This is a genomic window from Hymenobacter psychrophilus, from assembly GCF_900107135.1.
GTDB classification, from domain to species: domain Bacteria; phylum Bacteroidota; class Bacteroidia; order Cytophagales; family Hymenobacteraceae; genus Hymenobacter; species Hymenobacter psychrophilus.
Genome location: NZ_FNOV01000003.1, coordinates 57073 through 282059, shown reverse-complemented (window position 1 = coordinate 282059; position 224987 = coordinate 57073). Strand labels below are relative to the sequence as shown.

215 protein-coding genes, 5 tRNA genes, 1 other RNA gene, 2 pseudogenes and 1 riboswitch (2 of these 224 only partly in view) are annotated in these 224987 nt (G+C 59.4%); of the genes and pseudogenes, 133 read left to right on the top strand and 90 right to left on the bottom strand.

Going from position 1 to position 224987, the window contains the following annotated elements; translation table 11 throughout:
• The 3 genes from BLW21_RS06220 to BLW21_RS06210 form a co-directional block, all read left to right on the top strand.
• Positions 1-1035, top strand: partial view of a lamin tail domain-containing protein gene (locus BLW21_RS06220; RefSeq protein ID WP_092738583.1) — the 3' end only. 1572 nt of this gene lie to the left of the window's left edge; the window shows 1035 of its 2607 coding nt (coding positions 1573-2607); its start codon lies off the left edge, out of view; the stop codon is at positions 1033-1035.
• 163 nt (positions 1036-1198) lie between these two features.
• Positions 1199-2674 (top strand): DUF1800 domain-containing protein, encoded by a 1476-nt coding sequence (locus BLW21_RS06215; RefSeq protein ID WP_092738582.1) that lies wholly within the window; start codon positions 1199-1201, stop codon positions 2672-2674.
• Positions 2675-2838: 164 nt separating this feature from the next.
• Complete coding sequence (locus tag BLW21_RS06210) at positions 2839-4047, top strand: DUF1501 domain-containing protein (protein WP_092738581.1); 1209 nt, start codon at positions 2839-2841, stop codon at positions 4045-4047.
• 22 nt (positions 4048-4069) lie between these two features.
• Here the strand turns inward: BLW21_RS06210 and BLW21_RS06205 are convergent, their stop codons facing one another.
• The 3 genes from BLW21_RS06205 to BLW21_RS06195 all read right to left on the bottom strand — a co-directional run bounded on the left by BLW21_RS06205 (position 4070) and on the right by BLW21_RS06195 (position 6358).
• Positions 4070-4786, bottom strand: coding sequence for a hypothetical protein (locus tag BLW21_RS06205; RefSeq protein ID WP_092738580.1), 717 nt, complete (start codon positions 4784-4786; stop codon positions 4070-4072).
• 255 nt (positions 4787-5041) lie between these two features.
• The gene (locus BLW21_RS06200) at positions 5042-5914 is read right to left on the bottom strand and encodes a transporter (RefSeq protein ID WP_092738579.1); all 873 of its coding nucleotides are present in this window, start codon (positions 5912-5914) and stop codon (positions 5042-5044) included.
• Positions 5915-6037: 123 nt separating this feature from the next.
• Positions 6038-6358: a hypothetical protein gene (locus BLW21_RS06195; RefSeq protein WP_092738578.1), complete on the bottom strand. Its 321-nt coding sequence runs from the start codon at positions 6356-6358 to the stop codon at positions 6038-6040.
• 180 nt (positions 6359-6538) lie between these two features.
• Here BLW21_RS06195 and BLW21_RS06190 point away from each other — a divergent pair, with 180 nt between their 5' ends.
• Positions 6539-7354: a DUF6503 family protein gene (locus BLW21_RS06190; RefSeq protein WP_092738577.1), complete on the top strand. Its 816-nt coding sequence runs from the start codon at positions 6539-6541 to the stop codon at positions 7352-7354.
• Positions 7355-7392: 38 nt separating this feature from the next.
• Here the strand turns inward: BLW21_RS06190 and BLW21_RS06185 are convergent, their stop codons facing one another.
• The 3 genes from BLW21_RS06185 to BLW21_RS06175 form a co-directional block, all read right to left on the bottom strand.
• A complete protein-coding gene (locus BLW21_RS06185) occupies positions 7393-8472 on the bottom strand; it encodes a hypothetical protein (RefSeq protein WP_139255104.1) in 1080 nt (359 codons plus the stop codon).
• Between the two features lie 115 nt (positions 8473-8587).
• The gene (locus BLW21_RS06180; protein ID WP_092738575.1) at positions 8588-9124 is read right to left on the bottom strand and encodes a GNAT family N-acetyltransferase; all 537 of its coding nucleotides are present in this window, start codon (positions 9122-9124) and stop codon (positions 8588-8590) included.
• Between the two features lie 108 nt (positions 9125-9232).
• Positions 9233-9475 (bottom strand): hypothetical protein, encoded by a 243-nt coding sequence (locus BLW21_RS06175; protein WP_092738574.1) that lies wholly within the window; start codon positions 9473-9475, stop codon positions 9233-9235.
• 183 nt (positions 9476-9658) lie between these two features.
• Between BLW21_RS06175 and BLW21_RS06170 the strand changes: the two genes are divergently transcribed.
• Positions 9659-9731, top strand: a tRNA-Gly gene (locus BLW21_RS06170).
• A gap of 163 nt (positions 9732-9894) precedes the next feature.
• Here the strand turns inward: BLW21_RS06170 and BLW21_RS06165 are convergent.
• The 3 genes from BLW21_RS06165 to BLW21_RS21055 all read right to left on the bottom strand — a co-directional run bounded on the left by BLW21_RS06165 (position 9895) and on the right by BLW21_RS21055 (position 12841).
• A complete protein-coding gene (locus BLW21_RS06165; RefSeq protein WP_139255103.1) occupies positions 9895-10797 on the bottom strand; it encodes a hypothetical protein in 903 nt (300 codons plus the stop codon).
• Between the two features lie 483 nt (positions 10798-11280).
• Positions 11281-12380, bottom strand: a protein-coding gene (locus BLW21_RS06160; RefSeq protein WP_092738572.1) for an IS3 family transposase whose coding sequence is annotated in 2 segments (ribosomal slippage) — positions 11281-12134 and positions 12134-12380 — 1101 coding nt in all. Because the reading frame shifts where the segments join, the coding sequence is not laid out codon by codon here.
• Between the two features lie 59 nt (positions 12381-12439).
• Positions 12440-12841 carry a HipA family kinase gene (locus tag BLW21_RS21055; protein WP_139255102.1) on the bottom strand — a complete coding sequence of 134 codons (402 nt, stop codon included), beginning with the start codon at positions 12839-12841 and terminating at the stop codon, positions 12440-12442.
• A 578-nt stretch (positions 12842-13419) separates the two neighbouring features.
• Here BLW21_RS21055 and BLW21_RS06155 point away from each other — a divergent pair.
• Positions 13420-15339, top strand: a complete 1920-nt coding sequence (locus tag BLW21_RS06155; RefSeq protein WP_092738571.1) for a hypothetical protein — start codon at positions 13420-13422, stop codon at positions 15337-15339.
• Between the two features lie 54 nt (positions 15340-15393).
• On the opposite strand, the gene BLW21_RS06150 is transcribed toward BLW21_RS06155, so the two are convergent.
• From BLW21_RS06150 to BLW21_RS06115, 8 genes are all read right to left on the bottom strand, one after another.
• The gene (locus BLW21_RS06150) at positions 15394-15747 is read right to left on the bottom strand and encodes a hypothetical protein (RefSeq protein WP_092738570.1); all 354 of its coding nucleotides are present in this window, start codon (positions 15745-15747) and stop codon (positions 15394-15396) included.
• 11 nt (positions 15748-15758) lie between these two features.
• A complete protein-coding gene (locus BLW21_RS06145) occupies positions 15759-16052 on the bottom strand; it encodes a hypothetical protein (protein WP_139255101.1) in 294 nt (97 codons plus the stop codon).
• On the bottom strand, positions 16049-16513 hold the full coding sequence (locus BLW21_RS06140) for a hypothetical protein (protein WP_092738568.1): 465 nt from the start codon (positions 16511-16513) through the stop codon (positions 16049-16051). Before BLW21_RS06140 ends, BLW21_RS06145 begins: the two co-directional genes overlap by 4 nt.
• A 794-nt stretch (positions 16514-17307) precedes the next feature.
• Positions 17308-17529 (bottom strand): Lar family restriction alleviation protein, encoded by a 222-nt coding sequence (locus BLW21_RS21050; RefSeq protein WP_139255100.1) that lies wholly within the window; start codon positions 17527-17529, stop codon positions 17308-17310.
• A gap of 4 nt (positions 17530-17533) precedes the next feature.
• The gene (locus BLW21_RS06130; protein ID WP_092738566.1) at positions 17534-18175 is read right to left on the bottom strand and encodes an NUMOD3 domain-containing DNA-binding protein; all 642 of its coding nucleotides are present in this window, start codon (positions 18173-18175) and stop codon (positions 17534-17536) included.
• 389 nt (positions 18176-18564) lie between these two features.
• Positions 18565-19599, bottom strand: coding sequence for a hypothetical protein (locus tag BLW21_RS06125; RefSeq protein WP_139255099.1), 1035 nt, complete (start codon positions 19597-19599; stop codon positions 18565-18567).
• Between the two features lie 187 nt (positions 19600-19786).
• Positions 19787-20086 carry a helix-turn-helix domain-containing protein gene (locus BLW21_RS06120; protein ID WP_092738564.1) on the bottom strand — a complete coding sequence of 100 codons (300 nt, stop codon included), beginning with the start codon at positions 20084-20086 and terminating at the stop codon, positions 19787-19789.
• 164 nt (positions 20087-20250) lie between these two features.
• Positions 20251-21630 carry a site-specific integrase gene (locus BLW21_RS06115; RefSeq protein WP_092738563.1) on the bottom strand — a complete coding sequence of 460 codons (1380 nt, stop codon included), beginning with the start codon at positions 21628-21630 and terminating at the stop codon, positions 20251-20253.
• Positions 21631-21964: 334 nt separating this feature from the next.
• Here BLW21_RS06115 and BLW21_RS06110 point away from each other — a divergent pair, with 334 nt between their 5' ends.
• The gene (locus tag BLW21_RS06110; protein WP_092738562.1) at positions 21965-22681 is read left to right on the top strand and encodes an LPS-assembly lipoprotein LptE; all 717 of its coding nucleotides are present in this window, start codon (positions 21965-21967) and stop codon (positions 22679-22681) included.
• 13 nt (positions 22682-22694) lie between these two features.
• On the opposite strand, the gene BLW21_RS06105 is transcribed toward BLW21_RS06110, so the two are convergent.
• The gene (locus tag BLW21_RS06105) at positions 22695-23330 is read right to left on the bottom strand and encodes a CatA-like O-acetyltransferase (RefSeq protein ID WP_092738561.1); all 636 of its coding nucleotides are present in this window, start codon (positions 23328-23330) and stop codon (positions 22695-22697) included.
• A 49-nt stretch (positions 23331-23379) separates the two neighbouring features.
• On the opposite strand from BLW21_RS06105, the gene BLW21_RS06100 reads away from it, so the two are divergent.
• A complete protein-coding gene (locus tag BLW21_RS06100; protein ID WP_092738560.1) occupies positions 23380-24084 on the top strand; it encodes an HAD family hydrolase in 705 nt (234 codons plus the stop codon).
• A gap of 5 nt (positions 24085-24089) precedes the next feature.
• On the opposite strand, the gene BLW21_RS06095 is transcribed toward BLW21_RS06100, so the two are convergent.
• The 6 genes from BLW21_RS06095 to BLW21_RS06070 form a co-directional block, all read right to left on the bottom strand.
• The gene (locus tag BLW21_RS06095; protein WP_092738559.1) at positions 24090-24578 is read right to left on the bottom strand and encodes a hypothetical protein; all 489 of its coding nucleotides are present in this window, start codon (positions 24576-24578) and stop codon (positions 24090-24092) included.
• An 85-nt stretch (positions 24579-24663) separates the two neighbouring features.
• Positions 24664-25095, bottom strand: a complete 432-nt coding sequence (locus tag BLW21_RS06090; RefSeq protein ID WP_139255098.1) for a hypothetical protein — start codon at positions 25093-25095, stop codon at positions 24664-24666.
• A gap of 246 nt (positions 25096-25341) precedes the next feature.
• Entirely contained in the window at positions 25342-27378 is a 2037-nt protein-coding gene (gene uvrB, locus BLW21_RS06085; protein ID WP_092738557.1) for an excinuclease ABC subunit UvrB, read from the bottom strand.
• Between the two features lie 274 nt (positions 27379-27652).
• Positions 27653-28021, bottom strand: coding sequence for a DUF6970 domain-containing protein (locus BLW21_RS06080; protein ID WP_092738556.1), 369 nt, complete (start codon positions 28019-28021; stop codon positions 27653-27655).
• A 115-nt stretch (positions 28022-28136) separates the two neighbouring features.
• A complete protein-coding gene (locus BLW21_RS06075) occupies positions 28137-29705 on the bottom strand; it encodes a hypothetical protein (protein WP_092738555.1) in 1569 nt (522 codons plus the stop codon).
• Positions 29692-30375, bottom strand: coding sequence for an RNA polymerase sigma factor (locus BLW21_RS06070; protein ID WP_092738554.1), 684 nt, complete (start codon positions 30373-30375; stop codon positions 29692-29694). Before BLW21_RS06070 ends, BLW21_RS06075 begins: the two co-directional genes overlap by 14 nt.
• Before the next feature lie 305 nt (positions 30376-30680).
• Here BLW21_RS06070 and wrbA point away from each other — a divergent pair, with 305 nt between their 5' ends.
• Positions 30681-31292 (top strand): NAD(P)H:quinone oxidoreductase, encoded by a 612-nt coding sequence (gene wrbA / locus BLW21_RS06065; protein ID WP_092738553.1) that lies wholly within the window; start codon positions 30681-30683, stop codon positions 31290-31292.
• Between the two features lie 164 nt (positions 31293-31456).
• Here the strand turns inward: wrbA and BLW21_RS06060 are convergent, their stop codons facing one another.
• Positions 31457-32206: a LytR/AlgR family response regulator transcription factor gene (locus BLW21_RS06060; protein ID WP_092738552.1), complete on the bottom strand. Its 750-nt coding sequence runs from the start codon at positions 32204-32206 to the stop codon at positions 31457-31459.
• Positions 32207-32303: 97 nt separating this feature from the next.
• Complete coding sequence (locus BLW21_RS06055) at positions 32304-33581, bottom strand: sensor histidine kinase (protein ID WP_092738551.1); 1278 nt, start codon at positions 33579-33581, stop codon at positions 32304-32306.
• 264 nt (positions 33582-33845) lie between these two features.
• Between BLW21_RS06055 and BLW21_RS06050 the strand changes: the two genes are divergently transcribed.
• The 4 genes from BLW21_RS06050 (at position 33846) to BLW21_RS06035 (ending at position 39401) form a co-directional block, all read left to right on the top strand.
• Positions 33846-34784: an ABC transporter ATP-binding protein gene (locus BLW21_RS06050; RefSeq protein WP_245711823.1), complete on the top strand. Its 939-nt coding sequence runs from the start codon at positions 33846-33848 to the stop codon at positions 34782-34784.
• A 101-nt stretch (positions 34785-34885) separates the two neighbouring features.
• Positions 34886-35698, top strand: coding sequence for an ABC transporter permease (locus BLW21_RS06045; RefSeq protein WP_092738550.1), 813 nt, complete (start codon positions 34886-34888; stop codon positions 35696-35698).
• An 85-nt stretch (positions 35699-35783) separates the two neighbouring features.
• Positions 35784-38372 carry a TonB-dependent receptor gene (locus tag BLW21_RS06040; protein WP_092738549.1) on the top strand — a complete coding sequence of 863 codons (2589 nt, stop codon included), beginning with the start codon at positions 35784-35786 and terminating at the stop codon, positions 38370-38372.
• Positions 38373-38435: 63 nt separating this feature from the next.
• The gene (locus BLW21_RS06035; RefSeq protein ID WP_092738548.1) at positions 38436-39401 is read left to right on the top strand and encodes a hypothetical protein; all 966 of its coding nucleotides are present in this window, start codon (positions 38436-38438) and stop codon (positions 39399-39401) included.
• Between the two features lie 129 nt (positions 39402-39530).
• Here BLW21_RS06035 and BLW21_RS06030 read toward each other — a convergent pair whose 3' ends face one another.
• From BLW21_RS06030 to BLW21_RS05965, 14 genes are all read right to left on the bottom strand, one after another.
• On the bottom strand, positions 39531-40301 hold the full coding sequence (locus BLW21_RS06030; protein ID WP_245711822.1) for a LytR/AlgR family response regulator transcription factor: 771 nt from the start codon (positions 40299-40301) through the stop codon (positions 39531-39533).
• A 67-nt stretch (positions 40302-40368) separates the two neighbouring features.
• Positions 40369-41193, bottom strand: a complete 825-nt coding sequence (locus BLW21_RS06025) for an alpha/beta hydrolase (RefSeq protein WP_092738547.1) — start codon at positions 41191-41193, stop codon at positions 40369-40371.
• Between the two features lie 61 nt (positions 41194-41254).
• The gene (locus BLW21_RS06020; protein ID WP_139255097.1) at positions 41255-42325 is read right to left on the bottom strand and encodes a sensor histidine kinase; all 1071 of its coding nucleotides are present in this window, start codon (positions 42323-42325) and stop codon (positions 41255-41257) included.
• A 339-nt stretch (positions 42326-42664) separates the two neighbouring features.
• Complete coding sequence (locus BLW21_RS06015; protein ID WP_092738545.1) at positions 42665-43057, bottom strand: hypothetical protein; 393 nt, start codon at positions 43055-43057, stop codon at positions 42665-42667.
• A 182-nt stretch (positions 43058-43239) separates the two neighbouring features.
• Positions 43240-43983, bottom strand: coding sequence for a shikimate dehydrogenase family protein (locus tag BLW21_RS06010; protein ID WP_092738544.1), 744 nt, complete (start codon positions 43981-43983; stop codon positions 43240-43242).
• A gap of 124 nt (positions 43984-44107) precedes the next feature.
• A complete protein-coding gene (locus BLW21_RS06005; RefSeq protein WP_092738543.1) occupies positions 44108-44764 on the bottom strand; it encodes a DedA family protein in 657 nt (218 codons plus the stop codon).
• A 75-nt stretch (positions 44765-44839) separates the two neighbouring features.
• Complete coding sequence (locus BLW21_RS06000) at positions 44840-45526, bottom strand: spermidine synthase (RefSeq protein WP_175470873.1); 687 nt, start codon at positions 45524-45526, stop codon at positions 44840-44842.
• Entirely contained in the window at positions 45526-46863 is a 1338-nt protein-coding gene (locus tag BLW21_RS05995; RefSeq protein WP_092738541.1) for a PQQ-dependent sugar dehydrogenase, read from the bottom strand. Before BLW21_RS05995 ends, BLW21_RS06000 begins: the two co-directional genes overlap by 1 nt.
• Positions 46864-47123: 260 nt before the next feature.
• A complete protein-coding gene (locus BLW21_RS05990) occupies positions 47124-47957 on the bottom strand; it encodes a phosphosulfolactate synthase (protein WP_092738540.1) in 834 nt (277 codons plus the stop codon).
• A gap of 168 nt (positions 47958-48125) precedes the next feature.
• Positions 48126-49523: a tetratricopeptide repeat protein gene (locus BLW21_RS05985; RefSeq protein ID WP_092738539.1), complete on the bottom strand. Its 1398-nt coding sequence runs from the start codon at positions 49521-49523 to the stop codon at positions 48126-48128.
• Positions 49524-49634: 111 nt separating this feature from the next.
• Entirely contained in the window at positions 49635-50633 is a 999-nt protein-coding gene (locus tag BLW21_RS05980) for an NAD-dependent epimerase/dehydratase family protein (protein ID WP_092738538.1), read from the bottom strand.
• A gap of 70 nt (positions 50634-50703) precedes the next feature.
• On the bottom strand, positions 50704-51465 hold the full coding sequence (locus BLW21_RS05975) for a tyrosine-protein phosphatase (RefSeq protein ID WP_092738537.1): 762 nt from the start codon (positions 51463-51465) through the stop codon (positions 50704-50706).
• Between the two features lie 14 nt (positions 51466-51479).
• Positions 51480-53930 (bottom strand): GumC family protein, encoded by a 2451-nt coding sequence (locus BLW21_RS05970; RefSeq protein WP_092738536.1) that lies wholly within the window; start codon positions 53928-53930, stop codon positions 51480-51482.
• Positions 53931-53960: 30 nt separating this feature from the next.
• Complete coding sequence (locus tag BLW21_RS05965; protein WP_092738535.1) at positions 53961-54929, bottom strand: polysaccharide biosynthesis/export family protein; 969 nt, start codon at positions 54927-54929, stop codon at positions 53961-53963.
• A gap of 252 nt (positions 54930-55181) precedes the next feature.
• Between BLW21_RS05965 and BLW21_RS05960 the strand changes: the two genes are divergently transcribed.
• From BLW21_RS05960 to hpf, 4 genes are all read left to right on the top strand, one after another.
• Positions 55182-56321, top strand: coding sequence for an acyl-CoA dehydrogenase (locus BLW21_RS05960; RefSeq protein WP_092738534.1), 1140 nt, complete (start codon positions 55182-55184; stop codon positions 56319-56321).
• A 224-nt stretch (positions 56322-56545) separates the two neighbouring features.
• The gene (gene rpsU, locus BLW21_RS05955) at positions 56546-56746 is read left to right on the top strand and encodes a 30S ribosomal protein S21 (RefSeq protein WP_019946232.1); all 201 of its coding nucleotides are present in this window, start codon (positions 56546-56548) and stop codon (positions 56744-56746) included.
• A 157-nt stretch (positions 56747-56903) separates the two neighbouring features.
• Positions 56904-57791 (top strand): tyrosine-type recombinase/integrase, encoded by an 888-nt coding sequence (locus BLW21_RS05950; RefSeq protein WP_092738533.1) that lies wholly within the window; start codon positions 56904-56906, stop codon positions 57789-57791.
• Between the two features lie 33 nt (positions 57792-57824).
• On the top strand, positions 57825-58124 hold the full coding sequence (gene hpf / locus BLW21_RS05945) for a ribosome hibernation-promoting factor, HPF/YfiA family (protein WP_092738532.1): 300 nt from the start codon (positions 57825-57827) through the stop codon (positions 58122-58124).
• A gap of 85 nt (positions 58125-58209) precedes the next feature.
• Here hpf and metK read toward each other — a convergent pair whose 3' ends face one another.
• Positions 58210-59472 carry a methionine adenosyltransferase gene (gene metK, locus BLW21_RS05940; RefSeq protein WP_092738531.1) on the bottom strand — a complete coding sequence of 421 codons (1263 nt, stop codon included), beginning with the start codon at positions 59470-59472 and terminating at the stop codon, positions 58210-58212.
• Between the two features lie 217 nt (positions 59473-59689).
• On the opposite strand from metK, the gene BLW21_RS05935 reads away from it, so the two are divergent.
• The gene (locus tag BLW21_RS05935) at positions 59690-60517 is read left to right on the top strand and encodes a phosphatase PAP2 family protein (RefSeq protein WP_092738530.1); all 828 of its coding nucleotides are present in this window, start codon (positions 59690-59692) and stop codon (positions 60515-60517) included.
• Positions 60518-60739: 222 nt separating this feature from the next.
• Here the strand turns inward: BLW21_RS05935 and BLW21_RS05930 are convergent, their stop codons facing one another.
• Together BLW21_RS05930 and BLW21_RS05925 are read right to left on the bottom strand one after the other, a co-directional pair.
• Complete coding sequence (locus BLW21_RS05930; RefSeq protein WP_092738529.1) at positions 60740-61669, bottom strand: hypothetical protein; 930 nt, start codon at positions 61667-61669, stop codon at positions 60740-60742.
• Between the two features lie 107 nt (positions 61670-61776).
• The gene (locus BLW21_RS05925; RefSeq protein WP_092738528.1) at positions 61777-63027 is read right to left on the bottom strand and encodes a hypothetical protein; all 1251 of its coding nucleotides are present in this window, start codon (positions 63025-63027) and stop codon (positions 61777-61779) included.
• 358 nt (positions 63028-63385) lie between these two features.
• Here BLW21_RS05925 and BLW21_RS05920 point away from each other — a divergent pair, with 358 nt between their 5' ends.
• Positions 63386-64021, top strand: coding sequence for a DUF2975 domain-containing protein (locus BLW21_RS05920; protein WP_139255096.1), 636 nt, complete (start codon positions 63386-63388; stop codon positions 64019-64021).
• Positions 64021-64251 carry a helix-turn-helix domain-containing protein gene (locus BLW21_RS05915; RefSeq protein ID WP_092738526.1) on the top strand — a complete coding sequence of 77 codons (231 nt, stop codon included), beginning with the start codon at positions 64021-64023 and terminating at the stop codon, positions 64249-64251. Before BLW21_RS05920 ends, BLW21_RS05915 begins: the two co-directional genes overlap by 1 nt.
• A gap of 112 nt (positions 64252-64363) precedes the next feature.
• On the opposite strand, the gene BLW21_RS05910 is transcribed toward BLW21_RS05915, so the two are convergent.
• The 3 genes from BLW21_RS05910 to BLW21_RS05895 all read right to left on the bottom strand — a co-directional run bounded on the left by BLW21_RS05910 (position 64364) and on the right by BLW21_RS05895 (position 68682).
• Positions 64364-66817 carry a S9 family peptidase gene (locus BLW21_RS05910; RefSeq protein ID WP_092738525.1) on the bottom strand — a complete coding sequence of 818 codons (2454 nt, stop codon included), beginning with the start codon at positions 66815-66817 and terminating at the stop codon, positions 64364-64366.
• A 253-nt stretch (positions 66818-67070) separates the two neighbouring features.
• Positions 67071-67688, bottom strand: coding sequence for an HD domain-containing protein (locus BLW21_RS05905; RefSeq protein ID WP_092738524.1), 618 nt, complete (start codon positions 67686-67688; stop codon positions 67071-67073).
• Between the two features lie 559 nt (positions 67689-68247).
• Positions 68248-68682, bottom strand: coding sequence for a GNAT family N-acetyltransferase (locus BLW21_RS05895; RefSeq protein ID WP_092738522.1), 435 nt, complete (start codon positions 68680-68682; stop codon positions 68248-68250).
• A 125-nt stretch (positions 68683-68807) separates the two neighbouring features.
• On the opposite strand from BLW21_RS05895, the gene BLW21_RS05890 reads away from it, so the two are divergent.
• Positions 68808-70199 (top strand): PQQ-dependent sugar dehydrogenase, encoded by a 1392-nt coding sequence (locus BLW21_RS05890; RefSeq protein ID WP_092738521.1) that lies wholly within the window; start codon positions 68808-68810, stop codon positions 70197-70199.
• 112 nt (positions 70200-70311) lie between these two features.
• On the opposite strand, the gene BLW21_RS05885 is transcribed toward BLW21_RS05890, so the two are convergent.
• The gene (locus BLW21_RS05885; RefSeq protein ID WP_092738520.1) at positions 70312-71340 is read right to left on the bottom strand and encodes a cation diffusion facilitator family transporter; all 1029 of its coding nucleotides are present in this window, start codon (positions 71338-71340) and stop codon (positions 70312-70314) included.
• Between the two features lie 226 nt (positions 71341-71566).
• Here BLW21_RS05885 and BLW21_RS05880 point away from each other — a divergent pair, with 226 nt between their 5' ends.
• The 3 genes from BLW21_RS05880 (at position 71567) to BLW21_RS05870 (ending at position 76005) form a co-directional block, all read left to right on the top strand.
• A complete protein-coding gene (locus tag BLW21_RS05880; protein WP_092738519.1) occupies positions 71567-72946 on the top strand; it encodes an Nramp family divalent metal transporter in 1380 nt (459 codons plus the stop codon).
• A gap of 188 nt (positions 72947-73134) precedes the next feature.
• A complete protein-coding gene (locus BLW21_RS05875) occupies positions 73135-75597 on the top strand; it encodes a TonB-dependent receptor (protein WP_092738518.1) in 2463 nt (820 codons plus the stop codon).
• 150 nt (positions 75598-75747) lie between these two features.
• The gene (locus BLW21_RS05870; RefSeq protein WP_092738517.1) at positions 75748-76005 is read left to right on the top strand and encodes a hypothetical protein; all 258 of its coding nucleotides are present in this window, start codon (positions 75748-75750) and stop codon (positions 76003-76005) included.
• A 94-nt stretch (positions 76006-76099) separates the two neighbouring features.
• On the opposite strand, the gene BLW21_RS05865 is transcribed toward BLW21_RS05870, so the two are convergent.
• From BLW21_RS05865 to BLW21_RS21045, 5 genes are all read right to left on the bottom strand, one after another.
• A complete protein-coding gene (locus tag BLW21_RS05865; RefSeq protein ID WP_092738516.1) occupies positions 76100-76591 on the bottom strand; it encodes a hypothetical protein in 492 nt (163 codons plus the stop codon).
• 121 nt (positions 76592-76712) lie between these two features.
• On the bottom strand, positions 76713-79007 hold the full coding sequence (locus BLW21_RS05860) for a B12-binding domain-containing radical SAM protein (RefSeq protein ID WP_245711821.1): 2295 nt from the start codon (positions 79005-79007) through the stop codon (positions 76713-76715).
• A 73-nt stretch (positions 79008-79080) separates the two neighbouring features.
• Entirely contained in the window at positions 79081-80520 is a 1440-nt protein-coding gene (locus BLW21_RS05855; RefSeq protein WP_092738514.1) for a hypothetical protein, read from the bottom strand.
• Positions 80521-80704: 184 nt separating this feature from the next.
• Entirely contained in the window at positions 80705-81277 is a 573-nt protein-coding gene (locus BLW21_RS05850; protein ID WP_139255095.1) for a helix-turn-helix domain-containing protein, read from the bottom strand.
• Positions 81274-81627 carry a hypothetical protein gene (locus tag BLW21_RS21045; protein WP_139255094.1) on the bottom strand — a complete coding sequence of 118 codons (354 nt, stop codon included), beginning with the start codon at positions 81625-81627 and terminating at the stop codon, positions 81274-81276. Before BLW21_RS21045 ends, BLW21_RS05850 begins: the two co-directional genes overlap by 4 nt.
• 243 nt (positions 81628-81870) lie before the next feature.
• Here BLW21_RS21045 and BLW21_RS05840 point away from each other — a divergent pair, with 243 nt between their 5' ends.
• Positions 81871-82140 (top strand): hypothetical protein, encoded by a 270-nt coding sequence (locus BLW21_RS05840; protein WP_092738511.1) that lies wholly within the window; start codon positions 81871-81873, stop codon positions 82138-82140.
• A 136-nt stretch (positions 82141-82276) separates the two neighbouring features.
• Here BLW21_RS05840 and BLW21_RS05835 read toward each other — a convergent pair whose 3' ends face one another.
• Complete coding sequence (locus BLW21_RS05835) at positions 82277-83356, bottom strand: DUF5074 domain-containing protein (protein WP_092738510.1); 1080 nt, start codon at positions 83354-83356, stop codon at positions 82277-82279.
• A 114-nt stretch (positions 83357-83470) separates the two neighbouring features.
• The gene (locus BLW21_RS05830; RefSeq protein WP_175470872.1) at positions 83471-85390 is read right to left on the bottom strand and encodes a TonB-dependent receptor plug domain-containing protein; all 1920 of its coding nucleotides are present in this window, start codon (positions 85388-85390) and stop codon (positions 83471-83473) included.
• A gap of 202 nt (positions 85391-85592) precedes the next feature.
• Positions 85593-85829, bottom strand: a riboswitch (cobalamin riboswitch).
• 180 nt (positions 85830-86009) lie between these two features.
• Between BLW21_RS05830 and BLW21_RS05825 the strand changes: the two genes are divergently transcribed.
• On the top strand, positions 86010-86594 hold the full coding sequence (locus tag BLW21_RS05825) for a DNA-3-methyladenine glycosylase (protein ID WP_175470871.1): 585 nt from the start codon (positions 86010-86012) through the stop codon (positions 86592-86594).
• Between the two features lies 1 nt (position 86595).
• Here BLW21_RS05825 and BLW21_RS05820 read toward each other — a convergent pair whose 3' ends face one another.
• Positions 86596-87804 (bottom strand): THUMP-like domain-containing protein, encoded by a 1209-nt coding sequence (locus BLW21_RS05820; RefSeq protein WP_092738507.1) that lies wholly within the window; start codon positions 87802-87804, stop codon positions 86596-86598.
• Between the two features lie 51 nt (positions 87805-87855).
• Positions 87856-88494 (bottom strand): hypothetical protein, encoded by a 639-nt coding sequence (locus BLW21_RS05815; RefSeq protein ID WP_139255093.1) that lies wholly within the window; start codon positions 88492-88494, stop codon positions 87856-87858.
• A gap of 153 nt (positions 88495-88647) precedes the next feature.
• On the opposite strand from BLW21_RS05815, the gene BLW21_RS05810 reads away from it, so the two are divergent.
• Entirely contained in the window at positions 88648-89391 is a 744-nt protein-coding gene (locus BLW21_RS05810; protein ID WP_175470870.1) for a DUF4397 domain-containing protein, read from the top strand.
• A gap of 137 nt (positions 89392-89528) precedes the next feature.
• Complete coding sequence (gene ahcY / locus BLW21_RS05805; RefSeq protein WP_092738504.1) at positions 89529-90851, top strand: adenosylhomocysteinase; 1323 nt, start codon at positions 89529-89531, stop codon at positions 90849-90851.
• An 82-nt stretch (positions 90852-90933) separates the two neighbouring features.
• Here the strand turns inward: ahcY and BLW21_RS05800 are convergent, their stop codons facing one another.
• Both BLW21_RS05800 and BLW21_RS05795 read right to left on the bottom strand, forming a co-directional pair.
• Entirely contained in the window at positions 90934-92121 is a 1188-nt protein-coding gene (locus tag BLW21_RS05800; protein ID WP_092738503.1) for a hypothetical protein, read from the bottom strand.
• Between the two features lie 109 nt (positions 92122-92230).
• Complete coding sequence (locus tag BLW21_RS05795) at positions 92231-93109, bottom strand: SDR family oxidoreductase (RefSeq protein ID WP_092738502.1); 879 nt, start codon at positions 93107-93109, stop codon at positions 92231-92233.
• 88 nt (positions 93110-93197) lie between these two features.
• On the opposite strand from BLW21_RS05795, the gene BLW21_RS05790 reads away from it, so the two are divergent.
• The 7 genes from BLW21_RS05790 to nadD all read left to right on the top strand — a co-directional run bounded on the left by BLW21_RS05790 (position 93198) and on the right by nadD (position 98694).
• Positions 93198-93962 carry a glycosyltransferase family 2 protein gene (locus BLW21_RS05790; RefSeq protein ID WP_092738501.1) on the top strand — a complete coding sequence of 255 codons (765 nt, stop codon included), beginning with the start codon at positions 93198-93200 and terminating at the stop codon, positions 93960-93962.
• Positions 93959-95002 (top strand): glycosyltransferase family 9 protein, encoded by a 1044-nt coding sequence (locus BLW21_RS05785; RefSeq protein WP_092738500.1) that lies wholly within the window; start codon positions 93959-93961, stop codon positions 95000-95002. Before BLW21_RS05790 ends, BLW21_RS05785 begins: the two co-directional genes overlap by 4 nt.
• A gap of 227 nt (positions 95003-95229) precedes the next feature.
• Complete coding sequence (locus BLW21_RS05780; RefSeq protein ID WP_139255092.1) at positions 95230-96474, top strand: O-antigen ligase family protein; 1245 nt, start codon at positions 95230-95232, stop codon at positions 96472-96474.
• 57 nt (positions 96475-96531) lie between these two features.
• Positions 96532-97173, top strand: coding sequence for a sigma-70 family RNA polymerase sigma factor (locus BLW21_RS05775; protein WP_092738498.1), 642 nt, complete (start codon positions 96532-96534; stop codon positions 97171-97173).
• A gap of 73 nt (positions 97174-97246) precedes the next feature.
• Positions 97247-97501 (top strand): hypothetical protein, encoded by a 255-nt coding sequence (locus BLW21_RS05770; RefSeq protein WP_092738497.1) that lies wholly within the window; start codon positions 97247-97249, stop codon positions 97499-97501.
• A gap of 9 nt (positions 97502-97510) precedes the next feature.
• Positions 97511-98095, top strand: a complete 585-nt coding sequence (gene gmk, locus BLW21_RS05765) for a guanylate kinase (protein WP_092738496.1) — start codon at positions 97511-97513, stop codon at positions 98093-98095.
• Positions 98092-98694 carry a nicotinate (nicotinamide) nucleotide adenylyltransferase gene (gene nadD, locus BLW21_RS05760; protein ID WP_092738495.1) on the top strand — a complete coding sequence of 201 codons (603 nt, stop codon included), beginning with the start codon at positions 98092-98094 and terminating at the stop codon, positions 98692-98694. Before gmk ends, nadD begins: the two co-directional genes overlap by 4 nt.
• Before the next feature lie 129 nt (positions 98695-98823).
• On the opposite strand, the gene frr is transcribed toward nadD, so the two are convergent.
• From frr to BLW21_RS05745, 3 genes are all read right to left on the bottom strand, one after another.
• Positions 98824-99387 (bottom strand): ribosome recycling factor, encoded by a 564-nt coding sequence (gene frr / locus BLW21_RS05755; RefSeq protein ID WP_092738494.1) that lies wholly within the window; start codon positions 99385-99387, stop codon positions 98824-98826.
• A gap of 106 nt (positions 99388-99493) precedes the next feature.
• A complete protein-coding gene (pyrH, locus tag BLW21_RS05750; protein WP_092738493.1) occupies positions 99494-100222 on the bottom strand; it encodes a UMP kinase in 729 nt (242 codons plus the stop codon).
• Between the two features lie 56 nt (positions 100223-100278).
• Positions 100279-100788 (bottom strand): acyl-CoA carboxylase biotin carboxyl carrier protein subunit, encoded by a 510-nt coding sequence (locus tag BLW21_RS05745; protein WP_092738492.1) that lies wholly within the window; start codon positions 100786-100788, stop codon positions 100279-100281.
• 98 nt (positions 100789-100886) lie between these two features.
• Between BLW21_RS05745 and BLW21_RS05740 the strand changes: the two genes are divergently transcribed.
• From BLW21_RS05740 to BLW21_RS05470, 55 genes and pseudogenes are all read left to right on the top strand, one after another.
• Positions 100887-103481 carry a M1 family metallopeptidase gene (locus BLW21_RS05740; RefSeq protein WP_092738491.1) on the top strand — a complete coding sequence of 865 codons (2595 nt, stop codon included), beginning with the start codon at positions 100887-100889 and terminating at the stop codon, positions 103479-103481.
• 242 nt (positions 103482-103723) lie between these two features.
• A tRNA-Tyr gene (locus tag BLW21_RS05735) sits at positions 103724-103803 on the top strand.
• Between the two features lie 85 nt (positions 103804-103888).
• A tRNA-Gly gene (locus BLW21_RS05730) sits at positions 103889-103961 on the top strand.
• 110 nt (positions 103962-104071) lie between these two features.
• Positions 104072-104143: transfer RNA gene (locus BLW21_RS05725), tRNA-Thr, on the top strand.
• Between the two features lie 175 nt (positions 104144-104318).
• On the top strand, positions 104319-105506 hold the full coding sequence (tuf, locus tag BLW21_RS05720) for an elongation factor Tu (RefSeq protein ID WP_092738490.1): 1188 nt from the start codon (positions 104319-104321) through the stop codon (positions 105504-105506).
• Positions 105507-105634: 128 nt separating this feature from the next.
• Positions 105635-105708 (top strand) — tRNA-Trp (locus BLW21_RS05715).
• A gap of 63 nt (positions 105709-105771) precedes the next feature.
• Positions 105772-105966, top strand: a complete 195-nt coding sequence (gene secE, locus BLW21_RS05710) for a preprotein translocase subunit SecE (RefSeq protein WP_092738489.1) — start codon at positions 105772-105774, stop codon at positions 105964-105966.
• A gap of 21 nt (positions 105967-105987) precedes the next feature.
• On the top strand, positions 105988-106557 hold the full coding sequence (gene nusG, locus BLW21_RS05705) for a transcription termination/antitermination protein NusG (protein ID WP_092738488.1): 570 nt from the start codon (positions 105988-105990) through the stop codon (positions 106555-106557).
• A gap of 182 nt (positions 106558-106739) precedes the next feature.
• Entirely contained in the window at positions 106740-107183 is a 444-nt protein-coding gene (gene rplK, locus BLW21_RS05700; protein ID WP_092738487.1) for a 50S ribosomal protein L11, read from the top strand.
• 18 nt (positions 107184-107201) lie between these two features.
• Positions 107202-107894 carry a 50S ribosomal protein L1 gene (gene rplA / locus BLW21_RS05695; protein WP_092738486.1) on the top strand — a complete coding sequence of 231 codons (693 nt, stop codon included), beginning with the start codon at positions 107202-107204 and terminating at the stop codon, positions 107892-107894.
• Positions 107895-107913: 19 nt separating this feature from the next.
• Positions 107914-108468: a 50S ribosomal protein L10 gene (rplJ, locus tag BLW21_RS05690; RefSeq protein WP_092738485.1), complete on the top strand. Its 555-nt coding sequence runs from the start codon at positions 107914-107916 to the stop codon at positions 108466-108468.
• 68 nt (positions 108469-108536) lie between these two features.
• Positions 108537-108914 (top strand): 50S ribosomal protein L7/L12, encoded by a 378-nt coding sequence (gene rplL, locus BLW21_RS05685; protein WP_092738484.1) that lies wholly within the window; start codon positions 108537-108539, stop codon positions 108912-108914.
• A gap of 318 nt (positions 108915-109232) precedes the next feature.
• Complete coding sequence (rpoB, locus tag BLW21_RS05680; protein ID WP_175470884.1) at positions 109233-113108, top strand: DNA-directed RNA polymerase subunit beta; 3876 nt, start codon at positions 109233-109235, stop codon at positions 113106-113108.
• Between the two features lie 323 nt (positions 113109-113431).
• Positions 113432-117784, top strand: coding sequence for a DNA-directed RNA polymerase subunit beta' (gene rpoC / locus BLW21_RS05675; RefSeq protein WP_092738482.1), 4353 nt, complete (start codon positions 113432-113434; stop codon positions 117782-117784).
• Positions 117785-118209: 425 nt separating this feature from the next.
• Positions 118210-118557, top strand: a complete 348-nt coding sequence (locus BLW21_RS05670) for a DUF3467 domain-containing protein (RefSeq protein ID WP_092738481.1) — start codon at positions 118210-118212, stop codon at positions 118555-118557.
• Between the two features lie 215 nt (positions 118558-118772).
• Complete coding sequence (gene rpsL, locus BLW21_RS05665) at positions 118773-119195, top strand: 30S ribosomal protein S12 (protein ID WP_092738480.1); 423 nt, start codon at positions 118773-118775, stop codon at positions 119193-119195.
• Between the two features lie 86 nt (positions 119196-119281).
• Positions 119282-119749 (top strand): 30S ribosomal protein S7, encoded by a 468-nt coding sequence (gene rpsG / locus BLW21_RS05660; RefSeq protein ID WP_092738479.1) that lies wholly within the window; start codon positions 119282-119284, stop codon positions 119747-119749.
• A gap of 99 nt (positions 119750-119848) precedes the next feature.
• Positions 119849-121993 (top strand): elongation factor G, encoded by a 2145-nt coding sequence (fusA, locus tag BLW21_RS05655; RefSeq protein WP_092738698.1) that lies wholly within the window; start codon positions 119849-119851, stop codon positions 121991-121993.
• A 20-nt stretch (positions 121994-122013) separates the two neighbouring features.
• The gene (gene rpsJ, locus BLW21_RS05650; protein WP_019946175.1) at positions 122014-122319 is read left to right on the top strand and encodes a 30S ribosomal protein S10; all 306 of its coding nucleotides are present in this window, start codon (positions 122014-122016) and stop codon (positions 122317-122319) included.
• Positions 122320-122615: 296 nt separating this feature from the next.
• A complete protein-coding gene (rplC, locus tag BLW21_RS05645) occupies positions 122616-123236 on the top strand; it encodes a 50S ribosomal protein L3 (protein ID WP_092738478.1) in 621 nt (206 codons plus the stop codon).
• Positions 123237-123246: 10 nt separating this feature from the next.
• Positions 123247-123885 (top strand): 50S ribosomal protein L4, encoded by a 639-nt coding sequence (gene rplD / locus BLW21_RS05640; protein ID WP_092738477.1) that lies wholly within the window; start codon positions 123247-123249, stop codon positions 123883-123885.
• Positions 123885-124172 (top strand): 50S ribosomal protein L23, encoded by a 288-nt coding sequence (rplW, locus tag BLW21_RS05635; protein ID WP_019946172.1) that lies wholly within the window; start codon positions 123885-123887, stop codon positions 124170-124172. The genes rplD and rplW overlap by 1 nt, the downstream gene beginning before the upstream one ends.
• A gap of 39 nt (positions 124173-124211) precedes the next feature.
• Positions 124212-125039, top strand: a complete 828-nt coding sequence (gene rplB, locus BLW21_RS05630) for a 50S ribosomal protein L2 (RefSeq protein ID WP_092738476.1) — start codon at positions 124212-124214, stop codon at positions 125037-125039.
• Positions 125040-125042: 3 nt separating this feature from the next.
• A complete protein-coding gene (gene rpsS / locus BLW21_RS05625) occupies positions 125043-125321 on the top strand; it encodes a 30S ribosomal protein S19 (protein ID WP_019946170.1) in 279 nt (92 codons plus the stop codon).
• Between the two features lies 1 nt (position 125322).
• A complete protein-coding gene (rplV, locus tag BLW21_RS05620) occupies positions 125323-125808 on the top strand; it encodes a 50S ribosomal protein L22 (protein WP_092738475.1) in 486 nt (161 codons plus the stop codon).
• 5 nt (positions 125809-125813) lie between these two features.
• Positions 125814-126677 carry a 30S ribosomal protein S3 gene (gene rpsC / locus BLW21_RS05615; RefSeq protein WP_092738474.1) on the top strand — a complete coding sequence of 288 codons (864 nt, stop codon included), beginning with the start codon at positions 125814-125816 and terminating at the stop codon, positions 126675-126677.
• Between the two features lie 39 nt (positions 126678-126716).
• Positions 126717-127142 (top strand): 50S ribosomal protein L16, encoded by a 426-nt coding sequence (rplP, locus tag BLW21_RS05610; RefSeq protein ID WP_088462461.1) that lies wholly within the window; start codon positions 126717-126719, stop codon positions 127140-127142.
• A gap of 1 nt (position 127143) precedes the next feature.
• The gene (rpmC, locus tag BLW21_RS05605) at positions 127144-127356 is read left to right on the top strand and encodes a 50S ribosomal protein L29 (RefSeq protein ID WP_088462460.1); all 213 of its coding nucleotides are present in this window, start codon (positions 127144-127146) and stop codon (positions 127354-127356) included.
• Between the two features lie 2 nt (positions 127357-127358).
• The gene (gene rpsQ / locus BLW21_RS05600) at positions 127359-127652 is read left to right on the top strand and encodes a 30S ribosomal protein S17 (protein ID WP_092738473.1); all 294 of its coding nucleotides are present in this window, start codon (positions 127359-127361) and stop codon (positions 127650-127652) included.
• Between the two features lies 1 nt (position 127653).
• Positions 127654-128022 (top strand): 50S ribosomal protein L14, encoded by a 369-nt coding sequence (rplN, locus tag BLW21_RS05595; protein WP_092738472.1) that lies wholly within the window; start codon positions 127654-127656, stop codon positions 128020-128022.
• 2 nt (positions 128023-128024) lie between these two features.
• Positions 128025-128270, top strand: a pseudogene (rplX, locus tag BLW21_RS05590) (50S ribosomal protein L24); the annotation flags it as partial.
• Between the two features lie 26 nt (positions 128271-128296).
• Positions 128297-128857 (top strand): 50S ribosomal protein L5, encoded by a 561-nt coding sequence (gene rplE, locus BLW21_RS05585; RefSeq protein ID WP_092738470.1) that lies wholly within the window; start codon positions 128297-128299, stop codon positions 128855-128857.
• Positions 128850-129119, top strand: a complete 270-nt coding sequence (gene rpsN, locus BLW21_RS05580) for a 30S ribosomal protein S14 (RefSeq protein WP_092738469.1) — start codon at positions 128850-128852, stop codon at positions 129117-129119. Before rplE ends, rpsN begins: the two co-directional genes overlap by 8 nt.
• 245 nt (positions 129120-129364) lie before the next feature.
• Entirely contained in the window at positions 129365-129763 is a 399-nt protein-coding gene (gene rpsH / locus BLW21_RS05575) for a 30S ribosomal protein S8 (RefSeq protein WP_088462454.1), read from the top strand.
• Between the two features lie 20 nt (positions 129764-129783).
• A complete protein-coding gene (gene rplF, locus BLW21_RS05570) occupies positions 129784-130338 on the top strand; it encodes a 50S ribosomal protein L6 (protein ID WP_092738468.1) in 555 nt (184 codons plus the stop codon).
• A 9-nt stretch (positions 130339-130347) separates the two neighbouring features.
• The gene (gene rplR / locus BLW21_RS05565) at positions 130348-130698 is read left to right on the top strand and encodes a 50S ribosomal protein L18 (RefSeq protein WP_044515439.1); all 351 of its coding nucleotides are present in this window, start codon (positions 130348-130350) and stop codon (positions 130696-130698) included.
• A 9-nt stretch (positions 130699-130707) separates the two neighbouring features.
• Positions 130708-131310: a 30S ribosomal protein S5 gene (gene rpsE / locus BLW21_RS05560; protein WP_245711820.1), complete on the top strand. Its 603-nt coding sequence runs from the start codon at positions 130708-130710 to the stop codon at positions 131308-131310.
• Positions 131311-131316: 6 nt separating this feature from the next.
• Positions 131317-131496 carry a 50S ribosomal protein L30 gene (rpmD, locus tag BLW21_RS05555; RefSeq protein ID WP_092738467.1) on the top strand — a complete coding sequence of 60 codons (180 nt, stop codon included), beginning with the start codon at positions 131317-131319 and terminating at the stop codon, positions 131494-131496.
• A 13-nt stretch (positions 131497-131509) separates the two neighbouring features.
• Positions 131510-131953 (top strand): 50S ribosomal protein L15, encoded by a 444-nt coding sequence (gene rplO, locus BLW21_RS05550; RefSeq protein ID WP_092738466.1) that lies wholly within the window; start codon positions 131510-131512, stop codon positions 131951-131953.
• Between the two features lie 14 nt (positions 131954-131967).
• Positions 131968-133281 (top strand): preprotein translocase subunit SecY, encoded by a 1314-nt coding sequence (gene secY / locus BLW21_RS05545; protein ID WP_092738465.1) that lies wholly within the window; start codon positions 131968-131970, stop codon positions 133279-133281.
• Positions 133282-133284: 3 nt separating this feature from the next.
• Entirely contained in the window at positions 133285-134067 is a 783-nt protein-coding gene (gene map / locus BLW21_RS05540; protein WP_092738464.1) for a type I methionyl aminopeptidase, read from the top strand.
• A gap of 7 nt (positions 134068-134074) precedes the next feature.
• Entirely contained in the window at positions 134075-134293 is a 219-nt protein-coding gene (infA, locus tag BLW21_RS05535) for a translation initiation factor IF-1 (RefSeq protein WP_019946152.1), read from the top strand.
• Between the two features lie 110 nt (positions 134294-134403).
• A complete protein-coding gene (gene rpmJ / locus BLW21_RS05530; protein ID WP_092738463.1) occupies positions 134404-134520 on the top strand; it encodes a 50S ribosomal protein L36 in 117 nt (38 codons plus the stop codon).
• 113 nt (positions 134521-134633) lie between these two features.
• The gene (rpsM, locus tag BLW21_RS05525) at positions 134634-135011 is read left to right on the top strand and encodes a 30S ribosomal protein S13 (RefSeq protein WP_019946150.1); all 378 of its coding nucleotides are present in this window, start codon (positions 134634-134636) and stop codon (positions 135009-135011) included.
• A gap of 79 nt (positions 135012-135090) precedes the next feature.
• Entirely contained in the window at positions 135091-135483 is a 393-nt protein-coding gene (gene rpsK, locus BLW21_RS05520) for a 30S ribosomal protein S11 (RefSeq protein WP_019946149.1), read from the top strand.
• Positions 135484-135539: 56 nt separating this feature from the next.
• Positions 135540-136145: a 30S ribosomal protein S4 gene (gene rpsD, locus BLW21_RS05515; protein WP_092738462.1), complete on the top strand. Its 606-nt coding sequence runs from the start codon at positions 135540-135542 to the stop codon at positions 136143-136145.
• A gap of 145 nt (positions 136146-136290) precedes the next feature.
• On the top strand, positions 136291-137280 hold the full coding sequence (locus BLW21_RS05510) for a DNA-directed RNA polymerase subunit alpha (protein ID WP_092738461.1): 990 nt from the start codon (positions 136291-136293) through the stop codon (positions 137278-137280).
• Between the two features lie 210 nt (positions 137281-137490).
• Positions 137491-138093, top strand: coding sequence for a 50S ribosomal protein L17 (gene rplQ, locus BLW21_RS05505; protein ID WP_092738460.1), 603 nt, complete (start codon positions 137491-137493; stop codon positions 138091-138093).
• Positions 138094-138299: 206 nt separating this feature from the next.
• The gene (locus tag BLW21_RS05500; RefSeq protein WP_139255091.1) at positions 138300-140648 is read left to right on the top strand and encodes an outer membrane beta-barrel family protein; all 2349 of its coding nucleotides are present in this window, start codon (positions 138300-138302) and stop codon (positions 140646-140648) included.
• A gap of 30 nt (positions 140649-140678) precedes the next feature.
• Positions 140679-141701: a sensor histidine kinase gene (locus BLW21_RS05495; protein ID WP_092738458.1), complete on the top strand. Its 1023-nt coding sequence runs from the start codon at positions 140679-140681 to the stop codon at positions 141699-141701.
• Between the two features lie 68 nt (positions 141702-141769).
• A complete protein-coding gene (locus BLW21_RS05490; protein ID WP_092738457.1) occupies positions 141770-142558 on the top strand; it encodes a LytR/AlgR family response regulator transcription factor in 789 nt (262 codons plus the stop codon).
• Between the two features lie 103 nt (positions 142559-142661).
• Complete coding sequence (gene eno / locus BLW21_RS05485; RefSeq protein WP_092738456.1) at positions 142662-143933, top strand: phosphopyruvate hydratase; 1272 nt, start codon at positions 142662-142664, stop codon at positions 143931-143933.
• A gap of 195 nt (positions 143934-144128) precedes the next feature.
• The gene (locus BLW21_RS05480; protein ID WP_175470869.1) at positions 144129-145235 is read left to right on the top strand and encodes a CARDB domain-containing protein; all 1107 of its coding nucleotides are present in this window, start codon (positions 144129-144131) and stop codon (positions 145233-145235) included.
• Positions 145236-145307: 72 nt separating this feature from the next.
• On the top strand, positions 145308-145622 hold the full coding sequence (locus BLW21_RS05475; RefSeq protein ID WP_092738454.1) for an FtsB family cell division protein: 315 nt from the start codon (positions 145308-145310) through the stop codon (positions 145620-145622).
• 9 nt (positions 145623-145631) lie between these two features.
• Positions 145632-146066 carry a hypothetical protein gene (locus BLW21_RS05470; RefSeq protein WP_092738453.1) on the top strand — a complete coding sequence of 145 codons (435 nt, stop codon included), beginning with the start codon at positions 145632-145634 and terminating at the stop codon, positions 146064-146066.
• A gap of 27 nt (positions 146067-146093) precedes the next feature.
• On the opposite strand, the gene BLW21_RS05465 is transcribed toward BLW21_RS05470, so the two are convergent.
• Entirely contained in the window at positions 146094-147308 is a 1215-nt protein-coding gene (locus tag BLW21_RS05465) for an anhydro-N-acetylmuramic acid kinase (protein WP_092738452.1), read from the bottom strand.
• 151 nt (positions 147309-147459) lie between these two features.
• Positions 147460-149322, bottom strand: a complete 1863-nt coding sequence (hscA, locus tag BLW21_RS05460; RefSeq protein WP_092738451.1) for a Fe-S protein assembly chaperone HscA — start codon at positions 149320-149322, stop codon at positions 147460-147462.
• 483 nt (positions 149323-149805) lie between these two features.
• Between hscA and BLW21_RS05455 the strand changes: the two genes are divergently transcribed.
• The 8 genes from BLW21_RS05455 to BLW21_RS05420 all read left to right on the top strand — a co-directional run bounded on the left by BLW21_RS05455 (position 149806) and on the right by BLW21_RS05420 (position 159435).
• Positions 149806-151896 carry a DUF4331 family protein gene (locus tag BLW21_RS05455; RefSeq protein WP_092738450.1) on the top strand — a complete coding sequence of 697 codons (2091 nt, stop codon included), beginning with the start codon at positions 149806-149808 and terminating at the stop codon, positions 151894-151896.
• Positions 151897-152073: 177 nt separating this feature from the next.
• Complete coding sequence (locus tag BLW21_RS05450) at positions 152074-153399, top strand: tetratricopeptide repeat protein (RefSeq protein WP_092738449.1); 1326 nt, start codon at positions 152074-152076, stop codon at positions 153397-153399.
• A gap of 82 nt (positions 153400-153481) precedes the next feature.
• Complete coding sequence (locus tag BLW21_RS05445; protein WP_245711819.1) at positions 153482-154147, top strand: HupE/UreJ family protein; 666 nt, start codon at positions 153482-153484, stop codon at positions 154145-154147.
• A 171-nt stretch (positions 154148-154318) separates the two neighbouring features.
• Positions 154319-154705 (top strand): hypothetical protein, encoded by a 387-nt coding sequence (locus BLW21_RS05440; protein ID WP_092738448.1) that lies wholly within the window; start codon positions 154319-154321, stop codon positions 154703-154705.
• 120 nt (positions 154706-154825) lie between these two features.
• Positions 154826-157111, top strand: a complete 2286-nt coding sequence (locus BLW21_RS05435; protein WP_175470868.1) for a TonB-dependent receptor — start codon at positions 154826-154828, stop codon at positions 157109-157111.
• 150 nt (positions 157112-157261) lie between these two features.
• The gene (locus BLW21_RS05430; RefSeq protein WP_092738446.1) at positions 157262-157471 is read left to right on the top strand and encodes a hypothetical protein; all 210 of its coding nucleotides are present in this window, start codon (positions 157262-157264) and stop codon (positions 157469-157471) included.
• A gap of 131 nt (positions 157472-157602) precedes the next feature.
• The gene (locus tag BLW21_RS05425) at positions 157603-158442 is read left to right on the top strand and encodes a murein L,D-transpeptidase catalytic domain family protein (protein WP_092738445.1); all 840 of its coding nucleotides are present in this window, start codon (positions 157603-157605) and stop codon (positions 158440-158442) included.
• A 174-nt stretch (positions 158443-158616) separates the two neighbouring features.
• Positions 158617-159435 carry a murein L,D-transpeptidase catalytic domain family protein gene (locus BLW21_RS05420; RefSeq protein WP_092738444.1) on the top strand — a complete coding sequence of 273 codons (819 nt, stop codon included), beginning with the start codon at positions 158617-158619 and terminating at the stop codon, positions 159433-159435.
• A gap of 79 nt (positions 159436-159514) precedes the next feature.
• Here the strand turns inward: BLW21_RS05420 and BLW21_RS05415 are convergent, their stop codons facing one another.
• The gene (locus tag BLW21_RS05415; protein WP_092738443.1) at positions 159515-160711 is read right to left on the bottom strand and encodes a pyridoxal phosphate-dependent aminotransferase; all 1197 of its coding nucleotides are present in this window, start codon (positions 160709-160711) and stop codon (positions 159515-159517) included.
• 266 nt (positions 160712-160977) lie between these two features.
• Here BLW21_RS05415 and BLW21_RS21455 point away from each other — a divergent pair, with 266 nt between their 5' ends.
• Both BLW21_RS21455 and BLW21_RS05405 read left to right on the top strand, forming a co-directional pair.
• Complete coding sequence (locus tag BLW21_RS21455; RefSeq protein ID WP_175470867.1) at positions 160978-161118, top strand: hypothetical protein; 141 nt, start codon at positions 160978-160980, stop codon at positions 161116-161118.
• A 209-nt stretch (positions 161119-161327) separates the two neighbouring features.
• On the top strand, positions 161328-161840 hold the full coding sequence (locus tag BLW21_RS05405; RefSeq protein ID WP_092738441.1) for a DinB family protein: 513 nt from the start codon (positions 161328-161330) through the stop codon (positions 161838-161840).
• 240 nt (positions 161841-162080) lie between these two features.
• On the opposite strand, the gene BLW21_RS05400 is transcribed toward BLW21_RS05405, so the two are convergent.
• Positions 162081-162377 (bottom strand): DUF202 domain-containing protein, encoded by a 297-nt coding sequence (locus BLW21_RS05400; RefSeq protein ID WP_092738440.1) that lies wholly within the window; start codon positions 162375-162377, stop codon positions 162081-162083.
• Positions 162378-162520: 143 nt separating this feature from the next.
• Here BLW21_RS05400 and BLW21_RS05395 point away from each other — a divergent pair, with 143 nt between their 5' ends.
• Both BLW21_RS05395 and BLW21_RS05390 read left to right on the top strand, forming a co-directional pair.
• Positions 162521-163567 (top strand): mechanosensitive ion channel family protein, encoded by a 1047-nt coding sequence (locus tag BLW21_RS05395; RefSeq protein ID WP_092738439.1) that lies wholly within the window; start codon positions 162521-162523, stop codon positions 163565-163567.
• Between the two features lie 380 nt (positions 163568-163947).
• Complete coding sequence (locus BLW21_RS05390; RefSeq protein ID WP_092738438.1) at positions 163948-164646, top strand: hypothetical protein; 699 nt, start codon at positions 163948-163950, stop codon at positions 164644-164646.
• A 107-nt stretch (positions 164647-164753) separates the two neighbouring features.
• On the opposite strand, the gene BLW21_RS21710 is transcribed toward BLW21_RS05390, so the two are convergent.
• The 6 genes from BLW21_RS21710 to dnaX form a co-directional block, all read right to left on the bottom strand.
• Complete coding sequence (locus tag BLW21_RS21710) at positions 164754-164948, bottom strand: PIN domain-containing protein (protein ID WP_217633840.1); 195 nt, start codon at positions 164946-164948, stop codon at positions 164754-164756.
• Between the two features lie 206 nt (positions 164949-165154).
• Positions 165155-165403, bottom strand: a complete 249-nt coding sequence (locus BLW21_RS05380) for a hypothetical protein (protein WP_092738437.1) — start codon at positions 165401-165403, stop codon at positions 165155-165157.
• 158 nt (positions 165404-165561) lie between these two features.
• Positions 165562-166044: a hypothetical protein gene (locus BLW21_RS21040; RefSeq protein ID WP_139255090.1), complete on the bottom strand. Its 483-nt coding sequence runs from the start codon at positions 166042-166044 to the stop codon at positions 165562-165564.
• Positions 166045-166132: 88 nt separating this feature from the next.
• Positions 166133-167395, bottom strand: coding sequence for an NADP-dependent isocitrate dehydrogenase (icd, locus tag BLW21_RS05375; protein ID WP_092738436.1), 1263 nt, complete (start codon positions 167393-167395; stop codon positions 166133-166135).
• Positions 167396-167616: 221 nt separating this feature from the next.
• Positions 167617-170583, bottom strand: coding sequence for a M16 family metallopeptidase (locus tag BLW21_RS05370; protein ID WP_245711818.1), 2967 nt, complete (start codon positions 170581-170583; stop codon positions 167617-167619).
• 296 nt (positions 170584-170879) lie between these two features.
• The gene (gene dnaX, locus BLW21_RS05365; protein WP_092738435.1) at positions 170880-173048 is read right to left on the bottom strand and encodes a DNA polymerase III subunit gamma/tau; all 2169 of its coding nucleotides are present in this window, start codon (positions 173046-173048) and stop codon (positions 170880-170882) included.
• A 176-nt stretch (positions 173049-173224) separates the two neighbouring features.
• Here dnaX and ssrA point away from each other — a divergent pair.
• Together ssrA and BLW21_RS05355 are read left to right on the top strand one after the other, a co-directional pair.
• Positions 173225-173596: a transfer-messenger RNA gene (ssrA, locus tag BLW21_RS05360) on the top strand.
• 210 nt (positions 173597-173806) lie between these two features.
• Complete coding sequence (locus tag BLW21_RS05355) at positions 173807-174181, top strand: hypothetical protein (protein WP_092738434.1); 375 nt, start codon at positions 173807-173809, stop codon at positions 174179-174181.
• A gap of 80 nt (positions 174182-174261) precedes the next feature.
• On the opposite strand, the gene BLW21_RS05350 is transcribed toward BLW21_RS05355, so the two are convergent.
• The 5 genes from BLW21_RS05350 to BLW21_RS05330 form a co-directional block, all read right to left on the bottom strand.
• Entirely contained in the window at positions 174262-174609 is a 348-nt protein-coding gene (locus BLW21_RS05350; protein WP_092738433.1) for a hypothetical protein, read from the bottom strand.
• A 74-nt stretch (positions 174610-174683) separates the two neighbouring features.
• Positions 174684-175601, bottom strand: a complete 918-nt coding sequence (gene uvsE, locus BLW21_RS05345; protein ID WP_092738432.1) for a UV DNA damage repair endonuclease UvsE — start codon at positions 175599-175601, stop codon at positions 174684-174686.
• A gap of 160 nt (positions 175602-175761) precedes the next feature.
• Positions 175762-176445: a carboxypeptidase-like regulatory domain-containing protein gene (locus BLW21_RS05340; protein ID WP_092738431.1), complete on the bottom strand. Its 684-nt coding sequence runs from the start codon at positions 176443-176445 to the stop codon at positions 175762-175764.
• 176 nt (positions 176446-176621) lie between these two features.
• Positions 176622-177287 (bottom strand): hypothetical protein, encoded by a 666-nt coding sequence (locus tag BLW21_RS05335; protein ID WP_092738430.1) that lies wholly within the window; start codon positions 177285-177287, stop codon positions 176622-176624.
• A 201-nt stretch (positions 177288-177488) separates the two neighbouring features.
• Positions 177489-178736, bottom strand: a complete 1248-nt coding sequence (locus tag BLW21_RS05330) for a metallophosphoesterase (protein WP_092738429.1) — start codon at positions 178734-178736, stop codon at positions 177489-177491.
• A 113-nt stretch (positions 178737-178849) separates the two neighbouring features.
• Here BLW21_RS05330 and radC point away from each other — a divergent pair, with 113 nt between their 5' ends.
• Entirely contained in the window at positions 178850-179617 is a 768-nt protein-coding gene (radC, locus tag BLW21_RS05325) for a RadC family protein (protein WP_245711817.1), read from the top strand.
• Positions 179618-179781: 164 nt separating this feature from the next.
• Positions 179782-180396, top strand: a complete 615-nt coding sequence (locus tag BLW21_RS05320) for a DUF1684 domain-containing protein (RefSeq protein ID WP_175470866.1) — start codon at positions 179782-179784, stop codon at positions 180394-180396.
• 202 nt (positions 180397-180598) lie between these two features.
• On the opposite strand, the gene BLW21_RS05315 is transcribed toward BLW21_RS05320, so the two are convergent.
• Positions 180599-183064: a T9SS type A sorting domain-containing protein gene (locus BLW21_RS05315; RefSeq protein WP_092738427.1), complete on the bottom strand. Its 2466-nt coding sequence runs from the start codon at positions 183062-183064 to the stop codon at positions 180599-180601.
• A 310-nt stretch (positions 183065-183374) separates the two neighbouring features.
• Here BLW21_RS05315 and pheT point away from each other — a divergent pair, with 310 nt between their 5' ends.
• The 5 genes from pheT to BLW21_RS05290 all read left to right on the top strand — a co-directional run bounded on the left by pheT (position 183375) and on the right by BLW21_RS05290 (position 189509).
• The gene (gene pheT, locus BLW21_RS05310; protein WP_092738426.1) at positions 183375-185810 is read left to right on the top strand and encodes a phenylalanine--tRNA ligase subunit beta; all 2436 of its coding nucleotides are present in this window, start codon (positions 183375-183377) and stop codon (positions 185808-185810) included.
• 155 nt (positions 185811-185965) lie between these two features.
• Positions 185966-186265, top strand: coding sequence for a hypothetical protein (locus BLW21_RS05305; protein ID WP_092738425.1), 300 nt, complete (start codon positions 185966-185968; stop codon positions 186263-186265).
• Positions 186266-186316: 51 nt separating this feature from the next.
• Positions 186317-186607 (top strand): cell division protein ZapA, encoded by a 291-nt coding sequence (locus BLW21_RS05300; protein WP_092738424.1) that lies wholly within the window; start codon positions 186317-186319, stop codon positions 186605-186607.
• Positions 186608-186857: 250 nt separating this feature from the next.
• Positions 186858-188555, top strand: a complete 1698-nt coding sequence (rny, locus tag BLW21_RS05295; protein ID WP_092738423.1) for a ribonuclease Y — start codon at positions 186858-186860, stop codon at positions 188553-188555.
• A 177-nt stretch (positions 188556-188732) separates the two neighbouring features.
• Positions 188733-189509, top strand: a complete 777-nt coding sequence (locus BLW21_RS05290) for a hypothetical protein (protein WP_092738422.1) — start codon at positions 188733-188735, stop codon at positions 189507-189509.
• 293 nt (positions 189510-189802) lie between these two features.
• On the opposite strand, the gene BLW21_RS05285 is transcribed toward BLW21_RS05290, so the two are convergent.
• Both BLW21_RS05285 and BLW21_RS05280 read right to left on the bottom strand, forming a co-directional pair.
• Positions 189803-190483: a hypothetical protein gene (locus BLW21_RS05285; RefSeq protein WP_092738421.1), complete on the bottom strand. Its 681-nt coding sequence runs from the start codon at positions 190481-190483 to the stop codon at positions 189803-189805.
• Positions 190484-190580: 97 nt separating this feature from the next.
• Positions 190581-191981, bottom strand: a complete 1401-nt coding sequence (locus BLW21_RS05280) for a mercuric reductase (protein WP_092738420.1) — start codon at positions 191979-191981, stop codon at positions 190581-190583.
• A gap of 231 nt (positions 191982-192212) precedes the next feature.
• Here BLW21_RS05280 and BLW21_RS05275 point away from each other — a divergent pair, with 231 nt between their 5' ends.
• From BLW21_RS05275 to BLW21_RS05260, 4 genes are all read left to right on the top strand, one after another.
• Positions 192213-192953, top strand: coding sequence for a hypothetical protein (locus BLW21_RS05275; protein WP_139255089.1), 741 nt, complete (start codon positions 192213-192215; stop codon positions 192951-192953).
• 78 nt (positions 192954-193031) lie between these two features.
• Positions 193032-194012, top strand: coding sequence for an ATP-grasp domain-containing protein (locus BLW21_RS05270; protein WP_092738418.1), 981 nt, complete (start codon positions 193032-193034; stop codon positions 194010-194012).
• Positions 194013-194039: 27 nt separating this feature from the next.
• Positions 194040-194684: an HAD family hydrolase gene (locus BLW21_RS05265; protein WP_092738417.1), complete on the top strand. Its 645-nt coding sequence runs from the start codon at positions 194040-194042 to the stop codon at positions 194682-194684.
• Positions 194685-194725: 41 nt separating this feature from the next.
• Positions 194726-195382 (top strand): hypothetical protein, encoded by a 657-nt coding sequence (locus tag BLW21_RS05260; RefSeq protein ID WP_092738416.1) that lies wholly within the window; start codon positions 194726-194728, stop codon positions 195380-195382.
• A gap of 60 nt (positions 195383-195442) precedes the next feature.
• Here the strand turns inward: BLW21_RS05260 and sucD are convergent, their stop codons facing one another.
• On the bottom strand, positions 195443-196324 hold the full coding sequence (gene sucD / locus BLW21_RS05255; RefSeq protein WP_092738415.1) for a succinate--CoA ligase subunit alpha: 882 nt from the start codon (positions 196322-196324) through the stop codon (positions 195443-195445).
• 230 nt (positions 196325-196554) lie between these two features.
• On the opposite strand from sucD, the pseudogene BLW21_RS05250 reads away from it, so the two are divergent.
• Positions 196555-197529, top strand: a pseudogene (locus BLW21_RS05250) (PLP-dependent cysteine synthase family protein); the annotation flags it as partial.
• A 44-nt stretch (positions 197530-197573) separates the two neighbouring features.
• Positions 197574-197984, top strand: a complete 411-nt coding sequence (locus BLW21_RS05245) for a response regulator (RefSeq protein WP_092738413.1) — start codon at positions 197574-197576, stop codon at positions 197982-197984.
• 169 nt (positions 197985-198153) lie between these two features.
• Here BLW21_RS05245 and ade read toward each other — a convergent pair whose 3' ends face one another.
• Positions 198154-199830, bottom strand: coding sequence for an adenine deaminase (gene ade / locus BLW21_RS05240; protein WP_092738412.1), 1677 nt, complete (start codon positions 199828-199830; stop codon positions 198154-198156).
• 84 nt (positions 199831-199914) lie between these two features.
• On the opposite strand from ade, the gene BLW21_RS21450 reads away from it, so the two are divergent.
• From BLW21_RS21450 to BLW21_RS05190, 11 genes are all read left to right on the top strand, one after another.
• Positions 199915-200073: a hypothetical protein gene (locus BLW21_RS21450; RefSeq protein ID WP_175470865.1), complete on the top strand. Its 159-nt coding sequence runs from the start codon at positions 199915-199917 to the stop codon at positions 200071-200073.
• A 66-nt stretch (positions 200074-200139) separates the two neighbouring features.
• Entirely contained in the window at positions 200140-200532 is a 393-nt protein-coding gene (locus tag BLW21_RS05235; protein ID WP_092738411.1) for a hypothetical protein, read from the top strand.
• Between the two features lie 38 nt (positions 200533-200570).
• On the top strand, positions 200571-201272 hold the full coding sequence (gene cmk / locus BLW21_RS05230) for a (d)CMP kinase (protein WP_092738410.1): 702 nt from the start codon (positions 200571-200573) through the stop codon (positions 201270-201272).
• A gap of 117 nt (positions 201273-201389) precedes the next feature.
• Positions 201390-202274, top strand: coding sequence for a 4-hydroxy-3-methylbut-2-enyl diphosphate reductase (locus tag BLW21_RS05225; RefSeq protein WP_092738409.1), 885 nt, complete (start codon positions 201390-201392; stop codon positions 202272-202274).
• 152 nt (positions 202275-202426) lie between these two features.
• Positions 202427-202981, top strand: coding sequence for a DUF502 domain-containing protein (locus tag BLW21_RS05220; RefSeq protein ID WP_092738408.1), 555 nt, complete (start codon positions 202427-202429; stop codon positions 202979-202981).
• A gap of 202 nt (positions 202982-203183) precedes the next feature.
• Positions 203184-203471, top strand: a complete 288-nt coding sequence (locus tag BLW21_RS05215; protein ID WP_092738407.1) for a 2TM domain-containing protein — start codon at positions 203184-203186, stop codon at positions 203469-203471.
• Between the two features lie 389 nt (positions 203472-203860).
• Positions 203861-204985, top strand: a complete 1125-nt coding sequence (locus BLW21_RS05210; RefSeq protein WP_092738406.1) for a PQQ-dependent sugar dehydrogenase — start codon at positions 203861-203863, stop codon at positions 204983-204985.
• A gap of 105 nt (positions 204986-205090) precedes the next feature.
• Positions 205091-205555 carry an ATP-dependent zinc protease family protein gene (locus BLW21_RS05205; protein WP_092738405.1) on the top strand — a complete coding sequence of 155 codons (465 nt, stop codon included), beginning with the start codon at positions 205091-205093 and terminating at the stop codon, positions 205553-205555.
• A gap of 101 nt (positions 205556-205656) precedes the next feature.
• Positions 205657-206562: a 30S ribosomal protein S6--L-glutamate ligase gene (gene rimK, locus BLW21_RS05200; RefSeq protein WP_092738404.1), complete on the top strand. Its 906-nt coding sequence runs from the start codon at positions 205657-205659 to the stop codon at positions 206560-206562.
• 168 nt (positions 206563-206730) lie between these two features.
• On the top strand, positions 206731-207828 hold the full coding sequence (locus BLW21_RS05195; protein WP_092738403.1) for a succinylglutamate desuccinylase/aspartoacylase family protein: 1098 nt from the start codon (positions 206731-206733) through the stop codon (positions 207826-207828).
• 116 nt (positions 207829-207944) lie between these two features.
• Positions 207945-208601: an OmpH/Skp family outer membrane protein gene (locus BLW21_RS05190; RefSeq protein WP_092738402.1), complete on the top strand. Its 657-nt coding sequence runs from the start codon at positions 207945-207947 to the stop codon at positions 208599-208601.
• A gap of 128 nt (positions 208602-208729) precedes the next feature.
• On the opposite strand, the gene BLW21_RS05185 is transcribed toward BLW21_RS05190, so the two are convergent.
• From BLW21_RS05185 to BLW21_RS05155, 7 genes are all read right to left on the bottom strand, one after another.
• Entirely contained in the window at positions 208730-209275 is a 546-nt protein-coding gene (locus tag BLW21_RS05185) for a hypothetical protein (RefSeq protein WP_092738401.1), read from the bottom strand.
• 58 nt (positions 209276-209333) lie between these two features.
• Positions 209334-210011 carry an NAD(P)H-binding protein gene (locus BLW21_RS05180; protein WP_092738400.1) on the bottom strand — a complete coding sequence of 226 codons (678 nt, stop codon included), beginning with the start codon at positions 210009-210011 and terminating at the stop codon, positions 209334-209336.
• Positions 210012-210194: 183 nt separating this feature from the next.
• Complete coding sequence (locus BLW21_RS05175) at positions 210195-211025, bottom strand: CvfB family protein (protein ID WP_092738399.1); 831 nt, start codon at positions 211023-211025, stop codon at positions 210195-210197.
• Between the two features lie 446 nt (positions 211026-211471).
• On the bottom strand, positions 211472-211954 hold the full coding sequence (locus tag BLW21_RS05170; protein WP_092738398.1) for a hypothetical protein: 483 nt from the start codon (positions 211952-211954) through the stop codon (positions 211472-211474).
• Between the two features lie 140 nt (positions 211955-212094).
• Entirely contained in the window at positions 212095-213723 is a 1629-nt protein-coding gene (locus tag BLW21_RS05165; protein WP_092738397.1) for a T9SS type A sorting domain-containing protein, read from the bottom strand.
• Positions 213724-214066: 343 nt separating this feature from the next.
• Positions 214067-214810: a hypothetical protein gene (locus tag BLW21_RS05160; RefSeq protein ID WP_092738396.1), complete on the bottom strand. Its 744-nt coding sequence runs from the start codon at positions 214808-214810 to the stop codon at positions 214067-214069.
• A gap of 285 nt (positions 214811-215095) precedes the next feature.
• Entirely contained in the window at positions 215096-217003 is a 1908-nt protein-coding gene (locus BLW21_RS05155) for a BamA/TamA family outer membrane protein (protein WP_092738395.1), read from the bottom strand.
• Between the two features lie 266 nt (positions 217004-217269).
• Here BLW21_RS05155 and BLW21_RS05150 point away from each other — a divergent pair, with 266 nt between their 5' ends.
• From BLW21_RS05150 to rfbD, 4 genes are all read left to right on the top strand, one after another.
• The gene (locus BLW21_RS05150) at positions 217270-218538 is read left to right on the top strand and encodes a putative DNA modification/repair radical SAM protein (protein WP_092738394.1); all 1269 of its coding nucleotides are present in this window, start codon (positions 217270-217272) and stop codon (positions 218536-218538) included.
• 103 nt (positions 218539-218641) lie between these two features.
• On the top strand, positions 218642-218833 hold the full coding sequence (locus BLW21_RS05145) for a hypothetical protein (RefSeq protein ID WP_092738393.1): 192 nt from the start codon (positions 218642-218644) through the stop codon (positions 218831-218833).
• 147 nt (positions 218834-218980) lie between these two features.
• Positions 218981-219928, top strand: a complete 948-nt coding sequence (locus BLW21_RS05140) for a TIGR03915 family putative DNA repair protein (RefSeq protein ID WP_092738392.1) — start codon at positions 218981-218983, stop codon at positions 219926-219928.
• Between the two features lie 47 nt (positions 219929-219975).
• Positions 219976-220842: a dTDP-4-dehydrorhamnose reductase gene (rfbD, locus tag BLW21_RS05135; protein ID WP_092738391.1), complete on the top strand. Its 867-nt coding sequence runs from the start codon at positions 219976-219978 to the stop codon at positions 220840-220842.
• 491 nt (positions 220843-221333) lie between these two features.
• Here the strand turns inward: rfbD and BLW21_RS05130 are convergent, their stop codons facing one another.
• Together BLW21_RS05130 and BLW21_RS05125 are read right to left on the bottom strand one after the other, a co-directional pair.
• On the bottom strand, positions 221334-222572 hold the full coding sequence (locus BLW21_RS05130; RefSeq protein ID WP_245711816.1) for an MFS transporter: 1239 nt from the start codon (positions 222570-222572) through the stop codon (positions 221334-221336).
• A 109-nt stretch (positions 222573-222681) separates the two neighbouring features.
• Positions 222682-223611 carry an AraC family transcriptional regulator gene (locus BLW21_RS05125; RefSeq protein WP_092738390.1) on the bottom strand — a complete coding sequence of 310 codons (930 nt, stop codon included), beginning with the start codon at positions 223609-223611 and terminating at the stop codon, positions 222682-222684.
• 208 nt (positions 223612-223819) lie between these two features.
• Between BLW21_RS05125 and BLW21_RS05120 the strand changes: the two genes are divergently transcribed.
• Positions 223820-224987 carry the 5' portion of an aldehyde dehydrogenase family protein gene (locus BLW21_RS05120; RefSeq protein WP_092738389.1) on the top strand. 359 nt of this gene lie beyond the right edge of the window, so the window shows 1168 of its 1527 coding nt (coding positions 1-1168); it begins with the start codon at positions 223820-223822; its stop codon lies off the right edge, out of view.

Below are 224987 nucleotides of genomic sequence, written 5' to 3'. Positions count from 1 at the left end.
TTTACGCCCGCCGTGGGCGTGGCCCGGGTGGTGCCCGTGGGGCCCGATTTCCGGCTTGTGGACCTGCAGTTGAGCACGCCGCTGCAGCCCAACCAGTCCCTGACGCTAACCGTGCAGCAGGCCACCGACTGCGTGGGCAACGCCAGCGGCCCGGCCGCCGCGGTTACGCTGGCCCTGCCCGCGCCGGTAGCGGCCGGCGACGTGGTGCTCAACGAAATTCTGTTCAACCCGCGCACCGGCGGCGTCGATTTCGTGGAGCTACTCAACCGCTCGGGCAAGTACCTGAACGTGCAGGGCTGGCAGCTGGGCAGCGAGAAAGCCGACGGCTCGATAGACCAGAAACCCATCAGCACCGGGCCCTACGTGCTGGCGCCCGGCCAACTGGTCGTCCTCACAACCAGCCCGGCCAACATCCAGAGCTACTATCTCAATAGCTCGGAACCGGCCAATTTCCTGGGGATGCCCAGTCTGCCCTCGTACCCCGATGATGCGGGCATCGTGGTGCTGACCTCGGCCACCAACGAGCCGCTGGACCGCTTCGCCTACCACAAAAACATGCACCTGAAGCTGCTCGACGATTTGAACGGCGTGTCGCTGGAGCGCATCCGGCCCGAGGGTCCGAGCACGGGCGAGAACTTCCACTCGGCGGCCAGTGCCGCGGGCTACGCCACGCCCGGCCGCCCCAACTCGCAGTATCAGCAGGACCCCGGCGGCGACCAGACGTTCCGGCTCGAACCCGAAGTTTTCACCCCTGATGAGGACGGCCAGCAGGATTTCACCACCCTCAACTACCTGCTCGACCAGCCTGGCTACGCCGCCAGCATCACGATTTACGACGCCCAGGGCCGCCTGGCCCGCCGCTTGGTGCGCAACGAAACGCTGGCCACCACCGGCTTTTTCCAGTGGGACGGCCTGACGGACCGGGGCCAGAAAGCAGCCGTAGGCTACTACGTGCTGCACATTGAGCTGCTGCGCCCCAACAGCGGCGAAAAGCGCGAGTACCGCAAAACGGTGGTAGTAGGTGCGCGCCTCTGAATCACAGATGGTGCAGATGAAAAGGATTCGTTGAGGTAGCGGGTTCGTTTGATGACAGGTTACGGCAACCAGCACGTCTGTCCGTTGAATGAATCCTGTGCATCTGCACCATCCGCATCATCTGTGATTTAAACCTGCTGGGGCTTCCTGCGTCCAACCGGCCATGACGAACACAACCACGCAACGACAACTCCAGCATTTGTACTGGCGGGCCGGTTTCGGGCCGACGCCGGAGCAACTGGCGGCCGGCCTGAGTCCGCAGCAGGCGCTGCGGAAGCTGCTGCAGGACTCCCGCAGTTTCGAGCCGCTCGATGGCCCGGCCATGCGCTACGCCGAGCCGCTGCCCACGCCTTCGGGCGAGATGATGCAGGCGGCCGGCTCGCCCCAGGCAGCTATGGTGACCACGCCCGACCGGACGGCCCGGCCCGCCGGCGCAGCTCCGGACAAACTAACGCCGGAGCAGCGCAAGCAGCAGAACCAGAATGTTCGGAGCGCCTTTTACGCCATGAATACCGGCTGGCTGACGCGCATGGCCACTTCGGAGGCCCAGCTGCGCGAGAAACTCACGTTCTTCTGGCACGGCCACTTCGCCTGCCGGGTGCGCCGGCCCGATGCGGCCCTGCAGCTCAACAACACCATCCGGCGGCTGGCGCTGGGCAAATTCCCCGATTTGCTGCTGGCCGTAAGCCGCGAGCCGGCCATGCTGCAGTTCCTCAACAACCAGCAGAACCGCAAGCAGCACCCCAACGAAAACTTCGCCCGCGAAGTGATGGAGCTGTTCACGCTGGGCCGCGGCAACTACTCGGAAACCGACGTGAAGGAGGCCGCCCGCGCCTTTACCGGCTGGGGCTACAACGGCCAGGGCAAGTTCGTATTCCGCGAAAAACAGCACGACGACGGCCCGAAAACCCTGTTGGGCCGCACCGGCAACTTCAGCGGCGAACAGGCGCTGGAAATCATCCTGGCGCAGCCCGCCTGCGCCGCGTTCATCACCACCAAGCTCTACCGCTTCTTCGTGAACGATGTGCCCAACCCGGAGCACATCCGGCCGCTGGCCCAGGCGTTTTTCCGGAGCGGCTACGACATAGCGGCGCTGCTGGAGCAGCTGTTTTCGGCCGATTGGTTTTATGCCGCCGCCAACGTGGGCACCCGCATCAAGTCGCCCGTGGAATTGCTGGCCGGTATGAAGCGCACGCTGGGACTGGAGCTAGCCAACGAGCGGCCGCTTATCGTGTTCCAGAAGGCGCTGGGGCAGACGTTGTTTCAGCCGCCGAATGTGGCTGGCTGGCCCGGCGGCCGCGCCTGGATCGACTCTTCGTCGCTGCTCTACCGGTTGCAGCTGCCGGCCGTGCTGCTGCGCAACGCCGCCTTCGACGTGCAGCTCAAGCAGGATGAGAACGACCTCGACCCCAACCTGCCCCGCGCCGCCCGCACCTTCGACCAGGCGGTGAAAACCACCGTGCGGCTGGCCCCGCTGCAGCGCCTGCTGGCCGGCACGCCCGCCGCCCAACAGCCCGCCCGCCTCAGCGAATTCCTGCTCCAGGTGCCCATCCGCCCCGAAAACCTGGCCCTGGTACGCGGCGAGCTGCGCGACATGACGACGGCTTTGCTGAGTTTACCTGAGTATCAGTTGATGTAGGAGCTGCTAGGGCCAAAAAAACGTCATTCAGAGCGCAGCGAAGAATCTCGCGTGAAGTCCCGAACAATTGTAGCAATGATTCATGCGAGATTCTTCGCTGCGCTCTGAATGACGCTCGCCCAAGTCCCCGATTCCACCCCTTCATTCCTATCAATCCCAACGCTATGACTACCCGCCGCGACTTTCTAAAAGCTTCCACGCTGGCCAGCACGCTGCTGTTCGTACCCAGCTTTCTGCATCGGCTCGATGCCCACGCCCTGCCCAGCCTGCGCGATGCCGCCGGCCGCCGCCTCGTGGTGGTGCAGCTCAGCGGGGGCAACGACGGCCTCAACACCGTCATTCCCTTCGAAGACGACCTGTATTTCAAGGCCCGGCCCACGCTGGGCATCCGGCTCCAAAGCGGCATTCATACCCTTGACAAGGGCCTCGGGTTCAACCCGGCCATGCGCCGCCTCAAGGGCCTCTACGACCAGGGCCACGTGGCCGTGCTCAACTCGGTGGGCTACCCCAACCCCGACCGCAGCCACTTCCGCTCGATGGATATCTGGCAGAGCGGCTCGGGCGCCGATGAGAGCCTGACCACCGGCTGGCTCGGCCGCTACCTCGACTCGAACTGCGCCCCCTGCGCCCTGCCCTACAACGGCGTGGAAGTGGACGACACGCTCAGCCTGGCCATGAAAGGACAGCTGCGCAAAGGCTTGGCCCTCAAAAGCCCTGAGAAATTCCATCAGCTAACCCAGGGGCGTTTGCTGGCTAAAATCGGTCGTGAGCAGCCGAGCAGCAGCCTCTCCGAGGTCGATTACTTGTACAAGACGCTGGCCGAAACGGCTTCGTCGGCCGATTATCTGTACCAGAAAAGCAAGGTGTACAAGTCGGCCGTGGCGTACCCGAACAGCGAGTTTGGCAAGAGCCTCAAAACCACGGCCGAGCTGATAAATTCGGGAGTCGAGTCGCGGGTGTTCTACGTGTCGCTCAGCGGCTTCGACACCCACGTACGCCAGCAGGAGCAGCAGGGCAAGCTGCTCGGCGACCTGTCGGAGGGCCTGGGCTCGTTTGCCGAGGACTTGCAGAAAGCCGGCAATTTTGATGATACGCTGGTGCTGGTGTTTTCGGAGTTCGGGCGCCGCGTGGGGCAGAACGCCAGCAACGGCACCGACCACGGCACGGCCAACAACGTGCTGCTGCTCGGCGGCGGCCTGCGCCGCCAGGGCATCCTCAATAACGCCCCCAACCTGCAAAACCTCGACGCCGGCGACCTGAAGTACCAGCTCGACTTCCGCTCCGTGTACGCCACCGTCCTGCACGACTGGCTCCAGGCTGATGACAAGGCCATTCTAGGCCGCAGTTTCGAGCGGCTGAAGGGGCTGGTGTGAGGTTGAGTTCTGGTTTCCGCTTTTAAAGGAGAGGCTGCTTCGAAACGTACAGTGTGCCCTTCTCGCCGCCACAGAACTTAAAGTCATTGCCCATGCCGCACAACGGAGCCGAGGAGGCGATGTACAGCCGCGACTTAGCGTCGAAGTAAATGCTGTTCAGGCGGTGCTGACCAGGGAGCGTAATATGCTGGCCGGCTGATGTTTCAATGCCTATGGATTCGACGTAGTACGCGGTGGAACTGGAACTCACCGGGGTCTGCGAGTATTCGATTCGGTATTCGGTGCCCGTGGCAGTAGTGAAGCGGTTGCGGGACAGCTGAAGCTCGTTGCGGTAACCGCGCTTGTCTACGTATTTACGCCAATGCAGGCCCTGATCGAGGCTGAATTGAACAGCATCTATGGCATATTGTGCGCTTGGTTGATAGCCCATTGTTTGGCTCATAGCTATCAACGTATCCTGTTGCTGCAATAAGCCGAAAACGAAAAAGTTTCCCTCATAATCCCCGGCCAACCAAGTCTTGCCACGATCCTTGGTTAAGTAGATTTTATTACGGGTGGCAATAGTCAGCGTTCCGTCAATATCGCCTGCTACGGCCTCAACAGCATTATTGTCGGGTGCCCGTAAAATGAGCCAGTCCTTGGTTTCAGCCGGCAGAAAATCAGGCTGCGGTTCCTGCTTGTCTTTCTGGCAGGCTGCCAGGGATAAGCTTAGTAAGGCGGCGAATAGTAATTGTTTCATAGAAGCTGTTTAGAAAGTCCCTGGAATAAATCAGAACGCCATGCTGAGCTTGCCGAAGCATCTCTACCGCTTCGCTGAAAGACTGCAACGAAGCGGTAGAGATGCTTCGGCAAGCTCAGCATGGCGTTTCTTTAACTTTCTAAACAGCTTCATAAGGTGCCATCTAATGAGTAAAAGTTCCGCCAAGGTAGACTACGACGCGCACAAACCCCAGATGCTGCCTTCTGGAACCCCAGCGTAGCCCGCAACCAACCCCTACCGCCGTACCACGAAGCCCACGAAATACTCGCGGTCGGCTTGGCGGGTGAGGGCGAAGTGGCGGCCGAAGTCGAACTGCAGGTTTTTGCCCACGAAGAAAATCGGCCCTACGTTCAGGCCTTCGTCCCAGCGGCGGGCCCGGAAATCGTGCTGGGCTACGAACTCGACGAAGCCCGTGAGCCAGGGCCGAAAGGAGTGGTCGAGGTTGACGGACGGGCTTGTTTGCAGGTAATGCTGAGCTTCGTCGCGGTCGAAGCTGAGCTGTAGCGGTAGCTGGGCGCTTAGGTTCCAGGTATCGGCGAGGGCGTAGGTGGCGGGCAGTAGCAGGGCATACTCGACGCCGCCCGCGCCCTGCCGGCCGCCGGTGGGCAGGCGCACCGAGCCGATTACGGCCACGGCCAGCGGGCTTTCGGTGGAGTCGTTGCCCAGCAGGTTGCGCTTGAGGCGCACGGTTATGTCGCCGAAGCCCCGGTTGCGGGTGCCGGGCTCGTCGGCGGTGGCAAACGTCCGGTCCCATTCGTAGGCGTCCAGAAACAGCTGCACGTCGGTGCGGTTGTCGAGGCCCATTTTCAGCACGAAGGCGTTGGCCCGAACGGTGCGCTGGCGCATTTCGGCCCCGGGCCGGCTGCTGATGTGGCGGACCAGATCAGTTTCAAACTGAAAGTGCCCGGCATCGACCGTAAACGGGCTTTCGGTTACGCCGGGCCGGTCGGGCGCCAGGTCGCGCATCAGCTCCCGCGGCACGGGCCGAAACAGCGAATAGCGGCTTTTGATGGCCGTTAGGGAGTCGGTAGAAGTTTGGGCGGCGACAGTTTGCGGCAGCAGCGGCAGCAGCAGAGCCGCCAGGAAAGGAAAGTAGGGGAAGCGCATAGCAGCGGTAGTACGCGCAGTGCGTAGCGCGGTTGTAGGTTTGTTGGTTGGCCGTTCGCCCGGCCCGCTCGCCCAACTGCCCGATTGGGGCTGGCCGGCGGGACCAATCAACCAGAAAACAAGCTACAGCGGCTGCGGACTGCTGCTGGACTGCTGCCAGCGGATGAGTGCCGCCAGCAGCGCCAGGCCGGGTACTACCGTAACTGCCAGCACCACTCCGCCGGCAAAGAATACGCCGGCCCCGGTGGCGCAGCCAAGACCGCGCTGCCCGAAACCAGCCGCCGAAATACCAGTGGCCACGATACCCGCCAGCAGCTGGAGCAAGATGGTCAGCATGAACAACACCCCCAGGTAGGAGCCGCTGCGTCGGCGTCGGAAGCTGAGCACTGCCTGTAGGGCCGCCGGCAGCAGCAGGAGTAGGGTTGGAACAGCGAACAGCATCATTGGTAGGACAAACAAAGTCGGCATTTGATAGGAAAGGGGCCGAATAGTAACCCGGCTCCGGACCAGGGCTAACTTGCCAGCACCAGTGCCCGGCAGCGGCGAAATCAGGCTGCCACGTAAGTCCGGCCGGAAACAAATGGCTGCCGCCGGGCCTTATGGCTACTTACGGTTCTGCTATCCATGAAAAACAGCTTCTACTTCAGCCTCGCGGCTCTGCTTGTTGTCTCCTGTACTTCCAACCCCGAGCAGCAGGCCGGTGTGCCGGCCGCAACAGCAACCGTAGCAGCCGCCTCGCGCGAGCTGCCCGAACTGCTTCAGCAGGCCCTGACGGCCCACGGCGGACTGGCTGCCTGGCAGCAGTTTGGCACGATGGAGTACCGGCTGAAAACCACGCTGGGGGCTCTGCGCGACGAAAAGCACCTCATCGACCTGCGCACCCGCCAGGTGCGGATTGAGGCCCCGGACTACCAGATTGGCATGGACGGACAGCAGGTGTGGGTGAGCCCGTCTAAGGCGGCTTTCGGCGAAATGTCGCCCCGCTTCTATCACAATCTGTTCTTCTACTTCTTCTCCATCCCGTTTGTGCTGGCCGATGAGGGCACCGTGTACGAAGACCTTGGCACGCGCACCATTGCCGGCAAAGACTACCGGGCGCTGAAAGTAAGCTACGAAACCGGCCGCGGCGACTCTTCCGGCGACGAGTACATTGCCCATTTCGACCCCCAAACCCACCGCCTGGAGTTGCTGCTCTACACCGTTACGTACTTCGAGCCGGGCAAAGAGGCGAGCTACAATGCCCTGCTTTATTCGGATTGGCAGGAAGTGAACGGACTGCTGTTGCCGCAAAAGATGGAAGGCCACAAATTCGCCAACAACGAAATCGGTGACCTGCGCTACCAAGCCGACTTCAGCAATGTGCGCCTTGACCGCGCCCCGCCAGCTGCCAGCCGGTTTGCCATGCCCCAAGGTGCCATAATAGATTCGGTAGCCAAGTAAGAGCCCCCAGCCAAGCCGCCCGCGCAGTGTGGTAGTATCTACCGCGCCTTCAGCCACTCCACCAGACCGTTCCAATACTCGGGAGCCGGTTGGGGCCACTGCCACTGACCATCGGAGCCGGTGCGGCCGGGGCGCCGGAAATCGGCCGTTACACCCGCCAGCACCTGCACCTGCGTGCCGCGGCGGTAGCCTAGCATGGGGCGCAGGCGCTTGGCGCTGGCCGCCGCCTGCACCGTCGTATCGAGCCCCGCGTAGTAGGCCAGCACCGCAATCCGCTTCTGGTTGAACACCTGGTACGCGGCTGCCTCGGGGCGGGTGGCTGCCGCTGCCGCCTCTAGCACTGCAAACCCGGGCTGGGGCATTTGCCCGGCCGCCACCGCCACCCGCCGGGCCGCTGCCCCCCGGCCCCAGTAGCCCACCCGCCCCGAATCGACGGCCGCCTGTTGCCGCAGGGCGGCCAGCGCCGCCACCGGCCACGCCGCGCCCGAGTCGGCGGGGGTAGCTGGTGGCAGTAGCAGCGCCACAATACCGCGGCGGGCCAGGTGCGTAGCCCGGCGGGCAGCGGCCGGACCATCGGCGGCCGAAGCCAGCAGCACCAGCGCCGGGTGGCGGGGCAGCGTATCGTCGGGCAGCAGCAGGCGCAGGCGTTGCGCAGGCTGGCCGGGCACGGTAACCGTCAGCACGGTGTCGCGGAAGCCGGGAGCCGGCACTTCGCCGCGCCGCACCCACACAAAATCGGCCCGCACGCTGTCCCAGCTTAGTACACCACGCAGAAAGTCGCCCTCGCGCACGGCCTGCACCACAATGCCGCCGGGCTGGCCGGGCGCTTCTTCCAGCCGCAGTTGGGGCGCCTGGTAGCTGGTCGTGGCCGCCTCAAACTCCAGTCCTGGCAGCTGCGGAAAGCTCAAGGTGGCCGTCAGCTGGCCGGGCTTGGTTTCGCGTAGGTCGAGGGCCGTGCGCAGTTCGCTGCCCTGGTAGCTGATGGCCCCTTCGTAGTGGCCGGTGGGCGGGGCGGCAACTGGCACTTCCCCCGAGCCCGAGTTGCCCGAGCAGGCGCTCAGTAGCAAAGCCAGCAGCGGGGCCAAGCCGGTAAGACGAAGAAAGGGAAGGCGTTGCAACGACACGGAATGATGAGACGGGCGCGCAAAGGTAGCGGAAGGAGGCGGAACGGGTAGGCCAGGGCCCTTCACCATTTCCTGGGGCGAACGGGAGAGCCAACCAGTGGCGCAGTCCTTACAGGCCCTTCCGCAGAATCAAATCGGTCTGGGCTTCGGCGCCGAACTGAAAAAGGTGCTGCCCGACAGGCCGGAAGCCGAACCGCTGGTAAAACGCGCGGGCGCGGGCGTTGTGCTCCCACACGCCCAGCACCACGGCCCGACACTGCTGCTGACGGGCCTCCTCAATGGCGCGGCGCATGAGGGTGGCCCCCAGGCCGGTGCCAATCCAGTCTTCGGCCACGTACAGGCGCTCCACTTCCAGCCGCTCTTCGGCCACCTTATCGGGGTCGAGGCCGAGCTGGGAGTGCAGCCGTAGCTTGGCATAGCCCACCAACTCCTGCAGCATGCGGGCCTCCAGATACACGGTGTCAGGGTCCTCCAACTCGGCCAGCTGCCGCTCGGGGCTGAAGGTGGCATCGGCTTGGGCGGCCATGTTCTCGGCCGTGTTCTGGGCGGCGTAGGCTTCGTAGAACAGTCGCCGGCCCAACTCGGCGAGCTGGGCCGCGGCGGCCGGGGTTCGTTTGGCAACGCTGATGCGCAGGGGTTGACTCATGTTTATTGGCTATTAGCTTATAGCTGAGAGCTGTTAGCTATCAGGTAATTACGGAATGAACGGAGCTTTCAGCTATTAGCTATTAGCTATCTGCTAACAGCTTAAAAACTAATCAACTGTGTCGTTGCCGCGGGTTTCGCGCCAGCCGTAGCGTAGCATCATCACAGCGGCTACCAGCATCATCAGGCGCACTATGAAAGCCGTGGAACTCACGCCGCCGCTGCCCAGGCGCTGGAATTCACTGTACATAATCCAGAGCTGCATACTCACGCCCAGCGTCAGCAGGATGCCGGCCGTCAGGAACAACCAGGCCAGCAGGCGGCGGGTAGCGGGGGTGGGAGGCCAGGCCATAGCGAGCAGAAATAGAGGTGGATAAATAACGGCCGGCAACATCACCAACCTGCCAGCCGCAACCGGCCGGCTACAAAAAGAAGCAATTTTTCGCGTTCAGGCAACGCCGGGCCGTACTTCGGACCTGTAGCCGGTTGGATTTCGATTTCCACGGTGTATTTTTGCCCCTACCAAACCCCATAAGCGAGAGTAGCTCAGTTGGTAGAGCATCAGCTTCCCAAGCTGAGGGTCGCGAGTTCGAACCTCGTTTCTCGCTCATTGTAAATCAGCCACTTAGACGCGAGTCTGAGTGGCTGATTTGCTTTTGGTTTACACAGTGGTTTACACAGTTGAGTCGTTGCCTCAAAAATAATGAGGCTCGCATTGCTTTGATACAATACGAGCCTCATTATCGTAACTCTTTAATCTGTAGGAAGCCGTTATGCAGCCTGTTGTGTTTCGGCTTTTAGGAATTTTCTTGCCCCGGTTTCTTCAATACGCTCTGCAACCATCTCTGCTTTGTCAGATGGGATGACTGTGAGTAGAGGGTTCTCCTTTACAGCACGCCAAAACTTATGCTTATCAGGGTCAGATTCCTCATTAGGCTCGTCACATAAAAGATAGAAGGCGCTTTTTCTAGGGTCTCTTTTGAACTTGCGTAACAAGCTTCGGGCTACAGTATCGTATTCGAAAACGTGCTGTTGAAGAGTATCCATACCATATGACTCTAATGGCAGAGCATGTGCAGCAGTAAATGAGCCATTCAAGCCGATACACTCCATTCTAAACTCAAAGAACAGCTCGGGCAGTTGGCGGTCTGTTATCTTCAGATTGGTATGTACTATTGGCTTTACTCGCTCCATTAACTGTAACACCGTTTCCTGTACTAAAGGACTTGGCGTTACTTTGCTCAATTGCTCTTGCACGTTGCTCCCATCCACTAACTGGACGTACAACTGCTCGAAAACGCCTTCAGGACTTTCACCTTCAAATATTGCCACCGTATTGAGTGGGCCAACCCGCACAATGCCGTTAGAATATCGACTTAGATACTCCCAGTCGGCAGGCTGCAAAAGATTGCCTCCTGAAGGTCTTGTAGAAGCAGCAACAGCAGATTGACGTGTCTGGGTATCAAGTGCCACCCGTCTTTCAACATTGGCAACAGCGTCACGGATCACCCCCTTTAGATTAGGTGCCAATAATCCAGCTAGACGTACCTTACGAGAGGATACCCGTAGCCAGTATCGCGTACCATCAAAAAAGACGATTCCTATGACCACAGCTTCGCCTGACGCCGGGTTCGGCGCTATGCGAATCAGGGTATGGAAGGGGGCTATTTTCATGGTAGGCATTCAAAGAATCGGCGAAGCAATAACTCCTGCCGTGGTTCAGAAAACAAAAAGTTAAACAAAGCAGTTTGCGAATCCTCACTTAATTTATACGCGGTAGGGAGCCACTCGCATATGTCAAGAAAGCGTTTTTTACAGTTTTTTACGCGAAGATAGAAACCTGCTCTTAACTCTTCCTCTACCCATAGTGGCTGTTGCTGACGCCACCTTCTTAGATACGCGTGAGTAGCGGTTGCGCTGACTAAATTCTTGTTAAAATCACAGTACAGGTACCTCGGATCTAAGTAGCGAAAATCCATCCGGCCAAATGCGTAGGCATGGTCTATAGCCCATATTGTATACTTTTTCCCGTTACCATCAGGGGCAAGTAGTGTATTATGATGAGATGCCCTGCGGTCATCGTTTGCAGTCCAAGCATCATATAAAGCAAGCCAGACTGTAGGCTTCCCCGTGAAGTAGGCCAGTGAAAAGTAGAGGTCAGGCGGCTTGACGAAACTCGGTTGGCGTCATAAAGTGCAGCGCCTGATGGGGGCGTAGATGGTTGTAATCGTACTGCCACAGGCGGCAGTGTTCGCGCACTTGCTGCAAGGTAGCGAAGAGGTAGCCGTTGAGCAGTTCCCGGCGAAACGAGCCGTTAAAACGTTCCACGTAGGCGTTCTGCGTGGGGCTGGCGGGCTGAATCCACTGTAGTGCGATGCCCTGGGTGCTACACCAGTCCTGCAGGGCCTGGCTGATAAATTCCGGCCCGTTGTCGACGCGCAACCGCTCGGGCGGGCCGTGGCGCTCGACCAAGACTTGTAGTAGGCGCACGACGCGAGCGGCCGGCAGCGAGAAATCCACCTCGATGCCCAGCACTTCCCGATTCCAGTCCTCCACTACGTTCAACGTGCGGAAGCGCCGCCCATCGGTTAACGCGTCGCTCATAAAGTCCATCGACCAGCACTGGTTCGCCGACTCGGGCACGGCCAGCGGCTGGCGGACGCGTTCGGGCAAGCGGCGTTTTTTGCGCCGCTTGCTCAGTTGCAGGCGCTGGGCCTGGTAGAGCCGCCACAACCGCTTGTGGTTGAGCAGCAGCCCGTCTTTGCGCAGCCGGTGGTGGTACTTCCAAAAGCCCCAGCCCGCGTGACGTTTGACCAACGCCAGTAGCGCGTCGACGAGCACTGCGTCGGCCGCCTGCCGTTGGGCTTGGTCGCCCCGGCCGGGCGGCGTAGCGTAGCTGTCGCGGGCCAGCCCCACCAGGGCACAGGCCCGACGCCGGCTCAGCCCCCGCGCCACGGCGTGCTGGGCCACGGCCCGCCGCTCGGCCGGGGCAACTACTTTTTTCGCAATACCTCCTTGACTACCTGGTTTTCCAGGCTCAGGTCGGCCACCAATTGCTTGAGTCGGCGGTTTTCTTCTTCCAGATGCTTGAGGCGTTGCAACTCGGTCAGCTCCAGGCCACCGTACTTGCTCTTCCACTGATAAAACGTGGGCTCGCTAATGCTGTGCTCGCGGCAGATCTGGACCACGGTTTGGCCCTGGCCTTGCTGGCGCAGGATGCCGATGATTTGGGCTTCACTAAAGCGACTCTTTTTCATGGGTAGGAGGAAAAGGATGGGAAAAGATACCCCCTTCCTCTACTTTTCACTGGCCTACTTCACGGGGAAGCGTACAAGACCAAGTCTTCAGCATTGCTGAGTGTCTCTAACTCAATTTGCCCATTCAATAACTCGCTGGAGTCTTGGGCACCAAAAATTGATTTTGAGCCGAAGCATGGTTTTTGCAGATACAATGATGCCCGCTTCGCATTTCTTGGCAGGTTTGATATTATCGCCTTTTCAACAGTTAGCACTGCAACGTCTGGCGTTGGAATGTTCCATTCTCGTAGCAGTGCCGCACAGAGCCACTCTGCCTGCATCTCATGAGCGTTGTAGGCTGCTTTGTGATATTTTAGATAGTAAGTTTCGTACTCTTCAGTCAGTACTAGTAATGGCTCATGAGCTGTAGGCAAGACCTCCTGAATGACGCGAACACGACTTTGGAAAAGAGGAGCCAACATTGTAGGCTTATAGAAGAGATATCTTATAGATGAGGCAATTTAGCAAGGATGTTGGTAGCAATATCTGGTAGGGCCTCAAAACAATCACATTGGCACCCCTCTGTTAATCAATCTTGGCTGTAACAGGGCTTCCACTGGCTGAGACCTTCTGCCGTTGCTCATGCAAACATACACGGCGGTTTCAGCCACTGTGTAGCTGGTGGGCGCACTTGTGAGCGGGGTAGTAATGGGCGCGGCCGCAGTCAGGGCCAGCAACAGGGCGAAAGAGCCGAATAGCTTCTTCATAGGTTGTTGATTGTGATGGGCTTGTCCTGCAATATGGGGCGGCTACCAGCAACACATAAGGCCGGGGCCTGAACGATATGCTGCCAGATGGGCGGGCGCGACCGATGCAATAGAAACGGGGCGTTATCCGTCTCACTAAGGGGCATGCTGGTTGCTACTTAGCCCAATCTACCCGCTGCTTTTGTCGTAAATTTGGGTATATGGCAACTGTCTCATTCCCAAATTATTCCCCCGTTCCGTTAGGTGTCGCGGGCAGTGGTGAAGCGTTTCTACTCCAAGGCGGCGACAAGCCCTTGGCCACGATAGCTCGACAAGATTTAATAGCCCGCCACGCAGCCGAAAAGGCAGCCGCCAACAAGCAGAAGCAGGAGCAGCAGGAAGCCCAGCAGATGCAGCGGTTACGCTCGGGTATTCAGACAGACGGTTTCCTTCCCTATAAGCCTATGCTTGACCAGGAGCGGGGGGGGCTCTATAAGCAGCTTCAGGGCGTGATTCACAATCCCAGCCTGAACAGCGTTGATAAGCAGAGCCAAGCCGACGAAATTATTGCCAACCACAACAGTAAGGTGGATTGGACCAAGCAGCTGGAAAGCCGGTTTAAGGATGTAGTCCGGCTTTCCAGCGGGGCCGATGCCCCCTACAACCCGGCCGCCGTGGATGCGGCCCTACAAGCCACGCTGAAAGACAAAGACGGGCAAATTTTGGCACCCGGCTCCTACAACCCCGACGTGGTGAACGCCGTGCTCGACAACCCGGATACGTTCGACCAGACCGCCGTTGCTACCCGGTTTCTCGACCAACTTGTCAAGGAAGATTCGTCTACCACCTCTACAGCGGCCACGCCCGGCCGTTACGGACAGCGCAATACGGCGACGTCCAATTTCTTTGAGGTGCAGGACGGGGCTTTCAAGCTAGACCCGACGACTGGCCGACGCATTGCCCGCACCAGCCGCCCGGAAGTCGTAGAGGCTGCCCGGCGCGACCCGTTCGTGAGCAAGCTAATCGACCAGCAGATGAAAGCCCACGCGGCGACGGTGGCCGGGGTGGTGGAGAAAATGAAGGCATCAGAGCCGCTGACGGAACAAGAGCAGCAGCTAGTCGGGCAGGAGCAGACCGGCTCCAAGCGGTATACTCAGTACCTCGATGAGCTGTTACTTCCCCACGCGTACCAGCGGAGCACCGAGATTCAGACATATGCCCGGCCGGTGGCACCCAAAGCCCCCAAGGCAGCCCCCAAGGCAGCCCCCAAGAAGTCCGCGTCGGAGATTACAGTTACGCCGACCGTGGGCTATCAGGCCAGCACCTATACCCCGGAGCCTAACGGCCTTCGCCAGCGCACCATGAAAGCGGCCCTCGGCATCACCCCGGCCCAGGTAACTAACCATTACCCCACCGTGGGAGTTACCTTCGCAAGCGCCCGGAGCCCCTTCGCGGAAGTATTGGTAGACAACCGGGGCGCGGAAGTAGTAGGCCAGAACGGCACGACTACCAAGCTCGCGCAGGGTAACGGCAAGGTGCCCGCCCGAATCACTAGCCGCGACCTAGCCCTTTACATCAACGGCAAGCGCGTAGGCCGCAGTCGGGCGTTTACCTCCGATACCGACGCCTACGGCTACCTGCTTTCCACCATTGAGGGGCTTACCCCGGAGCAGGCCCGCAAGGCTGAATTTCGGGCTGAATACCGGGGCAGTATCACCGACAAGGCCCGCACCTTGAACAGCGGAACTGGGGGCCAGAATGCAGCCGGTAATCAGGAATCGGAAGGGGCCGACCGGAAGAAAACCAACCCCTGGGATATATCGGAAACAAAGGGCCGCAACTCAGGCCCCACGTCCACGGAGCAGTCGGTTATCATTCCGGCCAACCAGACCACCGACGCCCAGCTACAACGCGCCAGCGGCGGCACCTGGAACCCGCGCAAGCTCACGTCAGAGCAGGCCCGCGCCGTGGAAGCCTTGAAGCGCAAGGGCGGGCGGCTGCTGGACCCGTACACCCAGACGCCCACCACCGGACAGCAACCTCAGCCGGTCTTGAAGAAAACGGGCGTCGATTGGGGTGTTCCTGCTCCCGGCAATACGGGCGGCAAAAAGAAAACCAGCTTCTCAGTCCCTACCCCAGCTTCCGGCGACCGATACCGCAAGCAACTAGTTGGCAAGAAGGACGTGCTTGGCTTTGGCACCCCTAGCCCTGCCAACCGGGGCGGGGCTTACTAGCCAACCCCTAAAAGCAAAAACACCCGCCCAAATTGAGCGGGTGTTTCTTTTTACTCAGCCTCGGCCGTGTCGTGCCTGAACGTCTTTGTGAATCTGATAGAATTGTGGGTGGTACGTGGCAATTGCTTGCTGAATCCCGGCGCATACCTCGTATTGCTCGCGGGCTTCAAACTCTCCCATGACCATGTGTGCAAGAATATATCCCCCCACTATGTACATAGAGTCGAAGTCGCGGGCTGCGTAACCGCCAGCAATTGACTGGAGTAACTCAGTTGTGGGCGGCTCTAGGAATACGTCCGGCAGATTTTCAAGTAAGTAGTCGAGGTATTCCCGCAACCACACTACGTCAGGGTACTCGCGGGCAAACGCGGCGTTCTGCTGCTCCATGTATGCTTGTTGTTCGTTCATAGGGGGAGGCATTAAATTTCGGGAAAGGCCAGCAGGGCCGTAAGGTGGTAGGCGTCTCCATCGGTCTGACAGCCGAACCACTCATGTAGCTTGCCGTGGTGGGCGTACAGGTAGTAGGGGTGGGCCGAACCGGGCAGGTGAACGGCTATACTGAGCAGGGTTTCGGGGCAGGCTGCCGAAAGCAGGGAAAGGTAACGTTCGGCTTCTTGCTCAACCTGCACGGGGGCCAGCTTGGGGCGGCCAATGGTCTGCATCCGGTCGGAGCTGAGGTAGCCAACGAGGCGAACAACGCGGGGGCTTCTCATAGCGGGCGGATAGCGCGAACAACCTGATACACTTCCACCAAGTCAGCAGCGGCCGTTTCTACCGGCTCGGGTAGGCTGGCCTCGTCGTCTTGCAGACTCAGCAGGCTGCCGCCGTAACGTAGGCCATTGCCCACAATGCGGGCTACGTGGTGAGCCTGGAAGGGCTCCCAACTCCCATCATCGGCCGCGCCAACCTGCACCAGCAGCAGGGCAAAGGAATCGGCGGCCACGTTTGCCCATTCCTCGCGGGCTAATGGGCGACCCACCAGGTAATCACCATTGAGCAGGCGGGGGGCATGAACGTCATTGCGGGCCAAGTAGAGTCGGCAGCCGCTGCCAGCTTCTTCGGGGGTCAGCAGGACCACCGCAGGCACACCGTTGTAGGTAGTCGGCTGGTTCAGCAGCTCGTCGTTTAGGGCGACGGGCTGGATACTGGTTGGGGGTATCGTGGCGGTCAGCATTACAGTGGGATGAGAGGGCGAACAGTGGGCTAAAGGTCGAGAGTCGAAGCTTGTTTTACAAGTATTTATTGATATAAATAACTGATAATCAATTGTATGTAATTAAATTACGCAGCTTTGTATGTTGCTTCCCCGTCAGCTAGTGCTCAGGCAGGTAAATGAGAGTAACATCTTGTCGGGGCCGGGGGGCGACTTTTCAGGGGTACCCGGTCGCGGAAATGCGTTTTGGGTGGAGAAGTCGAGGGGGCCGTTCCTAGTCAGGAGGTGCCCCCGTGTAGGTAACTCCCCATTTGTGGGGAGTTAGCCCGGCCGCTATCGAGCAAGAAACTTGCGAGCGGCGCGGGCAAGTTGGGCGGCGGCCAGCTCGGCTGTGATGCGGCCGGCAATGGTCAAGGCCACTTCGTGCCGGCCCTTTCGGCCCCTGCGCCGTGCTACCAACCCAGCAGCTACTAACCCGCTAACCGCGTCCCGTAGTCTGGTTTTGGAGAGAATGGCCGCTTCCCGTAGGTCTGCTAGGGTAATGGCAGGCTGATAAGAGCCCAAAAGCATTACCTGAATGCCCAATAATGCCCGGAGTTGACCCACCGAAAGGTCATTCTTGGCAGCTTGTGCCCGCAGGTGGTCGGCGGCGAGTAGTGAGGCTGCCAGTAGTTTAGGCTCTTTGATTTTCACGCGGTTAAGGCAATTAGGTGCGGCACTAGGCGGCGCTGGGTGAGAGGTTGAAAGGGGCGTAAATGCCAATTGTATCTGTGTAGCTTGGTCCTGGATTTTCGCCAGCACAATTTCGCGCCCACCTACGGGGGCAGCTTGGCGCGGGTATTCCAGCGGCGGGTGGCTTCGGGCAGTGTAGGGCAAGGGCCGACGAAAGCAAGGCTTACCGGGCAGGCGTTTCCGTCGTTCGAGCAGTTGATGAAATACTCGGCGGGTACTTTCAGGAAGGACGACGGGTGCTGGTTGGTTTCCACGGCGGCCGGGCCACCACAGAACGGGCAAGGCAACAGGTTAGCGGGCTGCATACTGTTAGGCCGCTATTGCCAGGGCCTGACCTTCTGAGGTGGCCGGAATGAAGTCGTAGCCCTCGGCCCGCTTCTTGCCGCTCTTGCACCAGCGGATAATCTGCTTCGCATGAGTGCCCATTACTTGGGCGGCGGCTGGTGCAGAGGCAAAAGTGCCAGCCGGCGTTACGTACCAGCCTTTGAACTTCGGATGATTCTCGCCCATCTTCTGAGCTGACATCTTGGCTTTGGTTTCCGCGCTGGCTGACTTGCCGTAAAGATGGTGCTCAGGGCCGCGCTTAGCTTTCATTAGGCCGGTGGCGTAGGCGTGGCGGGTGTTCTCGCTCTTGGTTACCCATTCTAGGTTATTCACACCGTTACTTTCCTTATTCCCGTCCCGGTGGTTCACATCGGGCTTGTTTTCGGGGTTGGGAATGAAACGGCCAGCGACTAGACGGTGAATCTTTCGCCACTTTTTGGAGCCATTATTCAGCTTTAGGAACACTTGCAGATACCCAATACCATTGTCGGCAAGGGTAAGGCAGCGGTCTTTGAGCGAAGAATAAACGGCTCCGCAAGGGCTGACATAGTACGGGGTGGCCTCGGCTATCTGGTAGAAGGTGATACCGTCGTGGTAGGTGGTGGGGACGTTAGGTAGTATGAACATTTTGGGCAAGGTTGGGCCAGGGTGCCCGTTTTGGGAGCACCAGCAGGTGAGTAAAAGGGGTTGGGGAGGGCGGCGCTAGTGGCGCGGGCTAAACAGCGTCAGCAAACCTTGACGCTAGGCGCTGAGCCTTTGTCGAATGCTCCCTTCGGTCCGCTTCGACGACCTAAAAAAAGAGTTTTATCTACTCGGTAGCACAGCGACGAAGGAGCGAGCACACCGAGGCCCGCCCGGCGAGGGCACCGTTAGCTGACTGCCGCGTCGTATGGGTGTTGGGAATAGTGGCACTGTGGTAAAAGCATATAGTCTGTCTACCAGTTACCACTATTCAGGCTGCTAGCTGTGTATTGTGGTCGTTGGCAAAGCACCTATAGGGAGTTGCCACAATACCACTATCCAGCAGGGCACTCAACAGGCGCGGGCAGCAGGTGGTATTTGGTTGTGCGTCCTTCCTTGATAGCTGACAGGCACATGGGCTGACCGTCTGTGCCCTCGAAGGTTACGCCTTTCATTTCTTTCAGGCGGTCGCGCACAACCTTTTCTCCGGCTTTCAGCTCGACGCGCAAGGCGGTTACCAACTTGCCTTGCTCTAGCGGGCCGTTGGCTAGTGCCTTTACCAGCGCGGGGGGTATCGTGTCGGCGGTAGCAACCCGCTGACGTTGGGCGCGGGCTTCCTTCACAGATTCAGGGGTGGCTTTTACAAGCTGTTTGCTCACCTCATCAAATCGGGCATGGGCAACGAGGCCCCGGCGGCCGTGGCGGCGCTTGATGTACCGTAGCTCAATTATCCCTGTTGCATCTCCGCCGGCCTGCTTGATGTAGCCCACCTGCATAACAGTACTAGACTTGTTGCTTATCTCAGTGCCTAGGTGGCCACGCGCTTTGGTGGTGCCGGGGTTTTCGTGAATGATACCAATGAAGGTCACGTCGAACGTGTTGATAGATTGGTTAAGCATGTCGGACAGAAGCAAGCTGTCTTTGGGGTCGTTGAAGTCGTTAACGCAGTCAGAGAGCACGTCAATCACTACCACGATATGCCTTTCAATAGTGAGGCGGGCATATTCCAGAAACTCAGTCAGGGCTCCAAACCGTTCTGCGCGGCCTATTCCCTGTAATGAGATGCAGCGGAAGTGCGGCACACTATCTGTTCTGGCAAACCCAGCCCACTCTTTAATCCGCTGCACAGCCGCCGGGAACTCGCTGGCTAGATTACGCTCGGTATCGACGTACACCAATGTATAATCCTGGGGCAGTTCGCTGGAACGGTGGAAGCCTAGCGTGTCGCACTGGGGTGTGCTCTGGGCAATGAGTACGGCGCTTATCAGCTCACCCATGCGGCTCTTGTGGGCTCCGGTCTGGCCTTGAATCAGGTTCAGCGTACGCGAGAAGAAAATAGGCTCCTCGAATTGCCGGATGAAGGGCAGCACACCTACTATGGGTAGCTTTGAGAGTTCAGTAATACGCTTTTCTCCGGTTAGCAGCCCCGCTAGATGGCTAGTTGCTTTCTTCTTGGGTGTACGCTTGCCCACATACTCCGCGTGCGGGTCAATGTCTTCGGGGCGTATCGCCTGCTCCAATATGCCGAGTAGGGCAGGGCTAGCCACCGGCTTCCGCTTATCTGCCATTGGTCAGTCCGTTAGTGGTGGCACCTTTCCGACTTCCGGCTTGCAGATAGCTCAGCAACTCGGCGCGGGAAAACGTCAGCCGCCCCCCGCGCTTCATGTGCGGAATAGCCCGCTCCGATACAAGCGTGTAGATGCGGGGCTTGCTCAGACGTAGCACTTCGCAAGCCAGCTCAATACCGCCTACTTCGGGGCCAGCAGCAGCCGGGGCGTTGAGGCGTTGCAGCAACTCGTTCTGGTTGGCCTCAATCCGGCGCAACCAATCTTCAAGGGTAGCAAAGGGGTTTTGCATCACTCGCCACCGTTTTACAGCAGGCTTCGTTGCCTGTTTTTGTTAGTGACGGGTCAAAGTTCTCAATCAGTTGACTGTTAATATATAACTGTTAAATACTTAGGAGATTTATTTTTGTTATTACTCCTTTTACCATCCAATCTTTACTTAGGATCTGTAATTCTTTACAGCAAGTTTTCAAAGGCAGAATCTACCACGTCGGACGCGAAGGAGTCAAGGTATACGGCTGTAACTGACTCGCTGGAATGGCCCATTGTTTCGCTGATTATGGCCGTAGAAACCCCGGCCCGCTTTAGGATGGTCGCCATAGTATGCCGGGCTACATACGTAGTCAGCGGCGTCTCAATTGTAGCGGCGGTGGCTAGTGCTTTTAAGTCCTGATTAACCTGCCCTAACACCTTGTGGCTCCGGTTCTTCACCTGCAAGGCCGTGCGGTGCTTCTCGGCATTCAGGATGGGGAAGATATACGCATCCGGCCCGGCGTATGTAAAGGGGCGGTACCGCTCTATAATTGCCTCGGCTGGGGCCAGCAGCCGCAAAGAGAACTTGCCGCCGGTCTTTTGGCGCGTGTAGTGTAAGCGTAGGCCCGCGCCTTCCGTCTGGGATAGGTCGCGCCAGCGGAGCTGGGCTAAATCCACGAAGTTGATACCACCTGCGTAGTAGCTGAATAGAAACACCTCCTTCGCCAACTGTTGCCGCTCGGTGGCCGGGGCCAAGGCTTTCAGGCGTTCCAACTCGGCCCGGCTGATAGCCCTCTTGCTGGTGGTGGTGTCGAACTTGCCGACCTGAAACTTGTGGCGTTCCTCGGCATTGCTGGCAAAGGGGTACTTCTCCCGCTTGGCTACTCCTTCGCCAATAGCCTTGTTCAGCACGGCCCGTAGGGTGCGGAACCGTAAGGACAGAGTAATTTCCTCTGCTCCGGTGGCGCGTAGTGTGGCCTCCCACTCATTGCAGAAAGCCACGTTTACCCGGTCAAAGGGAACATCGTGCGCCCGTACCCACTCGGCCCGCTCCTGCTCCCGGCCACGGCCCAGCGGGGGCTCGGGGGCTCCGGCCTCGGCTCCGATAAACTTTGCCAACTGGTTGCCCAAGTCGCGGTAAACACCTGCGTTGCCAATCTGGCCCCGCTTCACCATCCCGGCCGCTATTTCCTCCACGTAGGCCAGCACCTTTACCCGGCGGGCTGCCTTGCGTTCCTCGGCGGCTTTGCGGGCCACATCGGCTGAAGTATGTTGCTCATCGTTGGATACAAACGTACCAGCCGCAGTATCATACTTGGCCTCCCACCCCGCCAACGAGTTTATTAGGTCGTTGCGTTGGGGATCAGGGTAACTGCGGCGAATTGATTTGCGGTAGTCGCCGCCCTTCTCGGCATTCCAGTAGCGGGGATGCAATTTCTCCCCTGTCGCCAGATACTTTCGCTTTCGGTCTTTGGTAATGCAGATAAGAAAAGGGTGTGAACCATCAGCTAATACCTTGCTGGTAAAATACACGGTCCGGACGGTGGCCCTGCCTTCTTTGTGGTCGGTGGTGGTACGTGCCATAGGTTGTGTAAACCGCCGGCTGGTTTACACGGTGGTTTACACAAACGTAGTAGAAAACGGGATATGAACAATAGACAGCAACAGAACAACCTGCCTTATTGCCTCATTAACAGTGCTCTTAAAGAATTCCACCAGTAGATGAAAGTACTGTACCCATAGCTTCCCAAGCTGAGGGTCGCGAGTTCGAGCCTCGTTTCTCGCTCATTCATAATCAGCCACTTAGATGCAAGTCTGGGTGGCTGATTTGGTTTACACGGTGGTTTCTGCAAACCATAGCGTTGGTTGTGTACTATGGCAGCTGCTTTAATTGATGAGTGGACGATATATTTTATCCATGCGCCTCGTCCTGTATCTGTTACTTTTCATCTGTGCAGGCTGTACGCCGGCCGCTACATTTCGGCTATGCCCCAATCTGCACACTGACCCCACCAAACGGCTGTACAATGATATCGTAACGGAGTTGATTGAGCAGCGTTTCTATAATGTCTATCTCCCGGAGAAAGACCAGAAAGTATTTCAGAAGCACTACCTGGAAGTTGACCATCTGGTGGCAAATGTTGCTGATGCAGAGTGGCATGAGTGGCAAAGTGCACATTTTCAAAATAAGCTTTTTGGGGACACTTCGCACTTTCAAACGCTCTATCTGAACACTTCACCGGCAAATAATTCTCTGGATCTGGCTGAATTGCCCGACCAGTTCACCGCGTTGTCTCCGCAGTCAGCCATAGTCGCGCTAATAAACAGGCTGGCAACCAACCGGTCCCAGGCGGCATTGGACAGTCTAAATCGAGTCCAGTCGCGGATGCGACCATCGGAGTTTCAGCTTTGCACTGCCCGCTTGCAGCCAGCTGATACTGAACAGCAGCGGCAGGCTCAGGGAGTGGGGACTCTTACCCTTTCGCGCGTGGTTTTTAGCGACGATCAAGAGCAGGCTATTTTAAGTTTTAGCTGGCATTGCGGGCCCCGCTGCGGCTTTGGCGAGGTGCTACTAGTAGAACAGGTGGCTGGGCGGTGGCGGATCAAGCAGGCCATCCAGACCTGGATTTCCTGATAGAAACCCAGTGCTACCCATCCAGCCGCCGCTGCAGCTCCGCCAGCAGCAGGCCCACGTGGTAGCCGTCGGCTAGGCCGTGGTGGACGTTGACGGACACGGGCAGCAGCTGCCGGCTACCCTCGGGGCGCAGGCGGCCGACTGATATTTTGGGGATGCTGTCGGCGGGACTGGCGAAGCTGCGGGCGTGGGTGAGGCCGGTGAACGAAAGCCAGGGCATAGCCGAGAAGTGAATCACATCGGGCCGGCCAGTTGCGGGGCTCAGGCGCAGGCCGCTGCTCTGGCGCACGGCCTCGGCTTCGGTGGCTAGGCCCTGGCCGAATTCGTGTAAATCGGAGCGGAAAGGGATGAAGCTGAAGGCGAAGGTGTGGTCGGGCCGCGAGAGGATGGCCGACACGTTGATCTGGTCGTAGCAGTCGACCTGGCCGTCGGGGTTGATGCGGTAGCGCAGGTTTTCCACCGTTTGCACGGCTGCTACCGTGGCGTGCAGGTAGAGCTGGAAGAACGACACGCCCAGCTCGCGGGCCCGGGCGTAGGCCCGGGTAGCGTCCACGTCGGCCACGAGGCCGAAGAACGGCTCGTCGAACTGCGAAAAGAAGGCAAAATGCTCCTGCCGGTTCCAACCAGCCTGCTCGATACGGTGTTTCATACGGGCGCAAAGGTAACTTCGCGCCTTTCTTTGCCGCTACACTTCGCCCATGCCCGCTCCCCGCCTCATTGCCTTCGACGCCGACGACACGCTCTGGCCCAACCAGCCCCATTTCGATGCCGCCGAGGCCCGCCTCTACGAGCTGCTGGGCCACTACGGCACCCCGCAGCAGTTCAGCGACCAGTTTTTTGCCGTGCAGCGCCAGAACCTGCCGCTGTTCGGCTACGGGGCTAAGCCCTTCATGCTCTCGATGATTGAAACCGTGCTCCAGCTCACCGACGGGCAGATTACGGGCCAGGAAATCCAGCTTATCCTCGACCACGGCAAGCGCCTGCTCGACTTCCCCATCGAGTTGCTGCCCGACGTGGCCGATACGCTGGCCGCCGTAAAAGCGCTCGGCCAGCCGCTGATGCTGCTCACCAAAGGCGACCTGTTCGACCAGGAAAGCAAGCTGGCCCGCTCCGGCCTCGGCGACCTGTTCGACCACGTCGAAATCGTGAGCGAGAAGAACGAGGGCACCTACCAGCGCATCCTCGACCGCCACAACGTGCGGCCCGAGGAGTTCGTGATGGTGGGCAACTCGCTGAAGTCGGATGTGCTGCCGGTGGCCCGCCTGGGCGGCCACGCGGCCTACGTGCCCTACCACACCACCTGGGTGCTGGAGCGCGTGTCGGAAGCCGAGCAGGCCGGGGCTTCGTTCCGCCAGATGCAGTCGGTGGCCGAGGTACCGGCCTGGCTGCGGGGGCTGGAGTAGCCCGCCTAGCGCGCCAGGGCCCGCCGGAACAGGTAACGCGTCTGCGAATCCGAGCTATACGTGGTTTTGCCGTCGTACTGCGGGCGGTTCGGGTCGCTGGAATACAGCGAGGTTTCCACCTTCTGGGCGGCCCCAAGCAACTGCGCGCTCGTGCGGATTTCCAGCAGCTCCCAGCCATCGGCCGAAAGCGCGTTGATGGCCCCTAACAGCAGCCCGTCAACTTCGCCCGGCTTTGCTCCCTTAAAGAGTTTGGTATCGGGTTCCAGAACCGTTTGGCCCCGCCAGGCCGGCGCGAAGATGATACGCCAGTCGTTTTCCAGCCGTACCAGTTGGTACTCGTAGCGCACGCCGTTGGTTGGTGCAACGGGCGTCACACTGATTACGGGTAATGGGCTCGGGGCCACCAGCGGCGCCAGTAACGCGGGTTGTGCTTTCTGAGCCGCCGCCGCGCCGGAACTCAGCAGGGCCATCAGGAGCAGGGTAGACTTCAGCATAATTCGAAAAGGCTTCGGAACGCGGAATATGCCGCATTTCGGAGCCTTTTCGAATTATGTGCCAGAATGTAGTTGTTAGCTGATTTTACTTGGCTTTGCGCAGTAAATACACCACGCCATCGGTGCCGAAGCTGCTCATCTGCGTTACTTCCCAGCCGTCTTCGGCGGCGAGGTTCAGGCTTTGCGTTATTTTCTCAGTGAGGGCTTGACTGTGGGTGGATATTACCCGCATCTGCTCGGCTAGCGCTGCCTGTTGCTGCCGCTGTTCCTTTTGCCGTCTTTCCTGCAGTTGAGCCGTACTCAGCTTTTTGCCATTGATATACGTACCATCGGACGTAGTTACAGTGGTTTCGCTTTCCTCAGTACTACTCGAAAATGAGCCAAAGAACTGATTGTTAATCTGCTTTGTATAGGCCGTCGGGTTCAGCAGCATTATTTCCGACTGCCCCCGTAGCGCGGGGCTGAAATGCCCTATGGGTCCGGCCATCGTTTTGGATCCATAATAGAAAATCTGCATATACTGATATGCCGGCTTACTCTGGGCTACTGCCACCTGCGCGCTTATCAATAGCAGAAAAAGGAGGAGGCGGGTTGCTTTTTGGTACATGATAATAGGGCGTTAAGTAAGTAATGGGCGCAAACATAATCGATTTACCAGACGGCCGCGAAAACAGCCGGCCCGTAGCCAGAATGCCTCGGGTGGGCACTCCGGCTACGGGCCGTGGTTCGGCAGTAACGCGGTAGTTGCGCCGCGCAGCGGAAGTTAATCCCGCTTCGTTTTAAGCACCTGCTTGAGGGCGGCCAGCTCGTCGCGGAGCTTGGCGGCGGTCAGGAAGTCGAGGTCTTTGGCGGCGGCTTCCATCTTCTTCTCGGTTTGCTTGATGAGCTTCTCCAGGTCCACTTTGTTCATCGTGGAGATGACCGGCTCGGCGGCAATAGCCAGATTCACATCGGCGTCGGCGTCGGCGTACACCGTGTTGTCCTGGATGCGGTAGTCCGAAAGGGAAGTCTGGCCCAGGATTTCGGCGTGGCTCTTGCGCACCGTGCGGGGCGTGATGCCATGCTCCTGGTTGTAGGCCAGCTGGGTGGCGCGGCGGCGGTTGGTTTCGTCGATGGCACGTTGCATCGAGCCCGTCATGCGGTCGGCGTACATAATCACCTTGCCCCGGTCGTTGCGGGCGGCCCGACCCATGGTCTGGATCAGGCTGCGCTGGTCGCGCAGGAAGCCTTCTTTGTCGGCATCGAGGATGGCCACAAGGCTTACTTCGGGCAGGTCGAGGCCCTCGCGGAGCAGGTTTACGCCGATGAGCACGTCGATTTCGCCCAGCCGCAGCTGGCGCAGGATTTCCACCCGGTCGAGGGTTTTCACGTCGGAGTGTACGTAGCTGGACTTGATGCCCAGGCGCTCCATGTACTTCTGCAGCTCCTCGGCCATGCGCTTGGTGAGGGTGGTTACCAGCACCCGGTCGCCCATTTTCACGCGGTTGTCCACTTCATCCAGCAAATCGTCAATCTGGTTGGTGCTGGGGCGCAGGTCGATTTCGGGGTCGAGCAGGCCGGTGGGCCGGATAATCTGCTCCACGATGATGCCGTTGGCCTGGGTCAGCTCGTAGTCGGCGGGGGTGGCACTCACGAACACGGCTTGGCGGTACATGCTCTCGAACTCATTGAACGTGAGCGGGCGGTTATCAAAGGCCGAGGGCAGCCGGAAGCCGTACTCAATCAGCGCCGTTTTGCGGCTCCGGTCGCCACCCCACATGGCCCGGATCTGGGGCATGGTGGCGTGGCTCTCGTCCACGACCAGCAAGTAGTCGTCGGGGAAGTAATCGAGCAGGCAGAACGGGCGGGTGCCGGGCTGGCGGCCGTCGAAGTAGCGCGAGTAGTTCTCGATGCCCGAGCAGTAGCCCAGCTCCCGAATCATCTCCAGATCGAACTCGGTGCGCTCCATGATGCGCTTGGCCTCCGAGTCGCGGCCCTCCTTCTCGAAGTAGGCGTGCTGCTGCACCAGATCATCCTGAATCTCCTTGATGGCCTGGTTGAGCGTGTCCTTGCCGGTCACGAACAGCTGAGCCGGGTACAGGGTCACCGATTTCTCGTCGGCCAGCTTCTTGCCGCTGGTCGGGTCGATGCGGTGAATGGCCTCGATTTCGTCGCCGAAGAAAAACAGCCGGTAAGCGTAGTCGGCGTAGGCCGGGTACACGTCTACGGTGTCGCCCTTCACCCGAAACGTGCCGCGCGTGAACTCCACTTCGGTGCGCGAATACAGAATCTGGACGAACTGGTAGAGCAGGTTGTTGCGCGAATACCGCAGGCCGGGGGCCATGTAAATCACGTTTTTGCTGAACTCCTCGGGGTTGCCGATGCCGTAGATGCACGACACCGAGGCAATCACAATCACGTCGCGCCGGCCCGACAGCAGCGTGGACGTGGTGTGCAGCCGCAGCTTTTCGATTTCCTGGTTGATGGCCAGGTCTTTCTCAATAAACACATCAGACGAAGCAATATAGGCCTCGGGCTGGTAGTAGTCGTAGTAGCTGATGTAGTACTCGACGGCGTTGTTGGGGAAGAACTGCTTGAACTCGCCGTAGAGCTGGGCGGCCAGGGTTTTGTTGTGGCAGAGCACCAGGGCCGGCTTGCCGGTTTCGGCAATCACGTTGGCCATGGTAAAGGTTTTGCCCGTGCCCGTGGCCCCGAGCAGCACCTGGGCCGGCTCGCCGTTATTAATGCCTTCCACGAGTTGTTTGATGGCCTTGGGCTGGTCGCCGGTGGGCTGGAATTCCGAGGTAAGCTGGTAGTTCATGCGGGCAAGTTAGGTAGCCTGTGATAACCGCTTTCCGGGACCGTTGGTTCGGGCGTCTGGGCTAATAGATTCGGGTCGCTTTCCCGCCGAAATACGCGGTGGGTTGGGCAGCGGGTACCGAGCCGTGCAGAGAAGCCGAAAGCCCGCTCCTGATAGTCAGGAGCGGGCTTTCGGTTGGTGCTGCGTGTGGTGCGCAGCGCTTCGGACGCTCATGCAGCAACCTTGTTAAAAGGAACAACGGAAGCCCTACGCATCAGCAACGAAGCGCTAAACGCTACCGTGGGTCGCGCCAGATGAGGGTGGGGTTGGTGGCGGTGGCGGCGAAATCGGGGCAGGCTCCGTCGCCCTTGCCAGTCAGGCCTCCGGAGGCGGCGCACACTACGTTGCCGCAGTTGTCGAACAGGTAGTTGTAGGCGTCGGGTGTGCCGCCGGTTACCAGGTACACCGTGCGGCTCTGGTAAAGGTACTGGGTTACTTCAGCGGCGGGGTTTTGCTTGGGCTTCTGCTTGAGCTGCTCGATAAGGGTAAGCGAGAAGTTGCCGGGGCAGTTATTCTGAGGCGCTACCTCGTCGGCCGTAGACGCGCAGCCCGCCACACTCAGCGCCAGCCCGATCATCGTCAGCAGGAGGGTAAAACGGTTCATGATGAGTTGGGAACTGATGATTTGGTCGTGAGCAGTAAGGTTTCGGAGGGAAAAATAGTGCGTTGTTCAACGTACTGTTTTCCCTCCGTAATCCCTGCCAGGTCAGTACCAGAAATTACTGTACTGCCGGCATCACCTTGGTGCTGCCAAACTCGACGGTGGCCTCTACGCCCAGGCTGTAAGGGCGGGTTTGGCGGGCGGCGCGCTGGCTGGGGTTGGCGTTGAGTGGCGTGATAAACACCTCGGCGCTAGGGCCCAAAGTTACATTCCAGGTCGAAAGCACGGGCTGGTAACGAACGCCCCCACCCATTCGGGCCGAGGCAAACAGCGTCCGGTACGGCGACTCGGCCGAGCGGATATCGTAGCTGCGGGTGGCCTCAGGCGAGCCTTCCAGCTCCGAGCGGCTATTGAGCAGCAGGCTAACCACGGCGCCGGCTTTGGCATAAAGCGAGAGTCCGGCTTTCTGCGAGCCATACGTAACGCTCACGGGTACGGCTGCCGTGCGGTAGCGATACGACGTAGGCCGGGGCGCGGCAGCTCCGCCGCCGTTGCGTATCCCGAAGCCTGCGCTGGAGGAAGGCGCGGCGAAAATATTGGGCGCTTCGTCGCCTACCTGTTTGCCATCCAGAAAACCAAAAGAGGTGGCCGAGGAAGCCCGGCTCTCGGCCCATTCGGCCCCGGTCGATATAGTCCAGTGGGGGCTGAACTGGTAGGAGGCCGTCAGGGCGACGCGCTGGCTGGGCCCCGAGCGCAGGTTGCGGCGGTACTCGCGCTCGGCATCTTCCTGGTAGTAGCTGCGCAGGGCGTTGGTTACGGGGTCGGCCTTGGTGCGAGCGTCGGCCCGCGAGAAGTTGATATTGGGGTTGAACACGCTCAGGGCATAGCTGCCGCCCACGCGCAGGCGCTTCCAGAGCTTACCGGGGACTTTGTGCGTGGGCTCTGTGGTAAAGGTGGTTCTGGCCACTGCGGCGGCCGGAACTTCGTCCGGCATCAGCAGCTGACGCTGGCCCGGACGGCCCAGGCCCAACTCGTTGCGCAGGTTCAGATCATCGAACGTAACGGCCAGACTGGTCGGCTGACCCCAGGCCGCGGCTATGTCTTGGCGGCGGCCCGGCAGCGCCAGCAAACCCGCCGCGGAGTAAGCCCCCTGGAATGCTTCGCTGGTGCTGGCCAGAGCGGCGGCCGCCTCGCTGTAGCCGGCGGCCGCCTGGCCGCCGGTACGCAGGGCGTGGCCCGAGCCGTAGGCGCCCACCGACTGCGCAGACGCCTCTTCGGTGGCCAGCGTTGCCGCCAGTCCGGCAAGGTGGTCGTAGCGGCCGGCGCCGAAGCCCGTTTCGGGCAGAGCCAGGCCCGATGACGAGGCGGCGGATCCGGTAGTAGTAGCCAGCACGGGGCCGGCCGGCTGGCCCGACCGGGCCAGATAGGCCCAGCTGGCAACGCCCAGTGCCAGCACCAAGCAAGCCGCGGCGGCCCAGCGGTACACGGCAGCCCGCTGGCGGTACATGGCGTTCTGGCGCAGCATGTCCGTGTGCTGCTGGGCTACCAGCTCGTGGTCGAGCTGGTCCCAGAAGTTAGCCCGCGGGCGCACCTCGGCCCCGGCCAGCTTCTGCTGAAACAGGTGCTCCAGGTCGCCGGTAGGGCGCGCGGGCTGGTGGTTGTCAAAGGGAGGGTTAGCGGAAGCCATGGGGGCGTTGCGCGTCGAGGCGCTCTATTTTGTTTTTCAGAATGGCGCGGGCCCGCGAGTACTGCGACTTGCTGGTACCTTCGGAAATGCCCAGCAACTCCCCGATTTCCTTGTGGCCGTAGCCTTCAATGGCGAACAGGTTGAACACCATCTGGTAGCGCGGGGCCAGATCCTGCACCAACCCCAGCAGCTCCTCGAAGTTGTAGTTGGAGAGCGTGAATTCTTCGCCGGCCAGGTCCTGGGGATACTCGCCCCCGTCGCTGACTGCAACCAGCGGAGCGTTGCGGCGGTGCTGGCGCAGGGCCGCATTCACCATGATGCGGCGAATCCAGAACTCCAGCGGGCACTCGCGGCGGAAGCTGGCCAGGTTCTTAAATACGGTGAGAAACCCCTCCTGCAGCACATCTTCGGCCTCAAAAGTGGTTTGGGCGTAGCGCAGGCACACGGCCATCATCCGGCCCGCAAACCGCTCATACAGGTATTTCTGCATGAGCCGGCTGCCGGCCAGGCAACCGTCAAGCAGCTCGCCATCGGAAAGCTGAGCGGGCGGCGTGAGCGTACGGCTGGCCGTGGGGGCCGAAGACGCCGCCGACTCGGTCGCGACGTGGGCCCCGGGCAGCAGGCTCCGCAGGCCACCAACCCCACTTAGGGCCGCCGACAGGGCGCTCATTGGGCTTGCCGGCCAGTGCGGAGGCCGGTTCCGGGGTAGAATGCTTGCTGCATACGCAGTTAAATAATACGGGGGAATGGATTCCGGCTAGCGGCCGGCTAAGTGCTGATAAGAGGACGAACAGGCCGCCGGAGGTTGCATGGCTATCGGGCTATTTTCGAACAGGCAAGATAAGTCTTTCGTCTTCACGAAGTTCAATTGGCAGCAAGGGCAATAAAACCCTTTTCTATGATTCAGTGTATATACATTGGTATACCGGCTGTCGGCTGGTTTTTCGCTTTCACACCTTCCATTTCCTTCTGCCCATGAAAACGCTGATTCTGTTCTACTCCACCTATGGCCACGTGTACAAGCTGGCCGAAGCCGTAGCCGAGGGCGCCCGCGAGGTTGAGGGCAACGAAGTGGTCATCAAGCGCGTGCCCGAAACACTGCCGCGGGAGCTGCTCGACAAAATCGGGGCTACCGAAGCCCAAAAGGCCTTCGACCATATTCCGGTGGCCAAGCCCCAGGAGCTGGACCAGTACGATGCCATCATCATCGGCACGCCCACGCGCTACGGCAACGTCTGCGGCCAGATTCAGGCGTTTCTGGATGGTACCGGGGCCCTGTGGGCCGAAGGCAAGCTGGTGGGTAAAGTAGGAGGGTGTTTTGTGAGTACGGCCACCCAGCACGGGGGCCAGGAAACCACATTACGGGCGTTGCACACCGAGTTGCTACACCTCGGCATGGTGATAGTGGGCCTGCCCTACGCCTGGCAGGGCCAGATGGGCCACCACGAAGTAACCGGCGGTACGCCCTACGGCGCCAGCACCGTGGCCGGCGGCCAGGGCGAACGGCAGCCCAGCGCCAACGAGCTGGAAGGTGCCCGTTTCCAGGGCCGCCACTCCTCGGAAATAGCCAAGAAGCTTAGCGCCTAGTGGATAGGGCGTAGTGCTTAGGTAGCCGCCATCGACCTGATAAGGGGCCTTGTCACGCTAAAACGAGTCGTAGTTACGATTGTCGTTCAAGCGTGACAAGGCCTTTCTTTCGTCAGGATGATGACGCCTGTCTAAGCACTACGCCCTATCAATTAAGCACTAAATTACAGCTGATTGTAGGCCTTAATAAGGGCGTTGAAGGATTCGCGGTAGGTGTCGCCGATGGGCAGCAGCCGGCCCGCTACCTGCACCTTCCCCCGCTCAACGTGCTCGATTCGGCTCAGGGCCACCAAAAACGACTTGTGGATGCGGGCGAACCGCTCGGGGGGCAGCACTTCCTCCAGCCGCCGGAACGACTGCAGCGTGAGCACCTTGCCCGTAGTGGTGTAGAGCATCAAATACTCCTTCATGCCCTCGATATAGAGCAAATCGTCGAACGCCACGCGCTGCAGGCGGTGCTCGTTCTTGACGAACATGGCGTCGTCGGGGGCGGCGGCCGGGGCGGCGGGCGGGGCGGCTTCGGGCGCGGCGGCGGTGGGCAGCGCAGTAGCGGGTACGGCGGGTAGCTGCTGGCGCACCTTCTGAATGGCCTGCACAAACCGCTCGAAGGCAATGGGCTTGAGCAGGTAATCGGCCGCGCTGAGCTCGTAGCTGCGCACCGCGTACTGGTCGTAGGCGGTGGTGAACACGATGCGCGGACCGGGCTGGGGCAACAGCTGAGCCAGCTGCACGCCCGTAAGCCGGGGCATATGGATATCGAGAAAAACTACGTCTACGGGGTTATCCTGTAAGAAAGCCAGCGCCGCCAGCGCATCATCGAACTGCCCCACCAGCTCCAGCCCGGGTATCTGGGCGCAGTAGTCGGCCAGCAGGTCGAGGGCCAGCGGCTCATCATCAAGAATTACGCAGGTCATAGCGGTGGTTGGGGGATGTGGCGGTTTGATGACGTGAAATGGATTTCAGGAGGGTAGCGGAGACGAGGTTTGCCGGCACGATATCACCAAACCACCATTACGGCAGCAGCACTAAGGTAACGCGGTGTTGCTCGGGAGTTGTCTGCACGTCGAGGGTGTAGCGGTGGGGGTAGAGCAGCTCCAGGCGGCGGCGCAGATTGGCCAGGCCCACGCCACCGGGCTGCCGGGGCAGGGGGCGTTCGGCATCGGCAGGCGCTACATAGTTAAGCACCGAGAAGCGCAGTAAGCCGTCGGCGGCGAGGTGCAGCGCAATGTGCACTGCCACGGGCCGGGCCGTGAGGTCGCCGTGCTTGAAGGCATTTTCGACCAGTGGCAGCAGCAGCAGCGGCGCAATCGGGTGGGCGCAGTCGGGATTGGTGCCTTCCACTGCCAGCACCACTGCCTCTTGGGCCGCGGCGGGCAGCCGGAGCCGCTGCAAGTCCAGAAAGCTGCGCAGGTGGTCCAGCTCCCGGCTCAGCGGCACGGTATCGGTGCTGCTCTCGTAGAGCAGGTAGCGCATGATTTCGGCCAGCCGCAGTACCGCCTCGGGCGCTTTGTCCGACTTGCGGCTCGTGAGCGAGTAGATGTTGTTGAGCGTGTTGAACAGGAAGTGCGGGTTGATCTGGGTTTTGAGCATGGCCAGCTCCGTCAGCAGCTGCTGGCGCTCCAGCTCTCGGCGGTTGCGCTGCCCGCGCAGGTAATCGTCGGTGATGCGCAGGCCCGAGGCCCCGCCAATAATAAAGGTGCCCAGAATGGCGGCGGCCAGCAACCGCATAACAGCCTCCGGGAAGACCGGTTTTGGTCGCTTCGTGCTGTCAATTTTTACTGTATCTGGCTTGCGCCCATCTTTGGAGGCCGCTGGTATCCGCTGGGTTGATACGTGCACGCCGGACGGCGAAAACTGCGGTATTACCCAGGCAACGAGGCCCAGGTAGGGGAGCAGCAGCAACGCGGCCATTGGCACGTACTGCACTACCCGGCCCCGGCCCAGCGTGGAGGGCACCAGCCAGCGCCAGGTGAGGTAAAAGAGCGTGGCGTCGCCTACATCTTCGAGCAGAAACCGGCCCAGCTGCAGCAGCAAAGGCCACCATTCGGCGAACGTGAGCGGGAAGTGAGGCAGCTTTGAAACAGCGTTGCTCATCTTCAGCCCGTCGATTGATAGCAGCCACAGCCACAGCACTATGTGGGCCCAGCGCGGCACCTGGGTTACCTCGGTGGTGGCCAATAGTTCGGTAGGCCGCAGCCAGCCGCGCAGCCGGGTTTGCCAACGGTGGCCGCGGGGCGGCAGTGGCCGACCCGCCGAAGCGGTAGGAGCAGGCGGCGTGAGAACTTCCATCTTCGAAAATAGTGCAATAACGGACCGCCGGCCTGCCTTCTTCAATCAACCCCGCCAACGGCTCCCTCAACGCCCCGGGCCGGCGCACCAACCCGGCGCACCAACCCGGCCGGCCGGGGCAAGTGGTAGTTTTCGGAGGTTGAGGAGAAGAAAAACGGGTTGCGGGGCCGAAATAGGATGTTGGTTGAATTGTCGGGGAAAGATATAGCGCCGCGACTAGGTTTGCAGCAGTTCTTCTCGTTTCGCCCCGACCAGCCTCTTGCCATGAGCTCTGCCCCCACCGCCGCCCCGCTGCTCGAAACCCACAACCTGAGTTTTCGTTTTGGCGTCCGCCCCATTCTGCACGAGCTGAATCTGCGGGTGGAGCCGGGCAGCATTTACGGGTTTCTGGGGCCAAACGGGGCCGGCAAAAGCACCACCATGCGCCTGTTGCTGGGGTTGCTGCGGCCCGCCAGCGGCACGGTACGGCTGTTTGGGCACGATTTGGCCCGGCACCGGGTGGCGCTGCTGGGCCGGGTGGGCGCACTCATCGAAAACCCCTCGCTCTACGACCACCTCACGGGCCGCGAAAACGTGGAGGCTACCCGCCGCCTGCGGGGCGTGCCGGCCCACCGCACGGCCGAGGTGCTGGCCCTGGTAGGCCTGGCGGCCGATGCCCACCGGCCCGCCCGCGAGTACTCGCTCGGCATGCGCCAGCGCCTCGGCCTGGCCCTGGCCCTGCTGCCCGACCCCGACCTGCTGCTGCTCGACGAGCCCACCAACGGCCTCGACCCTACCGGCATCATCGAGATGCGGGCGCTGCTGCGGAGCCTGGGCCACGAGCACGGCAAAACCATTATCGTCAGCAGCCACCTCATCAGCGAAATCGAGAAAACGGTAACCCACGTGGGCGTGATTCAGCGGGGGCGGCTGGTGTTCCAAGGCAGCCTGCCCGATTTGCAGCGCCTGCAAACCGGCCGCGCCGAGCTGGTGCTCGAAACTGAAAACGCCGACACCTGCCGCAACCTGCTACCGAACCTGCTGGGCGGGGCCACAGTGGCCGGCTCCGGCACGTTGCGCCTGCCCTGGCTCGGCCGCGAGCACGCCGCCGAGCTGGCCGCCGGACTGGTTTCGGCCGGCCAACCCCTCTACGGGTTGCGCCAGGAGCAACCCACCCTGGAAGACACGTTTCTGCACCTCACGGAGGAAGCGGTGGAGGAGTGACTCGGTGAATGAGCGAACGGTCATGCTTCGGTAAGCGGCCGTCAGCTGAAGCATAACCAGCCGCTTTTGTATACCAATTCAACTTGTTACTTCAGCTACAAATGGAATACGCCCTGCCCACTGCCCCCAACCCGCTAACCCAGCTCGGCCGCACCCTGGTGGCCGACACGCTGAAGCTGCGCCGCACGGCCGCGCTCTGGCTGGCGCTGGGCGGCGGGGCCCTGCCGGTGCTGCTCAACCTGCTGATTTTTTACTTCAAGGGGCAGTATTTCGTCAAGCCCGGCACAAATCCGTGGCCCCAGTACGTGGGCATGAGCTGGCAGACGGCTTCGGTGCTGCTGCTGCCCATGTTTGTGGTGCTGCTGAGCGGGCTGGTGGTAAACCTGGAAAACCGCGGCGGCTGGCGGCAGCTACTGGTCCAGCCCGTGAGCCGCGGGGCTGTATTCGGCAGTAAGCTGCTGCTGCTGCTGGGCCTGAACGCGGTGGCCCAGGTGTTGTACGTACTGCTGCTGCTGGCCGCTGGGGCGCTGCTGGGCTGGCTGCGGTCCGATCTGGGTTTCCAAAACCATAGTATTAGTCTGCTTCCCATCCTGCGCATGCTGGGCCATACCTACCTGGCCACGCTCGGTATTCTGGGGGTGCAGTATGCGGTGGCGCTGGCGTTCCGGGGCTTCGTAGGGCCCCTGACGGTGGGTATTGCCGGCATCGTATCGGCCCTGACGCTGCTGCGCTGGGAATACATCGATATGGTGCCCTACGCCGCCCCCACGCGCATCCTGGGTATGATGAAGTCCGAACCCCAATTTAGCGCTGCCGCCGCCCTGAGTCCGGCCGAGTGGTACTCGCTGGCCTGGTTTGCGCTGGGGGTGCTGGCGGGCTACCTGCTGCTGCTGCGCCGCCCGGTTACCGATTAAAATTCTGCTTGAGGTGGGCCCATTCCACGCATCCTTTATCTCCCGCATCCGCGACATCCATCCATCTGCAACATCCTGTGCTTACATGAAATACGCTACGCCTCTGGCCCTGTTTGCGGCCACCCTGCTTACCGCTCCGGCCCTGGCCCAGACCGGCCCGCCCGCCGGGCAGCGCCCCGCTGGTACCGCGCCCGCCGCCGCCCCGGCCCGGCCGCTGCTCCCCGCCGCTAAAGGCACTGCCCGCCTCGAAGGCACCGTGCTCGACGCCACCACCAAAAAGCCCGTGGAATACGCTACCGTGGCTTTGCTGCCGCTGAGTGGTACCACGCCGCTTGATGGCACGGTGTGCGACGAAAAAGGCCGCTTCGAGTTGAAAGGGCTGGCGGAGGGTCAGTTCCGGCTGCAATTCAGCTTTATTGGCTACGCGCCCCAGACGGTGGCCGTAACCGTGGGCGGGGGCCTGATGACGGTGCCCGTGGTGCGGCTGGAGTCGACGGCCCAGAAGCTGGGCGAGGTGACCGTGACCGGCGAGCGGGACATCATCGAAACCAAGCCCGACCGCATCGTATATAACGCCGAAAAGGACATCACCAATAGCGGGGGCACCGCGGCCGATGTGCTGCGCAAGGTGCCGCTGCTGAGCGTAGACCCCGACGGCGGCCTGCAGCTGCGCGGCTCCAGCAACATTCGGGTGCTGATTGACAACAAGCCTTCGTCGATTGTGGCCTCCAGCGTGGCCGACGCGCTCAAGCAGATTCCGGCCGACCAGATCAAGAGCGTGGAGGTAATTACGACGCCCTCGGCCAAGTACGACGCCGAAGGCACGGGCGGCATTATCAACATCATCCTCAAGAAGAACAACCTGCAGGGGCTGAACGGCTCGGTGGGCCTGGCCGGCGGCAACCGCAGCTCCAACGCCAACGGCTCGCTCAATTACCGCAAGGGCAAGCTCGGCATCAACAGCTCGCTGAGCGGCTTTGCTTTCTACAGTCCCAACCGCAACGACCTGACCCGCAGCCTGAAAGACGGCAGCGGCAACGAGCAACTGGCCGTGCGCCAAGCCGGCGACGGCAACACGGTGGGCGGCGGTGGCTTCGGCCGGCTGGGGCTCGATTACGACCCCGCGCCCTTCCATAACCTGCTGCTGAACGTGCAGGGCAACCTGTTCCGCAACAGCGGCAACTACCAACAGTACAACGCACAGTACGATAATCGGCTGTTGCCGCTACCCAACGACCCTGTTATCCCCAACGAGTTCACCCGCGACACCGACCGCAAGTTCCGTACCCAGAGCTACGACCTCAACGGCGGCTACACCCGCACGTTTGACGGGCAGAAGGGCCGCGAGTGGAGCGTGCTGGGCCAGCACACCCGCAACCGCAACGAGCAGGACTACAACCTCGACCAGTTTGCGGGCAACACCACGGCCAACGACGCCAAGAGCTACCGCGAGGCCAGCAACAACCTCTCGCGCAACCTCGAAACCACCCTGCAAACCGATTACGCCCACCCGTTTTCGCCCACCACTACGCTCGAAACCGGCGCCAAGGCCATTCTGCGCCGCGTCAGCAGCATCTACGATGTCGCCAACAGCCCCAGCCTCACGGTTATCGACCCGGCCTTCAACCCGGCCCGCTCCAACCAGTTCGACTACGACCAGGATGTATTGGCCGGCTACACCAGCTACGGCTTCTCGGCTTCCAAAAAGCTGAGCTTTAAGCTGGGTGCCCGGGTAGAAAACACGCGCGTGCGCGGCAGCTTCCAGGAGCGGCAGGGCCAGAGCAGCGACCTGCCGGGCGTGCGCCAGAACTATACCAATCTGCTGCCCAACCTGAGCCTGAACTTCCAGCCTAAAAACGAGAAAAAACCCGGCGAATCGGTGCGGCTGGCCTACTCGCGACGCATCCAGCGCCCCCAGATTTTCTACCTCAACCCCTTCCGCAACACCTCCGATACGCTCAACGTGAGCTTCGGCAACCCCGACCTGCGGCCCGAGCTAACCGACAGCTACGAGCTCAACTACACGACGTTTGTGAAGGGCTCGGTGTTGAATTTGAGCGGCTACGTGCGCCGCACCGGCAACGCCATCGAAAGCTTCCGCGAAGTGAAGGATGGGGTCAACCTCCAGACCTTTCGCAACATCGGCCGCAACGCCACCTACGGCGGCAGCGTGTTCGGCTCCATCAAGCCGCTGAAAGACTGGAGCGTGAGCGGCAACGTGAACGTGTACTACGTGTCGCTGAAAAGCCCCGGCCTGGGCTTCAATAACAGCGGCGTGCAGTACAACCTGAACCTGAATTCGAGCTACAAATTTGAGAAAGGCCTGAGCCTGCAGTTCTTCGGCGGCCTCAACTCGCCGCGGGTGCAGCTGCAGGGCCGGCAGGCCGCCTGGACCTACTACTCGCTGGGCCTGCGCAAAAACCTGCTCAAGGATAAAGCCGACCTCACGCTGAACGCCGACAACTTCCTCTCGGCCACCCGCAACCTCAGCAGCACCCTCGAAACCGACCAGTTCCGCCAGGAAAGCAACAACTACCTCTACCTGCGCGGCGTCCGGCTGGCCTTCAACTACCGCTTCGGCAAAGTAACCAACCAGCCCCCCAAGCGCCGCCGCGGCATCCAGAACGACGATACCAAGAGCGGCGGCGACGGCCAGCAAACCGGCCAGCAGTAGGGTATCAGGCAGAAAAGTGTCGTCTTGAACTTACCGGGTTATCCTTCCTTCTATATTTAGCGCATGAAATTAGCTGTCCGGCCGCTGCTGCTCGCCACCACTATCCTGCTGAGCGCCTGCGCGACTCCGCGCTCCGCTACCACGTCGCCCCCGGCCTATCCGTGGTTTGCGTTTGAGTGGTACACCGCCAAAATCCAGGGCAAGGAGTACAAGGCGGCCATCTTCATCCCAATTAAAATCCGGGACTTGCAGGCCAATTTCATTGCGCAGTTCGACCTGGGCAGCGACGCGACCATGCTGTACGGCGACGCGCTGAAAAACTACTTCCCCACCCGGGCCCAGCTGTACGCCCTGCTCGATACCACCCGGAGCGGGATGAGTGACTCGGGCGTCCGCAACTACGGCACCACTGGTCTGCCCGTGGTTTTCGGCCCCATGCAGGTGGCCCGGCCGCTGTTTATGTCGGGTTACGGAGATGAAACACCGGTTGATTCGCTGCATACCAAGTCGCAAAAATTGGCGGGCACCATCGGGGGCGATTTTGTGGCGGGCAAAGTGCTCGTTATCGATTACCCGCAGCAACGCATGTGCGTGCTCGATTCCGTTGATGCCTATTGGCAGGCCCGAACCAGCTTCGTGGCGAGCCAGGTGCGCGACAACCGCATGCACATTCCCCTTACTATCGCGCAGCGTACGTACTGGGTGCTGTTCGACACGGGTTCCAGCTTGTTCACCCTGACAACCGACGAGCAGACCTGGCGCGGCATCGCCCGGCCCGGTCCGCCCACCGATACGCTGGTTGTGAACTCGTGGGGCAAGCAGGTGGCGTATTATGCCGCGCCGGCGCAGGCGGCCGTGTACCTGGGAACCCAGCAGCTCCCGCCCGCTAAAGCCTGGTTCAACCGCGACCAGCGCCACCTGGAGTTCATGAAAGCAACAGGCGTTGAGGGGATTACCGGTAACGCCCTCTTTCAAAACGATGTCATTGTGCTCGATTTCAAGCGCAACAGATTTGGCGTAGTGAAATAAAAGCGGCCTGCCCCCCATCCGAGTATTTTTGCTGCATTCGGCCCGGCAGTTAGGTGAAAGGAGGTAAAAAGTAAAAGACAACCGTTGAACGCCCCAGCTAGGAGTCGCTCAACGGTTGTCTTTTACTTTTTAATTGAATTTTCCGTGGTAGCGCAGCACTTCGAGCAGCCCTTCGCGGTAGGTTTCGCCGATGGGCAACGAGGCGCCGTGGACCTGCACGCGGTGGCGCTCCACAAATTCGAGGTGGCGCAGGTTGATGAGGTAGGATTTGTGGATGCGCACGAAACGGCCGGCGGGCAGCTGCTCTTCGAGCTTGCGGAACGACTGCAGAATCAGCAGCTTGCCGGTGGCCGTGTAGTACATCAGGTATTCCTTCTGGCCCTCCACGTAGTAAATGTCGTCGACCAATACCCGGCGCAAACGGCTGTCGTGGCGCACGAACAGGACTTCGTCGGCGGCGGCGGGGTCGGCGGCGGCGGCTTCGGGTGTGGCAGTAGTTGCGGCCGGGGGCAGCAGGGCGGCGCGGGCCCGGTGGGCGGCCTGCACAAACCGTTCGAAGGAAATGGGCTTGAGCAGGTAGTCCAGCGCCGGCAGCTCGTAGCTCTGCACGGCATAATCGGGGTGGGCGGTGGTGAAGATGATGCGTGGGCCGGGCGCGGGCAGCAGCTGCGCTAGCTGCAGCCCCGTCAGGCGCGGCATCTGGATGTCGAGAAACACCACGTCCACCGGATTATCCTGCAGAAAGGCCGCGGCTGCCAGCGCGTCGCCAAATTGCCCCTGCAACGCCAGAAACGTCACCTGTCCGCAAAAATCGACCAGTACCTTCCGCGCCAGCGGCTCATCATCCACCACAATGCAGCTAACCGGTCGGCGACTACCAGAATCAGGAACGGGCATCATACAGGTATTGAATTAAGTAGATACGTTTTGAGTCCCGTTGCTTTTGCCTGCAACAAGAACCGTTTACTTACTTTTTAGCCAAAAAGCTTTGTACAGCGGCAGCGTACAGGTCGCCATACTGTCCAGGCGTTGATGAAAGAGCTGTCAGCCCTTCCCCGTGCGCTCCCTCAAACGTTATCAACTTGCGCTGCCGGTGGTGAGCAGCTTGCACGATGCGCCTGGAATCTGCCACAGGAGTATTCGTATCCTTTGTTCCGGCCACGAGTAACATAGGACACCGTATCTGCCGGAGCAGCGTGGAGTACGTGGCTGCTTCGGGAGGCAGAGTTACGGCTTTGTTTTTCACCTGTTTAATGGCAGCCACCAAGGTAACCGGATCGACCACGTAGCCCTCCCCTATCAAGAAATCTGGCTGCGCGGTGGCAGCTACGTGGGTAGCCATTATAGTGCCCATCGAGAAGCCGAAAATGCCAGTGCGGGACTGTGGAAACTGTTGGCGGGCGTACAGAAAGGCAGCCCGCAAATCAACGGCAAATTCGGTGTAGTACAACCGCTGCTGATCAATGGCGAAATCGGAGCTATGCCCAAAGCCCCGATAATCAAAAAGCAACACCCGGTAGCCGACATCGGCCAACATTTTGGCATGGAAAAGGAGTTGCCCCATATTACCGGCATCACCTTCTGCCACTACTATCGTGACGTGCTGGTCACGGCCATTCCGAGGCTCAATAATCCAGCTATTTAGCTGAAAATGGTCGGGCGTTTCGATGCGAGCGGTGCGGTATGAGAGCCCCAGCGAGTCGGGCGTATATGCATAAGTACGGTTAGGGCGCAACGCGTATACAGGCAGCGACAACACTAGCGTCAGGATGATAAGCAAATACTGTTTCATGGGGTAAGCAATACGTTTTTATACAAGAGCCGCGAAGACGGGACCTCAACTCACCGATTCACTATTTCACCGCCACCGGTACCGTTAGCCGCACGGCGTATTCCTGCTGGTTGGCCGTAATTACCAGCGCGTGCTGCTCGGGGTAGAGTAGCTCGAGGCGCCGCCGCAGGTTGGCCAGGCCCACGCCGCCGGGCGCCGCCGCATCGGGCGAGATGCGGTTGCGCACCGTGAAATGCACCTGCCCGTCGGCGGGCGCCAGCTCCAGCACGAGGCGTACCACGTGGGGCCGGGCCGTCAGGTCGCCGTGCTTGAAGGCATTTTCGACCAGTGGGAGCAGTAGCATGGGGGGCAGCAGCAGCTGGTGGCTGGCATTGGGCGGGAGCAGTATGCGAAAGTCGATGGCCTCATCGGCGTCGTCGTCGGCAGTGGGCAGGCGCAACTGCTGAAGCGTAAGGAAGCTTTGCAGGTGGCTGATTTCGCGGGCCAGCGGCACGAGGTCGTCGGAGCTTTCGTAGAGCTGGTAGCGCATCAGCTCGGCCAGGCGTAGCACCGCTTCGGGGGCCTGGGGCGAGGCATGCAGCGTAAGCGAGTAAATGTTGTTGAGCGTGTTGAACAGGAAATGCGGGTGCAGCTGGCTCCGCAACAGGGCCAGCTCGGTGCGCAGGTGCTGCTGCTCCAGGGCGCGGCGGTGGCGCAATTCGCGCCAATAGTCGCCGGCCAACCCAATAAAATAGCTCAGCAGCAGAATTTGCCCGCCCAACAGCAGGTAGTAGGCCTGCAGCACCTGCACGTAGTAGCCCAGCGGCTGCGACTGGCCCCGCACCCGCACCTCATCGAATCCATAGCTAACGCCGATACGCAGGGCGCAGAACGCCACCAGCCCTAGCCCCAGCAGCGCCAAGTAAGTGCCCAACCGCCCGCGCCGGAACAGCCGGGGCATGAGCAGCCAATTAAAGTAGAATAGGGCTGAATCGAGCAGGTCGGCCGTCAGGGCCAGGGCCCAGAAGTGGTCCTGCTGCTGCGGCACCAGTACGCCCTGGCGCAGCAACCAGTTCTGCCAATCAAAATACAGCAGCAGCCCTACCCAGGCCAGGTGCACCCAGGGCAGCTGCCGCAGCCAGGCCGGCAACACAGGCAATGGCCACAGCGGGCGGGAAACGGAAGCGGGCGGGTTCAGGGCGGTGGGCGCTTAATGAACTGGCAAAGTAGCTAATCGGCTACGCTTCCGGCCGCTTTTTCAACCCGCCCGGCACCTGCTTCAACCAAACAGCCGAGGGCTGCTACCAGTGCGCAGGCACCATTGGCCGGTTTGAGTTGCACGAGCTGTCCACAGGCACGTTCCGGCGACAAATCAGCGTTGTTGGGTGCAGCTTGTGGCCGCAACCCCTCACAAAAAAATAGTCTGCTAGAGTGCTGGCGCTAAATATCGACCTGGGGCGAAAGCTGCTTTTTCGACGGCGGTTCTGTGCAGCTAGTTATTAATGTATACCCGGATAAGCTTGGTTAAAATCAAATCCATTTTACTCCCCAGCGCCTGTAGCTGGCCGCCCATCGTTTCGAGGCGGGTTTCTAATTCCTCCAGTTGCCGGGCCGGCTCCGGCGCGTAATCGTCGAAGATGGGTATAACGGTTGGAAGAGTTTCGGTGAGTTGAGGCAGGACAGCGCTGAGACGGGTCAGTTGCTCCTGGCAATTGGTTTGGCCGGTTAGCAACTGTTGCATAAGCTGCGTGTTGCTTTCTGTGGCCTGCACTAGTTGCCGAAGCAGCGCCGCGTGCTGGCGCAACTGGGCTGTGTGGCGGTCGAGAATAGCAGTAGTTTCCGAAAGCAGAGGCTCCAGTTGGTCCAGACGTTCTTCGGGAGTCATAGGGGAGAGTACTATAGTAGAATTGCAAGGCAATCTACCACTATTCCCTTAGATTGTGCATATAATAAGGAAATTTCACTATATAATTGTATTAATACTTCTCGGTTGGCTACAGACTATTCTGAGGTTACTATACTTGCGGAGCAACCATAGCTGGGCCAGTTACCAAAAAAGTGTCAAGCTTACTTATGCCAGATATCCCAAGCTGCTTCGGCCTGGCGGCAGAGCATGTCGAAGCCGTTTTTTACCTGTGCCCCGGCGGCCAGACCGCGGCGCATAAACTCGGTTTCGGCGGGGTTATACACCAAATCGTGCAGGTAGTGCTGGGGCGTGAGGGCGTGGTAGGGCAGGGGAGGGCAGTCGGCTACGTTGGGAAAGGTGCCCAGGGGCGTGGCATTGATAAGCAGCCGATGGTCGTGGAGCAGGCGCGGACTAAGCTCGTCGTACGTGAGGCCCGCGCCTAACGGATTGCGCGAAACAGTCCAGAAGCCGATGCCCAACTCGCGCAACGCTACTTCCACGGCCTTCGAAGCCCCACCGCTACCCAGCACCAAGGCCCGTAGCCCTACCGGCAGTGGGTTGGGCAGCAGCGCCCTGAGCGAGTCGCGGAAACCTATGTAATCGGTGTTGTGGCCCACTAACCGGCCATCTTCCCGAAACTCGACCACGTTTACGGCGCCCACCCGGGCCGCCGAGGGCGCTACCTCGTTCAGGAAAGGCCAGATTTGCTCCTTGTAAGGAATCGTGACGTTGAGGCCGCGCAACTGCGGGTGAGCCGCCAGCAATGCCGGCAACTCGTTGATGCTGGCCAGCTCGAACAACGTGTAGTGGTGGTCGCTCAGGCCCAGGTTATGAAATTTCTGACTGAAATAGGTCTGGGAGAACGAATAATTCAGGGTGCGGCCGAGTAATCCGAATTCGGGCATAACACAAGTGCAGGTTTGGGCGAAGCAACAAAAAAACCGCCGGCTTTCCTTGCGGGGCCGGCGGTTATGCAGGTTTATTTTACGCGTAACAATCAACAGGTTGCTTTAGTACGCGCAACTATAGCTACGCTACCGGCCGCTTTTTGCTGACGCGCGACTTGCCGAACTCCCACACAACCGGCAGCACCGACAGCGCGATAATAGCCAGAACGACCAGCGAAAAGTTTTTCTGCACAACGGGAATCAAGCCGAAAAAGTAACCGGCACTCGTGAGCAACACCACCCACAGAAATGCGCCCACCACGTTGTAAGACAAAAACTTAGTGTATTGCATAGTGCCCACACCCGCTACAAATGGGGCAAATGTGCGCACGATGGGGATAAACCGGGCCAGAATAATTGTTTTGGCCCCGTGCTTCTCGTAGAATGCCTGGGTCCGCTCGAGGTGGGCCCGCTTCAGAAAACGCGAGTTTTCGCGAAATACCCGCGGCCCCAAGTAGTCGCCGATGTGGTAGTTGAGGGTGTCGCCGAGTACGGCGGCCAAAATCAGTAGCCCCATCATCAGCCACACATTCAGTGGCGAACCGGGCAAAGCGGCCGTGGCGCCAGCGGCAAACAGCAGCGAGTCGCCGGGCAGGAAGGGCAGCACTACTACACCCGTTTCCACGAAAATAATGAGGAAGAGAATGGCGTAAGTCCACACGCCGTACTCCCTGACGATTTCACCGAGGTGCTTATCAAGGTGCAGAACGAAGTCGATGATTTGCTGAAGGATTTCCATGAGAAGGGGTTGAGGGTGCAAAGTAAGTGAGTTGGCACCAAACCACGGCCCAACGCGCCGCAACGGCGCCCTTATTCAGGCCCGCCGCTGCAGAATCAGCAGGCGGTTGAGTTGCTCTACTTCCATGTCCTTCACGGCAAAACCTAGTTCTTCCAAAAACTCCGGCAGCGGTTGGGTATCGGGCCGCAATTCAACCGTTACCAGCAGGTTGCACAGCGCCCGGCCGCCCGGCCGTAACACCCGCCGCAGCTGCTGCCAGAACTCGACCTCGCCCAGCTCGGACGGTAGCGTCAGGTCCAGAAACAGGTCGACTACCACCAGTTCAAAGAAGTCGGGTGGGGCGGTGGGCAGCCAAGCGAAGGCATCGGCGCATACCAGCGCCAGCCCCGGCCCGGGCTTTACCCCGAACTCTTCGGCCGCCACCTGCAGCACGGCCGGGTCGAGCTCGACGGCCGTAATTGCGCCGGTGCGGCCCTGCTCGCGGCGAAGCAGGGGCAGCACCGAGCCGCCACCCAAGCCCAGAATCAGTACCGGCGCGGCGGCATCGGCTACCGGCACGAAACGCAAGCCGTAGCGCAATACCCGCTGCAAGCTGCCGTAGCTGTAGTTGGCCAAAGCCGTGTTCAGCACCTTGTAGCCGCGCCAGGTAGTTATTTCCAGCGAGCCACTGTAGGCCGATGGTACCCGGCGCGTCAGGGGTACCAGGTAGCTTAGCAGGCGGCGGAAGCTAAAGCGCCCATTTTGCGCTTCGTCGAGGCTCACTACTGCGCGGCGATGCGCCAGATTTTGCCACCGGCGTCGTCGGCTACCAATAGAATGCCATTAGGCAGCAGCGTAACGCCTACGGGGCGGCCGTATACCTCGTTTTTTTCGGCATTGGCGATAAAGCCAGTCAGGAAATCCTCGGGCTGGCCAGTGGGCTGCCCCTTTTCAAAAGGCACAAAAACCACTTTGTAGCCCGAAAACTCGGTGCGGTTCCAGGAGCCGTGCTGCCCAATGAAAGCGCCGTTGCGGTAGCGCTCCGGAAACTGGCTGGCCGTGTAGAAGGCCAGCCCCAGCGAAGCCGTGTGGGCGCCCAGCGGCACATCGGGCACAATAGCCTTTTTCACCAGCTCGGGCTTTTCATCCTTGCGGCGCGGGTCGGCGTGCTGGCCGAAGTAGGAGTAGGGCCAGCCGTAAAAGCCGCCTTCGCGCACGCTGGTCAGGTAGTCGGGTACCAACTCATCGCCCAGCTCGTCGCGCTCATTCACGGCCGTCCAGAGCACCTTAGTGCCGGGGGCCCAATCCATGCCTACGGGGTTGCGCAAGCCGCTGGCATATATCCGCTCCCCGCTGCCGTCGGGGTTTATTTCGATAATGTTGGCCCGGCGCTGCTCTTCCTTCATGCCGTGCTCGCCCACATTCGAGGCCGAACCCACCGACACGTAGATTTTCTGGCCATCGGGGCTGCCCAGCAAATTGCGGGTCCAGTGGTTGTTGTAGCCGCCGGCCGGCAAATCCATAATCTTTTCGCCCTTGGCCTTAATGGATGTCTGGCCGCCCACGTAGGGGTAGCGCCATACGCCATCCGTGTTGGCCACGTAGAAGTAGCCGCCCAGCAGCAGCATCCCGAAGGGCTGGTTGAGGCTGTCGAGAAACACGGTCCGCACATCGGGGCGGCCATCCTGCCGCTCATCGCGCAGCAGCGTGATGCGGTTGGCGCTACGGGGCCTGAGCGACTTCGAGGGGTCAAGCTTAAGGGCGGCGGCTACTTTCTCCTTGGGGTCGGTGGGCACGGTGTTGGCCTCGGCTACCAGCACATCGCCGTTGGGCAGCACGTACATATTGCGGGGGCTTTCGAGGTCGGCCGCGTACTGGGTTACCAAAAAACCGGTCGGTACGGTCGGCATTGTGGCCTGGGGCCATTCTACAATGCGGCTGCGCTTGGTAACCGATTTGGTGGCGTAGGGCTCGGGTAGCGTCAGCGAGTCAATTTCGGTGGCGACGGTGTCGGCAGGGGTAAGCACGGCGGCTTCGGTTTTTTCCTGCTTGGTCGGGCCTCCGCAAGCGGCCGTCAGCAGTAGCGCTGTTGCCGCTAGGAAAGAAGAAATACGAGTCATATAAGGGTAAAATGGCTTAATAATCCGGGGCCGGGCTTGTAGTTAGCCTAGCTACCCTCTTTAACTGATTTAAAGCGGGCGGGGTTGGGGGTAAATCCGTGCCGCAAGCTTCGGGCCAGCCCGCATAACAATGCGTAATGTTCAACGCTATTTTGGGCCGAGCGAAGCGGGTAGCCACACAGTGAACAGGTGTTCGGATGCAGATACCCGCTTCACTCGGCCCAAAACAGCCGGGAGCATTATAGCGCTAATCCGGGGTGCTACCCGCGGGGCATGGAAGTGCCAGGGCGGCCGGGGGCTTTGGGCTCGGGCCGGAACATTTCGTCTACCTGGCTCATGTCGATGAAGTCGGAGAACGTGTCGCCGCGCAGGCCCAAGCGAATAGTTTCAAGGCTGACGATTTCGTTGGGTGCGATGTTACCCAGGTTTACGTTGGCTCCCAGCAGCTTGATAAACCATACCTGCTGGGCTTTCTGAGGCGCTTCCCAGATGATTTTTTCAAACGGAATCTGGGTCAGGATTTCCTCCACCAGCCCCGAGCGCACCTCGCCGGTGCTGCGGAACAGCCCCACGTTGCCGGCCTCGCGGGCCTCACCAATCACCTTTACGGCGCCGGCTTCCAGCTCCGTTTTCATCTGCGAAATCCACTTATAGGGCGGGATAATCTTCTCCGCATCCTTCGAGCCTACCTCGCTCAGCACCTGCACCTGTCCCGAGAGTGTGCGAATGAACTCCAGCTTCTTGTCGTGGTTGAGGTCGAGCGAACCGTCGGATACCTCGGCGTACTCCATGCCAAAGGTGTCGAGCAGGCGCTGGTAATCGGCAAACTGGTTGCGGATGATGAAGGCTTCGAACAGCGTGCCGCCGAAGTACACCGGAATGCCAGCCTCCTTGTACACGGCCAGCTTGCGCTTCAGGTTAGGCGTTACGTACGAGGTGGCCCAGCCCAGCTTCACGATGTCGGTATAAGCGGCGCCCACTTCCAGGAAATCCTCTACCTCGCGCACGCTCAGGCCCTTATCCATCACCATGGTAAAACCTTGTTCGCGGGGCTTGATTGTGCGCTCGGGCAGCTGGCTGAGAGAGTAATTCATCGGGTGAAGTCAGGAGTAGTTGATGTTGGGGCCTTGAATGGCAGTCGGGCAAAAGTACGGTCGGATTGGAGAAAGTGAAGTCGAAGCGAAAAAGTCAAACGAAAAAGCCGCTGGACGAAGCTAGCTGCTCCACCAACGGCTTTTCTGTTTGACTTTTTTACTTCGACTTTACTTCCGGTACTGGTCAATCAGGCGGGCCAGGGCCTGCTGCGACTCCAACTCGGGAAAGTAATCAAACAGCAAGCGATGCTTGTCGAAATCGAGCGTGAGGGCGCTTTCCAGCGTCTGGTAGGCCTCGCGGTAGCGGCCGGCGGCCAGCAAGTAGGCACACAGTCGATAGTGTAGCTCGGCCTCCACAGGGCTGATTTCGAGGGCCGTCCGCATCAGGTCGATGGCGCCGTCGAAGTTGCCCTGCTCATAGAGCAAAATGCTCCAGTTCAGCCAGCCGTCCTTGTTATCGGGGCCGGTTTCAGTGGCCTTTTCGTAGGCTTCAACAGCAGACACGAGGTTGCCAATCTGGTACTCGGCAGCGGCCAGCGCCAGCCAGTACTCCACGCTCTCATCGTAGAGGCTCACGGCCTTACGGAAAAAGTGGATGGCCTCAAAGTATTTCTCCTGCGCCTGCATGATGATGCCAATGCCAAACCAGGCCTCGTCGATGGTGGGGTCGAGGTCGATGGCCTTCTGGTAGAAGCGGCGGGCCAGATCCCACTCGGCCAGCTTCTCGTGGCACTCGCCAATGTTGCACAGGGCCTCAGGAGTCGGTACGCCCTCGGCGTAGCTCAAATCGAACTCGACAATGGCGGCCCGGTAACGCTCGATGCTGACGTAGCAGCTAGCCAGGTAGCCGTGGGCGTCGTAGTACTGCGCATCAATCAGAATGGCGTATTCGAAGGCGCTGATGGCCGCATCGAAGTGGCCGGCCCGGTACTCGGCCTGCCCCAGATTGAACCAAGCCAGCGCCGAATACGGGTCGTCGTCGGTGAAGCGACGGAAGAAATCCAGGTTGTTTTCCAGCCGCTCGCTCACTTCCAGGCAGTAGAGTAGCTCCTGCACGGCCACGTCGTTGTCGGGGTTAAGGCGCAGGCTCTGCTTATAATACTTGGCCGCGCTCTTGTACTTCTGCCAGCTCTGGTAAGCCAGCCCGAGGTTGAAAAAAATGTCGTCGCGGTCCTCAGTGGTTTCTACCGCCTGCAGAAAGAACGCCACGGCCTCGGCAAACTCACCCTTTTGGGTGGCAATAATGCCGCGGGTTACGGCCACGTCGGGGTTGGTCGGGTCGAGGTGGGCGACATCCTCAATCTGGGTGCTGGCAGCGGCGTACTCGCCCTTCATGGCCAGCACCTGCGAGCGGTCAATCAGCAGTTCGGTGCTGAACGGGTACTGGGTAATAGCGGCCTCGCAGGCCTGCAGGGCGCGGTCGTATTGGGTGTTGGAAGTATAATGGTCGATGATGTTCTCAAAATCGGCCAGGTCGAAAAATACGGGTTCGTTGCGGTCTACCATGTCCTCAAAGCGGCGCACAGTAGCCAGCACTTCGTCCCGGTCTTCAAAGTTCTCGTTCATTCTCATGCGTCAGCTAACAACACAAACCCGCCAAAAAGGCAGGTTTCGTGGGGTGGGCAGGGGTAGTTTCAAGCTAGAAACTGCCCCACCCTGAATATACAACAACCGCACCTAAGCTTGAGCCAGTTCCTGGCAGCACCAGCGGATGGTTTCCGACAAAGGTCGGAACTCGCGGCCCAATTCGTGGCGGATTTTATCGGCCTGGTACGCTAATGGTCGGCGACCAGCGCGGGCCGTGTCCCGGGTGATGAGCGGCCGTGCGCCAGTAAGCAGGGAACGAACATGCTCGAGGCGCCAAATGGTTTCGGCGGCCCAGCCCGGCACGGCCACTGTGGGCGCACGCTTACCGAAACCGGCGGCCATCAGGCCCAACACCTCTGCCAGTGGCCAGCGGCCGGCGCTCAGCACGTATCGTTCGCCGCTACGGTTGGTGTCGAGCGTTAGCGAGGCCAGCATTTCGACCACATCGCGCACGTCTACTAGGTTGAGGCTGGAGGGCGTGTAAAAGCGGTGCTCGTCATAGGCGTAGCGGAAGAGGCGGGTGCTACTTCGGTGCCAATCGGCGGGTCCCAGCACTACGGCCGGGTTCACCATCACTGCCTGCAAACCCTCCGATATGCCCCGCCACACTTCCAGCTCGGCCAAGTATTTGGAGGTTGCGTAGGCATTGTGCTCAGCGCCTAAATCCCACTGGCTCTGCTCGTCGATGCGGAGCGGCTCGGTCGTGACCTGCTCGCGCTGGGCTGCCGCCGCGCCGCCGCCCAGCGCCGCCACCGAAGAGACGTAGCCCAGCCGGATACCAGGCCGCTCCAGGCAGGCGTCCACTATGTTTGCCGTGCCCTCTACGTTTATCCGCAACAGCTCTTCCTCATCCTGCGGCGCGTACGACACCAGCCCGGCGCAATGAAATACGTGAGTTACACCTTCCAGCGCCGAACGCAGGCCCAGGCCGTCACGCAGGTCGCCCGGCACCCACTCCACCGGCTGCATCCCAGCTACTGCGGAGGGCATTTCGCTCCGGTAAATCGCGCGTACCGATAGCCCGCGTCGGCTCAGTTCTGCCAGCAGAAAGCTGCCTACTAACCCTGTCCCACCGGTTACTAGAATCATGTTGTCAGGGGTAAATTGCCAGTGTCTGGTTGTCAGTTGCGTTGCATAGAACGGTCTGACAGGTGTCAACTTACAAAGTGTTGTTCAGCAGGGGTAAGGCCAGGGCTTTGGCCAGATACGGCGTGGTCAGGGTTTTGGTACGCAGCGTATGGAGGTGCTTGCTATGGTGCGTGTCAGTGCCGAGCAGATCAACAAGGCCGCCGTCAATCAGTTTTTCGGCCACCTGTTTAGCGCCGGCTGAGTAATAGCCGGCCAGCGAGTTTAAATTCACTTGCAACATCACGCCCTGCTCACGCAGGCGTTCCAGTTCCTCGAACCGGCCATACAGATAAGTGTAGCGCTCCGGATGCGCCAGCACCGGTTGGTAACCAGCCGCCTGCATATTGAAAATGCTTTCGTGCAGGTTGAAGGGCTCATTGATGTAGGATGTTTCGAACAGTACCATCCGCCGCGCGCCTCCGAATGTGAGTAGCGGTTCCTGTTGCTCCAGACGCCGGCCAAAACGCTCGTCGAGGTAGTACTCGGCGGCGCAGTCCAATTCCAGCCCTGTAATGCCTGCTGCCTCTGCCGCCGTCCTTAACGCTGCCAGCGCTCCACCGATGCCCTCGGGCGTGTTGCGGTAGAAGTCGCCCATGATGTGGGGAGTCAGTATCAGCTTACGGTAGCCGAAGTCCTGAAGCTGCCGCAATAGTTCCAGCGAGTGTTCCATTGTCTCGGCTCCATCGTCGAGCCCCGGCAGCACATGCGAGTGCATGTCAACTCCTAGCGTAGCCAATGACGCGGCTGCCACAGGCGGAGCCGAGGGGCCAAACAGCTTGCTGAAAAACGACATGGGCAGAGGCTGGATTAGGATATACGCTGACGCAACCGGCTCAGTAAGCCGCCCTTAGCGGTATTGTCCTCATCGTAGTAGCCCTGGCCGTACCCATAGCCGTACCCATACCCGTATCCATAGCCGCCGGTGGTCTGGGCGTCGTTGAGTACGGTTGTCAGCTTCGTAAAGCCATTGGTGCGGATAAGCTTGTTGATATTTTTGAGGAACGATTTCTTGGAGTAATTAGCCCGCACGACGTAAATCGGTACATCGGCCTTGCGCATAATCAGGATGCCATCAGTTACCAAACCCACCGGCGGCGTATCGATAATGATGACGTCGTAATGTTGATGCAGTTCGGCAATCAATGGGTCGAACATGTCGCTCAGAATCAGTTCCGAGGGGTTGGGCGGAGTAGGTCCGGCCGAGATAAAGTCGAGCGTGGGGATGCTAGTGTGCTGTACACAGTCCTGCCAAGTATGCTTCTCGATAAGAATAGTGCTGATACCCTTGGTGTTTTCGGTATCGAAAGCTAGGTGCACCTTGGGTTTGCGCATGTCTAAGTCCAGAATTACCACTCGTTGGTCAGAGGCAGCAATAATACCAGCTAGATTCACCGTAACAAATGTTTTGCCCTCGCCGCTAATGGTTGAAGTAACCGAAATAAGTCGCTTTTTCCGCGACGTAGCAATAAACTCCAGGTTGGTTCGGATGGAGCGAACAGCCTCTGATAGCGCTGACTTTGGGTTACGGTCGACTACCAGCTTCGAAACGGCCATTTTCTCCTTGTCGTAGGTTGGAATCACGCCCAACACTGGGGCATTGGTATTGCGCTCCAACTCGCGGATATTGGTGACGGTGTTGTGCAACAAATACCGTACGGCAATCAGCCCCAAGCCTAGCACCAGACCAGTAGCCAGCCCGATGGCATAGATAATGAACTTTATGGGTGAAATTGGAACAGCTGGCGAGGCTGGTGAAAGCACTTGGAAATCGGCGGTGGCGCCGGCCATCGAAATGCCGAATTCCATCTGCTTATCCATCATCAGCAGGTTATATTTCTCGTACAGCTCCAGCGGACGCTGCAGGCGGGCCTGCTCGGTGTACTTGTCGGGTAAGGAGCGAAGCTTAGTCTCCAACTCAGCTCGTTTTCCCAGCAGCTTGGCTTCCTGTGCCTTGAGCAACTGCTGGTTTTTGCGAAGCAATTGGCGGACGATCTTCTTAAGATCAGCAATGCTCTGCTCCTTTATCTGCATAGCTACAGTTGCCCCCGGCTGATAGGAAAGCAAGGCCCGCTTCAGGTCGAGTTGGGCATCGCTCAGCTCTGTAATGCGCTGCACTAGTTGCCCATCCTTTACTTCAGCTAAGGCTGGAATGCTCTGCATTACGTCGCCATCAGCGCGGGTCGTTAACTGCTCTTGCTGTAAGAGTCGTCCTACGTCGCCCATCATCTCGCCCTGCTCCTGTAGTTTGGCCCGCTCCACCTCCAGTTCCTGAAGCAAACCAGTTATCGTACCTACCTCCCCCTTTACATCGTAGGAGCCGGTACGCTTCACGAAGGACTGCATATTTTCCTCCGCCTGACCAAGGCTCTCGTTGTTGTTGCTTAGCTGCTCGTTGATATAGCGCAGTGCCCGAGCCGACTGTTCGCGTTTGCGCACCAGCTTCTCTTCTAAATATACCGCGTCTACGGCATCTACAATGTCGCGGGCTTTAGCCGGATTATGGTCAGTAAACGAGATGCTGATGGTATTGGCATCTACGTTTACGATGTCAACCAATAAGTTAGTGTTGAAGTAATTACTCAGTGCCCCCGGACTGTTAATCATAAAAGAATACTCGCCGTCGAGGGCCTCCGGACTATACTCCCGGGTCGGGCGCACCGTTAGGCGGAAGCCGGCTACGGTGAAGGGCTGGCCGAACGAGTGCTGTTGTTCGCCCCCCCCCAGTTGCTCGGGCAGCGTCAGTTCGAAAGTAGTGGGCGAGAGGAACCGTAAAGCCAGCTTCTGGTCGAAAGTTGCATCAGCAGTAGCTTGGTAGCTCACCTCGAAGGGTGAAATGCCGTAGATTTCGGTTTCCAGTACTGTTCCCTGCACGTAGTAATTCACGTCAAGGGCTAGCGAGTCGTTGAGACGGCGGTAAATGATGTCAGACTTAATCAATTCAATTTCGCCCGACAGCTTGTTGAGGCTCTGCTTCTGCTCTACAGCCGCGCCCAGGCCACCTAGGCCTAGTACACCGGCCTCCGTCTTTTCGTCAATCTTGAGTGTAGAAGTGGATTTGTAGAGTGGCGGAGTGTAGCGCAGAAAAAGCCACGCGGCCGTAAGGCCCAGGCCAATAAGCAATACCATCCAGGGCAAGCTCTTGCGAGCCACTGCCAGAAGAGTAGTTAGATCGAGGCCACCGCCATCTTCCTGCTCCTCCGATTCTCTTCCGGCGTTGCGGATCAGTTCTTCCAGTTCCGCGTCTTCTTTTGCTGCCATCTATTTGAATTTCAGGAAAAAGCGTAGCACTTACTGATTGCTCCTCCGGTTTATTTCTTGGATCAGAAAAACAGTTGTCACAATAGACGTGATACTGCTAACGATGGCAAATAAAGGTGTAATATCCTGCAGGCCTTCATAGAAAGGCCGACGGATGGGTTCAACATAAATAATATCGTTGGGTTCCACCTGCAGGTTGGCCCGGCGCATACCATCAATCGTCGTCAGATTAATAATCTGGACTTGGGGATTTTTAAGACTGCCCCGGATCAGACGGATATTGTCGGCGCGGCCGGCCCGGCCGGTGGCCGTAGTACCCACAAAAGCCCCGTCGATACCGCCGGCCGTGGCCAGTACCTCCAGCAGATTCATATTGTCGTTGGACATCTGAATGACCTGGCCCGAGCCCCCGGAAGTGGCCCCGAGTACAAAAATACGGTTGTTAGTTACCCGCGTGGCCACAAATACACCTTTGTAGAATTCGGTGTATTTGATCTGTAACAGACTGTCGGCCTGCAGCAAACTCAGGCCAGCCAAACGCTGGTAGTTCACCATTGGTAGGCGTACTACACCATCGTGCTGCACCAAAAATACATTGTAGCCCTGCTGGTTCTGCTGCTGGCCTTGGCCTTGGCCCTGCTGCTGGCGGCCGCCAGCAACGCCTGTACCTGCCGAGCGGCCGGCACCTGCATTTCCACCGACTCCACCAGCGGCACCCTGAATACCAAATTGCAACTCCCCATTAGGATCGAGGATTCGTTCGCCTTCGTTGGTATACACCCGCACCTCGATGTAGTCGTTGGGTTGAATAATGTAATTGCGTTCGGCCCGGTTTACTACGTCGCGTAGCCGGGCTGTATCTATGCGGCCGGCTCCGTCGGTACGGAACAGAATATTTTGCTGATGTACGCGGGCAGCGGAGCAGGAACCTAGCCATAGTGCGGCCGGGAGGCACAGCAGCCAAAGCGTTAGGAGGCGACGAAGCAGGGAGTGAGGCATGCAAACCGGCTCAGGCCGGGTTCAAATGAAAAAATCAAACAAAATACTCCGCTCTAGCCGGATAGTATTTGTTTAAGAACCATCAAAGAAACCGAATAAACCGGGCCTATCAAAATCGAAGGGCTTTCTAGTCAGAATCCTGTACTGGCAGAGCCGGGTGTAAAATCGTACTTTTGCAAACCCAAAGTTGGGCTTTACTGGTTGTATCAGTCCCGCCCGACTTCTTTCAAACACCCCACCCACCCCTTACTTATGGAACTGGTAGCTACCGAAAATCAAACCATGATTGCCCAGATGGTGCGCGACTTTGGCGCCCAGCACATCAAGCCCCGCATGATGGAATGGGATGAGTCGCAGGAATTCCCAAAGGAGGTATTCCATAAGCTCGGCGAACTGGGCCTGATGGGCGTACTCGTGCCACAGGAATACGGTGGGGCCGGTTTTGGCTACGTGGAGTATGTAACGGCCATTGCTGAACTGTCCAAGATTGACGGTAGCATTGGTTTGAGCATGGCCGCCCACAACTCGCTTTGCACCGGCCACATTCTGCAGCATGCCTCCGAGGAGCAGAAGCACAAGTATTTGCCCAAGCTGGCTTCGGGCGAGTGGATCGGGGCCTGGGGGCTGACGGAGCCTAACACGGGCTCTGATGCCGGCAACATGCGTACCGTGGCCGTTGAAGATGGCGACTATTACGTGCTCAACGGGGCCAAAAACTTTATCACCCACGGCAAATCCGGTAACGTGGCCGTTGTAATTGCCCGTACGGGCGAGGTAGGCGACTCGCGGGGCATGACGGCCTTTATCGTGGAGCGGGGTACGCCCGGTTTTGCAGCTGGTCGTAAGGAAGACAAGCTGGGCATGCGGGCTTCGGAAACCACCGAGCTAATTTTCACCGACTGCCGGGTGCCTAAGGAAAACGTAATTGGCAAAGTAGGCGACGGTTTCGTGCAGTCGCTTAAGGTGCTCGACGGTGGCCGCATCAGTATTGCGGCCCTGAGCCTTGGTATTGCCCAGGGAGCGTATGAGGCTGCGCTGCAGTATTCCAAAGAGCGTCACCAGTTCAACCAGCCAATCAGCAACTTCCAGGCTATCAGCTTTAAGCTGGCTGATATGGCTACCGAAATTGAAGCGGCTTCGCTACTCACCTACCGCGCCGCCGATATGAAGGACCGCGGCCTGAATGTAAACCTGGAGTCGGCCATGGCCAAGCTGTATGCCTCCGAGGTGAGCGTACGCGTAGCCAACGAGGGCGTGCAGATTTTTGGCGGCTACGGCTATACCAAAGATTACCCGGCCGAGAAGTACTACCGCGACGCCAAACTCTGCACCATTGGCGAAGGCACCTCCGAAATTCAGAAGCTCGTTATTGCCCGGGCCATTCTGAAGTAAAGCACTGTTTGCGTTGATTTTTTCGCTGAATACGCTGGTTTGGGCCACCTAAGGTTCAGGTTGATTTTATAGCTGGCTAGGTTATATACCCCCAATAACTGGAAGCCCGGTAGCGTAACGTCATTCCAGTCAGCGAAAAATCAGTGCAAGCCGTGATTGATTATTACAGAGGGTTCCTTATCTTTGCGGCCCTTCATAGTTGATTTTCCAAGTTCACTGCTGATATGCTCATCGTCCAAATCAAAGAAAACGAGTCGGTTGACCGCGCACTCAAGCGCTTCAAGAAGAAGTTCGAGCGCACCGGCGTTCTGAAGGAACTGCGTCGTCGCACTTTCTTCCAAAAACCTTCCATCACCAACCGCAAGCAGAAGCAGAAGGCCATCTACAAGCTTTCTACTTACGGTCCTGATGCTGACCCCAAGTAGAGCTCGGTTAGCGGCTTAGCTGCTACCCGCGTCATGCAACCCGGCTGATTCGCTCCTCTAAGCGAATCAGCCGGGTTTCTCGCGTTTCGGCCGGTCGGTTTGTTTGCTGAGTTGAATTGCCTACATTGGCTATCTAGCCTCTAGTTGTTGCTTGTTTATGGAGCTGTTTTTCGATTACCTACGCTTCGAGAAGCGGTACAGCCCACACACGGTAGTATCGTACCAAACGGATTTGCGGCAGTTCAGCGGATTTCTCAAGGCTACCTACGAACTCGACGACCCCACCAAGGCCGACCACACGCTCATCCGTTCCTGGGTAGTAGAGTTGATGCAGCAGCAGCTCGACCCGCGCACTGTGAACCGGAAAATTGCCTGCCTGCGCTCCTACTACAGTTACCTGTTGCGCACCGGGGATGTGCAAAAGAACCCGATGCTGCGCATCACCTCGCCCAAAACGGCCAAGAAACTGCCCGATTTTGTGCCCGAGGAGAGCCTGAACCACCTGCTCAACTCCTTCGCCTTTCCGGACACCTTTGGCGGGGCCCGCGACCAGCTGATTCTGGAGTTGCTCTACGGTACTGGCATGCGCCTCTCGGAATTGATGGGCATTCGGCCGGCTGATTTGAGCTTGCCCGGCGGTACAGTGCGCGTAACGGGCAAGGGCAACAAGCAGCGAGTAGTGCCGCTCAACCCCAGCTTAGTACGGGTGCTGGAGCAATATATAGCCCGGCAGCGGCACGAGTTCGGTAATGGCGGCAACACCACCGGCCCACTTCTCGTTACGGATAAAGGCGAGCCGCTGTACGAAAAGTTGGTTTACCGCACCGTGAAGCATTATCTGAGTCAGATAACCACGGCTTCGGGCCAGCAGCATCCGCACGTGTTACGCCACTCCTTCGCCACGCATCTGTTGGGTAAAGGAGCTGATTTGAATGCCATTAAAGAATTGCTCGGACACGCCAACTTAGCTGCCACGCAGGTGTACACTCACCTGAGTATCGACCGATTGAAGTCCGTTTTCGAGAAGGCCCACCCCAAGGCCTGATTGGTTTATTGTTTACCATTAACCCCCTAGTCGATGAAAGTACAGATCAACTCGGTGCATTTTGACGCCGGCCAGCCCCTGCTCGATTTCATTCAGCAACGCCTCAACAAGCTCGAAACCTTCTTCGACCGCATTACGGAGGGCGAGGTCATTCTAAAAGTCAATAACAAAGACGGGATTGCCAACAAGACTGTAGAAATCAAGCTGATGGTGCCCGGCAACACGCTGTTCTGCGAGGAAGATGCCCCTACTTTTGAAGCCGCTACCGATGCCTGCTACGAGGCCATGCGCCGTCAGCTGGTGAAGCATAAGGAGAAGCTGGTGAACTACTAGAGCTGCGTTAATAACTGCCAGCCCACAATACAAAAAGCCCCGCCTGACGAATCAGGCGGGGCTTTTTGCGGGTTAAGCAAACAGTTTACAGACCGAACTCGGCCTTAATTCTGTCCACGTAGTCGAGCTTTTCCCAGGTAAAGGTTTCAACGGTTTTGGTGCTGCCGTCGGGCATTTGTACCTGCTTGGTACCGGCCTCGCGGCCCATGTGGCCATAGGCAGCCGACTCGGCGAAAATAGGATTCTGCAGTCCCAAGCGCTGCACGATGGCGTAGGGGCGCAGGTCGAACAAGCTCTGCACTTTCCGGGCAATCTGGCCATCGGTGAGCTTTTCGCCGCTGCCGTTGGTGGCTTGGGTGGTGCCGTAGGTAGTTACGAACACGCCCACCGGCTCGGCCACACCAATGGCATAGGCCACCTGCACCAGTACCTGGTCGGCTACGCCGGCTGCTACCAGGTTTTTGGCGATGTGACGGGCCGCGTAGGCCGCCGAGCGGTCAACCTTGCTCGAATCTTTGCCCGAGAAGGCGCCGCCACCGTGAGCACCCTTGCCGCCGTAAGTGTCTACGATGATTTTGCGGCCTGTCAGGCCCGAGTCACCGTGAGGGCCGCCGATAACGAACTTACCCGTGGGGTTGATGTGGTGGATGATGCTGTCGGTAAATAGCGCCTGGGTGTTGGCGTCGAGCTGAGCCTTCACGCGGGGGATGAGGATGGTTTTGATATCCTGCTCGATGCGGCGCAGCATCGTGTCCTCGTCGGCGTCGAATTCGTCGTGCTGGGTGCTGACCACGATGGTTTCAATAGCCTCGGGCGTATTGTCGTCGGCGTAGCGAATGGTAACCTGGCTTTTGGCGTCGGGGCGCAGGTAAGTCATCTCGCGGCCTTCCTTGCGGATAGCCGACAACTCGCGCAGCAGGCGGTGCGACAGGTCGAGGGCCAGGGGCATGTAGTTGGCCGTTTCGCGGGTGGCGTAACCGAACATCATGCCCTGGTCGCCGGCGCCCTGCTCCTCGGCAGTAGCGCGTACCACGCCCTGATTGATGTCGGGCGACTGCGCGTGCAGGCGGTTCATCACCTCGCAGGTGTCGGCGTTGAACAGGTATTCGGGCTTGTTGTAGCCGATGCGGCGTATAACCTCGCGGATGATGGGCTCGGCATCTACGTGTGCCGTTGACTTTATTTCACCGGCCACAAGGGCAAAATCAGTGGTTACCAGCGTTTCGCAGGCCACCTTGGCGGCGGGGTCCTGGCGCAGGTACTCGTCGAGGATAGCATCGGAAATCTGGTCGGCTACTTTATCCGGGTGGCCTTCCGAAACGGATTCGGAAGTGAACAGGTAGGGCATCAGCTAAGAAGGGTAGAAGTACGCGAGAGGCCGGTAGCCCCTGCCCCACGCCGGCAATTGGCCGGGCAGGGCCGCAAAGCTACAAGATTTCCGGTGGTTGATACCAGCCATCGGCCGCCAAACTTGGTGGGTAGTTGCGCAAGAGAACCTCAACCGCCAGGCAGCGTTTTCGTTTAGCTGATCAGTACCCTTTTTCCGCTACTGCTCTACCCCGTCCATGAAGAAACGCTTTACCCCACTACTACTGTTGCCGCTGCTGCCCCTGGCCGATGCACAGGCCCAGCGGCCCCGCTCACCTTACCGTACTCAATTCAGCGTCGATGCACCCGTTACGGCGGGCCTGGGGGCACTCAGTGGCCTGGGGCTGCTGCTGATTTCCAAGAAGAACGGCCTGGACCTGGCTGGGCTGGCCGCCCTTAATAAGCAGGATGTGCCCAAATTCGACCGGTTTTCGGCCGGCAACTACAGCAGCCGTGCCCAGACCGCCAGCGACTTTATCGTGTATCCGACGCTGCTGCTGGCGCCGGGCCTGCTGGCGCTGGATAGCGACGTGCGCAACCGTTACGGGCAGGTGCTGGGGCTGTATCTGCAGACTATGGCCGCCTCCAATGCTGCCTTTACGCTTACGGCCGGCAACGTGTACCGCTACCGCCCCTATCTCTACGGCCCCGAGGGCGACTCTGAGAAGCGAACCGGTAACATTGCTACCAACTCATTTTTTGCCGGCCACACCGCCAATACGGCGGCAGCTACTTTCTTCGCCGCCAAGGTGTACCACGATTTCAACCCCGGCTCGGCGGCCCGGCCCTTCGTGTGGGGCGCGGCGGCGCTGGTGCCGGCTGCCACGGGCTATTTCCGCCTCAAAGCCGGGAAGCACTTTCTGTCCGATAACATTGTGGGCTACACGGTAGGTGCGGCAGTGGGTATTTTGGTGCCGCAACTGCACAAAACTACCAGTCGCACCGGCCTAGCGGTATTTCCGGTGCAGGGGCTGAACGTGAACGGCCACGCCTACTCGGGCCTGGGTTTCATAAAGCAACTGTAGGCTAGCTGACTGGTTATCCGAACCATTGGCAGTGTAGCCGTAATGGGGCTGCAGAGTGGCAGAAATCATCCGTGCCCCCACATCAAAAGCCCCAACGAGGCGACACAATCTGTGGAATGATTGGTGTCGCCCCGTTGGGGTTATATTCGTTCAGCGGTAGCTCATCTGCTAATATTCTGTTTTGCCGGGGCTAACCAACCGGTAAACGTCGTCTGTAGTGGCTCAGGCGTCAGCTGGCTTCTGCCGCAGCTCCTCGGCGGCGCTGAAGCGGGCATTTAGCTCCTGGAAAGCCTGGGGCGGCACGCGCAGGTACTCGAGCACGTCGGTGGTTTTTTCGGTCGACTTACCATCTTTATCCAGCTCAAAGGCGACATTTTCGAGCGAGAGGTAGCAGCAGTCCAGGTCGGCTGGGGCCCGATAGAAGTGCAGGCGGCCGTGCGAGGCTGTATCCGAGAGTTCGGCGGGGCGGAGTTGCAGGTGGTTCCAGTCGGCAGTTTCGAGGGCGGTGCGGGTGGCGGTAGGATCGGCAAAATGGGCGGCTTGGCGGGGCAGGGTGACTTTTTCGGCCCATTGGCCGGCCATTTCTGAGTAGGGGTGCCGGGCTTCGCTACGGGGCATAAACCAGTTGATGACGACGATAATCACAAACTCAGCCAGCCAGACCAGGTACAGCAACACACCACTCACGACCAGTTTGGAGATACTCCAGGTACCGTTTTCGGCCAGGGCAGGCAGAATGCTCAGCACTTCGCCGGGATTGGTCAGGTAGTACAGAAAGGCCTCGAACTCGAAGGCCGTGTGAGCTACCGAGAAACTGCTGCCAAACTTCTCGACTTCGCCCGAGCCGGCCAGCAGCGTGATGTACACGCACCACTGCACGTACCAGGCCCATATGCCCACCAGCGCACCCAGTAGCCCGGCCAGAGTGGGGTTGCGGATGCGGCCGGCCCGCACCAGCTTCTGCAGCACCCAGCCCAACAGCCCCGCAAAAATCAGGGTAAAGAAGAAATTGAGGTAGATAAAAGGGATGTACCATACTCCGTAGATGTAGGCCAAGGCCAGCGGCACGGCGGCCAGCAGGCCCCCCAGCAATAACAGGATGATGCCGCCCACAGTGAAGCGGCCGGAAGGTTGGTAGTAGAGTGCGCTCATATAAAGAAGGAAAAGGGGAAAGGATGCCTAAACCTAGCGGTTTGCTTTAACTTCGCCACTCCTCACATCTGCAGGCATATAGGGCGTACCCGACTGCCTGTACAGCATCAGGAAAACGGCCCGTAGCTGAGCACCTGCCAGACGTGCCAGCCCAGGGCTGCGGCCAGCAGCAGCACGGTGCCGCAACGGCCCGGTGGCCGACGGGCCAACGCCAGCGCCACTACCAGCAGCAGTAGCGGCACCAGCGCAAACGTGAGGCGCTCCTGGTAATAGCCCAGCGCGGCCAGGAAGCCCCCTAGCAGCCCCAACAGACCCGGTAGCTCAATCGGTACGGGCGGTTGCCGTGGTTTGGCTGTCCGGAGCCACCACCCGGCCACCAGTGTAGCGGCCAGGAAAGGCGCAATGGCCGGCAGCGTGGCCCCGAACCGCGCCAGGTTGGCCCCCACCTGCGTCAGAAAACTGGGGAGCGGCTGCTGCCACAGGCCCCGCAGCCACACCAGTTGCTGGTAAGTTTCGGCCTCGTGGTTGTAGTAGGCCACGCCGCGCAGCTTCAGCAGCCCTATCCAGAGCAGCGTGGGTAGCGTGAACAGTATTATCAGCCCCAGCGCCTGCTCCAGCAGTTTTGGGGTGGACGTCTCCGGGCGTTTCAGCCATAGGCCGTACAGCAGCACGGGCAGCACCAGCACGAAGCTGCCGTAAAGTAGCGCCAGCCCGCCGCCCAGTAGTGCCAAAATGGGTAAGGCCGTCCGCCAGCGGGCCCGTTCGCGCAACTGCAACGCCAACCAGAGTAGCGCCAGCGGCACCAGCAGCGTAAACATCTGCTGATGCACCGTCCAGAAAAAAGCCTTGGTAACCTGGTTCGACACCGGAAACACCAGCAACGCGGCCAGCACCAGCGGTTGGCCCCGGCCGGCCGTGAGGCGGTAGTACAGATGCCGTAACAGCAGCATGGCCCCCAGCAACAGCCCGAAATTCAGCAGCACATAGCCGATATAAAAACCGAGCAGCGGCTGATACTTGGCCGGCAGTTTGGCCACCACGGCGGACGGCAGCAACCCGCCGGCTTCCAGGCCCCGTAATGCCCAGCTGGCCGGATAGCCCACGGACGTACCCAGCAGCACGTACAGCGGCCGCGACTGGCGCACGGCCCGCGGCGCCAGCAACCGGCTGGGGTAACGGGCGCTTTCCATAAACTCAAACCCGTCGCAGTTGGCCGTAAAGCCAGCAAAGGAGTTCAGGTGCAGGTAGGTGCCGCAGTACTCGTGCTCGGTGAGCGGCGCCGGCGAGAACCAGAACGAGACCGTAGCTACCAGTATCAGCAAGGTATAGCGGATGAGGCGGCTGATTAACGGCGACATTTTGGGCTTGAAGGAATGAGAGGAGCAATAGTACAACTGCTACTGCTGGGGTGCCAGAGCGGGTTCTTACTCGCGGGTACAATTCTCACTGACTATATCGCACTGAAAATCAAACCGAAAATTCATTGCTTATCATTATATAATTTTCCCTTTTCAATAATTATATATTGTTTATCAATAAATATACTACATTTGTCCACCTCTGGGCTAAACTGCTATCTGCTACATGAAACTACTTACGATAATCTCCCCCCTCAATGTCGGTCGGCTATTGGCGGGCACTTTTGCTTTCCTGGCCTCGCTGATGATGATTGTTCTGGTCTTCGGCAGCTTTCAGGTAGCCGGAGATGATTAGGTGGTGAAGCTGCGGCTGGATACGCGCAAGCCGCACGAGTTCTTTCTGCTGGGCGCGCTGGACCGCAAAACTAAAAGACCGGCGACTGACACTTACCCAGCAAAACAGCGGACGGCTTTCGATTCGCTGTCCCGACCGCGGCAGCAGACGGTCCGAATGGTGTCACCGACCAATGCAATAGCACCGTTTCAACTGGTAGCCGAAACGCAGGTGCACTGGCTACAGTACACCGAGCCCAGCCCCTGGAAGCGGTTGGCACTCTATTTCCTGGGCGCAACCGACTATCAGATTTCCCTACTCAAGTTTGTGTACTATGCCCTGGGAAGCTGGCTGTTGTATCGAATGCTGCGCGAGGCCACGGCCGCTACTCCGTTCACCGCTGCCAATGCCCGCCGCCTGCGGTACCTATCGTTGCTGGTGATAGGCTTCTTTTTTAGTCACCATTTAGCTTACTGGCTGGTGCGCGAGTGTATACCGCTGCTCTACGCCCCCGGAATGGCGCAGCCACTCAGCCATTATGTGCTGTTGAATACGGATAGAGATTCGCCGGGCGCTATAACAATCGTCGTGCTATCCATTATCGCCTTCATTTACCGGCGCGGCGTCGAATTGCACCAGGAAGCCGAACTTACCGTCTGATGCCGATAATTGTGAACCTCGACGTAATGCTGGCCCGCCGCAAAATGACGCTCAGCGCCTTGGCCGAAGCCGTGGGCATTACCCTGGCCAACCTCTCCATCCTGAAAAGCGGGAAGGCCAAGGCCGTGCGCTTCAGCACGCTGGCCGCCATTTGCCAGGTGCTGGAATGTCAGCCCGGCGAACTGCTCGAACACGCCCCCGACCCGGCCGACGTCCGCAATACCGACTGACGGACCATCATAGCCTGTAGCACGAAGCTTCCGCTCCGCGTATCGCCCGACCCGTAACAGAGTCAGCAACCATACGCGAAGCGGAAGCTTCGTGCTACAAGCTACGCGCGCCTTACTGCCCGCCGGTGCTGCCGGTGGCCGCACCGGCCGGCTTCAGGTTTTCCTCGAACAGCTTGAGGATGCGGCGGTATTCGTCGGTCCAGGAGGAAGGCTCCACGAAGCCGTGGTTCTCGACGGGGTACACGGCCAGTTCCCAGTTCTCCTTTTTCAGCTCGATGAGGCGCTGGCTCAGGCGCACGATGTCTTGGAAGTGCACGTTGGTATCGACCATGCCGTGGCACATGAGCAGGTGGCCTTTGAGGCCGGCGGCGTAGTTGATGGGCGAAGACCGGGCGTAGGCCAGCGAGTCGTTGTAGGGCTCGTTGAGGATGTTGTCGGTGTAGCCGTGGTTGTAGTGGGCCCAGTCCGTGACGGAGCGCAAGGCGGCGCCGGCCTGGAACACGTCGGGCTGTGTGAACATGGCCATCAGGGTGATGAAGCCGCCGTAGCTGCCCCCGTAAATGCCGATGCGCTGGGGGCTGACGCCGTATTTATCGGTCAGGAGCTTGGCGCCGTCCACTTGGTCGGTGAGGTCCTTGCCGCCCATGTAGCGGTAGATGCCCGTGCGCACGTCGCGGCCGTAGCCGGCCGAGCCGCGGTAGTCGATATCGAGCACCGTATAGCCCTTATCGACCAACAGATTGTGGAACATGTACTCGCGGAAGTAGCTGCTCCACCACTTGTGGGCGTTCTGGAGGTAGCCCGCGCCGTGCACGAATACCACGGCCGGACCCTGGGCCTGCGGGTTGGCGGGGCGGTAGAGGCGGGCGTACACGCCGGCCCCGTCGCGGGCTTTGTACTCGATTACCTCGGGCTGGCGCCAGGCGTAGCTCTCGAACTCGGGGGTAGTGCTGTGAGTGAGGCGGCGCAGCTTGGCGCCGGGCTTGTTGTCCATCGTGTACAGCTCCCAGGGCGTGTTGCTGGTGCTGTAGCGCAGGGCCCAGGTTTTCTCGTCGGGCGAGAGCGTGGCCTCGTCGTAGCCGCCCGCCTGGGTCGTGAGTTGGGTAAGCGCGCCGCCCGCCACCGGCATCCGGTAGAGGTGCTGCTCGCCGGGGTGGGTTTTGTTGGCCAGCAGGTACCACATTTTACCATCCTGGCTGAGCTGGGTCTTCTGAACTTCAAACGGGCCGCTGGTCAGGGCCTTTTTCTGGCCGCTGCTGATGTCGTAGGTGTAGAGGTGGGAGTAGCCGGTGGCCTCGCTCTGGAACCAGAGGTGGCGCGAATCGGGCAGCCAGCCCACGTTGCCCTCGTCGTAGCCGATGCCGGGGCCGTTGATCCAGGCGTCGTCGTGCTGACGGTCGAGGAGCGTGATTTTCTGGGTGGCCGGGTCGAGGCCGACAATCCAGCGGTCCTTGTTGTCGGTGCTGCGGATGACGAGGAAGGCGTGCTGCCCGTCGGGCGACCAGAACGGCCCGAACGGCACCACCCGGCGCTGCTCATTGGCCGGCTTGGTGGTTTTGGCCGTTTTGGCGGCCTTGGCCGAATCGGCGGGGGCAGGCGCCTGGGCTTTGAGCTGGTACTCCTTGCGGTAGGCCGGCTGCTCGTCGAGACCCTGCAATTCCTTGTAGCCGAGCACGAAGGTAGTGTCGCGGCCCACGTCGTAGAGGCCCAGCTGGTAGGCCGTTTGGGCCGCGCCCACCTTGGTGCGGGTATTGATGTCTTCGGTGAAGCCCGAGACCGTGACGAAGTTGGGCACCAGGGCCACTTTCTCGGCTGAAGGCTCCTGGGCCAGCGTGTAGGTCACATAGCGGCCATCGGGGGCGAGGCGCAGGTTGCGCACCGTTTGGGTGCCCAGCCAGATGGCCTTGGGCCGCAGTCGGGCCAGGGCTTTCTGCTGCTGCTGCCGGGCGCGGGCGTCCTGGTCCTTGCCGCGCAACACCTCGAACAACGCCAGCTGCTGGGCTTTCAGGAACTTTTCACCCTTGTCAGTTGGCTCGCCCGTGGCCGGACGGTTGCCCTTGCGGAAGTCGGTGCGCTGGGTGGTTTCGCCGGTGGCGGGGTCCCAGGTGAACAGGTTGCCGCCGCGGGCGTAGCTGATGGCTTGATCCTGGAGGGCAAAGTGGGGGTCGGTTTCCTGCTCGGCCGTGTTGGTAACGCGCCGGATGCGCTGGGTTTTGAGGTCGAGCAGGTAGATGTCGCCGCCCTTTTCGTAGAGCTTGCGGGCGTGGTGCCGGTCGTACTCGCCCTCGGCGGCAGGCAGGCCGGGCTGCTCGCGCAGGCTCACCTTACGGGCCGCGCCACCCCCGGGCGCGATGCGGTAGAGCGAGTCGCGGCGAGCCTTTTCGGGATTCCAGCTGAAGTAGAGGTTCTTGCCATCCTCGGCCCAGGAAATGTTGCTGGGCGAGGTACCAAGCCACTGGGCCGGGTCGCGCATGATCTTCTCAACGGTGAGCGGGCCTAGCTGCTGGGCCCGGGCAGTGCCGGCCAGCAGAAGCGCCGCCAAGGGCAGCAGGTAGCGGTGGGTCATAGGTGGTGATGCAGGTTAAGGTAGGAAGGTAAGGGACGCGGCCGGAAAGCGTTGCGTTGCGCGGGTTCCTCTCTCACGACGCACCCCACCCCCGGCCCACCTCGCTTGATGCGCGACATCCTCCGAGAGAGGGGTGCGTTCAATGCCACCTCGAACTCACGTCTGGCACCCCTCTCCCGGAGAATGTCGCGCATCAAGCGAGGTGGGCCGGGGGGGGGGTGCGCCATTAGGGCAAGACGTTGGGAATATGCTTCTACAACCTGTCCAACTCCGCCCGCAAATTGCGCCGAGCCGCCGCATCCAGCCGCTCCCGAAACTCCGGGGTGCGGTAGAGGATGGGCGTATTCAGCAGCTGCTCCAGCACTTTGCGGCGTCCGCGGCGGTAGAGCAAATCGGGGATGAGGCGGTACTCCTGCCGTATTTGCCGGGCGTACTCGGCGTAATCAGCTTCGGCCCCCCCCAGAATTTGCAGGTCGGCATCAAGGAAGAAATCCAGGTCGGGGGCTGGGGCGTAGGATGCGGTGTGGTGGGCCGTGCATTCTATGAGGTAGGCTACCCGCGCCTGCCGCTCAGGACTGAGCGTGGTGTGAACCAGAAACTGCCGGGCCAGCTCGGCGCTGCGGGTTTCGTTTTCCGACGACAGGTAGTCGTACACCGCATCGTGAAACCAGACGGCCAGCTCCACCACTTCGCGGTCTTTTACCAAACCGGCGTACTCCTCCACGGTATCGAGCAGGGCTTGCACATGGTGCAGGTTGTGGTAGTAGCGGCCGGGGCCGGAATAGGCGGTGCTGAGCTGCTGGTACGTGACGTCGCGAAGGGCGGCATCAGCTACGATTGGGGCAATTAAGGCGTTCCAGCGGGTTTGCATGGGCAGAATGTCTAATTTATTATTTCACAATCATCTTATCTGCTGTGCGCATGTTGCTTATCATTTCACGATTATGATTGGCAACAGAAATGAATGATGTAATTGTGATGATTACATATAAAATACTATGAAAAATATCACGGTTATTGACTTTGTATATCGAGAAATCGTCGAATTGTTCATGCCTGACAAATAGATAGTAATTTGCAATAGCTACTATACTTATTATTACTACAACAATAGCTTTGCTGCTTATAAAATCAGGAATCATGTTCAATTGCATTAATATTCCATAAAACGAATAGATATTTAGATATATAAGCAGACTGCTTACCGCTGTTACATGTGTATAATAAATTCGGCTATGCCTTGATGTAAAATAGTGGAGACGCTGTATTACGTGAAGGTGTTTGGAGTAAAGATTCATAATTATTGGATCGATTTTTCAATCACTATATTGCTTTCGCTACCAATGGGAAAATAATGAGTAAAATTACTTGTGTTCCTTTGAAAATGGCCGCAAAAGGCCGTGCATTGTCGGGCGCTGCTTCGGTAACCACTAATTCCCCGTGGGCACGCCGTAGGGGTTGGCTTTCTTGATTTCCAGGTACCTGTCCGGGGCGGCTAGGTCCTGGAAGCCGAAGCGGCGGTAGAGGCTGTGGGCGTCGAGGGTGGCCAGCAGGAAGCGGCGTAGGTCCTGCAGGTCGGGGTGGGCGAAAACGGTTTGCATGAGCTGCTTTCCCAGGCTCTGGCCCTGGAATTCGGGCAGCACGAATACGTCGCAGAGCCAGGCAAACGTGGCGCGGTCGGTAACCACCCGGGCGAAGGCCGCCTGCCGACCATCGGGGCCGTAGAGGCCAAAGTTGAGCGAGTTGGCAATGGCCCGCTCCAGCGTTTCCAGCGGCATCCCCAGGCCCCAGTACGACTGCTGGCTGAGGTACTCGTGAATCAGGGGCACATCGAGGAGGTTTGGGTCGGAGCTGGCGGTGTACATGGAAGGGTAGGGTGTAGGGAAGCGGCAGAACCGGCAGATGGTGGCAAAACCGGCGGACCGGGGCCGCAAGTTGGCCGTTTTTCTTACCTTTTACCACTTCGTCTTCCTCCTCAAAAACGTTGACCATGAATCGCATCCACTCCCTGCTGACAGCAGCCCTGCTGCTCGCGGCTGTACCCGTAGCGGCCCAGAGCCCTTTGCCGATTGTTACCTCCTTCCCGGTAGGCACCACTACCGTTACCGTTTCGGCCCTGGCAAATAACCTGGTGGTGCCCTGGGAGCTGGTTTGGGGGCCCGATAACTTCATCTGGATGACCGAGCGCGGCGGCCGCATCAGTCGGATAAACCCAGCTACTGGCGCGGTAACCCCACTTATTACCCTGGCCGACGTGGCTACTTCCTCGGAAGGCGGGCTGTTGGGGATGGTGCTGCATCCTGATTTCGCCACTGCGCCTTATGTGTACGTGGTGTACAACTACACCGAAAATGGCGTCTACCTCGAAAAGTTGGTGCGCCTGACGTACGCCAACGGCACGCTGGGCGCCCCGCTGGTGCTGCTGGGCAGCATCCCGGCCACCAGCACCCACAGCGGCTCGCGCCTGCTCATCCTGCCCGACCGCACCCTGCTCATGAGCACCGGCGACGCCCAGCAGCAGTCGCAGGCCCAGAACCCGGCCTCGCTCAACGGCAAAATCCTGCGTCTCAACCTCGATGGCACTGTGCCGGCCAACAACCCCACGCCGGGTAGCCTGGTGTACACGCTGGGCCACCGCAACCCGCAAGGCCTCGCACGCAGCCCGGCCGGCCGCCTCTACAGCTCAGAGCATGGTCCCAACAACGACGATGAGCTAAACCTCATCGAGCCCGGCCGCAACTACGGCTGGCCCAATGTGGAAGGCCTCTGCGACCTGCCCGCCGAGCAGGCCTTCTGCAGCCAGAATAACGTGCGCGAACCCCTCACCACCTGGACGCCCACGCTGGGCGTGGCGGGCCTGGCCTACTACAGCTCGCCCGCTATTCCGGGTTGGCAGAACCACCTGCTGCTGCTGTCGCTGAAAGGCAGCCGCCTCACCGATCTGGCGCTGAACGCCGCTGGCGACGCCATTCCCGCGCGGACCGATTATGTTACCGGCTTCGGCCGGCTGCGCGCCATCTGCGTGTCGCCCCAGGGCCGGGTGTACGTGGCCACCAGCAACCGCGACGGCCGTGGCAACCCCAACGTCCCCGACGACCGGATTCTGGTGCTTGAAAACCGCGACTTTGTGGTAACGGCTACTACGGCCCCCGCGGCGGCGCGCCTGCGCCTGTGGCCCAACCCCGCCCGCTACACCCTCACGCTGGAACGGCCCGCTCTGGCAGCCGACGCCGTCAGCATCAGCGACGCGCTGGGCCGCCGGGTGCAAACTTCACGTTTCGCGGCCGGCCAAATGCAGCTCACGCTTTCCATCGAGCGCCTGAAGCCGGGCGTGTACCTGGTACAGAACGGCAGCCGCTCCCAGCGGCTGGTGGTGGAGTGAGTGAGCCTTGCATGGCACTTCACCCCACAGCCCCCTCTTCGAAAAGGATAGGGGGAACTATCTTTTAGTCTCTGGTTTACTTATGACTGCTTTAGCTCCAGAAAGCTAAGATTTAGTCCCCCCTATCCTTTTCGGAGAGGGGGTTAGGGGGTGAGTTTACCTCCAGCCGGTGCCGCTCGTTTTTCGCCACGTTGGCCAGCGTCCAGGTTATTTCCTGGGTGAAGGGATGCCGGCGCACGGGGCAGTCGGCAACGTGGCAGTGCCAGCAGGCGCTGAAAGTGCACGGGTCGGCGTGCACGAACATTTCTACTGGTATACCGAATTCCTGGGCCACCAGTTCCTCAATGCCATGTACATGCTCGTGGGTCTGCTCCAGGCTGAGGTAGTAGGGCATCGTCACGTGGCAGTCGATGTGCAGGCTGGCGCCGTAGCGCTGCACCCGCAGGTTGTGCACATCAATCCAGGCGGGCTCGCGGTGCTCCTGCAACTCAGCCACCACTTGTTGCACGGTGGTTACGTCGGCCTCGTCCATCAGTCCCGATACCGAGCGGCGCACCATCCGAAAGCCGTTCAGCACGATAAACGCACCCAGCACTAGGGAGGCCAGCGCATCATACAACACGTTGCCGGTGAGCATCACCAGGCCCAGCGCCGCGCACGAAACAAACGTGCTCACGGCGTCGAGGTAGAGGTGCTGGCCGTCGCCGACCAGCGCCGGGGAGTGGTGCTGGCGGCCGGCGCGTACCAGTAAAAAACCCGTGCCCAGATTTACGACGGCCGTAGCGGCCAGTAGCTTAATGCCCCAGTCGGGCTGCGCCACCGTGTGAGGCTCCCACAGGGCCAGCACCGCCGCGTAGAAAATGTAGCCCCCCGCCATCAGGATCAGCCCGCCCTCGAAGCCCACCGACAGATACTCGATTTTGCCGTGGCCATAGGGGTGGTTATCGTCTTTGGGCAACCCGGCCAGGTAAATGCTGTAGAGCGCAAAGCCGCTGGCCACCACGTTAATGATGGATTCGAGCGCGTCGGTGAGTACGACCTGCGAATCGGTCAGGGCCCAGGCGTAGAATTTTACGCCTACCAGTACCACGCTTACCACGAGCGAAAGCAATGCGTAGCGGGTTTTGAGCGGCATCATCATAGTGGGCAAAGAAGGGGAAAAGCGCGGAATCCGGACAAAGCTAGCAACTGGCGCGGCCCCACTCGACGCCAGCCGGCACACTAAAATTCCGGCTTTGCCAGGAAGACACAACTTTTTTGGCTGCCCAGAGTAAACTAGATGCTTAAAAAAATAAATTTAGGTTAGCCTAAAAAATAAGAACTGCTTACCTTAGCAGCGTCAACCGCCTGCTTCCATCCTGGCATATATGTCCCAACCCGTACCCGCTCCTACCGCTGCTTCGCCCACCACGCCGTTCGATCAGGACGCCGGCTGGCGCTTTCCGCGCCGCGCCAATTCGCTGTCGGAAGTGTACGCCTCGATTACGGTGCCGGCCGAGGGAGCCTCGTTCTGGCGTAAACTCTGGGCCTTCACCGGGCCAGGCCTGATGGTGGCCGTAGGCTACATGGACCCCGGCAACTGGGCCACCGACATCGAGGGCGGCGCCAGGTATGGCTACATGCTGCTGTCGGTTATTCTGATTTCCAACTTCTTCGCCATACTGCTCCAGCACCTGGCCGTGAAGCTGGGCATCGTAACGGGCCGCGACCTTGCCCAGGCCTGCCGCGACCATTACTCCAAGCCCGTTTCGTTCGTGCTCTGGCTGCTGTGCGAAATTGCCATTGCCGCCTGCGACCTGGCCGAAGTCATTGGCTCGGCCATTGCCATCAACCTGCTTTTCGGCATTCCGCTTACCTGGGGCGTGGTCCTTACCATTGCCGATGTGCTGGTGGTACTCTACTTCCAGAGCAAGGGCTTCCGCATCATCGAAAGCATCGTAGCCGGCCTGATTTTCGTGATTTTCGGCTGCTTTGTCTATGAAATAATCGCCTCTAACCCCGATTACTTCGCCCTGGCCGAAGGCCTGATTCCGAAGCCGCAAATCGTGACCGACCCGCACGCGCTGTATCTGGCCATTGGTATTCTGGGGGCCACTGTAATGCCCCACAACCTGTATTTGCACTCCAGCATCGTGCAAACCCGGGCCATCGAACCTACCGAACCAGCGAAGCGCTCGGCCATCAAGTTTGCCACCATCGACAGCACGGTCGCGCTGTTTCTGGCTTTCTTCGTGAACGGGGCCATCCTGGTGGTTTCGGCTGCGGCCTTCCACAACAACAACCTGCGCGACGTGGCCGATATCTACGACGCGCATAAACTACTAACGCCGGTGTTGGGCGCGGGGGCAGCTTCGGCGGTGTTTGCCATTGCGTTGCTTGCTTCGGGCCAGAACTCGACCCTGACCGGTACGCTGGCCGGGCAAATCGTGATGGAGGGCTTTCTCGATATCAAGTTGAAGCCCTGGGTCCGTCGCCTTATCACCCGCGGTATTGCCGTGGTGCCGGCCCTCATCGTTACCATTCTCTACGGCGAAAAGGGCACGAGCGAGTTGCTGGTGTTGAGCCAGGTTATTCTGTCGATGCAGTTGAGCTTTGCGGTTATTCCGCTGGTGCTCTTCACCGGCAGCAAGCACAAGATGGGCGTGTTTGTGAACAAGCCCTGGCTGCAGACCGTCTGCTGGGCAGTTTCGGCCATTATTCTGGGTCTGAACGGTTACCTGCTGTACCAATTCTTCACGGGGGCGTAGGCGTCCCAGGCGTCCCAGGGCTGAAGCCCGGGGCTAGTGAGCAGGAATTAGCTCCGCAGCCCAGGGTTTCAACCCTGGGACGCTTGGCCAGCCCCCTATCATCATTCCGAAAAGCCGCAACCCGCTTGTGGCTTTTCTTTCGACTAAAGGTTTAGATACATCTAAATTTAAAATTAACCACCACTAAAATGAAGACAGTTCTTACGCTGCTTTTTTCCCTGCTGCTGGCCCTGCCGGCCCTGGCCCAAACCAGCACGCTGCGCGGGGTGGTGCTTGATGAGCGGAGCCAGCCTGTGCCGTTCGCCAATGTGGCCCTGCCGGCTCTTCAGAAGGGCACTGCCGCCGATGAAAATGGCCGGTTTACGCTCTCCGTCCTGCCTGCCGGGACGCAGCCGATGCAGATTAGCGCGGTGGGATACATCATGGCCAGCCAAACCGTAACGCTGCCGCTGGCCCAGGTCCTGACGGTCCGGCTGCAATCGACCGAGAGTACGCTGGAGGAGGTGGTCGTTACCGGCGTGAGCCGGAGCACCGAAATCCGCCGTTCGCCGGTACCCATTGCCGCCATAACGGGCCGCGAAATCCGCCTCAATGCCAATGGTAACGCCATTGATGCGGCCGTGCGCGGGGTGCCGGGCCTGGCCGCCGTAACCACCGGCCCCAACATCAGTAAGCCCTTTATCCGGGGCCTGGGCTACAACCGGGTGCTCACCATGTTCAACGGGCTGCGCCAGGAGGGTCAGCAGTGGGGCGACGAGCATGGCATTGAGGTGGACGGCTACGGTCTCGACCGCGTGGAAGTGGTAAAGGGCCCGGCCAGCCTGCTCTATGGCTCCGATGCCGTAGCTGGCGTAGTTAATCTGCTGCCCGCCCTGCCCACCGGCCCCAACGGTGAGCTGCACGGCGAAGCATTGGCCGAATATCAGTCGGTAAACGGCTTGGTGGGTAAGTCGCTGGCCTTCGACTACCAGAAAAATGGCTTCCAGACCAGCTTACGGGGTAGCCACCGCTGGGCCCGCGACTACAGCAACCCGGTGGATGGCCGGGTGTATAATACCGGTTTTCGGGAGCTGAACCTGACGGGCATAGTGGGCGTGCAGCAGGAGTGGGGCAATGTGCGCCTGTGGCTGACGGCCTACAATAACCTGCAGGAAATACCCGATGGCAGCCGCGACTCGCTAAGCCGGGCCTTCAGCCGCCAGGTCTTCGATGGTGAGCAGGACGACTTCAACAACCGTCCGGTGGTGAGCAATTCGGAGCTGAAGAGCTACCGCATCAGCAACCTGCACCAGAACATTCAGCACTACCGGGCCTTTGCTACGAGCGAGTTGAAAACCGGCCCCGGCGAGCTGCACCTGCTGCTGGGTGTGCAACAAAACCACCGCCAGGAGTTCAACCACCCCACCGAACCCAACCAGCCCGGCCTCGACCTGCGCCTGACTACGCTCAACTACCAGGCGCGCTACCTGTTCCAGGATTTTAACGGCTACGAGTTGACGGTGGGCGTGAACGGCATGGGCCAGGACAACCAGCACCTGAACGCCACCGACTTCGCCATTCCGCCCTACCGGCTATTTGATATCGGGGGCTTTGGAGTAGTGAAAAAGGGCTTTGGGGCCTTGGAGTTGACCGGCGGCCTGCGCTACGATACCCGCGTGGTGAGTTGGAATGACTTCTATACGGGCACCGACCCGGCTACTGGTTTCGGTACCAGGGCCGCCGCCGGCACACCCGGGGCCGAGCGGCAATTTTCGAATTTCCATAAAGTGTACCGGGGCGTGTCGGCCAGTGTGGGCGGCTCGTACGCGGTGGGCCCGAACCTGGTGTTGCGGGCCAACGTGGCTCGCGGCTACCGCGCCCCCAACATCCCCGAAATCGGCTCCAACGGCCTCGACCCAGGCGCCCACATCATCTACCTGGGCAACCCCCGCTTTGAGCCTGAATTCAACTGGCAGGAAGACGTGGGCGTGCTTTGGAAGTCGCCGGGCTTCGAGGCCAGCGTCGAGGCCTTCTACAACCACGTCGAGAACTTCATTTACCAGGCCAAGCAGTTTGATGCCAATGGACAGGCGCTGAGCGACCAGTTTGGCAACTCTACCTACAAGTTTCAGCAGGCAGCGGCCACCCTCTACGGGGGCGAGTTAGCCTTTAATGTGCATCCTACAGCACTGCCCTGGCTGAGCTGGCGCTCGGGCGCGGCCTTGGTAATCGGCCTCAACAAAAATGCCACGCTACGCGACCGGGAAGGCGTTGCGGCCCGCTACCTCCCCCTGATTCCGGCTCCTACTGCCCAAACCGAGCTGCGCTTTACGCTGCCCGACCAGCCCGGCCGTCGATTAGCCGATAGCTACCTGCGCGTTTCGGTGGCCGGTACTGCCCGCCAGAACCGCTTCTACGCCGTAGACGGTGCCGAAACGGCTACGTCCGGCTACGTGCTGACAGGCTTGGGGGCGGGCACCACCCTGCGCACCGCCACCGGCCGCGACGTCCTGCACCTGGTGCTCCAGGCCGATAACCTGTTCGATGTGGCCTACCAGTCCCACCTCAACCGTCTCAAGTACTTCGAGTACTACCGCGCCTCGCCCACCGGCCGCTTGGGCATCTACAGCCCCGGCCGCAACCTGAGCGTGAAGGTGGTAGTGCCGTTTTGAAAGCTTGATTTTTGGTCGGCCGATACGCCGGACCCGTAAAGTGCATCCTGTCGTCTGTATGTCAGAATCTTATAAATTAGTCTCGGCCGAAACGTGAAAACTCCCGTTTACCTTGATAAATATATTCCTTCCACTTAACCCCCTGTAATTATGGCAACTGCCAACGACCAGGCCGAGAAGCATGTCGGCGAAACTAAAGGACTTCCCAACCATACCCACGACTTGGTGCACGATCTGAACACTAGGCTCGATGCCCTGTGGCGCTACGACCAGTACATTGCCAACGCCGAAAAAGGTGGCCCCAAGGAGAGCAAGCAGTTCTGGATGGATATGAAAACGCAGGAAACCAAGAATATTGACCGCCTGAAAGACCTGATTCGGCAGTGCGTGAAAGACGGCAGCTTCTAGCCGATCCGAAGCGTTATGTCAGTTAAACAGAGAGCCCAGTAGTGTCTTGCTATTGGGCTCTCTGTTTATCTGGCGGGCTTTCCTGGCTACAGGCTTACAGCGCTGCTGTGAATTTGCCATTCGTAAGGCTCTTCGTCAACTGCTTATTCAGGTACCCTGTACCCGTGAGTGTAAAGGTGCCCGAAACGCTGGTGGCCGTGAGGGTGGAAATAGTGATGGAGCCAGCCTCGGCGGTATAGGACTCTTTGTTTACTCCGGTGCTCGTGTCAAGGTCGATGAAATTGGCCCGTGCCTGCGAGTTGGGGCCGATTGTGTACGTCCCGATCTGCTTTGGAATATAGAGCGATACGGTAACCTCCGTACCGTTCGAATTCGGGGTCATGAAATTCTGGTAGATATAGACGTCTACCTTGTCAAAACTTGTTTCAGCCCGTGTATTGGTCGAGGTGCGCTCCTGCCCGTCCATCGTCCAGCTGGCCAACACGGGCTGCTGGGGAATAGCGTCGTTGCGTTTCGAGCAGGCCGTTAGCGCCAGCAGTGCGCATAGCGGGGCGGTGGCGGCATAAAAGCGTAAAGAGGTGTGCATAACTGGGGGCTTTAAACTGGAAAATGAAAGGATATCAGCCCCCGACAATAGTTGGTCCAAACTGAGCACCGGGACGAGATAAAATTTTGCTAACCAGCAGGCAAGATGCCCCTCACGCCTTTTATAGCACCAGCAGGCCCTTCTCGCGCAATGTCAGCCACGCCGCCGACTCCAGGAACTGCCCGAACGGCTGGCCGGCCGGGAAGCTCTGGGCCGCGTCTTTGAGCAGGATTTTGGTGCCATAATCACTGCTGAGGCTGGTAAGCAGCTTATGCAGCCAGGGGCCAATGGTAGCGGATACTTTCAACTCGAAATCCTCGGCCTGCTCGTAGAACGTGAGTACGGCGCGGCCGCCCTTCTTACCGGTTTCCACGTGTAGCTCTGGGGTATTGCCGAGCCAAAACAGGCGTTGGTTTTGCTTCGCGAAATCGGGTTTAGCGGGCTCCTGCAGGGCCTGGGCCACCACGTGGCGCGGCACCGTAGTTTTGGGCACCCGAAAATCGAACCAGAAGCCCAACGGTTCGTGCAGGGCCACGCCGTGCAGGTAGTTGTAAAGGGCCTTGGCCAGGCCCGGCCCGAACTGCGCGTGGTCGGTGCCAGTGGGGTCGTCGTGCCAGAGGTCGTTCCAGGCGAAGGGGCCGGGCTCGGGGCCGATGGCGGCCACCTGGTACTTGGCCGGATTGCGCCCTACCGGCGAGTGCGCCGTCATCGAAAACCGGTGCCAGTAGCCGCTCTGGATAATGCCCGCCTGAAATAGCTGCCGCACGATTTCCAGGCTATCCACGGTTTCCTGCGTGGTTTGGGTGGGGAAGCCATACATCAGGTAGGCATGTACCATCACGCCGGCCTGCGTGAAGCCGTCGGTTACGCGGGCCACCTGGGCGATGGTCACGCCCTTTTCCATGAGGGCCAGTAGCCGGTCCGAGGCCACTTCCAGGCCTCCGCTCACGGCAATGCAGCCGCTGGCGGCCAGCAGCCGGCACAAATCGGGCGAGAAGGTTTTCTCGAAGCGGATGTTGCCCCACCACGTAATGCCGGTGCGGCGCTTGAGCAGCTCGATGGCCAACTCGCGCAACGCCAGCGGCGGGGCGGCCTCATCCACAAAGTGAAAGCCCGTCTGGCCGGTTTGGGCCACGATTTGCTCGATGCGGTCGGCCAGCAGGGCAGCGGGGGCCGTTTCGTAGCGGCCGATGTAATCCAGGGTCACGTCGCAGAAGGAGCAGCGCTTCCAGTAGCAGCCGTGGGCCACCGTCAGCTTGTTCCAGCGCCCGTCGCTCCAGAGCCGATGCATTGGGTTCAGCACCTCAATCACCGACAAATACTCGCCCAGCGGTAAATCCGAATAATCGGGCGTGCCTACCTCGGGATGCGGAATGTCGGGCTGCGGGTGGTTGATGTATTCCACCTCGCCGGTGGCGTTGCGCAGAAACGTCCGCTGCAGCGTTGCCAAGCTGTTGGCTGCTAGCGGATAGCGAATAGTTTTTTCGTTCGGATTCGACTGAGCATGCTTATCCGACGGAGTGCTAATAGCTAAGAGCTCACAGCTAATAGCTTGAAGCAAGCGCAGCCACGGCCCTTCGCCGTCGTCCAGGGTCAGGAAGTCGATGTAGTCGAAGAAGCGGGGCTCCTTGATGCTGCGCAGTTCGGTGTTGGGGTAGCCGCCGCCCATTATGGTGTAGGTGGCGGGGCTGGTTTCTTTTACGCGGCCAGCCAGGCGCAGCGCGCCATAAAGGTTGCCCGGAAACGGTACCGTGAAGCCCACAATGTCGGGCTGCACGCGGGCCACAAGGTCGTCGAGCAGCTCCAGCAGCAACTCGTCGAGGAGGTTGGGCGGAGCCTGTAGGGCCGCGTGGAGCTCGTCGAAGGTAGTGGCCGACATACCCAGCTTCTCGGCGTAGCGCGAAAAGCCGAACTGCGGGCCCACCGTTTCTTTGAGCAGGTCGCCCAGATCTTCGAGGTAAAGCGTGGCCAAGTGGCGGGCCTGGTCGGTAAGGCCCATTGTACCAAAAGCCGTTTCCAGATCGGCTACGTTGTCGAAGCGGCTGGCTTCGGGCAGGTAGCGCGAGTGGCAGATGCGGGGCGCCAGGGTGCTGTCCTTGTTCTGCAGAAACCGCACGACGGGCTCAACAGTGCTCAAATAGCTGTTTTTGAGCCGCATCATCCGGCGCACATTGTCGCTCAGCCGGAAGTCGCCGGCTTCAATTTCGGCGAAAACCCGCGTCAGGCCCGCGCGCGAAAACAGCTTCAGCACCAGCTCCAACCCCAAATCGGCCTGCGTAACGGCGTAGCCGCGCCCGCCCAAAAAGCCCTTGATGTAGGCCGTAGCCGGGTAGGGCGTGTTGAGCTGCGTGAGCGGCGGGGTGATAAGCAGAACGGTGGGCGAAGTCAACGCGAAGGAATCAAGGATAAAGGCCAAACGAGCCGTGCGGAAAGCAACCGCCGGGCGGCGCGAAAGGTGCCCGCAAAGGTACGGCCTTGCCCGTCGTTACCTACATCTTGCCCATACGCATCAGCGAGGGGTTCAGCCGCAGGTACACCTGCCCCGATACCGGCGTGCTGCCGTAAAAGCCGCGAATGGCCTCCTCGGGGCGGTACACGGTGGCTTGGGCGCCCAGCGTGAAATCAATTTTTGCCACCTGGGCTACCCGGTAGTTGGCTCCCATTGTGAGGGCGTGTACGTTGAAGGTGGGGTGCGTGCCAGTCGGAGTATCGGACCTCACGATTTGCAGTTCCTCGTCCGATTTCTGCACGAATTCGTAGCGCCCGTACACGGCCGGCTTGCCCAGCTGCACGTTGGTTTCGGCCAGCACCGAGTGCGAGGCCTTGTCGGTATGGCCGCCCTGTACATGCTGATTCATGCCCCAAACCAGTGCCGAAGTAATGTAGCGGTACTCGCCCCACTGGCTGCTCTGGATGATGGAGGCCGTGGTGCGCTTCACGTCCTCGTCGGGGGCGAGCTGCTCGGGGCTCTTGATGAAGGCGCGGCTCACCTGCAGGGCCAGCGCGGGGGTGGGGTTCCAGTTCAGGCGGCCGGCCCACGAGTCGGCGCGGGGCTTATCGAAATTGTAGCGGTGCTCGTCGGGCTCGCGGCCCGTAAAGTTGGAGCCTTCGAGCTTGAACTGCTTGTAGCGCAGCCCCAGCGTGGCCACCCCAAACGTAATGTGCGTGGCGTCCTGCCAGTGGTGGCCCAGGGCGGCGTCGGGGTTGGGCATGGCCGAAATCCGGTGCATGAACGCCACCGGCCCAATAGCCGGCTCGCCGGGGTAGCCCACGTACAGGCTCAGGTCCACATCCTTCGAGAAGGCGTGGGTATAGCCGACACTCAGCGATGAAAACAGGTCGTGCGGGTGCTGGCGGTCGACTAGTGGTTGGCCTTTGTAGGCTTCGCCGCTCTGGAATAGCAGCGGGTAGCCGTTGCCGCCCTCCGTGAGCGGGTCGAGCGAGAGCATGGCCGTGAAGTTGAGCAGGCCCTTCTGGCCGATGTTGCGCTGGGCCATCGTCATGAACCAGTTGGGCGCGTCGAAGGTGCTGCCGCCGCGCTGCCCGTTTTTGCGGCCGATATTCTGGCTGGTGAAGCGCGGGGTAATGGCCCCGTGGTTCATAATCATCCACGCGCCTTTATGATGCATCCACATATACATGGGCGTATTATCGGGGTTCCAAGCCGTGCCCGACCCGTTGCGGTTCATGAGCAGGTTGCGCGAGTAGGCGTGGCTCATGTTCTCCATGCCGCCGTTTTCCATGCTGCCGTTTTCCATAGTAGCCCCGTGGTTCATGCCGGGCATGTTGTGGCCGGCGTGGTTCATCCCCGGCATGGCCTGGCGGGCAGTGTCGGCGGGGGTGGACGGCGGTGCGGGGTGATGCTGGGCCAGGGCAGGCGTGGCCACCAGCGCCCCTGCCAGTAGCGGTAGTAACGAAAGGAAGCGCATAGTCGGTCAGTTGGTAAAGCAGTTGAATGGATAGGCTAAAGACCGATTGGCAGGGCTTTGGGTTACATACGAACCGGGCCTGATGCGTACGTAATTAGGCAGTCAGTCCAGAAAAGCCGAAGCCGCACAACTACCCGGAAAGGTTAGCAGAGCGGCTTCGGCTTTTATGTACTGACTTAGCAATCTAAGCCAACTGGTCGAGCGAGAGGCGGCGTGGCAGCAGGTCGCGGCGAAATTCGCTAACCGAGCGACCAGTAACCTGGCGAAACTGGTTGCTCAGGTGCTGGCCCGAACTGTAGCGCATTTTCTCGGCTATTTCGCTCAGCGTCATCTCGTTGTAGCTCAACATTTCCTTTACTCGCTCAATCTTCATCCGAATGAGATACTTCTCGATGGTGAGGTTGGCGGTGCGCGAAAACACCTTGCTCAAGTGCGAGTAGGTAGCTGCGAAACGGTCGGTGAGAAAGGCCGAGGTGGTCAGGGGCATTCGCGCGGTACGCAGGTGCTCCAAGTATTCCACGAGGGCCGTTTTAATCTGTTCAGTCAGCTGGTCAGCTCGCCCCATAATCACGTCGAAACCAGCCTCGCGCAATAGTGGCGCCACGGTAGTGAGGTCAGCAGGAGTGTTTTCATCCAGCTGAACCTGGCCGAGCGTGACATCGGTAGGCTTGTAGCCCGCCTGTTCGAAAAGGTTGCGCACGGCTTCGATGCAGCGGGGGCAAACCATATTTTTGATGTGGAGCAGATGCGTTTTCACAGATGGTTTTGGTTGGAAGGTTTCGGCCGTGCTACAGCACGCGCAGGAGTACGAGAAACGGCGGCAGCTGGCTTTTTGCGCTGCCTGGATCTGGCAGGCGTTTCGGCCCAGGTTGGTCCAAACCAGTTGGCTGCTGCCCAACTTACAAACGGAACTGCTGCCAAAAAGGTAACAGCCATCAGCCAGAAAAATACGAAAAATGCTCTAAACAGCCGCCCAAAGAGCTGATCCTGGGTTCCGTATAAGTATAGCGTGAGGGTCAGAGCCAATGCAAAGCTGATTCCGGCCAGCACGGCCCACTGCCGGAGCAATGGCTGCAACGTGGAAAAACGGCTGGCGGGTTGGGGCATGGCAGATCGTGTAGAGGGCAAATATAAGCTGTTGCCTTAGTTACTCGTCAGGCGGTCAGGTAAGAGGCGGGATGAAAACGGGTCATAGGGAATAGCATAAGATGGGTAAAGCAAAAAACGCGACAGGCCACGTAGTGCGGCCAGAGCCTGAAAGCAGTATACGCATAAACCAGTCGGGCGGTCAGCCGTACAGACAGGTAACCCGTTTCTGTTGGGCCAGTCCCGCTCTATTCGCTTTACTCCATGAAAATCACCCTACTCCGCCCCTTAGCCGCCGCCCTACTGCTCACCGGTTTTCTGACGGCCTGCAATACGGGCAACGAAAACGGCGCCACTAATGTCGAACTCGGCGACAACAAGAGTCTCGACCCCGGTGCCCGGCGCCCCGACAACCAAGGCGCCGATTCAGTTACCTCGGGCCTGCAGCCGGATACCAGCGGCGTTACGCTGGAACAACAATATAAAAACGCCGCCGACACTCACGACCGCAACCGCGACGGGCTGGCAGACTAATAGCAAAAGATAGAAGCAGTACCTTTTGTTCGCCCCCACCAAACCCCATTCGTAAAAAGCAAGGCCCCGCACTGCAGTGCGGGGCCTTGCTTTTTACGAATGGGGTTTGGTGGGGGCCAGCAGCTACCCGTAGGGCTTAATAAAACACGAAGCCATTTGGGCCGATGCCGACCGTAAACGAGTCGATGGCCGCGCCGGTAGTGCGGTAGCGAATCACTTTGTCGTCCGCCGTAAACGAGGCCAGACCACCATAAATGGTGCCATCCTGCGGGTCGACGCCCAGGCCATAAAAGTCGCGCCTGATCAGGGGCTTAGTGGGCAGCGTAGCCTCCGTGAGGCCCAGCGTGTACACGCCCCCCTGGTAGGTGTAATACAACTGGTCGAGGCTACCATTGATAGTCAGGTTGCCGGGCGAGCTCTGATCCGAGGGCATTTCGCGGGTTGTAGCCGTCAGCTGGCCAGGTACAATCTGCGAGAGGCTGCCTTTGCTGAGCCGGGTAGCGGTGGTGGGGGTGTACACTATCTTACCGCTGCTCAGCACCCATACCCGGCCGTTGCGGTCGGCCACGATGCTGTTGGGCCCGTCGCCCACCGTAATGGTGCCCTCTACCACATCGGTACCGGTGTTGATGACCGTGACGGTGTTGCTGCCGTTGTTGGTTACGTACAGGCGGGCGCCTACTACGGCCAGCTTCTCGGGCTGCACACCTACGGCAATTTGCTTCAACACCTTGTTGCTTTTCAAATCGATAACCGATACCTGCCCGTTGCTGCCGTAAGCCACCGTTTCGGTCACGTAGCCCTTATCCGACGAGGCGGCGGCGAAGTAGCGCGGGAACTTCAGGTTTTCAATCCGGGCCTTGGAGCTGAATTTAGCCAGCGACACTACCTCAAGCTTGTTGCTGTTGTTGAGCACAATATAGCCCAGGCTGTCGCGCACCACCATACTCTGGGCTACGTCGCCCAGGGCCTTGCCGTTAGCCGAGGCATACAGCGCCTTGCTGGTAACCGTGCCGCTGGCCTTGCTGAACAGGCTGATATCGGCGTTGGCGCTTCCATAATTGCCTTCGTTAATTACGAAAACGGAGTTTGTAACCACGGGCGGCGGCCCGGGAGTGGGGTCGTTGCTGGGGTCGCAGGCCAGCAGGCTAAGTGCCGCGGCGCTACCCAGCAGCAGCCGGCCCGGCAGGCTGGCAAAAGCAGAAAATGACTTCATTTGGAAAGAAGGTTGGTAAGGATTGTTGGTGAATTATTGGTATTGAGTGGTTCGCAATCAGCGAGTAGCAGAGTAGCCTGAAACCCGGCAACCGAATACGCGCAGCACCTGCTGCTACCGCCACAGCAGGCGCAAGCTGAGGCTGGCATTGCGGCCGGGCAGGGCGCGGTTTCGGTAGTTCTGGTAATCGTTGTTGGTGAGGTTGTAGCCCTGGGCCAGCACCAGCAGCTGCCAGGCCGGAGCCAGGGCCAGCGTGCGACCCACCGAGGCGTTCAGCAGCAGGTAACCGGGCAAAAACGCCGTGGCCGAAGCATCGGTGTAGCGGTAACCGGTGTAGGTGAGCGTGCTGCCCAGCTGCCAGCCCCGCCAGGCATGGTCGGTGCTGAGCGCAACGGTGTGCCGGGGCACAAAGGGCAGTTGCCGGCCTACCGGGTCGGCGTCGGCGGCCGTGCCTTGGGTTTTTTCGGTGCTTGTGAAGGCATAAGAACCCCGGGCCATGAGGCGGTACGCGCCCGGCTGCCAGCCCAGCGTGCTGCTGGCCTCCAAGCCCCGGGCCCGCACCTGCCGCAAGTTCCGCGGCGACCAATACGAGGCCCCCGGCGTCCATTGCACCCAGTTGTCTATCAGTTGTTGGTAGCCGGTCAACTCAGTTTGCAGCGTCAGGACGGTAGTTTTGAAGGTGTGGGCCAGGCCACCCTCGTAGCCAAAACTTTCTTCGGGTAGCAGGTCGGGGTTGCCGCCGGGGCGCCAGTACCGCTCGTTGAGGGTGGGGGCGCGGTAGCTGCGCGAGGCATTGCCTTTCAGGCTGAGCGCGTGCCGACCGGCGGCCAGCACCAGCCACTCGGCCCCGGCGGTGGGGGTGAGGGGCGGCTGCCGGCCCGGCAGCACCGCCTGCCGCAGGTTGAGGGAGAGCTGCAGCCGGGGCCGCGGGTCGTAGCGCAGCAGCAGGAAGCCCGAGTAGCGGTTTTCGGTGCGCGGGGCCGCGCCGTAGCCATCTACCTGGGCCGCGAAGTGCTGGGCCTCGGCTCCCACCCGCACCGAGGCGTTGGGCGCCAGCCGCCAGGTGTGCTCGGCCTGAGCCTGGCTGGTACGCACCGTCGATTCACTGAGGCCGCTCAGGTCGTCGCGGTAGTTGATAACGTCCTCAAACCAGGCTGTCCGTACGGCCCACTCGTTGCGGGTGCTTACGCGCCGGTAGCCGGCCGTGAGGCGGCGGCTCTGGTCGCGCTCCAGGGCATTGGTGTTGTTGGTGCCGAGGCCGGGCTGAATCTGACGGTCGGCATCGGTGAGCCATATGGCGGCGCTCAGCTCGCCGCGCTGGCCCAGCCGCAGCGTGGCATCCTGGCTGAAGCTGGTCTGCCGGAACGCCGCATTTTCCTGGCGCTGCACCTGGCCCTGGCCGTCGCGCCCGCCATACGGAAAGTCGTTGTCGGCGCGGCGGTAATTAAAGCTGGTGCGCAACGCTATTTTCTGGTTGCTGAAGCCCGCCGTCGCCAGCCCCGCGCCCAGCCCGAAGCTGCCGTAGTCGCCCTGCACGGTGCCGTGCCAGCCCCGGCCCCAGTCGGCGGGGCCGGTTGGGGCGGCGCTTAGTTGCACCGTGCCGCCTACTGCGCCGTTGCCGTAGGTGGCGCCCGCCGGCCCCGGCTGCACCTCAATTTGCGTGGTGCCATTAACGGGCAGCAACGCAAAATCGGCCTCTCCCAGCGAGGGCAGGTTGATGTTGAAGCCGTTCCAGAGAACAGCCGTATGTCGGGCAGACGTGCCCCGCAGCGAGATGGACGACAGCTGCCCCGGCCCGTAATTCTTCAGATAAATAGCGGTGCGCGCCCCCAGTGCGTCGGCAAGCGTGCCGGTGCGGTAGTTGTTGAGGGCCAGCGAATCGAGCACCAGCTGGCGGCTGCCCACGGCGAAGCGCGTCGGCCGCAGCCCCGCCACCCGCACGGTGGGCAGCTGCCGGAGCCGCAGCGTATCGGTGGGGGCCTGGGCCTTGGCGGGCCGCACCGCACCAGCCAGCAGGCCGAGGCTGCCGAGCAACGCGAGTCGGGCAGCAAGCCGCCCGGCGAAATATGTCTGGAGAACCAAAATTTTCGTGACCGAAAAATTCAGTTCAAAACTTCATCAGGTTTGCGCCGGAAGCACCAACCGGCCGAAGCCGAGTCCGAAAACAGAAGGGTACTCTGCGGCCCCGAAAGGCCGCTACTGCATTCATTCTCCGCCCTTCCTCCGCAGGCGCTGAACATGGGGAAACGCAAAGGCAGGTCTCCTGGCTTGCTCCTGGCGCGTCGCCTTCCCATTTCCGCCGCTTGCTTCTCTTCGTCAGAAGAAAAGAAAACAGCTGCCGAAACAGTGGCCGGTGATGACGCGCCGACTCGTGAAGCGTACAGTTGCGGGGACAGCTCCGGCTTTCAACCGGATTCCCTTTTCAGCCTCGCCCCCCAATTGGGGTCCGGCCACCTTTACGGGGCAAAGATAGGTGGAGGAAGTTAGAAGTAAGGACAGCGAATTGGGAGATGAGAAAAGAAACGTCATTCTGAGCGAAACCGAAGAATCTCTACCGTATCGTTACAGTCGTGAGGATTACCACTACGGTAGAGATTCTTCGGCTTCGCTCAGAATGACGTACTCCACTTTACCTCATCATCTCCCAACCGCCATGCGTAAGCTACCACCCGAATTCTACCGCCGATCCGACCCAACAAGAATTGCCCGCGACTTGCTGGGCAAGCACGTTTTCTCGCTCCTAGATGGCCAGCTTACTGGCGGCCGCATCATCGAAACCGAGGCGTACTCGCACCACGGCGACAATTCGCTGACGATGCACCTCAAGCGCCTTAGTTCGGCCAGTCAGGCCCTGCGCGAACCCGGTGGCCAAGCCTACCTGTACAAAGTGTATCAGCGCCACACGCTGTTCAACATCTGCACCAACGAAGCCGATAAAACCGACACCGTGCTCATTCGGGCCATTGAGCCGCTCGTGGGCCTCGATGTGATGCAGGAACGCCGGGGTAACTCCATCAAACCCAACCGGCTCACGGCCGGCCCGGGCATGCTCACGCAGGCGCTGGGCCTCACGCCCGAATTCACCGGCACCGATCTGCAAAGCGACCTGCTCTGGATAGCCGATCAGGGTGAAACCATTCCCGAAGCCCGCATCATAGCCGGCCCCCGCATCGGCCTCGACTACGCCGGCCCCGCAGCCGCCGGCCTACCGTGGAATTTCCAACTGCATCACCTGTGATTCAACCTTGCACCGGCGCCATCAACGATTCGCAGACCAAGACCAGCAGCTTGCCTTCGTGGCTGGTGGTGGCGAACAGGTAGAGGTCGCCGCCTTCGCGGATGCCGGTGCGGTGGCGGAACTCGGCTACCGAGTCGGGGAAGTTGCGGGTGGTGACGTGGGCGCGCACGGCGGGGCCGAGGTGGGCGCGCACGGCCTGGGCATCGTACTTCTCCACGGCCAGAATGCGGAAGCTGCGGCCAGGAAAATCGGGGTGCAGCGTGTCGGAAGTGTAGAGGTGACTGTGCTGGTGCAGCTTCAGCAGTTCGAATGCGGAGCCGACGCTCTTGAACGCCCCCGCCTTGAGCACGGCCACGTTGGGCTCGTACAGGAACTGCTGAGGCTCGGCGTAGCGGGCAATGGCGCGGGCTTCGCGGGCGCGGTTGAAGCGGAATTCCTGCCGGCTTCCGTCGCGCCGCAGGTTCACGGTGTAGCGTTCGGGGTCGATGGCGGGCTCTTCGCCCAGCTCATAGAGCACTTCCTTGCACTCGTTATCCACGGCTACCACCCACAGCCGCCGCACGTGGCGCAGCTCCCGCAGGGCCTGCTCGATATCGAGCATGGGCGAGGTTTTAAGCAGGATACGCGGGCTCTTGCGCAGCAGTAGCGGCAGCAGGCGCAACACGTCGGGCTCGCAGTCCTGGAGGCGAAAAATCTTTTTGGCCGCCGTGTCGCGCCGGGCCGGGTCGAGGTAGATCCAGTCGAACGCATCGGCCGAGTCGCGCAGGAAATGGGTGGCGTCGGTGGCGTGACACTGCACGTTGGCAATGCCCAGCTGGATGAGGTTATAGCGCACCACCTCGGCCAGCGCGGCGTTGCGCTCTACGTAATGCACCTCGCCCACAGTAGCCGCAAAATGGGCCGAATCGACCCCGAAACCACCGGTAAGGTCGGCCAGGCGCTCAGCCCCACGTACCAACTCTGCTTTGAACGTGGCCGTGCGGTCGGAGGAAGCCTGTTCGACCGAAAGGGCAGGGGGAAAAACCAGGTCGGTGTTGGCCGCCCAAGTGGGGAGCTTAACGCGGGCTTTCTGGCGGGCCTGAATCTGGCGCACCAATTCGGGAACGGGGAGGTCGGGGTAGCGGCGGGCCTGCAGGGCCAGTTGGGCGGGGTCGGCATGCAGGTGCTCAGCCACGTACTGGCGAGCCGCCGCGGGCAACGGGTATTCCATGGGGCAAAACTACAAGCTTTCGGCTGGAGCTGGTAGAGGAAGGCGGTTGGCTTAGAGCTGCCAGCCCAACGCCAGCATGGGGCGGCCAGTAGCGCTGGCGGCCAAACCAACCGAAGTGGGGCGCAGTTGCTGCAGCAAGCTGGTGCCACTGGCAGTGCGGCCGGCGTTGTGCGCCTCTACAGCCCGCTGGAAATGGGTGTTGGTATTGCGCGAAACAAAAATGTTGCTCAGCAGACTGGCCGCCGCCACCCCAATAGCCACCTTCTGGGTGTTGTTGAAATACTGTTGCCGGTCGGGAGCCGACAGCACCTGCTGGCCATAGAGACCCACGGTTCCCACAAATATCACCCGCTCGGCCAGAAACAACGTTTTCTGGCGCCGGTAGCGGTTGAGCGCGGCCAGGGCATCGGGCTCGCCCGCCAGGTAAGGACGCAGGCGCTGCCCGAAAAAGCCGGCATTCTGGTAGTCTGCCTCGGTTGGGCGCTGGGCCAGGGTGAAGTAAAAGTTCTTCTGCACCCCGTTCAGGCCGCGCTGCTGGTCTTCGGGCGACAGGCGGATGGCTCCGGCGGTGGTTGGCACCTGCTGGGCTTGCGCCTGCTGGCCCAAACCAGCCCAGCATAGCACTACCAAAAGGGCGTGCCCGAACACGCGCAGCGCACAAGAACAAACAGAAGAGCGGTGATAAATCATAGGAACAAAGCTACGATGAAGGCGGTGGGCTTGCTAAGGCCTTCGACGGGAAAAAAGTGCAATTCATCGAGGAAAAAATCAGGGGTTAGCCAACAAAAAGCAGTTGGGCTTCGTTGGTCTGCCATTCAAGCCACCCTTTCTTCTTGCTTTCCTATGAACCTGTTTTCTTCTATCCGCCCCGTTGCTCTGTTGGCCGCGCTGCCCGCCATGCTGGCTTTCTCGGCCTGCAGCAACGATGACGAAGACCCCGCACCCCAGCAAGGCCGGGTGCTATTTTCGCACGCTGCGGCTTCGGCCAATGTACCGGTGAAAGTGCTGGTAAATGATGTGGCTGTCGGCCAGCAGCTCAACTATGGCCAAAGCACCGGCTATCTAGCCGTAAATGCGGGTTCTCCCGTTGTAAAAATTAGTGTCGCCAGCTCGAACGCAACAGCCGCCACCGAAACCATAACCGTAACCGACGGCCAGAATTATTCGGCCTTTGCGTATGCGCCTACCGCCACCACGGTGGGCCTGTTGGCATTCCCCGATGACCTGACAGCGCCGGCCGCCGGGCAGGCTAAAGTGCGGGTCGTGCACCTGATTCCCGATGGCCCGTCGCCCGTTAAGCTTTCCCAGGTTACCGTAGCCGGTACCACGGACGTACCCGGTGCGATTGCTGCCTTCAAACAAGCCTCGGCTTTTGCCAGCATTCCGGCCGGCAGCTACAACCTGGTGGTGACTACCGGAACGCCTTCGTTGCCAGTGGTAACCGTGGGCGACGGTACCGGCACCGGTGCTTCTACGGCCACTAAAAACTACGAAGCCGGAAAAATCTACACCATTGTGGTGCGTGGTCTGACCAGCAGCTTCGACACCAACCTGCAGGCTAAAGCCGTTGTAATTGCCAACAACTAGCTAGCGGCCGTTTGGTCATTAAACAGCAGCGCCTGCCCTCCGGTAAGAGGGTAGGCGCTACTTGTTTACGACTATATAGAAAGGCCGCCCTAACTTTTTCGTATTTTTGCGGTTGACTTCTCAAACCCCAATATATCATGGTAGAGACCAAGACGACGACGGCCTACGTGCCCTATAAAGTAAAAGACATGAGCCTCGCTGAGTGGGGCCGCAAGGAAATCCGCCTGGCCGAGGCTGAAATGCCCGGCCTGATGGCCCTGCGTGAGGAGTACGGCGCCAGCCAGCCCCTCAAGGGTGCCCGCGTGGCCGGCTGCCTGCACATGACGATTCAGACGGCCGTGCTCATCGAGACGCTCATCGCCCTTGGCGCCGACGTTACGTGGTCGTCGTGCAACATCTTCTCGACCCAGGACCACGCTGCCGCGGCAATTGCTGCTGCTGGTATCCCGGTGTACGCCTGGAAGGGCATGACGGAGGAAGAATTCAACTGGTGCATCGAGCAGACGCTGTTTTTCGGTGAAAAGCGCGAGCCGCTGAACATGATTCTCGACGACGGTGGCGACCTGACCAACATGGTGCTCAACCAGTTCCCCGAACTGGCCGCTGGCATCAAAGGTCTGTCGGAGGAAACGACGACCGGTGTACTGCGCCTGCTCGACCGCGTGAAAGCCGGCACGCTGCCAATGCCCGCATTCAACATCAACGACTCGGTTACCAAATCGAAGTTCGATAACAAGTACGGCTGCAAAGAGTCGGCCGTAGATGCTATCCGCCGGGCAACCGACGTGATGATGGCTGGTAAAATTGCCGTAGTAGCTGGTTACGGCGACGTAGGAAAAGGTACGGCCGCTTCGCTGCGTGGTGCCGGTGCCCGTGTTATCGTAACCGAAATCGACCCCATCTGCGCCCTGCAGGCTGCCATGGACGGCTACGCGGTGAAGAAAATGGAGAATGCCATCAAGGAAGCCGACATTGTGGTAACCGCCACCGGCAACTGCGACATCATCACCGAAGCTTCGTTCCGCGCCCTCAAGGACAAGGCCATTGTCTGCAACATCGGTCACTTCGATGATGAGATTGACATGGCGTGGCTGAACAACAACTACGGCGACACCAAGGACACGATTAAGCCCCAGGTGGACCTCTATACCATCGACGGCAAAGAAATCATCGTGCTGGCCGAAGGTCGTCTCGTAAACTTGGGTTGTGCCACCGGCCACCCTTCGTTCGTGATGTCGAACTCGTTCACCAACCAAGTGCTGGCCCAACTGGAGTTGTGGCAGAATGCCGACCAGTACGAAAACCAGGTGTACACCCTGCCCAAGCACCTCGATGAGAAAGTAGCCCGCCTGCACCTCGCCAAAATTGGCGTCGAACTGGAGGAGTTGAACCCTCACCAGGCCAAGTACATTGGCGTAGACGTGGAAGGCCCGTTCAAATCGGACCTGTACCGTTACTAGGCCATCCGGATTTTCCTGGAAGCTAAAAACCCCGCCCGGCACTGCGCCGGGCGGGGTTTTTTATGTTCGGTCAGCTAGCAGCCTATTCGCCCGTAGTAAACCAGCTGGCTCCCAACTGGCCGGACAGCCGGTACACGCGGACGGAGTCGCCCACGGCTGTTTGCTCGTAGAAATCCTGGGTTACCGTTACATCGTCGGGTTGCGGACGAGGCCCCCAGGGACCCACGTTGAGGTTGTAGGTGCTCGATTTACCGGATGTGAAATGCTTGTCGAGCACTGGCACGGAATACACCTGCACCCCGGAAGTATCGAAAACACAGTTCGTAGCCACCGCAGCCGCGTAGCCGTACAGCAGCGAAACGGCTCCGATTGTCAGCAGCACGCTTGCCCGATTGGCGCGCACAAACCGCTGGCTGCCCAGGAGCAGGGCCGTTGCCAGCAACAGTGCCGCCCCAAGGGCGTAGGGCCAGAGCGGTTGGTAAGCGAGAAGTTCGAAGTCAAGTAGCGTCCGGAGTAGGAGCGCGATACCCGGTATAAACAGCGCAGAGGTCAGGGCCGGGTAGGCGCTGTCTTTACGCTCATCGGGGCGAATCAGGCCACGATGCCAGAAAAGGATCAGCGCGGCCAGGGGTGGAAGGACTAGTGCCACGGCTACGGCCCAGTCGTAGGGTTTGGGGAAAAAGAAAAGCCAGCCGCCCACCAGCCAACCCGCAATGTTCAGCCCCCGGCTCACTTGCCGGGCCCGGGCCAGGTTGGCCTCCCGCTCCAACTCGTCGCGCCCGAATTCGACTTCTTGCCGAAGCGCTTCGGTTTCCTGCTGTTGCTGCTGGACATCCAGGTCCGGAAACCGGTCGGCCAGCCACCGCTGAATCTCCTCATATCCCTCACTGGTATAGCCGATGCGGATGCCCGGGTATTGCTTCGAGTTAGGAAGTATATGGATGTACTTGTCATCGGTGCGGTAGCCTTTAACGCCCGCTAGCGGAATCTGCTTACGCCGCAAGGCTCCGGCGTACACAATGCTTTGGTCAGAAAAAATATGGCGGCCCTTGTAGGTTTCGTAAGCTGCGAAAACGAAGAATAGCCCGAAAGCCCAGAAAGCCGCTGCCAGCAGAACCAGTCCAGTATTCCAGCCCTCGTCTCCAAGCCAGAAAGGCGCAGAAAGGAAGAGCAACACGAGCAACGGAGCAAACAGGTAGATGAAAATTCGCCAGCCTTTGGCCGTGCCATAGCTGTAGGTGGTTTGAGTAGCTGAAATAGCATTGGACATACAGGGGGCCAAATAAGAAGTAGCAAGAGCATACCAAAGTACCGGCTCCAACGCAAACGACCAACTCCTGAGAGCTGGTCGTTTCGCTGAGGATAAGGCCTTCTTGTTCTTACTCCCCGAAAAACTCCTGGCCCACCAGCCGCTCGGTTTCCTGCCAGAGTTGCCGGGCTTTGGCGGGGTCGGTAAACGTATGCTTTACCGGCTTGGCCTGCTGCTTGTCGAAGTAGCCGCCGCTAACCTGCCCGCCAATGGGGTCGGTAGCCAGAAAGATGCTGGTGCGGGCTCCTTCGTCGGGGGTGAGCAGCAAGGGGGCCGCTAAACTCGTAAGCCAGCTGGTAAGGCCGCCCGAGGCCGAGCCGAAGCCGCTGGCCACCACGCCCGGGTGCAGGCTGTTGGTGGAGATATTGGGTATGTCCCGCGCCCGCAGTTGCCGGGCCAGCTCCTGGGTGAAGAGGATGTTGTAGAGCTTCGTGTTGCCGTACTGCCGCCACGCACTGTAGCCGCTTTCCTGGTTGAGGTCGTCCAGTTGCGGCTTCGCCATGCGGTAGCCTTCGGAAGCCACGTTCACGATGCGGCCCGCTTGGCTCTGTTGCAGCGCCGGTAGCAGCAGGCTGGTAAGCAGGAAGGGGCCGAGGTGATTGGTGGCCAGCGTCATTTCGTAGCCCTCAGCTGAAGTTTCGCGCTCCTTGCCGAAGATGAGGCCGGCGTTGTTCACGAGTACGTCGAGGCGGTGGTAGCGCCGGATGAACTCCTCGGCTGCCCGCCGCACCTGGCTTAAGTCGGAAATGTCGCACAGCAACACGTCTACCCGCTGCCCGGCGGCGGCGAGTTGCTGAAATTCCTGACGCACCTTGGCGGCCTTGGCAGCGTTGCGGGCCAGCAGGATAACGTGGTAGCCCCGGCGTACCAGCTCGCGCGCCGTTACTTTGCCAATGCCGGAAGTAGCGCCCGTTACGAGGGCAATCTGTTCGGAAATAAGAGTAGTCATGAAGTAAAGGATTGGTTGCTTGGCTATACGGGTCCGTTATGGAGCGGTTCATTCCATCACCGCCCAAATCATCCGATATTTGCCGCCTATGTCCGCTGCCCCGCTGTCCGTCGTCATCATCACCTTCAACGAAGAAGCCAACATTGCCCGCTGCCTCGAAGCCGCCCGCCCGGTGGCCGCCGAACTGTTGGTAGTAGATAGTTTCTCCACCGACCGCACCGTGGAAATCTGCCGGTCGCTGGGGGCGCGGGTGGTGCAGCACGCCTTTGCGGGCTACGTCGAGCAGAAAAACTACGCCACCGCCCAGGCCCGCCATGAGCATGTGCTCCAGCTCGATGCCGACGAAGTGCTGACCCCGGAACTGCAAGCCAGCATAACGGCGGCGCTGGACAACTGGCAGGGCGGGGGCTACACGCTGGCCCGCCTTACCAGCTACTGCGGCCACTGGGTGCGCCACGGCGGCTGGTATCCCGACCGTAAGCTGCGTCTCTACGACCGGCGCCTGGGTAGCTGGCAGGGCCTGTTGCTGCACGAACGTTACGAATTGGCCGCCGGTCAGCCTGATCCGCAGCCCTTGGCCGGCGACGCGCTGCATTACTCCTACACCTCCGTCGAGCAGCATGTGCAGCAGCTCAACCGTTTCACCAGCATTGCCGCCGAGGAGTTGTGGTTGAAGAACAAGCGGCAGGTTTCGGCCTTTCATCTGGTATTGAAGCCCCTCTGGAAATTCGTGCACGGCTATGTGTTGCGGGGCGGTTTTCGGGATGGATTCGCGGGGTTGAGCATTGCCGCTATTTCGGCCTGGGGCGTATTTCTGAAGTTCGCTAAGCTTAAAACCCGCCCTTCCACATGAGCCGTACTTTCCTTATCAGTCGCACCGACGCTATCGGCGACGTGGTGCTGACGCTGCCGGTAGCTGGCCGGCTGAAACAGCTGTTTCCGGACTGCCGGGTGCTGTTGCTGGGCCACAACTACACGCGCGCCGTAGCGGAGGCTTGCCCCTGGATAGATGATTTCGTGAGCCTCGACGAGTTGCAGCAGTTGCCGCCCAACCAGCAGGTGGCCGTCTTGCGCGCTGCCGGAGCCGATACCATCCTGCACGTTTTTCCGAACAAAGACCTGGCCCGACTGGCGCTGCTGGCGGGTATTAAGGTGCGCATCGGTACCCGCAACCGCTGGTTTCACTGGCTCACCTGCAACCGCCTGGTCCGGCTCAGCCGCCGCCACTCGCCCCTGCACGAAAGCCAACTCAACCTGGCCTTGCTGGCCCCACTGGGCGACGCTAACCCGCTGCCATTGCCCGAAGTAGCCACTTTGGTAAAGCTGATGCCCGCCGTGCCCTTGCGCCCCGAGTTGCAGGAGTTGCTGGCCCGCCGTCAGCCAGGTCAGCTCAATGTGGTGCTGCACCCCCGCAGCCGGGGTAGCGCCCGCGAGTGGGGCCTGCCACACTTCGGCCAGCTGGCCCGGCTGCTGCAACAGGCCGGCCACCGCGTGTTTATTTCGGGCACGGCTATCGAAGGAGAGGAGCTGCGCGAGTGGCTGACCGAACACCAGGCGTACCTTGCCGCCGACCTTACCGGCCAGTTGGCGCTACCCGAGTTCCTTGCCTTCCTGGCTGCCGCCGACGGCTTGGTAGCCGGCAGTACCGGCCCGCTCCATCTGGCTGCGGCGCTGGGCCGGCATGTATTGGGTATCTACCCGCCCATTCGGCCCATGCACCCCGGCCGTTGGGCTCCGCTCGGTCCTCATGCCGAATACCTTGTCTTCGACCGGCCCGACTGCCAGGACTGCCGCGCCCAGCCCGCTACCTGTACCTGTATTAAAGCCCTAGAACCGGCGCTGGTGTTGGCCCGCGTGCAGCAATGGCAGCCGCTGCCGCCGTTAGGTTCGTAAGCTGCGTATGCCCGACCGTTTGGGCAATCGGCAACGAAACGCAATACCTTGCTTCCCGTCTTTGCGGATCCTGACCTGTTCAGTAGAATTGCTCAGCAATGAGGCTCCAAACTAGTGCGTCTTCGCACCGGCCCACAGTCCGTCAAATAAACCGAATGCCCGTTTCCGCATCCATCTCCGCAATACCTGAGTCTACTGGTTGGAAAAGCTGGTGGCGTTCCGGCCGGTTGTCTCAGTACCTGCTGCTGCTGGCCTGCGTGGCTGGCGTGGTGGGGCTGCTGGCTTCGCGGGCGCTGGTGGCACTGGCCCCGGTGGCTGGTGTAGCAGCGGCGCTGGCCAATCCCGATTTGCGCCGACAGGTGCCCCAGTGGCTGCGGCTGCGCACGGTGTGGGCCCCGGCCGGTCTCTACGCGCTGCTGCTGCTCAGCGGCCTTTATACCCACGAGTGGTCCGTATGGCGGCACGAGTTGTTCCGGCAGTTGCCCTGGCTGGGCGTGCCGCTGGTGTTTGGGCTGGCCGTGCCGCTCACAGGCCGGCAGCGGTTTGGGGTGGGCAGCCTGTTTGTAGTGGGCCTAGCGCTTGTTGGGGCGGCTACTGTGGGGCAGTACCTGCGCAACCCGGCCGCTGCCAACGAGGCCTTCCGGCTGGGTCATAATCTGCCCTCCGTCACGCGCATCTTCCACATCCATTTCGGACTGATGCTGGCACTGGCGGTCTACTTCGGCTTTCGAATGGCCCGGCAGGCGTTGGCGCCCCGGCTGCTACGGGTGGCGCTGGGCCTGAGTGTGGTGGTATGTGTGCTAGTGCTGCACATATTGGCCTACCGCACGGGCCTATTAGCGGCCTATCTATTACTCTTGGTAGAGGCGATGCTGGCGCTGCTGGTGCGCCGCCAGTTCTGGCTCGGGACCGCGCTGCTGCTGGCCTTAGTGCTGGGCCCCTGGCTGGCCTACCGCACCCTGGGCTCGGTGTACGAGCGGGTGCACACCACGCTCTACGACCTGGAACAGTTCGAGCAGCGCCGCGACATCAATGGATTCTCGCTCTCGCGGCGGCTGGCCGCCTGGCAGACGGCCACCGTCGTGGCCCGCCGCCACCCCGTGCTGGGCGTGGGCCCGGCCGATGCCTACGCGGCCATGATGGACCAGTACAACTGGCGCAGCTACGGCCTGCGCACCGAAAACCGCGTCATGATCCATAATCAATACCTGCACCAGCTGGTGGCAGGCGGTTTAGTGGGGCTGGCACTGTGGCTGCTCGTGCTAGTTGGGCCGCTGGGGCAACCCACCCTGCGCCGGAATCCGTACGTGTACCGATTCCTGCTGCTTCAGGGCGCCGCCATGCTAACCGACTCGCTGCTGGAGCTGCAAATCAGCTTCAACTTGTTCGTTTTTCTGTATGGCTTCCTGATAGTAGCTGCTGAGCGTCGGGTACGGCAAAGTCCCAAACCTTCCCCAGCCGAAATGGTATAAACAGTATATTTGTCTGACCGCGGTTTTCGGCCCCGAAAATCGCACTTTTTAGCGTCCATGAGCGATTCTCCCGAGCGGGTTCCCAAGCTGAGCAAAGAGGAAAAAGACCGGCGTTTTCAGGCCGAGCTAATGCCTGTGCTCGACCCGCTATACAATTTTGCCTTCCGCCTCACCCTCGACGAGGATGATGCAAATGACTTGGTGCAGGAAACTTATCTGAAAGCATATCGCTTCTTTGAGTACTTTGAACCGGGGACCAACGCCAAAGCGTGGCTGTTTCGCATCCTCAAAAACTCGTTCATCAACGATTTTCGCAAGAAAAGTAAGCAGCCTGCCAAGGTTGATTACAGTGAAATCGAAGGCTACTACAACTCCGAAGAAGTGGAGGCCGACAGTGATGCCGGTACGACGTCCTCGGATATGCGGCAACAGGCCGTGCGCGACCTCATCGGTGATGAAGTAGCGCGGGCCCTGAATTCGCTGCCCGTGGATTTTCGCACAGTTATCATTCTCTGTGACCTGGAAGGGTTCACCTATGAGGAGATGGCTAAGGTGCTGGATATCCCCATCGGAACGGTGCGTTCACGCCTGCACCGGGCCCGGAATTTCCTCAAAGAAAAACTAGAAAAATACGCCCGCTCGATGGGTTATGGCTCAAATGGAGCCACCGCCGACGATGAAGACGACTCAACCGATTAACCGACCAACTCATTTCTTTCAAAGCCAGGCATTCGCTATGGAACCTACTTCTACCTCATCAAACAATCAGCCGATGGCTACCTCTCCCGACGGCCCCGACTGTGAGCGCGTAAATACTATTCTCGATCAGATTATTGTAGGTCAGGACCCCTCGGCGGAGGATGAGCAGTATTTTGTTAGCCATGCCGAAGACTGCTCGCCATGCTTCGACAGTTTGGAGAAACAGCAGATTTTCATCGACTTCCTGGGCCAGCATGTTGCCCGTAAAGGAGCTCCGGTCACACTTTCTCAGCGTATTCTTGCCAGAGTTCAGGGAGAAATGGCCTAATTTTACCCGATGCAGGGTAAAATCATTGCTTTCTCCGCGCCCTCGGGGGCCGGCAAAACCACCATTGTACACCGGCTGCTGGCTCGAATGCCAGAGCTGAGCTTCTCCATTTCGGCGTGCACGCGCGACAAGCGTGGTCGCACCGAAGCCAATGGCAAGGATTACTACTTCATCTCCGTGCAGGAGTTTCAGGAAAAAATCCGCCACGATGACTTCGTGGAGTGGGAAGAAGTGTACGAAGGTGCCTTTTACGGCACGCTGAAACAGGAAATTGAGCGCATTTGGGAAAACGGCCAGCACTCGGTGCTTGACGTAGACGTGAAAGGGGGCCTTAGCATCAAGGAGTTTTACCAAGACCGCGCATTGGCGGTGTTCGTAAAACCACCGTCGCTGGAAATTCTGGAGCAACGCCTGCGCCACCGCGCCACCGACTCAGAAGCCAGTATCTCGGCTCGCCTCTACAAGGCTAATTTCGAACTTACATTTGAGGACCGCTTTGATGTAGTCATCACTAACGATGACCTCGACAAGGCCGTGGATGAAGCCGAGCGACTAGTGCGCGCCTTCATAACCGCCGAATCAGCCATTTTGTGAGCAGCCCCGCCTCCGTCGCCCCATCGGGCCGGAAAGTAGGGCTGCTTTTTGGCTCTTTCAACCCCATTCATACCGGCCACCTGATTCTGGCCAACTTTCTGGCCACGCACACCGACTTGGCCGAAGTCTGGCTCATTATATCACCTCAGAGCCCTTTCAAGGCTGAAGCAGATTTGCTCGACGAGCAGGCCCGGCTGACGCTGGTGGCCAGTGCCATTGCCAGCAACGAGCGACTACGTGTGCTCGACATTGAGTTCCGGCTGCCCAAGCCCAGCTACACTATCGACACGCTCGACCAACTTCGGCAACTGTATCCGGGGCGGGAGTTCGTGCTACTGATGGGGGGCGACAACCTCGCCGGGCTGCCGCGCTGGAAGGCTGCCGACCGGCTGCTGGCTGAGGTTGAAATCTACGTGTATCCGCGCCCGGGCTACGTGCTACCCGAGCCGCTACCGGCCGCCGTGCGCGTCGTGGAAGCGCCGTTACTCGACATCTCCGCCACTTTCATCCGTCGCTGCCTGCACGAAGGTTTATCAGTGCGCTACCTGCTGCCCGAGGCAGTAGAGCAGCAGATCCGGGAGGCAGGGTATTATTTGTGATAAGTTGAAAGTTAGAGGCAGAAAGTGAGGGGGAAATTTTCGTGCCGCCGGCCCAATTTGGCTAGCAGCACGAAAATCTCCCCCTCACTTTCTGCCTCTAATCTTGCTTCCAAGCTCTAAGCGCTATCCTCAGATAGTCATTATCTCGGTTTCCTTTTTGCCCAGCACTTCATCCACTTTGCTAATGTAGGCGTCGGTGAACTTCTGAACTTTGGCTTCGGCATCCTTGATAGCATCTTCCGAAGCACCGTCCTTCTGCAGTTTGCGCAACGACTCGTTCACGTCTTTGCGGATGCCGCGGATGCGGACTTTACCGCCTTCTGATTCCGACTTGGCCTGCTTCACTAACTCGCGCCGGCGCTCCTCGGTCATGGCCGGGATGTTGAGCCGTACGCCCTCGGCATCCGATTGCGGGTTGAGGCCCAGGTCGCTGTTTTTGATGGCTTTGGCAATCTCACCAATCATGTTCTTCTCCCAGGGCTTGATGAACAGCGTGCGGGCGTCGGGCGCCGATACGTTGGCTACATTGCCGAGTGGGGTAGGCGTGCCGTAGTAATCGACGCGCAACGAGTCGAGCATAGCGGGCGAGGCTTTGCCGGCCCGGATGCGCGAAAATTCTACGGTCGTGTGCTCGAGGGCTTTGCCCATCGATTCTTCGGCCTCATCGAGGTAAAACTTAATTTCTTCGTCCACTTCGGAAAAGTTAAGCGTTGAAAATTGGAGTTGAATAGGTTGTCCGGCTGCAAAACTACGCCGATGGAGTGCTGGATTCGCTTACGGCTGGCCTGAGAGGGTTGTTCTACGCTTCCGTATTGGCGCCGTTCATGCTTACGAGCGTGCCCACACTGTCGCCGCGCAACAGGCGCTGCAGGTTGCCTTCCTTGTTCATATCGAAAACGATGATGGGCAGGTTATTTTCCTTGCACAGGGTGAAGGCCGTCATGTCCATCACGTTGAGCTTCTTATCCATCACCTCGTCAAAGCTGATATCGGCGAAGCGCTTGGCGGTGGGGTCTTTTTCGGGGTCGGCCGTGTAGATGCCATCCACGCGGGTGCCTTTCAATACCACATCAGCCTCAATCTCGATGGCCCGCAACGAAGCCGCCGAGTCGGTGGTAAAGTAAGGCGAACCAATTCCGGCGCCGAAAATAACCACCCGGCCTTTCTCGAGGTGGCGCATGGCCCGGCGGCGGATGTAGGGCTCGCACACCTGCTGAATATGCAGACCTGAGAGTAAACGGGTTTTTACATCCAGCTTTTCGAGGGCGCTCTGCAGGGCCATTGAGTTGATAACCGTAGCCAGCATGCCCATGTAGTCGCCCTGTACCCGGTCGAGGCCGAAGGCCTCAGCCTGCACGCCGCGGTAGATGTTGCCACCCCCGATAACGACGGCCACCTGCGTGCCCGTAGCGGCAGCTATTTTGATTTCCTCGGCGTACTGCATGAGCCGGTTGGCATCAATGCCGTACTGCTGCTGGCCCATCAGGGCCTCGCCGCTCAGTTTCAGCAGAATTCGGTTGTACTTCAAGGCAGTGAGGGGATGATGGGGTAAGAAGAAAAAACGGCCGGTAACCGGCCGTCAGGCTAGGCGAACTGGATGAGCACCTGGCCCTTGGTTACGTTGTCGCGCAGCCCGACCTTGATAGCAGCCACAACACCCTCGCCGGGGGCTTTGAGGATGTTCTCCATTTTCATAGCTTCCAGTACCAGCAACGGGTCGCCCTTCTGCACGGTCTGGCCCGGCTGCACCCGCACGTCCACAATCAGGCCCGGCATGGGCGCTTTCAGCTCGTTCACCTTGGTGCTTACCGCCGCGCTCAAGCCCATTTTATCGAGTAGCAAATCGAGTCGGTCCTTGGCCTGAAATTCCAGCCGCTGTCCGTTCATCTTCAGCACCACTGTTTTGGAGGTGTAGTCGATTTCCAGTACTTCGGCGTTGTAGGAGCGATTATTATACAGCACGTGGTAACGGCCGTCACCGAGGGCCGTCAGGTCCCAAACGAAAGGCTGGCCGTCGAGCGTAACCGCACCATTGGGCTGGTAGTCGACTTCCTGCGGCGGCTGGACAGCGGCGGCCAATTGTATTTGCAGCATACGAATAGGGCGGGAGTGAGGCAGAAAAGGGCTTAAAGATAGGTCAAATCTGAAATAAATTCAGAACTTCACCATCTGTTACCCTAGTGCCTTATTGCATGAAATACCTATTGCTCGGTATTCTTTTCCTGTGGCTACCGGCCCAGTTACCCGCTGCTGCTCAGGCTGCTAAGGCGGGCCGTGGCGGTGTTGGCAACTCACATTCGCCCACCCGAAAAGCTGCGGAACCTGCTGCCTATCCGGCGCCTGTTTCTGTGCCGGTGCCCAACTGGTTGCCCGACCTTTCGCGCCCCCGGCAGCCCTCGGCCACTGTCCTGCACAATTTGGTGGATACCAAGCTCGACGTGCGCCCCGACTGGGCACGGCAGTGGCTGCAGGGCACGGCTACGCTCACGCTTCGGCCGCACTTCTATCCGCAGAATCAGTTGGTACTCGATGCCAAGGGCTTCGACATCAAAAGTGTGGAGCTGCTGAGTGCGGGCCGTAAGGGGCGCGACCTGAAGTACAGCTACGACAAAAAGAAGCTTATTATTGCCCTCGACCGCACCTATCAGCGCACCGAGCAATACCAGGTGCGCATTCAGTATGTCGCCAAGCCCAACGAGCTGCCCAAAGGTGGGAGCGAGGCTATTATTGACGATAAGGGCCTGTACTTCATCAACCCGCTTAATACGGAGAAGGGCAAGCCCCGCCAGCTCTGGACTCAGGGCGAAACGGAGGGCAGTTCCTGCTGGTTTCCGACTATCGACCGGCCCAATCAGCGCATGACCCAGGAAATCAGCCTGACCGTAGAGGCCGACCAGAAAACGCTATCCAACGGTCTGCTCGTGTCGTCGCGCCGCAACCCCGATGGCACCCGCACCGATACTTGGAAACTCAGCCAGCCCCATGCGCCTTACCTGGCCATGCTGGCGGTGGGCAACTTTGCCGTAGTGTCGGATACCTGGCGCGGCAAGCCGGTAGACTATTACGTAGACCCCGCGTACCAGTACACGGCCAAGCAAGTGTTCGGCCGCACGCCCGAAATGCTGGAGTTCTTCTCCAAAAAACTGGGGGTCGAATATCCGTGGGAGAAGTACACCCAGGTAGCGGTGCATGACTTCGTGTCGGGGGCCATGGAGAATACCACTGCCTCGGTTTTTCAGCAGCAACTGGTGCAGTTTACGCCCCGCGAGCTGGCCGACGTACCCTATGACGGCTCCGAATCGGTTATTGCCCACGAGCTTTTCCACCAGTGGTTCGGCGACTACGTAACGAACGAATCGTGGGGCAACCTACCCCTCAACGAAGCCTTCGCCGATTACTCTGAACTGCTCTGGGCCGAGCACAAATACGGCGCCGACGCGGCAGCCTTGGTGCAGCGCACCAAGCTGCGCATCTACCTCGACGAAGCCCAGACGAAGCGCGAGCCCCTCATCCGTACCCGTTACAACAACCACGAGGACCTGTTCGACCGTCATTCCTACGACAAGGGGGGGCGGGTGCTACATATGCTGCGCAACCTCGTCGGCGACGATGCTTTCTTCGCCTCACTCACCCGCTACCTCAACCAAAACAAGCTATCGGCCGTCGAACTGGCTGAGCTACGCATGGCATTCGAGGAAACGACTGGCGAGGACCTCACGTGGTTTTTCGACCAGTGGTTTCTGCAGCGTGGCCATCCCGAATTGCGCGTAACTCACAGCTACGAAAACAGCGCCGTGTTGCTGCGGGTGCAGCAGGTGCAGGATACGCTGTACCAGCCGGTATTCCGCCTGCCGGTGGCAGTAGCTATCTGGAACGGCAACCAAGCCACCGAACACCGCTTTGTCGTCACCAGAGCCGATCAGACGTTCCGCCTGCCCGCATCCCAGCGCCCGACGCTGGTAAAATTCGACAATGAGGGAGTTTTGCTGGCCGACATCGATGAGGCCCAGAGTCCCGAAGAGCTCCAGTTTCAGCTCAGCCACGCTCGTGGCTATCTGCAGAAGGTGCAGGCCATTGAGGGACTGAAAAGCAAATCGGGCGATTTATTGGTTAGCTCGGCCTTTCGCAATACCCTTACCGATCCTTTTTGGGCTACCCGCCTAGCCGCTTTGGAAGGCCTGCGCCGCTATCGTGGTGCTGAAGGAAGCGTCGTCCGCAAAGATCTGCAGCAGGTCGCCCTTAACGAGAAACACGGAGCCGTGCGGTCTACTGCCATCAATGTGCTGTCTTCGTTTGCCAACGAAGACTTCGTCAAGGTCTATGAAGCAGCTCTCACTGATAGCTCGTATCTGGTAGCTGCCGCCGCCATCGAGGCCTTGGCCAAAGCCCCCGCACCCAGTACCCGCGCCCAGGTAGCACGGCTCCAGAGCACCCGAAACCCGGCTCTACTCACCGCCCTGTCGAACTACTACGGCCTCAACGGCACCCTCGACGACTACGACTGGTTTCTGCGACGCAGCCAGGATGCAGCCCCTGAGGTGCTGTATGTGCTACTCGAAAACTTTGGCCGGCTGATGAACCGCATCCCGCCCGTGGAGCGCGAGAAGGGTGTGCAGCGGCTCGAAAACTTGGCCCGTAGCCATCCGCAACTCTACGTGCGCCTTGGTGCCTACAAGGGCCTGAACGAGCTAACCGGGAGTATGCCCAACCTCAAGGGCACCCTCCAGGACATCCGCAATAAGGAGAAAGACAGCAGCCTGAAGGCCATGTACAGCTTGGTACAATAAATTTTTTTCGGGCCGGCTACCTGTGTTGTTATTTCGCTTGAAGCTAGAAAGTCAGTCGCTTAGCCTTCCGGCGCGCCTTCGGGCCGCTCAAAAAGTCAGCCAGTTCAAAACCTTTTTTCGTCCGGGGCTTGACTTACGTCAGAAAGCCACTAATTTTGCAACTCCAATTCGAGAAAAAGCGGCTCCGGCCCACGAATTGGACTGGGCGAGTTTCACGCAATCGGCGTTGGAACCACATAATCGGGGGTGTCGCATAGTGGCAATTGCGGCTGACTGTAACTCAGCTCCTTCGGGTTCAGAGGTTCGAGTCCTCTCACCCCCACATTTGTGAAAAAGTGACTTGGTGAATGAGTGAGTTCTATTTGAACTGCTTTTCACTCATTCACCAAGTCACTTCTTCACTCCCCGCGGGAGTAGCTCAGTTGGTAGAGCGGCAGCCTTCCAAGCTGCAGGTCGCGAGTTCGAACCTCGTCTCCCGCTCGCAGCAGCAAACGCGCCGGATTACAGCTTGCGCCGACTCTGGCTGGCAAATGTTGTGCTTCTGTCGTACATTTGCCCCGGCTACGCGCCAGCGGGCTAGAAAATTACCAGCCGTTTTAGCTCAGTGGTAGAGCACTTCCTTGGTAAGGAAGAGGTCATGGGTTCAAATCCCATAAATGGCTCAGAATTACGAGTACCAACGGGGCAGCGCGACTGCACCGTTTTGGAACTGTCAGCCAAGCAAAGCGACGTGCAGTCCCTGGTCAAGCAGAGCTGTGTTTCGCTTTCTTCTGTATAGTTAGGTTTTAAGTCGCGTTTTCCCCTTCTCACCTCAAAATTCCTCTAAATCTCTTTACAATGGCTAAAGAAAATTTTGACCGGTCCAAGCCGCACGTAAACATCGGCACGATTGGTCACGTTGACCACGGCAAAACCACCCTCACCGCTGCCATTACCCAGGTACTGGCCAGCAAAGGTCTGGCTGCCAAGCGCGACTTCTCTTCGATCGACAATGCTCCCGAAGAAAAAGAGCGTGGCATTACCATCAACACTTCGCACGTAGAATATTCTACCGTTAACCGTCACTATGCTCACGTTGACTGCCCCGGTCACGCTGACTATGTGAAGAACATGGTTACCGGTGCTGCCCAAATGGACGGCGCTATCCTCGTGGTAGCTGCTACCGACGGTCCAATGCCCCAGACCCGTGAGCACATCTTGCTCGCTCGTCAGGTTGGTGTTCCCCAGCTGGTAGTGTTCATGAACAAAGTGGACATGGTCGATGACCCCGAGCTCCTCGAGCTGGTGGAAATGGAAATCCGTGAGCTGCTCTCGTTCTACGATTTCGACGGCGACAACATCCCCGTAATTCAGGGCTCGGCTCTGGGTGGCCTGAATGGCGATGCCAACTGGGTTCCCAAGATCGAGGAGCTGATGGACGCTGTTGACTCCTTCATTCCGATTCCTGCTCGTCTGACTGAGCTGCCTTTCCTGATGCCTGTTGAGGACGTGTTCTCGATTACGGGCCGTGGAACGGTTGCTACCGGCCGTATCGAGCGTGGCATTATCAACTCGGGTGAGCAGGTTGAGATTCTTGGCATGGGTGCTGAGAACCTCAAGTCGACTGTAACCGGTGTGGAGATGTTCCGCAAGATTCTTGATCGTGGCGAAGCTGGCGACAACGTTGGTCTGCTGCTCCGTGGTATTGAGAAGGAAGCCATCCGTCGTGGTATGGTTATCTGCAAGCCAGGTTCCGTTAAGCCTCACACCAAGTTCAAGGCTGAGGTGTACGTGCTCTCGAAAGAGGAAGGTGGCCGTCACACGCCGTTCTTCAACAACTACCGTCCTCAGTTCTATTTCCGCACCACCGACGTAACTGGCATCATCATGCTGGGCGAGGGTGTAGAAATGGTAATGCCCGGTGACAACGTAACTATCTCGGTTGAGTTGATCAACTCGGTAGCTATGGAGAAGGGCCTGCGTTTCGCTATCCGTGAGGGTGGCCGGACGGTAGGTGCCGGTCAGGTAACTGAAATAACCGAGTAGTTTTCTTCGGAAATCTGCTGAAATAAGGCAATCCGCCCCCGAAAATTTCGTGGGCGGATTTGTTTTGTCTAAAGAGTTACCTACATTTGCAGTCCCAATCCGGCTTTAGGGCTGAGCGGGACGCATCCACGGGCGTAGTTCAAGGGTAGAATAGAGGTCTCCAAAACCTTTGATGGGAGTTCGAATCTCTCCGCCCGTGCCACCAGATTGTACGGCTGCTTCGGCAGCCGTTCTTTTACTCACTCTCACCAGCAGGTCCTGTAGCATGAGCAAGCTGACCAAGTACTTCCGGGAAACATCGGACGAGATGCGTTACAAAGTAACGTGGCCTTCGCTGGAAGAACTTCAGAAGAGCGCCGGCCTTGTTCTGTTCGGTTCACTGGTTTTTGCGGTGGTTGTAGGGGTAATGGATGTGATTTTTAAGGAGGGCCTGGAAGCCTTCTATAATTCGTTCGTTTAATCGGCAACAGACACGGCTAAAATGGGCGAATTGAAATGGTACGTAGTCCGCTCGGTGAGTGGGCAGGAGAAGAAAGCCAAAACTTACCTCGAAACGGAAATTGGCCGTCACGGCCTCTCAGAACTAGTGCCACAGGTGCTGATTCCGGTAGAGAAGGTTTTCGAGATGCGCAACGGCAAGAAGCGCGTTCGTGAACGGAACTTGTATCCTGGCTACATTATCATCCACGCCGACCTAACCCACGGCGAGGTAGACCACATCATCACCAGCACGCCGGGCATCATCGGTTTCCTCTCTGATAAGGAAGGAAAAGCTGCCAACCAGAACACGGTGCCTGTGCCATTGCACATTTCGGAAGTTAACCGCATCCTCGGCATTGTCGATGAATCGGAAGAGCAGACCGAAACACTGGAAACGCCTTTCGTTGTAGGCGAACTGGTGAAAATCGTGGATGGTGGTTTCGCCGGCATGTCGGGCAATGTGGCTGAGGTGTACGAGGACCGCAAGCGTCTCAACGTAATTGTGAAAATATTCGGCCGTAGCCAGCCCATGGAGTTGAGCTACACCCAAGTCGAAAAGGAAATAGAGTAGTGATTAGCAGTTAGTGAAAGGTTGGTTCAGTAATCTGGAACGGACTAATCATTAGATGCTACTTACTAACAAAAAACGTCATCGGTTATCCGCTCCGGACCGGTGGTGCTTCCACTTCGGAGCAATTGAAAAACTGAGGATAATGCGTGTTACGACGCTGCATCCGAAGCCTTACAAACCAAATGGCCAAGGAAATTAGAGGTTATCTGAAGCTTCAGATAAAGGGAGGCGCCGCGAACCCCGCACCGCCGGTTGGACCTGCACTTGGTAGCAAAGGCCTTAACATCATGGAATTCTGCAAGCAGTTCAATGCTCGCACCCAAGATAAGGCCGGCCAAGTTTGTCCTGTTCTCATCACCATGTACACCGACAAGTCGTTTGACTTCGTGGTGAAGACCCCGCCCGTGCCGGTGTTGCTGAAAGAAGCAGCCAAGCTCCAGAGCGGTTCGAAAGAGCCTAACCGGAACAAGGTAGGGTCGGTATCATGGGACCAAGTTCGTACCATCGCCGAAACCAAAATGCCCGATCTGAACGCTTTTGCGGTAGAGTCGGCCATGAAGCAGGTAGCTGGTACGGCGCGTAGCATGGGTATCACCGTGTCGGGCGCTTCTCCCTTTGCTGAATAATTTAACAACGGAGAAGACATGGCAATTAGCAAAAAACGCAAGGAAGCCCTTGGTAAGCACGACCTGACCGAAATTCGGACCCTGGTAGAAGCTGCCAAAGTCGTGAAGGACATTACCTACACGAAATTCGACGCCTCGGTTGATATCGACGTTCGTTTGGGTGTTGACCCCCGCAAAGCCGACCAGATGGTACGTGGCGTTGCTACGCTGCCCCACGGCACTGGCAAAACCGTTCGCGTTCTGGCCCTCGTTACGCCCGACAAAGAAGCCGAAGCTACTGCAGCCGGTGCCGATTTCGTTGGTCTGGACGACTACATCGCCAAGATCGAGAAAGGCTGGACCGACATCGACGTAATCATCACCATGCCGGCTGTTATGGCCAAAGTGGGCCGTCTGGGCCGCGTATTGGGCCCCCGTGGTCTGATGCCAAACCCTAAGTCGGGTACGGTTACGACCGATGTTGCCAAAGCGGTGCAGGAAGTGAAGGCTGGTAAAATCGACTTTAAAGTTGATAAAACCGGTATCATTCACTGCTCGGTTGGCAAAGTGTCGTTCGACGACCAGAAACTGGCTGAAAACGCCATCGAGGTAATCCAGACGCTGCTGCGTCTGAAGCCTTCGTCGGCCAAAGGCACCTACATCAAGAGCATCACGCTCTCGAGCACGATGTCGCCCGGTGTACCGGTCGATACGTCGGTAACTTCCGCCTAACCTTAATCAACACGACGATATGATCCGGGAAGAAAAACAAGCCCTCGTCGACGAGTTGAGCGAGAAGTTTCAATCGCACAACGCGTTCTACATTGCCGATGCTTCGGGAATGTCGGTGGCGAAAATCAACGAATTCCGTCGGCTGTGCTACAACCGCGGCCTGGAGTTCAAGGTGTACAAAAACACGTTCATCCGTAAGGCGCTCGATACCCTCGAGGTAGACACGACGGAAATGGACGCCGCACTGGTAGGCCAATCGGGCATCCTGTTCTCGAAAGAGTCGGGTAACGCGCCTGCTAAGCTGATTCAGGACTTTCACAAGGCGCAGAACTACAGCAAAACTGCCGTTGTTCGCCCTGCTCTAAAAGGTGCTTACGTAGATGCTGGCATCTACATCGGTGCTGATCAGCTTGGCACGCTTGCTACGCTGAAAGGCAAGACGGAACTCATCGGTGAAATCATCGGTCTGCTCCAGTCGCCCGCCAAGAACGTTATCTCGGCTCTTTCGAGCAGTGGTACCAAGTTGGCTGGCATCCTCAAAACGCTTTCCGAAAAAGAAGAGGTTGCAGGCTAACCACTGCTCATCTTTTTCAAGTATAAATTTTCTTCAACAACCCCCCCCCTTTTTAACAATCTACAGAAATGGCAGATTTGAAAGCATTCGCCGAGCAGCTCGTTAGCCTGACGGTAAAAGAAGTAAACGAACTGGCTACTATCCTTAAGGATGAGTACGGCATCGAGCCTGCTGCTGCTGCTCCAATGATGATGGCTGGTGGTGGCGCTGCCGCTGCTGACGCTCCTGAGGAGAAGACGTCGTTCGACGTTATCCTGAAAGCTGCCGGTGGCCAGAAACTGGCTGTTGTGAAGCTGGTGAAGGATCTGACCGGCCTCGGCCTGAAGGAAGCCAAAGAACTCGTTGACGGTGCTCCAAAGGCCGTTAAGGAAGGTGTTGCTAAAGACGAGGCTGAAGGCCTGAAGAAGCAACTGGAAGAAGCCGGCGCTGAAGTAGAGATTAAGTAATTTCTGCTGCCTGCTCTAACACCCAGCAAATTAGGAGAGGCCTGGCAACTAAGCCAGGTCTTTTCCTGTTTGTAGGCAACAACCTAGTCGGAAGTTCGTTTACGCGCCGCTTCGCGGCTTTTGGCGGCTACGGACGGTCCAGCGCAAACTGCTACTAGTAGTGCTTTGCGCTTCGGCGTGTCCGCTGATTTCACAAATTATTCGCCAAGCGGCCGACGCTGTTTTCCGCCTGGCTTGGATTCTCCCAGTCTCCATTTCCTAACCCCACATACATTGGCTACATCGAAAGAACCGAAAGCGCCCCAGGCGCCGACAGGGCTGCAAAAATTGCAGGCCGCTGACGAGCGGATCAACTTCGCCAAGATTAAAAAGGTTATTGAGTACCCGGATTTCCTCGACGTGCAGGTTCGCTCGTTTATGGATTTCTTCCAGTTGGAAACGGCTGCTGAGAACCGGACTGATGAAGGACTTTTCAAAGTTTTCGCCGAGAACTTCCCGATTTCGGACTCGCGCGAGAACTTCGTCCTGACCTTCCTCGATTACCACGTTGACCCGCCCAAGTATTCGGTTGACGAGTGCATTGACCGGGGCCTGACGTACTCCGTGCCGCTGAAGGCCAAGCTCCGGCTGGTATGCAACGACTCGGACAATGAGGACTTCGAGACGATTGAGCAGGAAGTGTTTCTGGGTAACATCCCGTACATGACCGAAAAGGGCTCGTTCGTTATCAACGGCGCCGAGCGCGTTATCGTATCGCAGCTGCACCGTTCGCCGGGCGTGTTCTTTGCTCAGAGCAAGCACACCAACGGCACCAAGCTGTATTCGGCCCGCATCATCCCGTTCAAGGGCTCGTGGATTGAGTTTGCCACGGATGTGAACAACGTGATGTACGCCTACATCGACCGGAAGAAGAAATTCCCGGTTACCACGCTGCTGCGCGCCATCGGCTACGGCACCGACAAAGACATTCTCGACCTGTTCGGGCTGTCGGAGGAGGTGAAGGCTGACAAGAAGAACCTCAAGAAAGCAGTTGGCCGCAAGCTGGCTGCCCGGGTGCTGCGCACCTGGACCGAGGACTTCGTGGACGAGGACACCGGCGAAGTAGTTTCCATCGACCGCAACGAGGTGCTGATGGAGCGCGACTCCGAAATTTCGGAGGAGGACATCGACATCATCCTCAATGCCGGGGCGAAGTCGGTAATTCTGCACCGCGAGAACGTGAACATTGCGGACTACGCTATTATCTACAACACGCTCCAGAAGGACAACTCCAACTCGGAGAAGGAGGCTGTGGAGCAGATTTACCGTCAGCTCCGGAACACGGAGGCGCCCGACGAGGAAACTGCCCGCGACATCATTCAGAAGTTGTTCTTCTCGGATAAGCGCTATGACCTCGGCGACGTAGGCCGCTACCGTATCAATAAGAAGCTGGGCATCGAGACCAACTGGGAGGCCCGCGTGCTGACCAACGAGGACATCGTGCTCATCGTGAAGTACCTGATCGGTCTGATCAACTCGAAGGCCATTGTCGATGACATTGACCACTTGAGCAACCGCCGCGTGCGCACGGTGGGCGAGCAGCTCTACGCCCAGTTTGGCGTGGGCCTGGCCCGTATGGCCCGTACCATCAAGGAGCGCATGAACGTGCGCGACAACGAGGACTTCAAGCCCGTTGACCTGATTAACGCCCGTACTTTGTCGAGCGTTATCAACTCATTCTTCGGTACGAACCAGCTCTCCCAGTTCATGGACCAGACCAACCCGCTGGCCGAAGTGACGCACAAGCGTCGCGTGTCGGCACTGGGGCCAGGAGGTCTGTCGCGGGAGCGCGCCGGTTTCGAAGTACGCGACGTTCACTACACCCACTACGGTCGCCTTTGCACCATCGAAACGCCGGAAGGACCAAACATTGGTCTGATTTCGTCGCTGTGCGTGCACGCTCGGGTGAACTCGATGGGCTTCATTGAAACGCCTTACCGCACGGCCGCCAACGGCCAGGTGGATATGACGGAAAACGTGAAGTACTTGACCGCTGAAGAAGAAGATACCCACCACATCGCCCAGGCCAACGCGCCAATCGATGACAAGGGCAACTTCCTCAACGAGTTGGTAAAAGGCCGTTTCGAAGGTGACTTCCCCGTGGTTGGTCCCGACGAGTACAGCTTCATGGACGTAGCCCCGAACCAGATTGTATCGGTGGCTGCTTCGCTGATTCCGTTCCTGGAGCACGACGACGCCAACCGGGCCCTGATGGGCTCGAACATGCAGCGCCAGGCAGTTCCGCTGTTGAAAGCCGAAGCCCCCATTGTGGGCACCGGCCTCGAAGGCCGCGTGGCTACCGACTCGCGTACTCTGGTAGTATCCGAGGGCGTGGGCGTGGTGGATTACGTGGATGCCAACCGCATCGTAGTGAAGTACGACCTGACGCCCGACGAGGTGCTGGTAAGCTTCGATGCTGAGCGGATTTCCTACGACCTCATCAAGTTCCGTCGGACCAACCAGGACACCTGCATCAACCTGACGCCCCTCGTGAAGAAGGGCGAGCGGGTAACGCGGGGCCAGGTGCTGTGCGAAGGCTACGGCACCAACAAGGGCGAACTCGCCCTGGGCCGCAACATGCAGGTGGCGTTCATGCCGTGGCAGGGCTACAACTTCGAGGATGCCATCGTCATCTCGGAGAAGGTAGTGCGCGACGACATCTTCACCTCGATTCACATTGAGGAGTTCGAGCTGGAAGTGCGCGAAACCAAGCGCGGCGAAGAAGAGCTGACCTCGGAAATCCCGAACGTGAGCGAAGAAGCCGTGCGTAACCTCGACGACAACGGCGTAATCCGTTTGGGTGCTGAGGTGAAGGAAGGCGACATTCTGATCGGTAAGATTACGCCCAAGGGCGAAACCGACCCGACCCCGGAAGAGAAGCTGCTCCGCGCCATTTTCGGCGACAAGGCCGGCGACGTGAAAGACGCTTCCTTGAAAGCGCCACCGTCCCTGCAGGGTGTGGTTATCGGCACCAAGCTGTTCTCGCGTCCTAAGAAAGACAAAAACCTCCGGGCCAAGTCTAAGAAGGAAGTCGAAGAGCTGAAGGAGGCCTACGGCCGTGAGTTGCGCGGCATCCGCGCCATCATGGTGGAGAAGATGATCAGCCTGCTCGAAGGCAAGACGTCGCAGGGCATCAAGCACAAGTTCGGTGAGGAAATCATGTCGAAGGGCGTGAAATTCGGTAAGAAGAACGTAGCTGAGAACCTGTTCCCCGACAAGAACCCCTACCGCGACGAGAGCAACTACGCCGTGCCAGAAGAGGCCAACCTGTTCAAGGACCTCGTGCTGGACGGCTGGACAGCTGATGCCCGCATCAACGGCATGGTGGGCGACCTGGTAAAGAACTACGCCAAGCGCCGCAACGTGGTAACGGCCCGCTTTAAGCGCGAGCGGTTCACGCTGGAGGTTGGCGACGAGTTGCCCGCCGGCATCGTGCAGCTGGCCAAAGTGTACATCGCCAAGAAGCGCAAGCTGAAGGTGGGTGACAAGATGGCTGGTCGTCACGGTAACAAGGGTGTGGTAGCCCGCATCGTGCGCGACGAGGACATGCCTTTCCTGCCCGACGGCACCCCGATGGACATCGTGCTCAACCCGCTTGGTGTACCAAGCCGGATGAACATTGGTCAGATCTACGAAACCGTACTCGGCTGGGCCGGCCTGAAAATGGGCCGTACCTACGCTACCCCGATTTTCGACGGTGCAACCGAGGACGAAGTAGCCAAGGAGCTGACCGAAGCCGGTCTGCCCGACTGGGGTCGTGCTTACCTGCACGATGGCCTGACGGGTCAGCGCTTCGACCAGCCGGTAACGGTGGGTGTTATCTACATGCTGAAGCTGGGTCACCTGGTGGATGACAAGATGCACGCCCGTTCGATCGGACCGTACTCGCTCATTACCCAGCAGCCGCTGGGTGGTAAGGCTCAGTTCGGTGGTCAGCGCTTCGGCGAAATGGAAGTGTGGGCGCTGGAGGCCTTCGGTGCTTCCAACGTGCTCCAGGAAATCCTGACTGTGAAGTCGGATGACGTGGTAGGCCGCGCTAAGGCGTACGAAGCCATTGTAAAAGGCGACGTGCTGCCCAAGCCCAACATCCCCGAGTCGTTCAACGTGCTCATCCATGAGCTACGCGGTCTGGCCCTGGAAATTACGCTTGACTAAGTATTCGGAAAGGGAGCTGCCGCCGGTTTGCCGGTAGCAGCTCCCGCTTCGGATATAAAGGAGTGGCCCAATCCGCCACCGGCGTCGTGCCGAGATATGGTCAGCACGACAACTAAGCCCGGCGGGAAGGGCTGCACTAAGCTTCGGTTTGCTAAAGCCGGAGTGGTTACCCATCAGACCTGACGAAAATCTACTGCCCGGCGTACCTATCCGACTGGCAGAGCACTTTTAGCAGAGTCGAGCTGTTATGGTATTTCCGCCTCGCTTAAGCGGCGCGGATTTTCCCTGACAGATAAACAGCCAACAGCTAACAGCTTTCCTACATGGCGTTTGCAAAAAACAAGAAACTGGTCCAGGACTTCTCGAAAGTGACCATTTCGCTAGCCTCGCCCGAATCCATTCTGGAGCGGTCGAACGGCGAGGTGATCAAGCCTGAGACTATCAACTACCGGACGTACAAGCCCGAGATGGGCGGCTTGTTCTGCGAGCGGATTTTCGGTCCTGTAAAGGATTGGGAGTGCCATTGCGGTAAATACAAGCGCATCCGTTATAAGGGTATCATCTGCGACCGTTGCGGCGTGGAGGTGACCGAGAAGAAAGTTCGCCGGGAGCGGATGGGCCACATCGAATTGGTAGTGCCCGTGGCGCATATCTGGTACTTCAAGTCGCTGCCCAACAAAATCGGTTATTTGCTGGGCCTGCCCACCAAGAAGCTCGACCAAATCATCTATTACGAGCGCTACGCCGTTGTTCAGCCAGGTACTCTGGCCGAGGAAGGTGTGCAGCAGCTCGACTTCCTGACCGAAGACGAATACCTCGACATCATCGACAAGCTCCCCCGCGAGAACCAGATGCTGCCGAACGATGACCCCAACAAGTTCATCGCCCGCATGGGTGCCGAGGCGCTGCAAATGCTGCTCGAGCGCATCAACCTTGATGAGTTGAGCTACTCGCTGCGCGATTCTGCTGCTACCGAAACTTCGCAGCAGCGTAAGGCTGAAGCATTGAAGCGTCTGCGTGTGGTAGAAGCCTTCCGTGACGCCGCAACCCGCGTGGAGAACAAGCCCGAGTGGATGGTTATCCGCATGGTACCTGTTATTCCGCCGGAATTGCGCCCGCTCGTTCCACTTGATGGTGGCCGTTTCGCTACTTCCGACCTGAACGACCTGTACCGTCGCGTTATCATTCGCAACAACCGCCTCAAGCGCCTGATTGAAATCAAGGCTCCTGAGGTGATTCTGCGGAACGAGAAGCGCATGCTGCAGGAAGCTGTGGATTCGCTCTTCGACAACTCGCGTAAGGTGAATGCCGTGCGCGCCGAAGGCAACCGCGCCCTGAAGTCGCTGTCCGATATGCTGAAAGGCAAGCAGGGCCGCTTCCGTCAGAACCTGCTCGGTAAGCGTGTCGACTATTCCGGTCGTTCGGTTATCGTGGTAGGCCCCGAGCTGAAGCTGCACGAGTGCGGCTTGCCCAAGAACATGGCGGCCGAGCTGTTCAAACCGTTCATCATCCGCAAGCTCATCGAGCGCGGTATTGTGAAAACGGTAAAGTCGGCCAAGAAAATCGTGGACCGCAAGGACGCCGTTGTCTGGGACATCCTGGAGAACGTGCTGAAAGGCCATCCAGTATTGCTCAACCGGGCTCCAACGCTTCACCGTCTGGGTATCCAGGCGTTCCAGCCGCGCCTCATCGAGGGCAAGGCTATCCAGCTGCACCCGCTCGTTTGTACGGCTTTCAACGCTGACTTCGACGGTGACCAGATGGCTGTGCACGTGCCCCTGGGCCCGGCTGCTATCCTGGAAGCCTCCATGCTCATGCTGGCCTCGCACAACATCCTGAACCCCGCTAACGGCGCGCCCATCGCGGTACCGTCGCAGGACATGGTTCTGGGTCTGTACTACGTAACCAAAGGCAAGCGCAGCACCGAAGGCGAGAGCATCCAGGGCGAAGGCCGGGTGTTCTATTCCGACGAGGAAGTTGTCATTGCCCTCAACGAAGGCCAGCTCTCGAAGCATGCCTACATCAAGGTTCGGGCTGAGATTCGGGATGAGGACGATAACCTCGTAACGAAAATCATCGAAACCGTTGCCGGCCGCGTGCTCTTCAACCAGCTCGTACCCCGCGAAGTAGGTTTCGTTGATGAACTGCTGACCAAGAAGAAGCTCCAGCAGATTATCTCGCTGGTGTTCAAGCGTACGGGCATGGCCCGCACGGCCCAATTCCTCGATGACATCAAGACGCTGGGCTTCCAGTCGGCTTACAAAGGTGGTCTGTCGATGGGCTTGGGTGACATCCAGATTCCCAAGGAGAAGGATGAACTGGTGAAGCAGGCGCAGGCCGACGTAGCCGCGGTAACCCAGAACTACCAGATGGGTCTGATTACCGACAACGAGCGTTACAACGCCGTTATTGATATCTGGACGCGTATCAACAACCAAATCACTGAAACCCTCATGGGCCGCCTCGAAAAGGAGGACCAGGGCTTCAACTCGATTTACATGATGATGCACTCCGGTGCCCGGGGTTCGCGCGAGCAGATTCGTCAGCTCGGCGGTATGCGGGGCCTGATGGCCAAGCCGCAGAAGTCGCTTCAGGGCTCGGTAGGCGAGATTATTGAGAACCCGATTCTGTCCAACTTCAAAGAAGGCCTGGACGTAATCGAGTACTTCATCTCGACCCACGGTGCCCGGAAAGGTCTTGCCGACACCGCTCTGAAAACGGCCGACGCCGGCTACCTGACCCGTCGTCTGGTAGACGTATCGCAGGACGTTATCGTAAACGAGCCCGATTGCGGCACGTTGCGTGGTATCGAAACCTTCGCCCTGAAAGACAACGAGGATATCGTGGAGCCACTGGCCGAGCGCATCCTGGGTCGCGTGGCTGTGCATGATATCATCGACCCGCTCACAGAAGAGGTTATCCTGACGGCCGGCGATGAAATCACCGAGGAGATTACCCGCCGCGTTGATGCTACCAGCATCGAGTCGGTGGAGATTCGCTCTGTGTTGACCTGCGAGAGCAAGCGCGGTATCTGCGCCAAGTGCTACGGTCGTAACCTGTCGTCGGGCCGCATGGTCCAGCGCGGTGAGGCAGTAGGCGTAATTGCCGCTCAGTCGATTGGCGAGCCCGGTACCCAGCTTACGTTGCGTACCTTCCACGTAGGTGGTACGGCCTCCAACATTGCCGTAGAAGCCAGCATCCGCGCCAAGTTTGCGGGTGTGGTGGAGTTCGAGGATATCCGCACCGTAGAAACGGCCGGCGCCGATGGCGAGGCCGTGAACGTGGTAATGGGTCGCTCGGGCGAAATCCGCATTGTGGACAAGGACACCCGCAAGGTGTTCATCTCCAACCACGTGCCTTACGGCTCGTTCCTGCTCGTGAAAGAGGGCCAGGAGGTGGAGAAAGGCCAGGAGCTCAACAACTGGGACCCCTACAACGCCGTTATTCTGGCCGAGTTTGATGGTACCATTCAGTATGATGCCATCACGGAAGGTGTTACCTACCGCGAGGAGTCGGATGAGCAGACGGGTCACCGCGAGAAGGTGATTATCGAATCGAAGTCGGCCAAGGACCAGAACCCCGCCATCATCGTGCGCCCCGGCAAAAAGGGCGACGAGGAGGGGCAGAAGGGTTACAGCATTCCGGTAGGTTCCCACCTGAACGTGGAGAACGGCCAGAAAATCAAGGCCGGCCAGATTCTGGCCAAAATTCCGCGTGCCGTGGGCAAAACCCGCGACATTACCGGTGGTCTGCCCCGCGTTACGGAGCTCTTCGAGGCCCGCAACCCGTCGAACCCAGCCGTAGTGGCCGAAATCGATGGCGTAGTAACCTACGGCACCGTGAAGCGTGGTAACCGGGAAATCTTTGTCGAGTCGAAAGACGGCGTCAAGAAGAAGTACATGGTGCCGCTGTCCAAGCACATTCTGGTGCAGGACAACGACTTCATCCGGGCCGGTGCGCCGCTCTCGGATGGCGCCATTACGCCTTCCGACATCCTGAGCATTCAGGGTCCGGGCGCTGTGCAGGAGTACCTCGTGAACGAGATTCAGGAAGTATACCGCTTGCAGGGTGTGAAAATCAACGATAAGCACATCGAGGTGGTTGTTCGCCAGATGATGCAGAAAGTAGTTATCCTCGACGCCGGTGACACGTCGTTCCTCGAACATCAGGTAATCGACAAGATTATCTTCATGGAAGAGAACGATACCATCATCGACATGAAAGTGGTAACCACTGCCGGTGATTCGAGCAACTTCAAGCCCGGCCAGATTGTCACGGCTCGCCGCCTGCGCGACGAGAACAGCAGCCTGCGCCGCCGCGACCTGCAACTCGTGGAAGTGCGCGACGCCCAGCCTTCGGTTTCCCGTCCTACCCTCCAGGGTATCACCCAGGCCTCGTTGGGCACCCAGTCGTTCATCTCGGCCGCTTCCTTCCAGGAGACGACCAAGGTGCTCTCGGAAGCCGCCATCCGTGGCAAGGCCGACGAGCTGCTGGGCCTCAAGGAGAACGTGATTGTGGGTCACCTCATCCCGGCCGGTACCGGTCTGCGCGAGTACACCCGCCAGATTGTGGGCTCGAAGGAAGAGATGGAAGCTGCCCAGGCCGCCAAAGCCGAAGAGGCTGCCGCTCCTGTGAAGCGCCCATCGCGCGCCAAGCGCGAAGTTTCGGCAGAGTAATTTGCGGAAGTGAGTAAAAGAGAAACCCCAGCCGGAGTGATTCGGCTGGGGTTTTTCATTTACTTTACACTGATGAAAGCACTAACAAGCATTGCATTAGTAGCAACTGTTATAGCAGGAATATCAATAAGCTTTGCCTGCTTCACGCTCCTATTTGTTCTCGTTTTGTCACTTTTCAAAGGCAATGTTCCTAAGCAGGAATTAGTAGCATACGGGTTATTGATACCTCTCCAATTGTGGTTGGTTTCTATGACTGTCAAATGGTTTAGGCATCTCCGAGTAAAACGTAGCAATCACAGATAGCAAGACAGTAGCATACCGATGAGTAAAGTTTGCTTGTGACAGTGCTAGTGTACTACATCATCTAAGTGTAGCCACAAGTGAGTTGCTGGTAATACGGATTAACTTTTTCATTCTTAAAATAAATGAACCAACCCACCGAACCTCAGAACACCGACGCGGCTCAGCCGCAGGACCCGAACGCCATCAACATTGAGCTGTCGGAGGAAATGGCCGAGGGCGAGTACGCTAATCTGGCCATGATTGCGCACAGCAGCAGCGAATTCGTGATTGACTTTATCCGGCTGATGCCGGGGGTGCCTAAGGCGAAAGTAAAGTCGCGCATCATCCTCACGCCCGAGCACGCCAAGCGCCTGCAGGCAGCCCTGGCCGAGAACATCGAACGGTTCGAGCAGGCTAACGGCTCCATCAAAGCCCAGCAGGACACGCCCGCTTACCCAATGGGTTTCGGCGGTACGATGGGGGAGGCGTAGTTCCTTATTGAACGGAAGACAGCCGGCCCGGCTTCTACTGTAGTGGTCGAAGCCGTGGCCGTGTTTAGGAACCTGTTAGCAGGACCTTCCTGCAGCGTGCACGCGGCTTCCTAAAACAAACTATCTCAACTCGTTTGCTATTGGTCCGCAACTTTTCTACCTTTGCAAGCCTAATTTTTGGGAGAGAACCCTCCCTGGACAAACCAATTCCGTAAATGCCTACTATCAACCAGTTAGTACGAAAAGGCCGCGAAAAACTGACGACGAAGTCGAAGTCGCCGGCCCTTGATTCGTGCCCGCAGCGCCGCGGCGTTTGCACCCGGGTGTACACCACCACGCCCAAGAAGCCAAACTCGGCTATGCGTAAGGTCGCCCGCGTGCGCCTCACCAACGGCAAAGAAGTAAACGCTTACATCCCTGGCGAAGGCCACAACCTGCAGGAGCACAGCATCGTGCTGATTCGCGGCGGACGGGTGAAAGACCTTCCCGGCGTGCGTTACCACATCATTCGCGGTGCCCTTGATACTGCCGGTGTAAACGGCCGTACCCAGCGTCGCTCGAAGTACGGTGCCAAGCGCCCCAAGCCCGGTCAGGCAGCCGCGGCCGCTAAAGGTGCTCCCGCTAAGAAGAAAAAGTAATTGAAGCCGGGTGAGGTAGTGCGAAGTGCTGGATAGCACATGGTTCTTATCCCACTTTCCCGCTACATCAACCCATTTCTACTCTCATGAGAAAGTCAAAACCAAAGAAGCGCATCCTCCTGCCCGACCCCAAGTACAAGGAGACGCTGGTAACCCGTTTCGTCAACTACATGATGTATGACGGAAAGAAAAACCTGGCCTACACCATTTTCTACGATGCCTGCGAGCTGGTAGAGGAGCGGACCAAGGAAAGCGGCGTGGAGATGTGGCGCAAAGCCCTCAACAACGTGATGCCGACCGTGGAAGTAAAGAGCCGCCGCGTAGGTGGTGCTACCTTCCAGGTTCCGATTGAAGTTCGCCCCGACCGTCGCATTGCCGTTGGTTCGAAGTGGCTGATTCAGTACGCTCGTCGTCGTGGTGAGAAGACAATGAAGGACAAGCTGGCTGGCGAAATCATTGCTGCCGCTAAGGGTGAAGGTGCTGCCGTCAAGAAAAAGGACGACACCCACCGGATGGCCGAAGCCAACAAGGCCTTCTCGCACTTCCGTTTCTAAGGCTTGAATGAGCGAATGAGTGACTGAGTGGCCGTTCAGCAACTGAACTATTCACTCTTCTCACTCATTCACCTATTCACTCATTCACTTATTGAAAAAATGGCTGTAAATCAAGATCTGCAATACCTCCGGAACATCGGGATTATGGCGCACATCGACGCCGGTAAAACCACCACGTCGGAGCGTATTCTCTATTATACCGGTAAGACCCACAAAATCGGGGAAGTGCACGAAGGTGCCGCCACGATGGACTGGATGGAGCAGGAGCAGGAGCGGGGTATCACCATTACCTCGGCCGCTACTACTACCTTCTGGAACTACCCGACCGACGCCAACGGCGAGCCGGTAGAAAGCACCAAGCAGTACAAAATTAACCTGATTGACACCCCCGGCCACGTAGACTTCACCGTAGAGGTGGAGCGCTCGTTGCGCGTGCTCGACGGTGCCGTGGCCCTGTTCTGCGCCGTATCCGGTGTGGAGCCCCAGTCGGAGACTGTATGGCGTCAGGCTGACAAGTACAAGGTGCCCCGCATTTGCTTCGTCAACAAGATGGACCGTGCTGGTGCCGACTTCTTCAAGGCCGTAAACGAAATCAAGGAGAAGCTGGGCGCTAACCCCGTGCCGCTCCAGATTCCGATCGGTGCTGAAGATACTTTCAAAGGTGTGGTTGACCTGCTGACTGGCAAGGCCATCGTTTGGGACGATGCTACCCAGGGCAAATCCTTCCACGAAATCCCGGTTCCCGAGGACCTCGTGGAAACGGTTGCCGAGTGGCGCCAGAAGCTGATCGAGAGCGTTGCCGAGTATGACGACGCCTTGCTCGAGAAGTTCTTCGACGACCCGGACTCCATTACCCGCGATGAAATGATGGTCGTTATCCGCCAGGCGGTTATCGACATGAAGTTCTCGCCCGTAATGTGTGGCTCGGCCTTTAAGAACAAAGGTGTACAGACGATGCTGGACGGCGTAATGGCCTACCTGCCCTCGCCGCTTGACATGCCCCCCATCATCGGTAAAAACCCCGATACGGAGGAGGAAATCGAGCGTCACCCCGACAACTCGGAGCCCTTTACGGCTTTGGCCTTCAAGATTGCCACCGACCCCTTCGTGGGCCGTCTGTGCTTCTTCCGCTGCTACAGCGGGGTGCTGGATGCCGGCTCGTACGTGCACAACAACCGCACGAACAAGAAGGAGCGGATTTCGCGTCTCATGCAGATGCACTCCAACAAGCAGAACCCCATCGACAAGATTCAGGCCGGCGACATTGCTGCCGGCGTGGGTTTCAAAGACATCAAAACCGGCGATACGCTGAGCGACGAGAAGCACCCAATCGTGCTCGAGTCGATGTCGTTCCCTGAGCCCGTTATCGGTTACGCTATCGAGCCGAAAACGCAGGCTGACGTGGACAAGATGGGCATGGCCATTGCCAAGCTCGTGGAGGAAGACCCCACCTTGGTGGTACAGACCGACCCCGAAACGGGCCAGACTGTTCTCAAGGGCATGGGTGAGCTTCACCTCGAAATCATCATCGACCGGATGCGTCGCGAGTTCAAAGTGGAAATCAACCAGGGTGCCCCAATGGTAGCCTACAAGGAGGTTCTCACCAAGAGCGTTGAGCACCGCGAAACCTACAAGAAGCAGACCGGTGGCCGCGGTAAATTCGGCGACATCGTGTTTGAACTCGGCCCGAAGCTCACCGATCCGGAGAAGCCAGGACTGGAGTTCGTCAATGACATCACGGGTGGTGTAATCCCCCGCGAATTCATTGCGCCGATTCAGAAAGGCTTCGAAGAGGCGATGAAGAACGGCCCATTGGCAGGCTTCCCCATCGAGGGAATGCGCGTGCGGCTGTACTACGGTTCCTTCCACGACGTTGACTCGGACGCCCTGTCGTTCGAACTCGCCGCCCGTGGTGGTTTCCGTGAGGCCGGCAAGCAAGCCGGTCCGCGACTGCTGGAGCCTATTATGGCTGTAGAAGTAGTTTCGCCAGACGAATACACCGGCTCGGTAACGGGTGACCTGAATCGTCGTCGGGGTATTATGAAGGGCATGGACACGAAGGCTGGTGCCAACGTTATAAAGGCTGACGTTCCGCTGTCGGAGCTGTTCGGCTACGTAACGACGCTGCGCACCATCTCGTCGGGTCGGGCTTCGGCTTCCCTCACGTTCTCGCACTACGACCAGGTGCCGAACAACCTCGCCGAAGGTATCATCGCCAAGCAGAAGGGCAACGCTATCCGCTAACCCGCTTTTCACTAATCGACATGAATCAGAAAATTCGCATCAAGCTCAAATCCTACGACCACAACCTGGTGGACAAATCGTCGGAGAAGATTGTGACGGCGGTGAAGGCTACGGGCGCTATCGTTAGCGGTCCGATTCCCCTGCCCACTAAAAAAGAGAAGTTCACCGTGCTCCGTTCGCCCCACGTGAACAAGAAGAGCCGGGAGCAATTTCAGCTCTGCACCTACAAGCGTCTCGTTGACATCTACTCGACTTCGTCGAAGACCGTAGATGCCCTGATGAAGCTGGAGCTGCCCAGCGGTGTTGACGTTGAAATCAAAGTCTGAGGACCGGATTTGCGTTAGCTGACTGTAAAACGCCCCACTGTCTCTTCGGAGCCGGTGGGGCGTTTTTGCTTGGCCAGGAGGGAGGACGCGTGAAAAAGGACAGTCCGTGCTTTGGCTGCATGGCACTGGGCACGACGCGTTACAACCGCCGGCATTTTGCGCCTAACTACCTAACTCTGAAAATATTTCGGGGCCACCTTAGATATTGCGCTAACAATTTCCTAGCTTTGCACTCCATTTCCGAAAATGCCACGCGGGCGTTTTCGAGTGTGTCTTTTTTTTAAAACCCCAATTGAATGCCTGGCATCATCGGTAAAAAAATCGGTATGACAAGCCTCTTCACCCCGGACGGGAAGAACATTCCCTGCACGCTCATCGAAGCGGGTCCGTGCGTAGTGACGCAGGTTAAGACCATCGAAACGGACGGCTATCTGGCCATCCAGCTCGGTTACGGCGAGAAAAAAGCGAAGAACACGACCAAGCCTCTGGCTGGTCACTTCGCTAAAGCCGGAACCACCCCAAAAAAGAAACTCGTTGAGTTCCGCACCAACGACGCCGCCAACTTTGCCGCTGGCAGCGAAATCAACACCTCGCTGTTCGCCGAAGGCGAATTCGTGGACGTTGTTGGAACGTCGAAGGGTAAAGGTTTCCAGGGCGTAGTAAAGCGATACAACTTCGCCGGTGTTGGTGGCCAGACCCACGGTCAGCACAACCGGGCTCGTCACCCTGGTTCTATTGGTGCCTGCTCGTGGCCTTCGCGCGTATTCAAAGGAATGCGCATGGGTGGCCGCATGGGCAACGACCGGGTGAAAGTGCAGAACTTGAAGGTTATGCGCATTGTAGCCGACAAAAACCTCATCGTGGTGAGCGGCTCGATTCCCGGTGCCAAGAATTCTTTCGTGTTCCTGGAAAAATAACCTAGTTAAGATGGAACTGTCAGTAATCAACATCAAAGGCGAAGACACCGGCCGTAAGGTCACCCTGTCCGACGCCATCTTCGGCCTCGAGCCGAACGAGCACGTGATGTACCTCGACGTGAAGCAGTACCTGGCCAACCAGCGCCAGGGCACGCACAAGTCGAAGCAGCGCAACGAAGTGCACGGTACGACCAAGAAGCTAAAGAAGCAGAAAGGCACCGGCGGTGCCCGTGCCGGCTCTATGAAGTCGGGCGTATTCGTAGGTGGTGGCCGTATGTTCGGTCCCCAGCCCCGCGACTACGGCTTCAAGCTCAACAAGAAAACCAAGCGTCTGGCCCGCCTGTCGGCTCTCTCGACGCTGGCTCAGGACGGCAAGGTATCTGTAGTGGAAAACATTACGATGTCGGCCGTGAAGACCAAGGACTTCGTAGCCATTATGGCTGGCCTGAAGCTGAACAACGGTAAAAAGACCCTGCTCGTAACGGGTGCGGTTGAAAAGAACGTGATCCTGTCGGCCCGCAACATTCAGCGCGTGAGCGTGGCTACCCCCGTAGCCCTCAACACCCACGATTTGCTGAACACCGATACGCTGTTGCTGTCGGAGGATGCGCTGACGGCCTTGGAACAACTCTATACCACTGCTGAGTAATGAGCATTCTGAAAAAACCCATCGTAACGGAGAAGGCAACCAGCCTTAACGACAAAGGACAGTACTCCTTCGACGTAGCCATCGATGCCAACAAGGTGCAAATCAAGAAAGAGATTGAGCAGCTTTATGGCGTTACCATCACCAGCATCAGCACGATGCGCACGATTGGTAAGGTGAAGTCGAAGTTCACGAAAGGCGGTTCCATCTCGGGCCGTCGTCCGCACGGCAAAAAGGCCGTGGTTACCGTGAAAGAAGGCGACATCATCGACTTCTACAGCGGCCTGTAAGCCTTTCTTTCAGCCAAGAATTTTTCCTAAGCAAGAGTAATGGCACTCAAAAAACTAAGACCAACATCACCGGGTCAGCGCTTCCGCATCGCCCCGGCCTTCGACGAGCTAACTGCGTCGACGCCGGAGAAGTCGCTGTTGGCACCTCTCAAAAACTCCGGTGGCCGTAACAATTCGGGCAAAATGTCGAACCGCTACATTGGCGGCGGACACAAAGCCCGTTACCGTATCATCGACTTCAAGCGTGACAAGGCCTCGGTGCCCGCCACGGTGAAGACGATTGAGTACGACCCCAACCGCACCGCCCGTATTGCTTTGCTGCAGTACGCCGACGGTGAGAAGCGTTACATCATTGCTCCGGCCGGTCTGGCTGTGGGCACGGTAATCGTTTCGGGTACGGGAGTGGCCCCTGAGGTAGGCAATGCCCTGCCCCTGCGCGAAATTCCCCTCGGTACTATCGTGCACGCCATCGAGCTGCAGCCCGGTGCTGGTGCCGCAATGGCCCGCTCGGCCGGTACCTACGCCCAGCTCGTAGCCCGCGAAGACCGCTACGCTACCCTGAAGCTGCCTTCCGGCGAAATGCGTATGGTTCTCGTAACCTGCATGGCCACGGTTGGTACTGTCTCCAACGGCGACCACATGAACGTTCGTTTGGGCAAAGCCGGCCGCAACCGCTGGTTGGGTCGTCGTCCGCGCGTTCGTGGTGTAGCCATGAACCCTGTCGATCACCCAATGGGTGGTGGTGAAGGCAAGTCGTCGGGTGGTCACCCACGCAGCCGTAACGGTATCTTCTCGAAAGGTCAGAAGACCCGTAACAAGAACAAGTATTCCGAGCAGCTCATCGTCAACCGTAAAGGCAAGAAATAAGCAATGGCACGTTCACTGAAAAAAGGGCCGTACATTGACTTCCGGCTCGAGAAGAAAGTAACGGCGATGGAAGAATCCGGCAAAAAGTCGGTGGTGAAGACCTGGTCTCGCCGCTCGATGATTTCGCCCGACTTCGTTGGCCACACGTTCGCCGTGCACAACGGTAATAAGTTCATCCCGGTGTATGTCACGGAGAACATGGTAGGTCACAAGCTCGGTGAGTTTGCCCCTACTCGTAACTTCCGCGGCCACGTCGCCAAGAAAGATAAAGGCAAGCGCTAATATGGAAGCAGTAGCTAAACTCCGGAACGTGCCCACCTCGCCGCGCAAGATGCGCTTGGTGGCCAACCTGGTTCGTGGTCAGAAAGTGACCCGTGCCCTCGGCCTGCTGAAGTTTGAGGCCAACTCGGGTGCTCCCAAAATCGAAAAGTTGCTCCTGTCGGCCCTGGCCAACTGGCAGCTTAAGAATGAGGACGAGCGCATCGAGGATGCCAATCTCTACATCAAGGAGATTTTCGTGGATGAAGGCCGCATGCTGAAGCGTCTGCGCCCCGCCCCCCAGGGTCGTGGCCACCGCATCCGCAAGCGCAGCAACCACGTGACGCTGATCATCGACTCTAAGGTTGAGCCGCTCGGCAGCAAAGCCGCCGCGCAGCAAGCCGCCGAGACGAAGGGCACTGAGGCTTCGGCCGATGCCGCTCCTAAGAAGACTTCGCGTCGCAGCAGCACCAAGAAATCAACTGAAACCAAGGCAGAAGCCACCGCATAAGCACTATGGGACAGAAAGTAAATCCGGTTGGCTTCCGTCTGGGAATCATCAAAGGATGGGACTCGAACTGGTACGGCGGCAAGGACTTTGCCGACAAGCTGGTTGAAGACGAGAAGATCCGCAAATACATCAACGCTCGTATTCCGAAGGGTGGCATTAGCCGCATCGTGATTGAGCGCACGCTCAAGCGTGTGACCATTACCATCAACACGGCCCGTCCGGGCGTAGTGATTGGTAAAGGCGGCGCCGAGGTGGACAAGATCAAGGACGAACTGAAGCAAATCACTGGCAAAGACGTTCAGATCAACATTTTCGAGATTAAGCGCCCCGAGTTGGACGCCAAGCTGGTTGGCGAGAGCATAGCCCAGCAGCTGGCCGCCCGAATCTCGTTCCGTCGCGCCATGAAGATGTCGATCCAGGCTGCTATGCGTGTTGGTGCCGAAGGCATCAAGATTCAGTGTGGCGGTCGTTTGGGTGGGGCTGAAATCGCCCGCTCCGAGCAGTACAAGGAGGGTCGTACGCCGCTGCACACGCTGCGCGCCGACATCGACTATGCTCTCTCGGAAGCCCAGACGGTATATGGCAAGATCGGCATCAAAGTGTGGATCATGCGCGGTGAGGTGTTCGGCAAGCCCGACCTCTCGCCTAACCAGCAGCCGGCAGGCGGCCAGGGCGACAGCCGTGGTGGCAACGACCGCGGCCCTCGTGGCGAGCGTGGCCCGCGCCGCGACCGTAACGACCGGGGTGGTGATAGCCGTGGTGGTGACCGGGGCGGCGACAGCCGCGGCGGCCAGCGCCGGGGTCCAGGTGGACCAGGTGCAGGTGGTGCCGGTGGCGCCAACCGGGGCGGTGGCGCACCGCGTCGCTAGTCCTCTCCCTTTCTCTCGAATTTTAAGACAGTATATCTCATGTTACAACCGAAAAGGACCAAGTATCGCAAGATGCAAAAGGGTCGCATACATGGCTTAGCCCATCGCGGCAGCTCCATCGACTTCGGTTCGTTCGCTATCAAGTCGCTGGAACAAGCGTGGATTACGGCTCGCCAGATTGAGGCAGCCCGTATCGCCATGACCCGCGCCATGAAACGCGAAGGTCAAGTATGGATCCGCATTTTTCCCGACAAGCCGATTACCAAGAAGCCTGCTGAAGTGCGGATGGGTAAGGGTAAAGGTTCGCCCGAGTATTGGGTAGCCTGTGTGAAGCCTGGCACTATCATGTTCGAATCGGACGGGGTAACGCTGGAAGTAGCCCAAGAGTCGCTGCGTCTGGCCGCTCAGAAACTGCCGGTACGGACGTCGTTTGTTGTTCGTCGTGACTACGTAGATAACAAGTAAGATGAAGAACACCGAAATCCGTAACCTCTCGCTAGAGGACCTCAAAAATCAATTGAAGACCGAGCAGACCTCGGGCCAGACCATGCGCTTCGCGCATGCCATCTCGCCGCTGGAAAACCCGCTCCGTCTGAAGCAAGCCCGCAAAAACGTCGCCCGTCTGCTGACCGAGTTGAAGCGTCGCGAGAATGAGCAGGCTACAAACACTGCTAACTAACGATGGCAAACAACGAAGAACAGCAGGGCACTGCCGCTACCACTGAGCGGAACCTGCGCAAAGAAATCATCGGCCGCGTAACCTCCTCCAAGATGGACAAGTCCATCACGGTAATGGTTGAGAGCAAGATGAAGCACCCGATCTACGGCAAGTTCGTTACCAAGTCGACCAAGTTCATGGCCCACGACGAGAACAACGAGTGCGGCGAAGGCGACACGGTGCGCATAATGGGTACCCGCCCCCTCAGCAAGCTGAAGCGGTGGAGACTGGTCGAAATTCTAGAACGCGCCAAGTAAGATGATACAGCAAGAATCCCGTCTGACCGTCGCTGATAACAGCGGCGCCAAAGAAGTTCTCTGCATTCGTGTCCTCGGTGGCACGGGCAAGAAATACGCGAGTGTGGGCGACAAAATTGTCGTGTCCATCAAGTCGGCCATTGGCTCCGGCAACGCTAAAAAAGGCACGGTTTCCCGCGCTGTTGTAGTTCGCACGAAGAAAGAGGTTCGCCGCAAGGATGGCTCTTATATTCGCTTCGACGACAACGCTGCCGTGCTGCTCAACAATAACGACGAGCCGCGTGGTACGCGCATCTTCGGCCCCGTAGCCCGCGAGCTGCGTGAGCGCCAGTTCATGAAGATTGTTTCGCTGGCTCCTGAAGTTCTCTAAGCATGGCAACGAAAAAAGCAACGCCTACGAAACTGCACGTGAAAACTGGTGACACCGTTCTGGTGATTGCCGGCGACGAGAAAGGCAAGACCGGCACCATCAAGTCGGTCAACCGTTCGACCCAGCGTGTGATCGTGGAAGGCCTGAACCTGGCAACCAAGCACAACAAACCCAGTGCGAAGAACCCCCAGGGCGGCATCACCAAGATCGAGGCCCCGATTCACGTGAGCAACGTGAAGCGCGTGGACTCGGCTAACGCCTAACCGCTTCCGACATGGCTCGTTTCAAAGACAAATACAACAACGAAGTAGTACCCGCGCTCCAGGAGAAATTCCAGTTCAAGAGCATCATGCAGGTACCGCGCATCACTAAAATCTGCATCAACCGCGGCATTGGCGCGGCTGTTGCCGACAAGAAGCTGGTGGATAACGGAGTAGACGAACTGACCATCATCACCGGTCAGAAAGCTGTTCCAACTATCGCCAAGCGTTCGGTATCGAACTTCAAGCTGCGCGAGGGCATGCCAATCGGCGCCCGCGTAACGCTGCGTGGTGAGCAGATGTACGAATTCCTCGACCGTTTGCTGACCGTGGCTCTGCCCCGGGTACGTGACTTCAAAGGAATTAACGACAAGGGCTTTGATGGCCGGGGTAACTACACCCTGGGCGTGAAGGAGCAGATCATTTTCCCGGAAATTTCGATTGACAAGATCAAGTCGATTGCCGGCATGGACATCACCTTCGTGACGTCGGCCGAAAACGACGAGCAGAGCTACGAGCTGCTCAAGGCCTTCGGAATGCCATTCGCCAACGCTAAGAAAGAAAACAATGGCTAAGGAGAGCATGAAAGCACGGGAACGGAAGCGCATCGCTACCGTAGCCCGTTACGCCGAGAAGCGCAAGGCCCTGAAAGCGGCCGGCGACTACGAAGGCTTGGACAAACTGCCGCGCAATGCGTCGCCTGTGCGCCTGCACAACCGCGACAAAATCGACGGCCGTCCTCGTGGTTACATGCGTAAGTTCGGCATCAGCCGCGTACGCTTCCGCGAAATGGCTCTCGCCGGCAAAATCCCCGGCGTAACCAAGTCGAGCTGGTAAAGGATTGGATGAAGAATAAGAGATGAAAGGATAAGGGACAACTTTACAGAAGTCTTTAATCCTTTTATCTCTCATCCTTTATTCAACCAAGAAATTTGGCAGGTTGCCGAAAGAAACCATTGGCCGAGCCTTTATAAGCCGAGCCGAGTAGTCTTAACCGAAAATTTCGTCGCCACTTTCCGTGGCGGCGAAATTTTCCTATCTTTGCGGCTCCCTAAAAAAGGGCGCTTCATTTTTACAATCGAATGAACACAGATCCAATTGCCGACTACCTGACCCGGGTACGCAATGCCATCAAGGCAAACCACCGGGTGGTGGAAATTCCGGCCAGCAACATCAAAAAGGAAATCACGAAGGTGCTCTACAAAAAGGGCTACATTCAGAGCTACCGTTTTGACGATGCCGCCGTGCAGGGAACGATTAAAATCGCTCTCAAATACAACCCCACCACGAAGGTGCCGGCTATTACCAAGCTGCAGCGCGTGAGCTCGCCCGGCCTGCGCCAGTATGCGCACGTTGGCAACATGCCCCGCGTACTCAGCGGCCTCGGCATCGCCATTCTCTCCACGTCGAAGGGCGTGATGACGGAGAAAGAGGCGAAGGCGGAGAACGTGGGCGGCGAAGTGCTGTGCTACGTTTACTAATCTGAAAGGAAACAGAAACTATGTCACGCATTGGTAAACTGCCCATCACTCTGCCCGACAACGTGCAGATTGAAGTGAGCAACGACAACAACGTAACCGTGAAGGGCCCGAAAGGCACCCTGGTGGTTCCCGTAGACCGCGATATCAACGTGGCCACCGAGGACGGCCAGCTGGTGGTAACCCGCCCCACGGAGCAGAAGCGCCACAAGGCCATGCACGGTCTCTACCGCTCCTTGCTCAACAACGCCGTTAGCGGCGTGAGCAATGGTGTAGAGGCTAAGCTGGAGTTGGTAGGTGTGGGTTACAAAGCCGCTGTGGCTGGTACCACCCTTGAGCTGTCGCTAGGCTACTCGCACAACATCTTCTTGGCCCTGCCTGCCGAAGTAACGGCTACGGCTGTTACCGAAAAAGGTAAAAACCCCATCGTTACCCTCACCAGCATCGATAAGCAGTTGCTGGGCCAGGTAGCTGCAAAGATTCGCTCGTTGCGCAAAGTTGAGCCCTACAAAGGCAAAGGCGTGCGTTTCGTGGGTGAGCAGATTCGTCGTAAGGCTGGTAAAACGGCTTCGAAATAATAACGCACCATGGCTTTCGATAAAGCAACTAGAAGAAAACGGATCCAGCGCATCATCCGCACTAAGGTGGCTGGCACGTCCGAGCGTCCGCGTTTGTCGGTGTTCCGCAGCAATACGGGCATTTATGCTCAGATTATTGACGACACTACCGGCAATACCCTGGCGTCTGCTTCCTCGAAGCACGTTTCGGTGGAAGGGGGCAACGGAGTCGCCCTCGCCGCCGCAGTCGGCAAAGAACTTGCCGCCCGTGCTACTGGAAAAGGAATTTCGAAAGTGGTATTTGACCGCTCCGGTTACCTCTACCACGGCCGCGTAAAATCATTGGCAGAAGGAGCCCGCGAAGGCGGCCTCAATTTCTAATCTATCATCATGGCAGAATTCAACAACGGCCCCCGCGCTGGCGGTAACGACCGCGGCGGCAACGACCGTCGTGGTGGTGGCAATGATCGTAAGGGCGGCAACGACCGCAACAACGATTCGCGCACTGGCGACTCCGACCTGAAAGAGAAAGTAGTAGCTATCAACCGGGTTGCTAAAGTGGTAAAAGGTGGTCGTCGCTTCAGCTTCTCGGCCATCGTGGTAGTAGGTGACGGCAACGGCACCGTGGGCTACGGCCTCGGCAAAGCCAACGAAGTAACCGACGCCATTGCCAAAGGCATTGACGACGCTAAGAAGAACTTGGTGAAGGTGCCGCTGTACAAGCACACCGTTCCCCACGTAATGGAAGGTAAGTACTCGGGTGGTTTCGTGCTGGTTCAGCCGGCTGCTGCTGGTACGGGTGTAATTGCGGGCGGTGCTATGCGTGCCGTATTCGAAAGCGCTGGTATCAAAGATGTCCTCGCTAAGTCGAAAGGCTCGTCGAACCCCCACAACGTGGTAAAGGCTACCTTCGATGCCCTGCTGAAAATGCGTGACCCGATGCAAATTGCTCAGGCTCGTGGCATTACCCTCGCTCAAGTTTTTAACGGTTAAGAGACGATGGCGCAGATCCAAATCAAACTCGTAAGAAGCGTTATCGACCGCCCCGAGCGGCAGAAGCGCACTGTGCAGGCCCTGGGCCTCGGCAAAATGAACAGCACTCGTACCGTGGAAAACACGTCCGAAATTGCTGGCATGATCAAAGCCGTTCAGCACTTGTTGGAAGTAACCGAACTCTAGGAATCTCCCGAATATGAATCTCAGCAATCTTCAGCCCGCCACCGGCTCCACCCGCAATGTAAAGCGGGTAGGTCGGGGTACGGGTTCCGGCCGTGGTGGTACGTCCACGCGCGGTCACAAAGGTGCCAAGTCCCGCTCGGGTTACTCCAAGAAGTCGGGTTTTGAAGGCGGCCAGATGCCTCTGCAGCGTCGGGTGCCTAAGTTTGGCTTCAAAAATATCAACCGCATCGAGTACAAGGCCGTCAACCTCGACGTGCTGGCTGCTCTGGCGGAAAGCGGCAACACTACGTTTGATGCTGCCTTCTTCGTAACGGCCGGTCTGGCTTCGAAGAGCGCCAAAATCAAAGTTCTGGGTCGTGGTGAAGTTACTACGGCGTTGGAAGTACACGCCCACGCATTCTCGAAGTCGGCTGTTGAGGCAATCGAGAAAGCTGGCGGTAAAGCCGTGACGCTTTAAGCACTGAAGCAGCAATGAAAAAACTTATCGAGTCGATAAAGAATGTTTTTGCGATTGAAGATCTGCGTACGCGGATCTTCAATACGCTTTTTTTCATTGCCATCTACCGGCTGGGTTCTTACGTGGTATTACCAGGTATCGATCCTACTCGTCTGAAAACCGGCACCAGTGGTGTACTCGGTATTCTTGATACGTTACTGGGCGGGGCTTTCAGCCATGCATCTATCTTCGCGTTGGGCATTATGCCCTACATCTCGGCTTCTATTGTACTGCAACTGCTGACCATCGCAGTGCCGTATTTCCAGAAGCTCCAGAAGGAGGGTGAGTCGGGACGTAATAAGATCAGCCAGTATACCCGCATCCTCACGATTCCGATTGTGGCGGCGCAGTCGGTTGGCTTTATTGCTACCATCAACGCCGAGGCTATCATGAATCCTGGGGTGTTCTTCACCGTTTCGACGGCCCTGATTGTCACCGCCGGCACCTTGTTCTGCATGTGGCTAGGGGAGAAGATTACTGATAAAGGGGTTGGCAACGGTATTTCGATGCTGATAATGATCGGTATTGTATCACGCCTTCCAGGTGCTTTGATTGGAGAGGCAACCGCTCGCTCTATGCGTGGTTCGCTGATTTTTCTGATCGAAATGGCCGTATTGTTCCTAGTCGTAATGGCCGTTATTATCCTCACGCAAGCCGTGCGGCAAATTCCGGTACAGTATGCTAAGCAAGTGGGTGGAGCGGCTTCTCTTAGCTCACAGCGCCAGTATATTCCAATGAAAGTGAATGCGGCCGGTGTAATGCCAATCATCTTCGCACAATCATTGATGTTTGTACCTGCTATTGCGGCGTCAGCTTGGAATAAGGATAGTGAGGCAGCTACGTTGATTGGAACTTGGTTTCAGCCCAATCACCTTGTGTATAACGTAGTGTTTGGATTGCTCATCGTAGTATTCACTTACTTCTACACGGCCATCAGCGTTAACCCCAATCAGATAGCGGATGACTTAAAGCGGAGCGGCGGATTTATTCCCGGCGTCAAACCTGGTCGCGACACTTCGGAGTTCATCGATGAGGTGCTAACCCGCATCACACTGCCTGGTGCAATAGCGCTGGCTATTATTGCCGTACTACCTTCATTAGCTACAGTAGCTGGTGTAACCGGACCGTTTGCCCAATTCTACGGTGGTACTTCACTCATCATTATGGTGGGGGTAGTACTTGATACTATGAATCAGGTGAAAAGCTATCTGCTCATGCGTCGTTACGACAGCATGATGAAGACTGGTAAAACCCGAGGTCGTTCGCAGAACATTGCTCTCGCTTCTTAATCAATGATTCTTTACAAAACCGAGGAAGAAATTGATCTGATGAAAGCCAGTGCGAAAGTGCTGGCTCAGGCCCACGGGGAAGTAGCCAAGTTGATTGGGGAGGGAATAACCACTGGTGCGCTGGATCAGCGTGCAGAGGAGTTCATCCGCGACAATGGCGGTTTGCCTTCTTTCAAAGGTTATAATGGTTTCGAGTACAGCCTTTGCATCTCGCCCAACGCGGTAGTAGTGCACGGTTTTCCGGGCGAGTACGTGCTGAAGAGCGGCGATATCGTTTCGATTGACTGTGGCGTGCAACTTAACGGATACCACTCCGACAGCGCTTATACTTATCCAGTAGGAGAAGTAGCACCGGAAGTGTTGGCGTTGCTGGATGAAACCAAGAAGTCGCTCTACCTCGGCATAGAGCAAGCCATTGCTGGCAACCGTCTCGGCGACGTGAGCTACGCCATCCAGAATTACGTGGAGAAGCGGGGCTACGGCGTAGTACGGGAGTTGGTCGGTCACGGTATCGGGCAGAAATTGCACGAGCGGCCTGAAGTACCTAACTACGGTAAGCGTGGTTCGGGCCTTAAGTTGCAGACTGGGCTCACGCTGGCTATCGAGCCGATGGTAAACCTGGGCACGAAAAGTGTGGTACAAGAAAAAGATGGCTGGACCATTCGCACCAAGGATTTTAAACCCTCGGCGCACTTTGAGCACACCATTGTTGTTCGCAAAGACAAGGCAGAAATTCTGACCTCTTTCGATTACATAGAACAAGCTTTACAAGCAAAAACCTTATAGTAGCCATATGGCCAAACAAACTTCCATTGAGCAGGACGGTACCATCCTGGAAGCCTTATCCAACGCCATGTTCCGCGTGGAGCTGGAAAACGGGCACCAATTGATTGCCCACATTTCGGGTAAGATGCGGATGCACTACATCAAAATCCTGCCGGGAGATAAGGTGAAACTCGAAATGTCGCCTTACGATTTGTCGAAAGGCCGCATTGTCTACCGTTACAAGTAGGGGTCCGGGGGACTTGGGGTCCGGGAAACTGGGTTGAGGTTCAACCAGGTTGTTCGGCTTCCCTAGTAAACTCAGACCCTGTGAACCTCAGACCCTAACAACCCACTACCATGAAAGTAAAAACGTCTGTCAAGAAGCGTAGCGCCGATTGCAAGCTCATCCGCCGCAAAGGCAAGCTCTACGTCATCAACAAAAAGAACCCTCGCTACAAGCAGCGTCAGGGGTAATTATTGGAAATTGGGGTCTAGGAGCATAGCAGCTTGCTGTGTGTTCTGACCGCCGGAGTTAACCGGCAGCTGAACCCCAGGACCCTAACTCGCCAACAACCCAAACTCATCACATGGCTCGTATTGCAGGGGTAGACATCCCAGATAACAAGCGCGGCGAAATCTCGCTGACCTACATTTTCGGCATCGGCAAGGCTTCGGCTCAGCAAATCCTTTCTAAGGCAGGCGTTGACCTGAACAAGAAAGTGAAGGACTGGACGGAAGAAGAAGCCGGTGAAATCCGGAGCATCATCGCCAGCACTTATAAAACGGAAGGCGTATTGCGTTCGGAAGTGCAGCTCAACATCAAGCGGCTCATGGACATCGGTTGCTACCGGGGTCTGCGTCACCGTAAGGGTCTGCCCGTTCGCGGTCAGCGCACCAAAAACAACTCGCGCACCCGCAAGGGCAAGCGCAAGACCGTTGCTGGTAAGAAAAAAGCCACTAAATAATCTGTAGCGGGAATCAGGCTGATGGGTTGCGAAAAGCTTTCAGCCTAACACCTTCCGCAGTAATTTTTGCGATAACCAAATGGCACAGAAAAGAAAAGACAAAGCCAAGAAGCGCGTTGTCGTTGTTGAGCCCGTAGGGCAGGTCCACATTAAGGCCTCTTTCAACAACATCATCATCTCCATCACCAACAACAATGGCCAGGTTATTTCCTGGGCTTCGGCTGGTAAGATGGGATTCCGGGGTTCGAAGAAGAACACTCCCTACGCCGCCCAAATGGCGATGTCGGATGCCGGCAAAGTTGCTCATGACTTGGGCATGCGCAAGGCAGAAGTGTTCGTGAAGGGTCCGGGTGCGGGCCGCGAGTCGGCTATCCGGACGCTGGGCAATGTGGGCATTGAGGTAACGACCATTAAGGACGTAACTCCGCTGCCCCACAACGGCTGCCGCCCTCCTAAGCGTCGTCGCGTTTAGTTTAAAGCCCCGCGCGGGTTTTGCCTGCGCCCCCTTCAACCCCCAACAACTCCGAAATGGCACGTTATACTGGTCCTAAAACCAAGATTGCCCGTCGCTTCAATGAGCCGATTTTCGGCCCGAGCAAGGCACTCACCAAGAAAGCATATCCTCCTGGCCAGCATGGCCGTGGTCGTCGTAAGAAGCAGAGCGAGTACGCTATCCAGCTGATGGAAAAGCAGAAAGTGAAGTACATGTACGGCATGCTCGAGAAGCAGTTTGAAAACCTGTTCCACAAGGCTGCGGCTGCTCCCGGTATCACCGGCGACAACCTGCTGGCTATGCTGGAGTCGCGCCTTGACAACACGGTGTACCGTTTGGGCATTGCCCCTACGCGTCGCGCTGCCCGTCAGTTGGTGTTGCACAAGCACATCACCGTGAACGGTGAGATTGTGAACATCGCTTCGTACAAGCTCCGCGCCGGCGATATCGTGGCTGTCCGCGAGAAGTCGAAGTCGCTGGAGGCCATCACCACGAGCCTGAGCGCCCGCAACGCCCGCGCTTTCTCGTGGCTGGAGTGGGAAGGCAAGGACATGGTAGGTAAGTTCCTCAATGCTCCTTCGCGCGAACTGATTCCGGAGAAGATCACGGAGCAGCTCATCGTTGAACTGTACTCGAAGTAATAAATGAAGCGGCCCGGACGCCCGGGCCGCTCGTTTACTTCGCTGCTTTTTATTGAATTCAGGTATTAGGTATTGGGTACTAGGCACTGCAAACGCATCCTCTTACCCGATACCTTTTACTCAATCCTAACCAACCGCCCCACTTATGTCAATCTTAGCTTTTCAAATGCCGGAGAAAGTGGTGATGGAGAAATCCGACGACTTCTACGGCACGTTTGAATTCAAACCGCTGGAGAAAGGCTACGGCGTCACGATCGGCAATGCTTTGCGCCGCATCCTGTTGTCGTCGCTGGAGGGCTACGCCATTACCTCGGTGCGCACCAACAGTGTGCTGCACGAGTTCATGACCATCGAAGGTGTGCTGGAGGATATGTCCGAAATCATCCTCAACCTGAAGCAGATTCGCTTCAAGAAGGTGAGCGATGCTATTGAGGATAAAATCACCGTCCGCATTAAAGGCCAGGAGTCTTTCAAGGCTGGCGACATCAATAACTTCACCAACGGTTTCGAGGTGCTCAACACCGAAATGGTGATTTGCCACGTTGATCCGGGCACGGAGCTGGAGTTTGAGTTCACCATTCAGAAAGGCCGTGGTTACGTGCCTGCTGAGGAGAACAAGCCACTCGACCAGGTATTCGGTCAGATTGCCATTGATGCCATCTTCACGCCTATCAAGAACGTGAAGTACAGCGTGGAAAACACCCGCGTGGAGCAGAAGACCGACTACGAGAAGCTCGTTATCGAGATTCACACCGACGGCTCTATTCATCCGGAGGAGGCGCTGAAAGGTGCCGCCAACATCCTGATCCAGCATTTCATGCTGTTCTCCGACAGCACCATGACCTTCGAAACGGTGAAAGCCGAAGAGGAGGAAATCGTGGATGAGGAGACGCTGCATATGCGCAAGGTGCTGAAGACGCCGCTGGCCGATATGGACCTGAGCGTACGGGCCTACAACTGCCTCAAGGCCGCCGACATCAAGAGCCTCGGCGACTTGGTGCAGCTCGACATGTCTGACATGATGAAGTTCCGCAACTTCGGTAAGAAGTCGCTCACGGAGCTGGAAAACCTCGTGGAGGAGAAGGGCCTGACCTTTGGCATGGATCTGGGCAAGTACAAGCTCGACGAAGAGTAGTCGCTAAGCGCAGAAATGTGCTGTTCGTGAGAAAGATGCTTCGGCATTATTCACGGCAGCACATTTTTTGTGTCCGACTATTGCGTACATTTGCAGACTTTTTCATTTCTCTCATAGTGCGCCCCCGGGGCAACGGTTCTAATGAGAAGGCCGCCGCAAGGCGCTTTCCGCCGTGGTCGTGGCCCGCAAGCGTACGTTTTTTCTTTTTTTATGCGTCACGGTAAATCTTTCAACCATCTCGGCCGCACTACCTCGCACCGTCATGCGATGCTCGCCAACATGGCCAACTCGCTCATCATGCACAAGCGCATCACCACGACGGTAGCCAAGGCCAAGGCCCTGCGCCAGTACGTGGAGCCCCTGCTGACCAAAGCCAAGAACGACACGACGCACTCACGCCGCCTCGTTTTCTCGAGCCTGGGCCAGAAGGATGTGCTGAAGGAGCTGTTCGACAACGTTTCGGCCAAGATTGCCGGCCGTCCCGGTGGCTACACCCGCATCATCAAGTTGAGCCAGAACCGCCTCGGTGACAACTCGGAGATGTGCATCATCGAGCTGGTTGACTACAACGAAACCATGCTGGAGTCTAAGAACGCCGGCGAAGCCAAGGCTACGACCCGTCGTTCGCGTCGCGGCGGCAAGAAGGCCGATGCGACGACTACCGAAGGCGATTCGTCGGCTGAAGTAGTTGCCGAAGCCAAGGCTACCAAGAAGGCTCCGGCCGCGCCTACCACGGAGGTTTCGGCCCCCGAGGATACCGACACGGAGACGCTGCACAACGGCGAGACCCGCGAAGAAAAGGCTGCCGAGTAGTCAGCACTGCATACCAGATTTTAGAAAGGCCCGCCGTTTGGCGGGCCTTTTTTTATGGGGTAATTCGAAGAACAGCCGTTGCACTCATACCCGGTTTGCCAAACTTCATCGGGAATTTGCGGGGCTTCGAAAAGTAAGAGTTCAGTTGGCGGGCTGATTGGGCGTGGTTTGGGTATCCATTCACCCTGAAGCCTACTGCTGTGAAAGTGCTTTTCTCCCTACTGCTAATGCTGCTGGCGCTACCAATGGCCGCTCAACAGCTGACCCCAACGGCCGTAAGCGGTCGGGTAATCGATAATAAAGGGCAGGTGGTGCCGTTCGCTTCGGTGGTGCTACGGCAACTGGCCGACTCGGCCGTGGTGCAGGCTACCCAGGCGTCGGAGACGGGGCGTTACCAACTGCTAGGAGTGCCGGCGGGACGCTACCGGGTGCAGGTATCGGCGGTAGGCTATGGCAAGGGACGGAGTGGGGAGTTTGCTGTAGCGGCCAAGGCGGTGGTAGTACCGGATGTTCGGCTGGCCGTGGCGGCCCAGGTGCTGGACGAGGTGCGGGTGGTGGGGCAGAAGCCGCTGCTGGAAATGACGACGGGCAAGCTGGTAGTGAACGTGGCGGGTAGCCTTACAGCCGGCGCTACCGCCCTGGAAGCCCTGGAAAAAGTGCCGGGCCTGCTGGTGCTCAACAACCGGATTGTGCTGGCCGGGCAGGAGGGCGTACTTATTCAGATTGACGGCCGGACTACCCAGTACACGGATGTGGTGAGTGTGCTGAAGGATTTTCCAAGTAGTACCATCGAGCGGATTGAGGTAATTACCCAGCCTGGCGCCACCCGCGACGCCGCCGGCACGGCGGGCATCATCAACATCATCCTGAAAAAGAACACCGACCTGGGCACCAACGGCACGCTGACTGCCAACGCGGCCTACGGGCGCTTTGCCAAGGCCGGGGTCCTGCTCGACCTTAACCATCGGGCTGGGGCGCTGAACGTGTTCGGGACGGCCAGCTACAATTACCGCCACACCTACGAGCAGCTGAACACGGAGCGGCTGGATACCCGAACCGGCATCCGTTACGAGCAGCAGAGCTACCAGCCGCGACTGACTCAGGCGCCCACGTTTCGGGTGGGGGCCGACTACCGCCTGCCGCACCGCCAAACCCTGGGTGTGCTGCTAAACGCCTACCTTAACCGCACCCAGCTGAACGCTCAAAGCAGCACGCGGGCCGACAACGGCGTGAACGTCTTCACCAGTAATGATACCCGCCGGCGCACCGATTCGTATGCGGGCAACCTCAACTATAAAATGCTGCTCGATACGCTGGGCCGCGAGCTGACCGCCGACGTGGACTATTCGCGCTACACCGCCGGCAGCCTGGGGTTATTGGCTAACCAGGTGCGCGTGGGTGATGTGAGCCGGCAGCAAACCCTGCGCAACGACCAGCAGACGCGCATCGGGCTGGCGTCGGTCAAAGCAGACTATCGGCAGCCGCTCACTGCCACCACTAATCTGCTGCTGGGAGCCAAGGTCAGTCAGGCCGACATCCGGAGCCAACTGGAGCTGACGGGTACGGACGCGGGCCGGGCCGACCAGTTCCGCTACACCGAAAGCATTGGGGCCGCTTATGTGCAGGCCGAGGGTACACAGGTGGGGCTGACGTGGCAGACCGGTTTGCGGGGCGAATACACGGTAGCTGAAGGCACGGCGGCCACCAGCATCCGGCGTAGCTACGGGCAGCTATTTCCCAGCCTGAGCGTGGATAAGCCGCTGACCAAAGTGTTGGGAGCAAACCTCGCTTACAGCCGCCGTATCGGGCGGCCCAGCTACCAGGATTTGAATCCGAATCTGGTGTACCTCGACCCCTATACCTCGCAACGCGGCAATCCTTTGCTGACGCCCCAGTTCACGGGCAACTACAAGCTGGCTCTCACTTACCAGAAGCAACCGTTCTTCATCCTGGGCTACAGCCGCACCCGCGACGCCATCAGCCTGGTAACGGCCACCGAAGACAGTATTATCTACTCTACCTCGGCCAACCTTGATAACCTGCGGAGCTACAATGCCACGCTGAACCTGCCGCTTACTTACCGCAAGCTGCTGACGGGTTACGCGGGCGTGACGGTGTTCTACAATGAGTATCTGAGTGAGTATCTTGGCAGCACGTACCGGGCGGGTCGCACTGCCGCTACGTTCTACGGCCAGGCCAATGTGCAACTGCCCCAGAACATCAAGCTGGAGGCCTCCGGCTACTACCAGACGGCCGGCATTAATGGGTTGATCAGGTTTCGGGGGTTTGGCGCGCTGAACCTGGGGCTGCAGAAAACGCTGTGGCAGGACCGCGCCACGCTGCGCCTGGCCGTGAACGATGTGCTGTTTTCGAGCAAGCAGCGGGGCACAGTGCGCTACCAGGACCTGGACGTGACCTTCCAGAGCTACGGCGAAAGTCGGCAGGCGCGGGTAAGCCTGAGCTGGAAGCTGGGTAACCAACAACTGAAAGCGGCCCGCAAGCGCACCACCGGCCTCGAAGAAGAGCGGGGCCGCGTGAAAACCGACAAAGAGTAACATCTTTCCGCCCTGTTACTACCTGCCACCATGCCATTCACATTTCAACGTCCCAGCCGCTCCGATTACCTGCTGGTACTAGCCTACTGGCTGTTGGCCGCGTCTATTATCTTCTTCAGCTACCTGCAGCAGTTTGGGCTGGCACGCGCGGTGCCCTCTATTCTCTTCACCATCGGGCTCGATACGCTGGCCGTGTATGTGCTGGTATTTGGGCTGCTGCCGTTGGCTTTATTGCGCCGTAGCCCCTGGATAGTGCTCGGTGCGCTGGTGGTATTTGTGGTGATCGACGCGCATTTGTATTGGTTTGGCTACTGGATACTGCTCAGCGACAAGCCGCTGCAATGGAGCGCCCCCGCCATTCTGTACACCGTTATGAAGCATACCCAGAGCTACGGGATGCTGGGTATTCTGATGGCGGGCAAGCGGTACTTCGACGTGCAGAAGCGGCTGCTGCTAACCCAGCAGGCCCAAACGCAGAGCGAGCTGCGCAACCTCAAGGCCCAGCTCGACCCGCACTTCCTGTTCAACAACCTCAACGTGCTGCGCGGCCTCATTCAGCAGGATCCCGCCGAAGCCAACGAGTACCTTAACCGGTTCGCGGGCCTCTACCGGCTGCTGGTTCGGCACCAGAACGAGGACTTTGTGAGCGTGAGCGAGGAGCTGCGCTTCATAGAGGAATACATTTACCTGCTGCGGCACCGCTTCGGCACGGCGTACGAGTTCCGGCTCGAATTGCAGCCCGGCCCCGCCTGGGACCAGCGGCTGGTGGTGCCGGGTACGCTGCAGCAGCTGCTCGAAAACGCCATCAAGCACAACGCCGGCAATGAGGACGACCCGCTGGAAGTGGTGTTGGCGGCAACTGCTGAAACCCTGACAGTACGCCACCCACGCCGGCCCAAGCTCACCCCAATCGATTCGGCAGGTACCGGACTGGCCAACCTGCGCGAGCGGTACCGGTTGCTGTTTAATCAGGAAATCCAGGTAGTCAGTACTGTAGATGTTTTTGCCGTAACCGTACCCGTAATAACCCAGTTACCCAGCCGGTTATCTTAATAATAACTCGAATAAAGATTTGAAAATCAGATTTTTATCACCAAAACACCCAGCTTGTTGCCGCCACCATGCACATATTGATTCTGGAAGATGAGGAGCTGGCAGCCCGGCAAGTAGTGGCATTTGCTAGCCGGGTGGGGCTGAACGAGGCAGACCTGACCGTGCTGCGGAGCGTGGAAAAAGCGCTGGTTTGGCTGCAGAGCAACCCCATGCCGGACCTGATTCTGTCCGATATCGAGCTGCTCGATGGTAACGTTTTCGCCCTCTATGAGCGGTTTCAGGTCACCTGCCCGATTATCTTCACTACCGCCTACGACCAGTTCCTGCTGCCTGCCTTCCGGGGCAATGGCATTGCTTACCTGCTCAAGCCATTTACCTACGAGCAGTTCGAGGAAGCCTTGGCCAAGTACCAGCTACTACGCCGCAACTTTGCGGCTCCCACTCCGGTACTGCCGGCTGGTCTTAGTCCGGCGTTGGTACAGGAGCTGAGTGCAGCCTTGCGCCAGGGAAGCCAGCCCCAGTACCGGCAGCGGCTGTCGGTGCGGGTGCGCAACAGCCTCTACGTTGTGCAAACTAAGGACGTAGCTTACCTGCAGGCCGACGAGGGCGTGGTATTCGCCGTGGATGGGGCCGGCGCGCGCCACCCGCTTACCGGCACGCTCACGGAGCTGGAGGCCCAGCTCGATCCGGCCCGGTTCGGGCGGCTTAACCGTTCGGAACTGGTCAATGTTGCCTTCGTGGAGCGTGTGGAACCTTACTTTAATAACCGGTTGGTGGTAAAGCTGCGGGCCAGCGCGGTTACGCTGATGACGAGCGCAGCCCAAACGCCCGAGTTCCGACGCTGGCTGGAAGGGTAGGGGAGTTAGGGCCGAAACAGTCGGGGATACTATTTACCTTGCGGGCCAGCGGCCGTAAAGCTGTTGGTTAACTCGTAATCCGTTTCATCAACCCCTTTCGCTCATGAGTATTATCACCGAAATCCACGCTCGCCAGATATTTGATTCGCGCGGCAATCCTACGGTTGAAGTGGATGTAACCACCGATAGCGGCACCGTAGGCCGCGCCGCCGTTCCCAGCGGCGCCAGCACCGGCAAGCACGAGGCCGTGGAACTGCGCGACAACGACAAGGCCATGTACATGGGCAAGGGGGTGTTGCAGGCGGTGAAAAACGTGAACACAACCATTGCCGAGGAGCTGGTAGGCTTCTCCGTATTCGAGCAGGGGTTGCTCGATAAGATTATGCTGGAGCTTGATGGCACGCCCAACAAGGCGAACCTGGGTGCCAACGCTATTCTGGGCGTATCGTTGGCTGTGGCCCGCGCCGCCGCCGCCGAGGTGGGCATGCCGCTCTACCGCTACGTGGGCGGCGTAAACGCCACCACGCTGCCCGTGCCGATGATGAACATCCTTAACGGGGGCTCGCACGCCGACAACAGCATCGACTTCCAGGAATTCATGATTATGCCGGTGGGCGCATCGAGCTTCTCGGAGGCGTTGCGCTGGGGCACCGAAATCTTCCACCACCTCAAGGAGGTGCTCAAGAAGCAGGGTTTCAGCACCAACGTGGGCGACGAGGGCGGTTTTGCTCCCAACATCAAGAGCAACGAAGACGCTATCAAGATTGTGCTCCAGGCCATTGAGAAGGCCGGTTACAAGCCCGGCGACGAGGTGATGATTGCCATGGACGCCGCTGCCTCGGAGTTCTACCAGGACGGCCATTACCACTTCAAGAAGAGCACCGGCGACAAGCTGACCTCGTCGGAAATGGTGAGCTACTGGACCGACTGGACCAAGAAATACCCCATCATCAGCATCGAGGATGGTATGGATGAGGATGACTGGAGTGGCTGGAAAGACCTGACCAACAGCATCGGCAAAACCACCCAACTCGTGGGCGACGACCTGTTTGTAACCAACGTTGACCGCCTGCAGCGCGGTATTGATGAGCAGATTGCCAACGCCATCCTCATCAAGGTAAACCAGATTGGTACGCTCTCCGAAACGATTGACGCCATCAACCTGGGCCGCCGCAACGGCTACAAGAGCATCATGAGCCACCGCTCGGGCGAAACCGAGGACAACACCATTGCCGACCTGGCCGTGGCCCTGAACACCGGCCAAATCAAGACCGGCTCGGCCTCGCGCTCCGACCGCATGTCGAAATATAACCAGCTGCTGCGGATTGAGGAAGAGCTGGGCGAGGTAGCTTACTTCCCCGGCCGCAAAATGTAAATCGTTGATTTTCGTCCTCCGAAAAGTCCGTCTGATGTAATGTCAGGCGGGCTTTTTAGTTTTGGTGCCTCCCGGACAGCTGGTGTCGGCAGGGCTAGTATATTTGCTGCGGGTAGTTTTTGAAGGATGTATTCCTGGCTGCCGGCTCGTTACTTTACTTCAAGTCAAGTTGCAATTCGCTTCTGTATACCTCTTATGAAAAAATGCTTACGCTCGTTTCTCTGGCTGCTGATACTCGCCCTGCCGCGGCAGATGCAGGCCCAGAACCTGCCGGATCTGGTGCTGGTGGCTCCGTTTTCGCTGCCAACGGCCGTAATTGCCGGGGCGGCTTATCCGATGTCGGCCAACATTCGCGTGAATGGCAATCCGGGCGCGGGGGCGCAGTTCAACTGCGTGGGCTACTACCTTTCGGAAGATGCCATCTGGGATGCCACCGACGCCTATCTGGGGGCCAGCTGCCAGGGCTTACTGCTCGCCGGGCAGTCAGGGCCAACTTCCATTACGGGCATTATTCCGCCTCTGACCTCAGCGGGCAAGCATTACCTGGTACTCGTAGCCGACCCGCTCAATGCCGAACGGGAATCCAACGAAACCAACAACGTGGTCAGCTTCCCCGTCCAGGTAACTAAAGGCGGAGTGCCGATGCCGGACCTGACGTTACTGCGGCCTTCCATCTCGTTCAGCACGGTTCCGGCAGGGGGAAACACCGGTGCCTTCGCCTTCATTATCAACCAGGGGCTTGGGTCGGCAAATGGGTACGAAGTGGGTTTCTTCCTTTCGACTGATACTGTTTTTTCGGCGGGTACAGATGTGTTCATGGGCCAAATTACCGGTGGTAGTCTCGGCGGTAATATAGGCGGTGGGTCGCCGAGCACCATATTTTCGGCCCCGGTACTGCCCGTGCCGCAGAGTACGGTTTCGGGTACCTATTATCTGCTGCTGGTAATTGACCCCCGCGACCTGCTAGCCGAGTCGGACGAGACGAATAATTCGCGGGCCCTGCGCCTGACGGTAACCGGCGGCCCCGTAACCGCAACAGCCAGCGCCGCCAACGAGGCCGTGCAGCTGTACCCAAACCCGGTTGCCGCGGGCGTACCCATCCGGGTGCAGCTCGGGGCGGCGGCCAGAACGCTGGTTGGCATGACGCTGCTGGACGGCCTGGGGAGAGTAGTAGCGCAAAAGAACTGGCGCCCCGGCCAGGCCGAAGCCACACTGGAAACGGAGTCGTTGCCAGCGGGCCTGTACACGCTTCGGCTCACCGGGCCAGCCCAGCAGGTGGTGCGCCGGGTACTGGTGAAATAGCCAACTGCCGGGCCGCACAACGCTTCGGCAATACGGATTGCACCGCCTTGTAAATGGTGCTTATCTTTGACTATGTCTCCGTCCGACCTTATTGCCCGAATCCCGGGCTTCCTGCGCAACTTCTACTTCCTGACCGGGCTGGCTTTTCTGGGCTGGATGTTCCTGTTTGATGCCAACGACCTGGTGCGGCAGTACGATATGTACGCCAAGCTGCAGGAGCTGGAAGGCGACCGGGAGTACTACCTGCGCGAAATCGACAAAGTAAAGAAGGACCGTGCCGAGTTGCTGAGTAGCCCCGAGCTGCTGGAAAAATTTGCCCGCGAGAAGTACATCATGAAGCGCCCCGGCGAAGACGTATTTGTGCTCGTACCCCAGGACAAGGAATAACGCCGCCTGATGCGTGTAGGAGCCGGTGTGCTGCGGATTATGATGGTGGCTACTGGCCTGCTGTTGCTGCCCGGCTCCGGCCCAGCCCAGCAGCGGCCGCTTTCCCAGGTGCAGGTAGCGCGGCGGTTCTGGCTGGCCGCCGTGGGCCAGCACTGGCAGCAGGCCTACCGCTGGCTAACGCCCACGGCCCGGGCGCAACTAAGCGAGCGTCAGTTTCGGCAGACGCTGCAGCCGCTTCGGGAGCCCGTGCGTCAGTTCGGCCCCATCATCGACCTCTACAAGCTGGGCTACCGCCTCCGCGATGTAGCGGCGCCCGAGCCCTTCGTAGCCTACACCTTCCGCGCCGATACACTGGCCGCCCGCCCCCACTTCCAGCTCGATATTAGCTTCCAGGATTCCACGGCCCGGCAGGTGAAAAGCTTTCGGCTGATACAGATGAAGTGAGGAGCCAACCCACTCTTTTACCCGCCTTTAATCGGGCAGCGAGATTTTGCCCATGCGAACGGCCGGCACGCGCTGGCGGCCCGCGCCCATGCTGAGCGGCTGACCAGCTACGGCCTCGTTGGCCAGGAGGGCAAATAAAATAGCCTCCTTGGCATCGGGCGCTACGCCCAGGGCGGCCGTGCTGGCAAAGCGGCAGGCGGGCAAGTGGCGCTGTAGCGCGGCCATGAGCACCGGGTTGTGCGCCCCGCCGCCGCTGGCGTACACAGCTACGGCCGGCTGCTCGCCCAGGGCCAGCCGGGCAGCGCGGGCCACGCCCGTTGCGCTTAGCTCCACCAGCGTCGCCAGCAGGTCCTCAACTGGCAGGCCAAGCGTGTGGGTGCCGGCCTGGGCCGCCTGCAGGTAAGCCGGACCGAAAAGCTCCGGCCCCGTGGTTTTGGGTAGTGGGGCCGTAAAAAAAGGGTGGGCCAGCAGTTCTTTCAGCAGTGTGGCATGCACCGTGCCGGCGGCGGCCAGGCGGCCGTCTTCGTCATAGCTATGGCCGGGGAAATGAGCCCGGACTACAGTATCGAGCAGCGTGTTACCAGGGCCGGTATCGGTACTGAAGGCAGCGCTGGCGTGCTGGCTGCTGGCATCGGTGGTGGTGCGGGGCAGGTAGGTGAAATTGGCAATGCCGCCCAGGTTGAGCAGCAGCCGCTCCTCGGCCGGGCTGCTGAGCAGCAGAAAGTCGCCGTAGGCGGCCAGCGGGGCCCCTTCGCCGCCAGCGGCCACATGCTTCTGGCGGAAGTCGCCGATGGTGATGATGCCGGTGCCCACGGCCAGATGGTCGGCGTCGCCGAGCTGCAGCGTGGCGTTGAGACCAGGAAAATCGGGGTGCTGGTGCTGGTGGGCAGGGGCATGGTACACCGTTTGGCCGTGGCTGGCCAGTAGGTCAACTTCGGCCGGGGCCACCTGCCACTCGTGCAGGCAGGCGAGCACCATTCGAGCATGCTCGCGGCCCAGCCAGGCATGTAGCAGCGTCAGGTACTCTAGGCTCACCTGCTCCCGGGCGAACACTTGGCGCACCCGCCGTCGGAAATCCTCCTCGTAAGGCACCGTGGCAAAATGCTCCAGCTCCAGCCGCGTAGCTGTTCCGTGCCCATGCAGGCGGCACAGGGCCACATCGAGCCCATCAAGCGAGGTGCCCGACATCAGGCCGATAATCCGACGGCTGGGCTGCCGGGCAAGATGAGCGAGGCGGTGCATATGTTATGGCGAAAAGTGAACAATGAGGAACGTCGTTCAGAGCGAGGCGAAGAATTCCGCGTACCAAAGTGTTCCTGACAATAGGGAGTTACTGTAGCACGCGAGATTCTTCGCCTCGCTCTGAACGACGTTCTTTTCTAAGCCCTAAGCCCTACTCAATCTTCTTCCCGGCCATGGCCTGGCTGATGCTGATGTTCATCACGCGCTCGGCGAAGGGGCGGGTGAGTTCTTCCAGTTCGTCCACGGCCTTCAGCATTACGTCTTTTTCCGGGGTTTGCAGGGCGGCCTTGAGCTTGTCTACGCCGGCCTGGGTTTGCACGAGTTCGTCGGCGGTGAGGTGCTGGCCGTTTTTGGCCACGAAGCGCTCCACTTGGTAGAGCATCTGCTCGGCCACGGTGCGGGCCTCAATCACCATGCGGGCCGCCACGTCTTCGCGGGCGTAAGTGAGCGAGTCCATCAGCATTTGCTCCACTTGGTCGTCGGTGAGGCCGTACTGGGGCTTGATTTCCACTTCCTGGCGGGTGCCGGAGCGCAGCTCCAGGGCTTCTACTTTCAGGATGCCGTCGGCGTTCAGGATGAAGTTGACATCGACCTTGGGCAGGCCGGCGGGCATGGCCGGAATGCCGCGCAAATCGAACTCGGCCAGCTTGCGGTTTTCCTTCACCACGTCCCGCTCGCCCTGGTACACCGAAATTTTCAAGTTCACCTGCCCGTCCACGCTGGTGGTGTACTGGCGGCCGGCCTTGGTCGGGATTTTGGAGTTGCGCGGGATAATCGGGTCCATCAGGCCGCCCAGGGTTTCGATGCCCAGCGTGAGCGGCGTTACATCGAGCAGCAGCACGTCGCGGCGGTTACCGGCCAGAATATCGGCTTGGATAGCCGCGCCCAGCGCCACCACTTCGTCGGGGTTGAGCGAGTTGTTGGCTTCCTGCCCAAAAAAGGCCGATACCGACTTATGCACCAGCGGCACCCGGGTCGAGCCACCCACCAGCAACACGGCGTCGAGCTGTTCCGCCTTCAGGCCCGCATCAGCCAGGGCGCGGCGGCACGAAGCAATGGTGCGCTCCACCAACGGGCGGGCCAGCTCATCGAACTCGGCGCGGCTCAGGCGCACCACCATATCGTCGCCAAGGTTACCGGCAAAGTCATCGTGCTGGCTCAGGTAGCGCTTAGCCGATTCGGCCAGCAGCCGCAGCTCTTGCTGCAACGAGCCGTTGGCAGTCAGTTGGTTCGTCAGCTCGTGCTGGCTGGTCCAGTGCTCGGCCACGGCGCGGTCTAAGTCGTCGCCGCCCAGGTACGTGTCGCCGTTGGTGCTCAGGACCTCGAAAATGCCCTGATGCAGCTTCAGAATGCTCACATCGAAGGTGCCGCCGCCCAAATCGTACACGGCCACCGTCTTCTCCTCGTCGGGGTTCAGGCCAATACCGTAGGCCAGGGCCGCGGCGGTGGGCTCGTTCACGATGCGCAGCACCTCCAGGCCCGCCAGCCGGCCGGCGTCGCGGGTGGCCTGGCGTTGCGAGTCGTTAAAGTAAGCCGGCACCGTAATCACAGCCTTGTTGACGGGCGTTTTGAGCGCGTGCTCGGCCCGTTCGCGCAGTTCCTTCAGGATTTCGGCCGACAGCTCGATGGGGGAGTAGAACCGGTCGCCGACCCGGATTTTCACCAAGCCTTCCGAGTTGTCGTCAATCACCTTGTAGCCCAGCCCGCCAGCATGCTGGCCCAGGTCGTGGTAGCTCTTACCCAGCAGGCGCTTCACCGAGTAAATAGTGTTTTGCGGGTCGGTGAGCAGGTACTCCTTGGCCTCGGTACCCACCAATGGTGCTTCGCTTCCGGCCGGAAAATGAACTACCGACGGCACGATAGTGCCCCGGCCCTGGTCATTGATGGCTAAGGGCAGGCGGTTTTCGGGGTGGATATAGGCCACCAGCGAGTTGGTAGTCCCCAGGTCAATACCGACAATTATTTCTTCCTGCTGAATACTGCCGGTAGATAGGTTGATTGCAACTTTAGCCATAGGAAAGCGAAGCGGCGGGGCCGCACGAAAATCGGGGGAGGGGAGGATGCCGGCCACTATAACAGTGGGTGGCCGGAAAGGGCCAAAATTACGCAACAAAAGTCCGGTATGATCGGGCAACCATTCCGTAGGTCACAGGTCGAGCAAGCCCAGTCGAATTACTGATTATTTAATATAGATCAGTCTTTGGTGCTCTGTAAATCAGGCATAAATGCTTTGGTTACGATTTTAATAAAAAAAATTGTACAGGATTATGACTATTTAAATCCTTAACTGGTGCACGCTCCGTAAGCTTTTTCGAACGTTACTGCCGCGTTTGTCAACTGCTTTTCAGAGGGCAGTCGACCGATTGTAGCGGCTCATCTATTTCGGGCTATTGAAAGGCTCCGTTGTGCTTGTTTTCCAAATTCCTTCCAAAGGAATCTTATCCGCTGTTCCGGCTGCTGTGGTCGGTTCTTTTTTCATCCTTTACCACTTTTTATCATGCCCAAATTTCTTACTCGCCCAATTCTGCCCATCGCGCTGGCGGCTACCACCGTGGCCGGCCTGCTTGCCTGGAGCGCTCAGCATGCCCCGCTGGAGGCATCGAGCCACCGCGAGGCCCCACTAATTGCCGACGACCCGTTGGCTGATAATACCGATGTGTACGCCTTCCGCGACCCCAACAACGCGGAAATGGTGAACATCATCGCCAACTATATCCCGTTGGAACTGCCCCAGGGTGGTCCTAACTACAACACGTTCGGTGAGAACGTGCGCTACGAAATCCACATCAAAAACGACGGCAGCAAGCCGAACGCCGACGACATCACCTACCGTTTCACCTTTAAGCGGGTGAACGAAGATGATGGTACGTTCTTCAACATCCGGCTGGGTAAGCAGAACCTGAAGGCCACCTACACCATGGAGCGTAGCGTGAACGGCGGGGCCTTCGTGTCGCTCAAAACCGAAGGCGTAGTGCCGCCACCAAACATCGGCCCGCGCTCGATTACTGGTGCCGCCGGTTTGGGCGCCCCCAGCTACGAGAAGCTCTTTACCGATGCTATCATAAAAGTAGACGGCGATATAAGCGTTTTCTGCGGACCCGTGGATGACCCGTTCTTCGTAGATCTGGGCGGCATTTTTGATCTGGGTGGCATTCGTGCGGCAGCAGCCCGCGACGGGGTAGCCCGCAAAAACACGCATACCATTGCCCTGCAGATTCCGATTGCCAAACTCCAAAAGGGCGGCAAAACCGGTGCACAGGCAGCCAATATCCTCGATCCGGACTATGTTATCGGCGTATGGGCCTCGGCCAGCCGACAGTCTATCCGCACCATTAGCACCACCGATGGCACGCAGGCGCACAGCGGCACCTGGGTGCAGGTGTCGCGTTTGGGCATGCCGCTCATGAACGAGGTAATCCAGCCCATAGGCTCGAAAGACCGTTGGAACTACGATACCCCTTATACCGAGCGAGCCACCTCCGAAGACTACCTCTCGAACCCCGAGCTGGGCCTGTACATGGCCGAAGGTGATGGTTACTTTGGTACGGCGGTACCCGGCTTTGCCAACCTGCGTATCCAGCGTAACTCACTGGGGCAATTCGACTTTGGTAATGGCAAGAACGGCGTCTCAGCTCTGCTGAATGCGCCAGCTGCTTCCGTGGCCGGCACGGCCTTCGCCAAGATAGCCGACGGCGGCTTCGCCGAATACCTGCTGCGTCCGGGTAAGCCCCGCTCGGTAGATATTCTGCCTATTTTCCATACAGGCGTGCCCAACCTGCCGCCCTACCAGTTGGCCAACATCAAGCCCGCTGGCCAGCCGCTGGCTCCTGGTAAGCCATTTGTCAACACCTTCATGCCTCTCATCGACAACCCGGCCGTTCCGGCTGGTGTGGGTGGCGACATGCTGCGCCTGAACATGGCCGTACCAACGACGCCGCGCAACTCGACTGAGTTCAGTTCGGAAGGCCTGCTGGCCGCCGCCGTACTGGGCCTGACCGATGCGCGCTTCAACACGACCAATACTCTGCAGTTCATTCCGAACATGGACGGCTTCCCGAATGGTCGTCGTTTGGAGGATGATATTACCCGCATCGAGTTGCAAGCCGTGGGCGGCGTAGTGTTGCACGCCATTGGCCTGCCCTACGAAGCGGGCGCGCCCGGCTTGGCTGGGGTGCTGGGCTTCCGCACTGGCATTGAGGCCAACGATATTGCCTTCCGGTCGACCTTTCCCTACATGGCCCTGCCGTGGTCGGGCACCGAAGCTCAGGGTACGGTTACCTCTCAGATCGGCGCCGTTGGCTTTAGCCTGAAGCCGGAGATTGTAGCCGCCGCCCAGAACTACCCGAACCCGTTCGTAGAGAGCACCAAGGTAACCTACGAAGTAGCCACGAAGACCCCGCTGACGATGTTCGTGAGCGACCTGACGGGCCGCCGCGTAGCGACTATCATGGAAGGTAAAGCCCACAAAGTAGGCAAGTACGCCCTCGACTGGAAGCCCGGACCGGAAGTAGCCGCCGGCACCTATGTGCTGACCATTGCCACGGGCAAAACCGTGCTGCAATCGATGAAATTGGTGCATAACCAGTAAGTCGGCTTGAAATCGGCCGGAGTAGGTTTCACCTGCCCCGGCCGATTGCTGACGGATGGTCGGGCCCTGGGTGAGTCTGCCTGTCTTCCGGCAGCCGATGGGGAGCCGGCCGCGTGGTCGGTTCCCTTTTCGGTTATTATTCTCCTACCTTTTACTGGTTGTACTTAATTCGAGCGCGTGAGAAAATACCTTTACCCAACTCTTATTGCCCTTTTTCTGGCCCTCGGCGTTACCATCTACCTGACGCGCAAGCCCGAGCCGGTACCGCAGCTGCGGGAGCGGCGCGGCGACCTGGCCGCTGGCGGCGAGTGGCTTAATACCAAGGCCGCTATTCAGGGCCTGCTGGCAACTCTGCGCGCCAAGCCCGATGATACGAAGTCGAAAGTGCTGCTGGCTCAGGCCTATATGCAGGAAGCCCGCGTTACGGGCGACCATCCGTATTACGACACGGCTGCTATGCAGCTGCTTAATGAGGTGTTACGCGACGAGCCCGAGAACTTCGAGGCCCTGTGCTGCAAGGCTTCGCTGAGTTTGACCCAGCACCACTTTTCGGAGGGGCTGGCTGTGGCCGAAAAAGCGGTAGCGCTCAATCCCAACAATGCTTTCGTGTACGGCTTGCTCTGCGACGCCAATGTGGAGTTGGGCCGCTATGATGAGGCCATCAAGATGGCCGACAAGATGAATGCCGTGCGCCCCGATCTGCGCTCATACTCGCGTGTGTCCTATCTGCGCGAAATCCACGGCGACCTGCCTGGTGCCATTGAGGCCATGCAGCTGGCTGTGCAGGCCGGTTATGCGGGCCTGGAGCAAACCGAATGGTCCCGCGTAACACTGGGCCACCTCTATGAAACCACCGGCGACCTGACCAACGCCGAAAAATCCTACCGCATGGCCCTGGCCGCGCGGCCTTTTTACGCCTATGCGCTGGCCGGTTTGGGCCGCGTAGAGCAGGCCCGCCAGAACTACCCGGCGGCCATCAAATACCTGGAGCAGGCCCGCAACACAGTGAAGGATTATGCTTTCGCCGATGAGCTGGCCGATCTGTACCGGCTCAACAACCAACCTGCTGAGGCCCACAAAATGGAAGTCGAAGCCATCAGCATGCTTGCTTCGGCCGCCAACGATGCCGACGAAAACGAGGATCTGGGGCACTATGCTGACCGCGAACTGGCCTATGCCTACCTTAAAACCGGGGAGCTGGACAAAGCCCTCGAACACGCCAAAGTTGAATACGACCGGCGGCCGGACAACATCGACGTGAACGAAACCCTGGCTTGGGTGGCGTACAAGCGCGGCGACTATCCGGCTGCTGCTACCTATATAAAAGCGGCCCGCCGCACCAACTCGCAAAGCCCGGTGCTACTGTGCCGCGCCGGCCTTATTGCCGCTAAAAATGGCCAGCCCACCGAAGGGCAGGCCCTCATCAAGCAGGCGCTGGCCATTAATCCCTACCTCAGCCTCGACCTCGCCGACGAAGGCCGCCAGTTGCTGGCAGTGCGGTAGGCGCTTGCTGAAAAAGAATAATGTCATGCTTCAATTCCGCTTTGCATGACAGACAGTTTAGCCCTGCATCTCAAACCACCTCATGCGCGCCACTCGCCCCGTCCGTTACCTGCCCCTGACCTTCGTGCTGCTGTTGCTGCCGGTGTGGGCCAGCGCGCACGTGCTCGACGTGGACCTGAGCAAACTCTCGCGCACCGATATTTTTTTCACTTACCTTAAGCTCGGCTACACGCACATTCTGCCGCTGGGTCTCGACCATGTGCTGTTCGTGCTGAGCCTGTACCTGCTGGAGCCGCGCCTCAAGCCGGTGCTCTGGCAGGCCACGGCCTTCACAGTGGCCCACTCTATCACGCTGGGGCTGGCCATGTACGGGGTAGTGTCGCCGCCGGCCAGCCTGATTGAGCCGCTGATTGCGCTGTCGATTTTGTTCGTGGCCATCGAGAACATCGTGGTTGAGCACCTAAATCCATGGCGCATTGTGGTAGTGTTCGGGTTCGGGCTGTTGCATGGGCTGGGTTTCGCCGGGGCACTCACGGGTCTGGGACTACCGACCAATATGTTTGTGGAGTCGTTGGTGGCCTTTAACATTGGGGTAGAATTGGGGCAGGTTTCGGTGATTGTGCTGGCCTGGGTGCTGATTGGCCGCTGGGCCGCCGGCAAGCCCTGGTACAAACGTCGGGTGCTGGTGCCGGCCTCCGTCCTCATTGCCATCATGGCTGCCTACTGGACATTTGAACGGTTGAGCTGAAAAGGGCGCAAAGAATAAAGAACGTCATGCTGAGCGCAGTCGAAGCATCTCTACCGCTTCGTTGTGGGAGTGAACCAACCGACAGAATTAGCATGGCGGTAGAGATTCTTCGACTCCGCTCCGCTTCGCTCAGAATAACGCCCCTTCAACTGATAACTAACAATTGAACCAATGCTGCGCTACCTGCTCGTGCTACTGCTCTTGCTACCCTATCTGGGAGGCATCGGTGCGGGCCTGGTGGGGCGACCCGAGCCGGCAGGGCCTACTGCCGCTCATCCTTACGTGCACAATGCCACCTGTCAGCACGACAACTACCTGCGACTCGACTGTTTTGATACCTGCAACGGCGACCAGTCGGCGGTGGAGGCGCAGGCCAAGCGCACGACGCCGGCACAGTTGCTGGCTTCGGCCAAGAGTATCGACCTGCATTGCCTGCCCGAAACGCCCCGCCTGCAAGTGGCGCAGTTCCGGCAGTTTGTGGGCTATAAGCTGGCTGCCGAGCCGGCCGTATCAGCCGGCATCCGGCTGATACCGGAGCAGCCCCCCCGTCGGGCATAAGTTGAAGCGGAGCCCATGAACGGGGCTTCGGGTGCCACGCTGCAAGCGTGGTCCACATTCGCTTATCTTCTGACTCAGACGTGCTGGCAAGTTGCTACGCGTCGCCTTGTGGCTGCACATATGCGCCTTTTTTATTGGATAACCGCGGCCGGCACTATGCTGGCGGCGTGGGGGAATGGGCTAGCTGCTCAGGCCCAGAACACCGCTGTGTTGCGCGGTAGCGTGGCCGATTCGGCCTCCGGAAGGCCCCTGAGTGGGGTGAGCGTGCGGTTAGTGGACCGCGTGGGTGGTACCGTGGCCGACGAGTTGGGCCAGTTCCGGCTTACAGGGCTGCCGCCCGGCACCTACGTGGTGCGGGCCTCGGGCCTGGGCTTTGGTGCCCGGCAGCAAACCGTGATGGTGGCCGCTAACCAAACCGCTACCGTGGCGCTGCGCCTGCCTGCTACTACGCTCACGCTGGCCGAGGTAACCGTGGCCCAACCCCGCGACCCTAACCAGTCGTTGGCCGTTATTTCCAACATCGATAAGCTGCTGCGGCCCGTCAATTCGGCCCAGGACCTGCTGCCGCTGGTGCCGGGCCTGGTAATTGCCCAGCACGCGGGCGGCGGTAAAGCCGAGCAGATTTTCGTGCGCGGCTTCGATGCTGACCACGGGACCGATTTCAATGTGAGCATTGATGGGCTGCCGGTGAACATGGTCAGCCACGCCCACGGGCAGGGCTACGCCGATTTTCACTTTGTAATACCCGAAACCGTAGACCAGTTGCGGGTATACAAAGGCCCCTACACGGCCCGGTTCGGCGACTTCGCCACGGCCGGCGCGGGCGAGTTCACCACCAAAACCCGCCTCGACCAAAGCCAGGTGAAGCTGGAAGTGGGGCGGTTTGATACCCGTCGGGCAGTGGCCCTGCTGAATCTGCTGCCGGTGCGAGCGGCCAAACAGCGGCCGGCCGCGGCTTACGTGGCGGCCGAGTACACGTTCACCAACTCCTACTTCGACGCCAAGCAGCACTTCAAGCGGTTTAATGGGCTGGCCAAGTACACCGGCCAGCTCTCCGACCGCACCTCGCTGATGGTGCTCGGCTCGCAATTCGGCTCGCAGTGGGATGCTTCGGGCCAGATTCCGGAGCGCGGGATTCGCGACGGCCTGATTTCGCGCTTCGGCAGCATCGACCCCACCGAGGGCGGCTCCACGAGCCGCACCAACGCCACGGCCGTACTCACCACCGACCTGCCCCACAATGCCGTGCTGCGCCAGCAGGTGTACTACACGCGCTACGATTTCAACCTGTTTTCCAACTTCACGTTCTTCCTCAACGACCCGGTAAACGGCGACCAGATCCGGCAGACCGACGCGCGTAACCTCTACGGCTATACCGGCACCTACAGCCGCGACTGGCAGGTGGGCAGCCGCATGCTACGCACCGTGGCCGGCCTCGGCACCCGCCTCGACGACACCCACATTGCCCTGCGTAACTCCGTGCGCCGCGTGGTGCGCGACACAATTCGCGCGGGTCGGGTGTACGAGCAGAACGTCAACGGCTACCTTGAGGGCACCATCGGCCTCACCGACCGGCTTACACTCAACGCCGCCCTGCGGGCCGACTACTTCCGCTTTGCGTTCCGCGAAGACCGGACGGCGGCCGATTCAGCCTCGGGTAAGGCCGGGAAAGGGCGCGTTAGTCCTAAGCTCAACCTGTACTACGATGTTAGCCCGGCCGTGCAGCTGTTCGTGCGCTCGGGCTTCGGTTTCCACTCCAACGATGCCCGGGCAGTGGTTTCCAACGCCACGGCCAACGTGCTGCCCCGGGCCATCGGCTATGAGGTAGGCGGCACGTTCAAGCCCGTGCCGGCGATGGTAGTAAATGCTGCGCTGTGGGTCCTGCACCTGCAGGATGAGCTGGTGTATGTGGGCGACGAGGGCGTGGTGGAAAGCGCGGGCCGCACCCGCCGCCTGGGCTTCGACCTCTCGGCCCGCTACCAGCTCACGCGCCTGCTCTTCGCCGATGTTGACCTGAACCTGAGCCGCGGCCGGCTGGTAGATGAGCCCGACGGAGCCAACCGGATTCCGCTGGCCCCCAGCCTCACCAGCATCGGCGGCCTTACGCTGCGGGCCCCCGGTGGGCTTGGGGCCAGCTTGCGCTACCGCCACATCGATTCGCGGGCAGCCAACGAGGACAACTCGGTGCGGGCCCGGGGCTACTTCCTGCTCGATGCCGTGGTGAGCTACACAAAAAGCCGCTTTCAGGTGGGCGCCTCCATCGAAAACCTGCTGAATGTGGCGTGGAACCAGGCGCAGTTTGATACGACTACCCGGTTGCGCAACGAGGCCGCGCCGGTATCGGAGCTACACTTCACGCCCGGCACGCCCTTCTACGCTAAGCTCAACGCCAGCGTGTTTTTCTAGGCTCGCTGTCTGGGAGAGCGGTTGTCTGCGTCTCGGCGATGCCGTTCAACCAAGGCAAATAACTTAAAACAGCTGCCCGGCAACTTGCGCTGCGAACTGCGCAGGGCAGCTTTCAGAATCCACATTTCTCAACTTTACTTCCACTGCATCATGTCTTTTTTCTCTTTCACGAATTCCGCCGATGCTCAATTCGCCATCCGGCAAGCCTTAACCAGTACTGTCTCCCTGCCCGTCTTCGACGCGGGCGCACCGCCGCCGCTGCCCCCGGGCACCCGGCAGCGGCACCAGGAAATTAAAGCCCAGGCCCGCTGCCGCACCCATGCCCGCTCTGCGCCTCACAGTTCGGCGAAACGCTGGTAACAAGTAAATTAGAAAGCCGCTTCCCACTTCGGAAAGCGGCTTTTTTATGAACAGGGGTTTGACTTATCGAATCCTTTATTTGCATCCGGCAGCGTAAATGCAGATTTTGGGCCCTGAACCAGCCGTTACCTATGAAACTCACCGCTTCGCCTTTCCGCCTTTCTGCCCTGCTGCTGGGCCTGTTGGGAATAGGTGGGGCGGTGGCCGGCTGCCAGTCGGCGGGCGGTGAGGTAGCGGTGGGCCGCCAAAGCATAGCGGTAGCTGTGCCAGCGCCGGTGCCCGTTGCCGTCGATTCGCTGGTCCCTACGCCCCTCGCAACGCTACCCGGTATTCCGCCAGTGCTACGCGCCGCCGTGTCCGAGCTGCGCCGCCGCCTCGGGCCGGAGGCCGCTGCTTTACGTCCCGAAGTGCTGGAGCGCGCCTGCGTAGGCTACCTGGCTCTGCGGCAGGCGGGCCGCCTCAGCCGCTCCGGCATCCTGGCCGTGGCCGATATGGACCTGCCTTCCTCGGAGCCGCGCTTGTGGGTGCTCGATTTGCGGGCCGGCCAGGTGTTGCACCGGAGCCCCGTAGCCCACGGCCAGGGTTCGGGTGGCCTGCGGGCCCGGCATTTTTCCAACACCATAAAATCGGCCTGCACCTCCCTGGGCTTCTATCGTACCCAAGACACCTACCGGGGCAAGCACGGCCTCTCACGCCGGCTGCGGGGCCTTGATGCGGGCCAGAACGACAACGCGCTACGCCGCTACGTAGTACTGCATAGCGCCGACTATGTGAGCCAAGCGTACCTGGCGCAACACGGCCAGGCCGGCAACAGCCGTGGTTGCCCTGCCCTGCCGCCCGATCAGTACCGCGCCATCATCGGGGCCCTGGGGGAAGGTGGCTGCCTCTACCTCAGCGGGCCCGGCCTGGAATCTAAATGGCTCGATGTGGCCGGGGCAGCCCAGCGGCTGGTAGCGCGCGGGTGGGAGTAGACCTTGGGCGAGAAAGCGCCTGCGGAATTAATCGGCTAAACGCTATGTTATAGAGCTGCCGCCCCCAAATTCATTGCCTCCCGGCGTCCGGCTTCGGGGCTGCTACGTATAAGCTTATTAACTGGCCTGCTGTGCGCAGCGGTGCCTTTTCTGCAACTGAAACGACCTGTGAAGATGGAAAATAAGAGTGTGGTTCGCCGGCAACGGCTCAAACTGAAGTCGCGTCGCATGGTCCGTCGGGTGCTGCCCTTCGTGGCCGCTTTGTTTTTGGCTACGCCCCTGGCCGCGCCGGTTACGCGCTCCAAGGCCGCAGTTACCCATGTGTCTGTAGCGGCAATCTCCAAGGCCACCATCTTCGACCAGAAAGTACATGGCCTGTACCGCGACCTGCAGGTTGAGGAGCAAGGCCTGACCTTCGAAGTGTTTGAGAAGGCTATGACTGGCTACCTCAACCTCGAAAAAACAAATCAACTCAGCGACAAGCAGCTGCTCACAGTGGTCGATTTCAGCCTGCCGTCTACCGAAAAGCGCTTGTGGGTGCTCGATCTGGAAAGCAAGCAGGTGAAGTTTCATACGCTGGTAGCGCACGGCCGCAACTCGGGCGAGAACATGGCCACTACCTTCTCCAACGAGAACGAGTCGAACAAAAGCAGTCTTGGCTTCTACGTAACTGAAGGCGAGTATGTAGGCAAGCACGGCCGCTCGCTCAAGCTGGCCGGCGTCGATGAGGGCTACAACACCAACGCGCTGATGCGCTCCGTGGTAATGCACGGCGCCGACTATGTGAGCGAGGAATTCATCCGCCAAAACGGCCGCCTGGGCCGTAGCCTGGGTTGCCCGGCACTGCCCATGGACCAGAAGGATGCCATCATTGAAAGCATCGGCGGCCAGACGGCCATGTTTATTAATGGCCCCGATACCCGCTATTCATCCAAGTACCTGAACCAGGATGTGGCCATGAGCACAATGCTTAATAATAGCCAGCTGATTTAGGCTCCCTTTGGCCCAGCGCCAGAAAGCACACGAGCGCCCATCCGCAAGGATGGGCGCTCGTGTGCTTTGAAATTGGTTGCTACCCCTGCCGACCCGGATACTGTTGCAGCGCCGCTGCCAGACAGTCCATTGCCCGGTTAATAACGTTCTGGTGCACGACGTAGGCCAGGCGTAGCTGCTGGCGGCCCAGGCCGGCGGTGGCGTAGAATCCGGCGGCGGGCGAAACGAGCAGCGTTTCGCCGTTTAAATCGAACTCTTCCAGCAGCCAGCGGGCGAAGCGGGCAGCATCATCAATGGGCAAATGGCAGAGCACGTAGAACGCACCGCGGGGGCGCGGACAGCGCACGCCGGGCATCGCCTGCAGACGCTCTACCATCAGATTGCGGCGGGCCTGATATTCGGCCTGGGTGTGGGCAAAGTAATCGGCAGGCAACTCGGCGGCGGCCTGAGCCAGCAGCTGGCCCAGGCCCGGCGGGCAGACCCGCAGCTGCGCCAGCTTGAACACCGCCTCGCGCAACGCCTTGTTTTTCGTAACCAAGGCTCCGATGCGGGCCCCGCAGGCACTATAGCGCTTGGAAATGGTGTCGAGCAGCACAACGTGCTCTTCCGCGCCCGACAGCTCCAGCGCACTGACGAAGGGCGCATCGTAGCAGAATTCGCGGTAGGCTTCGTCGGCCAGCAGGTAGAGGTTGTGGCGCAGGCATAGGTCGCGCAGCTGCTCCAGTTCGGCGCGCGAGTACACGTAGCCGGTTGGGTTGTTGGGGTTGCAGACCAGGATAGCGCGGGTACGCGGCGTAATTCTCGCCTCAAAATCGGCAATCGGCGGCAGGGCAAACTCGTTTTCCAGATACGAAGATACCGGCATCAACGTAGTGTCGGTGGCTATGGCAAAGCCCTGGTAGGGGCCGTAGAAGGGTTCGGACACGATGAACTCGTCGCCCGGGTTCAGGCAGGCCAGCAGCGCAAACATAATAGCCTCGCTGCCCCCGGTGGTTACGATAATGTCGTCGGCCACAACTGCCAGGCCCTGCTGCTGGTAGTAGGTGGCCAGCACCTGGCGGTAGGAGTCGAGGCCGGCGCTGGGGCCGTAGTCGAGCACCCGAATGTCGGCCTGCTGCACGGCGGCAACCATCTGCGGGGGCGTTTCGATGTCGGGCTGGCCGATGTTGAGCGGATGTACCGTGAGGCCCCGGCGGCGGGCTGCCTCGGCATAGGGCGTAAGGTGGCGGTAGGGCGAGGGCGGCAGCAATTGGCCGCGCTCCGATACATGAAGCATAATTTGGGGGCGGAAAAGCAACGGACGAACGAACCGGCCGCAAGGTAGCAGGTGCTCGTGGCGTCGGCAAATCCGGGACGGCTGCAACGCCCGTTATTGAGCGGCTACCGTAACAGGCGCACGGCCCCACATCATCCCCAAAGCCCATGAAGTGGCCTTGTTTGCCCCCGCCCGCTACCATCGAACAGTGCCAGCAACTACTTTTAGCCCGGTTTAAGAGTGGCCATTATATTCTTGCTTCGGCCGATAAACAGGGATACCGAACGTTGTGCTACTATCGCCAGACGTTTCTGTTCGTGGCCATGGGCGACGAGGGAACCAGTCTGCTCCGCCCATCTACCGACGACCATCTGCTGGGGCATTTATGGCAGAAGGCCAGCGGCAAAATCATCATGGTCGACAACTAGCCGCAGTGGACGTACGAACTCACGGGTGCCGAGAGGCTGGAGCGGTGGCAGGCGTACCTGAGCCGGCTGACTGCTTTCAGCGACTCGCAACGGCGGTTCGTAACGGGGGTGCTGGCCGAATTCGCTGCCCTGGCCCGACCTTAGCGGCGCGCTGGCAGCGTACTCCCGTTAGCTTTGAAGCTGTTTAAAAAGTCAAACCACCCTTGCCCATGCCTACTCAACCCGAAATCTGGCTTCGCGGCCCGCTACCTGGTATCCCGGCCCTGCTCCAACCCGTGGGCCATGCCCTGCTCCAGGCCCGTGCGGAACTGTACGATGCGCTGGCCGATTTTCCCGACGAGTTGTTAGCCGCCCGCCCTGCCGGGGTTGCTTCGGTGGGCTTTCACCTGCGCCATCTGGCCGGTGTGCTCGACCGGATGCAGACGTACGCCCAAGCCCAGCCGCTCTCTGCTGCCCAGCTCGCCTATCTTGCCGCCGAAGCCGCTGGTCCGCAAGCTACTACCGAGCTAATGGCCACGTTCGGGCAGGCCGTAGAAGCTATGCTAACTACCTTGCGCACGACCTCCGAAAGCAGCTTGCCTGAATTTCGGGCGGTGGGCCGGGCCGGGCTGCCAAGCACCGTTATCGGGCTGCTGGTGCACGCCGCCGAGCACACAACCCGCCACGTGGGGCAAGTGCTGGTAACGGCACGGGTAGCGCGGGCTGCCGCCCACTCTGCCTGAGTTGCCACCAATCAACCTGGAACTGGTGCATGCCGCGGGAGTGGAGGGGCTGGCTGCCGAGCAGATTGCCCGCCGCAGCGAGAGTTTGGGGAGCGGGAGCTTGGTCGTATTGCGGTCAGCTACTCCACGTTAGCCAAGCTCCGAGCGTTAGCAGAAACAACTGAAGCCGCCGGACCGAGCGCGACATGGCGGCACCTCAACATGCTATTGGGCAAGTGAGCGGCGGCGGATCGGGCCGGGCTACGCCAGCGCATCGGCGGTGGCCACAAACTGCTCGATGTGGCGGGCGCGCACCCGGTAGCGAAACCAGCCAACCACTATAATCACCATGCCTAGCGGTACAAACAGGATTCCAGCCCACACATACACATTGTCGCGGAAAAAGTTGATGAGTGAGAAGCCGGCAATAACCAGCGTCATACCGGTGCGCAGGTAGGCCAGCAGGGTGCGCTCGTTGGCCAGGCGGGTGCGTTCCATAGCCAGCCGGTCGCGCAATTCGAGGGGGGAGTCGGGGATGGCGGTGTGCAGCTTTGTCATAATGGGGCTTACGCGGAAAAGGGCCGGAGCGCTGCCGCGTCGCGGGGCATTTAGCAAGCGTCATAACTATTGTTCGGGCAATTACGTGTTCTACACCGTCGGCCACTACGCCGCCCCTTTCCTATTCCCTCTTTCCCCGACGTATGGATTTCTCTATTGCCTGGCAAAAGCTTAACGGTATGGGCCGCAGCTTTATGGCCGTGCTGCCCAACCTGCTCATTGGGCTGGTCGTTCTGGGTGTTTTTATTTTCATTGCCCGCGGTATCCGCTCGTTGGTGCAGCGCTTCACGGCCAGCCGCCACCAAAGCCAGAGCCTGACGCTGCTGCTGAGCCGTCTGGCCTACGTGTTCGTGCTCATTCTGGGCGTGCTGGTGATGTTTACTATCATGATTCCCAGCTTTACACCTACCAGCCTGTTAAGCGCCCTCGGGGTAGGGGGCGTGGCCATCGGCTTTGCCTTCAAAGACATCTTCCAGAACTTCCTGGCCGGCGTGCTGCTGCTGCTCACCGAGCCCTTCCGCATCAACGACCAGATCAAGTACAAGGACTTCGAGGGCACTGTGGAAACCATCCAGACCCGGGCTACCACCATCAAAACCTACGACGGCCGCCGGGTGGTCATCCCCAACGCCGAGCTGTTCATCAACGCCGTAACCGTAAACACGGCCTACGATATGCGCCGGCTGGAGTACGACTTCGGCATCGGCTACGGCGACGATATTGCCCAGGCGCGGCAGGTGATGCTGGCCGCCGCCCAGTCGATAGCCGGCGTGCTCGCCGACCCGGCCCCCGAGGCCCTGGTGGTGGAAATAGGGGAGAGCACCATTGATATCCGGCTGCGCTGGTGGATCAACCCGCCGCGCCGCGCCGATTACATGCACTCGAGGAACCTGGTGCTCGAAGCCGTGAAAAACAAGCTCACCGAGGCTGGCATCGATCAGCCCTTCCCGACCCAGGTGGTGCTGTGGCACGACCAGACCGAGGAAACCGATGGCAACCGCCAAACGCAACGCGAAGGCTGGCCCGCCGGCCCCGGCGACGTGCCCCGCTCGATGATAGAAGTGCGCCAGGAGCGCCGCGAGCAGCAACAGAAGCAACTGGCCAAGCAACCGGCCGCTGCCTCGGCCCCGGCAGCCGCTGCCGCGCCGCGCCCCCAGCCCCGGCCGCCGCAACCCGATACGGCCGGCTAAACGGCCAACAATGCCGCTGCCTCACACAGCCGGACTTGCGCCCACGCGCAGGTCCGGCTGTTTTTTGCCTTGGATGCTGCGCTCCGCCGGAGCTTGTCGCAAGCATCCAGGGGATGTCGAAACGCATCCGGAGCTTATCGAAACGCATCCGGAGGGCATCGGAAGGTGCCCAGAGAATATAGGAAGGCATCCGGAGCCTATCGAAACGTGTCCGGAGGGTGTTGGAAGGCGTCTGGGGTATGTCGAAAGGTATCCGGAGGGTGTTGGGAGGGATCCGGAGGCAGTGGAAACGCATCCGGAAAAAGAGGGGAGGCAATGGTTGAGATAAAGCGGGAAACGGCTACTTTCCGTTATTGTTCAACTCTCTCTTTCTCTGTTGTATGGAACGCGTAAAACCCGATTTCTCCTGCCGGATTGATGAACTGGTGCCCCTGGCCCGCCTGTTGCGCGTGAGCTACGTGCGCGACCAGGCCGATTTCCAGGCCCTGCTGCCCGCCGACTACACCGCCGCCTTCCTCACTGACTACGACCAGCGCCTGGCCGCCGCCGATGAGTTGGAGGCCACGTCGGTGCAGGTGGCCAAGCGCATGGTGTTCACCGAGCGCATCCATCAGGTGTACCAGCAGCTGCCCCAGGCCCTGGATTTCCTGGCGGCCCGCGTGCGCCGCGCCACCCCGCTCACGGTGCCCGCCGACCGCTTCGGCATCGAGCAGGCCCGCCGCGCCCGCAACCACGACGACCACCCGGGCCTGGAAGCGGCCCTCAAAACCCTGCTCCAGAACATTGCCGCCAACAGCGCCGCCCTCGCCCAACGCGGCCAGCAGCCCACCGACACCCAGCAGCTCCAGGACCTCTACGATTCGCTGGTGCAGGAAACCACGGCCCAGGGCAGCCAGATGAGCCAGCAAAAAGGCCACACCGACGACAACATGACGGTGCTCAACGCCCTCTACGCCCCCATGAAGCACCTCTTCGACGACGGCAAAGCCCTCTACGCCCGCTCCGACAAGGCCAAATACGAAGACTACACCTTCGCCCAACTCCTCAAGCGCGTCCGCCGCGAACGAAACGAGCAATAGCCGGCCGTGTAGTTGGTGAGCTTCGTGGAAAGCAGAACAGGGCACCCGGTGGGTGCCCTGTTCGTATTTGAGCGGCTTGGTGTAGGTATAGTAATCCTAAATCAGTCTTACTTGGTCCAGTTGACCAGTTCCAGCCCTTCAATCCGCTCAAAATGCGCGGTGTTATTCGTGGCAAGTTGCATTCTATTTACCATAGCCACGCCGGCAATAAGCGTATCTGTGTGGCCGATTGGCTGGCCGAGTCGTTTGAGGCTCGCAAATATTTTAGCCGAAATCTCAACTGACTCCAGCGTTAGCGGCATTATTTGATAAAACGGAACCAACTGCTCAAAAGTCGCCAACTACTTTTTTGCATCCCGATAATAAAGCCCATTTAGTATTTCGTAATAAGTAATAATGCTGATTGTAAGTTGCCCCTGCCGCCGAATGTATTGTTCGGCTTGCCTTTCTACGGAAGGATGATGCCGTAAGTAGAACGATAAAGTGTCGCTATCAAGAATAGTAGGTTTCATAACTCGGGGGCTGGACGATTAAATAGCTCCTGCCGGGTTTGTTGCAGATTTACATCAAAATCTGCCCAATCCTCAGCCGACCAATCATCAAAGGCAGCAGTCAGCTCTCGGCTTTTCTGAATAAGATGCTCCCGGTACGCCGCAGTATCAACCGTTAGCTCATGAATTCGCTGATATGCTTCCTGCAAACGGTCCACCGGAACCCGTTGTAATTCCTGGACAATGGTTTCGATGCTGACAGTCATGGCAGTAGTTCTAAGTTATGAGAAGCCTTATGCAGAGGTTGAAACAACCGCTGGGTATGGAGTCGTTCCGCTAGCATCAGTATCAGATTGCGGAGAGTAAATTCGAGCTGCTACTGGATTTTTATATTGGAGGATATGCGAATTCAGGTAGTGACGGATTAGTCCAGACCAAGTTCATTATAGATTATACTCAAGCATAAGTCAGCCTGTTTAAGAGTATACTCATATATAGAATTGTGGTCGACAGGGATGTCATCGAAACTTTGACTAGCAATGTATAATTCTGCATTGCATATCATAGATATGTTATTTATTAAATTTTCAAGTGCCTTTTTGCTCTTAGATGTAAGAAAAATTTGATTGTATTCCGTTATATTAGCTATAGCACCTCTATGTGTAAGCCCACTGCCCTCTAGTTCATAAAAAGGTGAAAACTCGTTGCCCTGATAGACGGCTAGTTGCCCAATACAGTATTTCTTCAATTCTGAAACTCTTATAGCAATTTGTTTAAAGCTCTCGATCCTATTTTGATATAGTAGTTCTTTTCTTTTAGCTCGAGTGCCAAATATATAAGTCAGGGAGCTAGCTAAAGCAGCGGATATAAATGGAGATATTATTACAAAAGAGCTGAAAAAGTCCATTGACGTAAAATATTAAAAAGGACCCCCGCGCCGGCCTTGCAGCCAACGCGGGGGTTCTAGTGTGAGGTAGTTGGCTTGTACCAAGCTACTACATATCCTGGATAATTTCGTCGCCGAACTCGCTGCATTTGAGCAGGGTGGCGCCTTCCATCTGGCGTTCGAAATCGTAGGTGACGCGCTTGGCGGCAATGGCGGCTTCGAGGCCTTTGTAGATGAGGTCGGCGGCTTCGTTCCAGCCCAGGTGCTCCAGCATCAGGGCGCCCGACAGAATCACGGAGCCGGGGTTCACCTTGTCGAGGCCGGCGTACTTGGGGGCCGTGCCGTGGGTGGCTTCGAAGATGGCGTGGCCGGTGTCGTAGTTGATGTTGGCACCCGGCGCAATGCCGATACCGCCCACAATGGCGGCCAGCGCGTCGGAGATGTAGTCGCCGTTCAGGTTCAGGGTAGCTACTACCGAGTAGTCGGCGGGGCGGAGCAGGATCTGCTGCAGGAAGGCGTCGGCAATGCTGTCCTTGATGAGGATTTTGCCGCTGTCGAGGGCTAGCTTCTGCTGGGCGTCGGCCATTTCCTGGCCCTGCTTGGCCAGCACCTTGTCGTACTGGGCCCAGGTGTACACCTTGTCGCCAAACTCCTTTTCGGCCAACTCGTAGCCCCAGGTTTTGAACGCGCCCTCGGTGAACTTCATGATGTTGCCCTTGTGCACGATGGTCACCGAAGGCTTCTTGTGCTTGATGGCGTACTCGATGGCCGCGCGCACGAGGCGCTCGGTGCCTTCCTTGCTCACCGGCTTGATACCGAAGGAGGACGTTTCGGGGAAGCGGATTTTCTTCACGCCCATCTCGTCCTGCAGGAATTCGAGCATCTTCTGAGCCTGGGGCGTGCCGTTCATGTACTCGATGCCGGCATAGATATCCTCGGTGTTCTCGCGGAAGATGACCATGTCGGTCAGCTCGGGGTGCTTCACGGGCGAGGGCACCCCGTCGAACCAGCGCACGGGCCGCACGCAGGCGTACAGGTCGAGCTCCTGGCGCAAAGCCACGTTCAGGCTCCGGATGCCGCCGCCTACGGGCGTGGTCAGGGGGCCTTTAATGCCCACCAGGTATTCGCGGAAGGCGTCGAGCGTTTCGTTGGGCAGCCAGTTGTTTACCTGCTTGAAGGCCTTCTCACCGGCCAGCACCTCTTTCCACTCCAGCTTGCGCTTGCCGCTATAAGCCTTCTCTACCGCCGCATCGATTACGCGGACGGCCGCTGCCCAAATGTCTGGTCCGGTACCGTCGCCCTCAATGAACGGAATAATCGGTTGGTCCGGCACATTCAGCTTGCCGTTCTTGATGGTTATTTTCTCTGCCATTGTTGAAAAAAAGGTGTCAGGTGTTACGTGACAGGTATTTTGAGGTTAGTGCGTAGTTGGTGGTGGGCGGTGGCGGTCAGAGAAATAAGAACGTCATGCTGAGCGGAGCGAAGCATCTCTACCGCAGTAGTAATCCTGTCGACCGGTTAGCATAGCAACCAAGCGGTAGAGATGCTTCGACTGCGCTCAGCATGACGTGCTTTCTTTCCTTCTAGCCATCCCTAATACCCGAAAATCTCTTTTAGGGTAAGCTGCTGAACCTGGCCGTACTTGGCCAGCTCCTTGAAATTGAGGCGGTCTTTGGAGCCGATAACCAGGATGGTCTGGGGTTGGCCTTTCACGCGGGCCTGCTGAAACTTGAGCAGGTCGGCGAAGCTCATGTTGGCCGTTTGCTCGTACACGTCGCGGCGCAGGTCGTAGTCGAGACCGAGGCGCTTGGCCTGCTCGTAGCTGAAGAGGATGTCGGACTTGGTGATGCGCTCGGTGGCGATGCTGTTGCGGATGGCAGCCTTGGCAATCTGCAGGTTGGCTTCGGCCGTGGGCATGTCGTTGAGCAGGGTGTTCATGCCGGCCATGGCCTCGGGCAGCTTGTCGGCCTGGGTGCCGATGTAGCTCATGTTGTAGGAGCTACGGCCCACCTTATCGGCATTAGAAAAGCGTGAGGATGCAGAGTAAGCCAGCGCCTGGCTCTCGCGTAGCTCCTGAAATACGATGCTGCCCATGCTGCCGCCGAAATACTCGTTGTAGAGGCTGGTGGTGGGTACGAGGCCCTTGTCAAACACGGGCCCTTTGGTCAGGAACAGGATTTCGGCCTGCACCATGTTGTAATCCACCCAATACACTTTCTTGTCCTGAAGCGGCTGCTCGGTGAAATCCTTGCTGGCGGGCGTGGGGGTGAGCTTGGCCGGCGTCTGGTGTAGCTTGTTGAGCGTGGTGGTCAGGCTGGCTTCCTGCTTCGGCCCATAGTACAGCACCCGGTGCTGGAAAGTCGGCAGCTTCTGGATGACGGCGGTGAGCTGCTCGGGCTTGAGGGCTTTGAGCTCCTTTTCGCTGAGTTGGGTGGTGAAGGGGTTTTGCGCGCCGTACTTGGCGTAGTTCACCATGGCCTGCTGCAAAATCACGCCCTTGTTGAGCTTGGCATCGGCGCGGCCTTTCAGCACGCCGGCCACCATGTTTTTGAGGGCGTCGGCGTCGGGCTTGGGTGCATGCAGCAGCTGCTCGAACAGCTGCAACGCGGGCTCCATGTTGCTGTCGAGGCCGCTCAGGCTTACGAACGTACGGTCCTGGCCGCTGTTTACTGAGAACGAGCAGCCCAGCTTGTAAAACTCCTGCTGCAGCTCGGCGGCCGAATACTTGCCGGTGCCCAGGTACTGCAGGTAGTCGGTGGCCAACCCGAGGCGCGGGTCGGTGTTGGTGCCCATATCGAGCACGTAGTACAGGTTGAAGAGGTTGTTCTCCTCGTTGTGGGTGTAGTAGACCGGGATGCCCGAGGCGAGCTTGGTTTCCTTGATATCCTGCTTGTAATCGATGAACACCGGCTGCAGCTCCGGGTTGGGCAAGGCCGTTACCTGCTTGTAGAAGTCGGAGGCTACCTCGCGGTTCACGGGCACGGGCGTAATGGCGGGCTTCACCACTTTCACCTTGTTGGAGTCTTCGCCGGTGCGCTTGTAAATCAGGGCGTAGCCGGGGCCATAGTACTGCTGGGCCACCCGCATCACGTCGGCCTTGGTCAGTTTCCCGAAGTCCTCGAACTGCTGCAAATAGTCCTTCCAGTCGGTGCGGGCCACGAAGGCGGCTACGAAGGCGCCGGCGCGGGCCTCGTTGCTCTCGTAGCTCTTGGTACGCTGGAGCTGCTCGTTGTTGATGATGGCCGGAATCAGCCACTCCGGAAAGTCGCCCTTCTTTACTTTCTCCAGTTGGCCCAGCAGCAAGTCGCGCACTTCCTCCAGCTTCTGGCCCTGCCGGGGCGTGGCGTAGAGCACGTGCGAGGAGTAGTCGTTGTTGAGGTCGGTAAACGAGGCGGCCTGCAACACCTTCTGCTGCTGGTTGAGGTTGAGGTCGATCAGGCCGGCCTGGCCGTTGGTCAGAATCTTATCGATCATGCGTAGTGCCAGCGCGTCGGGCGTGTTGGTGCCCGGAAACCGGAAGCCCAGCATTACGTTCTCGGCACTCGGTCCCACAATCTTCGTCACCACCGGGGCCGTTATCGGGGCTTCCTGGGCCACGGTAAACGCGGGTACCGGCTTCGATTTCAACTGGCCAAAGTACTTGTCAATGATGCGGATGGTCTGGTCGTAGTCCAGGTCGCCGCTCAGCGTCAGTGCCACGTTGTTGGGCACGTAGTACTTATCGAAATACGCCTTGATTTCCGTGATAGACGGGTTTTGCAGGTGCTCGATGGTGCCGATGGTGGTCTGGGTGCCGTACTGATGCTGCTTGTACAGCGTGCGGTTCAAAGCCTCGTACTCCTTGCTGAAGTCGTTGTCGAGGCCGCGGTTCTTCTCCTCGTACACCGCTTCCAGCTCGGTATGGAACAGGCGCGGTACCATCTCGCCCAGCCGCTCGCTCTGAATAGCGGCCCACTTCTCGATCTGGTTGCTCGGAATGTCCTCCTGGTACACCGTCTGCTCGACCGACGTGTAGGCGTTAGAGCCCTTCGAGCCGATGGCACCCATCACCTTGTCGTACTCGTTGGCTACGGCGTATTTGGCCGCCACGCCCGAAATCGAATCAATCTGGTGGTAGGTCTTCTGGCGGGCGGCGGGGTTGTCGCGCTGGGCACGGTACTGCTCGTAGAGGGCTTCAATCTTGGCCAGCTCGGGCTTTTCCTGGGCCCAGTTCTGGGTGCCCAAGTGCGAGGTGCCCTTGAACACCATGTGCTCCAGGTAGTGAGCCAGGCCGGTGGCGGTGGCCGGGTCGTTCTTCGAGCCCGCCCGCACGGCCAGGTAGGTCTGGATGCGCGGGGCGTCCTTGTAATCCGACAAATAAACCGTCAGGCCGTTATCGAGGGTGTAGATGCGGGCCTGGAGCGGGTCGCCTTCCACGGTCTGGTACTTGTACTCCTTCTGCTGAGGCGTAACGGTGGCTTCGGTGGTAGCCGTGGCCGAAACCGCGGTTTTGCCGGATTGGCACTGGGTGAGGCCCAGGACCGCCAGAGCCGGAACAAAAAACAGAAGGGGTTTTCTCACGAGGAAAGGGAGGCGGGAAGCGAGCAGGATATAATAAGAAACTCAAAGATAGGCGTCCCCCCTGGGAATAAAAAGCCCGTCGATACCCGTTCAGCCTTTCAAGTGCGGAAAATTGCTTATAGGATCATGGATTAGCGCGGATTTTAACGGATTGCACGGATTACGTGAACGGCCCGCCGTGTAGTAGCTAGCGGCCGCCCATTTGCTTGAACCGAAAAAGCCACCTCTATGCAGGTGGCCTTTGTAATCGGCTACGAAATCCGCGCCATCCGTTAAAATCTGCGCCAATTCGTGGCCTAGTCGGCGTCGAGTCCCAGGCGCTGCTTCATCTCGGCCAGCATGGGATACTTCTCGGTCAGGTATTCCAGCTTGTCGGTGGCAGTATAGAGCTTGCGGCCGGTTTCCTGGCGCTCTACAATGCTTACCTGCACGTTCAGGCGCGGGTAGCCGGTGCGGCGGCGCAACTCGGTCACAAATTCCCCCCGGAAGTCGTTGAACTGGTCTTCCTGCACGGGGTTATCCACGGTCAGCAGAATAACGTGCTGCTCGTTGGCCTGCACCGGGCGGTTGAGGATGCTGTAGTGCATCATGCTGCCGGCCTTGCGCTCCTCGGTCAGCTCCTTCCAGGCGCGTTGCAGCTTGGCATCGTCGACGGCAGGTAAGCCGGTTACGGGGCCGCTGGGTTCGGCGTCGGTGGTGGCTTTACCGGCGGCGGCCTGCTCGGCCAGTTGGGCCTTCATGGCGTTCAGGCTGCCCAGGCCAGGTAATTTGGTGCCGAGACCCAGGGGCTTGCCCATCGGGGGCATGCCGGGTTTCGGGATGGGCGGGGGCAGCGGGGCGGCCGTTACGGGCGTCTGGCCCGGCTCGTGGCCCGCAATGCTGGGCCGGCCGGTTTCAATGTGCGGTACCGTATCGCGTAGCTGGCTGGTGGTGGGCACCTGGGTGGCCGTTTCGTCCTCGATGCTGGGCGTGTCGTGCAGCTCCTCCACGCCACTTTCCACCGGCACGATGGGCTGCGGGTCGGCGGGGCCGTGGGCCAGGTTTTCGGTGCTTAGTGCTTCGTTGCTGGTGCTCAGGGTGGGCTGATTCGCCGGGGCCGTGGCGTAGGCGGCGGGCGCTTCGGCGGTACCGTCGGCGACCAACTGGCCGCTAGGGGCTGCGGGCGCAGCTGTGGAGGGAGCTTGGGGGCTTACGCTACTTTTTTTTTTCGCCTCGCCGTTACCAGGCGAGGCGGCCGGGCCGGCGCTCAGGTCGCGGGCAAACTGCACGGCCCCGTTCAGATAGGCCAGCTTCATAAGCATCAGCTCGACGTGCAGGCGCTGGTTTTTGGCCTGCTTGAACTCCCGGTCGCAGAGGCTGACCAGGTTAAGGCCCGAAAGCAGAAAGGCCAGCGGGGCCGCCTGGGCCTGCTGCACGTAGCGCGCCCGGATGTTGTCGGACACTTCCAGCAGCTGCACCGTTACGGCATCCTTGCACACGAGCAGGCCGCGCAGGTGCTCAGCCGCGCCCACCACGAAGTTGTGCAGGTCGAAGCCGTTCTGCATCACCTCTTCCAGCAGCAGCAGCGTGGCGCTCAGGTTCTCGGTCAGCAACGCATCAGTCAGCCGGAAATAGTATTCATAATCCAGAATGTGCAGGTTCTGAATTACATCCTGGTAGCGCAGATTCTGGCCCGAAAACGTGACCATCTGGTCGAACATGCTCAGCGCGTCGCGCAGGCCGCCGTCGGCCTTCTGGGCCAGCAGGTGCAGGGCGTCGTCCTCGGCCGTAATCTGCTCCTGGGTAGCCACATAGCGCAAATGCCCCCGAATGTCGTCCACCTTAATCCGGTTGAAGTCGAATACCTGGCAGCGCGACAGGATGGTGGGAATGATTTTGTGGCGCTCGGTGGTGGCCAGAATGAAGATGGCGTAGCTTGGCGGCTCCTCCAGCGTTTTGAGAAACGCGTTGAAGGCCGCGTTCGAGAGCATGTGCACCTCATCAATGATGTACACTTTATAGCGGCCCTGCTGGGGGGCATAGCGCACCTGCTCCACGAGGCTGCGAATGTCCTCCACCGAGTTGTTGGAAGCCGCATCCAGCTCGTGCACATTGAAGGACGCGTTTTCCTGAAAGGCGCGGCAGGAGCCGCATTTACCGCAGGCTTCCAAATCGAAGGGCGTATTGTCGGGGTCGGCGGCCGTTAGCAGCGCCTCGGGCACGATGTCGGGCTGGGACTGGATGAGCTCCGATATGGGCCGGCCCAGGCGCACGTGTTCCTCCACGAACTCGCAGTTGATGGTTTTGGCCAAGATGCGGGCGCAGGTGGTTTTGCCCACGCCCCGCGGGCCGCAGAACAGGAACGCCTGAGCCAGATGCTGCGAGGCAATGGCGTTTTGCAGCGTGGTGGTAACGTGCTGCTGCCCCACCACGCTCCTGAACGTGGCCGGGCGGTACTTGCGGGCCGAAACAACGAAATTCTCCATAGGTCTTCCCACAAAGTTACCCCGAAAAGCCCGGCTTTGGAAGGCTGCTGTCGTGTCATTATGGCTGGCCGGCTCTCAAAACCAATGGAACATTTTTGCCCTCTTACAACGTTTCTACTGCAACGTGCGTATATTTGCACCCCGCCACTCGTGGCGGACATCGTTCTTTCACAACTGGGGCTGACCGGAATTGACAGCTCGTGCACTGCGCGAGTAAGCGTGTCGGGAGTTGGATGAATCTCCCGTAAAAAAAGCCGTCCAAAACACAACTGGCGAGTATAGCTACGCCATGGCTGCTTAGTCTAGGTACTAAGTAATGTCATCGTCCCGCATCCGTCTTCCTGCTCACGGGTGAGTTCGGGGCGTCGAAAGCAGTTAGGATAGTTCGTGGGGAGCTGTGACCCGCGGGCGAAACTCAAACAGATAAGGGGAAATCAAAGGCCTGATGTGCGCCTGGTTTCCTTCGACAATCCAAGCATAGATACACACGTAGAAAGCTCGACGTTTTCCTTGTCTGGACCAGAGTTCGAATCTCTGCAGCTCCACTTCTGAACGATGTGAAAAACCCCGCAGGCCTCGGCCGGCGGGGTTTTTTGTTTGCCCTGAATCAACCGTTTAGAGCTGATAAAAGATTGTTATATAGTGATTTATAGAGGTTAAAAATTCAGGCTTTTCTGGCTCTCGCGTAACCCCAGACGTATACTCCGGCAGCAGCTCCATTCGGAGTCAGGCTATCCTTAACGCTACATTTCTTTCCTATGAAACTGAATTTCCTGCTGGCCGCTGCCCTGTTTGTGGGTACGGCCACGGCCGCCTCGGCCCAGACCATGAACACCGGAGCCACCCGGAGCGGTACGCTGAACCAATCGACAACCCCGGTACCCAACCCGGCCAACCCGACAACCAACCCCGGCACGCTCGACCAGCGCACACCCACTACCACCAACCCCACGCAAACCAGCGTTGGAACCATGGACCAGACCCCGGCCGTGGAGAGCCGCACGACCATGGATGCCGAGCGCCGCACCTCCACCATGACGACCACGGAGCCCCGCAATACCCGCACAACGACGACGACCAAGCGCTCGACCCGCCGGACCAACGCGCCGCGCAACACCAACCCAATCAGATAGCTGGTGCCCGCACTAGCCAGACGTAAAAAAGCCGGCCCGCATCATGCGGGCCGGCTTTTTTATGCTCGAAGAGGATGGTCCTAGGCTTTCTGCTCCAGTTGGCCGCCGGCGCGCAGCAGCAAGTCAGAGAGGTTTGTCAGGCTGGCGCGGATTTCGGTGGGGGCTGTGTTGGCAGCCTCGGCAGTCTGCGAGGCCAGCATGCTTAGCGAACGGCCAATGGCCGGGGCATTCAGGCCCATGTCGCCCTCGCTTAGCAACGACTGCAGGTTGCCAATTTCGCGGCCGATATCCTGGAGGCGGGGCTCGCCGCTTTGCAGCAGGTGCTGCTGCCAGGTTTCGGTGTTGTCCATGGCCGCGCTGAGCGGGATGCCGGTGAGACCGTTGCTGAGGGAGTGGGTAGTGGCGTTGAGCAGGTCGGTGAAAATCATAGGAAAGAAAAATCAGGAAAAAAAACAGATAGCCCAAGGGGCAGGTAGGCTTACGTAAAAAGTGGCGCCAAAGGTCAGGTTGCCGCCGGAGCCGGTACACCGGGCAGCAGGCCGGCCCCGCGCAGGGTGGCGCAGGCGCGGTGGGCGCTGGCCTCTTTATCCTTGATTTCGAGCATAATATCCACATCCAGGTCGCCAAGGTCACGCAGAAAACCCTCGAACAGGTTGTCTTCAAGGGTGGGCGTGTGCTTGCCTTTGCGCTCACCGGGAGCCTGCGAGCTGTAGTCCATCATCATCACGCCGTCGCGGGTGGGGTGCCAGGTGGCGGCGGCCAGGCGCAGGGCCTCGGCCATGGTTTCGCCGTGGTTAAGGCATTCGTGGTGGAAGTTGTCGAACAGCACCGGAATGCCCACCGCCGCGTGCACCCGCAGGCAGTCGTGCAGGCTGAACAGGCGGTCGTCGTTTTCGATAACCAGGCGGACGCGCACGGCTTCGGGCAGGCGCTGATACGTGGCAATAAAGCGGCTGATGGCTAGTTCCCGGTCGTTGTAGAGGCCGCCGACGTGGATCTGGAGCTTGTGGGTAGAGTCGAGGCCCATCAGATCCAGCATCGAGCCCTGGTACACCAACTCCTGCACGCTACGCTCCACAATACTGGCATCGGGCGAGTTGAGCACCACAAACTGGTCGGGATGAAACGAGATGCGCAGGCTGTGGGCTTGCACATAGTCGCCAATGGCCCGGAACTCGGCCGCAAAGCGCGTCTGCCAGGGGAAAGTGTTGATGGGGTGGGAGCCGAAGGGCACTACGCCCGAGCCAATGCGGAAGAACAGCAGCCCGTGGGCTACATTCCACTCCAAAATCTGAAGCAGGCAGCGCAGGTTGTTGGCCACCGTCAGCTCCAGGCGCTCATCGGTGTAAGAAGCTAGTCGAAAGGTGCTGGTAGAAGTGCAGTCGAGCGTTTCGTTGACGCAGGGGTAACCGATTCGCATAACGGAGGCGTGGGTGCTAGTTGGACCTGAGAGGACGTTTCAGAAGGCATACGGCAGAAAAGGCGCTGGCGGCCAAAAACCAACCTATCCAGTAAGCATCCGAATATCAACTCCCGAAAACCCGGTTTCCCCAGTTCATTCACTAATGCAGCCCCAGGCCTTATTCGTAGCCGCGGTTATCCTTGAAGTTGCGGTTGTAGCGGCGGCGTTCCTGCAGGGCTTTTTTGGCGGCTTGCTGAGCGGCTTCTTCCGCCTCAATTTCCCGCATCTTCTCCCGTTCCTTGCCGGCTCTGGAAAACTTCTCGTACAGCAGGCTGACAGGGCTGGCCAGGGTGGGAGTAGGGGCCTTGGGAGCTGCCGAATCGACGGGGAACATGGGCTTCGGGGCGGGCGGGCGCTTCACGGCGCTGGTAGGAGCAGTGCTGGGCCGCTTGATATTGCGCAATGCCCGGTCGATGAGTTCCTGATCGGGCCGGCCTTCGGTGATGCGCACCTCGCCCAGCTGCACTGTATCGGGCCGCAGCCGAATCTGGACCACCAGCTGCGAGAGGCCGGTGCCACCCAGCGGCAGCTGCCGGGCCTTGAAGCCCACGGCCCGGAAAATAAGGGTATCGGTGCGCTGGGCCGTTACGCCGAAGTCGCCGCTGGCGTCGGCTACCACGGCCAGCTGGGTGCGCCGCACCGTTATCGAGGCCCCGGGAATGGGCCGGCGAGAGCCTTCCTCCGAAATACGGCCCGTTACGCGCACCTGCCCCGCCGCCAGCCCCGCCAGCAGCAGCAGTGGCGCCAGCAGCAACAGAAAACGAACACGACCAGCGGGTGACAGGGGAGGAGGAAACAGCATCAACAGGCAAACTAACACAGCGCGGCGGGGAAACCATTCTCCCCGGGAGGCTCAACGGGCTGGCCGGTAAACGCTCATTGTACCGGAAGGAGACAAAAGAAGCCCGCACCGTTGCAGGTGCGGGCTTCCCCGAGCTAACAAATTGACGGCCGAAAGTGCGCTGGCCGCCAAAAAAGTTATTTGATGACGGTTTTGTCGCCGTCCTGAGGCTTCATTTTCACGGTGCCGTCGTCGGCATCCATTTTGGCCTTGTTGCCCTCAGCGTCTTTCATTTTTACGTCGCCGTCGGCTTTCACCTTCAGCTTGCTGCCGTCTTCGCCCTTCATTTTCATCTTGTCCATCTCGGAGCTGCTCATGTCAGCCGATGAGCTGCCCATCGACATATTGTCCGACGAACCCATGCTGCCGCTGTCCATGTACCGGTCGTCCATGTAGCTGCTGCGGCTGCTTTCGTAGGCCGTGTACTGCGTGGGGTCGGTGAACACGGTTTTCATTTCCGCATCGGTGTTGCTGTACACGTCGCGGCGGGCGGCGGCCATGCCCATCGTGTCGGTCATGTATTTCTGGTTGAGCTCGGCCATGCGCTGGCCCCGGGCAACATAAATGTCGCGTACCCGGGTGCGGGTCGGCTCGTCAAGCTTCATGCTGGTGGCCATATCACCGGCCATACGGTCGGCGCGGCTGTTAACGGCTTCCGGCGAGTAATCCATGCTGCCGGTCGTGGTGGCCGTGGTCATGGTGGTATCGGTGGTCGTGGTAGTGGTTTCAGCGGGCTGGTTTTCCGAGCACGAGCCGAGCGTGAAGGCAGCGGCAGCCGAAAGCAGAAGCAGGGTCTTTTTCATGAGGAAGGCTTGAAAGTCAGTGGGAAAAAAAGGAGGGAGAGAAAATGGGAATGGCGCGTATACGGTGGATGGCGGGCGGAGGTTGGCCCGTTGGGAAAGCAGGAAGCCGGAAATTGAAAAAAGGAAAAAGTGCGCGTTCTGTTAAGGCCTATACCTCGCAGAACGCGCACTTTTTAACCGCTTCTAAACTATCAACTTCTGCTACCCCCGCTGCAACTCGAACACCGTAATTTCGGGCAGGAAACCCACCCGGCCGGGGTAGCCGATGAAGCCCAGGCCGGTGTTTACGTACAGGTGCTGGCGGCCGCGCTGATACAGGCCGGCCCACTGCTTATACGCATATTGCACCGGGCTCCACTTCAAAAACGACAGGTTTAAACCAAACTGCATGCCGTGGGTGTGGCCGGCCAGCATCAGGTCGATGTCGGGGTAGTTCTGCACCTGCGCGTCCCAGTGGGAGGGGTCGTGGGAGAGCAGGATTTTGAACGGGGCCGCGGGGTCGGAGGCGGCGTGGGCCTTGGCCAGGTCGCCGTACTGCGCGAAGCCCTTAGCTCCCCAGTTCTGCACCCCAATCAAACTGATTTTTTCGCCGTTGCGCTCAATGGTGCGGGCCTCGTCGAGCAGCAGGTTCCAGCCGATTTTGGCGTGGTTGGCTTTCATGCGGGCCAAGTTGGCCTGCTTGGCCGCCAAGCCGCCTTCCTGGGTCCAGTCCACGTAGTCGGAGTAATCGTGGTTGCCGAGGATGGAGTAAATGGGGAGCTTGGAGCGGATGCCGGCCAGCGTGTCGATGTGCTCCTCCACTTCGGTGGCGTAGTTGTTCACCAGGTCGCCGGTCATCACCACCAGGTCGGCGGCCTGCTCGTTGATGAGGGCCACTGCCCGGCGCAGCGGCGCGAGGCTCTGGAACGAGCCGGTGTGCAGGTCGGAAATCTGGAGCATTTTAAACCCATCGAACGAGGCCGGCAGGTTAGGAAAGCGCAGCACCACGCGCTTAACGGTGTAGTCGGTGCGTCCCTTAAACATGCCCCACAGCAGCGCCACGAAAGGCACGGCCCCGGCCACCAGGGCCACTTTGCTCAGAAACTCACTGCGCGAAATGGCTGGCCCGGCTTCCGCCCCGGCGGGCCGGCTTACCAGCTGGGCCACCCAGCGGCCCAGGCGTACCACGTCTTCGAGCAGCAGCGGAATGACGACCACTATTTTGGCGGCAATAACAGCCAGCAGCAATCCGCCGAGGTAGGCTTTGTAGGAGGCGTGCTCGCGTCGGTTGCTCATGGCCCAGAAGCCCAGCCCCCATACCAGAGCCGTCAGGACCCAATAAAGCACCACCGTAGTGCGGCGCAGACCGGGCGAAGCAGATTGCACCAGCGTGCGTACAGCCTGAAAAGCATACCATTCGGCAGCGGCTACCAGGATTAAAAAGAAAGGCAGAAACAGTTTGCGGGACATAGAAAAAACAGGCCCCCCATTGATGGGACCACAAAGTAAGACAGAGGGACTGGCAACACGATGGCCGAGCCCGGTTTTTAGATTAAATTCCGGGCCTACAACAACGGTGCCCCATGCAAGAGTTTGACAAGCTGTCGGAAAACCCGCCGCAACCCGCCCCCGAGGCCCCAAATGGCACACCTGCCGCTTACGCCCCGGTCGCTAGCGGCATCAAAAGCTGGGCAGAAGAAGACCGGCCCCGCGAAAAGCTGCTGCAGAAGGGTCGCGCTGTACTCTCGGATGCCGAGCTGCTGGCCATTCTGCTGGGTTCGGGCACCGCCAAATTGTCGGCCGTTGATGTGGCCAAGCTCGTGCTCAAAGCGGCCCAGAACGACCTGAACGTGCTGGCCCGCTTCTCGGTAAAGGAGCTGATGAAGCAGAAGGGCATCGGCGAGGCCCGCGCCATTACCATTGTGGCGGCGCTGGAGCTGGGCCGTCGCCGCAAGGAAGCCGACGCCCCGGCCCGCACCACTGTTACCTGCTCGCGCGACATTTACCGCGTGATGCAGCCCCATTTGCAGGATTTACCCCACGAGGAGTTCTGGGTGATTCTGCTCAACCGCGCCAACGTGGTCATGCGCACCGTCAGCATCAGCCGGGGCGGGGTGGCTGGTACCGTGGCCGACCCCAAGCTTATTTTCAAGGAGGCGCTGGAGCAGTTGGCCAGCAGCATTGTGCTGGTGCACAACCACCCCAGCGGCAACCGTAACCCCTCGGCCGCCGATATTGCCCTGACCCGTAAGCTCAAGGAGGCCGGCCAGCTGCTCGACCTGCCCGTGCTCGACCACCTCATTTTCACCGACCAGGGCTACCACAGTTTCGCCGACGAAGGAATGCTGTAGGGGTGAAGTAAAAATTAAAAGTGAAAAATTAAAAATTGGGGCAGCTGACTTCCATCTTTGTTGAGAGATACAGCACAAACTTGTGATGAGCTGCGGTCGATACGAATTGACTGAACGATGGCTTGTTTTTAATTTCTCACGCTTAATTTTTAATTCCCTCCCCTTTGCGCATCAACCCCAAAATCCTCATTGGCCTGGGCCTGCTGCTCGTGTTCGGCTACTTTCTGCAAGACCTTGTGCTGGGCCAGGACCAGTACGTGGCCCGGCTGCAACAGCAGCGCGAAGCCAAGAACAACGCCTTCCGCCGCCCCAACTCCTCGCCCCTCAGCGACGAGTTGCGCCAAAGCTTCGACAGCCTCAAGTTCTACCCGCCCAACCGTGCTTTCCGCCTCGATGCCCAACTGGAGCACTTCCCGCAGCGCGACACTGTAGAAATGCCACTCACCGACGGCAAGTCGGACAAGTACCTGCGTTGGGGCCGGGCCAAATTCATCTTCGAGAAGCAGGAGTATCAGCTCACGCTATTCCTGAAGGCCGACGGCAAAGACACGACCCTGTTTGTGCCCTTCACCGACCGCACCAACGGCTTCGGCTCCTACGGCGGCGGCCGCTACCTCGATGCGCCCCTGCCCGCCGCCTCCGACACCGAAGTGCTGCTCGATTTCAACCAGGCCTACAGCCCCTATTGCGCTTACTCCGACGCCTACGCGTGCCCCGTGCCACCGCCCGACAACCGCTTGAAACTGCAGATTGAGGCCGGCGAGAAGGCGTATAAATAGAGCTGATAGCTATTAGCTAACAGCTATTAGCTTTCGTTCTCGGTTTTTCAGACCGCATTTCTGACTTAGGTTAGAGAATCTGACTACAGAAAAGGGCGGCCCCTCCAACTGTGGAGGGGCCGCCCTTTTCTGTGATATACTGCTGGGTTGGTAAAAACGGAAAGCTAACAGCTAATAGCTCTCAGCTAACAGCTGATTAAAACTACCGCTGAATCAGGATTTTGCGCGAAGTAGCGTCGGCACCGTTGCCCAAGCTGAGTTGGTAGAGGCCGCTGGCCAACTGACCCAGATCGATGGGTAGGTTGAGGCTGGCAGTAGCAGGCACAGCTTGGCGGAATACTTCCTGGCCCAGCATGTTGCGCACCACCACTTCGAGGCCGCTGGTAGGCCGGCTGAAGCGGGCCTGCACGCGGAACTGGCCGGCGCTTGGGTTCGGGAACACACTCAAGCCGCCATTGGCTTTCAGCTCCGAGGCCACGCTGGTTATCACGTTGCTGACCACCAAGTTGTCGATGGCCCAGCCCCAGCCAAACGCGCCGGGGTCGGCGGTGAGGCGGAAGCGCAGGCGCACTTCGTCGCCCACGTTGTATTTGGCGCCCAGGCTGAAAGTATGCGGTTTGAACAGCGACGGACTGCCAACGGAGTTGGAGTTGCCGGCCGCCGTTACTTTGAGGTTCCAGGCCGCCAGCCAATCGGCTTGCAGGCGCGAGTCGTAGCCATCGGCTACGGGCTTCCAGGTGGCACCCTGGTCGGTGCTGCCCTCTACCACCACGTAGTCGTAAAATTCCTCGGTGCCAAAAGTAGCAGTAGGCTCGCCGGGCTCCACCAGCACCACTTCGTCAAACGTCATAATCGTGTTCTTCGACGTTACCTTGATGGGAACCAGCATCTGGTAGATGAGGGACGTATCGTTGGCGTACTGGTGGTCGGAGTGGATGGCCGGATTGGCGAAGTTGCCGGGCTGCGCAATCGTGAAGCCCTCGCCCACGAAATCGAGCGGCGCGGCGCTGTTGAAGTTGTTGGTGTAAGCGGCCTGCGCCGGCTTGAAGCCCACCACATTCACGGTGTAAAAACCGCTGGTGGGGTTTAGCGTCTGGTTGGCCGCCGCCGCCACGTCGCGGGTCAGAATGCGGTAGGTGAGCACGTCGCCGGCCACGATGCCAGCGGCCGTCAGGCCTCCGGTGTAAGTGCTGGAAGTTCCCTGGCGGGTAAGCGTGAGCGTCGGCTTGGCCACGCCGTTTACAAATACCTCGGCCTGCACGCTGCCTATGCCCAGGTTGTCGGTGGCCTGCACCTGCAGGTTCAGCGGCAGCTTATCAACGAATACGTAGGTCGCGGCCCGGTGCTGCACGAGCGGCGCCACCACATCGGGGCCCACGACAAACGAGTAGCGGTCGACGGTTGCCACGTTGGGCTGGTAGGCGGCCGGGGCGGAGTAGGTACGCTTGGTTTCGTTGTCGGAAGCCGTGATGAAGTAGCTGATTTTGTGGTTGAGACCCGGGCTTGGAATTACGCCCCGGTACTCGTTGCCGCCCGTGTTGGTCATGGTAATGGCCACGGGCGCCGCATTATCGATGGCGTAGTTGAGCTTCACCGAGCCGGGCGTAACCGTGCCGTCGCTGATGATGGTAGCCGTAACGGGGAAGTCGCGGGCCACTTCCGAATCCCGGAGCGGCGTAGTGCGGATGGCCGTGTTGAACCAGCCCATCTCGTCGAACATCTTCAGCGTGAGCGGACCGGGGTTGTGCATGGCCTCGGCCGCGCCAACCTGCGGCGACATCAGCGAATTGATGTCGCCGGCGCGGTACGTGGCCTCATCAAGGTGCGAAATGCTGGAGCCCGACGAGTACGTGGCCGGGGCATACAGCCGGGGGCGCTTGTCGTCGTTGACGGCCCGGGCCAGCGGGCTGTTGAAGTAAAGCTGATTGCTGGTAAACTGCGTGCCCAGTGCCGCCGAGTTGTTGGGGTAGGCCGGGTTATTAATGAGTAACTCGCCAGCCTGATTTTCAATGTAGGAGCTGAAAATGGATGGCGGGACGCCGTAGGAGCCGTTGGGAGCCGTGTAGCTGGTGCCGGCAGCGAAGCCCAAGCCGTGGCCTAGTTCGTGCAGCACCACCGTTACCAGATCGTACTGGCCGGCCGGTACGTTGCCATCCAGCCCGTAATACCAGTTAAACGTGCTGCTGAAGCGGGCATTGATATCGGGTGCATTTGTCGCGTTCAGGTCCTGGCCACTGATTTTCTCGGCCAGGGCCACCGGATACCTCACCCCGTTGCGGGTAGCCCCACTTAGGTCGTTGTAATAAGCCGTGGCGCCGGCCGAGCCGAGTACGCCCGCCGCCAGCGGCGTCCAGGTGGCCTGCACCCGAATGGTTACCGGCGAGATCAGCAACGACTGCCAGATGTCGACAGCGTGCTGGAAGGCGGCCTGGGCCTCGGGCGAAAAGCCGTCGTAGGTTACTTCAATTTTGGCGCTCGCGGCAGCGCGGCGGCCGGTGCGCTGCTGCTCGAGGTAGGCCTCGGGCAGGGGCAGCTTGGTGTGCATGCTCTCGGGGCGCGAGTAGCAGATAGTAGCCGGAGCCGGGCTGGGGTCGAGCGTAAACCTGGGTGCCTGACCGAAACTGACCAAGCTGGTCAGTAACGCCGGTGCTAGAAGTAGTTTTTTCATCAAATAAGCAGAAATGCTGAGTGGATATTAAAAGAAAGGTCGGAAAGTTACGGGAATGATGACAGTTATTCAACACGCTTTCCACATTTGAAGCGGCCGCTGCCTATCGGACCCGGCGGGCTGTGGCCGGCCGGGGCACTGCCGGCCGCAGGTTGCCCGGCTGGCAGCTTTCTACCGCCCGCCCGAATCTGTACCTTTGCCCGAATTCAGTTGCCCGTTGCCCGTTGGCCGCTGCCAGGTTGTTCTTGAAATCAACCTGACAACGGACTGCCGCACCCAGGCAACTGGCAACTGAACACTGGCAACTGAAATGAAGATATCCTACGACTGGCTCCGCACGCTCATCCCTACCGATAAACCCGCGGCCGAAATTGGGGCGCTGCTTACCGGCTCGGGGCTGGAGGTGGAGGGAATTGAGGAGCAGGAAAGCGTGCCCGGTGGCCTGCGCGGCCTGGTATTGGGCACCGTGCTCACCCGCGAAAAACACCCCGACGCCGACAAGCTCAGTCTGACCACCGTGGACGTGGGCGACGCCACCCCCCGCCAGATTGTGTGCGGCGCGCCCAATGTGGCCGCCGGCCAGCGCGTGGTAGTGGCCCTCGAAGGGGCTATGCTGTACCCCAGCGGCGGCGAGCCATTCAAAATCAAGAAGTCGAAAATCCGGGGCGCGGCCTCCGAGGGCATGATTTGCGCCGAGGACGAAATTGGTCTGGGCCAGTCGCACGACGGTATTATGGTGCTCGATACCGACTTGCCCAACGGCACGCCCGCCGCCGACTACTTCGGCCTGGGCTCCGACTCGGTATTTGAAATCGGCCTGACCCCGAACCGGGCCGACGCGGCCTCGCACTACGGCGTGGCCCGCGAGCTGCGCGCCCTGTTGCGCCAGCCCTGCCACCTGCCCGACATCAGCGGCTTCCACGCCCCAGCCACGGCCGAGCGGAATATCAAGGTGACATTGGAATATCCCAATGCCGCGCCGCGTTACGCGGGTCTGCTGCTGGAAAACGTTAAAGTTGGCCCCTCACCGGAGTGGCTGCAACGCCGCCTGCGTAGCATCGGCCTCTCGCCCATCAACAACGTGGTGGACGTGACCAACTTCGTACTCCATGAGCTGGGCCAGCCCCTGCACGCCTTCGACGCCGACCAGATTGCTGGTGACCACATTCGCGTAATGTGGGGTGAAGTTTGGGATAAATTAGTGACGCTGGATGGCGTAGAACGGGAGCTTGCCTATGGCGACTTAGTCATTGCCGATGGGAATGGGGAGCCAATTGCACTTGCCGGGGTATTCGGCGGAGCAAAGTCAGGTGTAGTAGATGCTACTACTCATGTTTTCTTGGAAAGCGCCTACTTCGACCCTGCTACTGTTCGAACCACTTCTCAGTACCACAAACTCAAAACCGACGCCTCGTTTCGCTTCGAGCGCGGCACCGACCCCAACATGGTGCTGCTGGCTCTCAAGCGCGCCGCGCTGTTGCTCCAGGAAGTGGCAGGAGCCACCGTGGCCGCGCCCGTCGTGGACGAGTACCCTGAGCCTATCGGCTCCACGCTGGTGCGCCTGCGCCTGCCGCGGGTCGAGAAGCTCGTCGGCCAGTTCATCGCGCCCGCCCGCATCCGCCAGATTCTCACCGACCTCGACATCCTCATCACGGAGGAGCTTACGGACGAAGCCGGCCACGAGGAATGGATTTTGTCGGTGCCGCCGCACAAAGTGGACGTAACGCGCGAAGCGGATGTGATTGAGGAGATTCTGCGCATTTACGGCTACAACCACGTGGCCCTGCGGCCTCATAATTCGGCCTCGTTTCTGGCCCGGTTCCCGAACCCCGACCCCGAAATCATCCGCCAGAATGTGGCCCGGCTGCTGAGCGGGCAGGGCTTTTCGGAAATCATCACCAACTCCATCACCAACTCGCGCTACTTCGAAACCGAGGCCGCGCCCGATGCCGGGCTGGTGCATTTGCTCAACTTCAACAGCGCCGAGCTAAACGTAATGCGGCCCAGCCTGCTGCCCAGCGGCCTGGAAGTAGTGCGCCACAACGTGAACCGCCGCCAGCGCGACCTGAAGCTCTACGAGTTCGGCAAAACCTACCGCCAGCTGCCCGGCGGCGGCCACGAGGAGCAGAACCAGCTCGTCATCTACCTCACCGGCAACACGGCCGCCGAAACCTGGCAGCAGAAATCGGCCAAAAGCTCCTTCCACCAGCTGGCCGGGGCCGTGCAGCAGGTGCTGGCCGCCTTGGGCTTCGCCGAGCCTGCCTCGCGGCCCGTCGAGCACCCCTATCTGGCCGGTGGCCTCACGCTGCTGGCCCAGAACCAGTCGGTGGCCCAACTCGGCGCCGTGTCCGCGGCCGTGCTCAAGCGCCTCGACGTGAGCCAGCCCGTCTGGTTTGCCGAGCTGGACTGGGACGGCCTGATGCGCAAGCACAAGAGCCGCCTCGTGGCCCAGGAGCTGCCCAAGTTCCCGGAAGTGCGCCGCGACCTGAGCCTGGTCGTCGACCGCACCGTGAGCTTCGACCAGCTTCGGCAGATTGCCCGCCGCGCCGAAAAGAAGCTGCTGCGCCACGTCAATGTGTTCGACGTGTACGAGGGCGACAACCTGGGGGCCGGCAAGAAGTCGTACTCCGTCAGCTTCCTGCTCCAAGATGCCACCCAGACGCTCACCGACCAGGCCATCGACCAGGTGATGAACCGCCTGATTCAGCAGTTCGAGCAGCAGGCCGGGGCCGTTATCCGGCGGTAGATTGGTTTCCTAGACGAACGTCATTCAGAGCGAAGCGAAGAATCGCGCGTGTTGACGTTGCCAGAGTTGTTTAGCATAAGCATGCGAGATTCTTCGCTTCGCTCTGAATGACGTTCTTTACAAAAAACCAAAAACCATCCATTAAAAACTAAAAGATGGCCTCCACCCAGCAGCTTGCCCAACTCGACCGCCTGGAGCGGCAGGTAACCACTTTAGTGGCTGCCTATCAGCAGTTGCGCGAGGATGTGGCCGATGCCCAGACTACTGTTCAGCAGTTGCAGGCCGACGTGCGCGACCGGGAGCGGGTCATTAAGGATTTCCAGAATCAGGAGAATATCACTAAACTTGTCAATACCATAGCGACCGGGGAACCGGCCAATGTCAACGAGCTGAAACTTCGCCTGAACGAATACATCCGCGAAATAGATAAGTGCCTTGCCTATTTGAGGGAGTAAACCATACCGAACCAACATCCCCCTAACCTACCACTGCCAGCAGCTAAGCTGATGTCCGATCTTTCCATTAAAATCCGAATTGCTGATCGGGATTACCCCATGAAGGTAAGCCCCCAGGATGAGGAGCGCCTGCGCCTTGCGGGCCGGCTGCTCGGTGAGCGGCTGAAGGAATTCCGGGAACAGTACGGCATTCAGGACAAACAGGACCTGCTGGCCATGATTGCCTTATCAACCATGGCTGACCGCTTGAAGGTCACGACGGAAAAGGATGGGACCGATGCGGCCCTGACCGAGCGCCTCGCGCGTTTGGACGAGCTGCTATCGGGGACGGTGTTGGTCTGACCCGGTTGCCCTTCAGTGGGCGCGGGGCCGATTCGGCGCGAAGTAACAGCCCGGTGCGGGGCGGGGCAAGCGGCCCGGCCATCGCACGGGCCTTTGGCGTTTCTACCGGGGGCTGTGGAGTAATGGTTCTTAGCGCTTAGTTGTTGGTGTAGGATGCGTGGTAGTCAGCTTTGACTGCTACCAGACTACCAGCCAAGAACAAAAAGCTGAGAACCAGCATTCAACTTCCAATTTCAATCCCCCTACAGTCATGTCTCAAACGCTTTATATTGTTCTGGCAGCCGTGCTGGCCCTTGTGGTTGGCGTGGTGCTGGGACGCCTGCTGGCCGGCAAGGCCCGGCAGGACCACGAGGGTGATGCCCGAACCAAAGGCCAGCAGCTGCTGGCCGATGCCGAAGCCGAGGCCACCCGCATCCGCGACGAGCGAATTCAGCAGTCCAAAGATAAATTCCGCAACCTTAAGCAGGAATTCGAGCAGGAAAGCCGCCGCCAGAAGCAGAGCTTGGATCAGGAGCTGACCGAGCGCCGCGCCAGCGTAGTGGAGCAGGAGCAGAGCATCAAGCAGCTCAGCCAGACTACCCAAAAGCAGCTCGACCAGGTACAGCGCAAGGAAAAGGAGCTCGACACGGCGAAAGAACGCCTCGAAACCCAGGCTCAGCAACAGCGCGAAAAGCTCGAAGCCCAGGACGAAAAGCGTAAAGCTACCCTCGATGCCCAGCTGGCCAAGCTCGAAAGCCGCGAGCAGGAAGTGGAAACCGAGCTGCGTGACATCCGCCAGCAGCTCACCGAGAAAATCAGCGCCATTACCAGCCAGCTTGAAGCCATTTCGGGCCTTACGGCCGCCGAGGCCCGCGAGCAGCTGGTGGAAGGCCTCAAAAACGAAGCCCAGATTCAGGCCAGCTCCTACATCAAGGACGTGGTCGCCCAGAGCAAGCTCACGGCAACTAAAGACGCCAAGAAAATCGTGCTCGAAACTATTCAGCGCACCGCCGCCGAGCACGCCATTGAGAACTGCGTCAGCATCTTCAACATTGAAAGCGACGACGTAAAGGGTAAGATTATCGGCCGCGAAGGCCGCAACATCCGGGCCCTGGAGGCTGCCACGGGCGTTGAAATTATTGTGGACGACACGCCCGAGGCCATCATCATCTCGGGCTTCGACCCGGTGCGTCGCGAGGTGGCCCGCCTGAGCTTGCACCTGCTGGTGAAGGACGGACGGATTCACCCCGCCCGCATCGAGGAAATTGTGGCCAAGACCCGCAAGAACATCGACGAGGAAATCGTGGAAATCGGGGAGAAGACCATCATCGACCTCGGCATCCACGGCCTGCACCCCGAGCTGATCAAGATGGTGGGCCGCATGCGTTTCCGCTCCAGCTATGGCCAGAACCTGCTCCAGCACAGCCGCGAAGTAGCCAACCTCTGCGCCACCATGGCCGCCGAAATGGGCCTCAATGTGAAGCACGCCAAGCGTGCCGGCCTCCTCCACGACATCGGTAAGGTGAGCACCGAGGAGCCCGAACTGCCCCACGCCATTTTGGGCATGGAGATGGCCAAGAAGTACAAGGAGCACCCCGACGTGGTGAATGCCATTGGCGCCCACCACGACGAGATGGAGATGACGGCCATGATTTCGCCCCTGGTGCAGGCCTGCGACGCCATTTCGGGCTCGCGCCCGGGTGCCCGTCGCGAGATGATGGAAAGCTACATCAAGCGCCTCAAGCAGCTCGAAGAAACCGCCAACGGCTTCAAGGGCGTCAACCAGTGTTTCGCCATTCAGGCCGGCCGCGAGCTGCGCGTGATGGTGGACGCCGAGAATGTGACCGATGAGCGCGCCGCCGAGCTGAGCTACGAAATTTCCCAGAAAATCGAGAAGGAAATGCAGTACCCCGGCCAGATCAAAATCACGGTTATTCGTGAAATGCGCGCCGTAGCCTACGCCAAGTAAACCACCAAAATCTTCCTTCCGCGCGCAGCAAGGACGAAGATTTATAAGTCAAAAGGCCTGCCGAAAGCACTTCCGGCGGGCCTTTTTTGTGCGCTGTGCAACCTGCTGTGCCGCTACAGTCTCTCACTACTAATTCTTTGACTCAATTAACTGTTAATTAGTAGTATAAATTCTTGTATGCGGTTACTGCTATTCCTGAAAACTGTGCTGCTTGGGTTACTCATCAGCCTTATGATGGGGTGCTCGGTTTACGAGCCTTTGCGTCCTGCTGCGCCTTTGCTACGGGCGAAAGGGGAGGCTGAGGTGGCAGTCGGTGGCTATTTATCGGGGCGGCTGGAGGGTTCGGCGGCGTATTCGCCCCTCAACCACCTGGTGCTACGGGCTGCCGGGGGCATGACTGTCAACCAGGGTGAATCTGCAGGGTTCCGCAACCGGCAGTTCGAGCTGGGCATGGGAACCTACCGGCAACTCCCGGCCGACTGGCTGATAGGGGGAGGCGGGGGCTACGGCCGGGGCGAGGGGAACCGGGCCTTTACCCGAGAGGGATTCGGCTCAAACAGAGACACTACTAGCTACTTCGATTATGCTGCTCGCTACCATACGGTGTTTGCCGACGCGTTTCTGGCGCACGAAGGATCGTGGACTACCTGGGGCGTCGCCTACCGCCTCTCGCAGGTGCGTTTCGCGTCGCTGACCAACAATGGCCTGCCCTTGCCGCTCCGGCGCATGACGCGCAATGAGCCCATGGTTTTTGTGCGCTTCGGGGGCTGGCACAAGGGGAAGCGCTGGTGGCAGGTGCAGGTGGCCACTAGTCTGTCGTGGTCGTCGGATTACATGGCGGGCCGGGGGGCGTACCTGCCCCAGCCACTGGCCGATACCAAAGAGGCACGGGTACTTACCTCCGTGGGCCTTGTGGTATATCCACATTTGCTTGCCCGACGAGCCGGAGAATAGCGGATACTAAGGCCACCAGTTGCTGTGCCTACTCCGAATCTGCTTAGAAAGCCAAGTTAGCGCGCCATGCTCCAACAGGCGGACACCAGAGTAAGCATGACGCACTAACTCGATTCCGGACACTTCGGGAACAACCTCTCTAACCGCTAAAGCGCATAATCGAGTCGGCCCAGTTGCCGGGGCTGGCCAGGTAGTGCAAGGGGTTGCCCGCCCGATTGTGCGCGTTATTCTCCTGCCCCATCTATTGAAAATAGCGGACTGGTAAAAACCGATCAGGCGGCTTACGCCTCGGTTTATTCGGGCAGCGTGATTTCGCCTTCGAACTCGCCCGAATCGGCCAAATCGTGGAGCCAGTACTCCGATGAAACCAGGCGCACGGCAAAGGTACCGGGGGCGTCTTCGGGCGTGGCCGTCATTTCCCAGAGGATGTTGTCGGCGGCTTCGAAGGGCGTGTCGGCTTCCAGGTCGGCGGCGTAGAGGCGCTTGATGAGCGAGCGGTCGGAGAGGGCCGGGGCCAGGGCCCGCAGCACGAGGCCAGCCGTAAGCTGCCCGGGAGCCTCGGGGCCGGTGAACTGCATAGTGGCGTGCACCAGTACGGCCTCGCCGTTGGGGAACTTGCCGTTGTAGGCCAGGCGCAGGAGTTGGTTGGCGTCGAAAAGGTGGCGGTGCAGGCCGATTTCGGGGTACTCCTCGAAAATTTTGTCGTTCTGCATGTCGTGCGAAATCTGGTCGATCTGGCCGTCGTTCAGGTCGTCGCCGAGGCGGTAGCTGAGCAGCACGTTGGCGGCTTCGGCCGGTTCGAGGTCGGCCAGGGCCATCAGGGTCATTTCGCGGGTTTCAGATTCCGAAATGGTGTCGCCGTCGGCAAAACCGGCCGCGCTCATGATGGACCGATAGTCAGTAAGCTGCCAGGTGCCGGGAATTTCGCTCAGCGTTTCTTTGCTCGTGATGGTGGTTTTGCAGGAAGTGGTCATGAGAAATGTAGTCAGGAGGGAGAAATAATAGTGCCGTGGCCGCCGGGCACAGGCCGACGGGCGGAGCAAAAAAAATGCGCAACGAACAACTGGGTATTTAGCCTCTTTCCAGCTTCTGAAAGGCATTGTTGAGTACTTCGGCCCAGGTAGGGTGGGCAATAATGAGATTCTCAAGCTGCTGGTAGCGCAGGTTGCCGGCCATGGCCAACTGGAACATGGTCATGATTTCGCCACCCTGCTCGCAGAGCACGGCCGCCCCCAGCAGCTGGTCGTCGTCGCCCACGAGCACTTCCACGAAGCCCTCAGTCTGGCCCGTTTCCACGGCCCGGCCAATGGTGCTGGCATCCAGCCGGCTCACCCGGAAAGGCACTTTCTGCTTGCGAGCCTGGTCCTTGGAAAGCCCGATGCGGCCCAGTTGGGGCTCGGTAAATACCACGTAGGGCACTGGCCGCTGGTGATAGTCGCGGGCGCGGCCGTGCAACACCTGGTCGCGCACAATGCGGTAGTCGTCGTAGGTGATGTGGGTGAACTGGGGGCCGCCCTTCACGTCGCCGAGGGCATACACGCCCTTGGCGGGGGTGCGCAAGTCGTCATCCACCAGAATGTAGCCATCCTCGTCGGTTTCAATGCCGGCCAGCTCCAGGCCCATGTCCAGTGTATTGGGCACCCGCCCGGTGGCCACCAGCAGGTGCGAACCCCGGATACGCCGCTCACCGCCCGGTGTATCGGCCGTGAGCGTGAGGACACCTTCGTCGTTGCGGGATACGTGCCGGGCCTCGGCTTCGAGTACGAATTCAATGCCCTCGGCTTCGAGTAACTCCTGCATTGGCCGGCTAACATCCGAGTCTTCGCGGTCCATGATAGTGGCCGAGGTTTCGATAACGGTAACGCGCGAGCCCAGGCGCCGGAACATCTGCCCGAACTCGACCCCGATGTAGCTACCGCCCAGAATGATGAGGTGTTCGGGTAGTTGTTGCAGGCCCAGCAGCAGCGTGTCGTTGGTAAGGTAGCCGCTGGCTTCGAGACCGGCAATGAGGGGCACGGCCGCGTGGGTTCCGGTGTTAATGAAGATGAGCGGCGCTGTTAGCTGCTCCTGGCCTGCCGCGTCGTTAAGGTCGACATGCAACGTGTTGGGCGCCGCAAAACGGGCCCGGCCCCGTACGAGCCGGATGTTGGGGTGGGCAGTAGTGAGGTTTCGCTCGATACCGTCGCGCGAATTCTGCGTCAGCCGGTCCTTGCGCGCGACTACGGCGGCAAAGTCCACGACCGGTTCGGGGGCCTGAATGCCCAGCTCGCCGGCGGTGCGTACCAAATGCGCCCGCTGGGCCGAAGCCAGCATGATTTTGGTAGGTGCGCAGCCGTAATTAACGCACGAACCGCCTAAGTGGGCACTTTCTATGAGCGCAACGCGGTGGCCAGCCTCAGCCAAGGCGTAAGCCAGCGGATTGCCTGCCTGGCCAGAGCCAATAATCAGCGCATCGTAAGAAGTAGCGGACATGTATAGTAAACTGTTAGCTGGTTGGAAGAACGAGTAGTAGAAAAACGGCGACACCTGACAAGCGGTGTGTGGTGCCGCCCGCCCTGCTGTACGCAGCCGTCGCGCTTCCGGCCGGACAACGAAGCAGGGCTGCATGCGTTAGGGCGGCAGCCAGGGCCATGCCAAAGCTGGGCTACCCGAACTTTGGCACTACTTTTCTATCTTCCCGCATCGGCTTTATTTCCCCGGTTCATGCTCTCTCGATTTCGCGCAGTTTGCGGTCTGCTGCCACTACTGCTGCTACTACTCACGGGTTGTGCGTCGCTTTACTTTCCGCCTCCGCCCCAGGTGCCGCTGCTCACCCAAAAGGGCGAATGGAGTGCTGGTGTGCACACCAACGTAAGCCAGAACACGGCCGTGCAGGGTGCCTACGCCATTTCTGACCATCTGGGCGTGATGGGCTCGGCCTCATTTCTGCACACCAATAAAAAGAAGGAGGCCGTCGACCACGACTTTGCCGAGCTGGGCCTGGGCTACTTTACGCGCCTGCCTGATAAGCGGGTGCTGGAAATCTATGGCGGCTACGGCGGCGGCCGCACAAAGCGCGTCGAGCGCAACTCCAGCGAAGGCATTACGCGCACGCTCGAAGCGGGCCTGAACAAGTATTTTGTGCAGGTGAATTATAGCTCCAAGGAAAAGAAAAGCTACCACCTGCTGGGCCGCGACTGGCCCCTAACCTACGGCACGGCCATGCGCGCCAGCTACGTCACGCTCACCGATTTCCGCCTCAACGGCCAGCCCGCTTTCAACGAGGATAATATCCTGTTCGAGCCCATAACCTACGCCCGCGTCAAGCTCATCGGCCCGCTCGATGGCCAGTTCATCAGCGGCTACAACTTCGGCCTCAAGCACCGCAAGTACCTGAAAGCCGCCAATTCGGTGTTTCAGATTGGCATTGTGGTGAACCTGGGCGGGCAGACGGGCGGCAAGTAGGAGAAGCAGTTACCTTTGACACCCTACGGCCGAGACCTTGCCCGATTTTGCCAGGGCCGGCCTCAGGGAGCTGCTTACATGGAAACAAAAACCGTCCTCGTAACTGGTATTGGCGGCAACGTTGGCCAGGGTATCGTGCGTACTATTCGCGCTACGGGCTTTCCGGTGCGGGTAGTAGGCTGCAACGTAGCCGCTTTTTCGGCCGGCAACCACTTGGTCGACGCCTTCCACGAAGTGCCTTACGCTGAGGCTCCCGCTTATGTGGCCCGGATTGCGGCCATCGTTGAGCAGGAGCGTATTGACCTTGTTATCCCCTCCACCGACTACGAACTGTGTGAGCTGGCCCGGCACCGGTCAGAAGTGGGCTGCGCTGTAGCCGCTTCGCCCGCCAGCACGGCGGGCATTTATCTTGACAAACTGGCGACGTTCCACCACCATGCCAGGCACGGAATTCCTTTTGCCCGCACCATTCCGCCTTCCGAATACCGGGGCCAATATGCCGAGTGCATCGTTAAGCCCAGAACCGGGCGCGGCTCGCGGGGCCTGCATATCAATCCGGCGAACTTTTCAGGTTTCTCCGATGAGGAATACATCGTGCAGGAGCTGCAGCGGGGCGAGGAAATAACCACCGCATTTTACGTAAACCGCCAGCAGCAGCTTCACGGCTTCATCACGCTGGTCCGGAGCCTCGAAAACGGAACCACCAGCTCGTGCCGCGTCGTAACTCACGCCGATGCGGCCGTGCGCGAAATCCTGGATAAGATGCTGATTGCGGGCGAATTTAATGGATCTGCCAACCTCCAGTCCATTGTGCAGACTGACGGGGAGGTGGTGCCGTTCGAGGTGAACTGCCGGATTTCGGGCACCAATTCCATTCGGGCCAATTTCGGGTTTACCGATGTGCGCTACACCTTGCAGGAATACCTGTATGGGCAAATGCCCGACGCGCCGCACATCCGGCCGGGCGTGGCCGTGCGGGTGTTGCTGGACGTAATTTATCCCGACCAGACCTCCTTTGACAACCTGGCCGATAACTCGGCTCCGCACTTTGTTTTTTAGGCTGATTTTCTGGTCCAAGCCCGCCTCATGCCCATTCAATACCTGCTGTTCGACGCCGCTAATACGCTCTTGCACAAACCGCTGCTGTGGGAGCGGCTGCAAGAGGTACTAACCACCGGGGGCCATGAAATTCCGCTGCCGCAGCTGCGCCGCAACCATAAGCTGCTGAGCGAGTGCCTGCCGTTTCCCGACCGCACCTCGCGCCAGTTTTACCGCACCTTCAACGCTGAGCTGCTGTATTCGCTGGGCATCATTCCCACCGCCGACCTGCTGGAGCGCATCTTTCAGGCCTGTGCCCAGCTGCCCTGGGAAGCTTTCCGTGACACGGTGGCTTTGGCCGCGCTGCCGCTGCCGCTGGGTGTTGCGTCCAACTTCAACCACTCCCTGCCCGAACTACTAACCACGCTGTTTGGGGCCGACCGGTTCCGCCACATCTGCGTGTCGGAAGCCGTGGGTGTCGCCAAACCTCACCGAGCATTCTACGAGGCGGTACTGGCCCAAACGGGCGTGCCGGCCGAAAGCGTCCTCTACATCGGTGATTCCATCAAGCTCGACATGGAGCCGGCGAAAGCCCTGGGCATGCACACGGCCCTCATCGACCGGGAGCAACTCTTCCCGCACTTCCCGCGCCGCCTAGATTCTCTTAGTCAGCTTGCTGAATTGTTGGGCTGAGATAAACGTAAGCTAACGGACAGGCAACAAAAAACCAGGCGATGAGCATCACCCTATTACCCGTTCTCGAAGTAGCAGCGCCTGCCATTGATTGGGACCAAGTTGGTCCCAGTCCTTTCGCCACGTTCTGGCAAAATCCGTCGGCTTGGGAAGAGTTTCAGGCGAAAATCCTCCGGCTGAGTGGCTTTGCCGACCACCGTCAGGCAGTTAAGGGTAGTAAGTATCTGCGGATTGATGATTGGCAGCCGGAGGGTTTACGGCGACTTATTAATGCGCACCTGGGGGCGACGGGAGATGACCGTATGCCTGTGGAGGAATCGTGTGCGCTATTTGGTGGTGGCGTTCTCTTTATTGATAATGTTCCCGTGCTTTTTCCGCAATGCTGCAGTACGATTGCTACGGTATATGACTGGAAGCCACTACTGGTACCGCAGTTTCAAGAGGGGTACTTCTGCCTCGAAGGCCATCCGGCTCCAAAAGCCATCCGAGAGGAAGAGTACCTCACAATCATTTGCGAAGATGAAGGAGAGGACTTTTATCCGCCTACGCCGCCGGTCATACGGGTTAAAGTAGCCGATTTGGCAGTGGCTGTTGAGCAGGCCGAGTGGCAAATGCAAAGGTTGTGCGAGCAAGTAAATGCGCTTTCTGCTGAGTTTGGGGCGGAAAGTATCTCACGTTATTTAATTCAAGGCGTGTAAAACAGAAAGGCCCTAGCAGAAGCTAAGGCCTTTCTATAAGGTTGCTAGAGGAGCGACCGATTACTTGCCGCCCAGCACGCGCAACATGGTGTCGCCGATTTCGGCGGGCGAGTCCACGACGTGGATGCCGCACTCGCGCATGATGGCCATTTTGGCGGCAGCCGTATCGTCGGCGCCGCCTACGATGGCGCCGGCGTGGCCCATGCGGCGACCGGGAGGGGCAGTCTGGCCGGCAATGAAGCCAACTACGGGCTTCTTGTTGCCGGTTTCCTTGATCCAGCGGGCAGCTTCGGCTTCCATGCCGCCGCCGATTTCACCAATCATTACGATGCCCTCGGTTTCGGGGTCGTTCATGAGCAGCTCCACCGCTTCCTTGGTGGTGGTGCCGATAATCGGGTCGCCGCCGATACCGATGGCCGTGGTCTGGCCCAGGCCGGCTTTGGTGAGTTGGTCAACCGCTTCGTAGGTCAGCGTGCCCGACTTGGAAACGATGCCGATTTTGCCTTTGGTGAAGATGAAGCCGGGCATGATGCCCACTTTGCACTCGCCGGCGGTCATCACGCCCGGGCAGTTCGGCCCAATCATGCGCAGGCCTTCGCGGCCCTTCAGGTACTCCTTCACCGCAATCATGTCCTTGGTTGGAATGCCTTCGGTGATGGTGATAATTACTTTGATACCGCCATCGGCAGCCTCCATGATGGCATCGGCGGCGAAGGCCGGCGGCACGAAAATGATGCTGGTGTTGGCGCCGGTTTCGGCAACGGCCTCAGCTACGGTGTTGAACACGGGGCGCTCCAGGTGCTGGGTGCCGCCTTTGCCGGGCGTTACGCCGCCCACCACGTTGGTGCCGTACTCAATCATCTGCTGGGCATGAAACGAGCCTTCGGAGCCCGTGAAGCCCTGCACTAGCACTTTAGAATCCTTGTTTACCAGAACACTCATAAAAGGGGGATTAGCGGAAATTGCTTCGTGGAAGTGGGAACAGCGGCCGCCAGGCGGGCGGCAGGGCAAAAGTAGGGTTTTCTGGTTAGCTGCCTACCATTGGCTGTTAGCTGAGAGCTATTAGCTGTTAGCTCACCGGGCAAAAACACCGTCAGCTATTAGCTAACGGCTATCAGCTAATAGCTCACACCAAAGAGTTACCTTTGGGCCAGCAAATCACTCACTCACTTATGTATCTCAACAATATCGTTGAAGCCATCGGTAACACGCCGATGGTGAAGCTCAACCGCGTAAACGACGGCATCAAAGGCACTGTGCTCGTTAAAGTAGAATACTTCAATCCGGGCAACTCGGTGAAGGACCGCATGGCGGTAAAAATGATTGATGATGCCGAAAAGGCCGGTTTGCTGAAGCCCGGCGGCACCATTATCGAGGGCACGAGCGGCAACACTGGCATGGGCCTGGCCCTCACGGCAATTGCCCGCGGCTACAAGTGCATCTTCACGATGAGCGACAAGCAGAGCAAGGAAAAGCAGGATATCCTGAAAGCCGTGGGTGCTGAGGTTATCGTGTGCCCGACCAACGTATCGGCCGACGACCCGCGCAGCTATTACTCCATTGCCCGCAAGCTCAACGCCGAAATCGAGAACTCGTTCTACCCGAACCAGTACGACAACCCCTCCAACGCCCAGGCGCACTACGAAACCACAGGCCCCGAAATCTGGGCGCAGACCGAGGGTAAAATCACGCACCTGGCGGCCGGCGTGGGCACGGGCGGCACCATCTGCGGCACCGGCAAGTACCTGAAGGAGCAAAACCCGGCCATCGTATCGGTGGGGCTCGACACCTACGGTTCGGTGTTCAAGAAGTACAAGGAAACCGGCATTTTTGATGAGGACGAGATTTACTCGTACAAAACTGAAGGCATCGGCGAGGATATCCTGCCCAAAAACGTAGACTTCGACCTTATCGACCTCTTCATCAAGGTAACCGACAAGGATGCGGCCCTGATGACGCGCCAGTTGGCCAAGGAAGAAGGCCTGTTTGTGGGCTGGTCCTGCGGCTCGGCCGTACACGGTGCTCTGGAGTATGCCCGCGAGCATCTGAAGGAAGACGACACGATGGTTATTATTTTGCCCGACCACGGCACGCGCTACCTCGGTAAAATATACAACGACGAGTGGATGCGTGAACAAGGCTGGCTGTAATCGGTTACGCTTTCCTCTGACTCTTTTTTCCCGCTTCCGGTATGGCGTCTAAGCTCCGTAGCATCGTTCTGGTGGACGACAACGAAACCACCAGCTTCCTCAACAACCGCCTGCTCAGCCGCCTCGAAGTGGCCGAGCAGGTGTACACGTACCACAAGGCCGAGCAGGCCTACCAGCAAATCTGGGGCAACGAAAAGGACGCGGCCGTTGAGGCTAATGCTCCCGACCTGGTGTTCGTGGACCTGAAGATGCCCGGTATGGACGGCTTCGAGTTTCTGAAGCTCTACAGCGCCCTGCCTCCGGAAGTGCGCGAGAAAACCGTCATGGCGGTGCTCACCACTTCTATGCACGCCGCCGATACCGCCCGCGTGGCGCAGTACGAGGGCGTGGAATACCTGGCCAAGCCCCTGACGGAGGAAAAGCTGAGCAAGCTGCTGGAAAAGCGGTTTTAAGGGGAAGAAGCTAGAAGCAAGGAGTCAGGAGCTAGAATAGCGTCTGTCATCCTGACGAAGGAAGGACCTTATCACGTGAAAACGAGTCGTTGTTACGGTCGTTCCAGCGTGATAGGGTCCTTCCTTCGTCAGGATGACAGACGCTATTCTAGCTCCTGACTCCTTGCTTTTAGCTCACCACCACATTCTCCACAAACCGGAACGCCTCACCATCAAACAGGCCTTTGTCGGACAGTTTTAGGCTGGGGATGACGAGCAGAGCCATGAACGAAAGCGTCATGAACGGGGCCTGGAGCGGGGATCCCAAGGCCTTGGCGGCCGCATCGATGGCTGAGTAGGCGGCCGCCACCTTTGGGCCGGGCTGGTCGGACATGAGGCCGGCCACCGGCAGCGGTAGCACCAGCTCCGTGCCGTCGGGCGAGACGACAGCCAGCCCGCCGCGGGCTTCCATTACCAGCTGCACGGCCCGAGCCAGGCTGGTATCGTCGCAGCCTACGGCCGTAATGTTGTGCGAGTCGTGGCCCACGCTGCTGGCCAGCGCGCCGCCTTTCAGTCCGAAGCCCCGGATGAAAGCCACCGCCGGCGGGGCCGCGTGGTAGCGGTTCACGACTGTCAGCTTCAGCATGTCGTGGCTCAGGTCGGCTACTACCTGGCCGTTTTCCACGAGTGCCGGCTCGTCGTGCCGGGCCGTAATCAGCTGCCCGTCGAAGCACTCGATAAGGCGAACAGTTGCATTGGCGTTTGGCTGGATTCCTTGAGCGATACTTACCTCAAAATCCTGGGCCTGCACGTGGTGGGGCGTGAAGTTGTTGACGACTTCCACCGGCGCGGCGGCAATTAAGGTTTCGCCGTTTTCGGCCACTAGCACGCCGTCGAGGTAGGTCTGGCGGACCTTGAAATCTACCAGATCATCTACTACAATGAAGTCGGCCGGGTCGCCTTCGCGTAGCAGGCCCACGGGCAAGCGGTAATGCTCGACGGGGTTGCGGCAGGCCACGCGCAGCACCTGCAGCACATCTTGGCCGCGAGCCACGGCCCGTTGCACGAGTTGGTTGATGTGGCCCAGCAGCAGCGTGTCGGGATGCTTATCGTCGGAGCAGAACATCATCTGCTCATAGTGCGCGGGCAGCAGGTCAATCAGGGCCTCGAAGTTGCGGGCCGCCGAGCCCTCGCGAATCAGGATTTTCATGCCCGCCGCCAGCTTATCCACCGCCTCGCCGGCCATAAAACATTCGTGGTCAGTGCTGATGCCGGCCTCGGCGTAACGACGCGCATCGTCGCCCACAAGGCCGGGAGCATGGCCGTCTACGGGGCGGTTGTAGCGCTGGGCCAGGGCAATCTTCTCCATCACGCCAGCGTCGCGGCTGAGCACGCCGGGCCAGTTCATCATCTCGGCCAGGTAGCCGATTTCGGGGTGGTCGTGGAACAGCGCCTCGATGTCGGCGGCCGTTATTTCGGCTCCTGCTGTTTCGAAAGGCGTGGCCGGCACGCAGGAGGGCGCGCCGAAGCAGAACTTGAATGGCACTTGGGCCGCGTTGGCCAGCATGTACTTCACGCCGGCCACGCCCAGCACGTTCCCAATTTCGTGGGGGTCGGAAACGGTGGCCACGGTGCCGTGCGTAACGGCTAGGCGGGCAAACTCGGAGGGCACCAGCAGCGAGCTTTCCACGTGCACGTGCGCATCCACGAAACCGGGCAGCGCGTAGGGCAGGGCCGGGTCGGGTGCGGTGGGCCCCAACGGCTCGATTTGCCGGATGCGGCCCCCGGCTACGTGCACCGTGGCGGGGGTTATGGTGTTGCTGAACAGGTCGATAACGTTGGCCTGGAGCGAAAAATCAAGCGGCATAAGCAGAGAAGAAGGCGCGGGGAAAAAGCGGGCCGCAGGGCGGCGGGCGGGTAAAGAACCGTATATTTGCCCAAAATCCGCACCGTGAGAAAGATTGTGACTTTGCTGCTGGCCGTCTGTATCGGGGGCTCGGGCCTGCTGACGACGGGCTGCGCCACCCGTTCGACGCTGCAGAAAAAAACGGCCAGCTACAAGCGCAAAGCCAAGTCCGGCAAGATTCCCTGTCCCTGCGAAAGCCATTAGAATTCGACCAGCCGGCGGGCCTTCCCCGCCGGCTCGTTGCTGTTACTGCCCTCTACCAGCCCGCCCATGCCCGACGAATCGCCCCTAGTCGCCCTGCACAACGCCGCCGAAGCTGTCCGCCACCAGCTGCGCCTCAATACCTATGATGCCGCCGCCGTGCAGCGGCTCGATGAGTTCATTGAAGTGCAGCGGCCCATTATCAAAGATGATGAGCGCGAAGGTGTGATAAAGGCCCTGGGCTGCTTTTTGGGCCAGTGCATGGTGCAGACCTACGGCGGCACCTGGGCCCAGAACCCCCAGGGCGTAACGGGCGTGGGCCTGAACGAACAGCATTTCTTTAACCCCTTCTACCGCGTGGGCGAGCAGCTGGTGAAAGGCCCCGCGCAATCGGTAGCGGCCTTTTTTGCGAGCATACCCGAGCGTATGGCCAGCCTGCCCACCCGTAAAACCTGGATTTAGTGAGCTCTCCATCCGAACCCGGCCGTCCCGACCTTGCCATGCAGAAAATTGTCATTGCCATCGACGGCTATTCTTCGTGCGGGAAAAGCACTACGGCCAAGGCCGTGGCCGCCGAGCTGGGCTATGCCTACATCGATACGGGCGCCATGTACCGGGGCGTGACGCTGTATTTGCTCGAAAATAACATCGCCTTCCACGACTTGCCCCGCATCGAGCAGGCCCTGCACGAGATGCAGGTCAGCTTTAAGCGCAACCGCCAGACCGGCCGCAACGAGCTGTGCCTTAATGGGAAGGTTCGGGAAGATGAAATCCGGCAGATGCGCATTTCCAACTCCGTAAGCGAGGTGTCGGGGCTGCCGCTGGTGCGCCACGCCATGGTACGCCAGCAGCAGCAGATGGCCCGCCGCCGCGGCGTGGTCATGGACGGCCGCGACATTGGCACCACCGTTTTTCCCGACGCCGAAGTGAAGGTATTTATGACGGCCGAGGTGCTGACCCGCGCCCTGCGCCGGCAGGAGGAGCTGGCTGCCAAAAACGAGCACGTGCCGGTGGAGGACATTGTGGACAACCTGCAGAAGCGCGACTACCTCGACTCGACCCGCACCGAAAGCCCCTTGCGCCGCGCCTCCGACGCCGTGCTGCTCGATACCACCCACATGATGATTGACGAGCAGGTGGATTTCGTGCTCGAACGCGTGTCGGCCGCCCTGTTCTCGCGGGCCGCTGCCCGGGCGAAGTAGCCCGCATCTGCGGACCCAAACTGCTGCCGCAACTGTTGTGGTAACAGAATCTGGCCTGTAACCAGCTGGCCTGCCGGCGCTACCCGTTATCGGGTCCGGCTTCATCAACCCAAGCCCATGAACGTCCTCATCGATAAGAATTCCGGCTACTGCTTCGGCGTCGAATTCGCCATTCAGATGGCTGAAGACGAGCTGGCCCACGAGCAGAACCTGTACTGCCTGGGCGACATCGTGCACAACCGCATGGAGGTGGAGCGTCTGCACGCGCTGGGCCTGCGCATCATCGACCGCGAGCAACTCGAAGAAATTCATGATGCCAAGGTGCTCATCCGGGCCCACGGCGAGCCGCCGGCTACCTACGAGTTGGCCCTGCGCAACAACCTGGAGCTGATTGACGCCTCCTGCCCGGTGGTGCTCAAGCTGCAGAACCGTGTAAAGCACGCCTTCGACGCCTCCAACCGCCAGCAGGGCCAGATTGTAATTTACGGCCAGCCCGGCCACGCCGAGGTAGCTGGCCTCACGGGCCAGACCCGCAACCAGGCCATCATCGTGATGACCGAAGCCGACCTCGACCAGGTGGACTTTTCGCGGCCCGTGACCCTGTTCAGCCAGACCACCAAGAGCACGGCCGGTTTCTACCACATGAAGGCTGTGATCGAGGAGCGGATTAAAGCGGCCGGTGGCTCGCTCGATTCGTTCGACGCCAACGACAGCATCTGCCGGCAGGTGAGCAACCGCGAGCCGGCCCTGCGCGTTTTCGCCCGGCAGCACGATGTTATCATCTTCGTGAGCGGGCGCAAAAGCTCCAACGGCAAGGCCCTGTTCTCGGTCGTCAACCAAACCAATGTGCGCAGCTACTTCGTGGAAAACGAGCAGGAGCTGGACGAGGCCTGGTTTCACGAGGCCAATTCGGTGGGCATCTGCGGGGCTACCAGCACCCCTATGTGGCTAATGGAGCGCGTGAAGGAGCGCATCGAGAAAGTGGGAGAGCTGATTGGGTAGAACGTCATTCTGAGCGAAGGCGGAGCCGAAGTCGAAGAATCTCGCGTGCAACAGTAACCAGACGTTTGGATTACTATTGCATGCGAGATTCTTCGACTTCGGCTCCGCCTTCGCTCAGAATGACGTTCTCCGCTAACCAATAAGCACCAACCATGCGCAAATACCTGAACTACTTTCTCAGCGGCTTTCTGATTGTGGCCCCCATCGGGCTCACGGCCTACATTCTGTTCGCGATGCTGCGCTGGCTCGACGACCTGTTTGCGGGCCTGAGCTTCGATATACCCGGGCTGGGGCTGCTGGTGGCCGTGCTGCTGATTACGGCCGTGGGCTTCGTGGCCAAGTCGTTTCTGGTGCGGCCCTTTCTCATTATTACCGAGCGGCTGCTGCACCGCACGCCGCTGGTCAGCATTATCTATTCGAGCCTGAAGGATTTGTTCGACGCCTTCGTGGGCGACAACCAGAAGTTCAACCGCCCGGTACTGGTGCGGCTCAACGGCCCCGATCAGGTGTTCAAAATGGGCTTCGTCACCCAGCCCACCATGGCCGCCATCACCCGCGACGACCTGCTGGCCGTGTACTTTCCGCACTCCTACAACTTCTCGGGCGAGCTGGTGCTGGTGCCCATCGAAAGCGTGACCTACCTGGAGTTGCCCAGCAGCGAAATCATGAAGTTCATTGTGTCGGGCGGGGTGTCGCGCCTGGGGTAGCGGTGCATGAGTGGCTTAGTGAAGGAGTGAACCGGGCGGCTAGGGTGCATAGCGCGAAGTGATGGTAGCCCGGTTTCAACCGCTTCAACCGTTGCATTCGACGCTTCGGGGGCAGTTGGTAACGGTTGGGTAACTACGGTTTAGGGCATTTCAGCGGAAAGCCTATCTTTAGTACAGTCAACCACTTAAACGCTTCCCACTCATGGAAACTCCCAACCGCGACCCCCAACTCTGGCGCCTGGCCCGTCAGCGTGCCCACTTCCAGTCCAGCCTGCTCACCTACCTGTTCGTCAATGTTATCCTGTGGGCGGTGTGGGCCTTCACGGGCCGCGACTCCAATCCAATTCCGTGGCCGCTGTGGGTGTCGTTTTTCTGGGGGATTGGCTTGGTTGTTCGCGGGCTCAAAGCCTACGGTGGCCTGGGCTGGGCCGACCGCTCGGAACACGAGTATGAGAAGCTGGTGCGCCAGCAGCGCAACGAGCTGCGCTAAACCAGCCAGCTTCCGGTGCTTCTGCGGGAAGGTGTGGCCGCTTGGCCTCGCGCCGCTGCTGCCGCGCCCCAAGCAGCAGAACGAGCACCTGAAAGACCTTCATTAGCTTAAGAATCTTCTTCGGTAGCTTGAGAATCCTCTTTGATTGCTTGGGAATCTTCTTCGGTAGCTTGAGAATCCTCTTTGATTGCTTGGGAATCTTCTTCGGTTGCTTAGGAAGCTTCTTCAGTTGCTTGAGAATGACCTTTGGTAGCTCAGGAAGCTTCTTCGGTTGCCCGAGAAAAGTCTTTGGTTGTTCGGGGAAGGCCTTCGGTAGCTCAGCATGGAGCTTTGGCTGCCCGGTGCGGGAAATAGGCAACCTTCCCGGCCGGGGGCGGGTTAGGGGTACTATGAAACCCCGCTATTTCCTGCCCCTGCTGCTGGCCCCGCTGGCCCTGAGTTCGTCCGTTGCCCCCGGCCCCGCGCCGGCTGCCGATACCAACCTGCGCAAAATCAAGCTGCCGCCCGGCTTCACCATCAGCTACTTTGCCCAGAACGTAAAAAGTGCCCGCGAGCTGGCCCTGGGCCCCGACGGTACGGTGTACGTGGGCACTAAAAACGACAAAGTGTACGCGCTGCCCGACCGCAACAAGGACGGCCGCGCCGATGAAGTAATTACGCTGGCCTCGGGCCTGAACGCGCCCAACGGCGTGGCCGTGCGCAACGGCAGTCTCTACGTGGCCGAAATCAACCGTATCCTGCGCTACGACAATGTGGGCGCTAAGCTCAGGCAGCCGCCCAAGCCGGTCGTAGTCAGCACGGCCCTGCCCGATAAGGAGTGGCACGGCTACCGCTACATTGCCTTCGGGCCCGATGGCAAGCTCTACGTGCCGGTGGGCGCGCCCTGCAACAGCTGCCTGCCCGAAGCCCCCATCTACGCCACCATCAACCGCATGAACCCCGATGGCTCGGGCCTCGAAACCTTTGCCTACGGCGTGCGCAACACCGTCGGCTTCGACTGGAGCCCCCAGGACAAAGCCTTGTGGTTTACCGACAACGGCCGCGATAAACTCGGCGACAACCTGCCGGCCGACGAGCTGAACCGTGCCGCCGCGCCCGGCCAGCACTTCGGCTTCCCGTACTTCTTCGCCGGCGACGTGCCCGACCCCGAGTTCGGCAAGGGGAAATCGATGGACACCTACGCAAAGCCGGCCCGGAAGCTGGGGCCACACGTAGCGGCGCTGGGTATGAAGTTCTATACGGGCAAGCAGTTTCCAGTGAAGTACCGCAACCAGATTCTGATTCCCGAACACGGCTCCTGGAACCGGAGCAGCAAAATCGGCTACCGCATCACGCTCGTTACGCTCGATGCCGCCGGCAAGCAGGCCACCGGCTACCAGACCTTCGCCGAAGGCTGGCTGCAGGGCCAGCAGCCCTGGGGCCGCCCCGTGGCTCTGCTCGTGATGCCCGACGGCTCGCTGCTCATCAGCGACGACCAGAACGACGCCGTGTACCGGATCAAGTACGGGAGTTAACAAGTTGAAAAGTTGGGAAGGGAGAACGTTATGCTGAGCGGAGCGCAGCATAACGTTCTCCCTTCTCCCTACCTCATCAACTCCCCATTCCTTAACTTGCCCCCCATGAAAAAGCAACGTGAACCTAAGCGTACGGTGGGGCGGCGGGAACTGGTTGATTTTCCGACGCTGCAGCTCTGGGGGGTGGAGGCTAAGGTAGACACCGGCGCCTACACCGGGGCCCTGCACTGCTCCAACATCCACCAGGAAACCGACGCGCAGGGTGTCACGCGCCTGCACGTGCAGCTGCTCGACCCCTCGCACCCCCACTTCGATGGCTCGCCCATGACCTTCGACGCGTTCAGCATGCGCGACATCCGCAGCTCCAACGGCGAAGTACAGCAGCGCTACGTAATTGAGGCCGTTATCCGGCTGTTTGGGCAGGATTTCACGACCGAGTTCTCCCTTTCCGACCGTTCCGACATGAAATATCCCGTTCTTGTGGGCCGGGTACTGCTGCGCCAGGCCCGGTTGGTAGTAGATGTGGCCCGGCGCAACGTATCGTACAAGTTATTAGAGATTGGAGCCTAGTTAGTAGAGCTTAGTGCACGGAATGCCCTTCCACCCTAAGCGCTACTAACTGAGCTCTAAGATCCAACCACCCCTCTTTCGCCTCTACAGTCCGCAACCAAATGAAAGTAGCGATTCTATCGCGTGAGCCGAAGCTCTACTCGACCCGCCGGCTGGTGGAAGCCGCCGAGCAGCGCGGCCACGAGCCCATAGTTATCGACCACCTGCACTGCAACCTGGTGCTTGAAAAGGGCCAGCCCGGCATCATTTACCAGGGCAAGCGTCTCGAAGGCATCGACGCCATTATTCCGCGCATCGGAGCTTCCGTCACGTTCTATGGCTGCGCCGTGGTGCGCCAGTTCGAGATGATGAAGGTGCGCACGGCCATCGACAGCCAGTCGATTGTGCGCAGCCGCGACAAGCTGCGCTCGATGCAGATACTGAGCCGCGCCGGCGTGGGCATGCCCAAAACGGCCTTCACCAACTACTCCGACGATGTGCCGGCCATGATTGAGCAGGTAGGCGGGGCGCCGGTCATCATCAAGCTGCTCGAAGGCACCCAGGGCCTGGGCGTGGTGCTGGCCGAGTCGGCCAAGGCAGCCCAGTCGGTGATTGAGGCCTTCCACAACCTCAAGGCCCGCATTATTGTGCAGGAGTTCATTGCCGAAAGCAAAGGCGCCGACTTGCGGGCCTTTATTGTGAACGGTGAAGTGGTGGGCGCCATGAAGCGCCAGGGCAAGGAGGGCGAGTTCCGCTCGAACCTGCACCGCGGCGGCTCGGGCATGCTCGTGAAGCTGAGCCGGGCCGAGAAGGCCGCCGCGCTGCTGGCCGCCAAGTCGCTGGGCCTGGGCATTGCGGGCGTCGATATGCTGCAAAGTGCCCGTGGCCCGCTGGTGCTGGAGGTGAACTCCTCGCCCGGCCTCGAAGGCATCGAGCGCGCCACCGGCCTCGATATTGCCGGTAAAGTCATCGATTACACCGAGCAACTGGTTCAGAAAAGGAAATCGACCGACGCGAAGAAGGCGTAGCATAAGGAATGAACTACCTGTCATCCTGAGCGGAGCGAAGGATCTTATCCTGTAAGGACTGCCTTAACAACTGGTCGTCCTCACGGGATAAGGTCCTTCGCAAGCTCAGTATGACAGCTGTTTTTCTGTTCTCCCCACCTGCTTTTCACCTCACTACCCCCCCCACTAATGTCCCAAACCGTCCCCGACCAGCTTTGTCTGAATGGCCTTACCATTGGGCCCGGCGAGCGGGTACTTACCCGGCTCGTGATTTCGCGGCTGCCCTCGGGAACGGTGATTGACATTCCGGTGCACGTGTTCCGGGCCGTGGAGCCGGGCCCGACGGTGCTGCTGATGGCCGGCATGCACGGCGACGAGGTGAACGGCATCGAAACCATCCGCCGCCTTATCCGGCGCGACCTGCTGCGGCCGCTGCGGGGCACCATCATCGCCATTCCCATCCTCAACATCTACGGTTTCCTCAACTTCTCGCGCGAGGTGCCCGATGGTAAGGACGTGAACCGCAGCTTCCCCGGCAACCCCCGCGGCTCGCTGGCCAGCCGGGTGGCGCACCGCTTCATGCGCGAAATCATGCCCCTGATTGACTACGGCATTGATTTCCATACGGGCGGCGCCACGCGGGCCAACACGCCGCAAATTCGCTGCCTGCTGCACGAAGACGCCGAAACCGACGCGCTGGCCGCGGCCTTTGCGGCACCCTTCACGCTGCACGCCGGTCTGCGGCCCGGCTCACTGCGCGAAACGGCCATGCAGCAGGGCTGCCGGATTATCGTGTACGAAACCGGCGAGTCGATGCGGCTGGATGAAGGAGGTATTGACCTGGGTATTGCCGGTACGCTGCGGGTGCTGCACCATCTGGGCATGGTAGCCGAGGCGCCGGCGCCGTCGCAGCCAACCGTGGTGTGCCTGCGCTCAACCTGGCTACGGGCGCGCTACGCCGGTATTTTCCGCAGCCTGGTGCAGCTGGGCCAGCACGTAGAGGAGGGGCAGGCCTACGGTTCGGTGGCCGACCCCTACGGCGAGCGGTCGGTGCGGCTGGAGTCGCCGGTTACGGGCTACATTATCGGCCTCAACCACATGCCGGTCGTCAACCAGGGCGATGCGCTGGTGCATGTGGCCCGCCTCGACGCCGCCCCCAGCCGCGCCGACCTGGTCGTGCCTTTCGACGAGAAGCCCATCAAGCGCACCGAAGAGGACGTGAACGAGGTGGACCGCGCCGAAGACCCGGCCCCCCACGACGACGGCCACGGCGACGAGGTGTGGTAGGCAGCGAGTCAGTTACTGAACTTCAGGCACCGATTCACCACGTCGCCGATTCGCCTATTCCCTGTACTTTTGCCCGGCCGCCCTTTGGCGGCATTTTGCTTTTTCCTGTTTGCTGAATGAAAAATTCCACTCAACTGATTGTAAACGCGGTGCTGGTTGTGGCCGTAGCCGTGCTGTTTTACCTGCATTTTGCCAGCGGTAAGCCCGCTAAGCCAGTCGCCACACCGGCGCCCATAGCCGCTTCGGCCACCGATACAACCACGGCGGAGACCGAAGAGCCCGAAGTACCCCTCACGGCGGCCGTGCTGGCCGACACCAACAAGGTGGCCTACGTGGAAACCAACCGGCTGCTGGAGGAATACCAGGGCATGAAGGACGCCAGCAAGCGCCTCGAGACCAAAGCCCGTGGCTGGGAAGCCCAGAACAAAAAGCTCGTGACCAGCTTCCAGACGGCGGTGCAGCAGTACCAGCAGAAGGCCGAGGGCATGAGCGCCGAGCAGCGCGCCACCACCGAGCAGCAGCTGCAGGCGCAGCAGGCGAAGCTGGGCCAGGAGCAGGAAAAACTGCAGCGCCAGGCCCAGGAGGAGCAGGCCAAGCTGAACGACCAGGTGATGAGCCGCGTGAACAAGCAAATTGAGACGTACGGCAAGGCCAACGGCTACCGGCTGATTCTGGCCACCGGCGCCGGCAACATTGCCTATGGCCGCAAAGACCTCGACATCACGACGCCGGTGCTCAAATACCTCAACAAGGAATACGGCGGCAAAAAATAGCCCCCCGTTCGCCCGCAGCCACAAGGCCCGGCGGGCCGACTCCCGGAGTCGGCCCGCCGGGCCTTGTGGCTGCGGGGTAGTTTTGGGCCGGTTGGTAGCCGGCATGCTGCCGGGGCTGGTGGGGGCGGCTAGAGCGTAAAGCGCAGGCTCACGGCCGCATCATGGTAGAAGCCGGTGTAACCCCGGAATACTTCAAAAAACGGTTTGTAGTCCAGCGCTACTACGAAGGGCAGATCGGGTAGCTTGTACTCGAGGCCCAGAATGAGGTCGGCCCCGCCTACCAGGCGGCTTTTGTCGTCGTAGTAGTAACGGTACTTGTCTTTCTTGCGGCCGAAGCGCGAATCCTCGAAGTAGTAGCGACTCTGGTAGGCGCCCAGGTGCGCCCCGGCCCCGTAGTAGAACTGCAGGCCTTTGAAGTCGGAAACGGGCAAGTGTTTTTCCAGTAGCAGCGTCAGGCGGCCCCCGCGGGCCGCGTATTCGCGCGTGAGCAGGCCCTCCACGGCTACGCCCTTCTTACCGCTCAAGAAGTGCTTTACGGTGAGGCCCGACGACCAGCCGCCGCCCCGCAGGCCGATGCCGGTGGTGTAGCCGCCACCGCTGTTTTTTTGCGCCAGCGCCGGAGTGCCCGCGGCCAATACGCCCAGCGCCAATGCGCCAGTCAGCCAGAATTTCATACAGAAAAAGTGAGGTAAGGAAAGTAGGTTTCCCCGTAAAAGTACAACACGTACCCCGTTATCCGCCCGGCTGCCCGGCCCTGCCTTCGCGGGCAATGGCATCGGAGCGGTGGATGCGGATGCCGCCGCCGTCGTCTTCAGCGGCGCGGAGCATGGCCCGGGCCACCGTATCGGCAGCAATGGCGCGGTAGGGGCGCAGCGGGCCTACCAGCAGCGGCTTCAGCAGGGCCAGCAAGCCACCGGCCAGCCGCTCGCCCAGGCGCGGGGCCGCCCGGTGGCCCAGCAGCAGCGAGGGCCGGAAAATATGCACGGCATGAAACGAAGTCTGGCGCACGGCCTCCTCCATTTCGCCCTTCACCCGTGCGTAGTAGGTGGCGGCCTGGGCATCGGCCCCCAACGACGACACGACCAGCAGCTGGCCGCCGAAGTTGGCCGCCGCCAGCCGGGCCAACGCCGTCACGTACGTAAAATCGACCTGGTAAAAGGCCGCGCGCGAGCCCGCCTGCGCCAGGGTGGTGCCCAGGCAGCAAAACACGTCGTCGGCCACCAGCTGCGGCCCGTAGTCGGCCAGGCGCTCAAAGTCAACCACTAGCTGCTCCAGCTTCTCGTGTACCAGCGGCAGGGGCTTCCGGACCAGGGCAATTACGCGGCCGTAGCGGGCCGAAGCCAGCAGCAACGGTAGCAGCTGTTGGCCAATCAGGCCGCTGGCACCGGCAATAAGGGCAGTTTTAGGCATGGCGGGGGCGGGTTTTATTTAAACCAACTGTCATTCTGAGCGAAGGCGCAGCCGAAGTCGAAGAATCTCGCGTGCCAAAGTAATCCAGACGTTAGAAATTACTGTGGCACGCGAGATTCTTCGACTTCGGCTGCGCCTTCGCTCAGAATGACACGTTCTTTATGAACAACGAACAACAAAACCTTACCCGCGCAGCTGGGTGTGTTCGGGGGCCAGATCGACCAGGCCCTGCTTGTAGAGCGCGCCTAGGGCCTTTTTGAAGATTTTCTTGCTCATGCCCAGGCGGCGGTACACGTCGTCGGCCAAGCTTTTGTCGCCCAGCGGCAGGCGGCCTTCGGGGGCAGCGCGCAGGGCTTCGAGCAGCGTATCGGCCTGGGCGCGGGCCTCGTCGTAGCCGATTTGCTGGAGGCTCAGGTCGAGCTTGCCATCGGGGCGGATGGCGCGGATGTAGCCCGTGTGCACGTCGCCGAGGCGCAGGGGCTTGAACACCTCGTTGTGGAAGATGAGGCCCTGGTGGGTGCCATCGACCAGCATTTTGTAGCCCAGGTCGGTTTCTTCGGCTACCAGCAGCTCGGCCGCGTCGCCTACTTTTCCGGGGAACGGGTCATTGCTCAGAAACCACTCCCACTTGGCCGAGGCTACGATGCGGTCGGAGGTATCGTCGAGGTACACGAATACGGTGGCCCGCTCGCCGGGGCGCAGGTTGCGGCGCTGGTTGCGGTAGGGCAGCAGCAAATCCTTCTCCAGGCCCCAGTCGAGGAAGGCGCCGGTGGGCGTCACGTCGCGCACGGTGAGGGCCGCGAACTGGCCCACCCGGGCAAAGGGCTCCAGGTTGGTGGCAATCAGGCGGTCTTCCGAGTCGCGGTACACGAACACGCGCACCACGTCGCCGATCTGGGTGCCCGGCTCCACGTACTTGCGCGGTAGCAGCAGGTCGCCGTCGTCGGAAGTCAGGTAGAGGCCGAAATCCACCTCCCGCACCACTTCCAGGTCGTTGAAATCACCGAGAATCATAGGGAATCAGGAATTTTGGAGTATGACGTATGAATTGGGGGGGCGGCAGCGGGGGCGCGGGGCACGAAGGTACGCAAAGGGCGGGGGGAGCCCGACGACGGGTGAAATTCACCGGCGGCCGGATAAAATTCATGCGTCGTCCTGTGAAATTCATCCGTCGTCCCATGAAATTCATGCGGCGCCGCATAAAATTCATCCGACGACGCATGAAATTCATCCGTCGTCCCATGAATTTCACCCGTCGTCCTATGAAATTCATGCGTCGTCCCATGAATTTCATCCGACAGCCTATGAAATTCACGCGTCCTCCTATAAAATTCATCCGACGGCCCATGAAAATCATCCGACGACGCGCCAATGGGTGGCGGCCGGGGCTATACGCCAAACGGGGCCGGATGACGCGCATCCGGCCCCGCGGGGGAAGCAACCAGGGGCCGGCGGGCCGGCTAGGCCCTGGACTTATCGGCTTTGCGGGCCGTGCTCTGCTCGAAGCGGGTTTTGAGCACGCTACGGGCATCCTCGGCCCCCGAGATGCCCTGGCGGGCGGCCTGCTGCACCGAGTTGTAGAAGGCCAGCGCCGTGACGTAGGCCTCGCTGCCTAGCTTGATGCTGGTGCTGCTTAGGTTGGAGGCCAGCGGCTGCAGGCGCCGCCCAATGCGCTGCAGCTGCTCCCAGGCCACCAAATCCTGGCGCAGGCCGGCAATATCGACGTAGCCGGGGGCGAGGTTGGGCTGCTGCTCGGCCAAATCGAGGGCCTGCTGCATAAAGGGCAGCGAGGCGTCGGCGGCCTTGGGCAGGCGCTGCACCTCCTTGCCCGTGAGCGTAACCAGGACCGGGGCCAGCGCCGACTCCAGCGCGTCGAGGGCCTCGTTTATTTTCTTCAGATCGGCCGCGGCCAGGTTGATTTGCAGGTTGTCGGGGGCAGGCATACGCAACGGGGTTTAAGGAAGAGAAAAAGAACGGCCCGCGCAGGGCTGGAAGTCAGGGTTAAGATAGAGAGAAGCCGGAAAAATCCATGGGCCGGCGCTGGCGCTTGTAGCTGCCGCCGCCAGCCCATGAAACCCGGGCCTTACGGCTGAATTAGGAGCTGGCGGGAAACCGACTGCTTGCCCCGCGTGGCCCGCAGGTAGTAGGTGCCGGCCGGCAAATCGGCCACGGGCAGCGTCAGCTGCTGGCCGCGGGTACGGCCCTCGCGGACGGACCGGCCAAACCGGTCGTAGAGCGCAATGGCATACTCGGTGTCGGCGGCCCGGGCAGCGGCTGCCTTGGCTGCGGGCTGCTTGCCGGCAGTGGACTCGGTCAAGGCTGGCTGGGCGGGCTCCTCCAAGCGTACCAGCAGGTTTTCGCGGGCCGGGTTGGGCGAGACGGTCAGTCGTGGCTCGTCACTGATGTAGCAGTCGTATCGGAAATCGGCGGTATAGAAGGTGCCGCCCTGCACGGGGCCCACAACGCCACAGGCATTTGTCGCCACGACACTCAGGTTGAAGCTGCTGTTAGGGTTACGGATATATACTGCCACTCTGTCGCCGGTTGAGCCAAAGCGGAAGATGCCGCCGCTACCTGAAATCGACCACTGGTAGCCCGCCTGTACTTTGCCGGTTACCGCGAAGAAGACCAAACCAGTAAAGCAGAGGTCCTTGTCATCGTAATTAACGCTCAAGGGCTCGGGCAACCCGTACTGCACCACGAAACTACTCAGCTCGCTTTCGGTGCAGCCCAGGGCCGGGTTCTGGGCCCGCACGCTAACAGAGCCGTTGCCGCTGCCTGGCGGGGGCGTAATAACCGTGCTGTTGGTGGTGGTGGTAAAGTTCAGGCCCCAGGAGGTGGTCCAGCGGTACTGGGCCGCGCCGGGCGTGGCGCTGAATGTAGTGGGGCCGCACAGCTGATAAAACTGTCCGGCGGGCACGGCGGCCGGGGCCGTAAAGGCGGGTTGCGCCACCTGGCTGCTGACGGTGAGAGTAGCGGCAACGGCCGCTGTGGTGCCATTGATGCCACTGCAACTGTAGGAGGCCGAGACGGGTACGGTGACGGTACCGGGCAGGCCACTGGGAATGACCACCACGCTGGAGCCAGTGCGTGGGGCGGGTGTCTGGTAGGTCCAGCCATTGGGCAGCGTGGCGGGCCAGTTGTAGCTGATACTGGCGCCGCCACTCTGGCTCAGGATGGCCGAGAGCGTAAGCGGGCGCTGGTCGCCGCAGGTCAGGGAAGTGCGCGAGCCCGTAACGGTGGTGATGGTGGGCGGTGTGCGGCGGATGCGCACGTATTGAGGGTTGCTGGTTTGCGTAGCCGGTGCGTTGAGGCCAGGGCCCTCGCACTCGCGGCTCCAGAGCTTGACAGCTACCAACTCATCAAACTGCCCGGCCGGCACTTGGATGGTGATAGTGCGGCCACTGAGCCAGTTGTTGGGTCCAAAAACGGTAGCGGGCTGCCCGCCCACCACGGTGAAGGAAGGCGGCACACCCCACAGGTAGCTGGTGACAGGAAAGTTTGTGTCGCTATTGAAGTAGTGCTCGGGCAGCGTGAGCGTGAGCGTTTGCGCCCCGCCGCACAGGGGCAGTTCGATGACGTCGGTGTTGTTGATGCGGTCGGTGATGTTGCGCCCGAATACGGATTTGATGGTGACCTGCGGAATATTACCGGGAGCAACATTCTCGTAGTCTATAATTTCGCCCTTCGTGTTCCTTACTGGCTTCCTCAAGCCCGGAGTAACCCTTCCGTCTTCTCCCCTACCCCACGTTACCACATATTCGGCCCGGCCATCGACAATAGCAGGGGTAAAGAATGAGCCGCCAGTGGCGGAAGCATTTTGAATTACATATCCATCTGGGATGCCTGTCAGTACGTACGTAACTGTTTGATTGGGACAGACGCTGGGTGCATAGCTTAGAAATGTCGGCCCTTGTGCTAGCAAAGGGCTAATGTTCAGTAGAAACAACAAGAGAATAGCTGTCAAAAGCCGCCATGCAGAGGGTAAGAAAGTTTTCATGAAAGAAGAAAAGGAAGTGAGAAATAAAAAAAACTACATTGCACTACTAGCTAAATTATTTAAAGCAATAGTGCAGCGTAACTTGACCGATAGCTCGGAGGAAAGTGCTTATAGAACTATTTTTGATAATCGTATGAGCTGAGCTAACTTCCCCAGTTGAAATACGAGTTAAAGAATTTTTTGCATCAACTTTTAGATTTGAGTATTGAGATATTATATTAGTTTCAGCACTAATATATAGATGGTTGTGTAATTGATATCGGACTCCTACTAATGGTCGAATAAAAATATGATAGGTAGCAAAAATGACGTTATCCTGATAAAGAAATGATTCGCTGAAGGTGTCAATTTGACCATCTCGTATATCTTCTGTTTGATTCCGAAACCGGTCATAGCCCCCGCCCGCGTCCAGGCCCGCGTAGGCGACCCAGCGGCGCGTTAACGGGCATTGCCATTCGCGGCCCACGTAAAGCTGCAAGTCCAAAATATTACGCCGGGTGGCCGGATTTGTAGCAAAGGGGTTGCTCTTTTGTCGCGCATAGTTTTGATTAAGCACCAGCCCCAGGCGTAGCGCCTGGTTTGGCTTGGTCTGGCGCTTGTACAGCAAGCCTACGGGCAGGGAGCGGTTGTTTTTGAAAAAGCCGTCGAGCACGGGGCTGGCCGTCAGGCCCAACTGGTGCTTGTAGGTGGCCGCCGAGTCGGGCGGGGCCGTTTGGGCCGTGGCGGCCAGCGGCAGGGCGGCGGCGGCCAGCAGCAGCGGCCAGCGGCGCAGGCTGCGGGGGAGAGGGGGGGCTTTCATAGCAGAAAGGGGGGAAAGGGGGAAGGGAAATAAAACCGGGCCGCCGGCGGGGCAGCACGGGCAAGGTTGGCGCAGGCAGCCGCGGCCCGGCCGAAGCAGCGGGGCGGCGAAAGAGCGGTGCGGGTTTGGGTTGTAGGAGCGCCGCCCGGCGCGGGAAAGGATAGGGTGCGGGCGGCGATAGGTAGCGCGGGAAGGAGGCCCGATAATCAGGCGGACGCTATATTACCAGGGTTCCCGGTAAAATGCAAGACCGAGGCGTGAAATCCCCGGCCACTACTCAACCCCCTACTGAAACCGCGTGACGCCGGGCTGGCCGAAGCTGAAGTCGGAGAAGTCGTAGTAGGAGCGCGAGTTTTCGAAGATGCGCAGGCCGTTGGGCGCGTTGAGGCCCCGGGGGTAGAAGCCCAGCGTGAGCTGAATGGTACGGATGGCGGTGTACTCGTTGCGGAAGCGCAGGCCCAGGCCGATGCCGGTGTAGGGTTTCTCGAAGAAGGGCAGCAGCCGGTCGGGCTTGGTGGCATTGAGGAAGGCCACGTCGGCAAAGCCCACCACGGCCATCCGGAAGCCCAGGAACGAGACGGGCGTGTACATGGTGGCCTCGTAGTTGAGCGTAACGCGGCTGGTGCCCGTGAGCGGGCCGGTGGGCCGAAAGCCGCGCAGGCCCCGCTCGCCATCAATGGTGAGGTATTCGTTGGCGAAGCGGTGCAGCCCCAGCGCCGAGCGTTGCCAGAAAAAGTGCCGCCACTGAAAGTTGCCGGTGTGGTAGAGGCGGGTAAAGTACAGCAGTTCGCCGCTCAGCAAACCCTGCTGCCAGTCGTTGTCGCGGCCCCGCACAAAGCCGCCAAACTCGCCGCTCAGGTACAAATAGCCCCGCTGCGGCCGGTACGTAGCCGACGACAGCCGCAGGCCGTAGTAGCGGCGGTTGCCGGCTGGGTTGAACTCGTAGCCGGCCGTAAAGCTCACCAGCGAGCCGGTCGGAATATCCTCGGTGCGGCCAAAGCCGAACAGGTACTTATCCTTGTAGTAGCGCCGCACGCTGTAGCCCACCGTGCCCAGCACCAGGTTGGCGCTCTGCAGAAAATCGAAGGGCTTCTCGTGGTAGGAGGTGCGGATGGTGCGGGCGGCCACGATGATGCGGCCGGGGCTTTCGTAGCCCAGATCGAAGCTGCGGGGCTGGAAAGCGCGGCCCACCCAGGCATCCTGGGTGTTGTAGCGCAGCGGCTGGTACTCATAGGGCTTCTCGGCCGAGCCGTCGCCGCCGGTGGGGTAGAGCTGGTCGAAAAAGCTGTAGCTGACGGCCCCGGCGTAGCGGGTGTTGATGGAGTAGAAGTCGCGCGAGACGCCGATGCTGCCCTCGCGGCGGCGGGTTTCGTCGCGGTAAGTGGCCCCGGCATACACAAAGTTGCGGAACGGCACCCGGTAGCTGCCCTGGTAGGCCCAGCGCTGGGCGCGGGGGCCTTCGTCGCTTAAGCCATAGGCGTAGCGGTTTCTGAACTGGTGGCCTAGGCCCAGGAAATTGGCATCGCGCAGCCCGGCCACGCCCGAGCCCACGTCGCGCAGCTGAAACGAGCCGTTCAGGCTGAACAGGTCTTTGGTAATTACCACCACATCCACGCTGTCGGTGGTAGCCGTGCGCTCGTCCACGAACACGCGGGCATCCACAATTTCGTCGGTCTGGCGCAGCAGGCGCTCCGATTCGGCCAGGGCCTGGGGCTCCAGCTCGCGGCCCTCGCGAAACAGCAACACCTGCCGCACCCGCGACTTGCGGGTTTTCGTGTGCAAAGCGTTGCCGGTTTTCTCCAGGATATTGCGCGGTACCCGCAGCGAGTCGGTGATGTTGTAGCCGAACGCATCGAGGGAGGTGATGCGGATACGGCGCACAATTTTGTAGTTGTGCCGCTCGAACTGCCGGTCGAGCAACGCCGCGTCGAGGCCGGCCTGGTCTTCGCGCCGCTCCCGGAACGAAAACACGGCCGCCGCCGCCCGCCCCAGAATGGTTTTGCGCCGGGTGTAGGCCTTAAGTCCGTTGAGCATGCGCTCCTGGTCGAAGCGGCGGCGCAGCGAGTCGGGGCGGATATCGGTAGTCGAACGAACCGAATCGGGCAGCAACGGCGGGTTCGTCTGGGCGGCAGCCGGCGCGAGGCCGGCCCCCAGCCAGAAAAGCAAAACCAGCAGTTGCAACAGGTACTTCATTGTCCGGGCACACCAAAGGAGCAAGGTACGACGCCGGCCGGGGTTTGGGGCACTCCGAGGCCGAAGCCAGGAAACAGCAGAACCAGGTAGGGGCGGGGCTTAGCTGCGCCCCTGCAGCGGTGAAGCGGCGCGAACGTGCCCTTGCGAACAACCTATAAAACAACCCTGCTTTACGGCTGAAATTCGGAACGATTCCAACGTAATTAGTCTTATAAAGCTTGCGTGTATGCGCGATAAAAACTATTTTTAAGCCATAAATCGGCCTTATGAACGAAGAGCGCATTCAGGAGAAGCTAAGCATATTGGCAGACGCGGCCAAGTACGACGTGTCGTGCAGCAGCAGCGGCGGCAAGCGCAAAAACGTGGACAAAGGCCTGGGCAACGCCGAGGGCATGGGCATCTGCCACAGCTACACCGAAGACGGCCGCTGCGTGAGCTTGCTCAAGATTCTGCTCACCAACCACTGCATTTTCGACTGCGCCTACTGCGTGTCGAGGAAAAGCAACGATGTGAAGCGGGCCGCCTTTACCGTGGACGAAGTGGTGGATCTGACCATGAACTTCTACCGTCGTAACTACATCGAGGGCCTGTTTCTGAGCAGCGGCATCTTCTCCTCGCCCGATTACACGATGGAGCGGCTGGTGCGCATCGTCAAGAAGCTGCGCACCGAGCACAAATTCAACGGCTACATCCACGTAAAGGCTATTCCGGGTGCTTCGGAGGAACTGATTCAGGAGGCCGGGCTGTACGCCGACCGGCTGAGCGTGAACATCGAGCTGCCCTCGGAAATGGCGCTCCAGAACCTGGCGCCCGAGAAAAACTATGAGGAGATTCTCACCCCGATGGCCCAGATCCGGGACGGCATCATCCGCACCAAGGAAGAGAAGGCGCTCTTCAAAAAGGTGCCCCAGTTCGCCACTGCTGGCCAAAGCACCCAGCTTATCGTGGGCGCCTCAGCCGAAAACGACCTGCAAATCATCAACCTCAGCGACTCGCTTTATAAGGGTTACGGCCTGAAACGGGTATACTACTCGGGCTACATTCCCATCACCGACGACGCCCGCCTGCCCCAGGTTACGCAGCCGCCACTCATCCGCGAGCACCGCCTCTACCAATCCGACTGGCTCATGCGCTTCTACGGCTTCCAGGCCGATGAAATCCTGGACCCGGCGCATCCCTTCCTCGACCTTGAAGTGGACCCCAAGCTGGCCTGGGCCCTGCGCAACCGCCACGTGTTCCCGGTCGATGTGAATACGGCCGACTACGAGATGATTCTGCGGATTCCGGGTGTGGGCGCCCGTTCGGCCAAGCGTATTGTGGCGGCCCGCCGCTTCACGCCGCTGGGCCTCGACCACCTGCACAAGTTCGGCGTGGTGCTCAAGCGGGCCAAGTTCTTTCTCACCTGCCGCGGCCAGGCCCTGGAGCGCCGCGACTACGACGAGCAGACCATCCGCCGCCAGATTCTGTTCGGGGCCGGCTCCGTGCGCTCCGCCCTCGTCACCCAGCAACTCGATTTATTTGCCCAAGCCTCTTGATTTAGAGCTTAGTAATTAGTGCGTGGTGCTTAGCTAGTTCGAAGCTGCCGGCATACTGTGTACTACCATCTAAGCACTACGCACCAACTACTAAGCTCTAACGATGACTGTTTCGCACCGCACCGCCGCCGCTGAAGATTTTGCCGTTGCCTCTTCGCCGACTTCCACCCCGCTGAAAGTAGCCCGGGTGGCCTGCTGCTGTAAGCTCGCCGATTTGCTGCCGGTGGTGCTGCGCATGCATCAGGAGGCGGCCCGCAACAACGGCAAGTTCCGGCAGCCCCGGCGGGCCGCATAGGCAGCGCCTGGCCCCAGGTGCCCAGGGCTGAAGCCCTGGGCTACGCAGCGAAACTGCCACCGCGGGTTTTCTCCTTATACTTTACCGCTGACTAGCCCAGGGCTTCAGCCCTGGGTTCCCGGGGCGCGTGGTCGACCGTTTCTGCCCATGTCCCGATCCCTTGTTCCGCGCCGTTCGACCTCCGAAGCAGTAGCCACCGCCACTACCCGTCGCCGCGCCGCCCCCGAGCTCACGCAACTGCCCCTCGACTATGCCTACGACGGCTCATTCGAGGGGCTGCTGTCGGTGGTTTTCCAAGTGTACGACCGCAAGGCGGCGCCCAACAGCATTCAGCCGCTGGGCGCGGTGCAGGGCGGCCTGTTTGCCCAACCGGTAGAAGTGGACACCGACGAAACGGCTGCCGCCCGCGTCTGGGACGGGCTGCTGAAATATATGGACAAAGAGGCCCGTACGCGGCTGTTTCATGTGTTTCTGAGCGAGGATGCCAACCGGGAGCTGCTGGTGTTCCGCTACGCCGACGCTGCCATGCGCGCCGGCCGCGACATTGCTGAGAACTACACCGACGACAACGTGCGCCGGGTGCAGCGCCTGGCCCAGCAGATGTACCGCGAAAAGCACCGCATGGAGGCCTTCGTGCGCTTCGAGAAGACGAGCGACGGGCTGTTCCACGCCACCGTTGAGCCCGATTTCGACGTGTTGCCGCTCATCGCCCCCCACTTCACCACCCGCTACGCCGACCAGCGCTGGCTGATTTTCGACCGCCGCCGCTCCTACGGCCTCTACTACGACCTGCACCGCACCGACATCGTGCAGTTCGACGCCGACACCGCGCCCCAGCGCCGCGCCGCTGTATCGGCCACCGTGCTCGACGAGCGGGAGCCGCTGTTTCAGGTGCTCTGGCAGGCGTATTTCGACCATGTGAACATCCCGGAGCGCAAGAACATGAAGCTGCACCGCCGCCACATGCCCCTGCGCTACTGGAAGTACCTGAGCGAAAAGCAGCCCCGCGCCCGGCCCTTCCAGCCCATCAACAACAAGCGCCCCGTGCAGCCCGGCGGCCCGGCGTTGGGCGCGGGCGGCGAGCCGCAAGGATAGGAGGGAAGCGGGAAAGCCGTAATTTGCGGCCACTCCCTTTAGCTCTTATGAACAAAACCCTCGTTTTCGGCGGCTCCGGCCAATTGGGCCAGTGCCTGCAGTACGTTGCCCAGGAGCGCAGCTTCATCGATATCGTGTTCCTGCCCGAAGAGCAGGCGAACATCCTGAACCAGGAGACGCTGCGGGCCACCTTTGAGCAGCACCGCCCGGCCTACATCATCAACTGCGCCGCCTACACGGCCGTCGATAAGGCCGAGGACGAGGTGGACCTGGTCCGGAAGGTGAACCGCGACGGGGCCGAAAACCTGGCCCGCCTCTGCGGCGAGTTCGGGACCACGATGCTTCACATTTCCACCGATTTCGTGTTTGCCGGCACCGGCAACGAGCCGCTGCTGGAAACCGATGAAACCGCGCCCATCAGCGTGTACGGCCTCACCAAGCTCGAAGGCGAGCAGGTGATTCCGACTCACACCGCGCAGTATTTCATCCTGCGCACCAGTTGGCTCTACTCCGAATACGCCGGCAACTTCGTGAAAACGATGCTGCGCTTCGGCCAGGAGCGCGAGGAAATGCGCGTCATCTGGGACCAGCTGGGCACGCCCACCTACGCCGTTGATTTGGCCGGCGCGCTGCTGCACATTATTGAGTCGGGCAGCACCGCCTACGGCTTGTACCACTACAGCAACGAGGGCGTCACGTCGTGGTACGATTTCGCGGTGGCCATTTTCGAGCTGGGCGGCCTGCCCACCCGCACCGTGCCCATCCGCACCGCCGAGTATCCTACCAAAGCTACCCGCCCCGCCTTCTCGGTGATGGACAAGACCAAAGCCAAAACCGCGCTGGGCCTAGCCATTCCGCATTGGCGCGCGAGCCTGGTGGAGTGCATGGGGCGGTTGGGGGAAGATTCTATTTAATCGGCCTATCTATCTGAATGAGTTTTTTTGCAGCTTTCTGCTGCCCGTCTGTAATTGGATAATAGAATCTCCTCGTATCAGGTAATAGTTGCCCACTCCTCCCGGACGTGGTAAGGAAAGCGCTTCAACGCCAGCGCTATCTTGTCTGAGTACTCGGATGAATTGCCGATAGAAAGGCTCTTGGGCGAAGATGGAATCAGGTTGAGGTTGCTTCCGTAATTCGTTTTTAAACAGGATAGCATTAGTATAAGCAGCCTCATATTCTATATTCCGTTGCCCTCGGTTCTCTCTCTCCTCGAAATAAGATTTAAACCACCGAGTACGATTGCCCAATTGAAAGCCAAGGAATAGACCCACTAATACGGAAATTACTACAAGTCCTAACCCTATCAGAATACGCATACTTATTCATTCTATTCGATGTTCTTCATTATAAATGTATTGTAATAACGACGAATGAAATTGCCAGTGAAATACCTCTCATATTTCACTCAGTTTACTACAGTTTCATTGCCGGCCGGCCGCCCATAAAACCGGTTGGCCACGTACGCCAGCGCTACCAGCCCCAAGCCCACGGCGCACACGCCGGGCCACTGGTAATGATGCCAGGCCAGGCCGCCGAGCAGCGAGCCAGACGCGGCCCCGATGAAGCAGGCCGTCATGTACACGGTGTTGAGGCGGCTGCGGGCCTCGGGGCGCAGGCTGAATACGCGGGTCTGGTTGGCGATGTGCGCCATCTGCTGGCCCACGTCCAGAATGACCACGCCCGCAATCAGGCCCGCTAGGTGGTAGCCGCCGAAGCCCAACAGCAGGTAGCCGCCCAGGAACAGCGCCAGCCCAATCCGCAGCGCAAAGCCCGGCCCCCGCTGGTCGGCCGACTTGCCGGCGTAGGAGGCCGCGAAGGCCCCGGTGGCCCCGATGAGGCCGAACAGCCCGGCCACGTCGGCGCCGTAGCCGTAGGCCTCGCTTTCCAGAAAGAACACCAGCGTGGTCCAGAAAGCGCTGAAGCCGCCGAACAGGCAGGCGCCCACCAGCGCCGAGCGGCGCAACACCGGCAGCTCGCGGGCCAGCGTGCCCAGCGAGCGAAGCAGACTGCCGTAGCTGCCCGCGTAGTAAGGCTGGTTGCGGGGCAGCATCCGGCCCAGCACCACTACCAGCAGCAGCATCAGGCCGGTGCCCACCGCAAACATGGTGCGCCAGCCAAAGTGCAGCCCCACGTAGCCGCTGATGGTGCGCGAGAGCAGAATGCCAATCAGCAGCCCGCTCATCACCTTGCCCACCACCCGGCCCCGCTGCTCATCCGAAGCCAGCGAGGCAGCCATGGGCACCAGCAGCTGCGGCACGGCCGAAAAGAAGCCCAGCAGCAGCGAGGCCCCCACCAGTACCCCGAACGTGGGCGCGTAGGCCGCCACTGCCAGGCAGCCGGCCGCCAGCACAATCAGGCCCATAATCAGGCGCTTCCGCTCCCACTTGTCGCCCAGCGGCACCAGCAGCAACAGGCCCAGCGTGTAGCCCACCTGCGTAACGGTGGCCACCCAGCTCACGCGATTTTCGGCCAGCCCGAAGGTGCGCCCGATTTCGGCCAGCAGCGGCTGATTGTAGTAGAGGTTGGCCACCACGAAGCCGCAGGTAATGGCCATCAGCCAGACCTGGGAGGGTGCCAGCGGGGCAGTAGCCGGGGCAGTGGAAGTTGGCCGGATAGGGGCCGGGGCAGTCAGAGATTCACTCATGTAACAAAATAAGCCACCCCGGGCGGGGCAGACCGGCAAAGGTACGGCGTACCCAACCTATTCGCGACGCAAAAGGTTGCCACCGGTTTATGCCCCTATTTCCGGTCCGTTACCCGGTCGCCCGCTGGCGCTTATACAGGCCCGGCGTAATGCCCTCCGACTGCTTAAACAGCTTCTGGAAGTAAGCCGTGTTGTTGAACCCAGCCCGGAAGCAGACATCGGCCACGGTAGCGGCGGGCAGGCACAGCAGGCGCTTGGCTTCGGCGAGGCGCTCCTGAATCACGAATTCGACCGGCGTCAGGCCCAGCTCGCGCTTGAAGACCCGGAAGAAGGTAGCCTTGCTCATGCAGGCCAGCCCGGCCAGCTTTTCCACCGTGATGGGCTCGGTGAGGTGCTGCTTGACGTACTGCACCACGGCCGCGAACCGGTGGGAGGTGGCGTGCTGGCGGTAGTTGTGGAACAGCAGCTGCCGGGCCTGGGTCTGCATCAGGCGCACGAGCATCTCCTGAATAGTGAAATTGGCCAGCACGTCCTTGATGCGGCCGGTGCTGCGCGAAAGCTGCACGAGGCGCTCCAGGGTGCTGGTCAGCTCGGGCGGGTTGTGGAAGTGGGCGTGCTCGGGCGTGCGCGTGTCAAGCTGCCAGGGCTGGTGGGCCTCGGCCCGCGGATACTCCTCATTGAGCAGGTCTACCGTCTGGCGAATGGTGTCGGTGGGAATGGCCACGGCCAGGCACTGGGTGGGCGTGGCGGCGTCGGCTTCCGGGAAGTCGATGTGCATGGTTTCGTTTTCACCCACCACCACCGACTCACCGGGCAAATACTCGAAGGCGGCGCGGCCGGCCAGGTGCATCACCTTTTTGCCCCGCAGCATGGTCGTGAGCACCACCTGGCCCAGGCTCAGGGGCACCTGCAAAGCCTGCTGGTGGGTCTCAAACACGCTCAGCTCAAACGCATCCAGCGAGTACACGGTGCGGTTTTCTACCAGCGTACCGAGCTGGTGGGGGGCGAGCAGTGCAATGGGGGCGGGCAGGTGGGCCATAAGGCAAAAGCGGAAAGCGGGATGGAGCAGTGAGCACCCGGCCAGAGCCGGACATCAGGGAACAATGGTGTAACCCGAACAGTTATTTAGGTGAGTAAGTACTCACAAATTGCGATAATATGCGGGGTTTGTGAGAGGATATTATACCAAATTAGGGATAAATGCTCCGTAATTTGACTCATCATCAAATCTTTAACCCCACCTATTCATGGAAACCCTCGAAAAGCCCTCTACCCTCGTCGACCGCCCCAAATTCAAAGACCATTACGACAACTTTATCGGGGGCAAATGGGTGGCGCCGGTGAAAGGGCAGTACTTCGACAACATCTCGCCCATTGATGGCAAGGTGTTTACCAAAGTGGCCCGCAGCACCAAGGAAGACATCAACCTGGCCCTCGACGCGGCCCACGAGGCGTTCCTGACCTGGGGTAAAACCTCGGCCACCGAGCGCAGCAACATCCTCAACAAGGTCGCCAACATCATCGAGGAAAACCTGCATCACCTGGCCGCCGTCGAGTGCGTGGAAAACGGCAAACCCATCCGCGAAACCACCCTGGCCGACCTGCCGCTGGTGGTAGACCACTTCCGCTACTTCGCCAGCGTCATCCGGGCCGAAGAAGGCTCGGCTACGGAGCTCAACAGCAGCACCCTCTCGCTTATTATTGAGGAGCCCCTGGGCGTGGTGGGCCAGATTATCCCGTGGAACTTCCCGCTGCTGATGGCCACCTGGAAGCTGGCCCCGGCCCTGGCCGCCGGCTGCTGCGTGGTGATGAAGCCCGCCGAGCAAACGCCCTCCAGCATTATGGTGCTCATGGAGTTGCTCCAGGATGTGCTGCCGCCGGGCGTGCTGAACGTGGTTAACGGCTTCGGGCTGGAAGCCGGTAAGCCGCTGGCCTCTTCGCCGCGCATTAACAAGGTATCGTTCACGGGCGAAACCACCACCGGCCGCCTCATCATGCAGTACGCCGCCGAAAACCTGATTCCCGTCACGATGGAGCTGGGCGGCAAGTCGCCGAACGTGTTCTTCAAGAGCGTGATGGACGCCGACGACGACTTCCTCGACAAGGCCATTGAGGGCGCGGTGATGTTTGCGCTCAACCAGGGCGAAATCTGCACCTGTCCCTCGCGGATTCTGGTGCAGGAAGACATCTACGACGAGTTTATGGCCCGGGTAGTCGAGCGTGTGAAGGCCATCAAGCTGGGCAACCCGCTCGATATGGAAACCATGATGGGCGCCCAGGCCAGCAACGACCAGTTCGAGAAAATCCTAAGCTACCTCGAAATCGGCAAGGACGAGGGGGCCGAAGTGCTGTGCGGCGGCGAGGCGTTTACCCAGGAAGACGGGGCGCTGGCCGAGGGCTACTACATCAAGCCCA

What these genes read in the sequence shown, in the direction of transcription:
- BLW21_RS06215 (WP_092738582.1), top strand. Translation starts at nt 1,199, where the DNA reads ATGACGAACACAACCACGCAACGACAACTCCAGCATTTGTACTGGCGG.
- BLW21_RS06210 (WP_092738581.1), top strand. Translation starts at nt 2,839, where the DNA reads ATGACTACCCGCCGCGACTTTCTAAAAGCTTCCACGCTGGCCAGCACG.
- BLW21_RS06205 (WP_092738580.1), bottom strand. Translation starts at nt 4,786, where the DNA reads ATGAAACAATTACTATTCGCCGCCTTACTAAGCTTATCCCTGGCAGCC.
- BLW21_RS06200 (WP_092738579.1), bottom strand. Translation starts at nt 5,914, where the DNA reads ATGCGCTTCCCCTACTTTCCTTTCCTGGCGGCTCTGCTGCTGCCGCTG.
- BLW21_RS06195 (WP_092738578.1), bottom strand. Translation starts at nt 6,358, where the DNA reads ATGATGCTGTTCGCTGTTCCAACCCTACTCCTGCTGCTGCCGGCGGCC.
- BLW21_RS06190 (WP_092738577.1), top strand. Translation starts at nt 6,539, where the DNA reads ATGAAAAACAGCTTCTACTTCAGCCTCGCGGCTCTGCTTGTTGTCTCC.
- BLW21_RS06180 (WP_092738575.1), bottom strand. Translation starts at nt 9,124, where the DNA reads ATGAGTCAACCCCTGCGCATCAGCGTTGCCAAACGAACCCCGGCCGCC.
- BLW21_RS06175 (WP_092738574.1), bottom strand. Translation starts at nt 9,475, where the DNA reads ATGGCCTGGCCTCCCACCCCCGCTACCCGCCGCCTGCTGGCCTGGTTG.
- BLW21_RS06165 (WP_139255103.1), bottom strand. Translation starts at nt 10,797, where the DNA reads ATGAAAATAGCCCCCTTCCATACCCTGATTCGCATAGCGCCGAACCCG.
- BLW21_RS21055 (WP_139255102.1), bottom strand. Translation starts at nt 12,841, where the DNA reads ATGTTGGCTCCTCTTTTCCAAAGTCGTGTTCGCGTCATTCAGGAGGTC.
- BLW21_RS06150 (WP_092738570.1), bottom strand. Translation starts at nt 15,747, where the DNA reads ATGAACGAACAACAAGCATACATGGAGCAGCAGAACGCCGCGTTTGCC.
- BLW21_RS06145 (WP_139255101.1), bottom strand. Translation starts at nt 16,052, where the DNA reads ATGAGAAGCCCCCGCGTTGTTCGCCTCGTTGGCTACCTCAGCTCCGAC.
- BLW21_RS06140 (WP_092738568.1), bottom strand. Translation starts at nt 16,513, where the DNA reads ATGCTGACCGCCACGATACCCCCAACCAGTATCCAGCCCGTCGCCCTA.
- BLW21_RS21050 (WP_139255100.1), bottom strand. Translation starts at nt 17,529, where the DNA reads ATGCAGCCCGCTAACCTGTTGCCTTGCCCGTTCTGTGGTGGCCCGGCC.
- BLW21_RS06130 (WP_092738566.1), bottom strand. Translation starts at nt 18,175, where the DNA reads ATGTTCATACTACCTAACGTCCCCACCACCTACCACGACGGTATCACC.
- BLW21_RS06120 (WP_092738564.1), bottom strand. Translation starts at nt 20,086, where the DNA reads ATGCAAAACCCCTTTGCTACCCTTGAAGATTGGTTGCGCCGGATTGAG.
- BLW21_RS06115 (WP_092738563.1), bottom strand. Translation starts at nt 21,630, where the DNA reads ATGGCACGTACCACCACCGACCACAAAGAAGGCAGGGCCACCGTCCGG.
- BLW21_RS06110 (WP_092738562.1), top strand. Translation starts at nt 21,965, where the DNA reads ATGCGCCTCGTCCTGTATCTGTTACTTTTCATCTGTGCAGGCTGTACG.
- BLW21_RS06105 (WP_092738561.1), bottom strand. Translation starts at nt 23,330, where the DNA reads ATGAAACACCGTATCGAGCAGGCTGGTTGGAACCGGCAGGAGCATTTT.
- BLW21_RS06100 (WP_092738560.1), top strand. Translation starts at nt 23,380, where the DNA reads ATGCCCGCTCCCCGCCTCATTGCCTTCGACGCCGACGACACGCTCTGG.
- BLW21_RS06095 (WP_092738559.1), bottom strand. Translation starts at nt 24,578, where the DNA reads ATGCTGAAGTCTACCCTGCTCCTGATGGCCCTGCTGAGTTCCGGCGCG.
- BLW21_RS06090 (WP_139255098.1), bottom strand. Translation starts at nt 25,095, where the DNA reads ATGCAGATTTTCTATTATGGATCCAAAACGATGGCCGGACCCATAGGG.
- uvrB (WP_092738557.1), bottom strand. Translation starts at nt 27,378, where the DNA reads ATGAACTACCAGCTTACCTCGGAATTCCAGCCCACCGGCGACCAGCCC.
- BLW21_RS06080 (WP_092738556.1), bottom strand. Translation starts at nt 28,021, where the DNA reads ATGAACCGTTTTACCCTCCTGCTGACGATGATCGGGCTGGCGCTGAGT.
- BLW21_RS06075 (WP_092738555.1), bottom strand. Translation starts at nt 29,705, where the DNA reads ATGGCTTCCGCTAACCCTCCCTTTGACAACCACCAGCCCGCGCGCCCT.
- BLW21_RS06070 (WP_092738554.1), bottom strand. Translation starts at nt 30,375, where the DNA reads ATGAGCGCCCTGTCGGCGGCCCTAAGTGGGGTTGGTGGCCTGCGGAGC.
- wrbA (WP_092738553.1), top strand. Translation starts at nt 30,681, where the DNA reads ATGAAAACGCTGATTCTGTTCTACTCCACCTATGGCCACGTGTACAAG.
- BLW21_RS06060 (WP_092738552.1), bottom strand. Translation starts at nt 32,206, where the DNA reads ATGACCTGCGTAATTCTTGATGATGAGCCGCTGGCCCTCGACCTGCTG.
- BLW21_RS06055 (WP_092738551.1), bottom strand. Translation starts at nt 33,581, where the DNA reads ATGGAAGTTCTCACGCCGCCTGCTCCTACCGCTTCGGCGGGTCGGCCA.
- BLW21_RS06050 (WP_245711823.1), top strand. Translation starts at nt 33,846, where the DNA reads ATGAGCTCTGCCCCCACCGCCGCCCCGCTGCTCGAAACCCACAACCTG.
- BLW21_RS06045 (WP_092738550.1), top strand. Translation starts at nt 34,886, where the DNA reads ATGGAATACGCCCTGCCCACTGCCCCCAACCCGCTAACCCAGCTCGGC.
- BLW21_RS06040 (WP_092738549.1), top strand. Translation starts at nt 35,784, where the DNA reads ATGAAATACGCTACGCCTCTGGCCCTGTTTGCGGCCACCCTGCTTACC.
- BLW21_RS06035 (WP_092738548.1), top strand. Translation starts at nt 38,436, where the DNA reads ATGAAATTAGCTGTCCGGCCGCTGCTGCTCGCCACCACTATCCTGCTG.
- BLW21_RS06030 (WP_245711822.1), bottom strand. Translation starts at nt 40,301, where the DNA reads ATGATGCCCGTTCCTGATTCTGGTAGTCGCCGACCGGTTAGCTGCATT.
- BLW21_RS06025 (WP_092738547.1), bottom strand. Translation starts at nt 41,193, where the DNA reads ATGAAACAGTATTTGCTTATCATCCTGACGCTAGTGTTGTCGCTGCCT.
- BLW21_RS06015 (WP_092738545.1), bottom strand. Translation starts at nt 43,057, where the DNA reads ATGACTCCCGAAGAACGTCTGGACCAACTGGAGCCTCTGCTTTCGGAA.
- BLW21_RS06010 (WP_092738544.1), bottom strand. Translation starts at nt 43,983, where the DNA reads ATGCCCGAATTCGGATTACTCGGCCGCACCCTGAATTATTCGTTCTCC.
- BLW21_RS06005 (WP_092738543.1), bottom strand. Translation starts at nt 44,764, where the DNA reads ATGGAAATCCTTCAGCAAATCATCGACTTCGTTCTGCACCTTGATAAG.
- BLW21_RS05995 (WP_092738541.1), bottom strand. Translation starts at nt 46,863, where the DNA reads ATGACTCGTATTTCTTCTTTCCTAGCGGCAACAGCGCTACTGCTGACG.
- BLW21_RS05990 (WP_092738540.1), bottom strand. Translation starts at nt 47,957, where the DNA reads ATGAATTACTCTCTCAGCCAGCTGCCCGAGCGCACAATCAAGCCCCGC.
- BLW21_RS05985 (WP_092738539.1), bottom strand. Translation starts at nt 49,523, where the DNA reads ATGAACGAGAACTTTGAAGACCGGGACGAAGTGCTGGCTACTGTGCGC.
- BLW21_RS05980 (WP_092738538.1), bottom strand. Translation starts at nt 50,633, where the DNA reads ATGATTCTAGTAACCGGTGGGACAGGGTTAGTAGGCAGCTTTCTGCTG.
- BLW21_RS05975 (WP_092738537.1), bottom strand. Translation starts at nt 51,465, where the DNA reads ATGTCGTTTTTCAGCAAGCTGTTTGGCCCCTCGGCTCCGCCTGTGGCA.
- BLW21_RS05970 (WP_092738536.1), bottom strand. Translation starts at nt 53,930, where the DNA reads ATGGCAGCAAAAGAAGACGCGGAACTGGAAGAACTGATCCGCAACGCC.
- BLW21_RS05965 (WP_092738535.1), bottom strand. Translation starts at nt 54,929, where the DNA reads ATGCCTCACTCCCTGCTTCGTCGCCTCCTAACGCTTTGGCTGCTGTGC.
- BLW21_RS05960 (WP_092738534.1), top strand. Translation starts at nt 55,182, where the DNA reads ATGGAACTGGTAGCTACCGAAAATCAAACCATGATTGCCCAGATGGTG.
- rpsU (WP_019946232.1), top strand. Translation starts at nt 56,546, where the DNA reads ATGCTCATCGTCCAAATCAAAGAAAACGAGTCGGTTGACCGCGCACTC.
- BLW21_RS05950 (WP_092738533.1), top strand. Translation starts at nt 56,904, where the DNA reads ATGGAGCTGTTTTTCGATTACCTACGCTTCGAGAAGCGGTACAGCCCA.
- hpf (WP_092738532.1), top strand. Translation starts at nt 57,825, where the DNA reads ATGAAAGTACAGATCAACTCGGTGCATTTTGACGCCGGCCAGCCCCTG.
- metK (WP_092738531.1), bottom strand. Translation starts at nt 59,472, where the DNA reads ATGCCCTACCTGTTCACTTCCGAATCCGTTTCGGAAGGCCACCCGGAT.
- BLW21_RS05935 (WP_092738530.1), top strand. Translation starts at nt 59,690, where the DNA reads ATGAAGAAACGCTTTACCCCACTACTACTGTTGCCGCTGCTGCCCCTG.
- BLW21_RS05930 (WP_092738529.1), bottom strand. Translation starts at nt 61,669, where the DNA reads ATGAGCGCACTCTACTACCAACCTTCCGGCCGCTTCACTGTGGGCGGC.
- BLW21_RS05925 (WP_092738528.1), bottom strand. Translation starts at nt 63,027, where the DNA reads ATGTCGCCGTTAATCAGCCGCCTCATCCGCTATACCTTGCTGATACTG.
- BLW21_RS05915 (WP_092738526.1), top strand. Translation starts at nt 64,021, where the DNA reads ATGCCGATAATTGTGAACCTCGACGTAATGCTGGCCCGCCGCAAAATG.
- BLW21_RS05910 (WP_092738525.1), bottom strand. Translation starts at nt 66,817, where the DNA reads ATGACCCACCGCTACCTGCTGCCCTTGGCGGCGCTTCTGCTGGCCGGC.
- BLW21_RS05905 (WP_092738524.1), bottom strand. Translation starts at nt 67,688, where the DNA reads ATGCAAACCCGCTGGAACGCCTTAATTGCCCCAATCGTAGCTGATGCC.
- BLW21_RS05895 (WP_092738522.1), bottom strand. Translation starts at nt 68,682, where the DNA reads ATGTACACCGCCAGCTCCGACCCAAACCTCCTCGATGTGCCCCTGATT.
- BLW21_RS05890 (WP_092738521.1), top strand. Translation starts at nt 68,808, where the DNA reads ATGAATCGCATCCACTCCCTGCTGACAGCAGCCCTGCTGCTCGCGGCT.
- BLW21_RS05885 (WP_092738520.1), bottom strand. Translation starts at nt 71,340, where the DNA reads ATGATGATGCCGCTCAAAACCCGCTACGCATTGCTTTCGCTCGTGGTA.
- BLW21_RS05880 (WP_092738519.1), top strand. Translation starts at nt 71,567, where the DNA reads ATGTCCCAACCCGTACCCGCTCCTACCGCTGCTTCGCCCACCACGCCG.
- BLW21_RS05875 (WP_092738518.1), top strand. Translation starts at nt 73,135, where the DNA reads ATGAAGACAGTTCTTACGCTGCTTTTTTCCCTGCTGCTGGCCCTGCCG.
- BLW21_RS05870 (WP_092738517.1), top strand. Translation starts at nt 75,748, where the DNA reads ATGGCAACTGCCAACGACCAGGCCGAGAAGCATGTCGGCGAAACTAAA.
- BLW21_RS05865 (WP_092738516.1), bottom strand. Translation starts at nt 76,591, where the DNA reads ATGCACACCTCTTTACGCTTTTATGCCGCCACCGCCCCGCTATGCGCA.
- BLW21_RS05855 (WP_092738514.1), bottom strand. Translation starts at nt 80,520, where the DNA reads ATGCGCTTCCTTTCGTTACTACCGCTACTGGCAGGGGCGCTGGTGGCC.
- BLW21_RS21045 (WP_139255094.1), bottom strand. Translation starts at nt 81,627, where the DNA reads ATGCCCCAACCCGCCAGCCGTTTTTCCACGTTGCAGCCATTGCTCCGG.
- BLW21_RS05840 (WP_092738511.1), top strand. Translation starts at nt 81,871, where the DNA reads ATGAAAATCACCCTACTCCGCCCCTTAGCCGCCGCCCTACTGCTCACC.
- BLW21_RS05835 (WP_092738510.1), bottom strand. Translation starts at nt 83,356, where the DNA reads ATGAAGTCATTTTCTGCTTTTGCCAGCCTGCCGGGCCGGCTGCTGCTG.
- BLW21_RS05825 (WP_175470871.1), top strand. Translation starts at nt 86,010, where the DNA reads ATGCGTAAGCTACCACCCGAATTCTACCGCCGATCCGACCCAACAAGA.
- BLW21_RS05820 (WP_092738507.1), bottom strand. Translation starts at nt 87,804, where the DNA reads ATGGAATACCCGTTGCCCGCGGCGGCTCGCCAGTACGTGGCTGAGCAC.
- BLW21_RS05815 (WP_139255093.1), bottom strand. Translation starts at nt 88,494, where the DNA reads ATGATTTATCACCGCTCTTCTGTTTGTTCTTGTGCGCTGCGCGTGTTC.
- BLW21_RS05810 (WP_175470870.1), top strand. Translation starts at nt 88,648, where the DNA reads ATGAACCTGTTTTCTTCTATCCGCCCCGTTGCTCTGTTGGCCGCGCTG.
- ahcY (WP_092738504.1), top strand. Translation starts at nt 89,529, where the DNA reads ATGGTAGAGACCAAGACGACGACGGCCTACGTGCCCTATAAAGTAAAA.
- BLW21_RS05800 (WP_092738503.1), bottom strand. Translation starts at nt 92,121, where the DNA reads ATGTCCAATGCTATTTCAGCTACTCAAACCACCTACAGCTATGGCACG.
- BLW21_RS05795 (WP_092738502.1), bottom strand. Translation starts at nt 93,109, where the DNA reads ATGACTACTCTTATTTCCGAACAGATTGCCCTCGTAACGGGCGCTACT.
- BLW21_RS05790 (WP_092738501.1), top strand. Translation starts at nt 93,198, where the DNA reads ATGTCCGCTGCCCCGCTGTCCGTCGTCATCATCACCTTCAACGAAGAA.
- BLW21_RS05785 (WP_092738500.1), top strand. Translation starts at nt 93,959, where the DNA reads ATGAGCCGTACTTTCCTTATCAGTCGCACCGACGCTATCGGCGACGTG.
- BLW21_RS05775 (WP_092738498.1), top strand. Translation starts at nt 96,532, where the DNA reads ATGAGCGATTCTCCCGAGCGGGTTCCCAAGCTGAGCAAAGAGGAAAAA.
- BLW21_RS05770 (WP_092738497.1), top strand. Translation starts at nt 97,247, where the DNA reads ATGGCTACCTCTCCCGACGGCCCCGACTGTGAGCGCGTAAATACTATT.
- gmk (WP_092738496.1), top strand. Translation starts at nt 97,511, where the DNA reads ATGCAGGGTAAAATCATTGCTTTCTCCGCGCCCTCGGGGGCCGGCAAA.
- BLW21_RS05745 (WP_092738492.1), bottom strand. Translation starts at nt 100,788, where the DNA reads ATGCTGCAAATACAATTGGCCGCCGCTGTCCAGCCGCCGCAGGAAGTC.
- BLW21_RS05740 (WP_092738491.1), top strand. Translation starts at nt 100,887, where the DNA reads ATGAAATACCTATTGCTCGGTATTCTTTTCCTGTGGCTACCGGCCCAG.
- tuf (WP_092738490.1), top strand. Translation starts at nt 104,319, where the DNA reads ATGGCTAAAGAAAATTTTGACCGGTCCAAGCCGCACGTAAACATCGGC.
- secE (WP_092738489.1), top strand. Translation starts at nt 105,772, where the DNA reads ATGAGCAAGCTGACCAAGTACTTCCGGGAAACATCGGACGAGATGCGT.
- nusG (WP_092738488.1), top strand. Translation starts at nt 105,988, where the DNA reads ATGGGCGAATTGAAATGGTACGTAGTCCGCTCGGTGAGTGGGCAGGAG.
- rplK (WP_092738487.1), top strand. Translation starts at nt 106,740, where the DNA reads ATGGCCAAGGAAATTAGAGGTTATCTGAAGCTTCAGATAAAGGGAGGC.
- rplA (WP_092738486.1), top strand. Translation starts at nt 107,202, where the DNA reads ATGGCAATTAGCAAAAAACGCAAGGAAGCCCTTGGTAAGCACGACCTG.
- rplJ (WP_092738485.1), top strand. Translation starts at nt 107,914, where the DNA reads ATGATCCGGGAAGAAAAACAAGCCCTCGTCGACGAGTTGAGCGAGAAG.
- rplL (WP_092738484.1), top strand. Translation starts at nt 108,537, where the DNA reads ATGGCAGATTTGAAAGCATTCGCCGAGCAGCTCGTTAGCCTGACGGTA.
- rpoC (WP_092738482.1), top strand. Translation starts at nt 113,432, where the DNA reads ATGGCGTTTGCAAAAAACAAGAAACTGGTCCAGGACTTCTCGAAAGTG.
- BLW21_RS05670 (WP_092738481.1), top strand. Translation starts at nt 118,210, where the DNA reads ATGAACCAACCCACCGAACCTCAGAACACCGACGCGGCTCAGCCGCAG.
- rpsL (WP_092738480.1), top strand. Translation starts at nt 118,773, where the DNA reads ATGCCTACTATCAACCAGTTAGTACGAAAAGGCCGCGAAAAACTGACG.
- rpsG (WP_092738479.1), top strand. Translation starts at nt 119,282, where the DNA reads ATGAGAAAGTCAAAACCAAAGAAGCGCATCCTCCTGCCCGACCCCAAG.
- fusA (WP_092738698.1), top strand. Translation starts at nt 119,849, where the DNA reads ATGGCTGTAAATCAAGATCTGCAATACCTCCGGAACATCGGGATTATG.
- rpsJ (WP_019946175.1), top strand. Translation starts at nt 122,014, where the DNA reads ATGAATCAGAAAATTCGCATCAAGCTCAAATCCTACGACCACAACCTG.
- rplC (WP_092738478.1), top strand. Translation starts at nt 122,616, where the DNA reads ATGCCTGGCATCATCGGTAAAAAAATCGGTATGACAAGCCTCTTCACC.
- rplD (WP_092738477.1), top strand. Translation starts at nt 123,247, where the DNA reads ATGGAACTGTCAGTAATCAACATCAAAGGCGAAGACACCGGCCGTAAG.
- rplW (WP_019946172.1), top strand. Translation starts at nt 123,885, where the DNA reads ATGAGCATTCTGAAAAAACCCATCGTAACGGAGAAGGCAACCAGCCTT.
- rplB (WP_092738476.1), top strand. Translation starts at nt 124,212, where the DNA reads ATGGCACTCAAAAAACTAAGACCAACATCACCGGGTCAGCGCTTCCGC.
- rpsS (WP_019946170.1), top strand. Translation starts at nt 125,043, where the DNA reads ATGGCACGTTCACTGAAAAAAGGGCCGTACATTGACTTCCGGCTCGAG.
- rplV (WP_092738475.1), top strand. Translation starts at nt 125,323, where the DNA reads ATGGAAGCAGTAGCTAAACTCCGGAACGTGCCCACCTCGCCGCGCAAG.
- rpsC (WP_092738474.1), top strand. Translation starts at nt 125,814, where the DNA reads ATGGGACAGAAAGTAAATCCGGTTGGCTTCCGTCTGGGAATCATCAAA.
- rplP (WP_088462461.1), top strand. Translation starts at nt 126,717, where the DNA reads ATGTTACAACCGAAAAGGACCAAGTATCGCAAGATGCAAAAGGGTCGC.
- rpmC (WP_088462460.1), top strand. Translation starts at nt 127,144, where the DNA reads ATGAAGAACACCGAAATCCGTAACCTCTCGCTAGAGGACCTCAAAAAT.
- rpsQ (WP_092738473.1), top strand. Translation starts at nt 127,359, where the DNA reads ATGGCAAACAACGAAGAACAGCAGGGCACTGCCGCTACCACTGAGCGG.
- rplN (WP_092738472.1), top strand. Translation starts at nt 127,654, where the DNA reads ATGATACAGCAAGAATCCCGTCTGACCGTCGCTGATAACAGCGGCGCC.
- rplE (WP_092738470.1), top strand. Translation starts at nt 128,297, where the DNA reads ATGGCTCGTTTCAAAGACAAATACAACAACGAAGTAGTACCCGCGCTC.
- rpsN (WP_092738469.1), top strand. Translation starts at nt 128,850, where the DNA reads ATGGCTAAGGAGAGCATGAAAGCACGGGAACGGAAGCGCATCGCTACC.
- rpsH (WP_088462454.1), top strand. Translation starts at nt 129,365, where the DNA reads ATGAACACAGATCCAATTGCCGACTACCTGACCCGGGTACGCAATGCC.
- rplF (WP_092738468.1), top strand. Translation starts at nt 129,784, where the DNA reads ATGTCACGCATTGGTAAACTGCCCATCACTCTGCCCGACAACGTGCAG.
- rplR (WP_044515439.1), top strand. Translation starts at nt 130,348, where the DNA reads ATGGCTTTCGATAAAGCAACTAGAAGAAAACGGATCCAGCGCATCATC.
- rpsE (WP_245711820.1), top strand. Translation starts at nt 130,708, where the DNA reads ATGGCAGAATTCAACAACGGCCCCCGCGCTGGCGGTAACGACCGCGGC.
- rpmD (WP_092738467.1), top strand. Translation starts at nt 131,317, where the DNA reads ATGGCGCAGATCCAAATCAAACTCGTAAGAAGCGTTATCGACCGCCCC.
- rplO (WP_092738466.1), top strand. Translation starts at nt 131,510, where the DNA reads ATGAATCTCAGCAATCTTCAGCCCGCCACCGGCTCCACCCGCAATGTA.
- secY (WP_092738465.1), top strand. Translation starts at nt 131,968, where the DNA reads ATGAAAAAACTTATCGAGTCGATAAAGAATGTTTTTGCGATTGAAGAT.
- map (WP_092738464.1), top strand. Translation starts at nt 133,285, where the DNA reads ATGATTCTTTACAAAACCGAGGAAGAAATTGATCTGATGAAAGCCAGT.
- infA (WP_019946152.1), top strand. Translation starts at nt 134,075, where the DNA reads ATGGCCAAACAAACTTCCATTGAGCAGGACGGTACCATCCTGGAAGCC.
- rpmJ (WP_092738463.1), top strand. Translation starts at nt 134,404, where the DNA reads ATGAAAGTAAAAACGTCTGTCAAGAAGCGTAGCGCCGATTGCAAGCTC.
- rpsM (WP_019946150.1), top strand. Translation starts at nt 134,634, where the DNA reads ATGGCTCGTATTGCAGGGGTAGACATCCCAGATAACAAGCGCGGCGAA.
- rpsK (WP_019946149.1), top strand. Translation starts at nt 135,091, where the DNA reads ATGGCACAGAAAAGAAAAGACAAAGCCAAGAAGCGCGTTGTCGTTGTT.
- rpsD (WP_092738462.1), top strand. Translation starts at nt 135,540, where the DNA reads ATGGCACGTTATACTGGTCCTAAAACCAAGATTGCCCGTCGCTTCAAT.
- BLW21_RS05510 (WP_092738461.1), top strand. Translation starts at nt 136,291, where the DNA reads ATGTCAATCTTAGCTTTTCAAATGCCGGAGAAAGTGGTGATGGAGAAA.
- rplQ (WP_092738460.1), top strand. Translation starts at nt 137,491, where the DNA reads ATGCGTCACGGTAAATCTTTCAACCATCTCGGCCGCACTACCTCGCAC.
- BLW21_RS05495 (WP_092738458.1), top strand. Translation starts at nt 140,679, where the DNA reads ATGCCATTCACATTTCAACGTCCCAGCCGCTCCGATTACCTGCTGGTA.
- BLW21_RS05490 (WP_092738457.1), top strand. Translation starts at nt 141,770, where the DNA reads ATGCACATATTGATTCTGGAAGATGAGGAGCTGGCAGCCCGGCAAGTA.
- eno (WP_092738456.1), top strand. Translation starts at nt 142,662, where the DNA reads ATGAGTATTATCACCGAAATCCACGCTCGCCAGATATTTGATTCGCGC.
- BLW21_RS05480 (WP_175470869.1), top strand. Translation starts at nt 144,129, where the DNA reads ATGAAAAAATGCTTACGCTCGTTTCTCTGGCTGCTGATACTCGCCCTG.
- BLW21_RS05475 (WP_092738454.1), top strand. Translation starts at nt 145,308, where the DNA reads ATGTCTCCGTCCGACCTTATTGCCCGAATCCCGGGCTTCCTGCGCAAC.
- BLW21_RS05470 (WP_092738453.1), top strand. Translation starts at nt 145,632, where the DNA reads ATGCGTGTAGGAGCCGGTGTGCTGCGGATTATGATGGTGGCTACTGGC.
- BLW21_RS05465 (WP_092738452.1), bottom strand. Translation starts at nt 147,308, where the DNA reads ATGCACCGCCTCGCTCATCTTGCCCGGCAGCCCAGCCGTCGGATTATC.
- hscA (WP_092738451.1), bottom strand. Translation starts at nt 149,322, where the DNA reads ATGGCTAAAGTTGCAATCAACCTATCTACCGGCAGTATTCAGCAGGAA.
- BLW21_RS05455 (WP_092738450.1), top strand. Translation starts at nt 149,806, where the DNA reads ATGCCCAAATTTCTTACTCGCCCAATTCTGCCCATCGCGCTGGCGGCT.
- BLW21_RS05445 (WP_245711819.1), top strand. Translation starts at nt 153,482, where the DNA reads ATGCGCGCCACTCGCCCCGTCCGTTACCTGCCCCTGACCTTCGTGCTG.
- BLW21_RS05440 (WP_092738448.1), top strand. Translation starts at nt 154,319, where the DNA reads ATGCTGCGCTACCTGCTCGTGCTACTGCTCTTGCTACCCTATCTGGGA.
- BLW21_RS05435 (WP_175470868.1), top strand. Translation starts at nt 154,826, where the DNA reads ATGCGCCTTTTTTATTGGATAACCGCGGCCGGCACTATGCTGGCGGCG.
- BLW21_RS05430 (WP_092738446.1), top strand. Translation starts at nt 157,262, where the DNA reads ATGTCTTTTTTCTCTTTCACGAATTCCGCCGATGCTCAATTCGCCATC.
- BLW21_RS05425 (WP_092738445.1), top strand. Translation starts at nt 157,603, where the DNA reads ATGAAACTCACCGCTTCGCCTTTCCGCCTTTCTGCCCTGCTGCTGGGC.
- BLW21_RS05420 (WP_092738444.1), top strand. Translation starts at nt 158,617, where the DNA reads ATGGAAAATAAGAGTGTGGTTCGCCGGCAACGGCTCAAACTGAAGTCG.
- BLW21_RS05415 (WP_092738443.1), bottom strand. Translation starts at nt 160,711, where the DNA reads ATGCTTCATGTATCGGAGCGCGGCCAATTGCTGCCGCCCTCGCCCTAC.
- BLW21_RS05405 (WP_092738441.1), top strand. Translation starts at nt 161,328, where the DNA reads ATGCCTACTCAACCCGAAATCTGGCTTCGCGGCCCGCTACCTGGTATC.
- BLW21_RS05400 (WP_092738440.1), bottom strand. Translation starts at nt 162,377, where the DNA reads ATGACAAAGCTGCACACCGCCATCCCCGACTCCCCCCTCGAATTGCGC.
- BLW21_RS05395 (WP_092738439.1), top strand. Translation starts at nt 162,521, where the DNA reads ATGGATTTCTCTATTGCCTGGCAAAAGCTTAACGGTATGGGCCGCAGC.
- BLW21_RS05390 (WP_092738438.1), top strand. Translation starts at nt 163,948, where the DNA reads ATGGAACGCGTAAAACCCGATTTCTCCTGCCGGATTGATGAACTGGTG.
- BLW21_RS21710 (WP_217633840.1), bottom strand. Translation starts at nt 164,948, where the DNA reads ATGCCGCTAACGCTGGAGTCAGTTGAGATTTCGGCTAAAATATTTGCG.
- BLW21_RS05380 (WP_092738437.1), bottom strand. Translation starts at nt 165,403, where the DNA reads ATGACTGTCAGCATCGAAACCATTGTCCAGGAATTACAACGGGTTCCG.
- BLW21_RS21040 (WP_139255090.1), bottom strand. Translation starts at nt 166,044, where the DNA reads ATGGACTTTTTCAGCTCTTTTGTAATAATATCTCCATTTATATCCGCT.
- icd (WP_092738436.1), bottom strand. Translation starts at nt 167,395, where the DNA reads ATGGCAGAGAAAATAACCATCAAGAACGGCAAGCTGAATGTGCCGGAC.
- dnaX (WP_092738435.1), bottom strand. Translation starts at nt 173,048, where the DNA reads ATGGAGAATTTCGTTGTTTCGGCCCGCAAGTACCGCCCGGCCACGTTC.
- BLW21_RS05355 (WP_092738434.1), top strand. Translation starts at nt 173,807, where the DNA reads ATGAAACTGAATTTCCTGCTGGCCGCTGCCCTGTTTGTGGGTACGGCC.
- BLW21_RS05350 (WP_092738433.1), bottom strand. Translation starts at nt 174,609, where the DNA reads ATGATTTTCACCGACCTGCTCAACGCCACTACCCACTCCCTCAGCAAC.
- uvsE (WP_092738432.1), bottom strand. Translation starts at nt 175,601, where the DNA reads ATGCGAATCGGTTACCCCTGCGTCAACGAAACGCTCGACTGCACTTCT.
- BLW21_RS05340 (WP_092738431.1), bottom strand. Translation starts at nt 176,445, where the DNA reads ATGCTGTTTCCTCCTCCCCTGTCACCCGCTGGTCGTGTTCGTTTTCTG.
- BLW21_RS05335 (WP_092738430.1), bottom strand. Translation starts at nt 177,287, where the DNA reads ATGAAAAAGACCCTGCTTCTGCTTTCGGCTGCCGCTGCCTTCACGCTC.
- BLW21_RS05330 (WP_092738429.1), bottom strand. Translation starts at nt 178,736, where the DNA reads ATGTCCCGCAAACTGTTTCTGCCTTTCTTTTTAATCCTGGTAGCCGCT.
- radC (WP_245711817.1), top strand. Translation starts at nt 178,850, where the DNA reads ATGCAAGAGTTTGACAAGCTGTCGGAAAACCCGCCGCAACCCGCCCCC.
- BLW21_RS05315 (WP_092738427.1), bottom strand. Translation starts at nt 183,064, where the DNA reads ATGAAAAAACTACTTCTAGCACCGGCGTTACTGACCAGCTTGGTCAGT.
- pheT (WP_092738426.1), top strand. Translation starts at nt 183,375, where the DNA reads ATGAAGATATCCTACGACTGGCTCCGCACGCTCATCCCTACCGATAAA.
- BLW21_RS05305 (WP_092738425.1), top strand. Translation starts at nt 185,966, where the DNA reads ATGGCCTCCACCCAGCAGCTTGCCCAACTCGACCGCCTGGAGCGGCAG.
- BLW21_RS05300 (WP_092738424.1), top strand. Translation starts at nt 186,317, where the DNA reads ATGTCCGATCTTTCCATTAAAATCCGAATTGCTGATCGGGATTACCCC.
- rny (WP_092738423.1), top strand. Translation starts at nt 186,858, where the DNA reads ATGTCTCAAACGCTTTATATTGTTCTGGCAGCCGTGCTGGCCCTTGTG.
- BLW21_RS05290 (WP_092738422.1), top strand. Translation starts at nt 188,733, where the DNA reads ATGCGGTTACTGCTATTCCTGAAAACTGTGCTGCTTGGGTTACTCATC.
- BLW21_RS05285 (WP_092738421.1), bottom strand. Translation starts at nt 190,483, where the DNA reads ATGACCACTTCCTGCAAAACCACCATCACGAGCAAAGAAACGCTGAGC.
- BLW21_RS05280 (WP_092738420.1), bottom strand. Translation starts at nt 191,981, where the DNA reads ATGTCCGCTACTTCTTACGATGCGCTGATTATTGGCTCTGGCCAGGCA.
- BLW21_RS05275 (WP_139255089.1), top strand. Translation starts at nt 192,213, where the DNA reads ATGCTCTCTCGATTTCGCGCAGTTTGCGGTCTGCTGCCACTACTGCTG.
- BLW21_RS05270 (WP_092738418.1), top strand. Translation starts at nt 193,032, where the DNA reads ATGGAAACAAAAACCGTCCTCGTAACTGGTATTGGCGGCAACGTTGGC.
- BLW21_RS05265 (WP_092738417.1), top strand. Translation starts at nt 194,040, where the DNA reads ATGCCCATTCAATACCTGCTGTTCGACGCCGCTAATACGCTCTTGCAC.
- BLW21_RS05260 (WP_092738416.1), top strand. Translation starts at nt 194,726, where the DNA reads ATGAGCATCACCCTATTACCCGTTCTCGAAGTAGCAGCGCCTGCCATT.
- sucD (WP_092738415.1), bottom strand. Translation starts at nt 196,324, where the DNA reads ATGAGTGTTCTGGTAAACAAGGATTCTAAAGTGCTAGTGCAGGGCTTC.
- BLW21_RS05245 (WP_092738413.1), top strand. Translation starts at nt 197,574, where the DNA reads ATGGCGTCTAAGCTCCGTAGCATCGTTCTGGTGGACGACAACGAAACC.
- ade (WP_092738412.1), bottom strand. Translation starts at nt 199,830, where the DNA reads ATGCCGCTTGATTTTTCGCTCCAGGCCAACGTTATCGACCTGTTCAGC.
- BLW21_RS05235 (WP_092738411.1), top strand. Translation starts at nt 200,140, where the DNA reads ATGCCCGACGAATCGCCCCTAGTCGCCCTGCACAACGCCGCCGAAGCT.
- cmk (WP_092738410.1), top strand. Translation starts at nt 200,571, where the DNA reads ATGCAGAAAATTGTCATTGCCATCGACGGCTATTCTTCGTGCGGGAAA.
- BLW21_RS05225 (WP_092738409.1), top strand. Translation starts at nt 201,390, where the DNA reads ATGAACGTCCTCATCGATAAGAATTCCGGCTACTGCTTCGGCGTCGAA.
- BLW21_RS05220 (WP_092738408.1), top strand. Translation starts at nt 202,427, where the DNA reads ATGCGCAAATACCTGAACTACTTTCTCAGCGGCTTTCTGATTGTGGCC.
- BLW21_RS05215 (WP_092738407.1), top strand. Translation starts at nt 203,184, where the DNA reads ATGGAAACTCCCAACCGCGACCCCCAACTCTGGCGCCTGGCCCGTCAG.
- BLW21_RS05210 (WP_092738406.1), top strand. Translation starts at nt 203,861, where the DNA reads ATGAAACCCCGCTATTTCCTGCCCCTGCTGCTGGCCCCGCTGGCCCTG.
- BLW21_RS05205 (WP_092738405.1), top strand. Translation starts at nt 205,091, where the DNA reads ATGAAAAAGCAACGTGAACCTAAGCGTACGGTGGGGCGGCGGGAACTG.
- rimK (WP_092738404.1), top strand. Translation starts at nt 205,657, where the DNA reads ATGAAAGTAGCGATTCTATCGCGTGAGCCGAAGCTCTACTCGACCCGC.
- BLW21_RS05195 (WP_092738403.1), top strand. Translation starts at nt 206,731, where the DNA reads ATGTCCCAAACCGTCCCCGACCAGCTTTGTCTGAATGGCCTTACCATT.
- BLW21_RS05190 (WP_092738402.1), top strand. Translation starts at nt 207,945, where the DNA reads ATGAAAAATTCCACTCAACTGATTGTAAACGCGGTGCTGGTTGTGGCC.
- BLW21_RS05185 (WP_092738401.1), bottom strand. Translation starts at nt 209,275, where the DNA reads ATGAAATTCTGGCTGACTGGCGCATTGGCGCTGGGCGTATTGGCCGCG.
- BLW21_RS05180 (WP_092738400.1), bottom strand. Translation starts at nt 210,011, where the DNA reads ATGCCTAAAACTGCCCTTATTGCCGGTGCCAGCGGCCTGATTGGCCAA.
- BLW21_RS05175 (WP_092738399.1), bottom strand. Translation starts at nt 211,025, where the DNA reads ATGATTCTCGGTGATTTCAACGACCTGGAAGTGGTGCGGGAGGTGGAT.
- BLW21_RS05170 (WP_092738398.1), bottom strand. Translation starts at nt 211,954, where the DNA reads ATGCCTGCCCCCGACAACCTGCAAATCAACCTGGCCGCGGCCGATCTG.
- BLW21_RS05160 (WP_092738396.1), bottom strand. Translation starts at nt 214,810, where the DNA reads ATGAAAGCCCCCCCTCTCCCCCGCAGCCTGCGCCGCTGGCCGCTGCTG.
- BLW21_RS05155 (WP_092738395.1), bottom strand. Translation starts at nt 217,003, where the DNA reads ATGAAGTACCTGTTGCAACTGCTGGTTTTGCTTTTCTGGCTGGGGGCC.
- BLW21_RS05150 (WP_092738394.1), top strand. Translation starts at nt 217,270, where the DNA reads ATGAACGAAGAGCGCATTCAGGAGAAGCTAAGCATATTGGCAGACGCG.
- BLW21_RS05145 (WP_092738393.1), top strand. Translation starts at nt 218,642, where the DNA reads ATGACTGTTTCGCACCGCACCGCCGCCGCTGAAGATTTTGCCGTTGCC.
- BLW21_RS05140 (WP_092738392.1), top strand. Translation starts at nt 218,981, where the DNA reads ATGTCCCGATCCCTTGTTCCGCGCCGTTCGACCTCCGAAGCAGTAGCC.
- rfbD (WP_092738391.1), top strand. Translation starts at nt 219,976, where the DNA reads ATGAACAAAACCCTCGTTTTCGGCGGCTCCGGCCAATTGGGCCAGTGC.
- BLW21_RS05130 (WP_245711816.1), bottom strand. Translation starts at nt 222,572, where the DNA reads ATGAGTGAATCTCTGACTGCCCCGGCCCCTATCCGGCCAACTTCCACT.
- BLW21_RS05125 (WP_092738390.1), bottom strand. Translation starts at nt 223,611, where the DNA reads ATGGCCCACCTGCCCGCCCCCATTGCACTGCTCGCCCCCCACCAGCTC.